Origin of the sequence: Mycobacterium sp. 236(2023), assembly GCF_029623955.1 — a bacterium.
In the GTDB taxonomy this organism is placed as follows: Bacteria; Actinomycetota; Actinomycetes; order Mycobacteriales; family Mycobacteriaceae; genus Mycobacterium.
The window spans coordinates 56735-282150 of sequence record NZ_JARSBP010000008.1; the positions used below are offsets into that span (position 1 = coordinate 56735).

Here is a 225416-nt window from a genome sequence, read left to right on the forward strand (position 1 = left end):
ATCGCCTCGATCTAAACGATTAGCGTGAGCTCAGAACCGCGTATCGTCCACAGACCGACGGGGGTGATGATCGGCGTGAAACGAGTGACCATGGTCGACGTCGCGCGCCACGCTGGCACATCGACGGCGGTGGTGAGCTATGTCTTGAACCCGGGATCAAAGCCGGTGTCCGACGCGCTGCGCACGCGGGTGCTGGAGGCGATCTCTGAACTCGACTATCGGCCGGACCGGCACGCCCGGGCGCTGCGCCGCAAGTCCCAGTGGGGCCAGGTCGGCCTGCTGCTGCCCGACGTCACGCTGCCGTTCTACGGCATGCTCGCGGGCGCCATCGAAGCCGTGGCCAGAGACCGGAATCAACTCGTCCTGATCGGCAACACCAGGTTCGACGCGAGCGTGGAGCGAAGCCTCGCCCGCTCGTTCGTCGATGCTGGGGTCGACGCCCTCCTCGTTGCCGGAATCGCCGACGGCCGTGCACTTTCCGCGGCGTGCGTTCCCTCGCGCGTCCCGTTGGTCTGGCTGCACAACAATCGCGGGATCGTGGGACCGCACCGCGTGTGCAGCGACCACGTTCGTGCGGGCGCGCTGGCAGCCCACCACCTCACCGAGGTCCACGGCTGCGAGGCGCCGCTGTTCGTGGGCGGCTTCACCGATGAACACGTCCAGCACGGTGATCGCGATACCGTGCGAGAGCGATACGTTGGTTTCACGTCGGTCGTCGGCGCCGGCCACCGGCACGTGACCACCGACCTGACGCTCGCGGGTGCATACCAGGCCGTCGGACAGTCACTTGCGCACGACGGCGTTCCAGACGGGATCGTCGTCGGGACCTTCCTTCAGTCCGCCGCGGTGCTGCGCGCTCTCGCCGATGCCGCAGTCCGGGTGCCTGAAGACGTCCCCGTCGTCACGTTCGACGCCGATGCGCGAAACGCCTACGCGCCGCTTTCGCTCACCGCCGTGCAGCAGGACATCGGCGAGATCGCCCGCCGCTCGATCGACCTCGCCCTGCGCACCTCGGCCGACCGCGCCGACCCCGGCGTCCTCTCCGACGTCAGCCTCGCGGTCGCCGCGAGCTGTGGCTGCTCGTAGCGCGGCTGATCCGGGTATACCGCCCTACGTGAGCAGAACTCTTTGGCGTACGCGCACGGGTTGTTACGGTGCGCCGATGCGTTACCCACGAAGAGTCCTGCTGGCTGTTGTCGCGGTACTCGCTGTGCTGCTGACGTCGTGCGGGTCTTCGGGTAACGCCGAGAACCAAGTCGAATCCAGCGGTGTGCTGCGGGTCGGCACCGAGGGCACCTACGCGCCGTTCAGCTATCACGACCCCGCGACGGGTCAGCTCACCGGCTATGACGTCGACGTCGCCCGCGCAGTCGGCGAAAAGCTCGGTGTCAACGTCGAATTCGTCGAGACGCCGTGGGACTCCATCTTCGCCGCGTTGGAGGCCAACCGCTTCGACGTCGTCGCCAACCAGGTGACCATCACCCCGGAACGCCAGCAGAAGTACGACCTGTCGGAGCCGTACGCCATCGGTGAAGGCGTCATTGTCACGCGCGCCGACGACAACTCGATCACCTCACTGGCTGACCTGAAAGGCAAGACCGCCGCGCAGAGCACCACCAGCAACTGGGCCCAGGTCGCCAGCGATGCCGGCGCCCGCATCGAATCGGTGGAGGGACTGACTCAGGCGATGGCGCTGCTCAGTCAGGGCCGTGTCGATGTGGTGGTCAACGACAGCCTGTCGATCTATGACTACCTGGCCAGCACCGGCGACACCTCGGTCAAGATCGCGGGCAGCACCGGTGAGAAGAGCGAGCAGGGGTTCGCGGCCCGCAAGAACAGCGGTCTTCTGCCCGACCTCAACAAGGCGATCGAAGACCTCAAGGCCGACGGCACTCTGGCTGAGATCTCCCAGAAGTACTTGAAGACCAACGCGTCCGGCGGCCAGGACGCGCCCGTGACGCAGCCCCGCTCGGCGTGGCAACTGGTTCTCGACAACCTGTGGCCGCTGGCCAAGGCGGCCCTGACGATGACCATCCCGCTGACGATCATCAGCTTCATCATCGGTCTGGTCATTGCGCTGGCCGTCGCGTTGGCGCGGCTGTCGTCGAACCTGGCGCTGTCGAATCTCGCACGCTTCTACATCTCGGTGATCCGCGGGACCCCGCTGCTGGTGCAGCTGTTCATCGTGTTCTTCGCGCTGCCCGAGTTCGGCGTCAGGATCGACCCGTTCCCGGCCGCCGTCATCGCGTTCAGCCTCAACGTCGGCGGATACGGGGCGGAGATCATCCGCTCGGCGATCCAGAGCATCCCGAAGGGCCAGTGGGAGGCGGCCGAGACGATCGGCCTGAACTACGTCGGCTCGCTGCGCCGGATCATCCTGCCGCAGGCCACCCGCGTCGCGGTGCCTCCGCTGTCGAACACGCTCATCTCTCTGGTGAAGGACACGTCGCTGGCGTCGACGATCCTGGTGACCGAGCTGCTCCGTCAGGCGCAGATCGTCGCGGCGCCGACGTTCGAGTTCTTCGCGCTCTATGGCACCGCGGCCGTCTACTACTGGGTGATCTGCCTGGTTCTCTCGTTCGGGCAGGCCAGATTCGAACGCCGACTGGAGAGGTACGTGGCGAAATGACAGACGACCGGATCGTCGCTCAGGACGTACGCAAGGCATTCGGCGAACTCGAAGTCCTCAAAGGGGTTTCGTTCACGGTGCCGCGCGGGACCGCGACAGCGATCATCGGACCATCGGGCTCAGGCAAGACGACGCTGCTGCGCGCACTCAACGCACTGGACGTGCCCAACTCCGGGGTGATCCAGGTCGGCGACGTCACGATCGACTTCGCCAAACCGACGCCGAAAGACCAGCTGAGGAAGTACCGGGCGCAGAGCGGTTTCGTGTTCCAGTCGCACAACCTGTTTCCGCACAAGACGGTCCTGCAGAACGTCACCGAGGGACCGATCGTCGCGCAGAAGCGCCCGAGCGCCGAGGTCGAGGCGGAAGCGGTCGAACTCCTCGACCAGGTGGGGCTCAAGGACAAGCGCGACCAATATCCGTTCCAACTTTCCGGCGGGCAGCAGCAGCGTGTCGGCATCGCCCGCGCGCTGGCACTCAAACCCAAGGTCGTGCTCTTCGACGAACCCACCTCCGCGCTGGACCCCGAACTCGTCGGCGAGGTGCTCGGCGTCATCAAAGATTTGGCGGTCGAGGGCTGGACCCTGGTGGTCGTCACGCACGAGATCCAGTTCGCCCGGCAAGTTTCCGATCAGGTGCTGTTCACCGACCGTGGGGTGATCCTCGAACAGGGCCCGCCCGCTGCTGTCATCGGGGACCCTCAAGAGGAGCGGACGCGGCAGTTCTTGCAGCGCATCCTTAACCCGCTGTAGCAAACATCGTGAGAGGGTGTCGACTATGGCATCCCAGGAAGCAGACGTTCTCGTTGTCGGCGCCGGACTGTCGGGCCTAATCGCCGCCCGCACAGTCCTGGCGGCGGGGCTGACCCCGCTGATCCTGGAGGCCGACACCCGGGTCGGCGGACGCATCCTCACCGAGGAACTGGGCGGCCTGCCGATGGAACTCGGTGCGCAGTGGATCGGCGACACCCACCACCGGATGTTCGCGCTGGCCGCCGAACTCGGCGTCGAAACCTACCCGCAGTACGACGACGGCGAGACGTCCTACGAACTCGCCGGCACAGGAGTGCTGCGGGGCAATGACTTTCACTCCCGCTTCGCCGACGAACTCGCCGAGCTGGAGAAGGTGCTGCGCCGGCTCGACGAGCTCGCCGTCGAGGTCAATCCGGCCACCCCGTGGACCGCACCGCACGCGGCCGAGTGGGATGCGATCACCGCAGGCGCCTGGTACGACGCCCAGGGGCTGTCACCGGTGGCGCGGACGCTGCTGGAAATCTGCACCGTCGGCATTCTCGCCGTCCCGACGGTCGAGGTGTCGTTCCTGCATCTGCTCTTCACAATCCAGACCTGCGGGGTCACCTCGGAGCTGTTCGCCGAGTCCGAGGGCGGGGCGCAGACGACGCGCTTCGTCGGGGGTACCGCGGAGATCCCGAACCGGCTGGCGGCACTGATCTCCGAACATCTGGTGTTCGATTCGCCGGTGCAGCTCATCGAGCACGACGCTGACAGCGTCACCGTGCACTGCCGCGGCGGTCGTATCGCGAGGGGACGCCGCGTCATCGTCGCACTGTCCCCGACGCTGGCCGGGCGGATCGGGTACGACCCGCCGCTGTCCGGCTACCGCGATCAGCTCACGCAGCGGATGCCGAATTCGGCCGCGATGAAGGCGTTCTTCATCTACGACGAACCGTTCTGGCGCGCCGACGGACTCAACGGTCAGCTGATCTCCGACATCGGGCCGGCACGCATGTCGAATGACACCTGCATCCAGGGCGACGACCACGGCGTGATCCTTCTGTTCCTCGAAGGTGAGCAGGCCCGCACCCACGGACACTGGTCGGAGGAAGAACGCCGCGCGGCGCTGACGGCCGAACTGGTGCGCCATTTCGGTGAGCAGGCCGCCCATCCCACGCATTATGTGGACGGTGAGTGGGGCAGCCGCCAGTGGACCCGCGGGTGCTACAACGCCAACTGCGGGCCTCTGGTGTGGACCACCTACGGCGCCGCACTGGCCGAGCCGATCGGGCCGATCCACTGGGCGTCCACCGATACGGCCACGGAATGGAGCGCCTACATGGAGGGGGCGGTCGAGGCCGGCGAGCGGGCAGCCCGCGAGGTCATCGAGTCGATCGCGGAATAGCCTGTCTCACAAAGATATCCGTAGCTCCTGCATGCCGCGCAGTGTGACGTTCGCCTTGTAGGTGGGCTCGGTGGCCAGTTCGGCGTCGGGGAAACGCGACGTCAGCGCGGTCAGCGCGACAACGGCTTCCAACCGCGCGAGCGGGGCGCCGAGGCAGAAGTGCGGCCCTTTACCGAACCCGAGGTGGCGGATCGACGGCCGGTCCGGGTCGAACTCGTCGGGCCGTTCGACCGCGTCGGGGTCGCGGTTCGCGGCGGCGGTCAGCAACAGCATGTTGTCGCCCTTGGGCACCGTTACTCCACCAACTGCCATGTCCTGTGCGGCAATTCGGCCCACCAACTGCACCGGCGGGTCGTGGCGCAGCGTCTCCTCGACGACCGTCGCAGCGCGGCCGGGATCGGCCACGAGCGCCGCCCACTGGTCGCGGTCACGCAACAGCGCGAGGATCGCATTGGCGATCAGGTTCACCGTCGTCTCGTGCCCGGCGATCAGCAGCAGATTGCACGTCGCGACGATCTCATCCTCGGTGAGTTGATCGCCCGACTCCTCGACGTGGATGAGCCCCGACATCAGGTCGTCACCCGGGTCACGGCGGCGTCGGGCGATGAGGTCGCGCAGGTATCCCCGCAGCCACAGCCCGGCCTCCATCCGCGCGTCGAAATTGCCGTCCGTCGAGCCCGTCACGGTGATGAACGGATCCAGGCCCTGCGCGAGCAGCGCTGAGGCGGAACTGAACTGGGGCTCGTCTTCGAGTGGGACCCCGAGCAGGCGGCAGATCACCGCGACGGGGAGCGGATACGCCAGGCCTTCGATCGCGTCCCACTCCGGGCCGGCGTCGCGCAGCAGTCCGTCGACCATCGTGACGATGTCGGGTTCGAGCGCCTTGACGACTTTCGGGACGAACGCCTTGCTGACGAGCCTGCGCAGGCGCGTGTGATCCGGCGGGTCGAGGAACAGGAATCCGGGCGGACCGAATGGGCGCGCCTGCGCGCCGTCGGCGATCGCACGCTGGGCCGCCGTGGACTTCAGCCGGTCGCTGGCCGCATCCGGATGCCGCAGCACCTCGTCGCAGTCGGCGAAGGTCGAGAACACCGTCAGGTTGTTGGCAGGCAGCTGCATCGGGCCCTGTGCCCGGATCTGGCCGTAAACCGGGTACGGGTCTGCCCGCACCGCCGGATCGAGCATCTGCACGAGCAATGACTGCGGTTGGGCTGCGGTCGTCATACCTTATTGTGCACGCGTCTAAGAAGAGCGCAGGTCAAACCTTGGTCGCGTAGTAGCGGCCCAGGACGTGCTCACGCAGTTCGTCGAAACGGCCGGCCGGTATCGAGGCCCGGATGTCGTCGAGCAGGCGGATGACGAACCGCTCGTTGTGGATCGTGCACAGCGTGGCGGCCAGGAACTCCTTGGCCTTAAACAGGTGGTGCAGATACGCCCGGGTGTACTTCGCGCACGTGTAGCAATCGCACTCGGCGTCGATGGGCGTGAAGTCACGGCGGTAGCGCGAGCCGGTGATGTTGTAGCGGCCGTGCACCGAGTACACCGCCGCGTTGCGCGCCACCCGCGACGGCGACACGCAGTCGAACGTGTCGGCCCCGGCCTCGACGGCGGCGAAAAGGTCATCGGGCTCGCTGATCCCCAGCAGATGCCGGGGCTTGTCGGCGGGAAGCTCACTGGTCACCCAGCCGACGATGGTCGCCAGATTCTGCTTCTCCAGGGCACCGCCGATCCCGTACCCGTCGAAACCTTCACCATGGTCGTCGACTATCGACAGCAACCCGCGCGTGGCCTGCCGTCGCAAGTCCTCGTACTGCGCACCCTGCACCACGCCGAACAGCGCCTGCGGCGGCTTGTGCGAGCGCACCTCGGACAACCGGCGATGCTCGGCCAGGCACCGCACCGCCCACTCGTGGGTGCGCTGCACCGAGCTCTCCTGATAGGCGCGGGTGTTGACGAGCGTGGTCAGCTCGTCGAACGCGAAGATGATGTCCGCACCGAGCTGATGCTGGATACCGATCGACACCTCCGGGGTGAAGCGGTGCGTCGAACCGTCCAGATGGGACCTGAACGTCACCCCGTCGTCGTCGACGTGAGCCAGCCGCTCCTTCCCCTCGGCGATGATGTCGTCGGCCTGGACCCGTTCGGTGTCCATCGCCAGCACCTTCTTGAACCCGACACCCAGCGACATGACCTGGAAACCGCCGCTGTCGGTGAACGTCGGCCCCGGCCAGTTCATGAACGCGCCCAGTCCGCCCGCCTCGTCGACGATGTCAGGCCCCGGTTGCAGGTACAGATGGTAGGCATTGGCCAGAACCGCCTGCGCACCAACCTCTTTCATGGTTTCGGGCAGGACGGCCTTCACGGTCGCCTGGGTGCCGACCGCGATGAACGCCGGAGTCTGGATGTCGCCGTGCGGCGTTCGGATCGTCCCGGTGCGGCCGAGTTGCCCGGTCAGTTCTGCGTCAACGCTAAAAAAGGGGTCTGGCACGTCGTAGATTCTGCACTGTGAGCACACGCTTTACTTGGGCCGTGTCGGTCGCGGCAATCGCACTCGTACTCGCGGGATGCTCATCGCAGCCGCCCGAGTACACGCCTGCACCCGGCACGCTCGTGGCCGGCACCGCGCAGGTCACCGTCAACGGGGCCGACGCGGGCACCACCGATCTCGTGCAGTGCGACCCCGCGGGGACGCTGATGATCATGAAGACCGGCGACCCGAAGAACCCCGAGGCCCCCGGGATCTCGGCGATGGTCCAGAGCCGGGACGAACTCGTGGTTCGCGAGGTCGGCATTCTCGACCTCGGGGGTTTCACCGGCAGCTACAACGACGGCCTCGGCGGCGAGGCGTCAGTCTCGATGACGGGACGCACCTACAACATCCAGGGCACCGCCGACGGCTTCGCGACGGACAACCCCAGCTTTCGAACAACAGGCAACTTTCAGATCAAGATCGCGTGCTAGCCGCATTTCTGTGTTCATACTGCTCGAGATGAATCGCCGGTCTCGGCGAATCACACGACACAAAGGAGAACCGTGATGAACCGCAACATCCTCGTCGCAGTGGGTGGCGCAGCGATCATCATCGCAGGCCTGTCGGGCTGCGGGTCGGACAAGTCGGAGACGTCGGGAGAGACCTCCTCGGCCGCTTCGGCCGAGGGCAAGAGCACCGTCACCATCGACGGCGCCGACCAGGAGGTCAAGGGCACCGTCGTGTGCTCTGACATGGGCGGCAACACGAACATCGCGATCGGCGACGCGAGCACGGGCGTCGGCGCGGTCGTCACCACCGGCGACGAGCCGAGCGTCGTCTCGGTCGGCCTCGGCAACGTCAACGGCGTCACGCTCGGCTATGCCAGCGGCGCCGGACAGGGCGAAGCCAAGGTCGAGAAAGACGACAAGACCTACAAGATCTCGGGCACCGCAACCGGCGTCGACATGGCCAACCCCATGCAGCCGGTCAACAAGCCGTTCGAGATCGAGGTGACCTGCCCGTAGTCACACCGGATGTCGGCTACACGCCATGTCTCAGAAGGGCGTGTAGCCGGCCGCCGATTGCCGAAGCTGCCAGATCTGCGGCGGGCACAGCTCGTTGACCGCCTGATTGATCAGGTACCCCGCCTGGAAATAGTCGGTGGTGTGGAAGTCGGCCTTCACCTGGTTGACCAAATCGGTGTAGCTCATCTTGGACGCCACGCGGGCACAGATCGAGTTGCCGTACGCGATCGCGGCGTCCGCATTGGGGAAGTTGTAGCCGGGACGGACGTGCACGTTGACCAGGTAGGCGATGCTGTCGGCGTTCGCCACCGGTGCAGCGACCAGGGCGGCCGAGGACATCAGGCCCACCGATAAAACCCCTACCAGCGACTTCATGGATCATGACCCTACGCCCTGCGGCCTCGACTTAGGGTGTAGACCATGAAGCTGATGGCAGTGACGGCGATCGCCGGGGGCCTGTTCGCGATGCCGCTCATCGGCGCAGGGAGCGCCTCCGCGCTCCCCTACCCGTGCGACGGTTCAGCCTGCGTGCCGTATGTGAACACCGAGGCGCAGCTGGGCGAGCACTGCAACCAGAACACGCGCTACAACTTCGGTGTCGACGCGTCGGGCAACACGCTGGCCTGCAATTCGAAAAGTACGTGGGTGTCCTCGCCACAACTGGTCGGCATACGCACCCTGCGCTCGCCGTGCGACTCCTCGGGGGTTGCGCAGAGCCCCGACGGGATTCCGCTCAAATGCGACGCCGGCGCGTGGAGTGCCGACTATTACGTGATGTTCTACGGCTAGGGCGCAGCCCTGCTGAAGCCGGTGCCGCTGTAGATCAGCGGCAGGGTCGCCGATGTCGCGAACCCGGGCGGCGCCTCACACACCGCGGGAACGGCGTTGAGCACCTGCATCGCCGTCGCGACGTTCGCCGACCGCACATGCTCGGCCATCGTCGCCTCACGGGTGAAGCTCGCCAGCGAGAAGAAATGGGTCTGCATCGATGGATCGCCCTCAATCGTCAACGTCCACCCGTGCCGGGGCTTGGGCCAGTGCGCCGGGTACTCGTTGCCGACCGTCCACAGCGTCTCGATCTCGACCAACGTCTCGCCGCCGCGCACACCCTTCCAGTTCCACCGTTGCCCGGCCGTCGTCCCGGCCCGCAGCACATGGTCGAAGATCTGGTGATCCTGCTGTGCGGCAACAGCTTCGACAGTCGCGGTGACATCGTCCAGGTCGGCGTTGAGGGCATCCCCGATGAACCACACCTGCTCGGTGAAGATGGAACTGTTGAACGCCAGGAAGTCGGTGGCTGTCGGACTGATCGACTCCACCGGTTCACCGAACCCCATGTTGTCGAACGTGATTCCGGTGCTTTCGTACACCGACCAGTCGGCACGCTCCTGCAGCGTGACCTTCTCCACGGTGCGGCTCATCCCCGTCATCGCCAGTGGAAGGACACCGGACAGGTTGCCGGGGTTGATGCCGCTGCCGTGCACCGAGCTGCCGCCCTTCTTACAGGCTGCGAGCACCTTGTCCCGGTCGGCCGCGGCCATCCGCTGCGGGTGGAACATGAACGCCGTCGTCGCAACGCTTTTCCCGCTGGCCAGGATCGCGCACACATCGTCGAGGCAGGCGGTGCGCGGCGTGTAGAGCACGCAGTCGGCGTCGGCTGCGAGGATGGCGTCGACATCGGTGGTCGCGACCACGCCGATGGGCTGACGGCCGAGGATCTCCCCGATGTCGACGCCGTCCTTGTCCTCGGAGTAGACCCTCGCGCCGACGAGCTCGATGTTCTTGGGGTGATCCAGGATCGCCGTCATCATCTCGGCACCGACAGCGCCTGTGCCCCACTGAATCACCCGATACACAGGCCGGACGGTAGCAGGATTACGGTTACGCCCGTGACCAATCGTGTTCAGGAACTGCTCGGCGTCGAGTATCCGGTCGTCCAGGCGCCGATGACCTACATCGCCCGCGCCGAGCTCGCGGCGGCGGTGTCCGAAGGCGGCGGCCTCGGAATGATCGAGACCCTCACCGAGGAGGGGCGCGCCGACCTGCTGCGGGTGCGCGACCTGACCGACCGCCCGGTGGCGGCCAACCTGATGATCCAGGGCTGGAAGCGGGACCCGTCGATTGTCGATGTCCTCGCCTCGGCCGGGGTGCGGCACGTGTTCACCTCGGCCGGTGACCCGGCGTTGTTCACATCCCGACTGCACGACGCCGGCATGACGGTGGTGCACGTGGTCGGCTCCCTCAAAGGCGCGCTCAAGGCCGCAGACGCAGGCGTCGACGCACTGGTCGTCGAAGGTGTCGAGGGCGGTGGTTTCAAGTCCGCGCTCGGGGCATCGACGATGGTGCTGCTGCCGCTGATCGCCGAACGTGTTGTGCTGCCGCTGATCTGCGCGGGCGGCATCTGCGACGCGCGGTCCGCAGCGGCGGCCGTGGTACTCGGCGCCGAAGGTCTGCAGATGGGCACGCGCATGCTGGCCAGCGTCGAAGCCTCGGTGCACGCGAACTTCAAGGATGCGATCGTCGCTGCCGACGACTCCGGGACGATCATGCTGGACATCCCCGGCAATCCGACGATGCGCGTGCTGCGCACCGGGCTCGCCGCGCGCATCGGCGAACACGACCCGCAGGCGCAACTGCTGGGCCGCATCACCGATCTCTACTTCGGCGGCGACCTCGATGCCAGTGTCGCCAACACCGGTCAGGTGTCGTCGCGAATCACCGACCTGCAGCCCGTCGCCGAGATCGTGCGGCGCACCTGGGGCAACATCCAGGCGGTGTTGGAAGAGACACGTACTCGACTCGATTGAGCTGTCCGCTGACAGGGCACACTCGTGTTCATGGACGGCGACTACGACGACGCAGGACCCGACGACACCCTCGGCCCCAGTGAATCGCTGGACTCCGACGAAGTCCGCAACGACGACGGCGACATCGTCGTCGATCCACCTGATAAGTGGATCGAGGCCGAGGAACATCAGACGCTCGATGAGCAGCTCGCCGCCGAGGAGCCGGATGTCGAACCCGACGAGGAGCCCCTCGACGACCGGCCGACCCGCCGCAACCGCGGGCAGATCGACGGCACCCCGGAGGACGGAGATTCGTTCTTCACGGTCGTCGACGACGATGAGCGGGAACGCGTTCCCGGCGATGACGAGGCCGACTCGATCATCGAGGACTGACGTACTATCCGCGTATGGCAAACGCGATGGTCGAAGGTCACGCCGAATTTCACAAGATGCTCCATGACCAAATTCGTCGAGAATTCACCGCTTCGCAGCAATACATTGCCATCGCGATTTACTTCGACTCGAATCATTTGCCCCAACTCGCGCAACGCTTTTACTCCCAGGCCACCGAAGAGCGCAGCCACGCGATGATGATGGTCCAGTATCTGCTGGACCGTGATGTCGAGGTCGAGGTCAGCGGCGTAGACGATGTGATCACCAAGTTCGAGTCGGCCCACGATGCCGTCGAACTGGCGCTCAAACAGGAAAACGAGGTGACGCGTCAGATCACCGATCTGACGCGTGCGGCACGCGACGGAAATGACTTCCTCGGCGAACGATTCATGGGGTGGTTTCTGCAGGAGCAGGTCGAAGAGGTGGCGAGCATGAGCGAATTGTTGGCCGTCGTGGACACTGCCGCCGGCAACATCTTCGACCTCGAGGCGTATGTGGCCCGCGAACTCAACGGCCCATCCACTCCCGACCCGACGGCACCGAAGGCCGCGGGCGCCGGTTTCTGAGCTTCAGCCCCGCAACACGACCGGGCCGAGAGCCTCGTACCGCCGCGCGTCACTGGGCGCGAGTTCGGAACCGGTCACGATCGATTCGAAGTCGGACACCTTCGCGAACCGGCAGAAGCTGCTCTCCCCGAACTTCGAATGCGCGGCGACGAGGATGGGTCGGCGGGCCACCGTGACCGCGGCGTTCTTCACCGCGGCGACGGCGGGGTCGGGCGTCGTCAGCCCGTGTTCCAGCGAGATCCCGTTCGTACCAACGAAAGCCACGTCGATGACGAGGCTGCGGAGCATGTCCACGGCCCAGTGGTCGACGGTGGCCAAGGTGCGTCCGCGCATCCGCCCACCGAGTAGGAGGACGGTGACGGTGCGGCTGTGGGCCAGCGCCTCGGCTGCGAGCAGGGACGACGTCACCACCGTCACGTCCTCGTCCGAGAGGCGCTCGGCGATGAGCCGCGGCGTGAATCCCTCGTCGAGATAGACGGTCTCGGCGCCGTGCAGTAGCTCCGTCGCCGCGCCTGCGATCCGGTGCTTCTGCGCCAGATCCACCTGACTGCGGTATTCGACCCCCGATTCGAAGGCGGCCGTCTCCATCGGCACGGCGCCACCGTGCACCCGTTTGAGGAGACGGCGGCCCGCCAGCACCTTCAGGTCGCGCCGGATCGTCTCGCTCGCGACGTCGAGTTCTGTCGCGAGCGAGGCGACGTCGACCCGCCCGCGGGTGCGGGCGAATTCGACGATCCGGCCTTGACGGGTGTCGGAATCCACCACGACAGGCTACTTTTCGGCGGCTACTCGGCGCCCATCAGGATCGACCTGATGTCCTCGGCCGTCTGCGCCTCCCGCAACCGGGCGACGTCGTCGGCTTTGAGGAACACCTGGGCGATCTTGGTGAGCAGTGCCATGTGGTCCTTGCCCGCACCGGCGATCCCGACGACGAACTCGGCGGGCTTGCCGTTCCAGTCCACCGGCTCGGCGTAGCGCACGAACGACAATCCGGTGCGGCGGATGGCGTCCTTGGCTTCGTTGGTGCCGTGCGGAATCGCCAGACCGTTGCCCATGTAGGTGGAGATCGAGCTCTCGCGTTCGTGCATGGCATCGACGTAGGCCGGCTCCACCGCACCCGCTGCGACGAGCAGTTGCCCGGCCTCGTTGATCGCGTCCGCGGTCGACGTGGCCGATCCGTTCAGCACGATCGACGACAGCGGCAGCACCTCATCATTTGGCGCTTCGGCCGGCTCGTCCTCCTCGATCACGGCCGTCGCGACACCGCCACCGCCGTTGGTCGTCTTGAGCTGCTCGACGATCTCGTCGTAGCGCGGGCTGCTCATGAAGTCGTCGACGGAGACGTGAACCGCGGAACCGGTCTTCTGGGTGGCCCGCGCGGTGAGGTCGCGGTGCGACACGACCAGGTCGTAGGTGTCGGTGAGATTGGAGATGGCCGAGTTGGTCACGTTGACGTCGCCGAAGCCGGCCTGCTGAATCTTCTTGCGCAGCACCGACGCTCCCATGGCCGACGACCCCATGCCGGCATCGCAGGCGAAGACGATGCTCCGGATGGGTCCGGCACTGGAGGAGCCGACCAGCGCCCCTGAGATGCTGGACTTCTTGCCCTTCATCGACTCCATCGACGCGGTGGCCGCGGCGAGATCCTGTTCGTCGTCGGCCTTGTCGGTCTTGAGCAGGAACGCCGCGACGAGGAACGACACCGCGGTGGCGCCGACGACCGACAGTGTGACGCCGAGGAAGCTGCCGCTGGCCGTCTGGGCATAGATCGCGATGATCGATCCCGGTGCGGCGGGTGCACGCAGGCCCGAACCGAACAGCACGTTGATGAACACGCCGGTCATGCCGCCGAGGATGGTGGCGATGATCAGCTTCGGCTTCATCAGCACATACGGGAAGTAGATCTCGTGGATGCCGCCGAAGAACTGGATGATGGCCGCACCGGGAGCCGACGCACGGGCGGCGCCCTTGCCGAAGAACATGAACGCCAACAGGATTCCGAGGCCGGGGCCGGGGTTGGTCTCCAGCAGGAACAGGATCGACTTGCCCGTCTCCAATGCCTGCGTGGTTCCCAGTGGGGTCAGCACACCGTGGTTGATCGCATTGTTGAGGAACAGGACCTTGGCGGGCTCGATCAGGATGGACGTCAGCGGCAGGAGGTCGTTGTCGACGAGGAAGTCGACCGCGTTGCCGGCGCCGCGCGTGAACGCGGAGACGATCGGGCCGATGGCGAAGAAGCCGAAGATCGCCAGGATCATGCCGAGGATGCCTGCCGAGAAGTTGTCGACGAGCATCTCGAAGCCGGGGCGGATCTTGCCTTCCCACAGCGCGTCCAGCTTCTTCATGGCCCAGCCGCCAAGCGGGCCCATGATCATGGCGCCCATGAACATCGGCACGTCGGCACCGGTGACGACGCCGATGGTGGCGATCGCGCCGACCACCGCACCGCGGTTGCCGTGCACCATCCGGCCGCCGGTGTAGCCGATGAGGATCGGCAGCAGGTAGGTGATCATCGGCCCGACGATTCCGGCACCGTCGTAGGAGCCCCAGCCGCCGATCTGGGCGACCCAACCGTCGGGGTTCTTGAGGCCGGCGAAAATCCCCTGCAGCCAGCCCTGCTCGATGAACAGAGCAGTGATCAGACCCCAGGCGATGAAAGCGCCGATGTTGGGCATGACCATGTTCGACAGCGCGGTGCCGAATTTCTGCACCCGCACCCGTACCCCGGTCCGCGGCGGCGCGTCCTGGATCGCTTGCGACATTCGAGTCCTCCGATGGTGAGACGTCAGCGGCCGGGTGACACCGGTCACATTCAGCTTATGAAGCCCAGTACACCGCATAAACGGGCATCAGTGCAAGCATTCGGGCAATATCGGTCAGAGATTTCGGTGGTTTTGTGCCCGGATGGCGGATAAGGTGGTGCACAGCACACAGCCCGCCGCACCTGCCAGGAGGAGTACCCCCATGAAAGCCCTGCGCTTCTACGCCCCCGAAGATGTCCGGCTGGAGGATGTTCCCGAGCCCACCTGCGCACCCGATGAGGTCAAGCTGCGCGTCCGCAACTGTTCGACCTGCGGCACCGACGTCAAGATCTTCTACAACGGGCACCAGAACCTGACCCCGCCGCGAACCATCGGCCACGAGATCGCGGGCGAGATCGTCGAAGTGGGCTCCGACGTCAACGCGACGTACGGCAGCAACTGGCAGGTCGGCGACCGCGTGCAGGTGATCGCGGCGGTGCCGTGCGGTGAATGCCACGAGTGCCGTAAGGGCTGGATGGCGGTGTGCCAGAACCAGACGTCGATGGGCTACCAGTACGACGGCGGTTTCGCCGAGTTCATGATCGTCCCGCGGCAGGTGCTCAAAGTCGATGGACTGAACCGGATTCCGGACAATGTCGGCTTCGACGAGGCGTCGGCCGCCGAACCGTTCGCGTGCGCGATCAACGCACAGGAGCTGCTGGGTATCGAGGAGGGCGACACCGTTGTGGTGTTCGGCGCCGGCCCGATCGGCTGCATGCACATCCGGATCGCCCGTGGCGTGCACAGGTGCGGTCCCATCTATCTGGTCGACGTCAACGACGCGCGGCTGAAGATGTCGGCCGACGCGGTGAACCCGGACGGCGTCATCAACGCCGCCGAGGTCGACGTCGTCGAGAAGGTCATGGAGTTGACGGGCGGACGCGGCGCCGACATCGTCATCACCGCCACGGCCGCGAATGTGGCTCAGGAGCAGGCGATCTCGATGGCGGCCCGCAATGGACGCATTTCGTTCTTCGGCGGCCTGCCCAAGACCGACCCGACGATCACCTGCGACTCGAACGTCGTGCACTACCGGCAGTTGCACATCCACGGCGCCAACGGATCCGCGCCCGAACACAACAAGCGGGCGCTGGAGTACATCTCGACCGGGCAGGTTCCGGTCAAGGATCTGATCACCCGCCACATCCCGCTCGACGACGTCCTCGAAGCGTTCCAGATCGTCAAGAAGGGCGAGGCCATCAAGGTGACCGTCGAGCCCGCGCCTGCCGACGTACCCGCCGGGGTGTAGCCGAGCCGCATCCCGATCTGCGAAAGCCCTCGTTCACGGCCCGAGACCGAGCTTTCGAAACCTTTGCCAGAAACCTGACTCCGGGTATACGATGCCCTCGCCGGAGACAGCGGGCACCTTGCTGAGGAATCCGGTATCGGGGATGGGGGCATCGCGATGGGTCGTCACAGCGTGTCGTATCTGGCGGCACGGCAAGAACATTCGACGAGAACGTCGACAGGTCCTGTCGCGTCGGTGCACGTGGGCAGGGTGGGACTCCTGGCTGTCACACTCGGCGTCGGGGCGGCCGTGCTCAGTGGTACGGCGGTTGCCTACGCCGACACTCCGGCGTCCGCCGGCTCGGACGACAGTGCCACCACGTCGGCGACCGATTCGCCGTCCACCAAGCGAACCTCCACGCGCCCGTCCGCAATCGCGGATCGCGGCGCGAAGGACACGTCGGCCGAGGACGATCCCGCGTCTGCACCGGCGTCCTCCCTCGACGGAGTCCGCCGCGCCTCGCCGGCCTCAGACCGCGACAGCTCTCGGGCCGATGAGGTCGACGCGGCCGACGAGGTGGCCGCCGATGAGGTCGAGGTGGCCCCGGCCGACATCGATCCGGAGCCTCCCTCACCCGACGACGAGGCCGTGACGCAGTACGGCGACATCGGCAAGTGGATGCTCGATTCCACCGGCGGCATCGCCGACTACGGCGGATTGCCGTATGAGGGCAGGACCGTCCTTGAGGCCGTCAATGTCGTCATCGTCGACCCGACGTCGAGGTCTGCCTTGGAGGCCACCTGGCGGCTCAACGCCGCGATGCGCCGCGCTGGATTTCCGGCGCGGCTGATCCACAGCACCGGTTTTCGCGGACTCATCGACGGCGAGTTGTACCGGCAACAGCCGCGGGGCCTTCTGGTGGGATACTCGGACAACTTCTTCCTGCTTCCCAACAATCACGGCAGGATCTTCGGACCCGACCCCGTGGAGACCAGCAGCGGTTACGTCTGGAGCGGCTCGTTCAGCACTGAAGAGTTCGTCTTCTATCAAGGCTTGCCCCGCCACGCCTACCTCTCATCGCAGGAAGCCCGCACTGCTTTGGCGTCAGGATTCGTCGCCAGCGGGCGGGCGACGTTGAGCGGCACCGTCCCCCTGGGAAATTCGTACAACACCGAAACCACGACCACCGGTGATCACGACGGCTATGCCGTCGTGATCACCTTGAACAACCTGCGCGCGGCTCCCGCGATGACGACGGCCGTCGGCAGTGGAAACAGCGGCTCGCAACACTGCCTGGCCGGGGGCTTCGCGGCACTCTCGCCGTGCGTCACAAGGTCGTAAACGCCGACACCCAGCGAATGATCGTTCCTTATTCAACGGTGGTGTAGATTACTGCTCCGTCAGCGTTTGCTGTTGAATTGCTGACTCCGCGTTGGCTTCACGACGCCGCAGAGTATTTAACGTTCGACTGGCAAATTGATGATTGCCGGCTCCATGGCCGGCGGCGGAGGCGACCATGACAATGGTTGAGACAAAACTGACTTCGCCTTGCCTTCACCACCAATTCCCTTCAGTCGAGTTCAGAACTGTGTGGAGCGCATGACAGGACTCTCGGAACGATTTGCTGTTCAGGCATGCGGATCTTCGACCGAAGAAGCCGGCCTTGGGGGTGCAGCGAACACCGTCGGTGCCGATGTCCGCAGAGCGATGCTGCGCCACATGATCGTCACGCGCGCGGTCGACGACGAGGCGGTGCGGCTTCAGAACCAAGGCGCCGTCGACCTGTGGCTGTCGTGTCGCGGACAGGAAGCCGCACAGGTCGCCTCGGCGTTGGCCATCGGTGAGCAAGCCCTGATCTTTCCGAGTTACCGGGAGCACGCCGTCGCCGTGGCGCGCGGCATCGACGGCGTCGAGCTGGTCTCCCAGTGGGCGGGCCGCACCTTCTGCGGCTGGAAACCCCGTGAGCGCCGGTTCTTTCCCTACACCCTCGTCGTCGGCGCACAAACCCTGCACGCGGTGGGCTACGCGATCGGACGCCGGCTCCGGGACGCCCCTGAACCCGTCGCCGTCTACTTCGGCGACGGCGCGACCAGCGAGGGCGACGTGTCCGAGGCGATGAACCTCGCCGCCGTCGAATCCGCGCCGGTGCTGTTCGTCTGCCAGAACAACGGGTGGGCGATCTCGAAACCCAGCCGCGATCAGATGCGCACCAGCATCGCCGCGCGTGCCACCGGATTCGGCATCACATCCTGGTCGGTCGACGCCACCGACCCCGACAGCACGTACCTGAACTGCGTCGAAGCGTGGCGTCACGTCGAGGACACCGCATCGCCGGCGCTCATCGAACTGCGCACGACACGCACAGCGGGACACAGCAGTTCGGATGCCCACACGCTCTACCGCGACCGCGACGAGATCGCTGAGGCTGCAGCCAACGACCAGGTGGCGCACTATCGAGAGATGTTGCGAAGTGAAGGACTGGTCGATGAGGCGTGGCTGCACCGCGCCGACGCCGAGGGCCACGCCGCCGGAGCGCGCCTCGTGGAGGCGCTCGCACGATGACCATCACCCGCGCCGCCAGCCTGGCGGACTCGATCAACGGTGCACTGCACCGGCTCATGGACGACGACGACGCCGTCGTGCTGATCGGACAGGACATCGGCGCACTCGGTGGCGTCTTCCGGGTCACCCGCGGGCTACAGGAACGCTTTGGGCGCAACCGCGTTCGCGACGCTGTGCTCGCCGAGTCGTCCATCGTCGGGCAGGCCATCGGCATGGCGATGAGCGGTCTCAAGCCGGTCTGCGAGATCCAGTTCGAGGGCTTCGTCTATCCCGCGATGAACCAGATCGTCACGCAGGCCGCCCGAATCCCGGCACGCTGGGGCGGCGACATGCCGTTGCATCTGGTCATCCGCATCCCCGTGGGCGGCGGGATCCGGGCCGTCGAACATCACAGCGAATCGAACGAAGCGCTGTTCGCCCACTCGGCCGGGCTGCACGTCGCGTACCCGTCGAGCCCTGACGACGCGGCCGACATGCTGCACTACGCCGTCAATCTGGGCACACCGGTGGTGTTCTTCGAACCCAAGCGGCTCTACTGGAATCGCCGGCTCCAGTCCCGCGATGCGGCCGCGGAGTCGCCCGAGGGGGCGCGGATCGTGCGTGCCGGCGGCCAGCATCCTGACGTCACCGTCGCCGGATACGGTGCGATGCTCGACGACGTTCTGCGCGCCGCACAGACATTGGAAGGATCCCTGGACGTCGAGGTCGTCGATCTGCGCTGGATCGCTCCGATGGACATCGACACCGTGGTGGCCTCCGTCGCTCGGTCCGGACGATTGCTCGTCGTCCACGAAGCCGTCGAATTCTGCGGTGTGGGGGCAGAACTCGTGGCCGCTGTGACCGAACGCGCGTGGGACACGCTACGGACGCCGCCCCGCCGGCTGGCACCGCAGCGCAGAACCTACCCGCCGGCCCATTTCGAGAAGGACTACCTGATCGATGTCGCCGACATCGTCAGTGCGATCGAGGGGATGTGCCGGTGAGCGACAGCGTCGACATACTCGTGCCCGATTTCGGTCACGGGTTGACGGAGGCGCTGGTCGTCGAATGGCTTGTTGCAGTGGGGGACACAGTCGAGCGCGGCGACGTGGTCGCCGTCCTCGAGACCGACAAGAGCAGTGTCGACTTGTTGGCCGAGAAACCGGGCACGGTGACCGAGATCGTCGTCGCCGCCCGGTCCATCACGACTTCCGGTTCCGTGCTGTACAAGCTCGACGAGTGACGTGAAAGGGCAAGAGGATGCCAACCATCGATGAACGAATGAACCCCATCGTGCTGAAGTTCGTGCGGCGCAGGGTCCCCGAAGCGGAGGTCATCGACTTCGACAGGGAGATCTGGGACCTGGACCTCGACTCGCTCGACATCGCCGAGATGGTGGAGGTGCTCGAGCAGGAGTTCAGCGTGAACGCCGACCTGGAGAAGGTCGACGACTGCACGAGCCCCGCACAGATCAAGGACTACTTCCGGGCGTTGATCGGGACCGAATGAGCGCAGGGATCGTCGATATCTCCACGGCGACAACCGGAGAGCACGTCGCCAACTCGTTCTTCGATTCGATCGGCCTGACCGACGAATGGATCCGCAGGCGCACCGGAGTCGGTGCGCGGTGGTGGATGGATGATTCCGACGAGCTCGACGACGTCGCCGCCCGCGTCGTGGCGTCCCTCGTGGAACGGCACCGTGACCGCGTCACGTTCACCGCGCTGATCGTCGTCAGCAGCTCCGCGGGTGGCGCGGTACCCGGGATCGCGCAGAGCGTCGCGACGAAGGCCGGCCTGCCACAGAACGTGCTGGCGTTCGACATGAGCGCGGCCTGTAGCGGTTTCGTCTACGGGCTGATCAACGGGCTGTCGCTGTGCGAGTCGGGAGACGGCGGCGCGGTGATCGTGTGCTGCGTCGAGGCGATGTCACGGATGCTCGACAAGACCGACCGCAACACGGGGCCGCTCTTCGGGGACGGCGCGGCGGCCATCGTGATCGAACCCCGTCCGGAGTTCCGGAAGCACCAGTGGCATGCAGGGTGTGACGGCGAGGGCGCCGACCTGATGCGCGGCCGGCTCGGCGAAGGCATCCAGCTCGACGGAATCCGCGTCTACCACCGGGCCGTCCGCATGATGTCCGAGACCGTGAATCGCCTGCTGGACAACGACATCAAGCCGTCGATCCTGATCGGCCACCAGGCCAACTCCCGCATCCTCGAACGCCTGAAGGACCTCGACATCGGCGAAGCCGTGTTCGTCGACCGTGTCGAGAACTTCGGCAACACCTCATCGGCGTCGATACCGCTGGCCCTCGGCGAATGTGTCGCCGAGAAGTCCATCCCACTGTCCGGCCGGGGGATGTTCGTCGCCTACGGCTCGGGCGAGGCGTGGGGCGGCGTGACCGTCGACTACGACCTGACAGACACCGACCTGACAGCGACCGCCCATGTCGGATAGTCCGCAGACCGTCCTCGTCACGGGTGCTTCGCGCGGTATCGGTGCGGCCGTTGCGCTTCGGCTCGCCGGGCCCGGGCGCCACATCATCGTGAACTGTCGCGAAAAGGCGCGGCGCGCCGACGAAATCGCCGACCAGATCAGGGAAGCCGGTGGGTCCGCGACCGTCGCGCAGACCGATTTGTGCGACGAGTCGGCCGTCGCGGCGATGCTCGCGGATCTGGGCCGGCTGGATGTGTTGGTGCTCAACGCCTCCGGCGGCATGGAGCGAGGCGCCGACGACGGATATGCGATGCGCATCAACCGCGATGCCCAGGTGGCGTTGGCACGCAAAGCGCTTGAGGTGATGCCGCCCGGAGGACGGATCGTCTTCGTGACGAGCCACCAGGCGCATTTTCACGACACCCGGCCGGTACCGCCGGAGTATGCGGCGGTGGCGGCCAGCAAGCACGCGGGGGAACGCGCCCTGCGGGGGATGCGCGCGGTGCTGGAGCGCAACGGTGTGGAGCTGGTCGTCGTGTCGGGCGACATGATCGAGGGCACCTTCGTGGTGCGTCTGCTCGACCGGGCCAACCCTGACGCTGTGGCGCAACGACGGGCGGCGGGCCCGCTGCCGACGGTCGAGGAGTTCGCGGAGGCGATCGCGAACGCAGTGACGGACCCCGACGTGGACGGCCGGACGGTGTACGTCGGCGGAATCGATTTTCTCTCCGTCGGAAGATAAAGAAAAGCCCCGGCGTCGGGTGCCGGGGCATTTCTTCTGGCGGTGGCGGAGGGATTTGAACCCTCGGACGGGGGTTACCCGTCACACGCTTTCGAGGCGTGCTCCTTAGGCCGCTCGGACACGCCACCGTGTGGCAGCTTACCGATGGACGCGGCGTGGACCAAAACGCCGCCGAGCGTGAGAGGTCTAGCGGTGGCGGGCGAAGAACTCCTCCAGCGGGGCCGCGCACTCGGCTTCCAACACTCCCCCGCGCACCTGCGGCCGGTGCGTCAGCCGGCGATCGCGCACCACGTCCCACAGCGAGCCGACTGCCCCCGTCTTCGGCTCCCACGCCCCGAAGACCACCCGCGCGACACGCGCCATCACTAGCGCACCCGCGCACATCGTGCACGGCTCGACCGTCACCGCCAGTGTCGCCCCTTCCAACCGCCAGCCGTCGCCGTTGACCAGCGCCGCAGCGCGCAAGGCCAGGATCTCCGCGTGCGCCGTCGGATCGCCGAGCTCCTCGCGCGCATTCGCGGCACGGGCCAGCTCAGTGCCATCGGCGGCAACCACCACCGCACCGATCGGCACGTCGCGCGATCCGGCCTGAAGAGCCGCATCGAGAGCCGAACGAATCAGGGCCTCGTCGGTCACCTATTGAGACGCTCGAGAACCGCCGACAACTCGTCGGCGAACCCCATCTCGCGCGCGATCCGGCCGACCTGCTCGTCGGCGTAGAGGTCGTCGCTCTCGTCGAGGATCACGCCGAGCACCGCCTCGGGCAGCCCGATGTCGGACAGCACGCCCAGGTCGCCCTCTTCGAACGGATCACAGCGTTCCAGCTCGTCGTCGTCGATGTCGGAATCGAGCTTCTCCAATACCTCGGCCGCGATGTCGTAGTCCAGAGCCGCGGTGGCATCCGACAGCAGCAACCGCGTCCCGGACGGGGCGGGGCGCACGATCACGAAGAATTCGTCATCGATGTCGAGGATCCCGAAAACTGCCCCGGCACTGCGTAATTCACGCAACTCGGTCTCGGCCGCGGCCAGGCTCGTGCGAGCCGCCTTTTGCATCGCAGTGCATCGCCACTTGCCGTCCTCCCGGACGACTGCCACGCCGAAGCCGTCCGGAACGTCGGTCGCCCGCTCCTGCTTCTGTGCACTCTGCGCTCCCATGCCCGCAACGGTAGTCCCCTACCAGGGCCTTTACCAGCGCGTCCGTACCCTGGGCACGTGACGAAGACACCGGTGTGTGTGCTCGGCCTCGGCCTGATCGGCGGATCCCTGATGCGGGCCGCCAAGGCCGCCGGACGCGAGGTGTTCGGCTACAACCGGTCCGTCGAGGGAGTCGAAGCGGCCCGGTTCGACGGGTTCGACGCCACCACGCATCTCGACGAGACGCTGACCAGGGCCGCGGAAACCGGCGCGCTGATCGTCCTCGCGGTGCCGATGCCGGCGCTGCCCCAGATGCTGCGCCATGTTCGCGACATCGCCCCGACCTGCCCGCTGACCGACGTCACCAGCGTCAAGAGCGCCGTGCAGACCGAGGTGCGACATGCGGGCCTGCTCGACCGTTTCGTCGGCGGACATCCGATGACGGGCACCGCCCACTCCGGCTGGGCCGCGGGCAACCAGCACCTGTTCGAGAACACGCCATGGGTGATCAGCGTCGACGATCACGTCGACTCTGACGTGTGGACCCACGTGATGGACCTCGCGCTCGACTGCGGCGCCTTCGTCGTGCCCGCGCGGTCCGATGAGCACGACGCCGCGGCGGCGACGATCTCCCATCTGCCGCACCTGCTCGCCGAGGCGCTGGCAGCGACCGCCGGGGAGATCCCGCTGGCGTTCGCCCTGGCGGCCGGATCGTTCCGCGACGGCACCCGTGTCGCCGGCACCGCACCCGACCTGGTGCGAGCGATGTGCGAGGCCAACGCCGGGCAGCTGCTTCCGGTGCTCGACCACACGCTGAAACTGCTCACCGACGCCCGCAATCACCTGGCCCACGACCAACCGGTGGCCGACCTGGTCGAGACGGGGCACGCGGCGCGGATCCGCTACGACAGCTTCAGCCGACCGCAGATCGTCACCACCGTCATCGGCGCCGACGGCTGGCGCGACGAACTCGCCGCCGCGGGGCGCGCCGGCGGCGTGATCAGATCCGCTCTGCCAACCCGGGGTAGTCGATGATGAAGCCGTCCGCATCGACCGAGATCGTCGTATCGGCGACGGGCGAGCTGAGCGTGATGCCGTCCTCGGTGGCGGTGTAGCCGATGTTCTCGACGACGACCGACAGGTCGGGCACCCGAACGTAGACGACCGGCACGGTCACCGATTCGCCGCTGCCGGGCAGGACGCCGGTGCGGCGGATCGGCAGCGTGTTGAAGAACGGGCTGAAGACCATGTCCACGTCGAGTGCGCCGTCGAACGCCGACCGGCTGGTCTGGCCCGAGTGTTCCTGGACCATCCACATGTTCTCCTCGTCGCGCGCGATCGAGAGCTGGCGCTCCCGTTCGGCGAGCGTGACGGTCAAGGACAACCGCTTCGTCGCGCCACTCTCATCGGTGACCAAGTCATATGAGGCGCTGAACGCAGGATGTGCAGACGTGGCGGCGGCAACGACCCGACCGTAGGCCTTGATGCGTTTGCCCGAGAGCTGGACACGGACCGACTCCATCCGCGGCTCGTCGTGAGCTCTCCACGTCAGCACCGAGCGGTCGACTTCACTCATGGCTCTACCGTAGACGGCGGCTCGCCGCGTTCGTGGCCGGACGGGGAACGGGCGCCGGAACGTGACTCGAGCGCAACCTCGTCGGAGAGAAACGGTTGCGGCATTCGGCGCAGCCTGCCAGTTCCAGGCACCGACAGCCACACGGCGAATGCCAATGCCGCGTCGAGGATCAGGGCCAGCGCCGTCACCATCAGCGCGCCCACCAAGGCGAGGTAGAACTCCCGCACCTTGATGCCGTCGATCAGATAGCGGCCCAGCCCGCCGAGGCTCGCGTATGCGGCGACGGTTGCGGTCGCGACGATCTGCAACGTCGCGGTACGCAATCCCCCGAGGATCAACGGCATCGCGTTGGGCGTCTCGACGCGCAGCAGGATCCGGGTCTCCGTCATGCCCATCGACCTGGCGGCGTCGACCACCGCGCGGTCGACGTTCGCGATTCCCGAGTACGTGCCCGCCAGCAGCGGCGGGATGCCCAGCAGCATCAGCGCGACGGTCGGCGGGATGAGACCCAGCCCCCACAGCAGCACCCCGAGCAGCAGCACCCCGAGGGTGGGCAGGGCGCGCAGCGCGTTGACCCCGGTGACGACGAGGAATGTGCCACGACCGGTATGCCCGATCAGCATGCCGAGCGGGATCGCGATCAGGGCCGAGAAGAACACCGCGATGACGGTGTACTGCAGGTGTTCGAGGATGCGTGCGGTCAGCCCGGCCGGACCACCCCAGTTGGCCGCGGTGAAGATGAAGGTGAGCGCCTCGTTCAGGAAGTTCATGTCGCAGCCCCGGCCTTGGCGTCGGACCGCGAGGCTCTGGTCCAAGGGGTGAGTGCTTTGCCCGCCACCATGATCAGTGTGTCGATGATGATCGCGAGCACGAAGATCGCGACGATGCCCGCGATGATCTGGTCACTCTTGTTGGCCTGATACCCCTCGGTGAACCACGTGCCGAGGCCTCCGATGCCGATGACCGAACCGACGGCGACCATCGAGATGTTGGTGACGGCAACGACGCGCAGGCTCGCAATGAGCACCGGAAGCGCCAACGGGAGTTCGATTTTCAGCATTCGGGTGAGCGGTTTGTAGCCGACCGCGGTGGCGGCGTCGAGCACGGCGGGCGACACCGCGTCGAGCGCCTCGGGCACCGCGCGAACCAGCAGGGCCACCGTGTACAGCGTCAGCGCGACGATGACGTTGGCTTCGTCGAGGATTCGCGTCGGGATGATCAGCGGCAGCACCACGAACAACGCCAGCGACGGGATAGTGAAGATGATGCTCGCCGTCACCGTCGTCATCCGGCGCAGCACCGTGGTGCGTTGCACGAGCGCACCCAGCGGGACGGCGATCAACAGCCCCAGCACGATCGGAATCAGCGACAGCCGAAGGTGAATCAGCGTCAGTGTCCACAGATCGTCGAGGTGCGTGAAGAGATAGCGCATGACGCTCTACCCCAACTCCGGGATCTGCCGCTGCTTCTGCAGCAGTTCCAGGACATCCGGTGCCCGCACGCCGCCGATCAAGTGCCCGTCGTCGTCGACCGCGACGCCCAGGCCCGTCGGCGAGGACAGCGCGGCGTCGAGCGCCTGCCGCAGCGTGCCGTCCGGCCGGAAGAACGAGCCGCCACCGACGGTGCAGTCGTACAGTGAGTTGCCTTTTCGATGCAGCGCAACGCCTTCGGCGTTCATCCAGGCATACGGCGTCTTGTCGGCCTTGGTGACCAGCACCCAGTCCTGCGGCCCCAGATCGAGTGCGTCGATATCGGCCTCGGCTGCGTTCGGGACGTCGTGCAGCGGTAGCCCGGTGGCGTGAAAGAACTGCAGACCGCGATAACCGCGGTCGGCGCCGACAAACGCGGAGACGAGTTCGTTTGCAGGGTTGGACAACACGAACTGCGGATCGGCGTACTGCTGCAGGACCCCACCACGGCCGAAGACGGCGACCTTGTCACCGAGCTTGACGGCCTCGTCGATGTCGTGGGTGACGAAGACGATCGTCTTGCGCAATTCACTTTGCAGACGCAGGATCTCGGCCTGCAGATCCTCACGCACCACCGGGTCGACGGCACTGAACGGTTCATCCATCAACAGGATCGGCGGGTCAGCTGCCAGGGCCCTGGCCACCCCGACGCGCTGCTGCTGACCACCCGAGAGCTGCGCCGGATACCGGTCGGCGAGCTTGGGATCCAGTCCGACGCGTTCGAGCACCTCGAGCGCGGATTTGCGTGCGCTGCGCCGCGATTCGCCCTTCAGCACCGGCACGGTCGCGACATTGTCGACGACGCGCAGATGCGGCATCAGTCCCGCGCTCTGGATCACATAACCGATTCCGAGCCGCAACTTGACGGCATCGACCTTCGTGACGTCCTTGCCGTCGACGGTGAGCGTTCCCGAGGTCGGGTCGATCATCCGGTTGATCATTCGCATCGACGTCGTCTTGCCGCAGCCCGAAGGCCCCACGAACACCGCAAGCGTCCCCTCCGGAACCTCCAGCGTCAGATCGTCGACCGCGACGGTGCCGTCGGGATACTTCTTGGTGACGTTCTCGAACGTGATCATCTATTTCCCGATCGGCTGATTGAAACCGTTGTCGGCGATCCACTTCTCCGCCGCCTCGTCAGGGTCGATGCCCTGGTTGCCCTCCACCGACGTGTTCAGGTCGATCAGAGCCTCGGTCGTCAATTTCGCACTGACCGCGTCGAGCACCGTCTTCAGTTCGTTCGACATCTTCTGTGAAGCAACCAACGGCACCACGTTGGCCGCGAGGAAGACGTTCTCCGGATCGTCGAGCACCACCAGCTTGCTCTGCTCGATGGCCGGCGACGTGCTGAAGATGTTGGCCGCCGTGACCGTCCCGCCGGTGAGCGCCTGCACGGTCGCCGGGCCGCCGCCGTCGCTGATCGCGACGAAGTTGGCGGGCGCGATGTCGAGGCCGTACTTCTCCTTCAGCCCGACCAGTCCCGTCTGCCGCGTCTGAAACTCCGACGGCCCACCAACTTTCACTTCCGGTGAGTGCGTGGCGAGATCGGCGATGGACTTGAGGTTCCAGCGCTGCGCGGTCTGTTCGGACACCGCCAGGGTGTCCTTGTCCTCGGCGGGTGACGGATACAGGATCGACAGATCCCCGGGCAGCGCCTTGAACAGCGCGAGCAGCACGGTGTCCGGCGTGGTCGCCGTGCTCTTCGCGTCGAAGTACTGCAACAGGTTGCCCGTATACTCAGGGATCAGGTCGATCGAATGATCCTGCACCGCCGGGATGTACGTCTCACGGCTGCCGATACCGAACTGCCGCGTGATCGAGAATCCGTTGGCCTCCAGCGCCTGGGCGTAGATCTCGGCGATGATCTTCGATTCGGTGAAGTCGGCTGACCCCACCTTGATCGTTTTCAGATCACCGGAGATCTCGCCGCCGCCGAGCGGATTCGAGCTGCCACAGGCTGCCAGAAATGTGGCGATCAGCGCGAAGAACGCCGTGACGGCCATGCGCTTTCGTTGTCGGGACCAGTTCATTCGAACGTCCTTTCAGTTCCGCCGACCATACGTCACGAGCGTTTCGGTTTCATTCGAAGAGTTAAAGGGCAAAGATGGACCCATGACCAGCGATCCGTTCGCGACGCCCGACCCGCCGGCTTTCGACGCGCCCGGCACTCCCCCCTCGGGCACACCGCCGCCACCCCCCGAGTCAGCGGTCAAATTCACTAAGGCGGCAGCACTATGGGGCTCGCTGGCCCTGGGATTCGTCGTCCTCGTCGTGCTGCTGATCTTCATCGCACAGAACACGGCGTCCACCCCACTGCGATTCCTCGGCTGGGAGTGGTCGCTGCCCTTGGGCGTCGGCATCCTGTTCGCCGCGGTGGCCGGCGGATTGCTCACCTTCGCCGTCGGCGCCGTGCGCATTTTCCAACTGCGACGGGCTGCGAAGAAGAACCTCAAAGCCGGCCTGTAGCGGCTCACCTGATCGAGACCAGCTGATCTATCGAGTCCCGGGGCAGATCGCCGTCGACGGTCGCCGTGACGACCATGTTGTTCACCGTGATGGCGCCCTTGTGATTATCCAGCCACGCCGTATCCGCGGCGTCGCGGCCGGTCGCGATGCGGACCATCGACTGGCGCGGCGCCAAGCACGTCGCGTCGACGACCCGCCACTGCCCCTCGACAAATGCTTCAGCGACGGCGTGGAAGTCCATCGGCTGGCATCCGGGGGCGTACACCGACACGAGCCGCGCCGGGACGTTGACCGCGCGCAGCAGCGCGATGACGAGGTGGGCGTAGTCGCGGCACACGCCCGACCCTGCCAATAGCGTGTCGGCGGCTCCGTCGATCGGATCACTGGACCCCGGCACGTAACTCAGCCTGGCGCCCACCCATGACGACACCTTCTCCAGCAGCGCGACGGAATCGGCGACGTCGCCGAATTCGGTCGCCGCGAAGCCGAAGAACTTGTCCGCCTCGGCGTACCGGCTGGGCCGTAGATAGGTGGACAGATCGAGGTCGTTCAGCGGCGCCGGTTCGGCCTGCCCGAGGACTGTCGCCGCATAGGTGACCTTGAGGTTGCCGACGGGAGCCTCGAACTTGTGGATGCGGTTACCGTGATCGCCACTGATCTCTTGAATCTCGGTGAGCGGAATCTCCTTGCCGTTCAACACGAACGACAGCGATTCGGTGACCTCGGCCCCCGGCTGGGGCGCCACGGCGATCTGGAATTCCAGGGTGGTGGCGTCGGTGATCTCGACATCCAACTCGGCACCGACATCACGTTTCATGGCAGGTTGCTTCTTTCCGAGGCGAGAGAGAAATTTGGTGGGGCGTGTACTGGGCACGCGATTCTCTACCCGCGGGTGACCTGCGGAAAACCTCTAATTCACGACAGTGACGAAAGCCCCGCCGCGACGAACGGTCGGACGGCTTCGTCGACATCGTCGGTGCCCTCGGCGACACCGCCGCCGACGCGGGCTCGGTAGGCGATCCCGGCGGCGATGATCGCGACCTTGAAATAGCCCAGTGCCATGTAGAAGTCCCAATGATCCAGCGGCTTTCCGCTGGCCAGGGCATACCGCTGCGCCAGATCCTCGGTGGGTGGCATCAGGTTGCACGCCCACGCCGCGTCGTCGTGCACGACGTTGAACGTCGGCAGCCGGTACACACACATCAGCGCCGCATCGCTGAGCGGATCACCGAGCGTCGACATCTCCCAGTCGAGCACTGCGGCGACCTTTGTCGGATCGGTGTCGTCGAGAATCGTGTTGTCGATGCGGTAGTCGCCGTGCACGATCGAGCTTCGGGTCTGGTCCGGAACGGACTCGGCGAGGCGCTCGTGCAACTTCTTCACATCGGCATCGCTGGGGTCGTCGTCGCGCTTGACGAGATCCCACTGCGAACCCCAACGGCGCACCTGCCGTTCGAGGTATCCGTTGGCCTTGCCGAAGTCGCCGAGGCCGACAGCGTCCGGGTCCACCTCGTGCAGGTCGGCCAGCACCTGGATGAGGGAGTCGACGCAGGCGCTGATGGCATCCGCGCTGCCGAGCGCCGCGAGCTCGGGGGTGTGCCGGATAACCCGACCGGGGACGCGCTCCACCATCTGGAACGGCGCACCGAGGACGGAGTCGTCGTTGCGCATCGTCACCGCGCGGGCGACGGGCACATTGGTCTCGGCCAGCCCGGCGACCACCTTGTACTCGCGCGCCATGTCGTGGGCCGATGGCGTCAGACCGTGCAGCGGCGGGCGGCGCAGCACCCACTCCGACGCGTCGTCGCCGACCAGGAACGTCAGATTGGAGCGGCCACCGGCGATGAGTTCGGCGCGCAGCTCTCCGCTGCGGGGGACACCGACCTCGCGTAGGTGTCGGTCCAGGGCAGCGAGATCCAATCCTTCGAGCTCAGTCACGGCGTTCTGTCTACCATCGCTGGTTTCTCGGTAGGAGGTCCCATACGTGCTCGGTGCCGTTGACGCTGGCCACGCCCAGCCGTCCGGTGCGCGAGAGCAGCAGACGCGTCACCGAGGCGTAGTCCACGTGGAACGACAGCAGCCGCTTCGTGCCGAGGATCTGATGCAGCAGCCCGTTGATGACGCCGCCGTGGCTGAGCACCACGACCGTGTCGTCGTGGCCCGCGCCGGCGACGACGTCCTGGATGCCCGCATCGATGCGGGCGAGGAACGCCTTCTCGTCGACGGCGCTGGGCAGCTGACCGTTGATCAGCCGCTCCAGTTCCTGCGGGTTCTCCTTCGCGATCTGCTCGATCGGGATGTAATGCGGCAGGTCCCGGTCGTACTCGGCGAGGCGTTCGTCGACCTCGATGGACAGGCCGAGTTTGTCCGCGACGGGCTGCCCCGTCTCGATGGCACGCACCTGCGGGCTGCTCACCATGCGGGTGATCGGGAAGCGGGCCAGCGCGTCGGGCAGCCGCTTCGCCTGCTCGATGCCCTCCTCGGACAGGCTCGGATCGGAGCCCTGGCCGGGCTCGCTCCGCAGCGGTAGCGCATGTCGGACCAGAAGCAATTGCACCGTGACACCATATGGCCCGTGCGCGCATTCGCCTGCCCTGTGTGCCGCTCGTTCACGCCGTTCGAGGCGACTCACTGCCCGAACTGCGGCTCCGAGGTGGGCCTGCACCTGCCGACGATGTCGATGCTGGGGCTTGACGGTTCTGGGGTTCTTGTCGACGGCGACCGCTGGAGCCGGTGCACGCAGCACGCGACACTGGCGTGCAACTGGCTGGTCCCCGAAACGGGTGAGGCCTATCAGCGGGGCCGGTGTCTGGCCGATTCCCTGATCCGTCACGAGCCGGACCCGTCGGACACCCTCGCCCGCGAGAAGTTGGTGCCGACGGCCGCAGCGTTGCGGCGGCTGGTGTTCCAACTCGTCGACATCGGGCTGCCCATCGAACCGTGGTGGCAGGGTGACAGCCCCGGCTTGGCGTTCGACCTGTTGTCGAGTTACAGCTCCGGTGAGAAGGTCACCATCGGGCACGCGAACGGCGTGATCACGATCGATCTGGTCGAGTCGCTCGACGCCTACCGCGAGTCGCTGCGGGTGAAACTCGGGGAACCGTACCGCACGATGCTCGGCCACTTCCGGCACGAGGTCGGCCACTACTACCAGAACGTGTTGGTGGAGAACGGGTCCGGCGCGCAACGCTATCTCCCCGAATGCCGCGACCTGTTCGGTGACGAGCGGGCCGGTTACTCCGACGCCATCGACCGGCACTATAGATTCGGCGCCCCGGCCGGCTGGGAGTCCGGCTTCATCTCGGAATACGCCACGATGCACCCGTGGGAGGACTTCGCCGAGTGCTTCGCCCACTATCTCCACATCACCGACACCATCGACACCAGCCGTGAGGCCGGCATGGTGCTCCGCGCCGACAAGGTGCGGTTCGAGGCACCTGGTGACGTCGAGCCGCTGGCTTCCTACGACCACATGCCGATCGAGCGACTGCTCGATGACTGGAAGCCGATCGCCCGGTTCTTCAACCGGGTGAACACATCGATGGGCAAGAATCCGTTGTACCCGTTCACGATTCCACCGCCAGTGGTGGCCAAACTCGGTTTCGTCCACCGTGTCATCCGGGAGGCCCACGCATGAGTTATGCCGACGAGCTCTTCGACCTGACCGACCGCGTCGTGCTGATCACCGGCGGCAGTCGTGGGCTGGGCCGTGAGATGGCCTTCGCGGCCGCGCGTTGCGGCGCCGATGTCGTCATCGCGAGCCGCAAGTACGAGACGTGCGTGTCTGTGGCAGAAGAGATCACGGCCGAAACCGGACGGGCCGCGTTCCCGTACCAGGTGCACGTCGGCCGGTGGGACGAACTCGACGGCCTCGTCGCCGCGGTCTACGAGCGCTTCGGCCGGGTCGACGTCCTGGTCAACAACGCCGGCATGTCACCGCTCTACGAATCGCTTTCGACGGTTACCGAGAAGCTGTTCGATTCGGTGGTGAACCTGAATCTCAAAGGGCCGTTTCGGTTGTCGGCGCTGATCGGTGAGCGCATGGTCGCCGACGGTGGCGGCTCCATCGTCAACGTCAGCTCCAGCGGCTCGATCAGACCCGCGCCCGACATGTTGCCGTATGCCGCGGCGAAGGCGGGGCTCAATGCGATGACAGAAGGCATGGCCAAAGCATTCGGGCCGACGGTGCGGGTGAACACGTTGATGGCGGGGCCCTACCTGACCGACATCAGCAAGGCGTGGGACCTCACCGAGGCGAGCAACCCGTTCCGTTCGCTGCCGCTGCAGCGCGCAGGCGAGCCTCGCGAGATCATCGGCGCCGCACTGTTTCTCATGTCAGATGCATCGAGCTTCACGACGGGGTCGATCCTGCGGGCCGACGGCGGCGTGTCCTGAGGCCGCTCTCTTCCGCGAGCAGACACAAACTCACATGCAATCGGCGTGAAACAGGTGAGTTTGTGTCTGCTCGCGAGGCTAGGGCGTGATGATGTTGAAGTCCGGGTCCGGCTTGTCCAGCACCGACACCAACGACGTCAACACCTCGGCGTCCCCGGCGATCTCGTATCCCGGCGAATCGCTGTCCCCCGCCGCCAGCGTGAGCAGCCGCAGCTTGGACGCCAGCGTGATCGTGGCCTGGGCCGTCGATTCGTCAGCGTCGACCTTGCGGTACACCAGCACCCCGTTGCGCAGTGACAGCCGGTAGTTCGTCGCGGTGTCGAGGAACGTCACGTCAAACGCGAGGTCGAGATCCCAAGCGCGCGGGCCATTCACACTGATCGCCAGCACGTCGAACATCTGCTCCGGTGAGAGCTGGGAAACCATCGACGGCGACGTCGTCTGCGTCGGGGTACCGAAGTTCCCCTCCCGCAACTCCGTCGCGCCAGCGAGGTAGAAATTGCGCCACGTCGCCGTCTCTGCCCCGTAGGCCAGCTGCTCCAGCGTGTCACCGTACAGCGTCCTGGCCGCGGCATGGTTCTCGTCGGTGAAGATGGCATGGTCGAGAAGGGTTGCTGCCCAGCGGTAGTCGCCTTCGTGGAAGGCGGCCTGCGCGAGTTCGACGACGCGGTCGAGCCCGCCCATCGCGGCGACGTAGCGCGGCCCGATCGCCTCGGGCGGGTGCTGCCACAGCCGGGCCGGGTTGCCGTCGAACCACCCCATGTAGCGCTGATAAACGGCTTTCACGTTGTGGCTGACCGAGCCGTAATAGCCCCGCGCATGCCAGGCGTTCTCCAGCGTCGGCGGCATCGCGAACGTCTCAGCGATCTCGATCCCGGTGAAACCCTGGTTGAGCTGCCTCAGCGTCTGATCGTGCAGATACGCATACAGATCCCTTTGTAGCGAAAGGAATTCGACGATCTGCTCCTTCCCCCACGTCGGCCAGTGGTGCGAGGCGAACACCACATCGGCGCGGTCGGCGAACGTGTCGATCGCCTCGGTGAGGTAGCCGGCCCAGCCGTGCGGATCACGCACCAGCGCACCGCGCAGCGTCAGCAGGTTGTGCAGATTGTGCGTCGCGTTCTCCGCCATGCACAGCGCACGGAACTGCGGGAAGTAGAAGTGCATCTCGGCGGGGGCCTCGGTGCCCGGCGCCATCTGGAACTCGATCTCGACGCCGTCGATGGTGTGCGTCTCGCCCGTCTCACGGATGTCGATGGTCGGCACGATGATCGCCACCTCGCCCAGCGACGGGGTCTGGCCCAGCCCGCAGCCCACCTGGCCCTGCGGGCCGCGTTCGAGTACTGCGCCGTACATGTAGGCCGCGCGGCGGGTCATCGCCGTTCCGGCGTAGACGTTCTCCTGCACCGCATGGGCGGTAAAGCCTTCGGGAGCAAGCACCGCGACCTTGCCCGCGTCGACGTCGGCCTGCGACGTCACGCCGAGGACGCCACCGAAGTGGTCGACGTGGCTGTGTGTGTAAATGACCGCGGTGACAGGACGGTTGCCGCGATGCTCGCGGTACAGCGCGAGGGCAGCGGCGGCGGTCTCGGTCGACACCAGCGGGTCGATGACGATGATGCCGGTGTCGCCCTCGATGAACGAGATGTTGGACAAGTCGAAGCCGCGCACCTGGTAAATACCCTTCACGACCTCGTAGAGGCCCTGCTTGGCAGCCAGCGTCGACTGCCGCCACAAGCTCGGGTGCACCGTCGTCGGGGCGTCACCGTCGAGGAACGAATAGACGTCGTTGTCCCACACCACCCGACCGTCGGCGGCCTTGATGACGCACGGACTCTGCGCGGCGATGAAGCCGCGGTCTGCGTCGGCGAAATCTTGGGTGTCATCGAACGGAAGGGAGCCGAGGTGCTGGCGATGCGCGGCTTCGATCGTCGCGCTGGGAGGCTTGCTGTCCATATCGCGAAGCCTGCCACGTCCGGCGCGGCCGCGGTGTTGACTGGCGCAATGCTGACCAACGAAAGTGGGGGCACTCGCAGAGTTGTCACCGGCCACGATGCGTCCGGAAAAGCCGTGTTCGCCAGCGATGAGACGGTCGAACCGCGCAGGCCGGTGCTGCTGCCCGGTTCGGAATTCACGATGCTGTGGGGTGGTGACGAAACACCGCACTTTCCCGACGACGGCTCGATGCCGAACTGGCGCACCTACTTTCCGCCCGTCGGCGGGTTCCGGTTCTCGATGTTCACCCTGCCGCCGGGCACCGCGACCGCACGGACGGACGACCTCACCACCGAGGAGGCGATCGCCGACGGCGAGGAGAAGCTGCCAGGGCTGCTGGCGTACATGGAACTCGACGATCCTGGCATGCACACCACCGACACCATCGACTTCGAGGTGGTGCTGGAAGGCAGCGTGATCCTCGAACTCGACGATGGCGCCGAGGTGACGCTGCACCCCGGGGACACCGTGGTGCAGAACGGAACTCGGCACCGGTGGCGTAACCCCGGCGATGTCCCGGCGCGGCTCGCGCTGTTCGTGTGCGGCGCCGAGCACGGCAAGGTCACTCGTCCCGGCTGAGGTACTGCTGAGCGCGACCTGCGGCGGGCGAAATTGGTGCACGGACCCCCTTCCGACGGCCCATAGAGTGCTTGCCGTGGAGGGTTCGGTCGAGGTCGTGGTGTCGGAACTGCACGCGGCAGCCGAGCGGCTGCGCGACGCCGGACAACGGCTGCAGGACGGGCTGTCCAGCGTGGACCTGGAGACGCGGCAGCTGCTCGGTTCGGGTTGGCAAGGTGGCGCGGCCTCGGCGTACGCGCCCGCGTGGGACCAGTGGCACACCGGAGCCGGCCAGGTCGTGCGCGGCCTGCAGACCATGGCGGACCTGCTGAAGCTCTCGGGCAAGGAGTACGCCAAAACCGACCAGCAGTCCGGCGACGCGCTCAACGCGACGATGCAGACCGGCGGCGGAGACGCGCCCGCCGGGGGCGGTGGCGGCGGTGGCGGGACTCCGGTTGCGCCGGCCTCCGAGCCGCTGACCGGGTTGGCCCAGATGATGAACCTCGAGCAGCTGGGATCGGTCGCGGAGTCCGCGCAATCGGCTCCGCAGCAGCTGGGCGGCTTCCTTCAGCAGGGCGCCGAGATGGCCGGTGGATTCGTCGAGCAGGTGTCGTCGATGGTCGAGGGGGCCGCGGCCGGCGGGGACGCTCAAGGCGAGGAGCCTCCGACCCCCGAACCGCAGTCCGACATGGATCGCGATACGAAGCAGAGGGACGAGCGATGAGCGGCCTGGTGGTCGACTTCGATGGGCTGCGCGCCGCGATCACGCACATGGAGGAGTTCGGTCGCGAGGTCACCGAATGCCTAGACGACATCTCGCACACGATGACGATGCTGCGCGGCTCGTGGGAGGGCGCCGCGTCGGATGCGCAGACGCAGGCCCAGAAGCAGTGGGAGACCGGCGCCGAGCAGATGAAGGAAGCGCTCACCGCCCTGCAGAAGGTCGCCGACACCGCGCACAAGAACTACACCGACGCCGTCGCCAAGAACGGTCAGATGTGGCAGGCATGACCATCGGGGGGCCACGGGGTGCGGATCGAGGTTGACCCGGAGGCGCTGATCGCCGCGGGTCAGCAGACCGGTGCGATCGGCGCGCAACTGGCTCAGCTCTCCGATGCGCTGGGCGCGGCGCTCGGCAGCGGCATCTCCTCGGGCATGGATCCGGCGGGGATGAACTTCGGCCTGAAGTACGGCCATCAGGCCGGCGAGTTCACCTCAGCGGTGGCCGACGCGGCCAACGCCTTCGCGTCGGTGGGCCGGCTGTTGCAGGCCACCGGCCACAACTACCGCAACGCCGATGCTGCCGCGACGATCGGCGGTCCGGGTCCCTCGGGCGGCCTCGGCACCGAGCCCGGCAAGGCGTTGCCCGCGCACGTGCCCGCCGGCCCCAACGGCGTCACCGTCCCGCCGCCCGACAAGTGGTATCTCGTCCAACCGTTTCTGCAGGTGCTGCCGGGGATCGGCTTCTTCACCGGGGCTGCGATGACCTGGCCGTCGGGCAACGCCTCGATCATGGGCGTGACCGCGGCGCAGTGGCGCAACTTCGCCACCGGGTTCGCGCTGATCGAGCCGCAGATGAGCGGGATCAAGAGTGTCGTCGGTGCTCAGCAGATCCCCGAGGGCGCGGCGATGAAGACCGCGCTGGAAAGCCTGGGCACCGCGATCTCGTCACTCGCCGAGGTGTCGAACTCTGTCGCACAGTCGATTACGGACTTCGCCTCGGGCGTGCAGGCAACCCAGGACGCGATCCGACGGATACTCGACCGACTCTCGCTCGACGGCCTGTGGGACACCGTCAAGGGAATCTTCACCGGTGAGGCCGACGACATCCTGCGCGAAGTCGCCCACGATGTCAGCGCGGTGTTGAACAACTTTCAGCAGCAGGTGAAGGGCATCGTCGGCTTGCTCGACGAACTCACCGCCATGATCGGCGACGCCGCGACCGCCTTCCAGAAGTGGATCCGCCCGATCCTGGTGGAGAATTTCGGCGAAGGTGTGGGCAACCGACTCGCCGACGCGGTGACGTTGTACACCGACATTCAGGTGGGCGCGGTCACCGGGTTGATCGGCACCGTGTCCGGGGTCGTGGCGATGGCCGACCCGGACACGTGGAAGGGCATGGCCGAGATGGCCCTGTCGGTGGCCAAGGACCCGTCGACACTGCCCGGGGTGCTCGCCAACATGGGCAAGGAGTTCGTCGCCTGGGACAAATGGTCCGGCGATCATCCCGGCCGGGCCGCGGGCGAGGCGGCGTTCAACATCGGCTCGCTGTTCGTGCCCGGCGGTGCGCTGTCGAAGACGGGCAGCGTCGCCAAAGGCCTGAACCTCAGCCGGCACGTACTCGAAGAGGGGCGGCTGCCCAGGCTCGGCGAGCTGGGCAGCTGGACCCGCGGCGCGCCCAATACCATTGAGGCGCCGCATGTTCCGGAGTTCAATCCCGGAAGCGCGGGCGGTGTGCCGCCGCTACGGCCCGAGGGAATTCCCGGCGGCGCAGGCCCCGGTACGCCGGGGACGGGTGCGGCACCCAGCGGGTCGACGCCGTCCGGTGGTAGCCCATCCGGCGGGGGTCCGCGTCCTGGTGAGCCGTCGGCTCCGGCGGCTCGGCCGTCCGGTTCCGGCGCGGAGGGTGGCGCCGGACCGCGAGCGCCGGTCGACGCGGGTGGAGGCGCCTCATCGGGTCCGGCGGCGTCGCCGAATGGGGCGTCGGGCGGGTCGACGTCGCCCGAGGCATCAGGCGGAGGCGGTGGGGCGGAAGCGAGCCCGCACAGTGGCGGGTTCGCAGATGCCGGCGGAACCCACGATTCGGGAGATCCGGGGGCTCAGTCCAACGGCAGCGAGCCGTCCCCCGGTGACCATCACCACACACCGCCTGGCGACGACGGTCCGCGCGACGAGCAAGCGCGGGTCTACTCGATGATGGATGGCAGCGAACACACCACGCAGTTCGCGCCGGAACAACTCCTCGACAACCATCGGATAGACGATGCCCTCGCAGCACACGGGGTGAGTAAGAGCGAACTCGTAGACCTGATCAACACCCCGACTGATGCCTTGACTGCGGACCAACGTCATTTGTTGACAGCTGTTCGCGATGCATTGCCTGCGCCGACTGTGGATACCGCCATGCAGAAGGTCATCCCACCCGGATTCTTCGATTCCGAAGGCAACTTTGTCCGTAGCCGAGCTGACGACTACATCGCGGAGCCGCCAGCGATGACGCCTGACCGTGTCGGTGGTGCGGTGACTGTCGCCGGCGATACTGCGCATCTGTCATCGCCAATGGCAATCCACGACGGCCTACGTCTCGATTACACCGACTCTCCCTTCACGTCACACGATCCTGGGACGCACGTGATCCGCTTCCAGGCAGATCCGGAGTTCGACTGGTCCTACGACGTACCGAGGAACTCCGACATGGGGGGCGACGGCAGGTTCGACTCTTGGGATGATCCGTTCACCGGCAACGGATTCACCAAGGCCGGTGACGACGCAATCCCGGAGTACGTCGGCCGAGACATAACGATGCGTGACGGAGCTGAGATGTGGGAGGTACTCGAAAGTGGTACTCAGAGGCTGGCGGCTGTGCTCCAGGGGGGCAAGTGGATACCTCAAGGACAGCCGTGATTGACGTGCCGGTCTCCGGTCCTGTTGCCGTGTACCGCGGTCAGCGGGTGCCGATCGTGTTCAGCGGTCAAGAATGGGTAGCGCTACGCAGTGACCCCAGCGCAGTCCCGGACGGCTTCGAATCCGGGACGTCGCCGGTCGGCCAGGGTCATTCGAAACCATGGGTGAAGGTCTCTCGATCTTGCATTGATGACATCGTGCTGATTCGGGTGACCGGAACGATCCGTGGTCATGAGGTGGCGGTCAGTCAGAGAATGCCTGACGGGCGCGTGAGGGTCACTTTCATCGGACCGCCCGCCGTGGCTGGCGAACTGGGCCTGGATGGTGATCAATACATGGGATGGAGTGGATTGTTCGAGCCGGAAGACTTTGACAGCATCCAGGTGGAAGAGACGCGACGTGCCTGACCGATTGATTCTGCAGAAGCTGCTCAACTCTGCCCTCGCAACGGCCATCGTCGATACTGGCGACGACCAAGTCGGCGGTTACGTGGCGGATGCCACGGCAGTTGCCAATTTACGCACACCACAACAACTTCTGGCCGCCTATGGCGTCGAAGGCGCACCGCAGTTCGTCGACGTCGTGAGGTTCGAGCAGCCGCGTCTAGCGTCGTTACGGCCACCCGACGACGCAGCACGCCCCTGGCCGACCTTTCCGAACGGCTTCCTTTATGGCGACTCCCTCGCTCGGGTCTGGAGTATGAGCCGCACCCGATACTCCTATGGATCTGAATACTGGCGACTTCGATCCGACGGCGAACAGAAGGTCCTCTCGCGTTATGAAGGCATCGCCCGAGGCTGGCTCAACGCGAAGCAATGGCGCCCGCCCAGCCCGATGGTCGGCACACTGGCCCGGTGGCGCGGCAACGAGTACTTTGCCGACATTGTTTCCGACACTGTCCATCTGACAGCGATCACCGCCGACGGCCCGACGGGGTTTCAGCCGGTCCGTGCCAATGTCTGGTCAGCGAGCATCCCACTTGCCGAAACCGAAATCTTCGAGCGCATCTACACCGCGGAGCTCGACGGTGTGCCAGTCCGCATCCTAAGGACATCGGGCAGAACGGCCGAAATACTGCTTCTCACCGATGATCCTGATCACGCGCAGCGGATCGGCGCCGGCTTGATCGAACCCGGTGTCTACGAAATCGTCGTGGATACAGGGCGGCTCAGCAATGTACGCGGAATTGAGAATCAGTGGACGCCTGGGTGAGTGGAAAAGGGGGCGCATCGTGCCGGTAGCAGGGCTGATCCAGTTCCTTGGCTCCGCGCTGGCCGATCATGATCTCAGAGTTGAAGGAGTCCGGTGTCGAAGGCGCGGATTCGCCGAATACAACCCGGAGTTTCGCGTATTGATTACGTCCCGCCGGCACGGGTCGATAGCGTCGAACAACTCGCGACCGCTGCGCCGACTCCCGAGCCGCAGACGGGGTTGGCTCAGACGATGAACCTCGATGGAGTGGTGCTTAAGCGACACGGTTCCTTCTCGGCCATGGAGATCGAATTCCTCACAGAGGTCGCGCCGCACTACGGTTACCGGCGATTCGGGAATTCTTGGGTGAAGGAATAGGCATGCAAGACCAAGACTCTGCACATACAGGTTTTGCGACAAAGGTTCAGGCCATCGTCGCTCCGTCTATCGCGCCACGCGGTTTGTCCACGAGCAAGTTCAAGACTTCGATGAAGGCGGACGTCGTGGAACGGCTCTGTTCTTTGTTAACAACGCATGCAAGTTGCAGATCTATTGGTCCGCGCGTGAGCGCGAGATCAACTGCATGGTGGCCCCGTTAAGAGCACGCAACGTCCATGGTTTGTATGACAAGTCGGGGATGTGGCACTACCTCAACGACTTCGTTCCAACGCCGGACATTCCCCTTGAGGAACTGGTTAGACAGCTACGAGCGGAACGCGCCAACTTCGAGACTCAGGAGAAACGGCTGACGTGGATCACAGCACGCATCGATCAATTTTATGATTCAGCTCTCGCAGGCATCCGCGGGTCTACCTCATCTGACGGCCATAAGAACTAAGTAGAGAGCTCGTGTTCCGTATGTCCTTCGGTCAAAATCAGGCCCAATCTGATCGGGCCCAGCGCATGGGCGGGAAAGAAAGCAGCAGCGATGTGCCCGAGCCCTATTCGGGCACCGCATCGCGTTGGTACTTCTGGCAGGCCATCTACTTATGGGCGCACAATCGCCAGCCCGGAAGCGAGACGCGAGCTCCGAAGAAGTGGGAGACGGAGGCCGAAGTTTTCTGGGGCGCGCGCCCGCCAGAGATGGCAGACGATTCGACTCTCTCGTTCGCGCACCCGTCAGGGGAATTCATGTATTACCTGAGCGAAGAATCTGACGTTTATCATCTCGCTGTCGAAGAACGGCGCGTGCGGAAAAGCTATTGGATGTTTCGACTCCTCGCAGACGCGCAGAAGTACATCGACTGCACGCTGAGCGACGCCACCCAATCTATTCGACAGACCGATCGGCTTTGGCGGCGATGGACCGAACTCGGGCTCAATTCACGTGTTACTTTGACGTATCCAGATGTCAATCAGTACCCCGGCCGCGTTTCATTGACCGTTGATCGCGAACCTACGGACAGGGGTTGGATGGGCAAAAGCGACGCCGTCCCTTTCTCACACGCCATAATCTTGTCGACCGCTGAACTCGAAGGCGTTCTATCTTCACAGTTTCCGGGCGAAGCACTCGACGTCGCGGCAAGACAAGCGGGGTTCCCGCGACGTTAGAGTGCAACCTCAGCGAGATGATGCGATGGGGGACAATGGTTTTCACCTAAGGCAGCCGATACACGTGGGCACGCTGGGCGCTGGCGGTCCAGAAGATTGTTGCGCCCGAGTGATCGGGGCTTGTGAAGGTCGCCAGAGCTGGCTCCACCGGCATAGCGAACCTCGTGGAACTCTCTCACCTCGTGTCAGCCCCGATAGCCGACATCATTGCGTCCTACGAGGACTCCGAGGGTCGTCCGCTGTTCGCGTTGTGACGTCAGCTAGGAGCCCGTCACAAACCCCAGCACCGTCAGGCCGAAGACGCCGAACAACAGCAGCGTCCCCGCCACGTCCGACACCGGGTTCGCGCCCACCGCCGCCGTCATCACCCCCAGCGATACTGCCAGAGCCACAAACGCCAGTCGCAGACCCAGCAGAAAGCGTTGCCGCACAACAGCGGTGAGCACCGCACTGGGGACGGCCCGCACCACCCACACCAGCGGCACCACCACCGCCAACCCCAGCACGCCAGAGGCGATGCGCGGCAGCACCGTCGGCATTCCGTCGTCGTGCGCGGCCATCACCACGATCAACGCCACCGCGAGGAACACCACCGACGCCGTCGCCATCCGCAGCACCCGCACCAGTGCCAGCCCGACATTGTCAATCACCAACGGGCGCAACGCCGGATTCGCACGATCGGCCGTCAGCAGCCCCCGCACCGCCTGCGTGAGTGTCCCCCACCTCAACCGGCTCACCGCCAGATTATGGTGTGCTACTGCGTGATCGGGCGCGATTCGCAGCGCCTCAAGATACGACTGCTCAGCGGCTTTCGCACCCCAGACCGCGCGGAAGATGTCACCGCGCAACACCAGAGCGTCCGGGTTGGTGGGGTCCAGCTGCAGCGCGTTCTCGAGGACTGCCAACGCCTGCTGATCCTGCCGCGATTCGTGCAGCAGGCTGGCATACGTGTACAGCGCGAGGGACGACCGCGGGTGCTCGCTGACCAGTCGCCACGCCATCGACAACGCGTCAGCGAGCCGGCCCTGCCCGTGCAACGCGAGCGCATAGAGGCGCATCGCATGCTCGTTGGACGGCTCGACGGTCAACACGGACCATGCCGCCGACGCCGCCGTCCCGTAGTCTTTGGCGCCCAGGCTCGCCTGGGCGGAGGCCGTCATCGTGGCAACGTCGGTCATCACCGGAGAATTTTATCGGTGCGCGCACAGGGTGCCTCACACCTCTTGTGAGGACGCACCCCGGCGCGGCCCGCACCCGACACGCGAACGCCACTCGCGCATAGCCACGCCCAGACGGCTGATCTCGTCGCCACCGTGCCCGGCGACGACCGCGGCGTCGGCATAGCGCTTCATCGCCTTCAGTGCGCCCGCGTCGACGCCGCCGCTCTCCGATGTCGCGATCAGATGCGTCAGCGACGCAGCGACCTCGTCGTGCCGGTCCGCCTCCACGCGTTCGGCGATCTCGGTGAAGATCGCGGCAGAATCGAGGCGATCCCCAGCCCGTGCGGCAACAGCTGATCGGGTGTGATGCCCTGGGTTCGAACGATCTCCAGAGCGTGCAGGAAACCGCCTGTGGCAGTCCAGAACACATCGAGCAGCGCCATGTCGTACGCGGCAGCGCCGCAATCTGGTCGGGATCTCGCAGAAGATGCTGACCCAGCACCGCAAGGACCTCCAGGGCATCGCGAGAGCTATCACGAGGTTCCGCGGCGGGTGGAGCACTCGATGACTCCCGACGGCAGTGAGCTCTTGGAAGCCCGTGAGCCGATGGGCAATTGGGCCGAGAAACACATCGGCATGATCTGCGCCGCCGACGCAGGCTAATTCAGCCCCGCTCGGCAAGCCACGTTTCCGCGCGTCGCTTCGACGCCCGCGACAGCCACGCATCCTGAATCAGCTCGCGCAGCTCGGTCACGCCCACCTCGCCAAGACGGCTGGCGCGCACCAGAATCGACAGATGGCCGTTGAAATGGTCCGTCGTGAAGAACGGTGAATCCTGATCCTGTGTGAGCGCGCGCTTGTCGTCCTCGGAGTCCACCCAGATGACAATCACGTCGGCGTAGCGCTCGCCGGTGTCGGGGTCGAATGCATCGGGCCGTGGTGTGCGGAAGAAGACGAAGGACTTGCCGCCGACCTGGTAGATCGGGTTGCCGGCCTTGGGCCCCTCGACGCGGGTGACGTGCGGCATCGACGTCGCGATCTCGTGGACGTCGTGGACGGTGGCGGGGCGGTCACGCACGGCGCTGCAGCTTGTGCAACGTGACGTCGCTCAGCACACCGTCCGCGACACTCGCGGTCATGTAGGTGCAGTGCGGCTGTCGGCGGCGGTCGGTGGGTGATCCCGGATTCAGCAGTCGCAGGCCGCTTTTCGCCGTCGCATCCCACGGAATATGGCTATGCCCGAAGACCAGCACGTCGGTGTCGGGATAATCCCTGGCCATCCGCTCATCGCGACCTGCCGACCCGCCCGTCTCGTGCACGACGGTGAAGCGCAACCCGCCCAGCTCCACGTCGGCGCGTTCGGGCAGCCGGGCGCGCAACTCGTCGCCGTCATTGTTGCCCCAGCACGCGACGAGCCGCTTCGACCGCGCCTCCAGCGCGTCGAGCAGATCGGGTTCGACCCAGTCACCGGCATGGATCACCACGTCGGCGGCGTCGACCGCGTCCCACACCGCTGCGGGCAGGTCTTTCGCCCGCTTTGGCAGGTGTGTGTCGGCGATCAGCAGCAGGCGCACATCTCCAACTTAGAGCCACCCGCCTGCGCGCCAACACACCATGTCGATCTCGACCAGAGCACCGACCGCCAGACCGGTCACGCCGACACAGGTCCGCGACGGCAGCCGGCCCGGGAACCAGGCCACGTACTCGTCATTGAAAGCCTCGTAGTCGGCCCAGTCCATCAGGTAGGCGCGCACCGAGACGACGTCGTCCAAGCCGCCGCCGCACAGTTCGGCGACCCGCGCGAGGTTGCGCATCACCTGTGCGGTCTGGGTGGCCACGTCGTCACCCACCACTGCGCCCGTCACGTCGGTGGGCATTTGCCCTGTCACATAGAGGTTTTCACAGGCGGCAGTGGCGTGCGAGAACGGCGCGACACCCGGCGGCACGCCTTGCTCGGGGGTGAACGTGAACGCCCGGATGCCGCTCACCCCGGGACTCCCGACGAAACGGGTTTCCACCCTGGCGGCGGGTCTTCGCCGACGCGGCCGTCGACGGCTTCCCGGAGGAGGTCGGCATGACCGGTGTGGCGGCCGTACTCCTCGATCAGGTCGCAGAGGAGCCGGCGCAGGCTGGCGTGGTTGCCGTCGTCGTCGTGGATGGCGGCGAGCTGATCGAGACCGCCGCGATCGAGCGCTGCGGCCAGTCGGACGCGGGAGCGTTTCACCGCGTCGTGCCAGAAGCCGTAGAGCTGCTCGGGACAATCCGCGGCGGCGGAGGTGAACTCCCAGCCGTCAGTGCCGTCGTGCAGCGACGTCCACGGTTCGCCGACCGGTTCACCGGTGAGCTTGTCGGTGAACATGTAGTCCTCGCAGAACGCGAGGTGCTTGAGCAGCCCGCCCAACGTCAGGGCGGAGGATCCGACCCTCGCCTTCAGACCGCTGGCGTCGAGGCCGTCGGCCTTCCAGAGAAACGTCGTTCGGAGACGTTCGAGAGCTCCCACGAGATGCTCGACCTCGCTGCCCGCCAATGGCGGCTCCCAGGGAGTGTCGCTGTCGGCCATGACTTCCAGTGTGCGCCCGAAGGGATTCGAACCCCTAACCTTCTGATCCGTAGTCAGATGCTCTATCCGTTGAGCTACGGGCGCTTGGTCGTGCATTCAGTTGTACGTGGCGGAGGCGAGAGGATTTGAACCTCCGGCCCGCTTTAAGGCGGGCAACTCATTAGCAGTGAGTCCCATTCGGCCGCTCTGGCACGCCTCCCGACGTTTACCGCCGCTGCGACAGAGTACACAGGCCCTGCCGTGGGAAGCAAAGCAGATCGACGCGGGCAATAAACTGTCCCGGTGTCCGCTCGTCTTCGCCCCGAACTCGCCGATCTACCCGCCTATACACCGGGCAAGACGGTGCCCGGGGCCATCAAGATCGCCAGCAATGAAACCGTCCACGGTCCTCTGCCCAGCGTGCGGACCGCGATCGAGAAGGCCGTCGGCGGGATCAACCGCTATCCCGACAACGGCTACGTCGAGCTCAAGGAGCGTCTCGCCAAACACGTCAACTTCGCGCCGGAGCACATCTCGGTCGGGTGCGGCTCGGTCAGCCTCTGCCAACAGTTGATCCAGATCACGTCGACCGTCGGCGACGAGGTGCTGTACGGGTGGCGCAGCTTCGAGATCTACCCCCTGCAGGTCCGCACCGCGGGTGCGACGCCGGTGCAGGTTCCGCTGACCGACCAGACCTTCGACCTCGACGCGATGCTCGCCGCGATCACCGACCGCACCCGGCTGATCTTCGTGTGCAACCCGAACAATCCGACCAGCACCGTCGTCGACCCCGACGCGCTTGCCCGGTTCGTGGAGGCTGTCCCGCCGCACATTCTTGTCGTCCTCGACGAGGCCTACATCGAATACGTCCGCGACGGGCTGGTTCCCGACAGCTTCGGGCTCGTCCGCTCCTACAGCAATGTCGTTGTGCTGCGCACCTTTTCGAAGGCCTACGGGCTGGCCGGCCTGCGCATCGGGTACGCCGTCGCCGATCCGGACATCGTCACCGCGCTGTCGAAGGTCTACGTCCCGTTCACCGCAACCAGCGTGTCGCAGGCCGCCGCGATCGCGTGCCTGGACGCCGCCGACGAACTGCTGGAGCGCACCGACGCCGTCGTCGCCGAACGGGCCCGGGTGTCCGCGGCCCTGCGCGACATGGGCTACGACCTGCCACCGTCACAGGCCAACTTCGTCTGGTTGCCGCTGGTCGGTCGGGCCCAGCAGTTCGCGGCCGACGCCGCCAACAACCGCATCATCGTGCGGCCTTACGGTGAGGACGGGGTGCGTATCACCGTCGCATCCGTCGACGAGAACGACATGTTCTGTGAGTTCGCCGGCCGCTGGATAGGAGACGACGCATGACCGCTGTCAGTACTGCACGTGAGACGTTCACCGCGCTGACCGAGCGCACCGACACGCTCACCGACGCCGAGCTCGACGAGTTCTGGGCCACCCTCGCGCCCGCGACCGTCGACTTCATGATCGGCGAGTGGAAGGGCGGCGAATTCCAGACCGGCCACAAGGCCAACGGCTTCATGAACCGGCTGAACTGGTTCGGCAAGACGTTCCACTCGGCCACCGACGCCAAGCCGTTGGTCTGCCTCGACGCCGAGGGCAACAAGTTCTCCAACACCGAGGCCATGGGCGGGGAAGCCAGCCTGTGGATGGAGGAGTTCCGCGGTGAGACCGTCGCCTCGATGGTCTATGACGGCAAGCCCGTGCACGACCACTTCAAGGTCGTCGACGACAACGCCGTCATCGGCATCATGAACGGCAAAGGTGCACTGGACACGAGCTCCGGCACGCCCCGTCACCTGTATTTCTACCTCGAACGGGTATAGCCGCATATCGTGGCCGGGATGAAGATGCACGTGCGGATGACCGCCGCGATGATCGGTCTGGCGGCCGTGCTCGGCACGGCCGCATGCTCCCAGACCACCGAGGGTGTCGTCGCGCAGACCACCGAACCGGGCCCGCCTTTGCCGGGGTCGGATGACAGCCCCACCGGCGAGCCGGGCATGCCCGGGCTGCCGGGTCTGCCGGGTCTCCCGGGCCTGCCGGATATCGACATCCCCAACCTTCCGCTGCCGACGCGAAACACGGACGTGCCCGAGGTGCCCGCGCCGCCGAACGCGTTGTCGATGACGTGCGAGGAGTACAACGACCTCGACGAGGCGACCCGCGTCGCGGTGGTGCGCGAGATCCTCTCCCAGGAGGGCAATCCGCTCGGTCCTGACGGTGAGTTCGTCGGGCAGATCCTCGCCGACGCCGCCTGCCAGTTCCTGCCCAGTGCGACGGTCAGCGAGGTGCTGATGGGCGGCACCGGGGGCTGAACTAGCCTCACACGCATGAGCAGCTACGAGGCCCTGACCGTCGACATCGCCGACCGCGTTGCCCAGGTGACGCTGATCGGCCCCGGTAAAGGCAACGCCATGGGGCCGGCGTTCTGGGCCGAACTTCCCGTGGTGTTCGCCGAGTTGGACGCCGACCCCGAGGTCCGCGCGATCGTGCTCACAGGCTCAGGCAAGAACTTCAGCTACGGCCTCGACCTGGCCGCAATGGGCGGCACCCTGTCGTCCGTGATGGCCGACGGTGCGACGGCCAAACCCCGCGCCGACTTCCACACCCACCTCAAGGGCATGCAGCAGTCCATCACCGCGGTGGCCGACTGCCGCACACCGGTGATCGCCTCGGTCCACGGATGGTGCATCGGCGGCGGCGTCGACCTGATCTCCGCCGTCGACATCCGCTACGCGAGCGCGGACGCGAAGTTCTCGGTGCGCGAGGTGAAGCTCGCGATCGTCGCCGACGTCGGTTCGCTGGCGCGGCTACCGCTGATCCTGTCCGACGGGCACCTGCGCGAACTGGCGTTGACGGGCAAGGACATCGACGCCGCGCGCGCCGAGAAGATCGGACTCGTCAACGACGTCTTCGCCGATGCTGACGCGTCTCTGGCTGCGGCCCGCGCCACGGCGACCGAGATCGCCGCCAACCCGCCGTTGGTGATCCAGGGAATCAAGGACGTGCTCGACGAGCAGCGCACCGCCCAGGTCGCGGCGAGCCTGCGCTATGTGGCGGCCTGGAATTCGGCGTTCCTGCCGTCGAAGGATCTCGGCGAGGGCATCAAGGCGATGTTCGAGAAGCGTGCGCCGGAGTTCACCGGCGAGTAGGTCAGCTTCCTCCACCGCCGCAGCCGCCACCCCCACCGCAGCCTCCGCCGCCACAACCGCCTGCGCTGCAACCACTTCCGCCATGACCCGGAATGCCCCCGGCGGCGTAACCGCCCGCGGCCGCACCTCCGGCGGCGCTGCCGGCAGCCCATCGCTTTTCGTTCCGCTTCTGGTTCTGCCTGCGCAATGCGGCGGCCCGTTGGGTCTTCCATGTCTGCGGTTGATAACGAAGATCTGCCGATTCGCGCCGATATCTTTCGAATGGCGTCTCTTTCGAATGCCTGCGCCGACGGACAAGAAACACGACCGCCGCACCCACCGCCGTAGTCACGACTACGGCCAGAAGGAACAGGCCGACCACAGCCCCCGGGCTCATACGCCGAGGTTACGCCGCGACGAGGTTCCCTACCACGGCGATAATATTTGCCGAGTTAACTATCGGCGTATCGCCGCAGTTCCCTGTCACACCGTGCTCATGGTGTCGACGATGGCCTGGTTGCCGCCATTTCTTTTGGCGTCGTACATGGCCGTGTCCGCGATGTGGACCAACCTGTCGATCGCCCACGACTGATTGGCGACGGTGTCGAAGGGCGCGACCGCGGCGCCGACGCTCGCCGTGATCGAGTGGGGCAGCGCCGCTATCGCCTCACACAGACGTGTCGCCAGGCGTTCCGCGTCCTCCTGCCGGACGATGTCGGTGACGAGGAACTCCTCACCTCCCGCGCGGCCAATGATCGCTGTGGTCGAATTCGCTTGGCGCAGCGCCCATCCGACTGCGGTGAGCACCTGATCTCCGGCGATATGGCCAAACGTGTCGTTGAGCTGTTTGAACTTGTCCAAGTCGATCATGATCATGATCAACCGCAGATCGCCTGCCGGCACCGTGAGCAGCGCTCTGGCCCGCTCGTAGAACGCCCGCCGGTTGAGGACACCTGTCAGCGCATCCTGATCGGAGCGCACGACGTCGGCACCGAGGGTCCGCACCAACGCCTGAACCGCCAGCGGCACACCGGCGCTGACTTCGACGACGACCCAGAATCCCGAGAGTGCGATCTGGCTGGTGAAGCCCGCCTCGACTACGCGGGCCGCACACACCGCGCCTACCACGACCGAGGTCGCCGTACTGCACACGACCGCTTTGGAGCTGTGGAAGATGGCCAGGTAGACGCCGAGTACGACGAGGCCGTTGCAGCTGACGAGTGCTTTGACCGGATCGGCCACCAGGATGCAGCAGACAGAGATGAACCCGCCGCTCATCACGAGCGCCAGCGACTGCCGCCGTGTCGGCCAGCCCCGCAGATACAGCAGCCCGAAACCGATCCCCACCGCGGACGACGCGACGAGGAGAACGATGCTCGCCACGTTCGAGGGATCCGGTGGACCCACCAGCCCGATGGGCATGGGCACCAGCGCTGCACAGAACAGCACCATGAGCCGTCGCGTCGGAACCGCCAGTCCGCGCGCATAGAGGTAGCGGCTCAGCCATTCGAACTGGCCGGACCGCCGCCACCAGCGGGCCAGGAAGCCTTCCAACCCGATCCCTTCATAGGGAGTGGCGGTGGCGGAGGGATTTGAACCCCCGGACGGTGTTAGCCGTCTCTCGCTTTCAAGGCGAGTGCATTAGGCCGCTCTGCCACGCCACCGCCGGACAGTCTAAACGCGGCCGATCTTGGCCGATGTCCCACCGGCCTTCAGGGCCGCACTGATCCGGCGGCAGTTCTCCCCCATCGCTGTGACCTGTGGCCGACTCAACCGGTCCAGGAAGTGCATTCGCACTGCCGCACCGTAGGTTTCCATCGCCGCGGACAATGCCGTTCTCCCCTCCGGCGTGATGCTGGCGAGCACGCCGCGCCCGTCGTCCGGGCTGGCGCCGCGGCAGACGAGCCCCTGCACCTCCAGACGATGGATCTGACGTGTCACCCGGCTGGGCAACGACATCAGCGCTTCTGCGACGTCACCCATCCGGGCCGAGCCGGTCTGCGATTTCGCCAGTAAGTCGAGCAACCGCACATCGTTCAATGTGAGCCCGTGCTCGTCCGACAGCGACCGGTTCATGGTCGCGTACAACCGCAAAGCAGCGTCCAGAAAGTTCTGCCACGCTCTTTGCTCAGCAATGTCAAGACCCGGCGTATCACTCGCCGTTCTTCCCCCGATAATCCCCTCCATCTGCTCATAGTAGGGCCGCGGCGGTATTGCCGGTGGGGAATTCTTCGGGTGTTTCCGCAGCGTAGTAGCGTTGCGTGAATGCAATCGATCGTGGCGGACGCCGCCGGCCAGCTGACCTGGCAGTCTGTGCCGGACCCCGTGCCCGGACCGGGTGAGGTCCAAATCAAGATCGTCGCTGCGGGCGTCAATCGCGCCGATCTTCTCCAGGCGGCGGGAAACTATCCGCCGCCGCCGGGTGCGAGCTCGATTCTGGGTCTGGAGGTGTCGGGAACGATCGCCGCCCTGGGCGACGACGTCTCCCAGTGGTCTGTCGGTCAGCCGGTATGCGCGCTGTTGGCGGGCGGTGGCTACGCCGAACTCGTCAACGTGCCCGCAGGCCAGGTCTTGCCCGTCCCGGACGGCGTTCCGCTGCCACATGCAGCGGGGCTGCCCGAGGTGGCGTGCACCGTCTGGTCGAACGTCGTGATGACCGCCGGCCTGTCGGCGCCCGAACTGTTCCTCGTCCACGGCGGGGCCAGCGGGATCGGCACGCACGCCATCCAGGTCGCAAAGGCGCTGAACTGCCGGGTCGCCGTCACCGCGGGTTCACGCAACAAACTCGATCTGTGCGCCGAATTGGGCGCTGACATCCTCATCGACTACCGCAACCAGGACTTCGTGACGGTCGTTCGAGACGCGGGAGCCGCCGACGTCATCCTCGACATCATGGGCGCGGCCTACCTCGACCGCAACGTCGATTCGCTTGCTAGCGGTGGCCGTCTCGTCATCATCGGCATGCAGGGGGGCGTCAAGGGCGACCTCAACATCGGCAAGCTTCTCGCCAAACGCGGCAGCGTCACCGCGACCGCACTGCGGTCACGCCCGGTCACCGGGCGCGGCAGCAAGAGCGAGATCGTCTCAGCCGTCGCCGCGGAGCTGTGGCCGATGGTCGCCGACGGGCTGGTCCGCCCCATCATCGGCGCAGAGTTCCCCATCACCGAGGCACAGGCCGCCCATGAACTGCTGGAGTCCGGCGACGTGTCCGGGAAAGTTATTCTGCGCGTAGACGTTTAGCCGAGCGAGGCCAGCGCGCGGACGAGCTGGTCGACCTCGGCGGCAGTGCTGTAGTGGGCGAGCCCGATGGTCACCGCCCCGCCGACGTCGTTGACACCGATGACGTCGAGCACCTGGGAGCTCGCGTTGGCGATCGCCAGGATCCCGTTGTCCGCCAGCCGCTGGACGACATGCTCGGCGGGCACATTGTCGATCGCGAAACTCAGCACCGGGATCCGGTCCTCGGGGCCGCCGATGACCGTGACCGTCGGCAGCGAGCGCAGCGACGTCACGAGGTAGTCGAAAAGCCCGCTCATGTACGCCGCGGCCGACTGCATCGACACCGACAGCCGCTCCCGACGAGATCCCTGCGCGGAATCATCCAGCCCGGCAAGGTATTCGATGCTGGCCACGACTCCGGCGAGCATCCCGAACTGATGCGAACCCAGTTCGAGGCGTTCCGCACCCGTGGCGGAAGGGGCGAGAGACACCGACCCGAACGAGTCGATGATCGAGGGGTCACGGAACACCAGCGCCCCGATCGGCGGCCCGCCCCACGCAAGGGCGTTCACCGCGACCACGTCGGCTTCGGTCTCGTTGATGTCGATGAGCCGGTACGGCGCCGCCGCGGAGTGGTCGACGATGACCAAGCCACCGACCTCGTGCGAGAGCTTGGTGACCTCGCGCAACTCCGTCACGGTGCCCAACGTCGACGACGCCGAGGTGATCGCCACCATCCGGGTCGGCCGGGTGATCAGACCTTCCCACTGCCAGGTGGGGAGCTCGCCGGTCTCGATGTCGACTTCGGCCCACTTCACCTTGGCACCGAAGCGGTTTGCCGCACGCAGCCACGGTGCGATGTTCGCCTCGTCGTCGAGGCGTGTCACCACCAACTCGTAGCCGAGGCCCAGCCGCACGGACGCGGCGTCGGCGAGTGAGGTCAGCAACAGTGCGCGGTCGGCACCGAGTACGACACCGGACGGGTCGGCACCGACGAGATCGGCGACCGCCTGGCGGGCCGCGGCCAGCACCGCGGCGCTACGCCGTGCCGCCGGATGCGCACTGGACGTCGTCGGCATCGAGCCACGGAACGCCGTCGAGACGGCGCGACCCACGGAATCGGGCAGCAACATCCCGTTCTGGGCATCCATATGGACCCAGCCATCGCCCAGCGACGGGTGCAAACCACGCACCCGGGCGACGTCGTATGCCATGCCAGCCCACCTTAGTGCGTCGTGGAAACTCGCCGTACCACCCGATTTTCCGGACGGCGCGACGGCTGTCCAGCCTCGCTGTTTACCGCCCGCGCCCGATAAAGCGCGAGTCATCTGCGCAGCCATACTAGTCGAGCCGGCCTCCGCGATGGAGCTCCAGTGGCCCCCCGTTGCCCGGCAAAGCCGTCGGCAATCTGCAATTGTGGCTAACGAAATCGCTGGCCAGCGCGGGTCCAACCATGGGCTGGATCACAGCGCAGTGCAGCGGGCGGTACCGGGTTTGCGGGTTCGACGCACCAGGCTCGCTCGCTGGACAATTCAGGTTCGTGCGAGAAGATCTACGACGACGGCGCTGAGCCCGGACGCAACAGGCGAGAAAAGCTGGGGCACTCTTAGAGACATGGCTACCAATTCCGACGATGACCAGATCGAGATCATCGGCAGTGACGACGTCGCGGGCGAGATGGACATCGAGCGCGGCGGTGACGGCAAGTCGCTGACCGACCTCGTCGAACAGCCCGCCAAGGTGATGCGGATCGGCACGATGATCAAGCAACTGCTCGAAGAGGTTCGGGCCGCGCCGCTGGACGAGGCGAGCCGTGGCCGGCTGCGCGACATCCACCGCACGAGCATCCGCGAGCTGGAGGACGGCCTCGCTCCCGAACTGCGTGACGAACTCGAGCGGCTCACGCTGCCCTTCACCGAGGAGGGGGTGCCGTCGGACTCCGAGCTGCGCATCGCCCAGGCTCAGCTGGTCGGCTGGCTGGAGGGCCTCTTCCACGGCATCCAGACCGCGCTGTTCGCCCAGCAGATGGCGGCGCGTCAGCAGCTGGAGCAGATGCGCCAGGGTGCGTTGCCGCCCGGTGTGGGCGTACCGGGCCAGCGCGGTCCGGGTCATCCGGGAACCGGTCAGTACCTGTGAGAGCCGCGTGACGAGCCCGGACGACGAACCGTTCATCGAGACCCGCGACGCGTGGGTCGAATTCCCCATCTTCGATGCGAAGACGCGATCGCTGAAGAAGGCGTTCCTCGGCAAGGCCGGCGGCGCGATCGGACGCAACGAGTCCAACGTCGTGGTCATCGAGGCGTTGCGTGACATCACGCTGTCGCTGAAGATGGGCGACCGCGTCGGCCTGGTCGGCCACAACGGTGCGGGCAAGTCGACGCTGCTGCGGCTTCTGTCGGGCATCTATGAGCCCACCAGAGGGGTCGCGTCGGTGCGCGGCCGCGTCGCTCCCGTCTTCGACCTGGGCGTCGGCATGGACCCCGAGATCTCCGGCTTCGAGAACATCCTCATCCGCGGCCTGTTCCTCGGGCAGACGCGCAAGCAGATGCTGGCGAAAGTCGACGAGATCGCCGAGTTCACCGAACTCGGCGACTACTTGCAGATGCCGCTGCGGACCTACTCGACGGGCATGCGGGTGCGGCTGGCCATGGGCGTGGTGACGAGCATCGACCCAGAGATCCTGCTTCTCGACGAAGGCATCGGCGCCGTCGACGCGGACTTTCTGAAGAAGGCGCAGACGCGACTGGCCGACCTGGTGTCCCGGTCCGGGATTCTGGTGTTCGCCAGCCACTCCAACGAATTCCTCGCCAGGCTCTGCAACACCGCGATGTGGATCGACCACGGCACCATCAAGATGGAGGGCGGCATCGAGGACGTCGTGCGCGCCTACGAGGGTGAGGACGCCGCACGCCACGTCCGCGAGGTCCTCGAGGAGAACAAGCGGGAGAACCGGTCTGCATGACAGACCGGATCATTACCGTCGTCGTCACGCACCGGCGCCCCGACGAACTCGCGAAATCTCTCGGCGTACTGGTCAGCCAGAGCCGCCTGCCCGACCACCTGATCGTCGTCGACAACGACGACGACCCTGTCGTCCGTGATCTCGTTGCAGGACAACCGATTCCGACGACCTATGTGGGTTCGCAGCGAAACCTCGGAGGCGCGGGCGGTTTCGCTCTCGGCATGTTGCATGCACTGAGCATGGGAGCCGACTGGGTCTGGCTGGCCGACGACGACGGGCGCCCGCAGGACTCCGAGGTGCTCGCCACGCTGCTGGCCTGCGCCGAGCAGCACGGGCTGGCGCAGGTGTCGCCGATGATCTGCGATCTGGACAATCCCGACAAGCTTGCGTTCCCGCTGCGCCGCGGCATCGTCTGGCGCCGCTGGGTGAGCGAACTGCGCACCGACGCCGAACTTCCGGACTTCATGCCCGGCATCTCGCATCTGTTCAACGGTGCGCTGTTTCGTGCGGACACGATCGACGTCGTCGGTGTGCCTGATCTTCGACTGTTCTTCCGGGGCGACGAAACCGAAGTCCACCGTCGGCTGCTGCGCTCCGGTTTGCCCTTCGGCACCTGCCTGCAGGCGGTCTACCTGCACCCGCAGGGCAGCGACGAGTTCAAGCCCATCCTGGGTGGCCGTATGCACACGCAGTACCCGGAGAACGAGACGAAGCGCTACTACACCTACCGCAACCGCGGCTACCTGCAGTCTCAGCCCGGAATGCGCAAGCTCATCCCTCAGGAATGGCTGCGCTTCGGCTGGTACTTTCTGGTGTCCAGGCGGGATGCCGCCGGGTTCAGAGAATGGATTCGGTTGCGGCGCTTGGGCCGACGCGAGAGGTTCACGAGAAGATGACCATCATGGACGCCGCCGCGCAGTCCAGGACGTTCTCCCGGGCGTGGGGCGACCTCGTCTCGGGATTCGGCAAGCGCGAGCTCTGGCTGCATCTCGGCTGGCAGGACATCAAGCAGCGCTACCGCCGATCCGTGCTGGGCCCGTTCTGGATCACCATCGCCACCGGCACCACCGCCGTCGCGATGGGCGGGCTGTACTCGATGCTGTTCAAACTCGAACTGTCCGAACATCTTCCCTACGTCACGCTCGGGCTGATCGTCTGGAATCTGATCAACGCGTCGATTCTCGAGGGCGCGGAGGTGTTCATCGCCAACGAGGGGTTGATCAAACAGCTTCCGACCCCGCTGTCGGTGCACGTCTACCGGCTCGTGTGGCGACAGATGATCCTGTTCGCGCACAACGTCATCATTTTCGTCGTCATCGCGATCATCTACCCGAAACCATGGAAATGGACCGACCTCGCCGTCATCCCCGCGCTGGGGCTGATCGCGCTCAATTGTGTCTGGGTCGCACTGTGTTTCGGAATTCTGGCGACCCGCTACCGCGACATCAGCCCGCTGCTCGGCAGCCTCGTGCAGCTGCTGTTCTTCATGACACCGATCATCTGGAACGAGTCGACGCTGCAAGCCCAGGGCGCCGGCGGTTGGGCCAAGATCGTCGAACTCAACCCGCTGCTGCACTATCTCGACATCGTCCGCGCGCCACTGCTGGGAGCCGATCAGGAGCTGCGGCACTGGGTCGTGGTCATCGTGCTGACGATCGTCGGATGGGGGTTCGCGGCGCTGGCGATGCGTCAGTACCGCGCCCGCGTGCCGTACTGGGTCTGACCTCTCAGCTGCTCAGCCCAGTGGCCTCGGGCTCAGGCCCGAAGACGAAGCGGCGTCCCGTCACCGTCTGCGGCGTGATGCGCACGAAGCGCTCCTTCTGGGTGGCGATCCAAGGATAGAGTCCTGCGCGGCGCGCTTCGGCAAGGTCGTTCGCCGTCGCCAGGAGGCGGGCCTTGCCGCGGACGATGACGCTCCACCCTTCGACGACGTTGTGGTCGTCGGCCTCGAAGATCACGTATTCGTTGAGCGCGGCGGTCAGCAGCTTGGTGCCCTCCGCCGTCCGGAACAGCAGGGTCTTGTTCTGTACGACGAAGTTCACGGGGAAGATCTCGGTCCAGCCGTTGACGGTCGTCACGAGCCGGCCCAGCGATACCGCCCCCAACTGGTTCCAGCTCTCGGTCTCGGTGAGCTCGGTGACCGGTACATCCGATGTCGTTGTCACGTCCATGAGTCTCATGCTTCTCGGCCGTCAGGCGCGGCTCTAGAGTCCAATGGCACTTCTGGCAGATGTCAGCGCCGCGGGATCTCCGCGTGGACCGCGACGTTGATGCGGTTCCACGCGTTGATGGTGACCGCCAGTGCGATGACCTGTCCGAGTTCCCGGTCGGAGAACGCGCCTGCAGCATCCTCGTAGACGTCGTCGGGCACACCGTCGGAGCCCAGCTCGGTGATGGCTTCCGTCAGCGCGAGTGCGGCCCTTTCGGTCTCGTCGAACAGGTCGCCGGCCTCCGTCCACGCGGACAGGACGTCGAGCTTCTGCTCACTGACGCCCATCTTGCGGGCGTCGCGGGTATGCATGTCGAGGCAGAAGGCGCAGCGATTGATCTGCGAGGCGCGGATCTTGATGAGCTCACCGAGCTCGGGGTCGACGTCTTTGGCCGAAGCCGCCGACAGCGTCATCATCGCGTCGAACAGCTCGGGGTTGGTCTTGTAGATCTTGATGCGGCTCTGGGTGGTGTGTGTCTGTGTCATGCCTTCGACGCTAGTGCGGATTAGCCCATCAAGATGGTTCAATTCTGGAGTGGATTCGTGGGCCAATTCCGGTGCGCGGGACTTGCACCTGGACCTTCGCGCGGCGCTGACGCCCGGCGCGAGGGGGACGAAGGACGCACTCATCGCGGCGTTGCGCGACGCCGCACGGTCCGGTCGCCTGGCGCCCAAAACCCTGCTCCCGCCGGCCCGATCGCTGGCCTCAGATCTGGGATTGGCCCGCAACACCGTCGCCGACGCGTACGCCGAGTTGGTGGCGGAAGGTTGGCTCGCCTCCCGACAGGGCGCAGGCACATGGGTGGTCGGCTCCCCTGCTGCGTCGCCGCCATCGCGTCCGTCGCGGCCCTACGGCGCGCGTGTCACGCCGGTGCACAACCTGATGCCGGGCTCGCCCGACGTCGCCGAATTCCCGCGCGTGCAGTGGGCGGCCTGCATGCGCAAGGCTCTGGCCAACGCGCCCACGGAGGCCCTGCGGATGGGAGATCCTCGCGGACGTCCCGAATTGCGTTCCGCCCTGGCCGAATATCTCGCTCGCGCACGCGGAGTGCGAGCGACTCCGGAATCGATCGTGATCTGCGCCGGCGTCCGCCACGCTGTGGAACTCCTCGTCCGCACCCTCGGCGGCCCCGTAGCCGTCGAGTCCTACGGACTGTTCTTGTTCCGCGACGCGATCTCCGCCTGCGGTGTGCCGACGGTGCCGATCAGTGTCGACGAAAAAGGCGCCGTGGTCAGCGAACTCGGCGACTGCGATGTCGCATCCGCGCTCCTCACACCCGCGCACCACAATCCGTTGGGGATGCCGTTGCACTCGACACGACGGACGGCGGTACTCGAATGGGCCGAGCAGACAAGCCGTTTCGTTCTCGAAGACGACTACGACGGCGAGTTCCGATATGACCGCCAGCCTGTGGGGGCACTGCAGGCGTTGCGGCCCGAGCGCGTCGCCTACCTCGGATCGACGAGCAAGAGCTTGTCGCAGGTGTTGCGGCTTGGCTGGATGGTGCTGCCCGAACGACTCATCGATCCCGTGGTCAGCGCGGCGGGGGGCCACCAGTTCTATGTCGACGCGATATCTCAACTGACACTCGGTGAGTTCATCGCCGCGGGCTATTACGACCGGCATATCCGGCGGATGCGCACACGGTATCGACGGCGACGCGACGTTCTCGTCTCCGCGCTGTCCCCTTTCCGGGTGTCGGTCAGCGGTCTGGCCGCCGGCGTGAATGCTCTCGTGATGCTGCCCGACGGCGCAGAGCCGGAGGTGATGCGGCGAGCGGGCGAGGCCGGAATCGCCCTGTCGGGGCTGTCGATCATGCGACATCCCCAGGCGGCCCCCACCGTCTGGGACCGCGACGGGCTCGTGGTCGGGTTCGCCGCGCCGGCCGAACATGCTTTTCCCGCAGCGGTTTCCGCGTTACGCGACGTGCTGCGGTCGAGCGGGCTGTAGCTTGAGACTTATGGCTGCGGAGCGCCGTCCGAGGGGCGGGTACGCGCGTGCGCTCGAGTGGTTCGGCCGCACGCCGGTGGGCGACTTCTTCACCAAGCGGGTCGCCCCGAACGTCGATCCGCCGCTCTTGCATCTCTCCGGCGGCCGGTTCAGCAGCGTCTATCCGATTCCGGTGATGATGCTCACGACCATCGGCGCGAAATCCGGCCTGCGAAGGGAACTTCCGCTCGCGTACGCGGTCGACGGCGACTCTCTGATCCTCATCGCGTCGAACTATGGCCGGCCCGGGCATCCCGCTTGGTACCGCAACCTCATCGCCAATCCGCGGGTAGAGGTGCTTGCCGGAAAGTTCAGCGGCACCTACACCGCCTCTGAGATTGTCGATGCCGCCGAGCGTTCGGCGGCCTGGGAGCAAGCGGTCGACGTGTACGCGGGCTATGACGACTACGTGGTGCGCGCCGGCGACCGGACGATCCCGGTGGTGCGGCTGACGCGCACATGAAAAGGGCGCCTCCTTCTGGGAGGCGCCCTTTCGGTTTCGGGTTACTGGACGTTGACGTAGTAGACGTAGCCGGTGACGGTTTGTTGGTAGGTCTTGTCGGCGAAGTCGTCCTGCACGGTGCCGCGGATGGGGGCGCCGCGGTTGACGCCGACGACGTTGGCATCGGCGAGGGCGACGTCGGAGAGCTTCTTGACGATGACGCGGTTGCCGTCGGCTTCGAGTGCGCTGATGGTGGCCTGGGCATCACCGGTGCCGGTCGGGGCGGCCAGCGCGGGGGCGGCCAATCCCAGGAACGCGGCCGAGATGGTGGCGGCTGCGGCGGTGGCGATGGTGAAGTTCTTCATTGTTCTGCTCTTCCCTGTGTGGGTCGGAGCCGTGGAGCGAGTCGCGCGGTTTCGACGTTCTGTGTTCGATCGTGGTGATCTGAACGTGTAAACCCGCAGCTCAGGCGAATAATTCCGCTGGCAGTATTTGAGCGTCGGGTGGCAGGAACATGTCCTGCCGGCCCCGGCGTCGGACGTGATAGCGCCCGTCGATCGATCGTCGGTGGCCCTTCCGCGGACGTCGTGTACGCAGCGATCGCCGTCACCGACAGCGGCTACGTCCCGCTCGGCGGCGTGTAACCCAGGTCATGGCGGCGATACGGGTACGCCGGCACCGCACCACTCACGCGGCGGAAGCGGCGTCGACTGCGCCGGTCTTCTCCAGGTGAAGGTGGTTACATCGCCCACAAGTCACCTGGTACCAGAGCACACCGGACCGACCTTCGGCGAAAGCGTATGCCGCGCCGTGTCCGCATCGCGGACAGCGCGTTTCGCCACGTTCCAACGCCTGCTGCATAGTGCCCTCCGAAGACCCGACGCGATGTTGGTCTGTACCCCGCCGCACGCAGAAGCAATCCCGTCGGGCGTCGTCAACCACCACCCTTCTGATCGTTGCCCCGTAAGCTGCGCGGGTGGCCGAGCCCCCGTTGTCACCGCAGCTGAGCCTTAAGACGCAGATCTGGCGCTTCATCGTCACGGGCGGCTTCTCCGCGATCGTGGACTTCGGGCTCTACGTGCTGCTCTACAAGGTGGCGGGGCTCAATCCCGACGTGGCCAAGATCATCGGCTGGATCGCAGGCACCACCACGGCATACCTGCTCAACCGTCGCTGGACGTTCCAGGCAGCACCCAGCACCCGTCGACTGATCGCCGTGTGGGCGCTCTACATCACGACCTTCGCGGTGCAGGTCGGCCTGAACCACCTCCTGCTCCGGGCCTTCGACTACTCGGCGATGGGCGTGGTCGTCGCGTTCGTCATCGCCCAGGGCACCGCGACGGTGATCAACTTCATCGTTCAGCGCGCGGTGATCTTCCGGCTGCGCTGACCTAACGGCCGCAGGCGGTACCCTCTGTGACGATGTTGAGCACCGAGTTTCCGACCACCACGGAGCGGCTGACCGGCTGGGGCCGCACCGCTCCGTCCGTCGCGCAGGTGCTGTCGACGCCGGACCCCGAACTGATCGCCAAGGCCGTCGCACGCGCCTCGGAGAACCCCGGCCGCGGCGTACTCGCCCGCGGCCTCGGCCGCTCCTACGGCGACAACGCCCAGAACGGCGGCGGCCTCGTCATCGACATGAACGCGCTGAACCGCATCCACTCGATGGACTCCGACAGCCGTCTCGTCGACGTGGACGGCGGCGTCAACCTCGACCAGCTGATGCGCGCCGCACTGCCCCTCGGGCTCTGGGTCCCCGTCCTGCCAGGCACCCGCCAAGTCACCATCGGCGGCGCCATCGCCTGCGACATCCACGGCAAGAACCACCACAGCGCCGGCAGCTTCGGCAACCACGTGCGCTCGATGGACCTCCTCACCGCCAACGGCGAGATCCGCACCATCACCCCCGAAGGCCCCGACCGCGATCTGTTCTGGGCCACCGTCGGCGGCAACGGACTCACCGGCATCATCCTTCGCGCCACCATCGAAATGACGCCCACCGAGACCGCCTACTTCATCGCCGACGGAGACGTCACCAACACGCTAGACGAGACCATCGCCTTCCACAGCGACGGCACCGAGGACAACTACGCCTACTCGAGTGCCTGGTTCGACGCGATCAGCCCGCCACCGAAACTCGGCCGTGCCGCCATCTCCCGGGGCTCCCTGGCCACCATCGACCAGCTACCCAAGAAGCTTCAGAAGAACCCTCTGAAATTCGATGCGCCGCAACTGCTCACGCTGCCGGACGTCTTCCCGAACGGGCTGGCCAACAAGTACACCTTCGGGCCGATCGGCGAACTCTGGTACCGCAAATCTGGTACCTATCGCGGCAAAGTCCAGAACCTGACGCAGTTCTACCACCCGCTCGACATGTTCGGGGAGTGGAACCGCGCCTACGGCTCCTCGGGATTCGGGCAATACCAGTTCGTGGTGCCCACCAGCGCCGTCGACGAATTCAAGGCGATCATCGTCGACATCCAGCGCTCCGGGTTCTACTCGTTCCTCAACGTCTTCAAGCTGTTCGGCCCGGGAAATGAAGCGCCACTGAGCTTTCCGATCCCCGGCTGGAACGTCTGCGTCGACTTCCCGATCACCGCGGGCCTCAATGAGTTTCTCAACGGACTCGACAAACGAGTCCTGGAGTTCGGCGGACGCCTTTACACCGCCAAGGATTCCCGCACCACCGCCGAGACCTTCCACGCCATGTATCCCCGCATCGACGAGTGGATCGCCGTGCGCCGCAAGGTCGATCCCCACGGCGTGTTCGCCTCCGACATGGCCCGACGACTGGAGCTCCTCTAGATGGTTTTTGATGCCACCGGCAACCCCCAGACGATCCTGCTTCTCGGCGGCACCTCCGAGATCGCCCTCGCGATCGCCGAGCGCTACCTGCGCAACGCCAAAGCCAGGGTCATCCTCGCCGACCTCCCCGGTCACCCCCGCAAGGACGCGGCCATCGCGCAACTCGAAGCCGCGGGCGCCCGCGCCGTCGACTGGGTCGACTTCGACGCCCTCGACACCGACAGCCATCCCGCCGTCATCGACAAGGCCTGGGAGAGCGGCGATGTGGACGTCGCCGTCGTCGCGTTCGGGCTTCTCGGCGACGCCGAGGAACTGTGGCAGAACCAGCGCAAAGCCGTGCAGATCGCCGGAATCAACTACACGGCAGCCGTTTCCGTCGGCGTGCTCCTCGGCGACAAGATGCGCGCGCAGGGCTCGGGGCGCATCATCGCGATGAGCTCCGCCGCAGGCGAACGCGTTCGCCGCTCCAACTTCGTCTACGGCTCCACCAAAGCCGGCCTCGACGGTTTCTACCTCGGCCTCGGAGAAGCACTGCGCGAGTTCGGTGTTCGTGTGCTCGTGATCCGGCCCGGCCAGGTGCGCACGACGACGACGATCGAGCACTGGAAGGCCACCGGCGCCAAAGAGGCCCCCTTCACCGTCGACAAGGAAGACGTCGCCGAACTGGCCGTCACCGCCTCCAACAAGGGCAAGGACCTGATCTGGGCGCCCGGCCCGTTCCGGTTCGTGATGATGGTGCTGCGCCACATCCCGCGCCCCATCTTCCGCAAGCTGCCTATCTGATGAAGGCCGCGCTGGCCGCCACGGGCCAGATGGCCGCTGCCACGGTCATAGCGGCGACGGTCGCCGTCGTCAGCCTGGCCGCGATCGCCCGCGTCGACTGGCCGGCCTACAACTCCTCCAACCAACTCCACGCGTTGACCACCGTCGGCCAGGTCGTCTGCCTCGTCGGACTTCTCGCCGGCGGCATCCTGTGGCGTCGAGGCAGACAGACACTCGCCCGCATGACGGCCGTGCTGTTCCTGTCCGCATTCTCTGTCGTCACCCTCGCGATGCCGTTGGGCGCCACCAGGCTCTACCTGTTCGGCATCTCCGTCGACCAGCAATTCCGCACCGAATACCTGACCCGCCTCGCCGACCAACCCGGCCTGCACGACATGACCTACATCGGCCTGCCGCCCTACTACCCGGCGGGCTGGTTCTGGATCGGCGGTCGGCTCGCGGACCTGACCGGGACACCGGCCTGGGAGATGTTCAAACCGTGGTCGGTCGTCTCCATCACGATCGCGATCGTTCTCGCATTCGTGTTGTGGGCCACCATGATCCGCTTCGAGTACGCACTGGTCGTCTCCACGGCGACGGCCGCCGCGGCGCTGGCGTACTCACCTGCCGAGCCCTATGCGGCCATCATCGCCGTGCTGCTGCCACCTGTCTTTGTGCTCGCGTGGTCCGGACTGAAGGGCAAAGAACGCAACGGCGGTTGGGCGGCGGTCGTCGGCACCGGCATCTTCCTCGGCGTCACCGGGCTCTTCTACACACTGCTGTTCGGCTACGCCGCGCTCACGCTCGCCATCATGGCGCTCCTGCTGGCCATCTCGCGCAGACAGTGGGATCCGATCCTGCGGGTGCTGACGATCGCCGTCATCTCCGGGCTCATCATGCTCATCACCTGGGCCCCGTATCTGCTCGCCGCGGCCCGCGGCACCCCCGCCGAGTCCGGCACCGCTCAGCACTACCTGCCGATGGACGGCGCCGAACTGTCGTTCCCGATGCTGAAGTTCACCCTCCTCGGCGCGCTCTGCATGCTCGGCACGATCTGGCTGGTGATCCGCGCCCGCAGTTCCACGCGCGCGGGGGCGCTGGCCGTCGCCGTGCTCGCCGTCTACGCCTGGTCGCTGCTGTCGATGCTGACGACACTGGTGGGCACCACGCTGCTGTCGTTCCGGCTGCAGCCGACCTTGACCATCCTGCTCGCCGCCGCCGGAGCCTTCGGCTTCATCGAGGTGACCCGTATGGCCGCCGCCAGAGTCCAGCCCGCCAACGCGCAGCGTGTCGTCGCCGTCGCGACGGCCGTCGGCGCGCTCGGCGCCGTCACCTTCTCCCAGGACATCCCCGACGTGCTGCGCTCCGACATCGTCGTCGCCTACACCGACACCGACGGCTACGGGGAACGCGCCGACCGCCGTCCGCCCGGCGCCGAGCAGTACTACCGCGAAGTCGACGCCCGCATCCAGGAGATCACCGGCAAGCCGCGCAACGAGAGCGTCGTCCTGACCGCCGACTACAGCTTCCTGTCGTACTACCCGTACTACGGGTTCCAGGGCCTGACCTCGCACTACGCCAACCCGCTCGCCCAATTCGACCAGCGCGCGGGCGCCATCGAGGGCTGGTCGATGCTGACCAACGCCGACCAGTTCATCGAGGCGCTCGACACCATGCCGTGGCAGCCGCCGAACGTGTTCCTGATGCGCCGCGGCGCCAACGACAGCTACACGCTGAGGCTGGCCGAGGACGTCTACCCGAACCAGCCCAACGTGCGCCGGTACCACGTCGAACTCGACGATGCGCTGTTCGACGACCCGCGGTTCGACGTGTCCACAATCGGACCGTTCGTGCTGGCCATCCGCAAGCCAATTACCATCTAGCCCCGTGATCCGAGAGACGGGTGCCAATCACCGCACCGCACGCCTCATCGCGATCATCGCGGGGCTGCTCGGCACGGTCCTCGCCGTCGCCACCCCGCTGCTGCCCGTCAACCAGACGACCGCCGAACTCACCTGGCCGCAGAACGACGTCCTGCAGAGCGTCGACGCGCCACTGATCGGCTACGTGGCCACCGACCTCGACATCACGATCCCGTGCAGCGCCGCCGCGGGGCTGGACCGGCCCGGCCGCACCGTGCTGCTGTCGACCGTCCCCAAACAGGCCCCCAAGGCCGTCGACCGCGGCCTGCTCATCGAACGCGTCAACAACGACGTCGTCGTCATCGTCCGCAACACCCCGGTCGTCAGCGCACCGCTGGACCAGGTCCTCAGCCCCCAATGCCAGGAACTGCGCTTCACCGCGCACGCCGACAAAGTGACGGGCGAGTTCGTGGGCCTACTAGAACAACCCGACATCAACGATCCCGTCCGCCCGGCCGAGCCGCGCGAACCTCTGCGCGGCGAGCGCGGCGGCTACGACTTCCGCCCGCAGATCGTCGGAGTGTTCACCGACCTGTCCGGTCGCGCACCGCCCGGCCTGCAGCTCACCGCGACCATCGACACCCGCTACAGCACGTCGCCGACGCTGCTCAAGCTGCTCGCGATGATCGTCGGCGTCGCGATGACGATCATCTCGCTGGGCGCCCTCCACGTGCTCGACCGCGCCGACGGCAGGCGGCACAAACGCTTCCTGCCGCCCCGATGGTGGTCGATGTCCCCGCTCGACGGCCTGGTGACCGCCGTCCTGGTGTGGTGGCACTTCGTCGGCGCCAACACGGCCGACGACGGCTACATCCTGACCATGGCCCGCGTGTCCGAGAACGCCGGCTACATGGCGAACTACTACCGCTGGTTCGGCACCCCCGAAGCGCCGTTCGGCTGGTACTACGACCTGCTCGCGCTGTGGGCGCACGTCAGCACCACCAGCGCATGGATGCGCCTGCCCACACTGCTGATGGGGCTGGCCTGCTGGTGGGTGATCAGCCGGGAGGTGATCCCGCGTCTGGGCACCTCGGTCAAGCACAGCCGCGCCGCGGCATGGACGGCCGCCGGCCTGTTCCTGGTGTTCTGGCTGCCACTGAACAACGGTCTGCGGCCCGAACCGATCATCGCGCTCGGCATCCTGCTCACCTGGTGCTCGGTGGAGCGCGGCGTCGCGACCAGCAGGCTGCTCCCCGTCGCCGTCGCGATCATCATCGGTGCACTCACCCTGTTCTCCGGCCCGACCGGCATCGCCGCCGTCGGTGCGCTGCTCGTCGCCATCGGCCCGCTGAAAACCATTGTTGCCGCGCATACCTCACGCTTCGGCTACCTGGCGCTGCTCGCACCCATCGCGGCCGCGGGCACCGTCACGATCTTCCTGATCTTCCGCGACCAGACCCTGGCCGCCGAACTTCAGGCCAGCAGCTTCAAGTCGGCCGTCGGCCCGAGCCTGGCCTGGTTCGACGAACACATCCGCTACTCACGACTGTTCACCACCAGCCCCGACGGTTCCGTGGCGCGCCGCTTCGCCGTGCTCGCCGTGCTGCTCGCACTGGCCGTCTCCGTCGCGATGACCTTGCGCAAGGGCCGAATTCCCGGCACCGCGCAGGGGCCGAGCCTCCGCATCATCGGCATCACCGTCATCGCGTTCCTGGCGATGATGTTCACCCCCACCAAGTGGACGCACCACTTCGGTGTGTTCGCCGGGCTGGCCGGCTCCCTCGGCGCACTCGCCGCCGTCGCCATCTCCGCGGCCGCGATGCGCTCACCCCGCAACCGCGCGATGTTCGCCGCTGCCGTGCTGTTCGTGACGGCGCTGTCGTTCGCGACCGTCAACGGCTGGTGGTACGTCTCCAACTTCGGTGTGCCCTGGTCGAACGCGTTCCCCGAGTGGAAATTCGGGTTCATGACGGTGCTGCTGGGGCTGTCGCTGCTGACGCTGCTGCTGGCCGCATGGTTCCACTTCTCCGGCCGCGACAAACCACCGCCGCCCGGCACGGCACCGCTGTGGAAACGAATCATCCAGTCGCCCTTGGCAATCGCCACCTGGACGCTGGTCATGTTCCAAGTGGTCTCACTGACGGTGGCGATGGTCGGCCAGTACCCCGCGTGGACCGTCGGCCGCTCGAACCTGCAGGCGCTCACCGGTAAGACGTGTGGCATGGCCGAGGACGTCCTCGTCGAGCAGGACGTCAACGCCGGCCTCCTGTCCCCCGCCGGTGACGTGCCCGCCGGCGACGCACTCGGCGACGTCACCGCAGAAGGCTTCAGCCCCAACGGTATTCCGACGGACGTCTCACCCGACCCCGTCTCCGAGGAACCCGGCTCCGGCAACTTCGCCGACAGTGACAGCGGCGTCGTCACCGGCACCGAGGCGGGCACCGAGGGCGGCACCACGTCCGCGGCAGGCGTCAACGGCTCCCGCGCCCGCCTGCCGTACGGCCTCGACCCCACCCGCACCCCGGTGATGGGCAGCTGGCGCAGCGGCACGCAGCAGCCCGCCTTCCTGCGCTCGGCCTGGTACCAGCTGCCCGCCGGCTGGAGTGAACAGGACCGGTCCGACTCGCTGCTCGTCGTCGCCGCGGCCGGACGGTTCGACTCCGGCGAGGTCGTCGTGCAATGGGCGGGCCCCGACGGCGAACCACGCGGCGGCGTCGGCTTCGGCGACGTCGGCGCCGCCCCCGCATGGCGCAACCTCCGCGCCCCGCTGTCGTCCATTCCGTCCGACGCCACCCAGATCCGGCTGGTCGCCACCGACGACGACCTCAGCCCCGACCACTGGATCGCCGTCACGCCGCCCCGCATCCCCGAACTGCGCACGCTGCAGGACGTCGTCGGCTCCACCGACCCGGTGCTGCTCGACTGGCTCGTCGGCCTCGCGTTCCCGTGCCAACGCCCGTTCGGCCACCGCAACGGTGTCATCGAGGTGCCGAAGTGGCGCATCCTGCCCGACCGGTTCGGCGCCGAAGCCAACTCGCCCGTCATGGACTACCTCGGCGGCGGCCCACTCGGCATCACCGAGCTGCTGCTGCGCGCCGTCACCGTGCCGACCTACCTGAAGGACGACTGGTTCCGCGACTGGGGTGCGTTGCAACAGTTCGTGCCGTACTACGGCAATGCCGAACCGGCCCGGCTCGATCTCGGCACGACCGAACGCAGCGGACTGTGGAGCCCCGCTCCGTTGCGATTGAGCTAGGGCACGGCACGCCGAAGTTCCCGGCATAGGTTCGTCGCCTACCATCGAGCCTCGTGTCTGCCCCGTCCGCCCGCCTCGTCGCCGTCATCGCGGGGCTCGCCGGACTGGTGCTCTGCGGGCTCGCCCCGTTGCTTCCGGTCAAGCAATCCACCGCGACGATCACGTGGCCCCAGGCCCCCAACGCCGACGGATTCGTCAGCGACATCACCGCCCCGCTGGTGTCGGGGGCGCCCCGCTCCCTCGACGTCACGATCCCGTGCTCGACGATCGCCACGCTGCCCGCCGACGGCGGGCTCGTGTTCTCCACCAACCCGCCCGGCGGCATCGAGGTCGGCCGTAACGGGCTGTTCGTCCGCGCCAATGCCGACGTTGTCTACGTCGCCTTCCGCGACACCGTCGCCGCGGTTGCCCCGCGCGAAGCCGTCGACTCCGGTGCCTGCAGCGAACTGCGCATCTGGGCCAATGTCGGCGCGGTCGGCGCCGACTTCGTCGGAATCCCCGGCGCGACCGGCACGCTCACCCCCGACAAGCGGCCGCAGGTCTCCGGCGTGTTCACCGATCTCGAGGTCGGCCCGGACGCCGGAGCCGCCCCGGCGGCGACATCCAGCACAGGCCTGAACGCCCGCATCGACATCGACACCCGCTTCATCACGACGCCGACGACGCTGAAGCTGGCCGTCATGGTGCTCGGCGTGCTGTGCGTGATCGCCTCGATCGTCGCGCTCGCCCTGCTCGACCGCTCCTCGGGGCGCCGGGTGCCGAAAGAGTTCATGACGCGCCGACGCGCCGGGCTGTGGACATGGCTCACCGACGCCGGCGTCATCAGCGCGCTGCTGGTATGGCACCTCGTGGGCGCGCAGTCCTCCGACGACGGCTACAACACGACGATCGCCCGGGTGTCGGGCGAGGCCGGTTACATCACCAACTACTACCGGTATTTCGGGGCCTCGGAAGCGCCGTTCGACTGGTACCAGAGCGTGCTGTCCCACCTCGCGTCGATCAGCACCGCCAGCGTCTGGCTGCGACTGCCCGCCACTGCCGCCGCCATCGGCACCTGGCTGATCGTGTCCCGGTGCATTCTGCCGCGCCTCGGCAGGCGGTTGGCCGTCAACCGCGTGGCCGTGCTGACTGCGGGCGCGGTGTTCCTCGCGGCGTGGCTACCGTTCAACAACGGCCTGCGACCGGAGCCGCTGATCGCTTTCGGTGTCGTCGCGGCCTGGATGCTGACCGAGAAGGCTCTCGCGACGCGCAGCCTGTGGCCGTACGCGCTCGCCATCGTCGTCGCCGTGTTCTCGGTGACGCTGGCCCCGCAGGGCCTCGTCGCCGTCGCACCGCTGCTCGTCGGGGCACGCGGCGTGACGCACGTCGTGTCGCTGCGGCGCGCCACCGACGGACTGCTGTCCGCGCTGGCCCCCTTCGCGGCGGCCGCATCGCTCGTCTTCGTCGTCGTGTTCCGCGACCAGACCCTGGCCACCGTCGCCGAATCCGTGCGCATCAAGTACGTCGTCGGCCCGACGGTGCCCTGGTACCAGGAATTCCTCCGGTACTACTACCTGACCGTCGAGGACAGCGTCGACGGCTCCCTGACGCGGCGCTTCTCTGTGCTGATCCTGCTGCTCTGCCTGTTCGGTGTCATCGCGGTGCTGCTGCGGCGCGGCAGCGTGCCCGGCGCGGTCAGCGGCCCGGTGTGGCGCCTCGTCGGGACGACCGGAATCGGCCTGCTGCTGCTGACCGTGACGCCGACGAAGTGGGCGGTGCAGTTCGGCGCGTTCGCCGGTCTGGCCGGCGCCCTGGGCGCGGTCACCGCGTTCGCGTTCGCCCGCGTCGGCCTGCACAGCCGACGCAACCTGGCGCTCTACGTCACGGCGCTGCTGTTCGTGCTGGCGTGGGCGACCTCAGGAATCAACGGCTGGTTCTACAACGCCAACTACGGCGTGCCCTGGTTCGACAAACAGCCCGTGATCGTCGGCTACCCCGTCACGACGATCTTCCTGGTGCTCGCGATCATCGGCGGCCTGCTCGCCGGCTGGCTGCACTTCCGGATGGACTACGCCGGCCACACCGAGGTCGCCGACACCGGACGCAATCGCGCGCTGGCCTCCACGCCGCTGCTCATCGTCGCGACGATCATGGTCGTGCTCGAGCTCGGCTCGATGCTGAAGGCGACCGCCAGCCGCTACCCCGTCTACACGATCGGTTCGGCCAACGCGTCGGCCCTTCTTTCGGGCGCCTCAGGCTCCAGTTGTGCCATGGCCGACGCCGTCCTCGTCGAGGCCGACACCAATGCCGGCATGCTGCAACCGGTTCCGGGCCAGCGGTTCGGCGAGTACGGACCGCTCGGCGGTGAGGACCCCGTCGGCTTCACCCCCAACGGCGTCAGCGACACCCTCGAGCCGGCCGAGCCCGTCGCCGCCAACCCCGGCACCGTCAACTCCGACGGGCCCGTCGACAAACCGAACATCGGCGTCGGCTACGCCGCGGGCACCGGCGGCGGCTACGGACCCGAGGGCGTCAACGGGTCGCGGGTCTTCCTGCCGTTCGGACTCGACCCGAAGACGACACCGGTGATGGGCAGCTGGGACGAGAACACCGTGGCGGCGAAGGCGACGTCGGCCTGGTATCAGCTGCCGCCCCGCACGCCGGACCGGCCGCTGGTGACCGTCGCCGCCGCGGGCGCGATCTGGTGGTACAACGAGGACGGCTCGTTCAACTACGGGCAGTCCTTGAAGCTGCAGTGGGGCGTGCACCGTCCCGACGGCACCTACCAGGAGCTCGGCGAGGTCCAGCCGATTGACATCTTCCAGCAGAAGGCGTGGCGCAACCTGCGCTTCCCGCTGGCGTGGGCGCCGCCGGAGGCCAACGTGGCGCGCATCGTCGCCGACGATCCGAACCTGTCCGAAGACCAGTGGTTCGGCTTCACCCCGCCGCGGGTGCCCGTGCTGCAGACCGCGGGCGAGTTCCTCGGCCGCGACACCCCGGTGCTGATGGACATCGCCACCGCCGCCAACTTCCCGTGCCAGCGCCCGTTCGCCGAACACCTCGGCGTCGCCGAGCTGCCCGACTACCGGATCATGCCGAACTTCAAGCAGATCGTCGTGTCGTCGAACCAGTGGCAGGCCGCGCAGACCGGTGGGCCGTTCCTGTTCATCCAGTCGCTGCTGCGCACCGAGTCCATCCCGACCTATCTGAGTGGCGACTGGTACCGCGACTGGGGATCGCTGGAGCGCTACCTGCGGGTCGTGCCACGTGACGAAGCACCGGATGCGGTGATCGAGGAAGGGTCGACGCGGGTGTTCGGCTGGAATCGCGGCGGACCGATCCGGGCCCTGCCGTGACGAATGACGTGAAGAACGATGTGAAGGTGGCGCGCTGGGTCGCCATGATCGCGGGCCTCCTCGGCTTCATCGCCGCCGTGGCGGTCCCGCTGCTGCCCGTCACGCAGACCACCGCGACGCTGAACTGGCCGCAGGGCGGGCAGTACGCCAACGTCACCGCGCCCCTGATCTCGCAGGCGCCCGTGAGCCTGACGGCGACGATCCCGTGTCAGGTGCTGCAGGACATGCCCGCCGACGGCGGCCTGGTGCTCGGCACCGCCCCGGAGCAGGGCCGCGACGCCGCCCTCAACGCGATGCTCGTCACCGTCGGCGACGAACGCGTCGACGTGATCGTGCGCAACGTCGTCGTCGCCAGCGTCGAACGCGACCGGATCTCCGGCTGTTCGGACCTACGCATCACGTCGTCGCACGACGGCACGTTCGCCGACTTCGTCGGCCTCACCCAGGAAGACGGCTCGCCGCAGCGCACCGGCTACGCCGACCCCAACCTGCGGCCCGCCATCGTCGGCGTCTTCACCGACCTCGTCGGACCCGCACCGCCGGGGCTGACGTTCTCCGCCGACATCGACACCCGGTTCACCACGCACCCGACGGCGATGAAGCTGGCCGCGATCCTGCTGTCGATCGCGTGCACGGTGATCGCCCTGCTCGCCCTGTGGCGCCTCGACCGGCTCGACGGCCGCAGGATGCACCGCCTGATCCCGACGCGCTGGCGCACGCTGACGGCGGTCGACGTGACCGTCCTCGGCGTGTTCGCGATCTGGTACGTCATCGGCGCCAACTCCTCCGATGACGGTTACATCCTGCAGATGGCCCGGGTCGCCGACCACGCGGGTTACATGTCGAACTACTTCCGCTGGTTCGGCAGCCCCGAGGATCCGTTCGGCTGGTACTACAACCTGCTGGCGCTGATGAGCCAGGTGAGCACCGCCAGCATCTGGATGCGACTGCCCGACCTGATCTGCTCGGTGGTCTGCTGGCTGCTGCTGTCGCGAGAAGTGTTGCCGCGCCTGGGTCCTGCCGTGATCGCGAGCCGACCCGCGCTGTGGGCCGCCGGGCTGGTTCTGCTCGGCGCGTGGTTCCCGTTCAACAACGGCCTGCGCCCCGAGGGCCAGATCGCCACCGGCGCACTGATCACCTACGTGCTGATCGAGCGCGCCGTGACGTCCGGCCGGCTCACGCCCGCCGCATTGGCCATCACCACTGCCGCGTTCACACTCGGCATCCAGCCGACGGGCCTGATCGCTGTCGCGGCGCTGATCGCCGGTGGCCGACCGATCCTGCGCATCGTGATGCGCCGCCGCACGGTGGTCGGCCTGTGGCCGCTGCTGGCGCCGCTGCTCGCGGCGGGCACGGTGATCCTGGCGGTGGTGTTCGCCGACCAGACCTTGGCAACGGTGTTGGAAGCCACCAAGATTCGCACCGCGATCGGCCCCAGCCAGGAGTGGTGGACCGAGAACCTGCGCTACTACTACCTGATCCTGCCGACCACCGACGGTGCGATCGCGCGCCGGGTGGCGTTCCTGTTCACCGCGCTGTGCCTGTTCGCATCGCTGTTCATCATGTTGCGCCGCAAGCGCGTTCCCGGTGTCGCGCGCGGCCCGGCGTGGCGGTTGATGGGCGTCATCTTCGCCACGATCTTCTTCCTGATGTTCACCCCCACCAAGTGGATCCACCACTTCGGCCTGTTCGCGGCGGTGGGTGGCGCCATGGCCGCGCTCGCGACGGTGCTGGTATCGCCGGCGGTGCTGCGGTCGGCACGCAACCGGATGGCGTTCCTTGCGGGCATCATGTTCGTCCTCGCGATGTGTTTCGCGTCCACGAATGGTTGGTGGTACGTCTCCAACTTCGGTGCGCCCTACAACAATTCGGTGCCCCAGCTCGGCGGGGTCACCGTCAGCGCGGTGTTCTTCGTCCTGTTCGGCGTCGCCGCGCTGTGGGCGTTCTGGTTGCACCTGCGCAACAAGCAGGACTCCCGCATCGTCACCGTGCTGACTGCCGCCCCGATTCCCGTCGCCGCCGGGTTCATGGTGCTGTTCATGGTGGCGTCGATGGCGATCGGGGTGGTGCGCCAGTACCCCACCTATTCCAACGGTTGGGCCAACATCCGCGCATTCGCCGGCGGCTGCGGACTTGCCGACGACGTCCTCGTCGAGCCGGACTCCAACGACGGCTTCCTGACGCCGACGCCGGGACGTTACGGCCCACTCGGGCCGCTGGGCGGCACCGATCCGGCGGGCTTCTCCCCCAACGGGGTTCCCGACCGGATCATCGCCGAAGCGATCCGGCTGAACAATCCCCAGCCGGGCACCGACTACGACTGGAACCGTCCCGCCAAGCTGGCACGCCCCGGTGTCAACGGTTCGACGGTGCCCTTGCCGTACGGCCTGGATCCCGCCCGCGTTCCGGTGGCAGGCACGTATTCGACGGGGCCGCAACAGGAAAGCCGCCTCGCCTCCGCGTGGTACGAACTGCCGCCCGCCGACGACGCCCACCCGCTCGTCGTGATCTCCGCGGCCGGCACGATCACGGGCACCAGCGTCGCGAACAACCTCACCACGGGTCAGACCGTGGATCTGGAGTACGCCACCCGCGGCCCCGACGGCGTCCCCGTGCCCGCGGGCCGCGTCAGCCCGTACGACGTCGGCCCGACCCCGTCGTGGCGCAACCTGCGTTACCCGCGCTCCCAGATCCCCGCCGACGCCGTCGCTGTGCGCGTCATCGCCGAGGATCTGTCACTCGGACAGGGAGATTGGGTCGCCGTCACACCGCCGCGTGTTCCCGAGGTGCGCTCGGTGCAGGAGTACATCGGCTCGACCGAACCGGTGCTACTGGACTGGGCGGTGGGGTTGGCATTCCCGTGCCAGCAGCCGATGCTGCACGCCAACGGCGTCACCGAGATCCCGAAGTTCCGTATCTCGCCGGACTACTACGCCAAGCTGCAGAGCACCGACACGTGGCAGGACGGTCTCAACGGTGGCCTGCTCGGCATCACCGACCTACTGTTGCGCGCATCGGTGATGTCGACGTACCTGTCCAATGACTGGGGCCAGGACTGGGGGTCGCTGCGCCGCTTCGACACCATCGTCGACGCCGAGCCCGCCGAGATCGACCTCGGCTCGACCACCCATTCCGGGCTGTACTCGCCCGGCTCGATGCGCTACCAGCCGTGACCGACCGCGTCACGCTGGGCCGCGCGACGCTGACGCGGGTCGTCGAGACGCGGTTCGGCGTGCGGACCTCGATGTTCGCGCTGACACCGGCCGAGGCGTGGGCCGAGAACGCCGACCTCATGGAGCCGCACTTCTGGGACCGTGCCGCCGATCAGTGGAAGATCGCGATCCAGACGTGGGTGCTTCGGGTCGACGGGATGACCGTGCTGGTCGACACCGGGGTCGGCAACGACCGCGACCGGCGGCACATGCCGCCCCTGGACCACCTCGACACCGGATTCCTTGCGGCCCTTGCCGATGCGGGCGTGCAGCCCGAGGACGTCGACGTCGTCATCAACACCCATCTGCACACCGATCATGTCGGCTGGAACACCCGGCTGAGCGCGGACGGGTGGGTGCCGACGTTCCCCAACGCGCGGTATCTGATGCCCGAACCGGACTACCGGCACTTCGCGCCGGATGGTCCCGGAGAGAACGACAACATGCGGATCGTGTTCGCCGACAGTGTGTTGCCGGTCGCTGAGCAGATTCAACTGTTTTCGGGTGACCAGCAGATCAGCGAATCGCTGTGGCTGCGTCCGGCTTCCGGGCACACGCCGGGATCATCGGTGGTGTGGCTGGACGCGGGCGTGCCTGCGGTGTTCGTCGGCGACCTGACCCACTGCCCGATCCAGATCCCACGCCCCGACGACGCCTGCGCGTTCGACGAGGATCCCGCAGCGGCCGCGGCCACCCGCAACCGGGTGCTCACAGAAGCCTCGCGGCGGCGCGCCGCGGTCATCCCGGCGCACTACCCTGGCCGCGGCGGAGCGACGGTGGTGGCACGCGGAGACGCGTTCCAGATCGACGACTGGCTCGACCTGCCCGCGATCTAACTCTGCGGGGTGTCGTTGGCCGACGGGTCGGTGTTCTCCTGCAGGATGTCGTCGTGGCAGTCGGCCTGGTTCTGCCCCGTCTGCTCCATGCACACCAGCACCGGAGTATCCGCAGGCGGAACGCCCTCGGTGGGTTCGGGAGTGCTACTGGGATGCGGGATCTCGCCGGGATACATCGACCACAGCGGCTCGCCCGACGATGCCAGCCGGGCACAGTAGGCCGGTTCACCGTCCTGGGTGATGCCCGCGCCACCGAGGGTCGCGCAGTCCGCACCGACGACCACGACGGGCAACGTCACCGCACCCGGCGGCGCCGCTGACGGCGACGGCACCGCGCTCGATGTGGGTTCCCTTGTCTGCGTCCGGATCTCGTCACGCTCGAAGACCCCGAGCAGGACCACAGCGGCGACCGCCGCCAACGACAGCAGCAGGGCGGCGACGATCAGGATGCGGCCGTAGGACCGGGATGCCGTCGCCGGCTGGGCCGCCGGCTTCGCATGCCGTGGCCCCGCGGCGGCACCGGCGAACCGCGTCGCGTCGGGATCGTCGACTCCACCCGCCAGCACCGCACTCCGATTGGCCAGCGCACGCGCGAAGTCCACGCACCGGTCGAACCTGTCCGTCGGCGACTTCGCCAGCGCCTTCTCGAACGCCTCGCCGAGCCCCGACAATTCGGGACGATGCACCGCGATGTTCGGTGGGTGCGCCGTCAGGTGCTGGCTGATGACGATCGCCGGATTGGAATTGTGGAACGGGGGCGTCCCGGTCAACAGCTGAAAAGCAGTGGCCGCCAACGCATACTGGTCGGCTCGGCCGTCGATGCTGTCCTCGGCGGTCAATTGCTCGGGGGCCGAATAGGCCACCGTCCCCACCGTCATGTTGGTGCCGGTGAGTGCGCTGACCTCACCCACGCGACGCGCAATCCCGAAGTCGGCCAACATGATCCGCTCGTTTTCCGTCTCCGGATCGGCGATCAGGATGTTCGCCGGTTTGACATCGCGGTGAAGCAGGCCGCGCTGGTGCGCGTAATCGAGCGCCTCGCCGACGGCGGTGACGAGCCGGATCACCAACTCGGGAGGCATCCCGTTGGGATACCGATCGGCGAGCAGGCGAGCCGCGTCGGTCCCCTCGACGTTGTCCATCGAGATCCACAGGCGGCCTTCGAACTCACCGCGGTCGTGCACCTGGACGATGTGCGGATGCCACAGCGAGGAGGCGATGTCGGCCTCGCGATGGAAACGCTCGCGGTACTCACTGTCGGCGCACACCGTCGCCGACAGCACTTTCAGTGCGTCGTAACGCGGCAGTCTCGGATGCTTGGCCAGATAGACCTCACCCATCCCGCCGGCACCCAACATCCGCGAGATCGTGTAACCCGAGATGACCTCGCCGTCGCTCAGCGGCATGCGCGAATCCTACTGTTCCTCAGCGGGGATCACCGAGGTACGGGAACTCGGTGAGCAGACCGCTCGGTGCGTGGAAGCCGGGCAGGCCCTTCTTTCCGTTGGTGAGGAACTTCGACCGGTAGTCGGCGACGTCGTCGGTCAGCGTCCGCCCGTTCGGGTAGGCGGCAGGCTTGGCCGGATCGAACGTCAGCACGTCGGGCAACGTGCCCTCGGTTTCGATCGCCGCGATCGCCTCGTTCCTGGTGTAGCCGCCGGTCTCGGTCATCAGGTCGATGAGTTGACCCATCCAGTGCGCCTGATCCCTGTTCGGCTCACCGGCGCTGAACTCGGCCAGCTCGTCGTCTGTGGGAAAGAAACCGCTGATCCACGGGTGTGCCGCGCGGTCGGCATGGAACCACTTGCCGTCTCTGATCACGCTGCAGCGCGCCCAGATCCGCACGTCCGGCTCTGCACCCAGGTAGCTGGTCGGCAGCTCCACCGCCATCGCGATGACATTGGAGTCCGTGAACGACGGATCGCTGCGGGCCCCGGCGAAGAACACGAACGCGCCACCGCGCGAGCGCCACACATGCGGATTGTCGTCGAAGGACACCTCGACGCCGCCGAAGATCTCCGAACCCGACGCGGAGTCCACGCGCGCCTCGGCCTGCAGCCCGAGGCGGACGTCGACCCTCTGGCGTCCGTCGATCACCTCCGAGAACACGAAGTTGAACACGATGTCGTTCCGCAGATCGCCGTCGTTGTCGATGGCGATGCGGTAGACGGCGCCCGGATACAGCGCGTCGGCGTTGGGGTTCGCGGTCAGGAGCAACACGGTCCGCGACGGATCGGCGGGCGACACGAACACGAAAAGGTCGCACAGGTCCAAACGCGAATCGCCGAGTGGAGCTCCCCGCCTCAGCCCGGTGAAATCAGTCGACAATGGCAATACTCCTCGCGCAAGCGCTCGTCGGTGCCTCTATCCAACCGCACTGCGCCATTAAATGGGCGTCAGGCCGTGCTTGCGGTGCACGCGGCTGATCTGCTTGTCGGCCAGCAGGCGCATGCAGTTTCGCAGCAGCAGCCGCGTCTGATGCGGTTCGATGACGCCGTCGATGAAGCCGCGCTCGGCCGCGATCCACGGTGTGGCCAGCGAGGTGTTGTAGCCCTCGATGAAATCGGCCCGGATCTTCTGCACCTCGGGGGCGGTCGGATCGGGGAATCGCTTGACCAGCAGCTGCGCGGCACCCTCGGCGCCGATCACGGCGATCCGCGCGGTCGGCCAGGCGAAGTTGAAGTCCGACGTCAACTGTTTGGACCCCATCACCGCGTACGCGCCGCCGTAGGACTTGCGGATGGTGATGGTCACCTTCGGGATGCCGGCCTCGACGACGGCGTTGAGGAAGCGGCCGCCGCGCTTGATGATGCCGCCCTTCTCCTGCTCGACACCCGGCATGAAGCCCGGGGTGTCGACGACGAAGACCAGCGGGGTGTTGAACGAGTCGCAGAAGCGGACGAACCGGGCCGCCTTGTCGGAGGCCTCGTTGTCGATCGCACCCGACATGTACATCGGCTGGTTGGCGATGATCCCGACCGGACGGCCGTCGACGCGGGCGAACGCAGTGATGATGGCGGGGCCGGCCTGCTCGGCCACCTGGAAGACGTCGCCGTCGTCGAAGATCCGCAGCAGGATCTCCATCATGTCGTAGGCCTGGTTGTCCGAGTCCGGCACGATCGTGTCGAGCTCAAGGTCGTGCGGTGTGATCTCCGGCTCCAGCCCGGGATTGACGATCTGCGGATCGTCGAACGTATTGCCGGGCAGGAAGCTCAGGTAATCCCGCACGTACTGGAACGCCGCGGCCTCCGACTCGACGACCTGGTGGATGTTGCCGTAGCGGGCCTGGGCGTCTGCGCCACCCAGTTCGTCGAGGGTGACGTCCTCACCGGTGACGTCCTTGATGACGTCCGGGCCGGTGACGAACATGTAGCCCTGGTCGCGGACGGCGACGATGAGGTCGGTCTGGATCGGCGAGTAAACGGCGCCACCGGCGCACTTACCGAAGATCAGCGAGATCTCGGGCACCAGACCGCGCAACAACTCGTGACGGCGGCCCAGCTCGGCGTACCAGGCCAGCGACGTCGCGGTGTCCTGGATGCGGGCGCCCGCGGAGTCGTTGATGCCGATGATCGGGCAGCCGACCATCGCCACCCACTCCATCAGGCGCGCCACCTTGCGGCCGAACATCTCGCCGACCGAACCCTGGAACACCGTCTGGTCGTGGCTGAACACGCCGACGGGGCGGCCGTTGATGGTGCCGTGGCCGGTCACCACGCCGTCGCCGTACAGCGCGTCGGGATCGCCGGGCGTCTTCGCCAGCGCGCCGATCTCCAGGAAGCTGCCGGGGTCGAGCAGCGAGTGGATCCGGGCGCGCGCGCTCGGGATCCCCTTCTTCTCACGCTTCGCGACTGCCTTCTCGCCGCCGGGCTCCTTGGCCAGCTCCAGCTTCTCGTGGAGTTCGGCCAGAAGTTCGGCAGTTTTCTTCTCAGTCACTTGCTCTCGCTCTCAGCTTCGACAGCGTTGATCGCCTCGCTCAGATGGGCGCCGACTTTTGCAATGTACGGCTCGTCGATGGCCTGGATGTGTTCGCCCCCGATCGGCACGATCTCCAGGTCTTCGACGAACTCACCCCAGCCGCCATCGGGCTGCCGGATGGCGTAGCGAGGCTCGAAGAAGATCGCGTCGTCGTGGTAGCGGTCGGCCATGTAGAGCGTCACGTGCCCGTCGTACGGCTGGATCTCAGCGGTCTCCAGCAACCGGTTGTCCAAGTAGGACGTGCGCTGATGCTCGATGATGCCGCCGGGGATGTCGACCCCGCTGTCCTTGACGGCGTCGAGGATGAACTGCACCTGGCCGCCGTCGTCGAGCGCTTCGAGCTCCTCGTACGGGATCGGCGGGACCTCGACGTTGAAGGTGCGCTGCGCGAACAGCGCGTAACGGTCCCAGCGGGCCCGCGTCTCTTCCTTCGTCTGCGGGATCTCCTCGCCGGGGCGCACCATGTCGATCAGCCCGACGAAGCGCACGTCGGCGCCCTCGCGCTTGAGCCCGATCGCGCAGGCATAGGCCAGCGCCCCACCCAGCGACCAGCCGACGAGGATGTAGGGCCCGTCGCCCTGGATCTCCCGCAGCTTCGGCAGGTACTCGGCGGCGCGCTCCTCGACGGAGCCCTCGACCCGTTCGAATCCGTACATCGGGGTGTCCGCCGGCAATCGCTTCAGCAGCGGCTCGTAGACGACGGTGGAACCGCCCGCGGGATGGAACACGAACACCGGGATGCGGTTTGAGCCCTCTTTCCTGGCCCGGATCGTGCGGACGAACCCGTCGAGTTCGCCGGCGTCCATCTCGTCGCGCACGGCAACCGAGAGGTCCTGGATGGTGCGGGCCGCCTTGACCTGCTCGGCGGTGATCGTCCCGTCGGCGCGCTCGGACAACCGCTCTGCCATCTTCTGGGCGACGTCGTCGGCGACGACGGGCAGCTCGTTGAAGATGCCGCCCGGCGACTTGCCGGTGACGATCGCCCACGTCGCGAACGTGACGCGCTCGGCGGCATCGCGCGGCGGCACGTCGGCGCCCAGCGCCTCGGTGACCGCCTCCTGGGTGAGAACCTGGGCAGCGAGGCCGGCTGCACTCGGCTTGCCGGGGCCGCTCGGGTCGGTGGGGGGCGGCGGAATGGCTCCCGCTTGTGAAACAGCCGCAGGTGCTTCGGATCCCGCGGCGACGGCGGTCTCGTCGGTTTCCGGCTCCCCGGCAATGGGGTGCCCGGCTTCGGCGAGCTTTGCCTCGAGCTCGGCGACTGTGCTTGCACCGCCCATCAATTCGGCCTGCTCCGCCGCGATCTCCTCGGCCGTCTTACCCTTCTGCGCTTCGGCCAGCTCGTCGACCTGGTCGCGGTTCTCCACCGCGTAGGCGATGAGCTTCTCGACGGCGTAGAGGTTCGCATCGCGCACCGCGGTCAGCTGGATCGGCGGCAGGTCGAAGTCGTACTCGACCCGGTTCTTGATGCGCACGGCCATCAGTGAATCCAGGCCGAGCTCGATCAGCGGCACCTCCCACGGGAGGTCCTCGGGCTCGTATCCCATGGCCGCGCCGACGATCGTGCCGAGGCGCTGGCCGATGGTCTCCCCCGTGTCGGGCGACCACTTGGCGAAGCCCGCCGCGATGCCTGCGCCCGCGGTCAGGTTGTCGTGCAGGATCGCCGCATCATCCTCGGGCTCGGGTTCTGGTGTTGTGCTGGCGATCTCGGCGATGGTCCCCGCGCCGACGGCGGTGGGCAGCGCAGTCTGCTGGCCGCCCCTCGTCACGATCGCGTCGTAGACCAGCGTGAACGATTCGTCGATCCGGGAGTGCACCTGGACACTGGCGCCACCGGGGTGCCGGGTCAGCGTCGTCACCAGGCGCGAACCCTCGGCGGGCACCGCGCGCTGCTCCGACGCCGTCAGCTTGGCATCCGGAAGAACCACTGCCGCAGCGGCTTTCACCAGAGCAGCGAGATCGGCACCACTGCCGACGTACTCCCAGACGTGCCTGCCGTCGGGGGTGGCGACGTGGTTGCCCGGCATGACGGTCGAGCTGTCACCGGTGAAGTTCACGTTCAGCCAGTGCGGCTTGCGGCGGAAGCGCGTCGGCGGGATGTCGGCGAAGTCGAGCGCACCGGCCAGGCCCTGCGAGCGGCGCGGGAACAGCGTCCGGAAATCGAGATCGTGGCCGTGCACAAACAGATGCACCATGGCCGTGGTCATCGAATCGACCTCGTCCTGCTTGCGCGCGAGCGTCGGGATCAACTGCGCACCATGCAGACCCGCGCTGGCGGTCGTCAGGCCGACCTGCATGAGCGCCACGGGATTCGGCGCGAGCTCCAAGAACGTGGTGTGCCCGTTGTCGACGGCGTTGCGGATGCCGTGCGTGAAGTACACGCTGTGCCGCAAGCCCTTCTTCCAGTAGTCGACGTCGTGGATCGGGTCGGCACCCGCACGAATCAGGTTGCCCTCGTGCACCGTCGAGTAGTACGCGGTCTGCAGCGGCAAGGCCTCGATGCCCTGGATCTCCGCGGCGAGCTCACCGAGCAGCGGATCCATCTGCTGAGTGTGGCTGGCGCCCTTGGTCTGGAACTTGCGGGCGAACTTGCCCTCCGATTCGGCGCGGGCGATGATCGCGTCGACCTGCTCGGGCGGGCCGCCGATGACCGTCTGGGTCGGCGCGGCATACACGCAGACCTCGAGGTCCTTGAAATCTGAGAAAACGGTCTCGATCTCTTCGGCCGAATACTCCACCAGCGCCATCAGGCGGATGTACTCGCCGAACAGCATCGCCTCGCCCTCACCCATCAGGTGCGCGCGCGAACAGATGGTGCGGGTGGCATCCTCCAGCGACAACCCGCCCGCGAAATAGGCGGCGGCGGCCTCACCGAGCGACTGGCCAACCAGCGCACCGGGTTTCGCACCGTGGGCCTTCAGCAACTCGCCGAGAGCGACCTGAATACCGAAGATCACGGTCTGCGTGGTCTCGATGCCGTAGTCCTGCGAGTCGTCGAGGATGAGCTCGACGATCGAGTAACCGCGCTCGTCCTGCACCAGCGCGTCGACCTTGTTGATCCACTCGGCGAACGTCTCGTCGCGCAGGTACAGGCTCTTGGCCATCTTGCGGTGCTGCGCACCGAATCCCGCGAGCACCCACACCGGCCCGTTGGTGACCGGCCCGTCGGAGGTGATGACGATCGGGTTCGGCTTGCCCTCGGCCAGCGCGCGCAGGCCCTTGACGGCCTCGTCGTGGTCGTGGGCGAGCACGACGGCGCGGGACCGCCCGTGGTTGCGCCGGGACAGCGACCGGCCGATCGATTCCAGCGACGACGCGCGGCCCTCCGGGCTGTCGATCCAATCGGCGAGCTCGCCGGCGGTCACCTTCTTGCGGGAGGTCAGGAATCCCGAAACAGCAAGCGGGACAAGCTTGTTTCGCGGTTCGTCCGCCTCCTGCTGGGCGAGCTCCTCGCGGGCGATCTCCAGCAGGCGAAGGGCCTCGTCGGTCAGGCCGGGGAGTTCGGGTTCGGTGTCGGCGACGACCCCGTAGAAGTCGGGGTCTCGTGCATCGTCACCGTACTCGTCGTCGTCATCGTCGTCCTCGACGAGCATGCCGCCGACATACACGGCCGGCTTGGCATCGCCGGCCGGAGACACCACGGCCACATCGGGTTCCGGCGCGGGTTCGACCAGATCTTCGGGCAGCAACTCACGCAGCACCAGGTGCGCGTTGGCGCCGCCGAAACCGAAACCGGACACCCCGGCGATCGCGCGGCCGCTGTACCGCGGCCAGTCGGTGGCGGTGTCGGCGACCTTGAGGTGCTCCCGCTCGAAATCGATGTAGGGGTTCGGGCCGGTGTAGTTGATCGACGCCGGAATCTTGTTGTTGTGCAACGCGAGTGCCATCTTGGCCAGGCTTGCGGCGCCGGCCGCCGACTCAAGGTGCCCGAGATTGGATTTCACCGCACCCAGCAGGGCAGGCTTGTCATCGGCGCGGCCGCGACCGATGACCCGGCCCAGAGCGTCCGCCTCGATCGGGTCGCCGAGGATGGTGCCGGTGCCGTGCGCCTCCACGTAGTCGACGGTGCGCGGATCGATGCCGGCGTCCTTGTATGCCTTGCGCAGCACCGCTTCCTGCGCGTCGGGATTGGGCGCCAGCATGCCGTTGGACCTGCCGTCATGGTTAACCGCACCACCGGCGATGACGGCCAGGATCTGATCACCGTCGCGGCGCGCGTCGGCCAGGCGCTTGAGCACGATCATGCCGCCGCCCTCGGAGCGCGCGTAACCGTCGGCGTCCTTCGAGAACGATTTGATCCGGCCGTCGGGCGCGAGAACGCCACCGACCTCGTCGAAACCGACTGTCACCAAAGGCGTTACCAGCGCGTTGACACCACCGGCCAGCACCACGTCGGCATCCCCGGCCCGCAGCGCCTTGACTCCCTCGTGGACAGCCACCAGTGCCGAGGAGCATGCGGTGTCGATGGCCATCGACGGACCGCGGAAGTCGTAGAAGTACGACACACGGTTCGCGATGACGGCACTTGAGTTACCGGTGATGGCGTATGGGTGGGCGACGGCGGGATCGGCGACCGACATGAACATGTAGTCGTTGACCGAGCTGCCGATGTACACGCCGACACTCTCACCGCGCAGGCTCGAAGCGGGAATCCTGGCGTGCTCCAACGCTTCCCACGTCAGTTCCAGCGCCATCCGCTGCTGCGGGTCGATGTTGTCGGCTTCCATCTTCGACAGTGCGAAGAACTCGGCGTCGAAACCCTTGATGTCGGACAGGTAGCCACCACGGGTGCGGGCTTTGGCGACCCGCTCGGCGACACGCGGCTCGCTCAGGAACTCCGACCAGCGCCCATCGGGCAGATCGGTGATGGCGTCGCGACCTTCCAGCAGCGCGCTCCACATCTCCGCCGGAGTGTTGATGTCGCCTGGAAAGCGGGTCCCCACACCGATGATCGCGATGTTCGCGGCACCTTCGTCCACGTCCCGGGACCAGTCCTCGGCGTCCAGCGCCGACGAATCCTGTTCGGGCTCACCCTCGATGATGACGGTGGCCAGAGCCTCGATTGTGGGGTGCCGGAACGCCACCGTCGCGGTGAGCGTCACACCGGTGCGGTCCTCGATGTCGCTGGCCATGGCGACGGCGTCACGCGACGACAAACCGAGCTCCACCAGCGGTGCCGTCTCGTTGATCGAATCGGGCGCCTGCCCCGTCGCCTCACCGACCCAGTTGCGCAACCATTCACGCATCTCGTTGACGGTCATATCCGGACCCTGCTTGTTCGGGAGCTTGCCCGAATCGTCCTGTGCTTCAGCCATGTTCACTAAACCTCACGATCGCCAAGCGACCGGCACGGCCGCCGAAATTTGAGCGTCAGTCCAATTCATCGGGGAAGGCGTTGGCCACCTTGCCGGTTCGCAGGCTGCCGTCGAGGTAGGCCGACCGGCAGGCACGGCGACCGATCTTGCCGCTGGACGTGCGCGGGATCGCACCGGCCGGCGTCAGCAGCACGTCGCGCACCGTCACACCGTGGCGAACGGCGATCGCCGCGCGTATGTCGTCGACGATCGGACCGATGTCGAGCTTGTGCGCGCCCGGGGCACGCTCGCCGACGATGACCAGTTGCTCCGAGCTGTCGTCGGGGTCGCGCTTGAGCCCCGCATGGGCGTTGTCGAACACCGCGTCGGGAAGCTGGTTGGCGGGCACCGAGAAGGCCGCGACGTAGCCGGTGCGCAGCGCCTTGGTGGCTTCCTGCGCCGAGTACTCCAGATCCTGCGGGTAGTGGTTGCGGCCGTCGACGATCACGAGATCCTTGACGCGGCCGGTGATGAAGAGCTCACCGTCGTGGTAGGCGCCGTAGTCGCCGGTGCGCACCCAGGTGGCGTCGTCGGTCGCGCCCTCGGCGTGCGACGGCGTGGTCCGCGACTTCAGTGTGTTCTGGAACGTCGCGATCGTCTCTTCCGGCTTGTTCCAGTAGCCGGTGCCCATGTTCTGGCCGCTGATCCAGATCTCACCGATCTGGCCATCCGGAAGCTCGGTGGCGGTGTCATTGTCGACGATGACCGCCCACTCCGCCACACCGACCTTGCCTGCCCCTGCCTGAGCGACGGCCTTCGGCGAATCGTCGGGCACCGGGACGAACCGGTGCGCGTTGAGTTCGTCACGATCCACCGAGATGATGCGCGGCTCGTCCTGAATCGGTGTCGTCGACACGAACAGCGTCGCCTCGGCGAGACCGTAGGACGGCTTGATCGCCCGCGGCTTGAAACCGTATGGGCCGAACGCGGTGTTGAAGTTGCGCACCGTTGCCGCCGATATCGGCTCGCTGCCGTTGAGCAGCGCCTTGACGTTCGACAGATCCAGCGGCGGCTCGTCGTCCTTGGGTACCGCGCGGGCGGCGGCGTGGTCGAACGCGAAGTTCGGGGCCACCGAGATGACGCCGCCCCTGTCGTCGGGCTTGCGGGCCATCTCACGGATCCACCGGCCGGGCCTGCGGACGAAGGCGGCGGGCGTCATGAACGAGATGTAGTGACCGATCACCGTGGGAAGCAGCACCGTGACCAGACCCATGTCGTGGAAGAACGGCAGCCACGACACCCCGCGGTCGCCCTCTTCGGCGTCGAGGGCCTCGATGACCTGCACGACGTTCGTCGCGAGGTTCAAGTGGGTGATCTGCACACCCGTCGGGATGCGGGTCGAGCCCGACGTGTACTGAAGGTAGGCGACCGAGTCGCGGGTGACCTCGACCGGCTCCCACGTCGCACCGACATCGTCGGGAACGGCGTCGACGGCGATCACACGCGGGCGGTCCTTCGCGGGACGGGTGCGGAAGAACTTGCGCACGCCTTCGGCGGCGTCGGTGGTCGTCAGGATGGCTGTGGGTTCGCAGTTGTCGAGCACCGCGTGCAGGCGCCCGACGTGACCGGGCTCGTTGGGATCGAACAGCGGCACCGCGATACGCCCGGCATACAGCGTGCCGAAGAAAGCGATCAGATACTCGAGGTTCTGGGGGCAGAGGATCGCGACACGGTCACCGGGCTGGGTGACTTGCTGCAGCCGGGCACCGACTGCGCGGTTGCGCTTGCTGAAGTCGGCCCAGCGGAGATCGCGTTCGACGCCGTCGCGTTCGGTGGAGAAGTCGATGAACCGGTAGGCGACCTTGTCGCCACGCACCTTCGCCCACCGCTCGACGTGACGGATCAGGTCCCCGTTGTCCGGGAATTTGATCAATCCGTCCTTGATGAACGGGTTGTGGAAGGCCATCTTCTCACTCCAATACGTCGCAAAGCCCCGAGGATCCTACCGAGGTGCAGGCCCCCCACCCATCAACCACCGGCGACCGCTCTTAAACTTTCCTTAAACTAACGCAATGCTAGGCGACCTGCGCGGTCGCGCCAAATCTCAGCCGTGTTTCGGTTGCGGCGCGTTGCTCACCAAGCCCTGTGTCCAGTTCAGTGTCCACCCTGTTGCAGGTAGACCATCGAGATTCCAGAAGTCGGGCGTGGCGTACATCGCATGCACCGGCTGGCCCGCTCCACCCGAGAGCACCTGCAACGTCTGCGGCAGTTGGGTGATGTTGAACGCCGACTCCGGGGCCGCACAGATCAGGTCGCCACGTGCGCAGATCTCGTTGGTCCGGTCGTTGAGCGCTCCGAATCCACCGGGACGTGGACCCGACATCGTCAAACCGAGCGCCGAGAGCGTCGGCACCTCCTGCAGCGTGATCTCCGCGCCCTGACCGGGTGGGTTGGGGCCGACGTCCTGTCCGACCCCGTCCTGGCGGCGGCCATCGGCGATCAGCGTCACCCCGAGCACCAGATCCTGGTCCACCGGTCCCCGCCCGTTGCCGATGTCGGAGGCGAGATCACCTGCGATGACCGCCCCCTGGGAGAACCCGACGAGGACATAGCTGGTCAACGGGCACCGGTTGTTCATGTCCGTCATCGCCTTGACCGCCGCCCGGGTGCCCTCGGCGCGGCTGTCGTTGTAGGACATCTGCCGGTCGGCGGACAGCGGATTGTGGAACTGAGCGGTGTACGGCACGGTGAACACCTCGAGCCGCTGGTTGTCGAACTGCGCACGGATCGGGTTCGTCACGTTCAGCAGCAGCGCCGCCGGGAACTGCACCGGATTGAACGGGTCCAGTGCCACCGACGACTCCCAGGTCCCCGGGATCGAGATCAGCTGGACGTCGGGGCAGCTCGCGTCCTGGAACTCCGGCCGCGGCTTCGACGTCGTCGGCGGCACGCCCGTCGGGGGCACCGCCGTCGGCGGAATCGCGGTCGGAGGCGTGTCGGGCCTGCGCAGCACCACGATCACGATCGCCACGATGAGCACCACGACAAGGCCCACCGCTCCAGCTGCGAACAGCGCCAGAATTCGGTGGCGTTTCCGCCGGTTGGTCTTCGCCATCGTTGTGTAGGGCTCCTGCTAGCAGAGTCGATCTAACAAAGTCGATCTAACAAAGTCGTTCGGTCGCGATCCGAATGTAGTCGGCCGTCGCTGATTGAAAATCCCCCGCCGACGGCGACTCGGCCCGCGCGCCGTCACGACCGTCGGGACCGTCGGGGCCGTCGGCGTCGCTGACGTCGTTGCGCACCAGCGGAGCCACGAAATCCCACACCGCCTGGTCGGTCTGTTTGGCCGCCCGCGCCTGGCAGACGTACGAGCCGATGCTCAGTGCCGACAGATCGCTCGATGGCGTCACCCCTGCCGCGTGCAGTGCATCGAGATAGTCCTGCTGGTGCGGGGTGACGACGAGCGCGTTGGACTCGGACGACTGGTAGCCCGGTCCCGGAAGCTGTCCGGTGGACGTCCCGTGTGGCGGAGCCGTCTCGACCTCGGAGCCCATCCCCGCGATCATGTCGCTGTTCAGCGAGCAGCCGGTCAGCCAGGCCGCAGGCAGGGCAACCAGGGCAGACAGCCCTGCCATGCCTGCCATCGACGAACGGGAGCCGTAATGCACGACTCCAAGGTACCGGGACTTGAAACCAGATCCCGCTAGCGAATCGTCGCGACGAGTTCGCCCGTCATCGCCGCCAGCTGGCCGCTCCACGAACCCCAGTCGTGATTTCCCGAGGTCGGGAAGTCGAAGTGGGCGTTACCGCCGCCGATGCTGCGGTAGTGCTGGTAGAAGGTGCGATTGCTGCCCTGAGCCTGATCGCAGTAGCCGATCATCGCGGGGACATCGGTGCACGTCGTGGTCGCCGGGCTGTAGATCCAGAGCCGCGTGTTGTTGTTGACGAGCAGCTGCGAGTGCACGTCCGGGTCGTGCCACTTCCAGCGGCCCAGCTGTGGCAATCCCCACATGTTGCGGATGTCGGCCCCGCCGAATCGAGCCAGCCCCGCAGTGATCGCGCCATTCATCGCCGTCGCCGACGGCGTCAGGAAACCGGACAGCGAGCCCGCGAACCGGTAGCGGTTCGGGTGGAACGTCGCCATCGTCAGTGCGCCGGTGCCGCCCTGCGCGGCGCCGACGATGCCGTGCCCACCGGGTGCAAGGCCCTTGTTGGCGGCCAGCCAGTTGGGCAGCTCGTCGGCCAGGAACGTCTCCCACTGCTTGCTGCCGTCAGCCTCCCAGTTGGTGTACATGCTCCACGCGCCACCTGCGGGGGCGGCCACCGAAATGCCGAGGCCCGACAGCGTGTTCATGGCGTTCCCCGCGGTGACCCAGTTGCTGACGTCAGGGGCGGCGTTGAACGCGTCGAGCAGAACCACGGCATGGGGGCCGCCGCCCTGGAACGCGACGGGAATGGAACGGCCCATCGCCGCCGACGGCACCATCAGCATCTCGACTTGAGCCTGGGCGACCGGTGTTCCTACCGCGAGCCCGGCGGCGACCAACACCGTCGCCGCTACCGCTCGAATGAACCCACGCATCTGCCGCCCTTCCGTTGCACGCCCACCCCGCAGTAGTGAATCACATCACCGCGACGGGCCGAGGCCTAAAACGATTGACGGCGGTGACCCCGAATGGGGGATCACCGCCGTCAATTTCGGCTGTTTACCGGGCGAACTAGCCGCCGGCAGGAGCCGCCGCATCGGCCGGAGCCGGCGGGGCCGACGGCTGCGGAACCGCGCCGAGCACGCGCTGGATGTCAGGCTTCATCTGCTGAAGCTGCTGACCCCAGTAGGGCCAGTCGTGCGTGCCATTCGCCGGGAAGTTGAACACACCGTTCCTGCCGCCCGCCGCGATGTACTCATCCTGGAAGGTCCGGTTCGTGCGGATGGTCAGGCCCTCCAGGAACTTGGCGGGCAGGTTGTTGCCCGCGACGTTGCCGTTGACCTCGGCCGGCTTGCCGTCACCGCAGTAGACCCAGATGCGGGTGTTGTTGGCGACCAGCTTGCCGATGTTGACCATCGGGTCGTTGCGCTTCCATGCGCTGTCCGGATCCTCGGTGCGGCCCCACATGTCGTTGGCGTCGTAGCCGCCCGCGTCACCCATCGAGATGTTGACCAGGGCTGGCCACCAACCCTCGGACAGGTTCAGGAAGCCCGACATCGAACCGGCGTACTGGAACTGCTGCGGGTAGTAGATCGCCAGCGTCAGCGCCGCGGAACCGGCCATCGACAGACCGACGGCGGCGTTGCGGTTGGGGTTCACGCCCTTGTTGGCGGCCAGGTACGCGGGGAGCTCCTGGGTGAGAAACGTCTCCCACTTGTAGGTGCTGCAGCCGGCTTTACCGCAGGCCGGGCTGTACCAGTCGCTGTAGAAGCTGGACTGGCCACCGACCGGCATGACCACGGCGAGACCGGAGTCGAGGTACCACTCGAACGCCTGGGTGTTGATGTCCCAGCCGTTGAAGTCCTCCTGGGCGCGCAGGCCGTCGAGCAGGTAGACACCCGGTGCATTCGGGCCACCGCTCTGGAACTGGACCTTGATGTCGCGACCCATGCCGGCCGAGGGCACCATCAGGTACTCCACCGGCAGACCCGGGCGCGAGAACGCACCTGCGGTGGCCGAACCGCCGACCGAGCTGACAAGGCCGGGCAGCACGATCGCCGCAAGCGCGACCACCGTGACCCGGCGGGCTACGCTGCGCATTCGCCCACGCAGCAATCCAACGAGCTTCATGCTTGAGTTTTTCCCATCTGTCGTAAAACGGCAGCAGGCCGATCCATGACCCCGCGCCCTATCCAGAGCGATCCCCGAGTCCGGCCAATTGCCTTGTAGTCAACCACACCTTTGTGGCGATCTCTCTTCTCCGTAACGCCGCTCAAGAGCTGCTCGCGTTCACCGTCACATGCCTTATCTGACCGACATGGCTGCAGTGTTACGAAATCAGAGAACCCGCGCTGCCAGCAAATCGCCTGGGATTACGGCCCCGTCGGGGGCATCCCGGTGTAGGGCGGATTCACCGGCTCAGGCACAGGCAGATCACATCGCTCGAGCTCGTAGAGCGGCACACGATCGATGCGGTAACGGGTGAATTCGGCGGCGTGCATCACATTCGACAGGAACCGCTTCACACCCATCGGAGCGCGGATCGCGTTGAGAACCGACTCGGTGTCAGAACACTTCAGCGCCGCCTCGGCCTGACGGATCCAGTCCTCGTCGAGATAGTCCGGGATGTAGGGCTCCTCCTTGAAGAACGGCCCTTCGGCGACGGCCCAGTCCGGGAACAGGTTCTTGTCGTGACCGATGCGGCCGTCCTCGATACGCGCGGTGTGCGCTGCGAGCGGATTCGCCAATCCGATCTGGTCGATCACCCGGACGTCGAGGCCGACGTTCATCCCGAGCATGCCCAGGTTCGTGAAGAAGACGGTGTGCGGGCCGATGTAGTCGGGCGGCGCGTCCGGCGGCGGTGGGTAGGCGGGCACGACGTCCCAGATGTCGTAATGCCCGGCGGGCAGCAGCAGCGCGCCGTCGGGGGTGTTCTCGATCGCCTCGACGACCGCACGCATGCGCGGGTAGTCGAGATAGTCCGCCGCCGTGAGCGGATGCGCATGCCCGGTCGCCTGCGAATAGAAGCGGCGCTCGTCGACGATGCCCGTGTACGTGACGCGGGTGGCATCGGCTCCCATGCCCGACGAGTTGGCGGCCCACAACGCCCAGCCGGCCACCGCGAACCACAGCACACTGGTGGCGCCCGCGTAGAGATAGCCTGCGCCCCTGGCCATCCGGCGGCTGTCGGGCAGCATCAGCGGGATCACCGAAACCGGCGCGATCAGACAGAACAACGGCGTGAGCAGCACCCGTCCATGCATGAAGTCACCGCCCTGGCGGATCCAGTACACCGCCTGGAGCACACCGCTGGCGACCATGAAAACGACCACCGCAGAAGGACTCTGCACTGTTCGCGCAAGCCAGCCGGACCCGGCGGGCGCCTGCCGGTTCACCCACTTCGGCCGGCCGCACAGCAGCATCACCATCAGCGCCAGACCGATCAGAAGGACCGCAGGGGCCCACAGCAGATAGGGCTGGTTGAAGTTGCCCAGGTAGACGAATCCTTGCTGCCACTTCGCGCCGGTGGCGTCCTTGGCCAGCGCCGTGCCGGGAAAGAGCAGGCCGTAGTAGCCCATCCGGAAGATCTGGTAGGAGACCGGCAGCAGCCCACCCGCCACGACGATCAGTGTGCGTCTGCGCCAGCCCTTCGAGGCGATCAGCAGCATCACCAATGCCAGACCGCCGATGAGCGCGAGCTCGGGCCGCACGAGCACGCTGAGGCCGGCGACCACGGCCAGCGTGGCGTCGAAGACCCGTGATGTTCGCTCACCCCGCAAGGACTGCGACCAGCACACCATCATCCACCAGAGCAGACCGAGATAGGCGATCACCAAACCGTTTTCGAGCCCCGAGGTGGCGAAGTCACGGGCAGGCGGAACCGCGATGTAGACCAGTGCGCCCGCCGGCAGCAGCAGCGCCTTGCGTCCGCGAAGCGTGGGTGCATAGAGCCGTGCGGTGCCCAGCATGACCAGGACGACACCGACGACGCTGAGCACCAGTGCGAACGTGAGCGCCACATATTCCAGACGAGCCGGTCCGGAGACCAGACCGCCCAGATACATCAGGTACGACCACACGGTCGACGTGTTGGCTTCCACACGCTCGCCCGCGTTGAAGACGGGACCGTTGCCCGCCAACATGTTCCGGGTCGTCCGCAGCACGATCAGGCCGTCGTCGGCGATCCACCGGCGCTGCCACGCGCCCCAGCCGAACAGCACACCCACTACGGCGACACTGAGCCACAGGCTCAGCCGCACCGAGATGTCATACGGGAAGGCGGGCCAGCGTGCGAACCGGCTCGCCGCTCCGGCCCATGGGCGGCTGTCAGCCGAAGAAGACTGCTGCACCGATGGTTCCGATCCATGCGAGCAGCAGCAGCTGCAGGACGCGGTCCTTCAGCGCTATGTCTTCGGGCTCACCGGCCAGCCCGCTGTCCACGTCGACGGCGTAGCGCAGGATCGCGATGGTGATGGGGATGATGGTGACCGCGTACCAGGACGCGTTGGCCCCGTCGCGCTCGAAGGCCCACAGGCTGTAGCAGACCACCATCGCCGTGGCGGCCACTGTCCAGACGAAGCGGAGATAGGAGTCGGTGTAGCTCTCCAGCGACTTGCGGATCTTCGCGCCGGTGCGCTCGGCGAGTTGCAGCTCCGCGTAACGCTTTCCGGCCACCATGAACAGTGAGCCGAACGTCATCACCAGCAGGAACCACTGGGACAGCGGGATACCCGCAGCGGCGCCGCCCGCGATGGCCCGGATCAGGTAGGCCGACGAGACGATGCAGATGTCAAGCACCGCTTGGTGTTTGAGGCCGAAGCAGTACGCCAGCTGCATGGCGATGTAGACGGCGATGACGACCACGAGGTTCGGTGAGGCCAGGAACGAGATGCCCAGCGAGGCAGCGCCGAGAACCACGGCGAGGGTGTACGCCAGCCATTGCGGCACCACCCCGGCGGCGATCGGCCGGAACCGCTTCGTCGGGTGCTGACGGTCCGCCTCGACGTCCCGCGAATCGTTGACCAGGTAGATGCACGACGCGGCCATCGAGAACGCGACGAACGCGATCAGGATGTTGATCGCCATCTCGTCGTAGTCGTACGGCACCTCGGCGCCCAAGGCCGCGATGGGGGCCGCGAGCACCAGGAGGTTCTTGACCCACTGCCGCGGACGGATCGCCTTGATGATGCCGGTGACGAGGTTTTTCGGCGGGCCCGCAGTGGAATTCGTCTCCGGTGTGACTTCGGAGGTACTCATGGTTGTCCTTCCAGCCTGCCGACTACTTTCGCGACAATGGCACCCACCGCGACACCGGTGAGAACATCTGTCGGGTAGTGCACGCCGAGCACCAAGCGGGACAACGCCATCGGTGGTACCAGCAGCGCAGGCAACGGCAGGCCCGTCGGGCGGGCCAGCAGTATCGCCGCAGCCGTCGTCGACGTGGCGTGCGCGGACGGGAAGCTCAGCCGGCTCGGCGTTCCGACGTTCACCGCGATCGCCGGGTGGTGGGGCCGCTGACGCTGCACGACCCGCTTGATGACGACGGCGGCGGCATGGGCCAGGAACGCACCGGCGCCTGCGGCGAGGTAGTCCCGCCGCTTGCTTTTCGAGAGCAGCGCTCCCAGAGCGGCCAGCGCCAGCCATCCGAGACTGTGCTCCCCGAAATGCGAGAGGCCGCGGGCGGCGGGAAGCACCCCCGGCTTGTCGGCCAGTGCGGATTGCACGGCCACCAGCACGGCGTCCTCGCCGCGCGGGTTGTCAGACATTACTCGATTCCAGCAGTACCGATTCCCACTTCTGCTTGCTCGTCAGTGAAGGCGCCGCAGCGCGGTACACCTTGCGCATGCGGTTGAACTTGCGGATCAACAGGGCTTGGCGCTTGAGCGATTCGCGGAGCAGTTCGAGCATCTTCTCGCGATCGCGCTGACGGTAGACCACACCCCGTCCGTCTGCGGTGGTCACGGTCACCCCGTCGACTTTGCAGAGCGAGAACCATCGGGCGTCCTGCGTCGCGACGTTGATCTGCGGGCGCTGATGGTGGACCGGGTCGTGCGGTTTGAGCTGGTGCACGATGCCGCGGCTCAGCCGAACGGAGATCGCCAGCGGATTGGTCGGGATGTTGACCTTCTTGCGCCACTTCTTGTCCGACGGTGCGGGCAGCGCCGTCGCGCTCTCCAGCACCACCGCGTCCGGGTACTGGGTACGCAACGCGCGGATGTCGGGCAGCGCGGACTCGAGGATCGAGAAGATGTGTTCGGGTCCGGCGAGGAAGTCGTCCATCGCCTTGTTCTGGATCGCGACGGTCGAATATTCAAGGCAGATAAGGTGTTTGATCGTCGCCTTGAAGTGGCTGGCGACCAGGCCGCGAATGTTGCCGTCCCAGTGCATCGCCGCGACGACGAGCCGGTTGCGCAGGTGGAAGTACGCCTGCCAGTCGATCGCGTCGTCCTTGTCGCTCCAGGCCATGTGCCAGATCGCCGCACCGGGCAACGTCACGGTCGGATAGCCGTGTTCGCCGGCGCGCAGCCCGTATTCGGCGTCGTCCCACTTGATGAACAGCGGCAGCGGCTGCCCCAGCTCCTCGGCCACCTGGCGCGGGATCATGCACATCCACCAGCCGTTGTAGTCGACGTCGATGCGGCGGTGCAGGAGCCTGCTGCGGTACTCCTCTTCGTCATTGAGCTTGTACTTGGCGAAGTTGTGGTCGTACTCGGTGTTGATTGCGTTGGTCCACATGAAGTTCTCGGCGGCGACCATCTCGCCCATCACGTGCAAATGTGAGGGCTCCTGCAGATTGAGCATCTGGCCGCCGACGAGCGTCGGCACCTTCGCGAAGCGGTTGAGCGCCAGCGCCCGCAGGATCGAGTCCGGCTCGACGCGGATGTCGTCGTCCATGAACAGGATCTGTTCGCAGTCGGTGTTCTTCAGCGCCTCGTACATGACACGGCTGTAGCCGCCCGACCCGCCGAGGTTGGGCTGGTTGTGGATGGTGATCCGGTTCCCCAGTGCGGCCGCGGCCTCGGCGAACCCGGGGTGGTCCTTGGCCTTCTTGGTGCCCTGATCCGACACGATCACCGCGCTGATGACTTCGTCCACCGCAGGATCCGAGGTCAGTGCGGCGAGTGCGTTGACGGCGTCCGAGGGGCGGTTGAACGTCGGGATGCCGACAGCGATGTTCGCCCTGCCGGGCGCGGCGATCGGCGCGTACCAGCCGGCGTGGTGCAGCGTGGACTTGGCGTCGGTGGTGATGTCGAACCAGATCCAGCCGCCGTCCTCGAACGGGGTCAGCTCGATCTCGAACTCGAGCACCGCCGGCTGGTCATCGGAATCGCTGTGGATGGGGGCGCCGCCGACGGTGATCCGGGCGCCGGTGGACTTGGAGCGGTACACGTCGACGCGGGCGCTGCCGGTCAGCTCGACGCGCAGCACAACCGATTCCAGGATCGACCAGCGTCGCCAGTAGCTGGCCGGGAATGCGTTGAAGTAGGTGGCGAACGAGACCTCGGACTCGGCACCGATCTCCAGCGTAGTGCGGGTGGGCGCATGGGCGCGCCGGGCGTTGGTGTCCGATTCCTCTATATAGAGCTTGCGAACGTCGAGGGGCTCACCGGGCCGCGGCAGGATGATGCGGGCCAGGGGGCTGACCGCCCGTGACTGCCCGGCATCCAGCGCGCCGGACGGGATGTCACTCATGTTGTGCTGCTTTCTGTATCGGGCTCGGCCAGCGGCGCACCGTCGCGCAGATGTGGCGCGAGGGTGTTGTCGTACATATTCAGCGCGCTGGCGATCGCCATGTGCATGTCCAGGTACTGGTAGGTGCCGAGGCGGCCGCCGAACAGGACCTTCGATGACGCCGTCTCCGCTTTGGCCCGCGCCCGGTAAGCCGCGAGCACCGCGCGGTCGGCGTCGGTGTTGATCGGATAGTAGGGCTCGTCGTCGTTCTCGGCGAACCGCGAGTACTCCCGCATGATCACCGTCTTGTCCGTCGGGTAGGCCCGCTCGGGGTGGAAGTGCCGGAACTCGTGGATACGGGTGTACGGCACGTCGGCGTCGTTGTAGTTCATGACGGGCGTGCCTTGAAAGTCCCCGGTGCCCAGCACTTCGAGCTCGAAGTCGAGGGTGCGCCACCCGAGGCGGCCTTCGGCGTAGTCGAAGTAACGGTCCAGCGGACCCGTGTACACGACGGGTGCGTCGGGGCTCTCGGCCCGCAACTGGTCGCGGATGTCGAACCAGTCGGTGTCCAGCCGCACCTCGATGCGGTCGTCGGTGGCCATGTTCTCCAGCCAGGCCGTGTAGCCGTCGACGGGAAGACCCTCGTAGGTGTCGTTGAAGTAGCGGTTGTCGAAGGTGTAGCGCACCGGCAGGCGGGTGATGTTGCTCGCCGGGAGCTGCTTGGGATCGGTCTGCCACTGCTTGGCCGTGTAGTCCTTGACGAACGCCTCGTAGAGGGGCCGCCCGATCAGCGAGATGGCCTTCTCTTCCAGGTTCTGCGCATCGGCGGTGTCGATCTCGGCCGCCTGCTCCCGGATCAGTGCCCTGGCCTCATCGGGGGTGAAGTACCTGCCGAAGAACTGGCTGACCAGGCCCAGACCCATCGGGAATTGATAGGACTGGCCGTTGTGCAGCGCGAACACGCGGTGCTGGTAGCCCGTGAAGTCGGTGAACTGGCGCACGTAGTCCCACACCCGTTGATTACTGGTGTGGAAGAGGTGCGCACCGTACTTGTGGACCTCGATACCGGTCTGCGGCTCGGCTTCGGAGTAGGCGTTACCGCCGATGTGCGGTCGCCGCTCGACCACGAGGACGCGCTTGTTCAACTGCGTCGCCGCGCGTTCGGCGATGGTGAGGCCGAAGAAGCCGGAGCCGACGACGAAAAGATCGAATCCAGAGTTCATCGGCAGCAAGGGTATCCGACCGCGGCGCCTTCACCCGAGTTGGCGGGGCCGCGGCCGAGGGGACGGGAAGTTTCAGAGGTCGCGATTAGCTCACGATTCAATATCGTCACTCTATTCACACCAGTCACATCAGTAACATCGGTCGCGTACGACTAACCGATCTCTACATTCCCCAATTTATTGAGGAGACTTCCGTGCCGAACCGACGTCGCCGCCGGCTCTCGACAGCCTTGAGCACAGTCGCCGCTCTGGCAGTCGCGAGTCCTGTTGCAGTTATTGCCGTTTCCGAATTGTCTGCACCGGCGCAGGATGCGCCACAGCATCGTGAGTTCGTCCAGGCAGCATCCATCGCGGACCTGCCCGGCGAGCTGATCACCGCCCTCTCGCAGGGCCTGTCCCAGTTCGGCATCAACCTGCCGCCGATGCCGACGGGCCTGTTGACCGGATCGGGTGCCTCGGCGCCTGCGACGCTCACCACACCGGGCCTGGCCTCCCCCGGCCTGATGCCCGGCCTGTCGGCGGCTCCGTCGCTGACGGACCCCAGCCTGGCCAATCCCGCATTGACCAACCCTGCTCTGACGAGCCCGACCGGCGCCACCCCGGGCCTGACAGTTCCATCGCTGACCGATCCGGCGCACGCGTCGCCCGGTCTGACCACGCCGTCGTTGACCGATCCCGCCCTGGCGGCGACGCCGGGACTGACGACGCCTGGTCTGACAACTCCCGGATTGACGACGCCGGGTCTTACGACGCCGCCGGCGTTGACGGATCCGGCACTGGGCGCCTACCCGGTTTCGACATCGGGCCTGCCGGCGACGGGTGAAATCCCGATCTCCGCGCCGATCGGCCTGGATCCCGCGCTGGGTTCCTACCCTGTCCTCGGCGATCCGACGTTGGCAGCCACCCAGCCGGTGGCTGCCGGCAGCGGCGGTCTGCTCGGCGACCTGTCCAGCGCCGCCAACTCGCTGGGAGCGGGTGAAGCCATCGATCTGCTCAAGGGTGTCCTGATGCCCGCGATCATGCAGGCGGTCAAGCCCCCGGTCCCGCCGGTGCCCGCCGCTCCCATCTCGACCATGGCCGGCGAAGTCGGCGCCCCGGTCGAAGCCGGTCTCGGTGCGGCCGAGGCGACGGTGGAGCCCGGCGCCTAATCAGTCCTGTCACGGAACGGCACCGCAGAAGCGTGGACGCGCTCTGCGGTGCCGTTGCGTTGCCGTGGTGAGGTGTGTCGCAACAGCTGTATCAATCACCACATACGTAACATCAGTCCGTGCTGTATCGCCGCCACGCACCATCGATACTGTTCACCGCGCTCGCGGCGACAGTGGTGCTGCTGCCGTGGGCGGTCTCCGGCATCCCCGGCGACACCGAGAAAACAGCCGTTGACGCACCCGAGATCGTCCAGCAACCGCTAGCCGACCTCGGCGGTGGCGAGACCATCCGCGAGCTGCACCAGGACACGCCGTTCTCGATGGTCGCGCTGACGTCCGCGGACTTCGCCGGAACCTCGGCCCGGGTGCGGGCCAAGAAGGACGACGGCTCATGGGGGCCGTGGTACGACGCCGAACAACTCGGCGGAGTGGGAGCCGACCTTCCCGGGCCCCGCGGCACGGAGCCGGTCTTCGTCGGACGCACCAACACGGTGCAGATCGCGGTGACGCGGCCCGCCGACGCGCCCGTCATGCCACCGGCCCGTGAACCATCGCCGAACACCGACCGACCACCGCTGGGGTACGTGCCCGCCGGCGTCGAGCACCCTTTCCCCCAGAACATCACCGCCGTGCTGATCAGCCCGCCCGAGGCGCCGCCGGATCTGCCGCTGCCCAACGCCGCGACACCCGCAGGCCAGCCGCCACACATCATCAACAGGTCCGAGTGGGGCGCCGACGAGGGCATGCGGTGCGGAGAACCGCGCTACGACACCAGGATTCAGGCCGGGGTCGTGCACCATACCGCCGGCAGCAACGAATACGCACCGGGCGACTCGGCGGGCATCATCAGGTCGATCTACGAGTACCACACCCGCACCCTGGGCTGGTGCGACATCGCCTACAACGCGATGGTCGACAAGTACGGCCAGGTCTTCGAAGGCCGGGCCGGTGGAATGAACCGGCCCGTGGAAGGCGCGCACACCGGCGGCTTCAACCACAACACGTGGGGTGTGGCCATGCTAGGGGACTTCCAGACGGTGCCGCCCACCCCGATTCAGTTGCGCAACACCGGAAGACTTCTCGGCTGGGTGCTGGGCCAGGCCGGAGTCGACCCGCTCGGCACGGTCGTCCTGCCCTCGGAGGGCGGCTCGTTCACCAAGTTCCCGTTCGGTGCGTCGCCGACGCTGCCGACGATCTTCACGCACCGCGACGTCGGCATCACCGAATGCCCCGGCGCCGCCGCCTACGCGTTGATGCCCGAGATCCGCAACATCGCGGCCCGGTTCAACGACCCGCCCGGCCCGGAACAACTGGCCGACAAACTGCGCGGCGGAGCCATTTTCGCGAAATGGGAATCGCTGGGCGGCGTGAACAGCTACCTGGGTAGGCCCACCTCCCCCGAGGCGTCCGGCCAGGGGTCGGCCCGCTATGTGACATTCGAGCACGGCGCGATGTACTGGTCGCCGGAGAGCGGCGCGCAGCCCATCACAGGTGAGCTTTACACCGCTTGGGGCGCATTGGGATTCGAGCGCGGAGCGCTGGGACTGCCGACCAGCGCCGAGATCTCGGCGCCGCTGTGGGTCGTGCAGAACTTCCAGCACGGCACCCTGAACTTCGACAGGGAGAAAGCGACGGTGACCCGGGTGTTTGACGGGGTCCCCGTGGAGCTGCCGCCCGCCGACCTCAGCCCGGTCCAGCTGGAGCGCTTCACCCCGCCCACCAACCCGGTCTAGAGCTCCCCCAACCGCTTGCCGAGTTGCGCCCGCGACCGAATCCCCAGCTTGCGGTACACCCGGGTCAGGTTGGTCTCGACCGTCTTAACGCTGACGAACAGCGCATCGGCGACCTCCCTATTGCTCTTACCGGAGGCGACGAGCTCGGCGAGCTGCCGCTCGGCGTCCGTCAGTTCGGTGGACCCCGACCGGCTCGACGTGGTGACCCGAGACAGGAGATTGCGGGCGCGCTGCGACCACAGCCCGGCGCCGAGTTCGTCGAACTGCCGCAGCGCGTCACGCACACTGGCCGCCGCTGCATCGCGACGACGCAGTCTGCGCTGCACCTCACCGATCACGAGCAGCGTGCGCGCCCGCTCGAAAGGCATCGGCAACCTGTCGTATTCCACCATCGCTCGCTGGGCCGCCTCAGCTGCACCGGTGAGATCACCTCGCTCGGCGAGAAGTAGTGCCCGGCAACGCCTTCCGACGGCAAGCATCCACGGCCGGTCGAGACGCTCTCCGTTGCTCTCCAGGGCGGAGACCAGCTCGTCGGCCTCGCCGAGACGTCCGAGCGCGATCAGGGCCTCCGCCGCGTCAGGCATGAAGCAACCCGACATCAACTCCGTCCCCGGGTAGGGCCGGTACAGGTCGATCAGCGGCGCCGCCGCCCGTACCGCCTGCTCGTGATTGCCCAGCGACAGCTCCAGGAACGTCAGCGTCGAACTGGCCCACGCCGTCAACGACTGGTACTCGGCCCCCTGCACCAAGGCTGCACCGGCGTATTCGCGGGCCCGCTCCTCCTGCCCCTGATACGCGGCCGACGCCGCACAGATGCTCAGCGCGATCACCATCGAACCGCCGAGCTGTTCGGCGCGTTCGAGCATGTCCGCGGCATGCGCGTTCGCCTCGTCATAGCGCCCACTCCAGATCGCCACCAGGGTGCGGTAACCCATGACCGCCATCAGATCGTGCTCGGCTCCGCGTTGCCTACACCGATCGGCAACCATGGCGAGCTGATCGGCGGCTTCGGCCAGACGCCCGGTGAACGCGAGAATCAACCCACGAGTTGCGTTGACATCGAAGGGAATCGGAGTGTCCGCGTCGGGATCCTGCAACTCGAGCGCGCGCTGCAGAGCCGCTTCGTCGACGCCGAAACCGGACTGACAGCTCACATGGACCCACATGGCCAAGGCCTGGCTCGTGAGAGTCGGGACCCCCGCACGCTCGGCGACGACGACCGCCCTGCGCACCGTTTCGATCTGGTCGTCGAACGTGCCCACCATGCCCTGGACGAACGCCAACGACACCAACGAACCCACCATCACCGCGTCGTTCTCCGCCGCGTCGGCACACGCCTGCTCGAGCAGCGGCACCGCAACCTTGTAGTCGTCCTCGAAAATACGAACGCCGGCAAGAAGATTGAGAGCGACCGCGCGAAGAACACCGGGGCGCAGAGTGGAGATCACGCCATCGAGCAGTCCTGCGGCCCGCTCGAAATCGCCTGCTACATAGTGGTGTTCGGCCGCCCTGATCCGGCGTGAAACCTTGTCGCCACCCAGCTGGATCGCCAGCTCGACGAGCTCGGCGGCGGCCGCGGGAGCGCCCCGTGCCCGTGCCGAATCCGCCGCGGCATCCAGGGTCGACAGCGTGGCCTCGTCGGCGACGGTGCTCGACAGCGCGAGGTGACGTGCCCGCAGTTCGGGCTGGGTCTTGATCTCGGCAAGCCGCCGGTGGAACTCGCGGCGTTGGTTCGGGGCGGCGTTCTCGTAGATGCCGCTGGCCAGCAGCGGGTGGGTGAACCGGACGCGATTGCCCTCGATCACGACGATGCCTTCGATTTCTGCCGCCTCGAGCATCCCGGTGACGTGAGCCGTGGTGGTTTCGATCGTCGCGGCCAGGAGATCGACGGTCGCCGTCGTGACCGACGCGGCGACGAGCAGCACATCCCGCACGTCGTCGGCGAGACCGTCGACCCGCAGCCTGACCAACTCCGACAGGGTGGCCGGAAGGCCCGCGCCGCGACCCGACGGACCCGAATCCACCACACGAGCCAATTCCAGTGCGTAGAGCGGATTTCCGCCCGACACCTCCGCGATCCGCACAATGGCGGGCCGGGAGAACTTCCTGCCCAGCCGAGTGGACAGCATCGTGTGCAGCGCCCCCAGGCTCATCGGGGCGACCCGCAGTCGGGCGACACCCGCCGTGCCCACCTGCAGCCAGGACGCGGCCGGCTGCGGGATGTCCTCACCGGAGCGCTCCGTCGCCACCACCCCGACGGGCCCCTTGAGCCGGCGCGACACGAACGCCAGCACGGCAAGGCTCGACGGATCGAGCCACTGGACGTCGTCGACGGCGATCAGCACCGGGGCAACAGCGCTCATCGCGTGTACCGCGCCCAGAAGTGCAGCTGCCGTGATGCGTTCGTCAGTCGGCCGGCCCGCGGTCTGCTCACGCAGCAGCACCCGGTCGGCTGCCAGCCTCTGCATGTCGGGCAGGCCTGCCAGCTCGTCGGAGTCGACACAGGCGAAGAGGTCGGCGACCGCCGCGTGCGCCAGGCCGGATACAGGTTGCCCGGTGCGCGCCGTCAACACTCGGAAACCCGCCGTCTCGGCGCGCTCGACCACGCTGTTCCACAGAGTGGTCTTGCCGATGCCGGCCTCACCCTCGATCAACATGCCCGCCGGCCCGGCGCGTACCGCGGCCAGGAACTCCTCCACCGCGTGCGCGGGACCCGCCGCGGTGTCGTAGCCACCCCCCACGTCGACCATCATGACAGCGGGCAAAGCTACGGATACGTCAGACCCGACTTTTTCCTGCGATATTGCTGTGAAGCGCGGCCTACAGCCACCATCGTTCGAGCACCCGGGCCACTCCGTCCTCGGCGTTCGTCGCCGTCACCTCGTCGGCGGCGGCCACCGCGTCGGGATGCGCGTTCCCCATCGCCACACCGAGCCCGGCCCAGTCCAGCATCGGGACGTCGTTGGGCATGTCACCGAACGTGACGATGTCGGCGGCTTCGATGCCCTGGGGCCGAGCCAGCTCGTCGATGCCGGTCGCCTTGCTGATACCCAGCGGCACGATCTCGATCAGCCCGTTGTTGGTCGAATACGTGATGTCGCCCTCGATCCCGATGTGCTTGGCCAGCTCGGCGGCCATGTCGGCGCTGCGCGCACCCGACTTGCGGATCAGCAGTTTGACGGCGGGCGCGCTGAGCAGATCCTCGATCGACACCTCGGTGTTGTCCGGGTTCAACCACGCGTGTTCGTATCCCGGAGAGCTGACAAACTGCGGCGTGGCGGCGTCGTGGGCGCTGCGGCCCACCCGCTCGACGGCCAGCCCCGCACCGGGGATCACCCGCGTCGCGATCTCGGCCAGCTCGCCGAGCGCGTCGGCCGACAGAGTTCGTGCCGCGACGATCCGGTCGGCCGACGGGTCATAGATCACGGCACCGTTGGCGCACACCGCCATCGGTGCGAAACCCAACTGATCCACGATCGGTTTGACCCAGCGCGGCGGGCGTCCGGTGGCGAGCACGAACTGCGCGCCGTCGTCGACGACGGCGCGCACCGCCGAACGTGTTCTCGGACTGACGTTCTCGTCGTCGTCGAGCAGCGTGCCGTCCACGTCGGTGGCGATCAGCAGCGGCTTCATCGGCCCTCTTCCCGCCTGCGGGCGCGCTCGGCCAACTCGGCTTCCTCCATGACTCTGGCTTCTTCTGGGGTGGGCGCACTCCCGCCGAGGCGCCGCGGCAACCAGAACGCTCCTGACGGCTGCGGGTAATCGGCTTGGGCGGCGTCCAACAGACGCGACATCTCCGCGCGGAGTTTCACGTTCACGTCACCGTCGGGGGCGATCGGCCGGCCCAGAGCCACTGTCACCGGGAACTTCTTGCGGCCCAATGCTTTCGGATGGTCCTTGGTCCACAACCGTTGGGCTCCCCACACAATCAGCGGCACGATCGGCACCTGGGCTTCCCTGGCCATGCGCGCCGCACCGGACTTGAACTCCTTGAGCTCGAAACTGCGACTGATCGTCGCCTCGGGATACACCCCGACGATCTCCCCACGGCGAAGCGAGTCCACCGCCGCGGCGTAGGCCTCCGCGCCCGCCTGCCGGTCCACCGGGATCGTCCCCGTGTGCCTGATCAGCCAGCCGACGATCTTCACGTCCTTCATCTCGGCCTTGATCATGAACCGCATACGCCGCCCCCGCTGTGTCGCGGACAGCGCCGCGGGAAGGAAGTCGACATAGCCGGTGTGGTTGATCGCGATGACAGCTCCGCCGTCGGCCGGCATGTTCTCCAGCCCGCGGAAGGTGATCTGTGTCCCGGTAGCCCTCACCAACGACTTCGCCGTGATTTCCAGCGCGCGGAAGACCGGTTCCATCGGTGCCTATCCCGGCGCCTCACGGCGGGCGGCCTTCTCGGCAGCTTCCTCGGCATCCATCCGGTTCGCTTCGGCCAGCGTCGGGGCACCACCGCCCATGCGGTGAGGCACCCAGAACTCGCCGGGCGGGTGCGGCCCGTACGCATCCTGCACCTGCTCAAGCAGATGCTGCATGCGGGAGTGCAACACCGTCGTCAGCTCCGCGGCGGGCAGCGTCGGTTCGATCGGCTTGCCCACCGTGATCGAGATGGGCACCTTCGGGCGCTTCATGTTCGGGGGATGGCCCTTGGTCCAGACCCGCTGGGCGCCCCACACGATGTGCGGCACGATCGGCACGTTCGCCGCGATCGCCATCCGCGCGGCACCGGACTTGAAGTCCTTGATCTCGAAGCTGCGGCTGATCGTGGCCTCGGGGTAGACGCCGACGAACTCGCCGGCGGCGAGCCTGCGGCAGGCTTCGTCGAACGACGACGCGCCGCTGGCCCGATCGACCGGGATGTGCCGCATGCCCCGCATCAGCGGACCCATGACCTTGTGGTCGAACACTTCCTTCTTCGCCATGAACCGGACCTTGCGGCCGAGATGCTGCTCGTAGGCCGGCAGGCCCGCGAAGGTGAAGTCGAAGTAGCTGGTGTGGTTGATGGCGATCACCGCCCCGCCGGTGCGGGGCAGGTTCTCGACCCCGGTCACGGTGAACTTCAGGCCCTGGATTCGCCAGACCAGCCGGGCGAGCTGGATGGCGGTGCCGTATACCGGTTCCACAGCAGCAAGCGTAGTGCTCGCATGACGGAAGGCAGCCATGAGTGCTCCTACCGGACCCCTGCCGGTGCCCGACATCGTCGCCACGATCGCCGCGGGGCGCCCCGTGACGGCCGTCTGGGTCAACGAACTCGGTGGGGTGACGTTCGCCATCGGTTCCCGCGTCACCGACTACGTGAAGGTCTATCCCGACGACGCGGCCGCCCTGCTGGCCGACGAGGTACCGCGCCTGCGATGGGCGCAGAGGTACATCCCGGTTCCGGTGGTCCTCGGGTCGGGACCGGGATGGATGCACACCGCCGCGCTGCCGGGTCGGTCGGCGGTGGACCCGCTCTGGTCCCACGCGCCCGAGACCGCGGCGCGGGCGATCGGAACCGGGCTGCGGAGGTTGCACGACGCTTTGCCTGTCGAGGACTGCCCGTTCGGGCCGCCGTCCTGGGTGGGCGATACGCCGCCTGCGGACCGGCTGGTCGTGTGCCACGGCGACGCGTGCGCGCCCAACACCCTGATGGACGACGACGGGGCGTGGTGCGGGCACGTCGACCTCGGGGACCTCGGGCCCGCGGATCGTTGGGCCGATCTCGCCATCGCGACGCTGTCGCTGGACTGGAATTACCCCACGGACGAGGACGCAGGCTTTGAAGGCGCCCTGCTCGACGCCTACGGAGTGACCCCCGACCGTGAACGCATCGCCTACTACCGGGCTCGCTGGAACGACGAGCCCCCGGCGCAGGGCTAAACTCCTAGGCGACCAGTTTGCGGGGCGAAGCGGACTTAGAGAGGTGTAAGTGCAGGTCACGAGCGTCGGACACGCCGGCTTCCACATCGACACCAAGGCCGGAAGCATCCTGTGCGACCCGTGGGTCAACCCTGCCTATTTCGCATCGTGGTTCCCGTTCCCGGACAACACCCAGCTCGACTGGGCCGCCCTCGGCGACGTGGATTACCTGTACGTCTCGCACCTGCACAAGGACCATTTCGACCCCAAGCACCTCACCGAGTACGTCAACAAAGACGCCGTCGTGCTGCTGCCGGACTACCCCGTGCCGGATCTGCGGCGCGAGCTGGAGAAGCTCGGCTTCCACAACTTCTTCGAGACCACCGACTCGGTGAAGCACCGCGTCAGCGGCCCGAAGGGCGACCTCGAGGTGATGATCATCGCGCTGCGGGCGCCCGCCGACGGCCCGATCGGCGACTCCGGCCTCGTCGTCGACGACGGCGAGACCGTTGCCTTCAACATGAACGACGCGCGACCGGTCGACTTGGACATGGTGCACGCCGACTTCGGCCAGATCGACGTCCACATGCTGCAGTACTCCGGGGCGATCTGGTACCCGATGGTCTACGACATGCCCGCCCGCGCCAAGGAAGCGTTCGGCACCCAGAAGCGGCAACGGCAGATGGACCGCTGCCGGCAGTACATCGCGCAGGTCGGTGCGACGTGGGTGATCCCGTCGGCGGGGCCGCCCTGCTTCCTCGACGACGCCCTGCGCAACCTCAACGACGACCACGGCGACCCGGCCAACATCTTCCCCGACCAGGTCGTGTTCCTGGACCAGATGCGCACCCACGGGCATGACGGCGGCCTGCTGATGATTCCCGGATCGACCGCCGATTTCACCGGCTCACAACTGAATTCGCTCACCCACCCGATGCCGGACGCCGACGTCGAGGCGATTTTCACGACCGGCAAGGCCGACTACATCGCCGACTTCGCCGAGCGGATGGCCCCCGTGCTGGCCGCCGAGAAGGCGGCGTGGGCACCCGCCACGGGTGAGTCGCTGCTGGAGCCGCTGCGGGATCTGTTCGAGCCGATCATGCTCCAGTCAGACCAGATCTGCGACGGCATCGGATATCCGGTAGAGCTGCGGCTAGGCCCCGAAACGGTGGTTCTGGACTTCCCGAAACGTGCTGTCCGCGAGGCTATCCCGGACGAGAAGTTCCGCTACGGCTTCGGCATCGCTCCGGAGTTGGTGCGCACCGTGCTGCGCGACCACGAGCCGGACTGGGTCAACACGATCTTCCTGTCGACGCGGTTCACGGCGTGGCGGGTCGGCGGATACAACGAGTACCTCTACACCTTCTTCAAGTGCCTGACCGACGAGCGGATCGCCTACGCCGACGGCTGGTTCGCCGAAGCGCACGACGACAGCGCCTCGATCACGTTGGACGGCTGGGAGATCCAGCGGCGCTGCCCGCACCTCAAGGCCGACCTGTCGAAGTTCGGCGTCGTCGAAGGATCCACGCTGACCTGCAATCTCCATGGCTGGCAATGGAATCTGAACAACGGCCGATGCCTGACCACCAAGGGACACGAACTGCGCTCGGCCAAGCTGGAGTGACATGACGGACGTGAAGCGGAAGTTCTACGACGATGGCCTGATCCAGCTGGATCAGGAGGCCCTCACGTTGCGGCGCTACCACTTTCCGTCAGGCACATCCAAGATCATTCCGCTGCGCGACATCCGCCGCTACCACGCCTCGTCGCTCGGGCTGTTCATGGAGCGCTTTCGACTGTGGGGCAGCACCGACCCGCGCCGGTGGATGCCGCTCGATGTGTACCGGCCCCTGAAGTCGACCCTCGTGACCATCGACATCGGCGGGACGCCGAACCCGGCGTGCACACCGGTGCACCCCGATCAGTTCCTTGAGCTGCTCGACGAATTCCTCGCGGCCCGTTAGCTTTTGGGCGTCAGCATGTCTGTGCCCACGTAAGGCACCAGAGCCTCGGGGATGCGCACGCTGCCGTCAGGCTGCTGATGGTTCTCCAGGATCGCGACCAGCCAGCGCGTGGTGGCCAGCGTCCCGTTGAGCGTCGCCGCGGTCTGAGGTTTGCCGTTCTCGTCGCGGTAGCGCACCGCCAGCCTGCGCGCCTGGAACGTCGTGCAGTTCGACGTCGAGGTCAGCTCGCGGTAGGTCTGCTGCGTCGGCACCCACGCCTCGCAGTCGTACTTGCGGGCGGCAGACGAACCGAGGTCGCCCGCGGCGATGTCGATCACCCGGTAGGGCACCTCGATGTGGGCCAGCATCTGGCGCTGCCAGCTCAGCAGCCGCTCGTGCTCGGCCTCGGCCTCGTCGGGTTTGCAATAGACAAAGCCCTCGATCTTGTCGAACTGGTGCACGCGGATGATGCCGCGGGTGTCCTTGCCGTAGCTGCCGGCTTCACGGCGGAAACAGGAGGACCATCCGGCGTAGCGCAGCGGCCCCGCAGAGAGGTCGAGGATTTCGTCGGAGTGATAGCCGGCCAGCGGCACCTCCGAGGTGCCGACCAGATAAAGGTCGTCGTCGGCGAGGTGATAGACCTCGTCCGCGTGCGCTCCGAGGAACCCGGTACCGCGCATGATCTCGGGCCGCACGAGAACCGGCGGGATCATCAGCGTGAACCCGTTCTCGGTGGCGGTGCGCACAGCCAGCTGGAACAGGCCGAGTTGCAGCAACGCCCCGAAGCCGGTGAGGAAGTAGAAGCGGGAACCGGAAACCTTGGCGCCACGCTCCATGTCGATGAGCCCCAGCGCCTCCCCCAGTTCGAGGTGGTCCTTGGGGTTGTCGATCGCCGGCGGTTCTCCGACGGTGTCCACGACGACGAAGTCGTCCTCGCCGCCGGCCGGTACGCCTTCGATGATGACGTTGGAGATGGCCATGTGGGCCGCGGCATAGGCGGTCTCGGCGTCGGACTGCGCAGCTTCGGCCGACTTCACCTTCTCGGCGAGTTCCTTCGCCGCCGCCAGCAACCCGGGGCGCTCGTCGGGCGAAGCCTTACCGATCGACTTGCTGGCCGCCTTCTGTTCGGCACGCAGATTGTCGGCGGTCGAGATCGCGGCCCGCCGCGCGGTATCGGCCTCGGCGAGGGCATCGACGAGGCCGGGGTCCTCACCCCTGGCCTGTTGCGATGCGCGGACGGCGTCGGGATTCTCTCGCAGGACTTTGAGGTCGATCACGCGGCAACCCTACGGGGTCGAGGTCGGACGCGGCTCAGCTGCATAACGTTACAACTGCATCACTTGTCACAGCACCCGACACGCCTGTCACAATGGAGCGGATGTCTGATACAGCCCGGCCTGTCGAGAAGCCTTGGTGGAGGAGCCTGCAATCCTCGTCGACCCGTCGCGCGCTGCTTCTGACGGCGTTGGGTGGACTTCTGATCGCCGGCGTCATCACGGCGCTGCCCAAGACCGACCCGTCAGGCGGTCTGACGGCGAACTCGATTTCGCTCGGTCCCCGCGGCAACGACACCTTCGACCACGCCAAGAGCGGTGACTGCCTCAGCTGGCCCGACCGCACGCCGGACGCGGCCGAGATCGTGGACTGCGCAGGCGATCACCGGTTCGAGGTCGCCGAGTCGGTCGACATGCGCACCTTCCCCGGCAGCGAATACGGGCCTGATGCCGCGCCGCCGTCGCCGGCGCGGATCCAGCAGATCAGCCAGGAACAGTGCTCCGCGGCCGTCAAGCGCTACCTGGGTGCGCAGTACGACCCGAACAGCAGGTTCAGCGTCAGCATGCTGTGGTCGGGTGACAAAGCCTGGCGTCAGTCCGGTGAGCGCCGCATGCTGTGTGGTCTGCAACTGCCCGGACCCAACAATCAGCAGCTCGCGTTCCAGGGCAAGGTCGCCGAGATCGACCAGTCCAAGGTGTGGCCGGTCGGCACGTGCCTGGGCATCGATCCCGCCACCAACCAGCCCACCGACATCCCCGTCGACTGCGCCGCGCCCCACGCGATGGAGGTGACCGGTGCGGTCAACCTGGCGCTGAAGTTCCCCGGCGTGCTTCCCGCGGAGACGGATCAGGACAGTTTCATCAAGGACGAGTGCACCAAGATGACCGACGCCTACCTGGCGCCGCTGAAGCTGCGTGAGACGACGCTGACGCTGATCTACAGCACGGTGTCGCTGCCCAGTTGGGCGGCGGGCAGCCACCAGGTCTCGTGCAGTATCGGCGCCACACTCGGTAACGGTGGCTGGTCGACGCTGCTCAACAGCGCCAAGGGCCCGCTGATGATCAACGGGCAGCCGCCCGTTCCCCCGCCGGACATCCCGGAGGAGCGGCTCAGCCTTCCGGCGATCCCGGTACCCGACGAGCCGTATGACAGCTCGTCCAGCTCGTCGAGTTCGTCGAGCAACTCGTCGGACTCGTCCTCGTCGTCGACGTCGGACTCCAGCGACCAGCAGACGGTGCACGGTCCTCAGCCCTCGACGGTTCCTGCTACGGAGCCGACCCAGACGGACCAGGCTCCGTCCACCGACGTGCCGCCTCCCGGTGGTGGCAACACGTTCCTGAACGGCCCTCCGCCGGCACCGAACGCGCCCCCTGCCGATCAGCTGCCGCCCCCGGCCGCACCTGCTCCGCCACCCCCGCCGCCGTTCGGCTTCCCGCCGCCTCCGGCACCGGCACCGGCACCGGCACCGGCACCGGTGCTCCCGCCTCCGCCAGGGACGTAGTCGCGTGACCGTGCGGATGAGTTCGCAACGGTTCGAGGAATTGGTCGGCGACGCGCTGGATCTCATTCCGCCGCGCTTGGCCTCGGCGATCGACAACGTGGTCATCCTGGTTGCGGACCGCAACGAGGACGAGCCCGACCTGCTGGGCCTCTACGAAGGTGTCGCTCTGACCGAACGCGATTCCTGGTACTCCGGCTCGCTCCCCGACACGATCACCATCTACCGCGGCGCGCTGCTGGACGTGTGCGGCAGCGAGCAAGAGGTCGTCGACGAGGTCGCGATCACGGTGATCCATGAGATCGCCCACCATTTCGGCATCGACGACGACCGGCTGCATGAGCTCGGATGGGGCTGAGGGGTCCGCGCGGCAACCCGATGTTGTCGGCCCCGAGTGCTATGAACGGCACATGAGCAATCAGTGCCGCGCCTGCCGTCTGGGCTTGGAGCACTGCCACGGCGCGCTGATCCACCACCCGTACGCGGCTGCCGAATGCACGGAAGCCGACTGCTTCGTCGTCCGCGGCGACCACGATCTGCACATCGACTGCAGCGCAGCCGGTTGCCGCTGCGACGAACCTGCCGCCGCGTCAGCCCATCGGGTCGGCTGAGCGCGATCCTTCGGCACTTGTCGTGACCGGCGTCTCCGGGCCGAACGGCGGGGTCAGCTTGCCCCATTGAAGGCAGCTCCAGCGGCCGTCGGTGATGGGGGCGAGCACCACGGATTCGGTGTTGGCCAGGTGGTGGTCGATCGCGAAGTGGCCGTCGACGCCCGACAGGTAGGCCGAGACGAGCCTGATGGCGGCGCCGTGACTGACGACGATGATGTCGCCGTGCCAGGCCGCGTCGTCGAGGTAACGCATGCGCAGTTGGTCGAGCACCGGGATGTAGCGGTCGAGGACCTGCTGGGCCGACTCTCCGCCGGGCAGCGCGAGGTCGAGTTCGCCTCCGTGCCAGCGCCGGTAGACGGCGTTGAATTCGTCGTGGGCTTCTTCGTCCGCCCGGTCCTCCAGATCGCCGACCTGGACCTCGTGGATTCCGTCGAACGCGTGGGTGGGGTGCGCGGCCGCGAACTCCCGCGCGATGTGATCGGCCGTCTGGACCGCGCGGGTGGCGATCGAGTGCGCGATCATCGCCGGTGGCCGGGACAGGCCGCGGGCGAACGCGGAGGCTTGGTCGCGGCCGAGGTCGGTGAGTTCTGCGCCGGGCGGCCGGGTGTCGAGCCGCCGGGCGACGTTGCCATGCGTCTGACCGTGCCGGACCAGCACCAGACGTCCGCTCACGGTCTTCCCTCCCGGAGCCGGTCCACCCAGGCGGCCGCCTCGTCCAGTGGCGGAGGCGCGGCACCCACGACGTCACCCGTGGGCCACGAGCCCAGATAGCGGACGTCGGCGCAGCGCCGGTGCAGCGCGCGCAGAGCCTCGGCCACGGAGTCGTCCTCGATGTGGCCGACGAAATCCAGGAAGAACTTGTAGGTGCCGAGTTCGGTGCGGGTGGGCCTGGACTCGATCCGGGTCAGGTCGATGTCGCGGACCGCGAGTTCGGTCATCGCGGCGACGAGCGCACCGGGCACGTTGTCGAGCTGCAGGACGACCGAGGTTCGGTCGGCACCGGTGCATTTCGGCGGTGGACCCGGGCAGCCGACGAGTACGAACCGGGTCCGGGCATTGGCCTCGTCGACGACGTCTGCGGCGAGCGTGTCGAGTCCGTAGTGCTTTGTGGCGAGCGCGGTGCTGACGGCAGCGTCGGCCCGGCCTTCCGAGACCTCTTGTGCCGCAGCGGCATTCGAATTCGCCGGCACCAGTTCGGCGTTGGGCAGATTTTCGGCCAGCCACCGTTTGACCTGGGCGGTGGCGACCGGGAACGCGGCGATCGTCTTGACGTCCGCGCCGACGATCCCCGGCCGTACCGCGATGGTGAACGACACGTCGAGGGTCAGCTCGGCGTAGACCTGCAGGGGCGCTCCGTCGGCAAGGCTGTCCAGGGTCGGGATCACCGAACCGTCGATCGAATTCTCGATCGGTACGCACGCGAACTGCGCCGCGCCTGCCCGGACGGCGGCGAGCGCGGCGACGGTGCTGTCGGTCGCGATCGGCGTCACCGACTGGTCAGTGCCGGGGATCAGACCGTTGGCCGCGATCGCGCGCAGCGCCGCCTCGGTGAAGGTTCCCTCGGGGCCGAGGTAGGCGATGCCGGGCACCGCACCACCCTATCGGTTGCCTTGGTAATCGCATTCCGCTGCGGGAAAGCCTTGCGCTTCCGCCGGGCTACTAGTTAAGTTAGGCTCACCTTACCAATTGAAAGGCAGCGCGATGGCATCTCCGGCACTGACTGCAGCTCCCACGACAGCGGAGCGAATTCGCAGCGCGTGCGTGCGGGCAGGCGGCGCGATGCTGGCCGTCGAAGGGCTCGATCCGGCGGCCACTCCCGTCCACCACCTCCTCGACGACGGCTCCTTCGCCATCACCGTGCCGGTCGGCGGAGCCCTCGCTGCGACGGTCGTGTCGGCGGGCAATGCCGGCATCCAGGCAGTCCTGGAGATGACCGACTACGCCCCGCTGCCGCTTCGAGAGCCGGTGCGCTCCCTGGTGTGGATCCAGGGCAGGCTGCGCGACGTGCCGATGAGCGAGGTGCCCGCCCTGCTCGATCTGATCGCCGCCGCCGACCCGAATCCGGCACTGCTGCAGGTCAATTCCGGGCCCGCACAGGCAGAAGGCGATACCCGCTACGCGCTGATGCGGCTCGAGATCGAATCCGTGGTGGTCGCCGATTCCACCGGAGCCGAATCCGTGGCGCTCGGCGCGCTGCTGGGCGCGAGCCCGGATCCGTTCTGCGCCATGGAGTCCTGCTGGCTGCAGCACATGGAGTCGGCGCACCGCGACGTCGTGGAACGCCTCGCCACCCGGCTGCCCACGTCGCTGCGCCACGGTCGCGTCCGCCCGCTCGGCCTGGACCGGTACGGCGTCCAGTTGCGCGTAGAAGGCGAGGACGGCGACCACGACGTGCGTCTGTCCTTCGCCAAGCCGGTCGACGACGTCACGGGTCTGAGCCAGGCTATCCGCGTGTTGATGGGCTGCCCGTTTCTGAACGGGCTGCGCGCCCGCGGCGCGTGAGCGCCAAAAGTACTTGAGCGCGTGAGGCCGCTACCGTAGCTGCGGTGAGCGCGACCGATGACGACCTGACGAGCGATCAGCGGCGCGGCCTTCGCATCGAGATCGCTGTCGTGCTGGCGGTCACCTTCGGCCTCAGCGCCTACAGCGCACTCCTTCGACTTGTCGAGGGCGTCCTGCTCGGCCTGTCCGGCCGAACGGTGGCGCTCAACCCGAAGCGCTCCCCCATCGACCTGATCGACCTCGGCCTCAACCTGGCGAGCCTGGCGCAACTGCTGGCGTGGGGAGCGCTGGCGATCTACCTGTTGTGGCGCGGCGGCGACGGCCCCGAGCGGATCGGTCTCACCCGAATCCGTTGGCGGCGGGACATTCTCGGCGGTGTCGGGCTCGCGATGCTGATCGGCGTTCCAGGCCTGGCGCTCTACCAGATCGCCAGGATCATCAGGATCAACGCCTCCGTCGAACCCGCCGAACTCAACGACACCTGGTGGCGCATCCCGCTTCTGCTGTTGTTGGCCTTCGGCAACGGGTGGGCCGAAGAAGTCATCGTCGTGGGATTTCTGCTCACCCGATTGCGCCAGCTGAAGCTCAATCCCTGGGCAGCCCTGATCGTCTCGAGCCTGCTACGCGGTGCGTACCACCTGTATCAGGGATTCGGAGCGGGGCTCGGCAACGTCGCGATGGGGCTCGTGTTCGGTTACTACTGGCAACGGACCGGTCGGCTGTGGCCGTTGATCATCGCGCACACGCTCATCGACGTCGTCGCTTTCGTCGGCTATTCACTCCTGGCGGGTCGGCTCGGCTGGCTGGCCTGAGCGCGTACATTTCGATCGTGACCGACAAGCGGCCGCCTTTTCCCGGGCCGGTTCCGCCGCCCCCGCGGGGAACCCCGAACCGCCGCGAGCCGTCTCAGGTGATCCGACGCGACCCGAACCAGCGTCCGCTCAATCCGAACCAGCGTCCGCCGTGGCCACCCAATCCGCCCACACCGCAGCGCAGGCCCGCACCGCCGCGGCAGGCACCTCCCCCACCACCGCCACCACCTCGGCCAACGCGGCGCCCGACGCCACCACCTCCGGCACCACACGTACCGCCCGCGGCGCGGAAGAAACCCCGGCGTATCCGCCGCTGGTTCCGCATCGCGCTCGTCTGCCTGCTGCTGGTCGTCGTCGGCGGCGTCGCGCTCGGCGTGTGGGTCGATTCGTCGTTGACCCGGATTCCGGCGCTCACCGACTACGCCGACCGACCCGCCGAGGGGCAGGGCACGACGTGGCTGCTCGTCGGCTCCGACGGCCGGGAAGGCCTCACGCCGGAGCAGCAGGCGGACCTCACCACCGGCGGCGATCTGGGCGCCAGCCGCACCGACACGATCCTGCTGGTGCATCTTCCCGGCCTGATGTCCGACACCCCGGCGACGATGGTCTCGATACCCCGCGACTCGTACGTCCCGATCCCCGGATACGGCGACGACAAGATCAACGCGGCGTTCTCGGTCGGCGGTCCGCAGCTGCTGGCCCAAACCGTCGAGTTGGCCACCGGGTTGCGCATCGACCACTACGCCGAGGTGGGGTTCGGCGGCTTCGCCGGACTCGTCGACGCCGTCGGCGGTGTGACGATGTGTCCGACCGAGCCGATCAGCGATCCGCTGGCGGGCATCGATCTTCCGGCGGGATGCCAGGAGCTCGACGGACGCAACGCCCTGGGCTTCGTCCGTTCCCGTGCCACACCGCGCGCCGACCTCGATCGGATGGTCAACCAGCGACAGTTCATGTCGGCCCTCGTCGAGCGGGCCTCCAGCCCGGCCGTGCTGCTCAATCCACTGCGGTGGTATCCACTGGCCAGCGCCGCAGCGGACACGCTCACCGTCAACGAAGGCGACCACATCTGGGACCTGGCCCGGCTGGGATGGGCGCTGCGCGGCGCCTTCACGAACGTCACCGTGCCCATCGGCGAATTCACCGACAACGGGTCCGGGTCGATCGTGGTGTGGGACAGCGGGGCGGCCGAGCAGCTGTTCGGCGCGCTGGCGTCGGACTCCGCCGTGCCGCAATCCGTGCTCGACGCCGCCAACCCCTAGCGTCAGCAAACTTTGTAGCATGAGTCACACTGGGCTTCCTAACTAAGGATAACCTCGCCTGCATTAGGCTGACCTTCGATGACAATAGCCCCTGAGCTGCTATATCTTCGTCGCATGACAACTTCATCGTCCATCGACGCCATCGATACCAAGTTCCACGGGCTGCTCAACGACCAAGTGCGTAGCGAACTCGGAGCGTCGCAGCAGTACCTCGCCATCGCCGTGTATTTCGACAGCGCCGACCTCCCGCAGCTGGCGTCGCTCTTCTATCGCCAGTCGGTCGAGGAGCGCAATCACGCGATGATGCTCGTGCAGTACCTGATCGACCGTGGTGTCGCCACCGAGATCCCCGCCGTCGACCCGGTGCGCAACACCTTCGAAACTCCCCACGATGCGATCAGCCTGGCCCTGAACCTCGAGCGCTCCGTCACCGAGCAGATCAGCAGGCTCGCCGCGACCGCCCGCGACGAGGGCGACTACCTCGGTGAACAGTTCATCCAGTGGTTCCTCAAGGAGCAGGTCGAAGAGGTCGCCCAGATGACGACGCTGGTGCGCGTCGCCGAACGTGCCGGCGCCGACCTCTTCCACCTCGAGGACTTCGTTGCTCGCGAGATCTCGGCGCCCAAGGGTGACCCGGCGGCCCCCAAGGCCGCAGGTGGCGCGCTCTAACTAGTCGCGACCCGCACCGGTCAGACCGTTCTGCAGCCAGGCCTTGGTGCGGCCCGGATGGTTCGTCGCTATCCAGGCCACACCGAGGTCTCTGCAGTATTGGACGTCTTCGTAGTGGTCGACGGTCCAGCAGTACAGCGCGCGGCCCTGTGCCGCAGCACGGTCCACCAGTTCCGGGTATTCGCGCAACGTCGCGATCGACGGGCCGACCGCCGTCGCCCCGACCGTCGTCGCGGCGCTGCCCCCCAGATAACGCGATGTCTCACCGAGCAGCACCGTGGGGAGCATCGGCGCAGCCCGGCGGATCCGCCAGACAGCCGCCGCCGAGAACGACATCACCACCGCGCGCGACATGTCGGCCGATGCCGGAGATGCGATGCCGTACCGGTGCAGCAGCGCCAGCACCTTGCTCTCCACCAGGGCGCCGTACCGGACGGGGTGCTTGGTCTCGATGAACATCTTCACCGGCCGGTTGCAGTCCAGGACCAGAGACACCAGGTCGTCGAGCGTGAGCAGTCCGGTATCGCCCTGGCTGCCGTCTTCGCGCCGGCTCGGATGCCAGGCGCCGTAGTCGAGTTCTCGCAGCTGGGCGAGCGTCATCTCGCTGACCAGGCCCGTCCCGGTCGAGGTCCGGTCCAGCCTGCGGTCATGCACGCAGACGAGGTGACCATCCTTGGTGAGGCGGACGTCGCACTCGACGGCGTCGGCGCCCTCCTCCAGGGCGAGCTCGTAAGCGGCCCGGGTGTGCTCCGGCAGCTCCGCCGAGGCACCTCGGTGGGCAACCACGAAGGGATGGCCGCCGAACGTCTCGTCGGAGCTCATACCGCTATGCTGCCGGGTTCTCCCCGTCCCGCTCAACTGCACGCGCGGGTTCGTCGGAATTCTCGACGGATGCGACCATCACCCACCGCCTCGACGGCGCCGCCACGGGTTGGCGCTCGAAACCGAGGAACACCTGCAGCACGAGCAGCAGGGCCGCGACCGCGAACAGGTAGGCCACGATCGTCGTGACGGTGTTGTTGGCAATGCCTTGGGGGTCGGTCGTGAAACTCGTCGCGATCGAGAAGACCGAGACCGCGGTGCTGGCGACCCAGACCACCCACCACACCAGAATCGGCCGGTGCAGCCAGCGCAGCCGGGCCTCGGTGTCGGCGAGCTCGATCACGTACACCGGGGCCCACAGCAGGTTGGCCAGCGGAATCAGGCAGCCGAGCCACAGCTCCACTGCCGAGCGGGGATCTGGCCGTCCCTGGTGAGCAAAGGCGGCAGCCCGGCGGGAGATCAGCCAGCTGGTCAGGATCAGCGCAGAGGCCACCGTCATGAAGGCCGCGATGACGCTGATCGCCACCCCACCCCAGGTCGCGATCGCGGCGACCCACGGATTCAGCAGAACCGTCCGGTTGATGATCAGCAAGATGTAGCGGACCAGGTGCATGAACGCTGCGACGCCCAGGGCGGCCATCGTCAGAACGAGCATCGTGCGGACCGACTTCGCCGACGGGCCCTTGCGCTCCGTCGCGTGCTGGACGGGGGCGTCGAAATGTTCGGCCAGCCCCCATCGGGGGGTGCTGAGGTACCGCGGGGTGGGCCCGAGGTCGCGACGACCGCGCCGCGGCTGCGGCGGCGCACCCGGACGAACCGCGACCCACCGGTAGCCCGCCGGAGCGGGCGGACCTTGGCGGCCGCCCTGTTGCGGTGGCGGCGCCTGCCGCTGGTCCCAGCCCTGCCCGGGAGCGTGGCCCGAAGGAGCGAGCAGCGTGCCGTGACAGCGCGGGCACCAGACCCGCTGCCGGTCGCGCACGTTCCACCGCGTCCCGCATTGGGAACACACTTGGATCATCGGACCAGCCTAATTCAGACCGTTCCGGCGCCTCCGCCGTCGGTGATCACCGGACGTCCCGCTCCGGCCCAGGCCAGCATGCCGCCGGTGACGTTCACTGGCTCGAACCCGTTGCGGGCCAGATACTGCGCGACGCGTTGCGAACGGCCGCCCGCGTGACAGACCACGAACAGCTGCGAGTCGGTGTCGATCTCGGCCAGCCGGGCGGGGATGTCGCCCATCGGAATGTGCTGGGCCCCTGGCGCGTGTCCACGCTGCCATTCGTCATCTTCACGCACGTCGAGCAGAACGATGGTTTCGTCGCCGGATCCGCCGAAGTTGAGCGGAACGTCGCCGATGGCCACCTGCGGCACGTCGGTGTCATCCATGACCTCATGCTGACACGGCCGTGCGACTGCACACCAGCAGCAATACCGATGGCTGTGCCCAGCTATCCACAGTTTCCACAGGTTCATCCACAGGCCGACAACCATCTCCGAGCGGCTAATACCAGTCAGTAGCCCTGGACAGCCGTCAACTTTGTGGATAACCCGGGCCGGTGGGGTGGTGGTGATCAACAAGGCGGACTCTGCCCAGAGCGAAATCTCTCGCCGTTCTAAGTTGTTTGTGGCCAATCTGGTTCGTTCGTACCAGTTTTGTGCTCGATTTCTCGGCAGCGAACAACAGGCGTTATGATCGCCGTCACACGAGCATTCTGTGATTGATGTCACTGGGCTCGCGGGAACCGTTGAGCTTGGGGAGGTAACGGAGCGTGCAGGTGAGGAACATCTGATGGCGCAGTCGTCGATGGGGTCGGGATCCGCGTTTCAACCGTCGGACTGGCAAGCCTCTGCCCGCGTGTACACCCGCAGTCAGCTCATGGCCTGCCTTCGCGCCGGTCTCATCGCTCTTGTGCTCCTCGGCATCCTCGCCCTGATCGTTCTGTACTGACCCCGTCGCGGGCCTATCGCGGGCTCCGCACCGTCCAGATGACCCGGTAGGACCCCGCTGCGGAGACCCATCCGAACTCGCGCGAGTCGGTCGCACCCGGCGCTCCCGCATTGTCGGACAAAGCCTCAAATGTTGTCCCAGAAGCGGATTCACGCACGCCACCCACGCGTTTGATGAGGTATCGCGTCGAGAGCAGCGGGTCGGGGAAGACGCGCAGCTGGCCTTTCTTCGGTGTCCCGCACGGCACTGCCAGCAGCCCGTCGCCGGGGCGCAGCGTCGGGCGCATCGAGTCTTCGACGACGACGAAACGGCGCAGGAATCCCCCGGCAGCCCGGCGGGACCCATGGTTACGCCGCATGGCCTAAGGGTAAGTTAAGGCACATGCTGCATCGACTGTTCGACTCCGTGTTCTCCGAAGCAACTCCCGCCCATGCCCACTGCGATCTCTACTGCGGCGTCTACGACCCCGCGCAGGCCAAGATCGAGGCGCTGTCCTGCCTCAAGACGCTGCAGAAGTACCACGATTCCGATGACGATCACTTCAAGACGCGCGCCATCATCATCAAGGAGCGGCAGGCCGAAGAGGTCAAGCATCACCTGATGGTGCTGTGGGCCGACTTCTTCACCAAGGACCATTTCGAGCAGTTCCCGAACCTGCACCAGCTGTTCTGGGACGGCGTGCACGGCGCGGGCGACGTGAAGAAGTCGCTCGACGTGGCTGTCGCCGAGAAGCTGCTCAAGACGATCGACGAGATCGCCGACATCTTCTGGCAGACCGACAAGGGTAAGCAGATGGGCGTGTACCCGCCGTCCTGACGCACTCGCGTCCCGTTCACACGAAACTCCACCCGGCTCGGTCCCCGCGACCGAGCCGGGTTTCGTTTGTCACCTGCCAGAAACGGTGCCCCGATTGTTACCTGTCGGCAACGGTGTCCTGTTGCGCGCCAACGGGTCCCTGCCGCATTCTGAGTCATGGATTTCGGGTCCGGTCGGGCGATCGAGATCGCCCCGTTTCATGCGCATGGGTCTCTGAAGGGGTTCGTGGTGTCGGGCCGCTGGCCGGACTCCACCAAGGAGTGGGCTCAGCTGCTGATGGTGGCCGTCCGCGTTGCCTCCCTGCCGGGCCTCCTGTCGACGACGACGATCTTCGGTGTCCGCGAGGAGCTCCCCGATCAACCTGAGCCGGGCACGGTGGGTCTGGTGCTCGCCGAGGGCACCGTCGTGGGCGATTCGGCGGTACCGCCCGGCCATTTCGCCGACCGCCAGCCGCCCGCCCTGATGATGTTGCACCCGCCGTCGGAGACGACGCCGTCGCTTCCTGAGTGCACCGGCGCGGCCTCCGGCTGCGTTCTCCTGCCCGGGCTGCCCCATCTCGGCCTGGAGCACCGGGCGGCGTGGGTGGAGGCGGAGTCGGACGGGACGGTGACATCGATGGTGAGCCGGGTAGGGGTCGATCCGATCAGCCATCCCGATACGGCGATCCTCGCAATGCTCCTCGCCGCCTGACGGCGCCAGGTCTCGCCTGCCACTGGCTACTGACAGTTTAACCGTCTGACTTCTGCGGGGTGCTTGCTCGAGTTTGCACCCTTACTGGGCGAGGAGTGGGTCGGCCGCTGATCGGAGTGCCGCCGAGCCCGTAACGGCCAGCAAACGTCCATAGCCTTGCGGAGTCAAAGAGATGGACGTTGCCCGAGGTAAGGGGAGGGGCTCCTGTGACAGGGGCTGCCAAAGAGGCGTGATTACCGTTACTACAGTGCCGTTATTATTTGCTTAGCCGCACCGTACTATGGCGGTGCCAGGTGCGGATATCGACAGAGTTCTTGCCGGCAGCAGCGCACTCCAAGGCGATCCGAGTTGACTTTTACGCGGTTTGCACTTGGTTGTGGCCACAACTGTCGCTACGATGATCAGCAAATACGCCGCCCTATGAACCCGCTCGCCTGTATGTGGAGGTCAGTACGATGAGCAACACTTTTGCCGCTCGCCTGAATCGATTGTTCGACACCGTCTACCCGCCCGGACGTGGGCCGCATACCTCTGCGGAGGTGATCGCAGCACTCAAGGCAGAGGGTGTCACCATGTCGGCGCCGTACCTGTCGCAGCTGCGTTCCGGCAACCGTACTAATCCGTCTGTGGCAACGATGGCCGCGCTTGCCAACTTCTTCCGTATCAAACCCGCTTACTTCACCGACGACGAGTACTACGAGAAGCTCGACAAAGAGCTCACACTGCTCGCCGGAATGCGTGATGAAGGCGTTCGCCGAATTGCGGCGCGCACGGTCGGGTTGTCGGCGGAAGCCAAGCAGGACATCGTCCAGAAGGTGGATGAACTGCGTCGCCGCGAGAATCTGGACGATTAGCCCGGGCGGGGTGCCGGCGAGTGAGTCGGCAACCGCACCTCAGCCGGCGGGCTCGGCGGCAGGGACTAAACCCCCGCTGAGCTGTCGGTATTGGCGGGATATCTCAAGAATCCACTCCCGGTCCGAGTAGGCGGCGGGCTGGCGTAGCCATGCCAGGCCGGGAAACTTGTCGCGGCCGTCTCCGACGGCGCCGTCTCGGCCCGCGTGGATCCACGCCGCGACCGCGCCGGCCTGCTCGGTCGGCGACACATCCGGTGCCGCCAGATCGGCCCGAGCGACGAGTTCGTCCAGATCGGTGATCTCCGCGCCGGCGGAGTCCACCGGACGCAGCGCCCCGTCGGCGGCGGTCGCCTCGAGGAACAGGGCATCGGAGATCAGCGACATCCGCTCGGCCACGCGGAAGACGAGAGGCCCGCGGGGTCGCACGCCGATCCCGACATCAGGATGACGACGCCCCAGTTCCTCCAAGAGCGGCGCGATGGTTCGGAGCTCCTTTCGGGCGCCGAACCAATCCTCCAGACTCGGCAGCAGCGACCCGGCCGCCACGATCAGCATGGCGCACCCCAGCAGTGTCGCCGCGGCGCCGACGCTCACCAGGCCCGTCGTCCCAGCCACTCGCAAGAGGATGAAGCCGAGCGCCAGCACGATCAACACAATGCCGACCGTGAACACGAACAGCGCCCGTCCGCGGCGCGTCCGGTTGGAATGCCGCAGACCGGCCCAGGCCACCAGGCTCAGCGCCAGCAGGACATACAGCAGCGGAAGCAGCCAGGGCAGAGCGTTCCCGCCGCCACTGAGGTTGCGCCGCAGATACTCCTCCGGCGACATCTCCGGCTGCTGGCCGGCCGTCAGGAACACGGCGAGGCTGATCGCGGCGATCACGACGGCGACGGCGTACTGGGCCAGTGCGATCCTGCGCGCGGTCGAGGGTGTCCGGATCGACGAGACCGTGGTGATCATCACGCAGCTGCCCGCCGCACACGCGATCAACGCAACCTGGCTCAACCCCATCGAAATGTTCGGCCACCGCAGCAGCGTGTCGATCAGAAGCGTCAGCGGCTCCCAGTTGAGCGCCGCGACGACGCCGAGGCTGCCCAGGGCCAGGATCATGGCGGTGCTCACCAGCGACTGCTTGTTGACCAACGCCCAGCCGATGCGTAACCCGGTGGCCAGTCCGAGGAGACCGGCGATCACCCAGATGATCAACCAAACGCCTCTCCGAGGCGGACCTGCACGATCGACGATCGATCCGACGGCAGCCGTCCCAGGCGGTAGATCAGCAGCGCCGCGAAATCCTCGGCTTCCTGCTCGGCGTCCTCGCCGCTGGGGCCCATGCAACCTGTGCGCTGGTTGAGCATGTAGCCGATCAGTTCGGAGCTGGCCACCTCGGTGCTCTCGATGGCCGCCTGAACGACCGGGATCCCTTCGTGCCCGAGGACGAGATGACCCAGCTCGTGGGCGAGCGTGCGGTCCCAGGCGGGCAGGCCCTGCTGGATCAGGAAGACGTCCCGGTCGGCGTATTGGCGCCACTGACCGCACACCCCGGGCGGTAGTTCGGCCGTTGCGAGTTCGATGGCTCGCCCCCGGCTCTCGCTGACGGCCTCGACCAGACGAGGCAGCGATACCTCACCCCGCCTCGGAGCCAGATCGAGCACCTCGCTGACCGCGCGTGTGACACTGCGGCTCGCTGGCATGTTTCCCCCTCTCGATATTCACCACTATGCGCTGCTCAGTCGCTGTGAGCGAGCAGTTCTAACTAGTTCATGAATCGCGTGATTCCACTGCTGCGCACTCCTTGTCCTGCTTTGGCTTGGCGGTACCCCACCAGACCTCCCGCCCCGGTCAGGACCAGGATTCCGGCGAGTCCCGGCAGTGCCAGGACCGCGATCTGCGAGATGCCTGCGCTTCGCAGATATTCGCCGTACCCGACACGGCTACCCGCTGTCGGGATCGTGGCACTGGTGCCCGCTGCGGCGGGCAGCGGCTGCCGCGCAGGCGGGGGTGACGTACTGACCTGGCGCGGCCCCGTGGGCAGTGTTGAGGGACTGCCTCCGGCGCCCCGCGCGCCGGCACCGGACCCGGCGGCCGGCCCCACACCCGGGGAGACGGCTGGGCTGATGCTCAGAGGCGGAGCCGCGCCGACGACTGGCACGCTGATCGGCGCAGTGCGAATGTCGGCGGCGCCGATGTCGACACCGGGAACGACGTCGATGATGTCCGGCTTGTCCGCCCCGCCGACGAGCGGACCCTGCGGTAGCGACGGTGGCGAGCCTACGGGCGGCCTGTCGCTGTCCTTGTCGTCGGTCGGCGGATCAAAGGGGATCGGCGGCTCTGGCGGCCAGGGCCACGGCCAACCGGGGCCGCAGTCCTCGTCGCCTTCTTCGCAGCAGGGCGGACGGGGCGTCTCGCCTTCGTCGTCGCCGTCATCGCCCTTGGTCGGTGGTTCCTCGCCCTTGGTCGGTGGATCGCCCTCGTCCGGCACGGGGTCGGGCGCAGCGGGCGGGTCGGCATCTTCGCCGCGGTCCACCGAGCGCTTGGTCGTCCCGTGCGGACGGGCCGGTTGTTCGGCGCTGTCCTCGCTGGTGGACGCACCTGGGTCGGCTCCAGCCGTCGCGGTGCCGACGCCACCGATCAGCAGGCCCGATGCCAGCAAGCAGGTTGCCGCCGCGATACGCGTACGCGAAACCACGACGTCACCACCCTTCGACGGCCTGACCCCCGTCTCACCCCGATGTGGCGTCGATTCTCGCACAATCCCCTTTCGCCGTTTGCTGAGAACGCCAAACAGGAGGCTCGGCGGGGAGCGGGACCACCCCGGTGAGCAGCTAGCGCTAGGGTTGGTCACCGTTACCGCCGGTTCCCCGGCGGGCTGTGCCGATGAGACGAACCGGGAGGCCGCAGGGATGGGTCTGTTCAAGCGACGGAAATCCCGCGCGACCCGCAAAGCCGAGGCCCGCGCCATCAAGGCCAAGGCCAAACTGGAAGCCAAGCTGTCGGCCAAGAACGAGGTCCGCAGGTTCAAGGCCGCGCAGAAGGCCGAGAACCGAGCGCTCAAGGCGCAGCTCAGAGCCCAGCGAGACAGCGACCGTGTCGCGTTGAGAGTTGCTGAGACCGAGTTGAAGGCTGTTCGCGAGGGCAAATTGTTCTCCCCAACGAAGGTTCGGCGAGTACTTACCATCTCCCGTTTGCTGGCCCCGGTGGCGGTGCCTCTGGTCTACCGGGCGTCGATCGCCGCGCGCGGCCTCATCGACGAACGCCGCGCCGACCGCCTCGGTGTCCCGCTGACCCAGCTCGGTCAGTTCTCCGGGCACGGCGCGCAGCTGTCCGCCCGTATTTCCGGTGCCGAACAATCGCTGCGCCTCCTGGCTGACAAGCGGTCCAAGGATCCTGAGACGAAGCAGTTCGTCGCCGCGATGACCGAACGCCTCAGCGATCTCGGCGCCGCCGTGGCCGCGGCCGAGAACATGCCGTCCCCGCGAAGGAAGACCGCGCATGCGGCGATATCCGAGCAGCTCGACGGCATCGACGCAGACCTGATGGCCCGTCTCGGCGTGGTCTGACCCTCTTGTCCGAAGCGCCCGCACGACTGCGCGGCACTGCGGCGGGCCTGCTGACGGCAGCGCTCACGCTGGCCGCGCACAGCGCGGGCGGCGGTGGGGTCCCGACGGCAGTCACCGCGCTTCAGCTCCTCGTCGTCGCCGCGGTGCTGGGCGGCGTCGCGACTTCGGTGCCGCGCACGCACGATGCGACGTCGATGACGGCACTGTTGGCCGTCGGGCAGCTCGTGGGGCACGGGGTGCTGGCCGCGCACGGTGATCACCACGCCGCGGGCATCTCTCCACCTGGCTGGGCGATGATGGCCGCGCACGTTGGCGCGACGGTCGTGGGCGCGATTCTCATCAGCTTCGGAAATCGCTTGTGCCACATTCTTTCTCGGGCACTCCGGGGTGCCGCACGGCGCACCACGGTGCCGGTGGCAGAAACCCGGAACGTCGTGGGGCCGTCGCCGGATCAGCCCGTGCGCGCCACCCTTGTGCTCGAGTCATCGATATCGCATCGGGGTCCGCCGGTCGGCGTCAGCCGCTGACCATCACTCCCCCCGAAACGACCGAGAAAGCAACAATCGAATGACTTCAATTCAGCGTGCCTGGCACGCCTTTTTCGCCGCGGCTCTGGCCGCAGGCCTGTTCGCGGGCGCACTCGGCGCCGCGGGCGCGGCCTGGGCCCATGCCGCGCTGGTCTCCAGCGACCCCACCGCGAACGCATCGCTGCCACTTCAGCCGCCCAGCGTGAGCGCGACCTTCAACGAAACGATGCAGGCCCAGTTCGCGGCGATGACCGTGGTCGGGCCCGACGGGACGCAGTGGGCCGACGGCGAACCCACCGTCGACGGAGCCGTCATCTCCGTGGGCGTCAAGCCCGGCGGGCCGGCAGGCACGTACACGGTGAACTACCGCGCCACGTCGGCCGACGGTCACGTCGTGACCGGAGCGTGGTCCTATGAGGTCCTCCAGTCGGCGACCACGACGCAGGCACCCGCGACGTCCCCGGCCGCACCGACGACCACCGCCACCACCACGGCGGCACCTGCCGGCGATACGTCTTCAGGTGGGCTGCCGGCGTGGCCGTTCGTCCTGGGAACCACTGCGATCGTGGCCGCGGGCGCGATATGGGCGGTTCGGCGCAGGTCGTGACGCATCGCCGGGCGGTCGCCGGAGGTGTGTTGGTCACCGTCTCAGCGTGCGTCACGGCGTGGGCCCTGGCGTATCCGGCGGGCTCGTTGGGTCCGGCCCTGGTTCGCGCCGTCGCCGACGCAGCGGCCGTGGTCACCGTCGGGCTGGCGGTGCTTCCCGCACTCGATGGTCCCCGATATCGCGACGAACTCGTCCGCCGCGCGACGACGCCGCTGGTGACGGCGTCAGCGGTCTGGCTCGTCGCCGAGCTCGTCCGCCTCGTGCTCGCCGGAGCCGAGGCCGCGGGCGTCGCGGCGACCGCCCTGGACGTCGCAACGGCGTGGGAGTTCACGGTGTCCACCGCGGTCGGACGGGCCGGTCTGCTGACCGTCGTCTCCGCGGCAGGGGTGTGTGCGACGGCGGCATTGGCACGACGATCCGGCCCGGCGTCGGTCATCGTCGCAGGGTGTGCGGTTGTCGGAGTCCTGGGGCATCCGTTGACCGGACACCTCGCCGACAGTCCGCTCGGCGGCGTGGCGGTGGCGGTGCATGCCCTCGCGGCGGCGTTGTGGTGCGGAGTCCTGGCCGCGCTCGTCCTGACGGTCGATCATCGCGGGCAGTGGGCGCGGGTGCTTCCCCGCTTTTCGCAGCTCTCGCTGGTGTGCGTGGCTGTTCTCCTGGTCGGCGGGGTGTTGGGCGGCGTCGTGATGCTCGAATCGCCGGCCGAGCTGTACGGCACCGGGTACGGGCGGGTGCTCGCCGCGAAGATCGCGCTCACAGCGGTGCTGATCGTGCTGGCCTGGCGGAACCGGGAGATCTGGCTACCGTCGGCTCGCGCGCACCGCAGCACCGCGGCAGTGTCTCGGGCCCGGGCCTATGTCGAGCTGTCCCTGATGGCTGCCGCGCTGGCCGCCGCGGCGACCCTGTCGGTGACCGGCTGACGCCGAAAGTCCGGAAAGGCGACCTGGCATGATGGGGGCCATGCCAGACGAGCCGGATCGGCCAGACGAAAGTCCCGATGCCGCAACTTCACCGGCGCCGCCTCCGGTGCCTCCGGTGAAGAAGGCGGTCGCCAAGAAGGCCGCCCCGGCGAAAAAAGCTGCACCTGCAAAGAAAACTCCGGCCAAGAAGGCCCCCGCGAAAAAGGCTGCGCCCGCCAAGAAGGCGACTCCGGTCAAGAAAGCCGCCCCGGCCAAGAAAGCCGTCCCGGCGAAGAAGGTCCCGGCGACCGAGGCGACCGTAGCGTCGGCCGCGAAAGAGGCTGCTGCACAAGCGAAGACAACCGTCGCGACGGCGAGCACCGCGGTGTCGTCCGCTGCGCCCGTTCCGCGCCCGGCGCCCGAGACGTCTCGCGTTCCGGTCATCGCCGCGCTGGTGACCGGCGTGCTTGCGGTGGTCGTGGTGCTGCTTGCCGCCCGCCGTAACAGCGGCGACTGAACGAAAGTCCTTGACCTCTATGACTGTCTCTCCGCGTCCCACTGCCGACCTCGTCGACGAGATCGGCCCCGATGTCCGCAGTTGCGATCTTCAGCTGCGCCAGTTCGGCGGTCGGTCCGAGTTCGCCGGAAGGATCACCACCGTGCGGTGTTTCCAGGACAACGCATTGCTCAAGTCGGTGCTCTCGGAGCCCGGTGACGGCGGGGTGCTCGTCATCGACGGGGACGGCTCGGTGCACACCGCCCTCGTCGGTGATCTGATCGCCGAGCTCGGCCGCTCCAACGGGTGGTCGGGGCTGATCATCAACGGTGCGGTGCGCGACGCGTCGACGTTGCGCACTCTCGACCTCGGAATCAAGGCGATAGGCACGAATCCTCGAAAGAGCACCAAGACCGGTGCGGGCGTGCGCGACGAGGCCGTCGAGTTCGGCGGGGTGGTGTTCACACCGGGGGACATCGCCCACAGCGATGACGACGGCATCGTCGTCATCGCCGCGGACTGACGTCTTACGCCGGTACCCCGACGCGCTCCTTCGTGAATTCCAAAGTGCCGTCGTCGATCTTGCCGTTCCGGATCACTCGCAGATCGACAAGGTAGTTCTGTTTGAGGCGCCAGGGCGCCTTGGAGCCGGATTTCGGCAGTCTGTCGAGTGCCCGCTTGATGTACCCCGAGGTCAGGTCGACGAAGGGGAGCCGCTTGACGTCGCCACCCGGCTCGCGCGGAACCACAGTGTCGTAACCGTTTTCGTCCATGTGGCTGAGAAGTCTGCTGACGTATTCGGACGTGAGGTCGGCCTTCAGCGTCCACGAGGCGTTGGTGTAGCCGAACGTGAACGCCATGTTCGGGACGTTGGACAGCATCATGCCCTTGTACGCCACGGAGTCTGCCAGGTCTTGAGGCGATCCGTTGCGAAGCACTTGAGCGCCGCCGAAGAACTGCACGTTCAAACCCGTTGCAGTGACGATGATGTCGGCGTCGAGATGCTCACCCGAGGCAAGTTGGATGCCCTTCTCGGTGAAGCGCTCGATCTTATCGGTGACGACATCGGCCTTCCCCTTGCGAATGGCCTTGAAGATGTCGCCGTTGGGAGCCAGGCACACACGCTGGTCCCACGGTTTGTAGTCGGGCGCGAAGTGACGGTCGTAATCGAATCCTTCGGGCAGCCGACGTTCTGCCATGGTGCGCAACGCTTTACGGAACACATTGGGCAGGGTTCGAGCGAGTTGGTATTGCGCCGTAGCCGCCAGGATCGCCTTCCAACGCACCGCGGTGTAGGCAGTCTTCTCAGGCAGCAGCCGGTAGGCACGCGCGGCGAACGGATCCTTGTCGGGCAGCGATCCGATGTAGGTCGGGGTCCGCTGCAGCATCGTCACGTGTCCGGCACCGCTGTCGATCAGGGCGGGGATGAGGGTGATCGCCGTGGCCCCACTTCCGATCACCACCACGTTCTTGCCCTGGTAGTCAAGATCCTCGGGCCAGTGCTGAGGATGGATGACCGTACCGCCGAAATCGTCGGCTCCGGCGAACTCCGGCGAGAAACCTTCGTCGTAGTTGTAGTAACCACTGCATGCCCACAGGAAGCCGGCGTTGAGCTGGACCTGCTCGCCGTCGCGATCGATGGTCAGCTCCCAGCGGCGGTCCTCGTCCGACCAGTTCGCGGCGACCACCCTGTGGTCGTATCGAATGTGCTTGTCGATTCCGTTCTCGACTGCGGCTTCGTTCAGGTAGTTCCAGATGGACGGCCCGTCGGCGATCATCTGATCCGTCGCCCAGGGCTTGAAGTGGAATCCGAGGGTGTACATGTCGGAGTCCGAGCGGATGCCGGGGTACTTGAAAAGGTCCCAGGTGCCGCCGAGCTTTCCGCGGCGCTCCAGGATCGCATAGCTCTTGCCGGGTGCATTCCGTTGCAGATGCCAGGCCGCGCTAATGCCGGAGATGCCGGCTCCCACGATGACAACGTCGACAAATTCGGTCATGGCGTAAAGCTATCAACGGTGTGTCGAGTGAGTCAACACCCTGTTGAAACTTTCAACACCGTGTAAAGTCTGTCCTGTGACTGCCGCCAGCCAGACCCGGTCGACCCGAGGTCGACGCTCTGCCCGCCCCTCCGGCGACGACCGGGAGCTGGCGATTCTGGAGACCGCGGAACGACTTCTCGACGAGCGTCCGCTGTCCGAGATTTCTGTCGATGACCTGGCCAAAGGCGCCGGCATCTCGCGGCCGACCTTCTACTTCTACTTCTCGTCCAAGGACGCGGTGCTGCACAGCTTGCTCGCTCGCGTCATCGCCGACGCCGACGCCGCACTGACGCACCTGATCGAGAATCCGCCCGAAGATCGCCGCTTGATCTGGCGCACCGGCATCAACGTGTTCGTCGAGACCTTCGGCGCCCACCGGGCCGTGTGCGCGGCGGCCGTGGCCGCCCGGCCGACGGACACTGCCTCGCGGGACCTGTGGGCCATGTCGATGCAGCGGTGGATCGACCACATCACCGACGTCATCGAAACGGAGCGCGCACGCGGTGCCGCGCCGGTGACGCTGCCCGCGCGCGAACTGTCGACGGCGCTGAACCTGATGAACGAGGCGGTCATGGTGTCGTCGTTCGGCGGGCATCAGCCGGCGCTGCCGGACGATCGTGTGCTGGACAACCTCGTCCATGTCTGGACCACCACGATCTACGGTTCGACCGACTGATCTGTCGGACGGCGATGCGAACATATGTTCGTGTCGGCCGCCAGTATTCTGCACGCTGATCTCGACTCGTTCTACGCATCGGTCGAGCAGCGCGACGACCCGTCCCTGCGGGGCCGCCCGGTGCTCGTCGGCGGGGGCGTGGTGCTCGCCGCGAGCTACGAGGCGAAGGCCTACGGAGTCCGCACGGCGATGGGCGGCAGGCAGGCGCGCGCACTGTGCCCGCAGGCGATCGTGGTACCGCCGCGGATGTCGGCGTACTCGAAGGCCAGCGATGCGGTATTCGAGGTGTTCCGAGATACGAGCCCGATCGTCGAGCCGCTGTCGGTCGACGAGGCGTTCCTTGACGTCTCGGGGCTGCGCCGAGTGTCGGGCACACCGGTGCAGATCGGCGCTCGGCTGCGCGAACGGGTGCGCGACGAGGTCGGTCTGCCGATCACGGTGGGCATCGCGCGCACGAAGTTCCTCGCCAAGGTGGCCAGCCAGGAGGCCAAGCCCGATGGGCTGCTCTTAGTGCCGCCGGATCGTGAGCTGGCGTTCCTGCATCCGCTGCCGGTGCGGCGGCTGTGGGGGGTCGGCGCCAAAACCGCGGACAAGCTGCGCGCACACGGGATCGAGACGGTCGCCGACGTCGCCGAGCTGAGTGAGACGACGCTCGGCTCATTGGTCGGCGGCGCGATGGGACGCCAGCTTTTTGCGTTGTCGCACAACATCGATCGGCGACGCGTCGTCACGGGGCGGCGCAGGCGATCTGTCGGTGCGCAACGGGCGCTGGGGCGCTCAGGCAACACGATGACGGCCGACGAGGTCGACGCCGTCGTCGTCAACCTGATCGACCGGATCACCAGAAGAATGCGCAAGGCCGACCGTACGGGTCGAACTGTGGTGCTGCGTTTGAGATTTGACGACTTCGGCCGTGTGACGCGTTCGCATACCCTGGCGAGGGCGACGGCGTCGACCGACACGATTCTCGCGGCCGCCCGCAAGCTCGTCGCCGCAGCGCGGCCTCTGATATCCGAGCGTGGTCTGACGCTGGTCGGGTTCGCGGTGTCCAACATCGACCGCGACGGCGCCCAACAGATGGAGCTGCCGTTCACCGAAGCCGTCGAAGCCAGGGATTCGCTGACCATCGACCTCGCGATCGACCAGGTACGCGGACGCTACGGCAACGCGGCGCTGACGCGGGGTGTGCTGGTCGGCCGAGATCCAGGATTGGAGATGCCGATGCTGCCGGACTAGAACCGCCATTGACCTGAACAATGGTTGAGGTCGTACGGTCAGCTCCATGGTTGGACATCCATTGGGCCGCTACGGCTTCTCCATCGACGTCCGCGATGATGACAGCCATCTCGCGACGGCTTTGACCATCGAGGGGTTGGGCTTCGGCACGCTGTGGATCAACGGCGGGAAGCTCGACCGGCTGTCGCGTTTGACGGATCTCCTTGGCGCAACGACAACGTGCGCCGTCGGGTCGTCGATCATCTCGCCGGATGTATTCGGCAGCGCCGAGGTGTCGCGGATGTTCCTGCGTGCCGAGGCGACGACTCCGGGGAGGCTGGTCGTTGGCCTTGGCTCCTCACACCGGGGGCAGGCCCTCACACATCTGGGCGGCTACCTCGACGGGTTGGAAACGGTGCCGCGAGACCGAAGGTTGTTGGCCGCGTTGGGCCCTCGCGCACTGCACGCAGCCAGCGAACGGTTCGCGGGCGCAATGCCGATGCTGTTCACCCCTGCGCAGACCGCTGCGGCGCGGCAGACGCTCGGTGCGGATCGGACGCTGTCGGTGGGGTTGTACGTTGTCCTCGATGAGGACGCGGCGCAGGCTCGGTCTATTGCCAGGCGGCCGCTGAGCTTCCTGACGACGATGGCCGGATATCGGAAATCCCTGATCCGACAGGGCTTTTCAGGTGCCGATATCGACAGTCTCAGCGATCATCTCGTCGACAGCTTGGTCGCGTGGGGTACACCTCGGACGATCGTCGACCACGCCGAGCGGCTCCACGCGGCGGGCGCCGACCACGTCCACCTGACCGTGCTCGGCGAGGGCAGGCAACCCACGGGTACCGCGGCCGCGCGGCTCTTGGCAGCGGAGTTCGGTTAACTCCGCGTCCACTCCAGTAGCTTGTCCGCGGACCAGGTGTTGACGATGCGCTCGGCCTCCAGTCCGGCGTCGAGCGCGCGCTGCGCGCCGTAGCCGAGGAACTCCAGCTGCCCTGGAGCGTGGGAGTCGGTGTCGATCGAGAACACGCAGCCGATCTCCATGGCGAGATTCAGCAGACGGGTCGGTGGGTCACGGCGCTCGGGACGGGAGTTGATCTCGACTGCGGTGCCGGCGTCGCGGCAGAGACCGAAAACCTTCTCGGCGTCGAACTTCGACTCGGGTCGCGTTCCTCTTCCGCCGGTGACGAGCCGGCCGGTGCAGTGGCCCAGCACGTCGGTGTGGGGGTTGGCGACAGCTTTGAGCATGCGGCGGGTCATCGCGGGGGCGTCCATCGCGAGCTTGGAGTGGACGCTGGCGACGACGATGTCGAGGCGTTCGAGGAGTTCCTCTTCCTGGTCGAGGGACCCGTCTTCGAGGATGTCGACCTCGATGCCGGTGAGAATCCGCATGGGAGCGACCATTTCGCGGACCTCGTCGATGACGTCGAGTTGCTGGCGCAGACGGTCCGGAGACAGACCGTTGGCGACGCGCAGGCGCGGCGAGTGGTCGGTGAGGGCGCAGTATTCGTGGCCGAGGTCGCGCGCGGCCATCATCATCTCTTCGATGGGCGCGGAACCGTCAGACCAGTTGGAGTGCACGTGAAGGTCGCCGCGCAGCGCGGCGCGGATATCGCCGCCGCCGAGGTCCGCAGCGGTCTCGCGGAGTTCGACGAGGGCGTCGGGTTCGCCGCCGGCCCAGGCCTGGGCGATGACCTTGGCCGTCTTGGGCCCGATCTTGGGAAGTGACTGCCAGCTGTTGGCGGCGCCGTGCTTCTCGCGCTGGGCGTCGGTGAGGGCTTCGACGACGTCGGCGGCGTTGCGGTAGGCCATTACGCGGCGGGGGTCTTCGCGTGCGCGGTCCTTGTAGTACGCGATCTGGCGCAGCGCGATGACCGGGTCCATCTCTCCAGTGTGCCCCGATCCGGCGCGAGAAATTGGTGCGGGGAGCCCCTCTGAGCCGTTGATAGGGTCGCAGCACGGGAGGGATTCTGTAGTGGGCGTGTGGGAAGACGTCAGTGACATCGGCGGAGGCCTCGGAGGACTGCTGACGGACGTGCCCAGCCTCATCGGCAACGTCGCAGAAGGTGACGTCCACGGGATCATCACCGACGGCAGGAACGTCGTCGGGAATGTGGCCGATGTGCTCAGCGGTATGGAAGGTCTCGGCGTCACACTTGGCGAGGTTCCGAGGCGATACCTCGGCAACATCGCCAAGATCGCAGACTCGAAGATCCTCGCCGCCGCTCAACTCGCGATCGACGGTCAGAAACAACTGACCGGCGACGGCGAGCCCGAAGACGGAAGCCTCTACAAGGAATCGGCGATCCGCCTCGACGGAGCCATGAACGAGACGATCGACGCCAACAGGAAAGACGACCGCTGGGACGGCGCAGCGGCCCGCGTCTACGAGACGACCAACGACGAACACCGCAGACGGATCTCGCGCACGTCGGCTGCCGATACGGAGATCGCGTCGATCCTCGAAACTGAGGCGGGCCAGGTCGCCCGTGCCCGCAACACGCTGGATGACACCTCGCAGGCGCTCTATGACTTCGGGTTGGCCACCTCGTGGATGAACTTCGTTCCCCCGCTGATCCCCGCGAAGATGGCCGCCGACGCGACGGCCGCAGCCGGTGCGATGAGCACAACTCTGGGCACCATGGCGGTTCTTGCCAACAATGTGTTGGAGAACGCCGCCGAAGTTCGAGCCCGGATCGAGCTCTACAACGATGCTGCCGATGACACGTCGGGCGGCGACACGGGATGCGGCGGCGGTATCTTGCCTCAAGAGGCCGACCTGGCTGAGCGACCCACCCGGATCTCGAATCCCGGCGAGTACACGGTGCCCGAGTTCGATCCTGCTTACGGTCCCCCTGCCACCCCGTTCGGCACACCCAGTCGGGCGCCCCGGGCCCTCGGCGCACGGCCGCCGCAACCCGCACCCACTCTGGCGTCGAGCCCGTCCAGGCCCGCACCCCTGCCATCTCCAACGCCACCAGCACCGGCACCCAGGTCAGCCCCTGCGCCCTCATCGCTGTCACCCGCCGCGGCGGGTGCCGGAGCGCGGACCACTGAACGAGCGCCACTGACCACAGCCAAAGAACCACCGCAGACAGCGAGCACACGTGACCAGGATTGAAGATCTGAACCTCAAGGTCGTCACCGAGCACATCGACGAGTTGGCCGGACATCACGAAACAGCCGCGGACAAGATTCTCGGCGCAAACCGATTCGCGCAGGGAGTGGCGGGAAGAGTCGAAATCACGCACGGATTGATCTGTTTCGCAACGAGTTCGGCGATGGCCGATGCCGAGTCGAGCCGGTCATCTGCTGGGCAAGCCTTGCAACGCGTGTCCACCGAACTTGGAGAGAAGCTCCGGAACACTTCGGCCAACTACCAGAACACCGACTACATGAACAAACAAAAACTGAGCTCCGAATGCCAGACGTGACCGAGGCGCCGGACGACATTGAAAGCGACCTGGATGCGCTTGACGCCTCCGCATACTCGGTTGACGCGAAACCTGTTGGTGTGCTTGACGGCATCACTCTCGAGCCGGAGCACCAGGACGATGACAACGTCGAGACGCTGCTGTTCACGGCGACCAATCCCGATGGCACCGTTTCCGTGACGGCACTGATGAACGGCCAGATCCTGCGTGTCAGCCTGTCCGCGACCGTCACGTCGATGACCGAATCAATGCTGGCCGACGAAATCCTCGTTCTTGCGTCGATGTCACGGCTCCAAGCGCTGGCCGGCCAGCACGCGCTCATCGCAGCTCTGATGGGACGGCTCGGTCACGACCCCGCCGCAATACACAGTTTTCTCGAACGCGAGCTACGCCTCCCCTCACCGGAGTCCGTCAACCAGACGCGTGCAGAAATCTTCGCAAGCCGCTACTTCAGCGAGTCCGATTGACATTCGAACATTACAGACAGCTTCAGCGTCGCGTGGCGCTGTGGTTCTTGGCCTTTGGTGCACTGTCTATCGTCATTCTTCTTGTCGCTGTCGGGATTTCATCGTGCATACAGTCCGTTCAATCCGACAATGATCGTCGCCTTCCCGACTATGCCCGTGCCGACAACTGGACCCCGCCACATCAGACCTTCCTGCAATCGTCTATGCGGGCAAAGCCTGTACCTGGCTGGAGAATTTCGACGAATGATCTCGGACTTGCGCCCGGTGCCCGAATCGCCACCGACCAGATGCCGGTCCATTCCCAGCCGCTTATCGGCAACATCGGTGAGCGAGCGTTCCTCCTCGCGTCCAGCGGAGACGATCCTGAAGTCGTCTGGTCGCTCATCGGCTTGAATGTGGAGACAGGGCAACAATTGTTCCCATCCCTGCGACTCAAGAACGGGGATGAGCCTCACTGCTATCTCAACGGACCCGATACGCTGCTCTGCATCACCAGCGATCTCGAGAACCGCACTGCGTGGGTCATCGACTCGCACTCCGGCGCCGTCACCTACGTCGGTCCCACGGAACTGGCCATGCGGCCAAACGATCTGAACGTTCAGCAGGTCGGCATCTACGCGGTCGCGGAATCCGTCGACGAGGGCATCTACGGCATCGGTCCGCGCGCCGAACCTACATGGTTTGTCCCGGGCGCCGGTGATACTTCGCCCCTCTACGTGAACGGACTCGATATCGATCAACCTCCGTTGGCATTCCAGACAGTCCTGGGGTACGACACCTTCGAGAGGACGCTCTTTTCAGTCACCGACGGTCGTGTGATCGAGCCTGAGATCCCCGATGCATCCGAGATAGTGAGCATTCAGTTGTTCCCGGGCGGCTTTGCCGCTGAGGTACAACCCCGTGGTCAGCGGACCCCAGACTCCGAGATCCTCCTCTTCGACGAAGAGGGCAGAAAAACAACAGATGTGGACCTCGGTAGGACTGGAATTCCTATCGAGCTTCCTGTGTTCGAGTCGCCTGTTATCAAGAACCAGTCATGGCGTCTCTTCACCCCCGACGGCGGACTTCTTGCGGAAACCGCCGAGCCACCCGTCCGCCTGCTGGGATCACGGCTGATCGTCGACGCCGATGAGTCTTCAACCCGGTCATGGGGCCAGTACGACATCCATACTGGAGCTAAGGGCAAGCGCTGCAACAACCTCGATATGGACTCTGGCTACATCGGGTACGACGGAAAAAGCATCGCTGTCACGTCCGACGGCAATCAGACCGTCGGGCTCGACACTGAGGCAACGGATTTCGACACCTGCGAGCGCCTGTGGACGATCAGCTCTCCGCCGGGTTCGTTCCGTGACGTATGGCGGATCAACACCACGCTCATCCAATTGTCCGATGATGGAACGGAATTGATGTCCCTCGTCGCGCCTAGCTAGTCCAGGCTGGATCCCGGCCGGTCAGTGCGACCACGCGGTCCATCAGCGGAGCGTCTTCGGGCACCGGGACCGCTGCCCCGAATAGGCCCTCGATGGGCTCACCTCCGGAGAACGAGGCGACGTGCTCCTGCACGGCGGCCAATGTCTCGTCCGGCACGTCGTAGCTCAACCCGGCCGAGACGGCGACGTCCCACCCGTGCACCACAACTTCCGTCAGCGCGATCATCCCGCCGACATCGGCCGGGAAGTCGACGCCGCCAGCCCGAGACATTCCTTCCCACGCCGCGGGCTCACGCCACGCGTCGGCCAGGCCGGCGAGATACTCCGGGTAGGCCGTGCGCCAGTTCGTGTCAGGGCCGTCGCCCATTTCCGGCGGGGTGTCGGTCAGCTCCCCGAACTCTTTCCGGGCGGCCGCATCGAAGGCCAAAGAGAGCCCGCCGATGTGGGCGATCAGCGCACCCAGGTTCATACCGCCACACGGGGTGGCCGCAGCCAGTTGATCGTCGCTCACCTGGCCGAGCAGTTTGGCTGTGCCTTCGCACGCCGCGGTCATATCGATCATGTCGGTACTGACCCGGGTGCCGGGAAGAACTCATCGCAGGAATTCAGGAAACGGGACTAGCCTTGGAAGGCGTGCGATTCGCCTTCAAAACCTCCCCTCAGAACACCACGTGGTCCGACATGCTCGGCATCTGGAAAGTCGCCGACGACATCGATGTCTTCGAGTCGGGCTGGACCTTCGACCACTTCTATCCGATCTTCTCCGACTCGAAGGGTCCCTGCCTCGAAGGCTGGGTCACCCTCACCGCCCTCGCCCAGGCCACCACGCGCCTCCGGGTCGGAGTGCTCGTCACCGGCATCCACTATCGCCACCCCGCGGTGCTCGCCAACATGGCTTCCGCGCTCGACATCGTTTCCAATGGCCGCCTCGAACTCGGTATCGGCGCGGGCTGGAACGAGGAGGAGTCCGGGGCGTACGGCATCGAACTGGGCAGCATCAAAGAGCGGTTCGACCGGTTCGAGGAAGCCTGCCAGATTCTCAAGGGCTTACTGAGCCAGGAGACGACGACGTTCGACGGCAAGTTCTATCAGCTCAAGGACGCGCGCAACGAGCCCAAAGGTCCGCAGCAGCCTCATCCCCCGATCTGCATCGGCGGTAGCGGCGAGAAGCGGACGTTGCGGATCACCGCGCAGTACGCCGATCACTGGAATTTCGTCGGCGGCACCCCTGAGGAGTTCGCCCGTAAGCGCGATGTCCTCGCCGGGCACTGCGCGGACATCGGCCGCGACCCGAAGGAGATCATGCTGTCCGCTCATGTGCGCCTCGGCGAGGACCATGATCTCGACAAGGTGGTCGCGGAGGCCGCCGGACTGGGAGCAGAAGGCCTGGATCTCGCGATCATCTATTTGCCGCCGCCCTACGATCCCGCCGTTTTGGAGCCGTTGGCCGACAAGATCAGGGCATGCGGCCTGCTCGGCAGCAAAGACCAATGACGATCACGAAACGATAACGGTTAAGCAAACATCCGGTCACACGCCGAGGTCGGGGCGTAACCAGCCGGTCGAGAGTTCGCTAGACGCCGTAACGAATGAGTTCGTCGGCGGTGATCAACCGCTCGGCTTTCGCGGGAAACTCGCGGCTCTTGACCGGGTGACGGAACAATGTCCAGGCGATTCGACCCACCCGTGTCCGGGTAATCGGGGTGATGTACATGGCGATTACTCCTGCGGTGTGCAATAGCTGAACCGGGAAGCTACGTTACCCCAGCCCTCTCACCAAGTCATTAGATACCTGCCTCTCGGCAAACTCATGGAGGCACGCCGATTAATGATCGGATGTTTTTGTTGGGACTGGAGTGACAGATGTGACTTCGCGAGATGCTTCTGAGATATCAAGATCACCGGCAGTGGACGACCGACACCGCAAGGAGTGACGAGCACCACAACTCGCGAAGCCGCCGCCACAGTGGTGGAACCCGACGAGCTCCTACCGTGGGTGCGGTTTCGCGACGACGCGCTAGCGCTGAGGCACAGCCGTGGGCTTGATCGGCGCCGGCAGCGCCGAGGCACCCATCAGATGCTTGTCCACCGCGGCTGCGGCCGCACGGCCCTCCGCGATGGCCCACACGATCAGCGACTGCCCGCGACCCATGTCGCCGGCAACGTAGACACCGGGCACAGACGTCGCGAACGCCGAATCGCGCCCGACGTTGCCACGCTCGTTGATCTCGACGCCGAGGTCGGTCAGCAGCCCCTCACGCTCGGGTCCCGTGAAGCCCATCGCCAGCAGCACCAGTTCGGCGTCCATGTCGAAGTCCGATCCCTCGACCTTCTCGAACTTGCCGGCCTTCATCTCGACCTCACAGCCGCGGAGGCCCTTCACCCGCCCATCCTCGCCGTAAAACTCCTCGGTGTTGACGGAGTAGACCCGTTCGCCGCCCTCTTCGTGGGCCGAGGTGACGCGGTACATCAGCGGGTAGGTCGGCCATGGGGTCGAGTCGGCGCGCGTCTCCGGCGGCCGCGGCATGATCTCGAACTGGTGCACGCTGGCCGCGCCCTGGCGGTGCGACGTGCCCAGGCAGTCGGCGCCGGTGTCGCCACCGCCGATGATGATGACCTTCTTGTCCTTGGCGGTGATCGGCGGCTCGCCGTTCTCGTCGAGAACGTCGTCACCGAGCTGGACGCGGTTGGCCCAAGGCAGGAATTCCATCGCCTGATGGATGCCGTCCAGGTCGCGCCCGGGGATCGGCAGGTCACGGCGCGCCGTCGCGCCGCCGGCGAGCACCACCGCGTCGAACTCCGAACGCAGCTGTGCCGCCGTGATATCCACGCCGACGTTCACGCCGACGCGGAATTCCGTTCCCTCCGCGCGCATCTGCTCGAGGCGCCGGTCGATGTGGCGCTTCTCCATCTTGAACTCCGGGATGCCGTAGCGCAGCAGACCACCGATGCGGTCGTCGCGCTCGAACACCGTCACCTTGTGGCCCGCGCGCGTGAGCTGTTGCGCCGCAGCCAGACCCGCAGGCCCTGAGCCGACCACGGCAACGGACTTGCCGGTCAGCTTGGTCGGGGGTAGCGGGACGACCCAGCCCTCGTCGAAGGCGTTGTCGATGATCTCGACCTCGACCTGCTTGATGGTCACCGGGTCCTGGTTGATGCCCAGCACACAGGACCCCTCGCACGGAGCGGGACACAGCCGACCGGTGAACTCCGGGAAGTTGTTGGTCGCGTGCAGCCGCTCGATGGCGTCGCGCCAACGGTCGGTGCGAACCAGGTCGTTCCACTCCGGGATCAGGTTCCCCAACGGGCAACCGTTGTGGCAGAACGGGATACCGCAATCCATGCAGCGCCCGGCCTGCGACTTGAGGGTGTCCTCGGAGAACTCCTCGTAGACCTCTTTCCAGTCCTTGAGGCGAAGGTCGACCGGACGGCGCTGCGGCGTCTCGCGGTGGGTGTTCTTCAGGAATCCGCGCGGGTCAGCCATTTGCGGCCGCCATGATCGCCTCGGCAACGCCGTTCTCGTCGGCACCCTTGGCTTCCGCGTCCGCGATCGCCTGCAGCACCCGCTTGTAGTCGCGCGGCATGACCTTCTTGAAGTTGCTCAACTCTTGGCTCCAATCGGCCAGGATCCGCTGTCCCACCGGGGAATCGGTGGCATCGACGTGCGCCTGGATCATGTCGTGAACGAAAACAGCGTCCTCGGAGTCACTACCGCCCATGTCCTCGATCGCGACCATCTCTGCGTTGAGGTTGTCGGCGAGGACATCGCTCGGGTCGTAGACGTAGCCGATGCCGCCCGACATTCCCGCGGCGAAGTTGCGGCCGGTCTGGCCGAGGATGACGACTCGTCCGCCGGTCATGTACTCGCAACCGTGGTCGCCGACACCCTCGACCACTGCGTGGGCGCCGGAGTTGCGGACGGCGAAGCGCTCGCCCACCTGTCCGCGGAGGAACATCTGCCCGCTGGTGGCGCCGAAGAGCACCACGTTGCCGGCGATGATGTTGTCCTCGGCCGCATAGTCCTCGGGCGCGCCCTCGGGTGGCCGCACCACGACCCGCCCGCCCGACAGTCCCTTGCCGACGTAGTCGTTGGCGTCGCCGTACACCCGCAGCGTGATGCCCTTGGGGACGAACGCGCCGAAGCTGTTACCCGCCGAACCGTTGAACGTGATGTCGATGGTGCCGTCCGGAAGTCCCTGGCCGCCATAGGCCTTGGTGACCTCGTGGCCCAGCATCGTGCCGACCGTGCGGTTGACGTTCGCGATGGTCGTCGAGAAACGCACCGGGGTCCCGTGGTCGATCGCCTCGCGGCTCTGGGTGATGAGCTGCTGATCGAGCGCCTTGTCGAGGCCGTGATCCTGACGGGAGCTGCAGTACAGATCCTGGTTCATGAACGCCGACTCGGGCTCGTGCAGGACAGGCGCGAGGTCGAGCTTGTGCGCCTTCCAGTGCTCGGCGGCCTGCGTGGTGTCCAGCGCGGCGACCTGTCCGACCATCTCGTTGACGGTGCGGAAGCCCAACTGCGCCATGAGTTCCCGGACTTCTTCGGCGATGAAGAGGAAGAAGTTCTCGACGAACTCGGGCTTGCCGTTGAAGCGCTGGCGCAGCAACGGGTTCTGGGTGGCCACGCCGACGGGGCAGGTGTCGAGGTGGCAGACGCGCATCATGATGCAGCCCGCCACCACCAGAGGCGCTGTCGCGAAACCGAATTCCTCGGCACCGAGCAGCGCGGCGACCACGACGTCGCGGCCCGTCTTGAGCTGACCGTCGACCTGCACGACGATCCTGTCGCGAAGTCCGTTGAGCAGCAACGTCTGCTGGGTCTCGGCAAGGCCGAGCTCCCATGGCGCGCCTGCGTGCTTCATCGACGTCAGCGGCGTCGCACCGGTGCCACCGTCGTGGCCGGAGATCAGCACGACGTCGGCGTGCGCCTTGGACACACCTGCCGCGACCGTGCCGACACCGTTTTCCGAGACCAGCTTCACGTGGACGCGCGCCTGCGGGTTGGCGTTCTTCAGGTCGTGGATCAGCTGCGCCAGATCCTCGATCGAGTAGATGTCGTGGTGGGGCGGTGGCGAGATCAGACCGACGCCCGGCGTCGAGTGACGCACCTCGGCCACCCACGGGTACACCTTGTGCCCCGGAAGCTGGCCGCCCTCACCAGGTTTCGCGCCCTGGGCCATCTTGATCTGGATGTCGGTGCAGTTCGTCAGGTAGTGCGACGTCACACCGAACCGGCCCGACGCCACCTGCTTGATGGCGCTGCGCCGCCAGTCACCGTTCTCGTCATACTCGAAGCGGTTGACGTTCTCGCCGCCCTCGCCGGAGTTCGACCGTCCGCCAAGGCGATTCATCGCGATGGCGAGGGTCTCGTGGGCTTCTGCGGAGATCGAGCCGTAGCTCATCGCACCTGTCGAGAATCGCTTGACGATCTCGGTGGCCGGCTCGACCTCCTCGATCGGCACCGGAGGACGCTCGCCGTCGCGGAACTTCAGCAGCCCGCGCAGCGAGGCCATGCGCTCGCTCTGATCATCGACCAGCTGCGTGTACTCCTTGAAGATCGAGTACTGGCCGGTGCGGGTTGCGTGCTGCAGCTTGAACACCGTGTCCGGGTTGAACAGGTGATACTCGCCCTCGCGGCGCCACTGGTACTCGCCGCCGACCTCGAGCTCGCGGTGTGCCCACTCGTCGGGGCGGTCAAGGTAGGCCAGCGCGTGGCGGGCCGAGATGTCGTCGGCGATGTCGTCGAGGTCGATCCCGCCGACCGGGCAGGCCAGCCCGCTGAAGTACTCGTCGAGCACCTTCTGGCTGATGCCGATGGCCTGGAACAACTGTGCGCCGGTGTAGGACGCCAGCGTGGAGATGCCCATCTTGGACATCACCTTCAGCACGCCCTTGCCTGCGGCCTTGACGTAGTTGGCCTTGGCTTGATCGCTGGAGATGTCGGCGATGACACCGCGATCGCACATGTCCTCGATCGATTCGAACGCCATGTACGGGTTGATCGCGGCCGCGCCGAATCCGACGAGGGCCGCCATGTGGTGCACCTCGCGGGCGTCGCCGGCCTCGACGACGAGGCCGACCTGGGTGCGGGTGCGGTCCCGGACGAGGTGGTGGTGCACCGCCGAAACGCTCAGCAGCGACGGGATGGGGGCCATCGACTCGTCGGACTCGCGGTCGGACAGCACGATGATGCGGGCGCCGTCGCGGATCGCGGACGACACCTTCGCGCGGACGTTGTCGAGTGCCTCTTTGAGCCCCTGGCCGCCCCGGTTGACGGGGTACAGGCAGCGGATGACGGCGGCGCGCAGGCCGTGCTTGTGTCCGCGGATCTCGTGATCGGGGTCGACGCACATGAGCTTGGACAGCTCGGCGTTGCGCAGGATCGGGTTCGACAGGATGATCTGGCGGCACGAGTCGGCGTTCGGGTTCAGCAGGTCGCCCTCGGGGCCGACGGTGCCGGAGAGGCTGGTCACGACCTCTTCGCGGATCGCATCGAGCGGCGGGTTGGTGACCTGGGCGAACAGCTGCTGGAAGTAGTCGTAGAACATCCGCGGCCGCGCCGACAGGACGGCGATGGGGGTGTCGGTGCCCATCGAGCCCAGCGCTTCGGCACCGGTGCGGGCCATCGGCGCGACGAGCAGGTTCAGTTCCTCGTAGGTGTAACCGAAGATCTGCTGGCGCAGCACCACGCGGTGGTGCGGCATCCGCTTGTAGTCGCCCTGCGGCAGCTCGTCGAGGTGGAACAGGCCGGCGTCGAGCCATTCCTGGTAGGGCTGCTCGTCGGCGAGCTGCGCCTTGATCTCCTCGTCGGACACGATGCGTCCCTGCGCGGTGTCGACGAGAAACATCCGGCCCGGCTGCAGACGCATCTTCTTGACGACGGTGCTCGGGTCGAGGTCGAGGACGCCGGCTTCGGACGCCATGACCACGAGGCCGTCGTTGGTGACCCAGATCCGCGACGGGCGCAGGCCGTTGCGGTCGAGCACGGCGCCGATGACGGTGCCGTCGGTGAAGCACACCGAGGCGGGGCCGTCCCACGGCTCCATCAGCGAGGAGTGGTACTGGTAGAACGCCCGCCGCGCGGGGTCCATCGACTCGTGCCGCTCCCACGCTTCCGGGATCATCATCAGCACGGCGTGGGGCAGGCTGCGGCCGCCCAGATGCAGAAGCTCAAGGACCTCGTCGAAGCGTGCGGTGTCCGAAGCGCCCGGCGTACAGACGGGGACGATCTTGTCGAGGTCGTCTCCAGAACCGAAGACGTCCGTCTTGATCAGCGCTTCGCGCGCCCTCATCCAGTTCTCGTTGCCGGTGACGGTGTTGATCTCACCGTTGTGGGCGACGCGGCGGAACGGGTGGGCCAGCGGCCACGACGGGAACGTGTTCGTCGAGAAGCGCGAGTGGACGATGCCGAGCGCGCTGGTGAGCCGCTCGTCCTGAAGGTCGAGGTAGAACGCCCGCAGCTGCGGGGTGGTCAGCATGCCCTTGTAGACGAACGTCTGCCCGGACAGGCTCGGGAAGTACACGGTCTCGCGCCCGGGGCCGTCCTGGCCGGGGCCCTTGGTGCCGAGTTCGTGTTCGGCGCGCTTGCGCACGACGTAGGCGCGGCGCTCGAGCTCCATCCCCTCGGCGCCGGCGATGAACACCTGGCGGAACGTCGGCATCGCGTCACGCGCGAGCGCGCCGAGCGAGGAATCGTCGGTAGGTACGTCGCGCCAGCCGAGCACCGTCAGCCCTTCGGCCTCCGCGATCTTCTCGACCTGTTCGCACGCGGCGGCGGCGTCCTTGGAGGACTGTGGCAGGAACGCGATGCCGGTGGCGTAACTGCCAGGCTCGGGCAGCTCGAAGTCGACAACGGCCCGGAAGTACTCGTCAGGAACCTGCAGGAGGATGCCCGCACCGTCACCGGTGTTGGGTTCGGCGCCCTGGGCGCCGCGGTGCTCGAGGTTCAGCAGCGCGGTGATCGCCTTATCGACGATGTCGCGGCTTCGACGGCCGTGGATATCGGCGACCATCGCGACGCCGCACGAGTCGTGCTCGAACGCGGGGTTGTAAAGGCCCTGACGACTGGGCGCCATTCCCACCTACCTCTTTGAGCACACATCTCGACGTGGAAGTTACGGACGGCAACCGATGCCGAGAGTGTTAGCCGGTCTGGCGGAGGGGGTGCCTTCGTGCAGCACTGAACGACGGCCCTTTTTCCACGCGCCACAAGTGGTGAAAACGATATGACAAAAGGGTCCTGACATGCCAACTTAGTCCAACCTAACTAAGTTCGCCGACCTACCTGCGACCGCAAACCCGCCGCTTCCACATAACAAGTGAATAACGTTGCCGCTGACCCACTTTCAGCTACCCGGCGCGGATGCCCGCCGGGTGAGGCATTCGTCACACCCATGGGAGCCGGCCAGAACGAATTTGCTGGGACGCGGCGCTTTTAGCCCCTGTAGTGCACGGACGACTTCCAGCTGATTTGCGCAAAGCCTTTCCGGATTCTTAGAGAAGGTCTATGGGCTGTCCCGGTGCCCCGGCAAACTCCCGGCGGCATCGCCCCGTGCGCCTTCATCGCTGCCGGCACGTCGTAAACATGCTGTGCACCAAGATGTTTGCGTCGCAGTGTCGCAGCGGCCGACCCGGCCGGAAGCACCGGAATCATCGCCGTGGGAAGCTGCAGAGGTGCCGTACCCGCTGAACACCCCGCTGGGCCGCTTCGGGCTGGAGACCCTCGAGGAGGGCCGCGAGCGCTGCGTGGCGACCATTCCCGCCGCCGGCTTGCTCAATCCACTCACCGGCCTGTCGGCGATCGCTCCGTTGGCGATGCTTGTCGACCACATCGGTGGCCTGATCAACCACGCCCGCAGGGCAGAGAACGAGTGGACAGTGTCGAGCGAGCTGTCGCTGGAGGTGGCGCCGGATGCTCTCGACGCCGTCGCCGCGTCGTCAGGCGTCCCTGTCCTCGGCACCGCCCGGCCGCTCGGCCGCAAAGGTATCGCCGCTCTCGGACTGTGCGAACTCAGCGTCGACGACGACGTCATCGCGACGGCCACGGTGCGTTCGTTTTACATCACCCTGCCCTCAACCCTGGCGTCGTGGCCGGAGGGGCCCGGCGGATCGCTGCCCGGCACTCGACTCGACGAGTTGATGGCCGTTCACGTCGGCGAAACCGGCGGCGCGGCAACGGCATTGGTTCAACAGGACGATCCGGTGTTGAACAACAGCGTCGGCGCGGTACATGGCGGCGTGTCGTCGATGGGACTGGAGTTGGCCGGGTCCGCTGCCCTGAACAGAGGCGTGCCAGAGGATCCGTACCGTACGGCGTCGCTGCGCGTGAATTTCTTGCGGCCGTTCCACGGTGGCGGTGAAGCGCACTACCGGGCCAAACCGATCCACGTCGGACGCAGCAGCGGCGTCGCCGAGGCCGAAGCCGTCGGCAGCGATGGGCGAACCGCACTACTGGCCCGCCTCACCGCCTACCGCTGACCGGCGTTCATCCCGGAAACCGCCGAGGAGCTCGCCGACCACCCGGTTGGGGACGACGCGCTCCCCGGCGGAAGCCGAGGACTTACTTCTTGGCCTTCGAGGCGGCAGCCTTTTCGGTGCTTGCCCCCTCGTTGGCGAGTTCGCCGCCGGAGTTCTCCAGGTGAGCTCGGACGAACCACTGGAACTTCTCCAGCTCGCCCGCGTGCTCGATCAGCATGTCCTGGGACACCAGGTCGAGCTCTTCGAGGCGTTCGATGCTCTTCCGGGTGTCTTCGATGACTCCGACGTAGACGAGATCCAACGCGGCCAGGTGGGCCAGCACGGTGTCCCGGTTGACCGAGTAGTCGTCCCAGGTGCGGTCGTTGATGATGGCGCCGGGGGTCCCCTTCGGTGAGGTACCCAGCGCGGCGATCCGCTCGGCGACCTCGTCGGCGTACCCACGCACCAGCTCCACCTGCGGGTCGATCATCTCGTGAACGCCAATGAAGTTGGGCCCCACGACATTCCAGTGGACATGCTTGAGGGTGAGGTGCAGGTCGTTGTACCTGCTGAGCGCCTTTTGCAGCAGCTCTGCGACTTCGAGCCCTTGCTTGTCGGAAAGGCCCGGAACGGTAAACGCAGTCATTACTAGCTCCTTCGCACGATCGACTGTCCTGCGCCGTGTACCCGGGTGCTTGGCGAGGTAATCACGCGTGACGCCGAGGTCACAGATCGGCCAGCTTAGGTATGGAAAGCCTTGGTCCGAAGCGGGGATTCACCGTCATGCCACTGACTTCCAGCAGGCGGACGACACGGTACCGATGGGGCCGCACCGGCTCCAGTAGCTCCACCATCTGTGGGTCGTCGATCGGATGGCCCAACAGTGTCCAGCCCACGATCTTGGCCAGGTGGTAGTCGCCGACCGACAGCGCATCCGCATCGCCGAAAGCGCGCTGGGCAACTTCGGCGGCCGTCCAGATGCCGACTCCGGGGAGGGACATCATCGCCTCCCGCGCGGCTTCTGCGGGCCGGTCCACCAACCGTTCCAGCGCATCCGCGCGCTGGACGCAGCCGACGATGGTGCGGGCCCGGCCCGGGTCGACATTGGCGCGGTGGAACTCCCACGACGGGATCCGCCGCCACGCGTCGGCGGTCGGAGGCAGGCGCAGATGCGCCGGCGCCGGGCCCGGTGCCGGGGCGCCGTATTTGGTGACCAGCTTGCGCCACGCTCCGAAAGCGTCCTTGCCGACGACACGCTGTTCGAGGATTGCGGGCACCAGCGCCTCGACGACGCGCCCGGTGCGGCCCAGCCTCAGGTGCGGCGCCTTCCGGAAGGCGGCGGCCACGGTCGGGTGCTCGGGTGCAAAGCCGGTCACGTCGTCGTCGGCACCCAACTGGGCAGGAAGAGTCTCGGTGAACTCGGCCGCGCCGGGGCCCCACGCTTCGCAGTCGACGCTGTCACGGCCGCCGCGGCTGATGCGCGCGGTCACGGGCCCGGTCCGCATCAGGCTGGTGCGCCAGATCGAACCGTCGGCGGCGACGTGGTAGCAGGGGTCACCTCGACCGCGACGCAGCGGCGACAACGTGAGCCCCGGGCTTGCCGGCCCGGCGAACACGACGCTGACCGTACTGCGCATCAGACCAGACTAGGTGCCCACTCCGACATCAGCCTTGTCCGCATAAAAGGCGACATGTCCGGCGATCGCAGCGACGGCCGGGTAGGGCTGCCGGTAGGTCCAGATCGCATCGGCGATGGTGTCACCATTGACGACGATGTCGAAGTAGGAGGCGTCGCCCTTGTACGGGCAGTACGACGTGGTGTCGCTGGGGCGCAGCAGCTCGTCCGTGATATCGGCCAGCGGAATGTATTGCACTGCTGGGTAATTGGATTCCTGCAGGGTGAGTGCGCCGTCCGATTCGGCGACGATTTCGCCTTTGACGCGCACCACGACGTGTGCGCCGGTCAGGGTGACGGTGATCGGATGTGACGCGGTGGGCTCAAGAACGGGTCGATCGGTCATGAAACCATTCAACGCCTAAGCGTCTGACACAATTTCTTTCTTTGCACAAAAGCCTCACGGTTCAGTTCACGCAAACCTCGGCGACCCGGTGCCGCGTCGGCCTACGTTATGGACACCGGGACGGGGGGCGTTATGGCAGATCGCATTTCGGCATGGCTGGGCGCGGGAATATTAACGGCCGGGGTATCCGCGGCAACCCTGGCGGGCGCGGGCATCGCCTCTGCCGACGAGGGGGTGTCGGCGGAGCGGGCACAGACGACCAAATCGTCGGCCGCCACCGAGAGGGCGGCGCGCGCCGACGACGACCCCGAAACCAGCGATCCGGTCGACAAGCCCGATGCCGGCGTGACCGACGCTGACGAGACCGAAGCCGAGCCGGGTTCCGAGAACCGGGACGCCGACGAAGAAGCCGTTGCCGTCGAAGAGGTTGCCGTCGATGAAGAGGAAGAAGAAGAGGTCGCGGTCACCGAAGACGAAGAGGTGGCGGCGGACGAGGCTCCGGTCGAGGAGCCCTCTGTCGTGAAGCCCTCCCTCGTGGCTGCCGTGCTCACCGAGACCGAGCCGCCCACATCGACGACGGAGTTGGCCACCGCGTCAGCACCCAGGCCCACGTTGCTCAACGTCGTCGGCTCGTTCTTCTGGGGCGCGTTCGACCTGTTGACGAAGGTCGTCGACGGTCCCCCTTCGGTACCGCCGGGCAGCACGCTGACGGCGGGCCGGTCCCGGCTGGATATCGACTGCGGCGACGGCTACACCGCCGACGCGGACTGGTATTTCCCCAGCGAGGCGGAACCCGACAGGTTCATCTACTTCCAGCACGGCTTCCCTGCCCGTGCCGGCTTCTACAACGTGACGCTGCAGCAACTCGCCGTCCGCAACAACGCGATCGTCGTCGCGCCGTCGATCACGAGCAACATCTTCGCCTGCGACGCCTGCGCGGCCAGCGGTGAACCGATGCACGCCGCGGTGGCGCGGCTGTTCGAGGGAGACCGCGCGGCTCTGCTCGCCAGTGCCAGAGCGGCCGGATACGAGGGGACGCTTCCCGAGGACTTCGTGTTCGCAGGCCAGTCCGCGGGGGCGTCGCTGGCCATCGCGGCAGCGGGCTATTACTACGAGGCGGCATCCGAGGACGACAAATCCGACATGGTCGGCGTGCTCCTGTACGAAGTCTCCGCGATCGGCGGCGCGAAGGAGGGGAATGCCCTGACCAACGGCCTGGAGAAGTTGCCCGACACACTCCCGGTACTGACCATCGCGGCCGAACCCAACATGTTGAACTCCAAGAACAACGCCAACGCGGTGTTCCTCGAGGAGAGGCCGGACCAGTTCAACGGCGTGCAGCTGGTCGGGGGCGCGCATTCGGACGCCTTCCAGAGCAACATCCTGTTCGGGATTCCGCAGCTCATCGTCAACGTGTTCTTCGGGGCGTCGACGCCGGCGAACACCGAGGCGGTGCACGTACTCACGTCGGGCTGGCTGGTCGACATGTACGCCCATCGGGTTTACAACCCGGCGACGCGCACCGGGATCTACGGCGAACCCGGCGGTCCTGGCGAGGTCGAGATCGACATCCCCACCACGAAGGGCGTCGCCACCGCTCGCGTGCTGCCGATTCAGGCACCAGCCCCGAACGGCTTCGACCAGGTGCTCAATTTCTTCTTCGGCCTGCTCAACGCCAACTACTACGCCCGCTGCGTCGTCAGTGAGGACGCCCGGCAATCTTGTCCGCTATGACGGCGATCGGCGATGTCCTCTTGGTGCCGCGCGCCTCGTGCCAGTCGGCGGCCTTGTAGGCGACGTACATGCCGCGGACGCCGATCCAGCGCAACGGTTCGGGCTCCCAGCTCTTGGATTGATGGCCGACCCAGGGCAGCCGGGTCAGCGCCGACTCGCGCTTGAGGACGAGATCGGTCAGGGTGCGCCCCGCGAGGTTGGTCGCGGTGACACCGTGGCCGACGTACCCTCCGGCCCAGCCCAGTCCGGTCGCCTCGTCGAAATCGACGGTCGCCTCCCAGTCGCGCGGCACGGCAAGGACCCCGCACCAACCGTGGGCGATCGGCACCTGACCCACCTGCGGCAGGATCGTGTGCAGCGTGGCGGTCAGGTTCCTGATGGTGCGTTCCGGTACCCGCCCGTCGCGGTCGGTGCGGCTTCCGAAGCGGTAGGGGACGCTGCGGCCGCCGATGGCGATGCGGTTGTCGACGGTGCGCTGCGCGTAGAAGAAGCCGTGCGCGGTGTCGCCGAGCGTCTCGCGTCCGTCCCACCCGATGTCGGCCCAGATGTCTTCGGGGATGGGGTCGGTGGCGATCATCGAGCTGTTCATCGGCAGCCAGCGGCGTTTGAGGCCGGGAAGTGCCGCGGTGAATCCCTCGGTCGCCCGCAGGACCACGGGTGCGCTCACCGTGCCCCAGGGTGTCGTCGCGCGACCGCCCGTGATGTCGGTGACGGGTGTCCGTTCGTAGATGACGACGCCGAGATTTTCGACGGCATCGGCGAGGCCGCGCGCCAACTGCGCCGGCTGGATCCGCGCGCAGTGCGGATTGTGGTAGGCCGCCACGACACCGTCGAGTGCAATGCGCTGCGCGGCTTCATCTTTGGTGAGCCATTCGACGCCGTCGACCTGCCAGCTCCGTTCGGCTTGCATGGCAGCGGCGAGTCGCTTGGCCTGCGCGGCGTTGCGGGCGACCTCCAGCGTGCCGCCTTTGACGATGCCGGCGTCGATGCCCTCGCGGGCCGCGACGTCGATGACCTCGTCGACGGAGTCGTTGAGTTCGCGCTGCCACGCCACCACGCCGTCGCGGCCGTACTGGCGCCCCATGCGTTCGCGGTCGCCGGGGACCAGTCCGGACAGCCAACCGCCGTTGCGACCCGAGGCTCCGTAGCCGGCGAACCGCGCTTCGAGCACCACGATGCGCAACGACGGGTCGGCGCGCTTGAGGTAGTACGCGGTCCACAGCCCGGTGTAGCCGGCCCCGACGATGCAGACGTCGGCGTCGCGGCTTCCCGGCAGCGGGCCGCGACTGATCGGCATTCCGTCGAACCAGTGAGACACGTGGCCGTTCACCGGCGATCGAGTGAGCACCTGATGAGCCTAGCCGTAGGCGTAGCGGTGGAACTGTGACATGGTCCGCAGCCCGGGGACGCGATTCATCACCGCACCCATCGCCCGGTAGATGCCGGGAACCGCGGCGAAGGCGTCAGATTCGAAAACTGGAACCCATTGCAGGAGACGGGTTCCCGGGACGTTGTCGAGGATGTCGCCTGGCCCGTCGATCGCCCAGTGCAGGGTCGAGCCCGACCGGCGGACGACGGAGTTGGTCCACTGGGCTTTGATGCCCAGCCAGTTGAACGCGTCGAACTGCAATTCGCCCGACGGGAATCGGCCGACCACCCGCCGCAGCAGGGCCAGCCCGTCGGCTTTGGTGAGATACATCGTCAGCCCTTCCCCGATCAGCAGGGCGGGTCGGTCGTCGGGGATCTCGGAAAGCCACGCCGGGTCGGTGGCCGACGCCGCGATCACATGGTTTCCCGGCGTCTTCGGGTAGAAACGTCGCCGCAGGGCGATCACCTCGGGGTAGTCGATGTCGTACCAGTCGACGCCGTCGCCGGGCTGGATACGGAAGTACCGGCTGTCGAGACCGCACCCAGCGTGAAGCACCACGGCGTTCCTGTTCGCTGCGAGGAATTCCTTTGTCCACGAATCGAAATGGGCCGACCGGATGGTGACCGACGGGGCGGTGCGCCGGGTGATCGTGGTGGCCGACCAGTCGTAGTCGATCTGTGCGACGATGTCGCGGGCCCAGGTGTCGTTCAGCAACGAATCGGGCTCGTCGGCGTCGAGCGCCTTCGCGTAAAGCGTGGCGAGCATGGTCTGCGGGGCGCCGTGCAGGTCGACGCGCAGTTTGTCGCTCACCCCTTCGACGCTAGTCCTTGCGCGCCTTCTTGGCGTCTCGCAGACTCACCCAGAATTTCGCGGCGTCGGCGATCGCTTCCTCGACAGGCCTTGGGTTCCAACCGAGTTCACGCTTGGCCTTGCTGCAGTCCACCGGCGCTTCGGCTCGCATCAGGCGCAGCGAGCCCAGCGAGAGCCGTTCGTCGGTGCCCTTGAGTTTGGCTTTCGCGCTGCCCAGACCGGCCATGGCGTAGGACAGGGCGAGCGGGATCGTCTTCGTCGGGGCGGGCACCCCGGCGGCGTCGGCGGCGCTCCGCACGACGTCGGCGTTGGAGATCATCCGTTCGGAGATCAGATACCGCTCGCCGACGGTGCCCTTCTCCGCGGCCAGGATCATCGCCTGCGCCGCGTCGTCGATCCCGACGGCTTCCAGCTCGATGCCGCCCATGACGAACGGCAGCTTGCCGAACGCTGCGCCCGCGATGATCGCGCCGTGCGGCGTGCGGCCCCAGTCGCGGCCGCCGTACGTCGTCGACACACACATCGCGACGGCGGGCAGGCCCTTGTCGCGGGCGTAGGTGAGGACGAGGTTCTCGGCCTGCACCCGCGACCGGACGTACGGCGTCAACCCGCGATCGACGATGGCGTCGGCCTCGGTGGCGACGCGACCTCGCTTGCGCCCGACGGTGACGTAGCTGCTGGTGAACACGAACTTCCGGAGTCCGGCGGCGATCTCGGCCTCGACCGCGACGTCGAGGACGTTGCGGGTGCCCTCGACATTGGTGCGGAACAGCGGCGCCGGGTCGCGCAGCCAGCCGCGGGTGTCGACGACGCAGTAGTACACGACATCGCAGCCCGTCATGGCTTCGCGCAGGACAGCGCTGTTCCAGATGTCGCCGACGTAGCGGGTCACCTCCAGGTCGTCGATGCCGATGGTGGTGGCGCCGTCGCGCACCATGACACGGACATCCTCGCCGGAGTCGACGAGCTGCCGGGTGACGTGGCTGCCGAGATATCCGTTCGCCCCGATGACAAGAGAGGTCATGTGCGCGCCCCGTACTTGGCCATCCACTCGGCCGCTTCGTCGGGCAGTGTGCCGAGTTCTTCGGCCTTCTTGCACCACTTGACCGTCGCCTTCACGAACCGCAACGGGTTGTAGATGTCTTCCTGCTGCTTCCATTTTCCGTCGCCGGCGTAGGTGACGATCGAGATGTTGGTGGCGCTGATGATCGTGCCGTCGCCGGGGTCGCGCATCGGGTTGTCGAGCTCGCAGATGACGCGCCCGGTGCCCTCGTCGATGACGCTCCAGAGCGACGGGAACGACGTCATGTAGCTGCCGGGAAAGGTCTCCATGGTCTGCCAGATCCAGGGCCGCACCTGTTCGCGACCCCGCATCGTTCCTGCGGCGTGCTCGATGTAGAGAATGTCGTCGCTGTACTGGTCAACCCAGGGATCCCAGTCGCGGGTCTGCGCCGCGCGGTCGACCGTCTTCTCGAATTCCGCGAACGCCTCGGCGAGCTCGTCGCGACTGAAAGTGTTGCCCGTCACAGCTCAAAATAGAACACGTTCTAGCGCCCTTTGTCGAGGGCGGGTCGAGCGCCTGGGGTCACGTCAGGCTCAGTACCTGCCGGTCGCCGAGCGGGTAATGCAGCGGGACGTCGAGACCGCCCGACAGCGCGATCATGATGCAGGCGCGGTCGACGGCGGTGGGCACCGTTCCCGTCTTCAGATCGACGACGACCTGGTCCTCGGTCTCCGACGTCTCCACCGTGACGCCGTAGCAGTCCGGGGTGCCGATCGTGAAGTGCAGACGGACCGCGCGGTCCCCGGGAAGCCGGCTCCATGCCTGGGGTCGCGTCGGGTAGGCGTCGACGACGGCGGGGTCGTCGACGAACATCGTCGCCGGCGTGCCCGGCGGAGTTTCGGGGACCGGGACGGGCGGTGACGGTTGGGCGGCCGCAGGCCCGGCAATACCTACCGAGATACCCACCGACACCGCGCAGAGGGCCGCAAAGACCGCTGGCACACGCATGTGAAAAGCCTACTGACAGGGGCCAGCAGCGGGATTAAAACCGCAGTACAGGAGGTTATAGAAGCGCTATGACACGCACATACAACAAGAATCCCACCGCAGTGAACGCACTGTCTCCCGAGCAGTACCACGTGACTCAGGAGAACGGCACCGAGCGGCCCTTCACCGGCGAATACTGGGACAACCACGAGCCGGGTATCTACGTCGACGTCGTCTCGGGCGAGCCGCTGTTCGCCTCGGTCGACAAGTTCGAGAGCGGTTCGGGGTGGCCGAGTTTCACTCGACCGATCGACGCTGCGAACGTGCTGGAGAAGCGCGATCTCTCGCACCTGATGATCCGCACCGAGGTGCGCTCCTCGCACGGCGACAGCCATCTTGGGCATGTCTTCAAAGACGGCCCGCGCGACCAGGGCGGCCTGCGCTACTGCATCAACTCGGCGTCGTTGCGGTTCGTCCACCTCGACGACCTCGAAGCGCAGGGTTACGGGCAGTACCGTGAGTTATTCGAGAAGGCGACCGAGAAGGAGCAAGCGTGAGCGACAACAAGCGAGCCGTCCTGGCCGGTGGCTGCTTCTGGGGCATGCAGGATCTGATCCGCAAGCAGCCCGGCGTGGTGTCCACGCGGGTGGGCTACACCGGCGGCGATAACGATCACCCCACGTATCGCAACCATCCGGGTCACGCCGAGGCGATCGAGATCGTCTACGACCCGGCGCAGACCGATTACCGTGCGCTGCTGGAGTTCTTCTTCCAGATCCACGATCCGACGACGAAAAACCGGCAGGGCAACGACGTCGGGACGAGCTACCGCTCTGAGATCTTCTACGTCGACGATGACCAGCGTCAGGTCGCGCTGGACACCATCGCCGATGTGGACGCGTCGGGTTTGTGGCCCGGCAAGGTGGTCACCGCGGTCAGTCCGGCTCCCGATTTCTGGGAGGCCGAGCCTGAGCACCAGGACTACCTGGAGCGCTACCCGAGCGGGTACACGTGCCACTTCCCGCGCGCGGGCTGGAAGCTGCCGAAGCGCGCTAGCGCCGGCGCATGATGACGCGGCCGCCGTCTGCCGGGGTGTAGGCCACTCCACGTGAGTGCATCTTCTCCCCCGGCGCGGTGGTCGTGTCGATCGTGAACTGACGCAACACCGTTCGGAGTACGACGTCCATTTCGACGTTCGCGAAGGCGGCCCCGACGCAGCGCCGGGTTCCCCCGCCGAACGGGATGTGCGAGAAGTTTGTCGGCCGCTGGCCGACGAAGCGCTGCGGGTCGAAGCGGTCGGGGTCGGCGAACTCCTGTTCGCGGTGATGCACCTGGTTGATCGCGACGACGATCGAATACCCCTGCGGGATAACCCATTCGCCGAGTTCGAAGGTGGGCGCGTAGACGTGCCGGCCGGCGAAGTCGATGACGGTGCGCGACCGCTGGATCTCCAGGATGGCCGCCTGCCGGTACTCGTTGCCGTCGGTGTCCGCCTCCGCTACCAGCTTGGCCAGCACCTCGGGGTGGCGGCTGATGCGCTCGAATGCCCAGCCCAGCGTCGCTCCCGTCGTTTCGTGGCCGGCGGCCAGCAAGGTCAGGAGTTCGTCGCCGATGTCCTGCCGCGACATCGTTGAGCCGTCTTCGTAGGTGCTGCGCAGCAGCAGGGCGAGCACGTCGTCGCGGTTTTCGAAGTTCGGATCCGCTTGGACGGCGTCGATCAGACGGCCGATCACCTCGTCGTAGTGACGACGGTAGGTCGCGAGCCGGCCCCACGGACTGAACCGCCCGTACGTCCGCTGCGGTGTGGGCAGTACCGCCAGCCGCGAGCCGAGGGTGACCCACGGCGGGATGATCCGCCGCAGCTCGTCGAGGTGGGCGCCGTCGGCGCCGAACACCGCACGCAGGATCGAGTTGAGCGTGATCCGCATCATCGGTTCGAGGGTCTCGAACGGGTCGCCCTGCGGCCAGTCCGCCATTTCCCGCAGCGTCTCCTCTTCGAAGATCCGCTCGTAGTTCTTGATGCTCTTGCCGTGGAACGGCGGCGTCAGGAGCTTGCGCCTGCGGCGATGGCCGGAGCCGTCGAGCGCGAACACCGAGCCAGGACCCAGCACGCGCGACAGGTTGGGCTGGATGTTGCCGACGTCGTCGGTGTTGGCCATGAAGAGCTGTTTGGCCAGTGCCGGGTCGCACACCATGATGGTCGGGCCAAAGACGGGCAGGCTCATCGCGAAGACGTCGCCGTGACGCCGCGCGATTTGGGCGACGGTCCACTTCCGCGAGACCGAGAACCCCACGGCCTGCAGGACGCGGGGGATCCTCGGGACAGGTGGGAGCCGCACGGCCCCTGTCGGGGCGTCGGGGCGTTGCTTGGTACTGCTATGTACCGCTGTCATGTCCGGTACGGTACCGGTTGGTACCAAAGCCGCGCAAGGGTCGGGAGGTGGATTCTGTGACAGCCGACCGGCTGCTCGACGGACTCGCAGCCTCGATCGCCGAGCGCGGGTATCGCGAGACGACCGTCGCCGATGTCGTGCGGCATGCCCGCACGTCCAAGCGCACGTTCTACGAGCAGTTCGGTAGCAAGGAGGAAAGCCTCATCGAGCTCCTGCGCCGCAACAACGTCGATCTGATCGCCTCGATCACCGAGACCGTCGATCCGGACGCCGAGTGGGATGTCCAGATCCGCCAGGCCGTCGGCGCCTACGTCGACCACATCAGTGCCAGGCCCGCGATCACGCTGTGCTGGATCCGGGAAGCGCCGGCACTCGGGGCGGTGGCCCGTCCACTGCATCGCCAGGTGATGCGCGATCTGACCGACATGCTCGTCGCGCTGACGAGCAGTGCTGGCTTCCGTCGCGCACACCTCGAGCCCATCGCTGCGCCGATCGCGCTGATCCTGCTCGGCGGATTACGGGAATTGACAGCACTTTTCGTCGAGGACGACCGCGACATGCATGGCATCGCCGATCCTGCGGTGGCTGCTGCGACGGCTCTGCTCGGTCCGCGCTGAACAGAGGTCAGCGCAGCATCAACCGCGCCGACTTCTCCAGCTTGGCCGCGATCTCCTGATAGGACGCGTAACCCATACCGGCGCGCACCAGCGCACCCGAGTACAGCATTTCGAGCGCATCGATCACCTCGGCATCCGTGCCGGGCTCGAGCGCCTCGGCCAACCGATCCCTGATGTCGAGCCCGATGCGCTGCCGCAGCACCTCCACGTCGGGATCCTTGCCGATCAGCGCCGTCGTCACCGCGCCGGCGAACTCGGGTTCGTCGGCGACGAGCAGCGAGATGTGCGCGAGCACCTCGGTCACCCGGGTCGCCTGATCCCCCGACGCATGCTCGACATGGGGAGACGCGGACAGCCGCCGCCAGAACACCTCGGCCACGAGGTGTTCTTTGGAGGAGAAGTACGTGTAGGCCGTCGCGGCCCCGACACCCGCTTGGGCGGCGACGCGCCGCACCGTCAGACCCGCGAAGCCGTCCCGCCTGAGCAGATCGAGAGCCGCCCGACCGAGACGGTCGACGGTGTCGGCCTGTCTGGCCGTCAGGCGACGCCGAGTCGACTCCAGAGTCGGATCGGACACATGTCCGGACGCTACTACAACACATCGGGAACCACTAGGGTCCCGGCTGCGCCAGCAACGGTAAGTTGGTGCGCCATGGACGACACACCGGGCCAGCACACCCAGGCCCTGCCGCCTGCCGCGGCGACCCTGTTCGAACTCGCCGAGCGGGTCATCGGTTTCATGCCCGCCGACGAAGGGCGAACGCTCTACGACACCGCGGTGCGGTACCTCGGCGACGGAGTCGGTGTCGAGATCGGCACATACTGCGGACGGTCGACCGTCATGCTCGGCGCTGCCGCACAGCAGACCGGTGGCCTCATCTACACCGTCGACCACCATCACGGTTCCGAGGAGCATCAGGTCGGATGGGAGTACCACGACTCGTCGATGGTCGACCCTGTCACCGGGTTGTTCGACACGCTGCCCACATTCCGCCACACGCTGGACGCCGCCGGTCTCGACGACCATGTTGTCGCGATCGTCGGGCGCTCCCCGGTGGTCGCCCGGGGATGGCGAACTCCGTTGCGGCTCTTGTTCATCGACGGCGGACACTCCGAGGAAGCGGCCAATCGCGACTACGACGGCTGGGCCCACCGGGTCGAGGTCGGCGGTGCGCTGATCATCCACGACGTGTTTCCGGATCCGGCTGACGGTGGTCGGCCCCCGTACCTGATCTACCGGCGCGCGCTGGACAGCGGCGACTTCCGCGAGGTTCTGGCCACGGGCTCGATGCGCGTCCTGGAGCGCGTCTAGAGTTCGCTGGTCGCGCACTCGCAATCGTATTCGCCCTCAAGGCCTCTCGGCAGGTCGGTGGCGCGGAAGATACCGCTTCCCGGCGTCGTCGACGTCAGCGCATCGGCGGCCAGGATCGCGGCGGCTCCGGTCCACGTGGTTCGTTCCACGGGCCAGCGCTTGCCGTCGTCGTACACCAGGCCGGTCCAGTAGGAGCCGTCCTCCTCGCGGAGGTGATGCATCGCGGCGAACTGCTCGTGAGCGCGTGTCCGCTGCCCGATCGCGTCCAAAGCCATGACCAGTTCACAGGTTTCGGCGCCCGTAACCCACGGCCGGTCGTCCACACAGCGGATTCCGAGGCCGGGGACGACGAAGTCGTCCCAGCGATCGTCGATGCGGGCCCGCGCCTGCGGGCCACGCAACGCACCGCCGAGAATCGGGTAGTACCACTCCATCGCCCAGCGTTCTTTGGTCACGAACGCATCGGGGTGGTGCACGATGGCGTGACCGAGACGGCCGACGGCGACCTCCCATTCGGGCTGTGGGTCCTCGACGTAGTCGGCGAGTGCCAGTGCGCACCGGATGCTGTGGTGGATGCTGGCACAACCCGTCAGCAGCGCCTCGTCGGCGTCACCGCCCTGGCCTCGGGCCCAGCCGATTTCGCCCGTGCTGGACTGCAATTCGAGGACGAAGTTGATGGCCTTGACCACGACGGGCCACATCACGTCGGCGAAACTGCGGTCGCCAGTGACGAGCAGATGGTGCCAGACACCGGTGGCGATGTAGGCACAGAAGTTGGTGTCGCTGTTGGCGTCCTCGACGATGCCGTTGCGCAGCTGGATCGGCCAGGTCCCGTCGGGCCGTTGCATCGTGCGTGACCACTCGAAAGCCGCGCGGGCGGGCTCGAGCAGGCCCGCCGCCGTCAGCGCCATCGCATTCTCGATGTGGTCCCACGGATCGGTGTGGCCACCGTCCGACCACGGAATCGCACCGCTGGACTCTTGAGTCGCGGCAATGGATTCGGCTGTCTGCCGACACTGGGCCGGCGTGAACACACCCGGCACGCCGGGGATGTCATCCATCAGTGGCAGCAGGCTTTCTGAAGTAGAGCGCCACGCTCTTGCCGATCAGCGGGTTGAGTGCAGCCTCTGCGGTACGTGTCAGCCACGGCCGGCTCATCATGTCCCAGACCAGCAGCTTGTGATACGCCGTCACCGCGGGATGGTCGTTCTTCTCGGTTCCTACAGCGCATTTGAGCCACCAGTACGGCGCGTGCAGTGCGTGAGCATGCTCGGAGTGGGTCAGCTCCAGACCGTGCGCCAGCACCTTGTCGCGCAATTCGTCGGCCCGATAGATGCGGATGTGTCCACCCTCGTTGGCGTGGTACTCGTCCGACAGCGCCCAGCAGATCCGCTCGGGCAGCCAGCGCGGCACGGTGATCGCCAGCGCACCACCGGGTTTGAGCACCCGGACCAGTTCCGAGATCGCCTGCTCATCGGCGGGCACGTGCTCGAGGATCTCGGAGGCGATGACGCAGTCGAAGGTGCCGTCGGCGTACGGCAGGTCCAGTGCGTCGCCCTTGACGGCTTCGCCCTTCGCCGACGCCGGCGCCTCGCCCTGTTCCTTCATCGCCTGCAGGATCTCGTCGACATCGTTGAGGTCGGAGACACTCTGGTCGAATCCGATGACGTCGGCGCCGCGCCGGAAGGCCTCGAACGTGTGGCGTCCTGCACCGCAGCCGACGTCGATCACCTTCGTTCCGGCGCCCACACCCAAGCGGTCGTAGTCCACGGTCAGCACGTCGCGACCCTTTCACATGCTCTCTCGTACACCGCGACGGTCTGCGCGGCGACGGATTCCCAACTGAATACTTCGACGGCGCGGCGGCGACCGTTGTCACCGAGCCTGCGCAATTCCCTTGGCGAGTCCAGCAGTTCACCCAGCACGGAGGTCAGCTCACCCACGTCTGCGGGTTTCACCAGCCGTGCGCACTCGCCGTCCGCGCCGACGACCTCGGGCAGTGCCCCGGCCCTACTGGCGACGATCGGGGTGCCGCTGGCCATGGCTTCCACCGCGGGCAGCGAGAAGCCCTCGTAAAGCGAAGGGATGCAAGCGACTTCGGCCGACGACAGCAGGTTGGCGAGTTCGGAGTCGGAAAGCCCACTGGAGATGTGCACGATGTCGGAGATGCCGAGTTCTGCGATCAGTTTCTCCGTCGGCCCGTTGGGCTCGAGCTTCGCGACGAGCTGCAGTTCGAGGTCGCGCTCGACGCGCAGCCGCGCGACGGCGTGCAGAAGATGGCTGACACCCTTGAGCGGTACGTCGGCGCTGGCGATCGCGATGATGCGGTTGCGCACCCGATGCTCCGAAGGCTGGAACAGCTGGGTGTCCACCCCGAGCGGTACGACGTTGAGCTGGTCGGGGCTGACGGCGAAATCCTCGGCGATGTCGGCCGCCGATGTCGACGACACGGTGACCAGTTCCGGGATCTTCCTCGCCACGTCCTTCTGCATCTCAGCAAACCCGTACCAGCGGCGCACGAGGGGCTTGCGCCACCACTTCGCCGCTGCCACCTCGAGCACCCGGTCCCTGGTGATGGGGTGATGCACGGTGGCCACGACGGGCAGGCCGGACGCGGCGATGTCGAGCAGGCCGGTGCCGAGGCACTGGTTGTCGTGGACGACGTCGAAGTCGTCGCGGCGTTCGGCCAGCAGACGCGCCGCGCGCATGCTGAACGTCTTGGGTTCGGGGAAGCCGGCCGTCCAGGTGGTCAGCAGCTCTTCGAGATCGATACTGGTTTTGATCTCGGTGGGCCGCGGGATTCGGAACGGGTCTGGCTCGCGGTACAGATCGAGGCTCGGCACCTCGGTCAGGCGTACCCGGGGGTCGAGAAGCTCCGGGTAGGGCGGGCCGGAGAAGACCTCGACGTCGTGGCCGAGTTCGACCAGGCCTGAGCTCAGGCGCCGGACGTACACCCCTTGGCCACCGCAGTGGGTCTTGCTTCGATACGACAGAAGAGCGATGCGCATAGTCAGCTCACGAATCCTGGAGAGCGGCCTTGAGCTGGCCGAATTGTGTGGAGCAAGAAATCCGAACCCTCCTGGACATGTGTCCAGACTATAGTTTGACGTGCTAGCTGACGCAATGTGTCCGCTTGCTCTGACTACCACAACCGGGGCCGATCTTCCTGTTCGGCCTCGTCGGGGGCCCTCGCTACGCGGGCGGAAAGCCGCCCGTCGCGACCGGTCCCCACCGCTGCGGGGTGACCCTGATGAGGCACTTGCGCTGATCGAGCATGGCCTGCCGGTACTCGTCCCAATTGGGGTGTTCGCCGGCGACCGACCTGAAGTATTCGACCAGCGGTTCGACCGCGTCCGGCAGATCCACGACCTCGGCGTGGCCGTCGATCTGGACGTACGGACCGTCGAACTCGTCGGACAGCACCATGACGCTGGCGCGCGGCCGCCGCCGGATGTTGGCGGTCTTGGCGCGCTGCGGATAGGTCGCGACGACGATGCGGCCGTCGGCATCCACCCCACCGGTCACCGGGGAGCTCTGCAGCGACTCCCCCGCGCGGAAGGTGGTCAGCACCATCCGGTGCCGAGGACGGACGAAGTCGAGGAGTTCGGGCAAGGTGACGGAATCCGCGGTGGCGAACTTTCGGGCCATGCGCTCAAGCGTATCGACGTGTCAGACCCCACTCGTACGCTGTCGAACATGAGTTCGAAGAAAGAAGTGACGGCGGCACTCTCCGCCGTGGATCACGCGCTCCGGGCAGTCTCCACACTGCCGTTTCAGACCCTGCCACCTCCCGATCAGCGAGCCCTGCTGGTGGCCCTCGACGACGTCGCCAAGCAGTTGGCCGTCACGCAGCGCCGGCTGCTCGGGCGGATGGTCGCGGGGCCGCCGCCCGTCGAGTTCGCGGGCGCCCCGTGGGCCGAGGTTCTCGCCCGGCGACTGCGCATCTCGACGGGAGAGGCGCAACGCCGGATCGCGGAGGCACGCGCTGGTTAGACTCCTGAGCACTCGCTCAGCGCAAGGAGTGTCATGGAGAAGTTCGACAGCGCGGCGCTATCGGAGTGGCGGCGCTACGGCCCGGTGCCGATCGCCGCCGGCCTCGGCTACTCGATGGGCGTCATCCACGTCTATTCGCTGGGCGCGTTCATGCAGCCACTACAGGATGCCTTCGGCTGGAGCCGCGCGGAGACGTCGGTGGGGCTGACCATCGTCGGCATGGCGGCCGCCGTCGCGGCGCTGCCGATCGGGCTGATGGTCGACCGCCTGGGCCCACGCAGGGTCGGCATCGTCGGTGCGATTCTGATGGCACTCGCCTTCGGCCTGTTGGGGACCGCGACAGGGTCGATGGCGAACTGGATTCTGCTGTGGGCGGTGCTGGCGTTCGCATGCTTCTGGGTGCAGACCACCGTCTGGACCTCGGCGGTGGCGAGCCGGTTCGAGACATCCCGCGGGCTGGCATTCGCGGTGACGCTGTCCGGCGGATCGCTTGCCGCCGCGGTGTTCCCGCCCTTGGCCACGATGTTCATCGGCGAATGGGGTTGGCGCGGCGCATTCTTCGGGCTCGCCGGGATATGGGGCGGCCTGGTCGTGGTCGCCGTGTGCCTCTTCTTCCGCGGCGCCCAGGATGACAAAGTGCCCGCGCCGGCTTCCGACGCGCCGGCCGAGCCTCAGGCAGAGTTGCCGGGTGTCACGCTCGCCGAGGGCCTCCGGTCGGCCACGTTCTACAAGCTGCTGGTCGCGGCGGGACTGTTCGCCTTCACGACGCTAGGGGTGGTGGTGCACCTCGTCCCGATCCTGCGCGACGCGGGCACCGACCCGCTGGCGGCCGCGGGTACGGCGGCGCTGGTCGGCATCTTCTCCATCGTCGGCAGGTTAGGCGTCGGCCTACTGCTCGATCGTTTCCCCGGGAGAGTCGTCGGCGCCTGCGCCTACCTGGTGCCGATCCTCGGCTGCGCAGCGCTGCTGATCGACGGCAGCAGCCCCGTCAGTCAGACCGTTGCCGCGGCGCTGTTCGGTCTCACGCTCGGCGCCGAAGTCGACGTGATCGCCTACCTGGCGTCGCGCTACTTCGGACTCAAGAACTTCGGCGGCCTGTTCGGCGGTCTGGTGGCGGCGCTGTCGCTGGGCACGGCGTTCGGGCCCCTCGCCGCAGGGGCCACCTCCGACATCTTCGGCGGCTACACGAACTTCCTGATCCTGACGATGGTCCTGATGGGCATCAGCAGCCTCGCGCTCGCCAGCCTCAAAGCTCCACCCGACTGGACCAGTTCTACGCTCGACACACCATGTACATCCCGCCCAAGTTCGCACTGACCGACGCCGAGATCGGCGCCGCGCTGGAACGCGGCGGCTTCGCCCACCTCGTCACCCACCAGGCAGACGGCCTGCTCGTGACTCCGCTGCCTCTGCTCTACGACGCGGACCGCCACTCACTGGTCGGACACGTCGCACGCGCGAACCCGCACTGGCAGGCCGTCGGTGGAGCCACCGTCGCGATCTTCTCCGGACCACACGGCTACATCTCGCCGTCGTTCTACGCCACCAAGCGCGAAACGGGAAAGGTGGTGCCGACGTGGAACTACGACGTGCTCACCGTCCACGGCGAGCTGATGGCGCACGACGACGCCGAGTGGTTGCGTGATCTCGTCGGCAAGCTGACCGAACGTCACGAGCGGGACCGCGCCGATCCGTGGCAGGTCTCCGACGCACCCGAGTCCTACGTCGCCGGACAGCTGAAGGGCATCGTCGGGGTGGAGCTGAGCATCAGCAGGATCGAGGGCAAATCCAAGATGTCGCAGAACCAGCCCGACCGGAATCGCAGCGGCGTCGTCGCCGGGCTTCGCGAGTCTTCGGATCCGGCCGATCACGCCGTGGCTGAGCGGGTAGCCCACCACGGAACTGGGTACCAGTGAACATGTGTGCACTCAACTCGGTGTTTTCTCATGACCTTCGACATCACCCCGACGGCCGCCCAGCACGACCTCGCCCGGCGCGCGCACGAGTTCGCTGAAGAGGTCATCCGTCCTGTCGCCGCCGATTACGACCAGCGGCAGGAGTTCCCCTGGCCCGTGCTGGAGGAAGCGGCCAATCGCGGGTTCTACAGCCCGCTGTTCTACCGGGACCTGATCGGTGATCCGACGGGCCTGTCTCTGCCGATGTTCATGGAGGAGCTCTTCTGGGGGTGTGCCGGCATCGGCCTGGCCGTGGTGATGCCCGCCCTGGCCTTGTCTGCCATCGGTCAGGCCGCCTCGCCGGAGCAGATGCTGCAGTGGGCGCCGGAGTGCTTCGGCACTCCCGGGGATCTCAAGCTTGCCGCGCTGGCAATCTCGGAGCCGGAGGGCGGCAGCGATGTGCGCAATCTGCGGACCACTGCGGTCCGCGACGGCTCCGGACCGGATGCCGACTGGATCATCGACGGCCACAAGATGTGGATCGGCAACGGCGGCATCGCCAACGTCCACGTCGTCAACGCCGTCGTCGACCAGGAGCTCGGACACAAAGGGCAGGCGCTCTTCGTCGTTCCGGGTGGAACTCCAGGACTGGACATGGTGCGCAAGCTCGACAAGCTCGGTTGCCGTGCGTCGCACACGGCCGAGCTGAAGTTCACGTCGGTCCGGGTGCCCGCGGAGAACCTCCTCGGCGGGCAGGAGAAGCTCGATCACAAGCTGGCCCGCGCCCGAGAGGCGGTCGAGGGAGCCAAGCACTCCGGTTCGGCCACCCTCGGAACGTTCGAGCAGACCCGGCCGATGGTCGCGGCGCAGGCTCTCGGGATCGCCCGCGCCGCTTTGGAATACGTCACCGAGTACGCGAACAGGCGCGAGGCATTCGGCGGCCCCATCATCGACAACCAGGGAATCTCGTTCCCGCTGGCCGACATCGCGACCGGTCTCGACGCCGCACGACTGCTGACGTGGCGCGCCTCCTGGATGGCCGCCACGGGGGTGCCGTTCGAGCGGGGCGAGGGCTCGATGTCGAAGCTTGCCGCGAGCGAGCTCGCGGTGAAGGCCACCGAGCGTGCCGTCCAGACCATGGGTGGCTACGGCTATGTCAAGGATCATCCGGTCGAGAAGTGGTACCGAGATGCCAAGCTGTACACCATCTTCGAAGGCACCAGCGAGATTCAGCGGATGGTGATCGCCAACGCACTCGGCGCCGCGGACGGCAAGCCACCGTTGCACGTCGATTTGGAACCCACTGGCGGGCCCATCAACCGGATGTTCGGCCGCGGCACCCCGGTGCGCACCCAGGTCGGCAGCACCGCGCTGTCGATGAAGGACCGGGTTCCCGGGCCCATCATGCAGATGGCGATGAAAGTCCTTCGGCCACCGCGTAAGTGAGTGTTACATCCCCTGGAACATCGGCGGTGCGGTCGCACTCGATCCGAGCCCCTCGTCCTTGGGCATCACCTGTCCCTGCAACGCCGTGACCGCCTGAGTGAAATCGTCGCGTTCCCAGAAGCCGCCGTGCCGGCATATCTCACCATCTGGCCGCATCGCATACGGGTCGACAGCTTGCTGAGGAAGGTCGAGGATGCGGCAGTCACCCTTGGCCAACGCATCTGGCATCGACCGAGTCTTGTCCTTGTCGAGGAAGTACACCCAGGCCGGGTCGAATACCCAGCCTCCGATCGGATCGGTGTGTGCCCACAGGTTGATCCACCGTGGGTGGGGACGCAACAGTTGATTTCGCAGCGCCGTCATCGCGGGATACCCGAAGTACGCGGGGAAGTTCCGGGCATACAGGCGCCGCAGAGGAGACCCGAAGGTCAGCAGCGGGTAGAACTCGTCAGCCTCCGTGCACTGCATGAGTGTCGCAGCGGCAATGATGGTGCCCTGGCTGTGGGCCACGAGAACAACCCTGGTGGCCGCTGAACCATCAGGTGCGTTCGTTGTGAGTTCCTTCATCCGGGTCCGGAGATCGTAAACGGTGCGACCGCCGTAGGACGGGAGGGTCAGCGGATGCGTCGACCTCGGCCAGAACGTGACGACATCCCACAGGATGGCGACGACCCTGCGCCGCTCTTTGTTTCGAAATCCCTGTACTGCCAACAGGACCAGGGCAATGACCAGGACGACCGGGGCGCCGAGAATCACCGTCATCCCCAGCCCCGGACGGGGAACGTACCCGGGGAAGCGCGTGAAGAACAACGCCGTCGCGACGAACACAACGAGGCCCACCACGGCGAGGCCGGCGATCAGATTCGGACCCGAATCCGTCAGCGCCGCAAGTGCACGACTGCTGGCGATCGGGTTCCAGACCTCCTTGGGGGCCGCTTTCTCAGCGTCCGGATCGCCCGGGTGAACCCCGTTTGCACGTCGAACCGACCTGCGCCACAGAGCAATTGACCACACAGTCGCAACGGCGATCATGACCGCCATGGCCACCGAGGTCCACAGATACGGCGGCGGGACGATCAGCGGCGTCTCCATATCGGCGGCGTCGAGTTTGTTTTCGAAGCCGCGCTGCGCGCTGGCGAGGATGAGACTGCGCCTGGCGAGTTCCGCAGCGGCTTCCTGACTGGACAACACCAGAGATCCGAGGATCTGTGCCGCCCACGCGCCGACACCGACGCTCAGCGCGCCGCCGAGCAGCCAACCCAAGAGCGCGACGAACGGACCCGTGAATCCCTTGACCGTCGGCGAATAGTCCTCGCCCACCCCCTCGGGTCTGGTGGGCTGCCCGCGAAGCGCCAGCGCGGTACCGGCGAAGGCGACCACGAGCAGCGTGCCCTGCACGGCGAGAAGTGCGTACACGGCCGTCCGCAATCCGGGAAGGTAGGTGGCCGGCGCCCGGTCGGGGATCCCGGCCCAGAACGTAATCCAGATCAGGGTCACCCCGAGACCACCGAGCGCGACCCAGCGCAGCGCCATCAGCACGCCGTGAACCCTCTTGTGCGGAGGTTCGCCTCCGCGGCCCGTCGCTTTGTTCCATCCGGTCGCCGCGACGGCCACGGCCAGGATCGCCGCGTTCACGGTGACGACGAGGATATTGACCGCGCCGGTGATCCCGTCGTGCTGATAGTTGAGCGCGACTGCGCACAGCAGCGCACCCAGAGCCGATGACCACGCGGCGACATGGCAGGCCCGCATCCGCGGGACCGCAGGATCGCGGTTCCAGAAGTTCTCGCACACCAGCGGAGACTTGGCTCCGGGTAGCACCACCGGGTCCGGCGGCAACATGTTTTCTTTCTCGACGAGGCTTGATTCCTCGCGGCCGCGGAACCACAGCACCACGATGACTGCCAGCAGCGGTAGTGAACCCAGGGCCAGTCGAGCCCCACTGCTCAGTTCGGACAGGAAGGTCAGCGGCCCCCAGCCGGCACTGCAGAACGGGAGCGCACCGCACTGCCACACCGCGATGTCGAGCACGGCCACGGCCATCGTCAGCAACAAGGTGAGCGTGAAGGACAGCGCGAGCAACCTCAACGCGGCCACGACGATGAGGGCAGTACGCCGGTGCTTGGTGGGCGGCAGCATCCAGTGCGCAAGGTTGATCAGACTGAAGGGCAGAAGAAGTACCCACAGTGCGCGGCTGGCGCGACGCGATGTCAGCCCTCCCCAGGAATAGGCCTCCATCCGGCGCCGCCACTGGCCCTGGTCCTCCTCGGGGCGACCTGCGGCGTCATCGACCCATCCAGCCCGGCGAAAGAAAGCCGCGTCCCGGTCCCCCTTCTCCAGCTTCAAGAATTCGGATGGGCAATGCAGCATCTGTTCGGGCGGCGTGCCCGACACCCCGTGTACGCGCAGCTCAAAGACAGTTTTCCCCCCGGACATGCCTTCATATTGACGCGACCGGCCGCATTTGGGAAGCGTTCGACAAAACCCGGTACCCCTGGTTTCACCCGGGATGTTTCTGGCAACATTACCGACCGGTAGGTTCGGCCACGCGAAAGCAGGGGGCGGCAATGGAGCAATCTCAGCTGGCGGTATCGGTTCTCGCTCAGCCGGCGGGCAACGAGGGCGGCGGTACAGCCATTCACGAGATCATCGCGTTGACGGCGGCCGGCGGGGTCGTCGCGGCGATCTTGCTGTGGATCGGGTGGATGCACCGCAATCACAAGATCACGTGGCTGACCAGTCTCGCCGACTGGATGGGACACCGGTTCAAACGGCCATCGTGGGTTGCGCTGCCTGTCGCGCTGTTCACGTCGTCGATCATCTGCGCATTGTTCGGCTTCATCTGGGACGTCAGCCTGCACATCGGCAATGGCCGCGACGACGGCGCGCTGGCCAACCCGGCCCACTACTTCATCCTGATCGGCCTGTTCGGCATCTTCGTCGCGGGCTGCACCGCGATGGTTCTGCCGCTCGGCGCCGACGACCGGCCCGGCCCGGCCGCGGTCCGCATCACCGACGACTGGTACGCGCCGGTCGGCGGCATCGTGATGGCCGGTTGCGGCATGTACGCGCTTCTCGGCTTCCCGCTCGATGACATCTGGCACCGCATTTTCGGCCAGGACGTGACGTTGTGGGGCCCGACGCACCTGATGATGATCGGCGGAGCGGGCTTCTCGACACTTGCGGCGGCCTTCCTGGAGTACGAGGGGAAGCGCTCGGTCGCGCCGGACGTTCCGCGCGACGGCATCGGTTTGAAGTTCGTGCTGTACCTCGCGTTCGCCGGCGTCCTGATCGGCGCCTCGGTGTACCAGATCGAATTCGATTTCGGCGTCCCACAGTTTCGGCAGGTCTTCCAGCCGATGCTGATCGCGGCCGCTGCCGCACTGGCGCTGGTGATGGCGCGGATCTTCCTCGGCCGCGGTGCCGCCCTGATCGCGGCGGTCATTGCCATCGGATTGCGCGGCATCGTGGCGTTCCTGGTGGCGCCCGTGCTCGACGCACCGGTCAACTGGTTCCCGCTCTACCTCGGTGCGGCGCTGGTCGTCGAACTCGTCGCGCTGACCCCGTTGCTCAAGCGGCCCATCCTGTTCGGTGCCGTCTCCGGGCTCGGGATCGCCACCTTGGGCCTGTGGATCGAGTCGTTCTGGATCAACGCCGTCTACCCGTTGGCCTGGCCGTCGAGCATCTGGCCCGAGGCGCTCGGGATGGCGATTCCGGTCGCCGTACTCGTCGGCGCCTGCGGGGCGATGGCCGGCATGGTGGTCACCGGCCAGAAGATCCCCGGCCGCAAGCTCGGCGCCGGACTGGTGGCGATGACGGTCCTCGTCATCGGCGTCGCGGCGGCCAACGGCCTGCGCTATGACACGCCGCAGAACGCGACGGCGTCGGTGACGCTGACCGAGGCGCAGGGGCCCGGTGAAGGTCGGTACGTGACCGCCGACGTGCGTTTCAACCCGCCGGACGTCGTCAGCGACAACCCGAACTGGGTGGCCGTGCTGGGCTGGCAGGGCGGTCTGGCCAACCAGACAGGTCAGTTCGTCGATCCGCTGGAAAAGGTCGGCCCCGGTCACTACGTCTCCACCGAGCCGATGCCGGTGTCGGGGACGTGGAAGACGCTGCTGCGTGTCCACGACGGCCGCACGCTGACCGCGGTCCCGATCTACCTCGCGGGCGATCCCGGCATCGGCGCGCAGGAGGTCCCGGCCGAGGCACAGTTCACGCGCCCGTTCGTCTCCGAGATCACCATCCTGCAGCGCGAGCGCAGCCCCGACATCCCGCAGTCGCTGTGGTTGATCGGTTGCCTGGTCGTTCTGTTCTGCACCCTCGCGATGATCGCCGGAATCACCTGGGGCGGTGGCCGGATCAACCGCAGCGAGTCCAGCGGCAGCGAGGCGGAGTTCGAACCGTCCGCTCAGGCATGACCGCCTCACCGGAGGTGGTGATCCTCGCCGACCACCCGATCTGGCTGGCGGTGCCCGCGTTCGCCCCCGCGATCGTCGTCGCCGGCGTGATCGTGTACATCGCCGCCAAGAACCGGCGCAAACCCGACAACGACAGGAAACCGTGAAACTCCCAGCACGACTCCTCGCCATCACGGCAGCGGCAGGGCTTCTCGCCGGCTGCGCGGGATCGAACGAATCTGCGGAGCCCACAGCACAATCCGGCACCGTCGCACCGTCGGAGATGACCGACGCCCAGACACCCCCGGACCGGCTCGTCATCGATGTCGCCATCAAGGGCGGGAAGGTCACCCCGACCAACGAGCAGCTGCAGGCAGGGCTCAACGAGCAGATCGTCATCCGCGTCGACAGCGACGCCGTCGACGAGCTGCACGTCCACTCGTCGCCGGAACACTCCTTCCCGGTCGCCATCGGGCCCGCCCAGTCCTTCCAGTTCAGCGTCGGCGTCCCCGGCCGAGTCGACGTCGAACTGCATGAGTTGCACACCACGATCGCGACGATTCAGGTGCAGTGACGTCACAACTTCTGGCGCACGGCCTCGGCGGTTCGGCGGATCTCCCGATCCCGTTCACCTACGCCCTGATCGGTGCCGCCTGGGCGTTGACGGCCACGTTCGCCGTCGTCGCGCTGGCGTGGCGTAAACCCCGGTTCGACGCGACCCGACCCGGTCGTGCACTGCCCCGGTGGGTCACCGGCGCCGTGGACGCGCCGCTGACCCGATGGCTGCTGGCCGCAGCGGCGCTGCTGCTCACCGCCTGGGTGGCGGTGGCGGCGTTTGTCGGCCCGCAGAATGCCGAAAACCCGCTACCCGGTGTGTTTTACGTACTTCTATGGGTCGGCCTGGTCGCGTTGTCGGTTGTCCTCGGACCGGTGTGGCGGGTGATGTCGCCGGTGCGGGCACTGCACCGCTTCCTCGGCGGCCGCACCCTCGGAATGCGCTACCCCGATGCGCTCGGGTACTGGCCCGCGGCTGCGGGTTTGTTCGCGTTCGTGTGGCTTGAGTTGGCAAGCCCCGACCCGGGATCGCTGTCGGCGATCCGGACCTGGCTCATCGTCTATCTCGTCGTGACGCTGGCGGGAACGTTGGCGTGCGGCTCCCGCTGGTCGGCGCGCGCCGACCCATTCGACGTGTACAGCGTTGTCGCGTCCCGGTTTTCGCTGTTCCGCCGTAACCCGGACGGCCGCATCGCGGTCGGAAATCCGTTCGACACTCTTCTGACCCTGCCGGTGCGGCCCGGCATCGTCGCCGTGTTGTCGGTGCTGCTGGGGTCCACCGCGTTCGACAGCTTTTCGGCCATGCCGCAGATGCGAAGCTGGGTCGACCAAGTGACCGACTCGGCGTTCTCGGCCACGGCGCTTCGCACTGCCGGACTTCTGCTGTTCGTCTGCGTCGTCGGGGCGACATTCAGCTTCGCCGCGCGTTGCACCGGCGGGGTCGATTCCCGAACCCGCCGGGAACTGCCTGGGCTGCTGGCACATTCGCTGATACCTATCGTGCTGGGGTATGTGTTCGCCCACTATCTGACCTACCTCGTGGAGCGTGGCCAGCAGACCGTGTACCGGCTGCTCGGTGTCGCGGATGGCGAAGTGGCCTATGTGTTGTCGATGCACCCGGCGGTCCTGGCGACGTTGAAAGTCGGGTTCGTCCTGTTCGGCCACGTCGCCGGGGTCGTCGCGGCGCACGACCGGGCGCTGGCCGTGCTGCCCGAACGCCACCAGCTCACCGGTCAACTCGCCATGATGCTGGTCATGGTCGGGTACACCTTCACCGGCTTGTACCTGCTGTTCGGCGGCTAGAATCGACGCTGTGACCAGCGAGGATTCACTGGAACAGGCACTCGCGGGCGGGGCACCCGAGCGCGTCGGCTGGTTCCGGTTCTTTTTCGCCGACGAGCGTTGGGAGTGGTCGGAGCAGGCGCAGTTGTTGCACGGCTACGAACCCGGTTCGGTGACACCGACGACCGAGCTGGTGCTGTCCCACAAGCATCCCGAGGACCGTCAGCAGGTCGCCGCCACGCTCGACGAGATGCGTCGCACGCATCGCACCTTCTCGACCCGCCACCGCATCATCGACACCCGCGGTGCCACCCACGAGGTCGTGGTGATCGGTGATCAGCTTCTCGACGACGCCGGCCGCCTGATCGGCACCCACGGGTTCTACGTGGACATGACGCCGACCGACGCCCAGACGACGGCGATGGTGTCCGCCGCGCTGGCCGAGATCACCGAGAACCGCGCGGTCATCGAACAGGTGAAGGGCATGTTGATGCTGATCTACCGGGTCGACGAGCAGACGGCGTTCGAGCTGCTGCGCTGGCGTTCGCAGGACGCGAACGTCAAGTTGCGCCTGCTGGCCGAGCAGTTGCTGAGCGAGTACAGCGAGCTCACCTACGACGAGACCCTGCCGCCTCGCGCGACGTTCGACCATCTCCTGTTGACCGCGCACCAGCGCATCGACCGCGGCGGCGATAGCGTGACGCCATGACCAGAGCACTCATCATCGTCGACGTGCAGAACGACTTCTGCGAGGGCGGTTCGCTCGCTGTCGAGGGCGGCGCAGCGGTGGCCCGCGGGATCAACGATCTTCTGGCCGGCGACCACGGCTATCGACATGTGGTGGCTACCAAGGATTTTCACATCGACCCGGGGTCGCACTTCTCGGCCACCCCCGACTTCGTCGACTCCTGGCCCGTGCACTGTGTCGCCGAGACCAACGGAGCCGAGTTCCATCCCGACCTCGACACGTCGCCGATCGAGGCGGTCTTCAAGAAGGGGCACTATTCGGCGGCCTACAGCGGTTTCGAAGGTGCCGACGACACCGGCGCCGCGTTGGCGGAGTGGCTGCGGGAACGCGACGTCGACGAGGTCGACGTGGTGGGCATCGCGACCGACTACTGCGTGAAGGCGACCGCCGCCGACGCGGTGGCCGCGGGGTTCCGCACCGCGGTGTTGGTGAACCTGACCGCCGGGGTGTCACCGACGTCGTCCGCCGAGGCCGTCGACGCGTTGCGGGCCGCAGGCGTGCGGGTGGCGGGGTAACGCACGAATTTCGGCGGTGTGAGACATCCGACGGTTGCACGGCGGTTCATCTGGGCATCCCCTAGCGTCGTCGACAGGGATTCATCGCTGAGGAGAGTGCTACTTGACCCAGATCGCCAGCTCATCGGACACCGGCATCGTGCTGGAGTTGTGGCCGGGCAAGGCCTACCCCCTGGGGGCCACTTACGACGGCTCCGGAACGAACTTCGCGCTGTTCAGCGAGGCCGCGGAGAAGGTCGAGCTGTGCCTGTTCGACGCCGACGGCGAACAGACCGCGTGCATCACTCTGCCCGAGGTGGACGGCTTCGTGTGGCACGGCTTCATCCCGAACATCGAGCCCGGGCAGCGGTACGGCTACCGCGTGCACGGACCGTACGACCCGGCGGCGGGCTCACGCTGCAACCCGAACAAGCTGCTGCTGGACCCGTACTCGAAGGCCATCGACGGCAAGTTCGACTGGAACCAGTCGCTGTTCTCGTACAACTTCGGTGACCCCGACAGTCGCAACGACGACGACTCGGCGGCGAGCATGCCGAAGTCGGTCGTCATCAACCCGTACTTCGACTGGGGTGTGGACCGCCCGCCGCAGCACGAATACGCCGACACCGTCATCTACGAATCGCACGTCAAGGGCCTCACGCAGACGCACCCCGACATCCCCGAGCAGATCCGGGGAACCTATGCAGCCGTCGCGCACCCGGCGATCATCGACCACCTCAAGAGCCTGGGTGTCAACGCGATCGAGCTGATGCCCGTGCACCACTTCGCCAACGACTCGACGCTGATCGACAAGGGTCTGTCGAACTACTGGGGCTACAACACCATCGGCTTCTTCGCCCCCGACGCGAAGTACAGCTCGAATCCGAATCCGGGCGGGCAGGTGCAGGAGTTCAAGGCGATGGTGCGTGCGCTGCACGAGGCCGGCATCGAGGTCATCCTCGACGTCGTCTACAACCACACCGCCGAGGGCAACCACATGGGCCCGACGCTGTCGATGCGTGGCATCGACAACGCCGCGTACTACCACCTTGTCGACGACGACAAGCGCTACTACATGGACTACACGGGGACCGGCAACAGCCTCAACGTGAGCCATCCGCACACATTGCAGCTGCTCATGGACTCCTTGCGGTACTGGGTGACCGAGATGCACGTCGACGGGTTCCGGTTCGACCTGGCCTCGACGCTGGCCCGCGAGTTCTACGAGGTGGACCGGCTGGCCACGTTCTTCGAACTCGTGCAGCAGGACCCGACAGTCAGCCAGGTCAAGCTCATCGCCGAGCCGTGGGATGTCGGGCCGGGCGGCTATCAGGTGGGCAATTTCCCGCCGCAGTGGACGGAGTGGAACGGCAAGTACCGCGACACCGTGCGCGACTTCTGGCGCGGCGAACCGGCCACGCTCGACGAGTTCGCCTACCGCCTCACCGGGTCGGCCGACCTGTACGAGCACACGGCGCGGCGCCCGGTGGCGTCGATCAACTTCGTCATCGCGCACGACGGGTTCACACTGCGCGACCTGGTGTCCTACAACGAGAAGCACAACGAGGACAACGGCGAGGACAACAACGACGGCGAGAGCCACAACCGGTCGTGGAACTGCGGCGCCGAAGGCCCCACCGACGATCCGGAGATTCTCGAGCTGCGTTCCCGGCAGGAACGCAACTTCATGACCACGCTGCTGCTGTCCCAGGGCGTGCCGATGATCTGTCACGGCGACGAACTGGGCCGCACCCAGGGTGGCAACAACAACGGCTACTGCCAGGACAACGAGATCACCTGGATCGACTGGTCCAACGTGGACGAAGGCCTGCTGGAGTTCACCCGATCGGTGTCGAAGTTGCGCGCCGACCACCCGGTGTTCCGGCGTAGGCGGTTCTTCAGCGGGAAGCCGCTCGGACGCCGCGGTCAGGCCGGCCTGCCCGACATCTCCTGGTTCACCCCCGAGGGTGCAGAGATGACGGGCGAGGACTGGGGCTCCGGTTTCGCGAAATCGGTGGCGGTCTACCTCAACGGCCACGGCATCCCGGATATGGACTCCCGAGGTCAGCGGGTGGTCGACGATTCGTTCGTCCTGTGCTTCAACGCCCACTACGAACCGATCGACTTCACGCTTCCGCCGAAGGAGTTCGGCAGCGCATGGCAGCCGGTGATCTACACGGTCGACGGTGCGGTCATCGAGGGGTCGCGGCCCCTGCCTGCGGAAGCCAAACTTTCGGTGGAGGCCCGCGCGGTGATGGTGCTGCGCGCCGCGGCATCAAACACGTGACTGAAAACTGTTGTGCGACACCACGCTTAGCTGCTCAGTTAACCCGGATTTTACGGGCGCCTGTGTTAGCTTGAACCTGCTGCCGCAACCGTGGCCGCACCGGCCGGGCGGGCCGGGTGTAGGAGCCGAAGAGCGGCGGCGACCTACCGAGTGGCCACGGTTGCCAGCTCATGGGTCGCCGACAAACAACCTCTGTTACAGAGTTATTGTGGGGTGGTGGACACCTCCACCGATCTCGCCGGCCGGCTCTTCAGCGTCGTCGGCCGATTCCGTCGGCAGATGCGCCGCACCACACGGCCGGGTTTCGACGGCACGGGCCTCACGCAATCCCAGGTGGAGCTGTTGCGCCTCGTCGGCAGGCAGCCCGGCATCTCGGTGCGCGAGGCCGCGACGGAGCTCGCGCTGGTGCCCAACACCGCCTCGACACTGGTCTCGAAACTCGTCGGCGACGGATTCCTGGTCCGCACCGTCGACCCCGACGACCGCAGGGTCGGCCGGCTGCACCTGACCGAACCCGCCCAGCAGATCGCCGACGAGTCCCGGGCGGCACGCCGCGAAGCCCTGGCCGCCGTACTCGACGAACTCGACGCCCGCGATCGCGACGATCTCGCCCGCGGATTGGAGGTCCTGGCCCGCATGACCCGGATGTTGCAGGAGGCGCCGTGACTCAGTCCCCCGACACGAGCCTGGCCATCGACTGCCAGAACCTGACCCACCGCTACGGCGACTTCACCGCCGTCGACGATCTGACCCTGCAGGTGCACTCCGGCGAGACCGTCGGACTGCTCGGCCCCAACGGGGCGGGTAAGACGACGGTCGTGCGTGTGCTCACCACGCTGACGCCCGTCCAGGACGGCCGGGTGTCGATCTTCGGGATGGACTCCAAACGCCGCACCATGGATATCCGGCACAACATTGGCTATGTGCCTCAACAACTTTCGATCGAGTCCGCGTTGACGGGCCGCCAGAACGTCGAGCTGTTCGCCAGGCTGTACGACGTGCCACGCACTGCCCGGCGGGCCCGTGTCGACGACGCACTGGACGCGATGCAACTACTCGAAGTCGCCGACGAACCCGCGAGCACCTACTCCGGTGGCATGGTGCGCCGCCTCGAGCTCGCTCAGGCGCTGGTGAACCAGCCGTCGCTGCTGATCCTCGACGAGCCCACCGTCGGGCTCGATCCGATCGCGCGCGAGAGCGTGTGGACGCAGGTGCGCAGCATGCAGGACGAGTTCGGGATGACAGTGCTGCTCACCACGCACTACATGGAGGAGGCCGACGTGCTGTGCGACCGCGTCGCGCTGATGGACCACGGCCGGCTGCAGGTCGTCGGCACGCCCACCGACCTCAAACGCCAGATCACTGTTGACCAACAGCGCGAAGACGGCCACGACGCCACGCTCGAAGACGTGTTCCGCCATTACGCCGGTGCCGATCTCACCGGGGAGACCCGGGAGAACCTGCGTGCCGTGCGGGCGAGCAGACGGACGGCACGCCGTGTCAGTTGAACCCAGAACAGAGGCCGAGCTCGTCTACGCCCCGCGGGGATTGCGAAGGATCCGCGGGACGGCCGTACGCATCGGGGCCTTCGCGCTCGTGGAGATGCAGAAGCTGCGCCGCGACCGCACCGAGTTGCTCACCCGGATGGTGCAGCCCGCGCTGTGGCTGCTGATCTTCGGGCAGACGTTCTCGCAACTGCGCGTCATCGACACCGGCGAGGTCCCGTATCTGGCTTTTCTGGCGCCCGGCATCATCGCCCAGTCCGCGCTGTTCATCTCGATCTTCTATGGAATCCAGATCGTCTGGGATCGCGACGCAGGCATCCTGGCCAAGCTGATGGTCACCCCCGCGCCCGCGTCGGCGATCGTGACCGGCAAGGCATTCGCCGCCGGCGTCCGTTCGGTCGTGCAGGTGATCGGCGTGGTCGCGCTCGCGTTCGTGCTCGGAGTGCACCTGACCGCGAACCCGCTGAAGATCCTCGGCGCGATGGGCGTCGTCGTCCTCGGCTCGGCCTTCTTCGCCTGTTTGTCGATGGCGCTGGCCGGGCTCGTCCGCAACCGCGACCGGCTGATGGGTATCGGTCAGGCCATCACGATGCCGCTGTTCTTCGCGTCCAATGCGCTCTATCCCGTGGACGTGATGCCGCAATGGCTGCGCTGGCTGTCGGCGGTGAACCCGCTGTCCTATGAGGTCAACGCGCTCCGCGGGTTGTTGATCGGCACCCCGGCGAACGGGCTCCTCGACGTCGCCGTGCTGGTGGTCGCCGCAGTGCTCGGCATCGCGGTGGCGTCGGCGCTGCTTCGCGGTATGGTTCGCTAGGCCGCTGGTTCGCTAAACAGCCAGGATGCGCTGGATCGACCGCATCGGGATGGGCAGCCACGACGGCCGGAACCTCGCCTCGTACGCAGCTTCGTAGACGGCCTTGTCCAGTTCGTAGGCGGCCAGCACGTCCGCGGAGTGCCGCGGGTCGGCACCGGCGACCGCCGCGTAGCCGTCGCAGAACGCGGCGCAGTTGCGGTCTACCCATGTCTGCGCCTGCTGCGCGTGCGCCGGATCGGGGTCCTGGTAGGCGGCGTACTCGTAGGACCGCAGCACCCCCGCAACGTCGCGCAACGGTGAATCCGGCCGGCGTCGCTCGTCGAGAGGCTGGCCGGGTTCGCCCTCGAAGTCGATGAGCAGCCAGTTCTCGGGTGTGCGCAGCACCTGCCCGAGGTGCAGATCGCCGTGCACGCGGTGCACACCGATCGTGGTGCCCGCGAGCCGCCGGTACCGCTCCTCCACCAGCGCGGCGTGCCCTTCGAGCACCGGCGCGGCCTGCACCGCCGCCGCCAGCCGCTCGAGCGCCGTGTCGACGGGGAACTGCGCCTCGGAGGCGCCCAGGCTGTCGGCCAGCGTGGCGTGCACCGACGCCACCGCCTCGCCGAGCCGGTAGGACTCGCCGGCGAAATCGCTGCCCACCTGGTTGGCGTACAGGTCGCGGGTGCTTGCGGTCGCCATGTCCCAGCCCTCGGCGCTGTTGGCGGCGAATGCGGTGACCATGCCGAGCGCGCAAGGCTCGGAACCTGCCCCCTCCCAAGAGGTTTCGTAGGAGCCGAGCAGGCTGGCGACATGCGGGTTGCCCGCCCGGGCGAGCACCCGGTTCAGCTCGATGTCGGGGTTGATGCCGGGAGTGACCCGGCGAAAGACCTTGAACATCGCGTCTTTTCCGAAGATCACGCTGGTGTTGCTCTGCTCGGCGCCGGATACCTTCGGTGGCGCGTTCACCGGGAGGGTGACACCCGGCTCCTTGCTGAACGTCAATCCGGCCACCGTCTCCGACGTGTCCATCAGAGCGATCAGGCGTTGGGCTGCCTGCGGATTGAAGAGCGCGTCGTACGCCACCCGCCCGCCGTCGGCGCCGATCACCGCAGCCTCGGGATAGCCGTCGACCGGCCCGTCCTCCCAGAGGACGAGAACCTGGTACCGCTCGGTGAATCCGTCGGTGTAGGTGACGTCGAGCAGGACGTGCTCGAGATCGTCACCCAGAGGTGTCACCCCGACCGGCTCGGCCGACGCGAGTTGACGGTTCCGGCCGGCGTACCAGCGCCGGTGCAGGATCCAATCGCCGAATGCCAGCGTCATGCTGTGGAACCTACCCAGGTGGGCCGGAAAACAATCAGGGTGCGATCGCGCGGATCACGGTAGGAAGCGCTCGGCGCCCGCCGTCCGGACGAAGCGCGCGCTGTTGGCTTGCCGGTATCCGATCATCCCGCCGCTGAACGTGAGGAACAGCAGGCCTGCCACTCCGGGCAGCGCCACCGCGGCGATCTCGGCCACCGTCGGGCTCGTCATACCGCGCGAATAGGCGCCGGCGCGCGGCGACTGGCCGCCGGCCGCGGTGGCGGGCAGCGGCGCGGTTGCTCCAGGTGTCGGCGGGACCGAGCCGCGGATGGTGGGGGTCCGCACCCCAGCGGCGCCGGGCGCGGTGACGCCCGGAGCGGGTGCGACGCCCGCTGGAGTGGTCGGGACCTTGGTTGGGCGGCCTGCGATCGTGCTCGACCTCGGCACGGTCACCAACGGGGCGCGGAACACGACCGGCTCCGCGATCGGCGAGCCGCCGCCACCACCGCCCCCTGCGCCCGGGACGCCGCCGGTCACGGTGCCCGTACCGGCGTCGGCGACAGGCACTTCCTCCTGCGTCCGGAACTGCGGGCCGGGCGCCGGCGCGGGTGCGGGAACGACGCCGAGCGCCCTGATGAACTCTCCGAGCGTCGGCACGGGTATCACCAGGGTGGTGTAGAAGCTGGACACCGTGGGCCAGCTGCCTGCCGGGATCTCCCCGGCGGCCGGCAAACGGAGCCACGGAAGCTTGATCGAGTTGGAGTAGACCGGGGCTGGCGCCGGGGGCGGTGCGGGCGCAGGCTCCTGCACATCGCGGCCGCCGGTATCGCCACCGCGGGCCGGCTCGGGCTCGGGTTCGCTGCTGCGCACGACCTCTTCGGGCGGATCCTCGGCAGGCAACCTGTCGGGCTCCGGCGTTTCCTCGGGCGCTTCGGGTTCGTCGGGTTCGTTCGGAACGGCCTCGCCGGACCCGGACTCGTCCGACCCGTCTCCGGTGTCGCCGCCGGGATCCGGCGAATCCTGGCTGGTGCTGTCGGGGTCCCCCGGGTCTGCGAAGACGGGTGTCGCGGCAGGACCGCCACCGAACATCAACGTCACTATCAGCGCGCCAGCAACTGCGCAGGAACGCAGCGCAGGCCTGACCATGGTGCACCCGATTCGGGAAGTTCTCTTGCTGGACTGGGGATGAAGCCTCCGCAATTCTAGAACATCCGCACAAACCGCAGACTGCGATCGCAACCTCGAACCGGATAGGGTGCCGACGTGACTCGTGATCATGGCGACCCAGGTGACGCGCCCACCGTCCCGCCACCGCTGACCGAACCGGCAAACACCGTGCGTCCGTCGGCCGCCGAGGAGGCCCGCACGATCGCCGCGTCGACCAACAACGGCACGCTGGCAACGCTGACCGCCGATGGTGACCCGTGGGCGTCGTTCGTCACGTACGGACTTCTCGGCGGCGCACCGGTGCTGTGCGTGTCCAATCTCGCCGAGCACGGCCGAAACCTCTCGGGGGATCCGCGGGCGAGCATCGCGATCGTCGCACCGGCCACCGAATCCGACCCGCTCGCCAATGCCAGGATCACCCTCGCCGGCCACGTCGAATCGCCCACCGGCGCCGAACGCGACGCCGCGCGGGAGGCTCATCTGGCAGCCGTCGCCGCGGCGAAGTACTACATCGACTACAGCGACTTCTCCCTCTGGGTCCTGCGGGTCACCCGGGTGCGCTGGGTGGGCGGTTACGGCCGCATGGACTCCACGAGCGGGGACGCGTACTCCGCGGCCGAACCCGACCCGGTGACACCGCGATCCGCGGGCGCGGTCACCCACCTCAACGACGATCACGCCGATTCGCTTGCCGCGATGGCCCGCACTCTCGGCGGATACCCCGACACGACCGCGGCCACCTGCACCGGCGCCGACCGCTACGGACTCGATCTGCGCCTGACCACCGACCGCGGTCTGGCCTACACCCGGATCGGCTACGCCAGCCCCATCGATTCGATCGACGAATTGCGTTCGGCGACGGTCGAGTTGGCACGTCGGGCGCGTGAAATAGGATGACGGGCGTGTCCGACGACCGCTCCCCGACCTGGCAAGCCGCATTCGACCTGATCCGCACCCGGGGTCACGAACGCCGCGAAGAGCCGTTCAAGCTTGTCAGCGGTCAGCTCAGCCATGACTACATCGACGGCAAGTACGCCGTCGACACCGGGGAACGGCTGACCATCGTGTCGAAGGCCGTCGCCGATCTCGCCGCCGCCAACGGCATCGAGTTCGACGCCGTCGGCGGCCTGACGATGGGCGCCGACCCGCTGGCCCACGGCGTGGCAATGGTGACGGGCAAGGCCTGGTTCTCGGTGCGCAAGGAGCAGAAGAAGCGCGGACGCGAACAGTGGGTCGAGGGCACCCGACTCGAAGCGGGCATGAAGGTGCTGCTCGTCGACGACGTGATCAGCACCGGCGGATCGACCGAGCTCGCGCTGGAACGGATTGCCCCGCTCGGCGTCGTCGTCACCGGCGTCATCCCGATGGTCGACCGCGGCGACATCGCCACCGGCCGCTTCGCCAAGCGCAACATACCGTTTCACGCGCTCGTGACGTACCGCGACCTCGGCATCGAGCCCGTCAAGGATGTCTGAGGACGTCTAGGCGCGAGTGACGAGCACCCCGCCGGATTCGAGGCCGACGGTGACCGCGTCACCCGCCGAGAACCTGCGCGCCGCCGCGCTCGCCATCTGAGCGCTGACCGCAGATCCGTCGGCCAGCGTCACGTTGACCCGGGAGATCGCCCCGAGGAACGACACCGACGCGACGGTCGCGGTCCCGCCGGGGGTCACGGTGACGGATTCCGGCCGTACCATCGCCACCCCGTCACCGTCGACGGAGCCGGCGAGTGCGGGCACCGACGTGCCCAGCAGGTGCGCCGTTCCGCCCGAAACCTCTGCGGGCACTTTGTTGTTCAGCCCCACGAAGTCCGCGACGAACGGGGTGGCCGGGTTGGCGTAGAGCTCGGCGGGGGCGGCGAGTTGCTCGAGCCTGCCCTGACTCATCACCCCCACGCGGTCGGCGACGGCCAGCGCCTCCTCCTGGTCGTGGGTGACGAACAGCGTCGTCGTCCCGACCTCGAGCTGGACCCGCCGGATCTCGTCGCGCAACTGGGTGCGCACCTTCGCGTCCAGCGCCGACAACGGCTCGTCGAGGAGCAGCACGCGCGGCTGGATGGCCAGCGCCCTGGCCAGCGCGACCCGCTGCTGTTGGCCGCCGGAGAGCTCGTTGGCGTACTTGGACTTGTGCTCTGCCAGGCCGACCAGGTCGAGCATGTCCGCAGCCCGGGAAAGCCTGTCCTGCTTGCCTTTTCCGCGCATCTTCAATCCGAACGCGACGTTGTCGAGCACCGTCAGATGCGGGAACAGGCTGTAGGCCTGGAACACCATGCCCATATCGCGTTTGTTCGCCGGGACCGTGCTGACGTCGACGCCGCCCACCGACACCGTCCCCGACGTCGCCTCGTCGAGGCCGGCAAGGATGCGTAACGCCGTCGTCTTTCCGCAGCCTGACGGCCCGAGCAGCGCGACCATCTCACCCGGCTCGATGTGCAGGGTCAGCCCGTCCAGTGCGCGGGCCGTCCCGAACACGCGCGTCAACTCGGTCAGCTGCACAGCCACACCCGCATTGCTCACGTCGTCACTCCTGGGGTTCGTCGGCGATTGCGTCCGCGGGTCACCAGCGACAGGATCAACAGCAGCGCGAAGCCGAAGAGCAGTGTGGCCAGTGAGGCCGCCACGGACGTCGGGCCGTCGCTCTTGCCGATCAGCACGATCTGAACCTGCAGGGTCTCGTACCCGGACAGCGACGCGATGGTGTACTCACCGAGCACCACCGCAATGGAAATGAAAGCGGCCGAAAGGATTCCCGACCAGATGTTGGGGACCACCACCCGCGTGATCGTGGTCAGCCACCCTGCGCCCAGCGACCTGGCGGCCTCCGACAGCGTCTGCAGGTCGATGGCCGACAGCGCTGCGTCGATCGCGCGATACGCGAACGGCAGCACCACGATGACGTAGACGAACGTCAGCGTCAGCGCGGATTCGCCGAGGAAGTACGTCACCCACAGATAGACGTTGCGCAGACCGACGACGATGACGAGCGCCGGGATCGTCAAAGGAAGCAGGCAGAGGAATTCGACCAGCCGCTTGGCATAGGGCGTACGCAGCCGCACCCAGATCATCGTCGGCACCAGCAGGACCAGCATCGCGACGACGGTGAACACCGCGAGCAGCAGCGACACCACGATCGACTGGTACAGCGCCTCGTCGGACACCAGGTTCGCCCACGCCCGCCAGGTCCTGCCCTCCCCCAACAGATTCCGGGTGCAGAAGTCGGCCATGGCATAGAGCGGGAACAGAAAGAACAGGCCGAACATCACCCAGAGTGCCCCGCGCACAGCTGTTCTCATGACAGCCACCGGGAGCTGCGCCGCACCAGAAGGTTGTAGGCGACCATGACCACCGCCACCACGACGATCATCTCCAGTGCCAGTGCGTACGCGAATCCGGCCTGCCCGAGCACCACCTCGCTGACCAGGGAGGCGCGGATCAGCAGCGGCAGGATGGGGCTGCCCTGGCTGACCAGGGCGGCGGCGGTGGCATAGGCGGCAAAGGCGTTGGCGAACAACAGCAGTGCCGAACCCAGGAAAGCAGGGGTCAGCAGCGGGATGGCCACCTCGCGCCAGTACGCGAACGTCGAGGCACCGAGGCTGACGGCCGCCTCGCGCCATTGCTCGCGCAGACCTTCCAGCGCCGGGACGAACACGATGACCATCAGCGGGATCTGGAAGTAGGTGTACACGAGGATCAGACCTGCGAGGCTGTACAGCCAGCCTGACCCGGCCAGGTTGAACCCGAACATCTGCTGCACCCACAGCGTCAGCACACCGTTGAGCCCGACGGTCGCCAGGAACGCGAAAGCCAGTGCGACACCGCCGAACTGCGCCAGCACACTGCACAGCGACAGCACCGCGCGGCGCAACATCGACGTCGGCGGGCTGCTGACGATCAGCCACGCCATCACCGCCCCGAGAAACGCACCGATCAGGGCCGTCGCGCCGGAGAGCACCACGCTGCTGGCCAGCGCGGACAGCGCAGTGCCGGTGAACAGCGCCGCGATGCGATCCAGCGAGAAGACGCCGTCGATGTACACCGAACTGACCACGACCGTGACCGTCGGGATGATCAGGAAGATCACCACGACGATCAGGAAGGGCAGCAGCGGGAGTGCCTCTTTCAGCCGCTTCGCGACTTTCACAGGTGATCCACCTCAGCCGATCGCGGCGGCCCAGTTCTGGGAAAGGTACTGAGAAGCCGTTTCGGTCTGCTGTGGGGTGGGCACCGTCACCGGCCCGTCGACGACCGGCAGCGCGGCCGCGACGGCGGGGTCGAGAGTGCCGTCGGCGGACATGTTGTCGGCGCGTACCGGACGAACTCCGCCCTGCGCGAACAGGTTCTGGCCCTCGTCGCTGTAGAGGAACTCCTGCCACAGTCGCGCGGCGGCCGGGTGCGGCGCGTCCTTGCTGATCGCCTGGTAGTAGTAGCCGGCCACCGGATGCTCCGGCGGGACGACGACGGTCCACGACGGCAGCTTCTTCGTCTCCGAGGAGTTCGTGTAGTTCCAGTCGATGACCACCGGGGTCTGCCCGGATTCGATGGTGGCGGGAGTCGGGTCGACCGGCAGGAAGTTGCCCGCTTCGTTGAGCTTGCGGAAGAACTCCACGCCGGGGGCGATGTCGTCGGCCGAACCGCCTTGCGACAGCGCCACCATCAGCACTCCGGAGAACGCAGCACCGGCCTGGGTCGGATCGCCGTTGAGCGCCACCTTGCCCCGGTATTCGGGTTTGAGCAGATCGTCGATGCTCGTCACCGGCGGCACCTTCGACGCGTCGAAGCCGATGGACATGTAGCCGCCGTAGTCGTTGACCCAGGTGCCGTCGGCGTCCTTGAACGCCGCCGGGATGTCGTCGAACGTCTCCACCTTGTACGGCGCGAACATCGACGTGTTGGCAAGCGCCACCGACTGTCCGAGGTCGAATACGTCGGGCGCGCTACTGCGGCCCTTCTGCTGATTGGCGGCGTTGATCTCGTCCTGGCTGGACGCGTCGGGCTGCGCGGAGTTGACCTTGATGCCGTACTTCTCGGTGAACGCCGCGATGATTGCCCCGTAGTTGGCCCAATCCGGCGGCAGCGCAATGACATTGAGCTCACCTTCGGCCTTGGCAGCCTCGACGAGGCCCTCCATGCCGCCGAAATCCTGCGCCGACGTGGCTTCGGCGGCGTTCACGCCGGACTCGGTCTGCGCCCCCTCGCTCTCCTTCTCGGGCGGTGCACACGCCACCGCGCCGGTGACGAGCAGCGCGGTGAGCGCGGCGGTGAGGGATCTGGAGAAGTTCTTAACGGGCATGCCGAACCTTCCGATGTGCAGGAGGCCATGCAGTGGCCAGGCGGTTACCGCCGCACGACTCCGCAGTGAATGAATCCAACCAGCAGAGCGCAACCCTACTCTGGATGCATGGCCGATCACGGCGCCTTCGACGCTCCCGGCGAGTTCTCCTCCGCGCCGGTGGCGATGCTCGCGACGGCAGGCGCCGACGCGGTGCCCCACCTGGTCCCGGTGGTGTTCGCGATAGGTGAGGGTCGCGACGACATCCTCTACACCGCCGTCGACGCGAAACCCAAGACGACGCAACGGCTACGCCGGCTGGCGAACATCGAGGCCAACCCCGTCGTGAGCCTGCTCGTCGACCACTACGACGACGACTGGTCACAGCTGTGGTGGGTGCGTGCCGACGGGGTCGCGACTATCCATCACAGCGGGGTGGAGATGGCGACCGGCTACGGTCTACTGCGCGCGAAGTATCCGCAGTATCAGCGGATCGAGCTCGACGGCCCGGTGGTGACCGTCGAGATCACCCGATGGTCGTCCTGGCATGGGGGATAACCGGTAGTCGGGAGTGCGGTTCTCCCGACCCGATTGGGGGGCCAGCAGGGCAGACTGGGTGCCCGCCGCGCGCGAGGGTTGATCCATGCCCGCCACCCAGACCATCGCCCGCACTGCCGCCGCCCCGCATGACGAACTGCTGACCCGCCGATTCGAACGCGACGCCGTCCCGTTGATCAAGGACCTGTACCGGCACGCCCTCCGGTTGACCCGCGACCACGCCGACGCCGAAGACCTGCTTCAGGAGACCGCTGCCAAGGCCTACGCCGCCTTCGGCAGCTTCGCCGAAGGCACCAACCTGATCGGCTGGCTGTACCGGATCATGCACAACACCCACCTGAGTACCTACCGCAGGCAGCAGAGTCGCCCGATGCTGCAGTTCACCGACGAGTTCGGCGATTTTGCCGGAACCGGATCCACCGAGGACCTGGTGATGTCGGTGACGACCGACCCGACGATCGCGGCCGCGATGCGCGCGTTGCCCGAAAAGTACCGGACCGCGGTGTATTACGCCGACATCGAAGGCCGCAAGACCACGGAGATCGCCGAGCTGATGAATGTGCCGATCGGCACCGTGATGTCCCGGCTGCACCGCGGCCGCAAGCAGCTGCGGACCGTGCTGTCCGATGTCGCCAGGGACCGCGGCTACGCGCTCTCCGACGCCGCCTGATTCTCGGCAGCCTCAGCCCGGCGGTTGGCCGCCTCCAGCGCCTCCTCGTACGCGCCCTCGCCTCGGCCGAGCGCCACGGTGCCTGCCGCCATCGCGATGGTCGACACGACGATCGCGACCAGATCCCACCGGCTGACGTCGAGATGCTCGCCGAGCACGACCGACCCGAGAACCACTGCGATCACCGGCTCGAGCACCAGCATCGTGGGCACCGAGGTCTGCAGGGAACCGGCGTGAAAGGCCGACTGCTGCAACAGCATGGCGACGACGCCGAGCAACGCCAGCAGGTAGAGCACCGGAGTCGTGAGGACCGCGCCCACACCTTCGTGAGTCAGCAGGTGCATGACGAGTTTGGTGAGCACCGCGACCACACCGAAGATCACCCCGACCGCGACGGCGAGCGACACCGCCCGGACCCAGCCCGCGAACCGCGTCCCCACGATCACACACGTCAGCACCGCGGCTGAGCAGGCGACCGCGACCACCGCGGAGGTCGTCAGCGACGCCTCGTAGTCACCGGGGCTCGCCTTGGCGAGGATGACGAACACAGCGAGCGCGGCCGTCAGCAGCACCGCCCACATCCACTCGCCCCGCGACACTCTGCGGTGTGCGAGGCGGGCACTCAGCGGCAGCGCGAACAGCAGCGCGGAGACCAGGATGGGCTGCACGAGCAGCAGCGAGCCATTGGCCAGCGCGAGTGCCTGGAAAACGAAGCCCGCGATCGCAGCCGCCGTCCCCGCCCACCACAACGGCCTGCGCAGCAGAGTGCGGAACATGACCGTGCTGACACCGTCCTCGACAGGGACGTCGAGAGTGGCACGTTGCCGCACAACGATGCCGACTGCGAGGAAAACCGCGGCCAGGAACGCCAGCAGAACCGTGAGGCCATGGCCGATCACAGAATCAGTTCCCGACAACCCGCAGATGAGGCCTCTGGGCCGGCTCTTCCTGTACGCCCGCACCGATCTTGTCGGTGACTCCCGCGACCACCGAGTCGACGCGGTGGACGGCGCGATCCACGGCGGTGTCGAGGTCGTCGGCGGCACTGAGGAGATGGGCGCGCACGGTGAGCCGGAAGCGCTCGCCAGCGCGTCGCACCTTGCGCCGGAGCCGGTCGTCGATCTCGACGGTCACGTAGGGCAAGACGCGAAGCTTCATCCCCCCGACTCTATTGCACTTGGGCCAGTGGTCGCCCTGCCGACTCTCGCAGCGTCAACACCGTCGCGAGAGAGACGACGGCGGCGGTCATGAGGTAGAAGGCCGGCGCGATCGAGTTGCCGGTGGTGGCGGTCAGCCATGTGACGACATAGGGCGTGGTGCCACCGAACACGGCGACGCAGACGTTGTAGCCGACGGAGAAGCCGCTGAACCGCACGCGGGTGGCGAACAGTTCGACGCCGGCGGACACCGCGCACGAGATGTAGACGGACTCGATCGCCGCCAGCAGGCAGTGCGCGGCGACGGCGGCCACCAGTGACCCCGAGGTCAGCAGCAGGAACAACGGGTAGCCGAGGAGCAGAAAGCCGACGGAGCCGCCGATGAGCAGCGGTCGGCGCCCGACCCGATCCGACAGGGCTGCCAGCGGCAGGATCAGGATCAGTGCGACGAGGCAGGCCAACGTGATCGAAGTGAACGACGCGGACTTCGAAAACTGCAGGGTCTTGATGAAATACGTTGGCAGGAAGGTGAATACGACGTAGTAGCCGATGTTGAACACGATGAACAAGCCGATCACCTGCAGGATCTGGCGCCATGACGTGTCGACCGCCTCCCGCAGCGGTTTGTCCGCGGTCTTGTCGGCCTTGCTCAGCTCCGCGAACTGCGGGGTGTCCCCGAGCCGCAGCCGGATGTAGAGCCCGACGAGGCCGAGCGGTCCCGCGATCAGGAACGGGATCCGCCAGCCGTAGCTCTCCATGGCCGCAGCCGGCAGCAGCGCCTGCAACAGGGTCACCGTGACCGAGCCCAGCAGGAAGCCGACCACGCCCGACCACGCCATGAACGTGATCGTCAGGCCGCGGTGTTTGTCGCTGGCGAACTCGGCGAGGTAGACCGCGCCGCCGCCGTACTCACCGCCCGCCGAGAATCCCTGCACGCATCGCAGCACGAGCAGCAGCAGCGGTGCGGCCACACCGATGGCCTCATACGTCGGCAGCAGACCGATGCAGAGCGTCGCGCCCGACATCAGCAGGATGACGATCGCGAGCACCTTCTGCCGGCCGATCCGGTCGCCGAGCGGACCGAAGAAGAACCCGCCGAGCGGACGCATGAAGAACGCCGCGGCGAAGATCGCGAACGTGTTGAGCAGTGCCGTGGTCTCGTTGCCGCTCGGGAAGAAGTGCGCGGCGATGAAGGTCGCGAGGAAGCCGTAGATGGCGAAGTCGAACCATTCCACGGCGTTGCCGATGGACGCTCCCGTCACCACCCGGCGAATATCGGTCTCCGCCTGCGTCACCATGACAACCCCCGAAACTAAGCGTGGCGCTGAGCATTTCGCTTACCACGTCGTGGTCTGACGTGTCCTGATGGCAACCTATCGTGTCAGCTTCTCGCGGCCCGCTTCGCCGCCTTGACGGCATCGGCGGCGTCCCGGCACGCCTGCTTGCCCGCGGCGTAGGCGTCCTCCGCGGTCGTCAGCGCGGCCTCGGCATCGGCCAGTCGGCGCTGCGCGTCCTGGTGCCGCAGCCGGGCGTCGGCAAGGTCGGACTGCAACTCGGTCAGCGCGGCGTCGGCGTCGGCCTTGGCGCGTTCGGCGGCCGTCACAGCTTCTCGCGCCTTGGAGTCGACTGGCTGCGCCGCCGCCTTTGCGGGCTTCGCCTTCGGCCCGCCGACCGCAGCCGTGAAGACGAACTCACCGAATCCCGACCACTGTTCGGCCTTCGTCAGCCGGCCCAGCCGCGCGGCGACGTCCGGATCGGCGACCGCGGCCTGCAAGGTCGCGTGGACGTCGTCACGCAGCGCGCTCGATGGCGCCGCGACGCCGCTCTGCTCGAGGGCGGTGCGCGCCAGCCGGTCGACGAGCTTGCGCTGCTCGGCGGTCAGGGTGCGAATCGCCTCGCGGTCCATCGCACCGTGGGCTTCGCGCAGTCGTGCGCCGAGGTCGGTCAGCTCATCGCGCGCCGGGCCCGACAGCGCCAGTGCATTGACCACCCACGCCGCCGCGGTCGGCTTACGGCTCGCGGTGATCCGGCGGGCCGCCTCCGCGTCACCGCCCTTCTTGGCCGCCGCGGCGAGCCGCGTGCGCAGCGCGGTGAAGTCCTCGGGTCTGGCGGCATAGAGTTCATCGAGCGCTTCGGTCTCCGCAAACTCCATGACGTCCGTTCTAGCGCGAAATTTCCGACGAGTCAGCGACAATGTTGCGCATCGACACCAACTCGGGCACCGACCACAGAAACCTCCTCCGGCCTGCCATCGTGGTCGGCGCGCTCGGTGTGGTCTTCGGCGACATCGGCACCAGCCCCATCTACACGCTGGCGACGGTGTTCGACCCGACGGACCCGCACCCTGTGCCGGTGTCACCGCAGCACGTCTACGGTGTCGTCTCGCTGATCTTCTGGTCGGTGATGATGATCGTGACGCTCACGTACGTCACGCTCGTGATGCGCGCCGACAACCACGGCGAGGGCGGCATCATGGCGCTGATCACCTTGGTGCGGAAGTTCGGTGCGCCGAGGAAGCGCCACACGACGATCGTCCTGTCGGCACTCGGCGTGTTCGGTGCCGCACTGTTTTTCGGCGACAGCATGATCACCCCCGCGATCTCCGTGCTGTCGGCGGTCGAGGGACTCGAGGTCGTCGACCCCGACTTCAAGGACCTCGTCGTCCCGATCACCGCGGTCATCATCGTCGCGCTGTTCTCGGTCCAGCGCCGCGGCACCGCAATGGTCGGCCGGTTCTTCGGCCCGGTGATGATCCTGTGGTTCGTCTCGATCGGTGCGCTCGGAATCGGCGGGATCGCCCGCAACCCCGACATCCTGCGCGCGCTGTCACCGATGTACGCGCTGGATTTCGTCACCGGCCAGTTCCACATCGCATTCTTCGCGCTCGCCGCCGTCGTCCTCGCGGTCACCGGCGCCGAAGCTCTCTACGCGGACATGGGTCACTTCGGTCGCAAGGCGATCACACTGGGCTGGCTGGGTCTGGTGCTGCCCGCCTGCACGCTGAACTACTTCGGCCAGGGGGCGCTGGTGCTCAGCGACGAAACCTCGGTCAAGGCACCGTTCTTCCTGCTGATGCCGGAGTGGTCGCGGATCCCGTTGATCCTGCTGGCCACCGCAGCCACCGTCATCGCATCGCAGGCGGTGATCACCGGTGCGTTCTCGGTCGCGTCGCAGGCCGCCCAGCTCGGTTACCTGCCCCGGCTGCGCATCCAGCACACGTCGGCGTCGACGATCGGCCAGATCTACGTGCCGTGGATCAACGGGGTGCTGCTGGTCGCGGTGCTGATCCTGGTGTTCGCCTTCCGCAGTTCCTCGGCGCTGGCTTATGCGTTCGGCATGGCGGTGACGGGCACGATCACGATCACCACGCTGCTGTTCCTGTATCTGGCGCGCACCCGCGCCGGTGCACCGCTGTGGCTGGTGATCGGCGGCGGCGGTGTGCTGCTGTTCATCGACGTGATGTTCTTCGCGGCGAACATGACCAAGCTCGTGCACGGTGCCTGGCTGCCGCTGCTGATCGCGATCATCGCGTTCACGATCATGACGACGTGGCAGCGTGGGCGGGTGCTCGTCACGAAGGCCAGGCGCAAGGCCGAGGGGCCGATGCGCGAGTTCATCGAAAGTCTCAGCACCCGGGAACCGCCGCTGGTCAGGCTGCCCGGCACCGCGGTGTTCCTGAACCGCGGCGACGACACGGCCCCGCTGTCGATGCGCGCCAACGTCGAGCACAACCATGTGCTCGCCGAGCACGTGGTGATCGTCTCGCTGAACACCGAGCCGGTGCCCCGGATCCCGGACACCGACCGGATCACGTTCGATGCGCTCGGCGTCCCCGACGACGGAATCATCCACGTGATCATGCATTTCGGCTACATGGACCGGGTCAACGTCCCGCACGCACTGAGCCTGCTCGACCCCACCCAGACCGAGGGCCCGCTCAATCTGGACCAAGCGACCTACTTCTTGTCCAGACTTGAACTGTGCCAAGGCGATTCACCGACGATGGCGCCGTGGCGCAAACGGCTGTTCATCGCGACGTCCTACATCACCGCCGACGCCGCTGCCTCGTTCGGGCTTCCACTGGACCGGACGGTGATGATCGGCTCACGACTGGAGGTCTGAGCGCCGCTTCCTGCGAAGCGGTTCGCGGCCTGGCGGCTGCTTGGGCGGGTCCAGTAATGCCTTGCGGTGCTTGACTTTCACCGTCGTCGGCTTCTTGGTGCTGATCTCCAGGGTCTCTCCTGCGTGCCGAATCTCCAGAGATCCGCCGGGTCCGTCGCGCAGGGTGTAGGTCACCGTTTTGTGGTCGGCCTCGACGGTCACCCGGAAGTTGCGCCAGCATAACCCGAATCGCAGCCGGCTGATGCCGCTGGGCAGCTGCGGGTCGAGCGAGAGCACACCCTCGTCGTCCCGCAACCCGCCGAACCCGCCCACCAGCGCGGTCCAGCTTCCCGCCAGTGACGCCAGATGCAGGCCGTCGCCGGTGTTGTGGTGCAGGTCCCGCAGGTCGATCAGCGCGGCCTCGTAGGCATAGTCGTGCGCCAGCTCCAGATGCCCGACGTCGGCGCACATCACCGCCTGGGTGCATGCCGACAGCGACGAGTCCCTGGTGGTGCGGCGCTCGTAGTAGTCGACGTTGCGCGCCTTCTGCTCGGGGGTGAAGGCGTGGCTCTGCCACTGCATCGCCAGCACCAAGTCGGCCTGTTTGACCACCTGGGCCGGGTAGAGCCGGACGTACGGTTCATGAAGCAGCAGAGGGTATTCCGTGTTCTCGCGGAAGTCCCATTCGCGCAATGTCGTGAAGCCGTCGCACTGCGGGTGCACCCCCAGCTCTTCGTCGTAGGGGATGTGCACGGCGTCGGCGGCGTCACGCCAGGCGGCGGTCTCCTCGGTGTCGACACCCAGCTCGCGGGCGGCCTCGGGATGGCGGGTGCACGCTCCCGCCGCGATCCGCAGGTTCTGCGCGGCCATCAGGTTGGTGAACACGTTGTCCCGCACCACCGCGGTGTATTCGTCGGGGCCCGTCACCCCGTCGATGCGCCATCGTCCGTACCGGTCGTGGTGTCCCAGCGACAGCCACATCCGGGCCGTCTCCACGAGAACCGCCAGCCCGCACTCTTTTTCGATGGAATCGTCCCCGGTGACGATGCGGTAGCGCTCGAAGGCCATCGCGATGTCGGCGTTGACGTGGAACGCTGCGGTGCCCGCGGGCCAGTACGCCGAACACTCCTCGCCGCGGATGGTGCGCCACGGGAAACTGGCGCCCGCCAGATCGAGTTCGGCGGCACGTTCACGGGCCATGTCCAGCGTCGACGCGCGCCAGCGCAGCGCATCGGCGGCCGCGCCGGGTGCGGTATAGGTCAGCACCGGGAGCACGAAACCCTCGGTGTCCCAGAAGGCATGGCCGTCATAACCCGTCCCGGTCAGCCCCTTGCCGGCAATGGCGCGGCGCTCGGCACGGGCGCTGGCCTGCAGAACGTGGAAGAGGCCGAACCGCACAGCCTGCTGGCAGTCGGCGTCGCCGTCGACTTCGACGTCGGCGCAGTCCCAGAAGTCGTCGAGGTAATCCCGTTGCGCGTCGAGCAGACCCTGCCAGCCCGTGTAGCGCGCCCCGGCGATGGCCGCTGCCACCTGGTCGCGCAGCGCGGGCCGGGAGCGCAGGCTCGACCAACCATAGGCCAGGAACTTCACGAGGCGAAGGCGCTCACCGGCTTTCAGTCCGCACACCACTGTCGTTCTGGCCCAGTCGTCCCCGGCGTCGCCACTGATCTCGACGCGACCGTCGACCTCGACGAGGTGGTCCATCGCCACCGCCATGCTGAGGTTGCTCCCCCGGGTCCGGTGGATCAGCAGAGCGCCGCGGTCGCTGACTTCGTGCTGGACCGCTTCCAGCGGCTTGTCCAGCACCGCCGCCACCCGCGGATCCCCGGACTGTTTCGGCTGATCCTCGTTGGCAACCAGTTCCGATTGCACGGTCAGCAGGACGTCGTCGACCGCCTCGACGACGTACTCGATGGCTGCGAGACCACGCTGGGCCAGCGACACGAGCCGCGTCGAGTTGACCTTGACCCGCTTACCCGACGGCGCCGTCCACTCTGCGGTGCGGGTCAGCGTCCCCGCGCGCATGTCGAGAGTCCGTTCGTGCGAACGGATTTCGCCATAGCGGACGTCGAACGGCTCGTCGTCGACCAGGAGTCGGATGATCTTGCCGTTGGTGACGTCGACGATCGACTGTCCGTCTTCGGGGTACCCGAAGCCCGCCTCGGCGTACGGAAGCGGACGCACCTCGTAGAACCCGTTCAAGTAGGTTCCCGGCAACCCGTGGGGTTCTCCTTCGTCGAGGTTGCCGCGTAACCCGATGTGCCCGTTGGACAGTGCGAACAGCGACTCGGTCTGCGGCAGAAGCTCCACGCGCAGCTGTGTCTCGCGGACCTGCCACGGCTCGACCGGGAAGGCCTCGTCGGAGATCATCATGAAGAGAGCAGCTCCCCCAAGTCGGTGACGACGATATCGGCGCCGTTGTCCCGCAATGCTTGTGACTGTCCCACCCGGTCGACTCCGACCACCAGACCGAACTTGCCGGCGCGGCCGGCGGCCACGCCGGACAGCGCGTCCTCGAACACCGCCGCCTCGGCCGGTGCCACGTCGAGCAGTTGGGCCGCGCGCAGGAACGAGTCGGGGGCCGGCTTGCCCGGTATCCCCTCCTCGCGCAGCGTGACACCGTCGACCCGCTGCTCGACGTAGGTGTCCAGCCCGGTCAGCGCCAGAACTTCGCGGGTGTTGGCGCTCGATGACACCACGGCGCGCCGCAACCCCGCCTCGGCCGCCGCCTCGAGGTAGCGCCGCGATCCCTCGAACACGTCGACACCGTCGGTGTGCAGCACGTGCTGGAACATCTCGTTCTTGCGGTCACCTAGGCGGGTGACCGTCGCGTCGTCGGGGTGGATCGACCGGCTGCCGAGGAACGAGCGGATCCCGTCCTCCCGCGGTTTCCCGTCGACGTAGTTCTCGTAATCGGCTCCCGCATCGAACGGCAGGTTCTGCTCGTCGAGGCTGTGCAGATACTCGTCGAACATCGCCTTCCACGCGCGCTTGTGCACGCTGGCGGTGTCGGTGAGCACCCCGTCGAGGTCGAAAAGGCACGCGCGGATGCGATCGGGTAGGCCGAGCATCACCCACTCATACCCTTTTTCGCTCCTAACCTGTGCTTCATGCGTATCGGTGTGGTGTTTCCCCAGACAGAGCTCGGCGGCGACCCGGGAGCAGTGCGGGCCTACGGCCAACGTGTCGAGGAGCTCGGGTTCGCCCATCTCCTTGCCTACGACCACATCCTCGGCGCCGATCCCACCGTGCATCAGGGCTGGTCGGGCCCCTATGACATCGATACGACCTTTCACGAGCCGTTGGTGATGTTCGGCTATCTCGCCGCGGTGACGACCACGCTCGAACTGGTCACCGGCGTCATCATCCTGCCGCAGCGCCAGACCGCGCTCGTGGCCAAACAGGCCGCCGAGGTCGACCTGCTCAGCGGCGGTCGGCTGCGGTTCGGGCTGGGCCTGGGCTGGAACGCCGTCGAGTACGAGGCGCTCGGTGAGCGCTTCGACAACCGCGGCAGGCGCTCCGAGGAACAGATCGATCTGCTCCGGCGGCTGTGGACGCAGCGGTCGGTGACGTTCGACGGCCGGTACCACCGGGTGACCGGTGCCGGAATCGCGCCGCTACCGGTGCAGCGGCCCATCCCGTTGTGGATCGGCGCCGCGGTCCGACGGGGTTACGAACGGGCCGGCCGGCTGGCCGACGGCTGGTTCCCGATGCATTCACCGGGCCCCAAGCTGGACGAGGCGAAGGCGATCGTCGACGCCGCAGCACGCGAAGCGGGTCGTGACCCGGCACAGATCGGGATGGAGGGGCGCGTCACCTGGCAGGGCGACCACGACCGCGCGGCCGCGGACATCGCGGCATGGGCGGCCTTCGGCGCGACCCACCTGTCGGTGAACACGATGGGCGCCGGCCTGCGGACCGTCGACGATCACCTGGCGGTTCTGGAGGCGACCGCCGAGTACATCTAGAGCCCCATCAGCGCCCGCAGGTCGGCCGTGCGCCAGACGATCAGCCCGACGAACACGACCACCAGCGCTGCCACCGCACCGCCCTGCACGAGGTTGCGCCGTTCGCGCGGTGCGTAGGCGAACGCGGCGGCCACCAGCGCGCCCGTGACCAGGCCGCCGATATGGCCCTGCCAGCTGATGTTCTGCGACGTGATCAGCGGATAGACGAAGGTGAAGACCAGGTTCAGGCCGATGATCATCATGACCGAACGCACGTCCATGTTGAGCCGCTTGCCCACGACGAACATCGCGCCGAACAACCCGAACACGGCACCGGACGCGCCGGCCGTCAGCGCGTTGAGCGTCAGCAGATAGACGAGCACCGAACCGCCGAGCGCGCTGAGCAGGTACAGGCCGATATAGCGCACCCGGCCCAGAGCGATCTCCAGCGGCGGACCGACGAAGTACAGCGCCAGCATGTTGAACGCGATGTGGGTCAGCCCGAAGTGCAGGAACGCCGACGTCAGCAGCCGGTAGAACTCGCCATCGGCGACCGCCGGGGACCAGAGCCCCAGCGCGCGCTCCAGGTCCGGCGAGGCCATCTGCAGCCCGAACATCAGCACGTTGACGGCGATCAGCACGTACGTGACGACCGGGGTCATCGTCCTGGGGCGCTGGGCGCCGAACACATTGGTCGCCTGCCGCACCGATCGGGCGCCCTCGCCGACGCAGTCGGCGCACTGATGCCCGACGGCGGCGTCGCGCATGCACTCCGGGCAGATGAAGCGGTTGCAGCGGGTGCAGCGAACATAGGTCTGGCGGTCGGGATGGCGATAGCAGGTCGGGACCTGCTGCTGCGGCGGGAAGGGCTGGCCCATATCAGAGGGTTCCGAACAGTTCGATGTGGTTGCCGTCGGGATCCGCGACGAACATCCAGCCCATCCCCGGTACCGGCGCGAACTCGGTCACGGGTTCGACGACCTCGTACTCGGAGGCCTCGAACGCCTCGCCGACAGCACGCAGCCCGGTCACGCCGATCGTGAAATATCGCAGGCCCGCCTGCGCGCGCCCACCGCCCGGCGCGGCAGGAGCCGGCGGCGGCGTGGTGTAGGTGACGAGCTTGAGCACACTGCCACCGAGCGAGTACCGGCGCTGCGAGCCGCCGTCGAACTCGATCTCACCCTGCGGCTCGAGTTCCAGAAAGCCCTCGTAGAAGGCGACCATCGGAGCCAGATCGGTGGTGACGAGCCCGACTTCGATGCCGGGCGACAGCAGGTCAAGTTTCACGGGTCCACTGTATGGGGCGGTCCCACACGTCGGCGTTGACAGCATGCTCGACGGGTCTGCGGCGCAGCGGGCCGTGCTTGCCCTTCGGCCAGCCGACGACGATGTGGCCGGCCAGCATCCAGTCGTCGGGTACCCCGACGGCGTCGCGCAGCACCTGTTCGCCGTCGTAGGACGCCCAACTCGTCAGGCAGGCTCCCAGTCCCTGCGCCCGTGCGGCCAGCAGGAAGTTCTGCATCGCCGGAAAGATCGATCCGCCGAGCAGCAGTTCCGACGCCGTCGGGAAACGCTTCTGCGCGAACAGCACCGACGTGAACTCCCCGGCCCGGTCGTGCAGCTCGTAGGTGGCCCGGGCATTGCGGGCCCGCAGGCTGTCGTCGTCGGGAGCGGGCCGGGTCATCCCGTAGACGGGTTCGATGACCGCGAGCGCGTGCGCGGCGGCTTTCGCGACGACCGCGCGCTGCTCGTCCGAGCGCAGCACGACGAACCGCCACGACTGCGCGTTGGCTCCCGAGGGTGCCCAGGTGGCGGCCTCCAGGCAGCGCCGCAGCGTCGCATCTTCGACGGGCTCGTCGGTGAACCGCCGGATGGTGCGGGCCGTCGACATCGTCTCCCACACATCGTGGGTCGGGGCGCGCTCGACTTCAGACATGACACAGAAGCTATCTGACGTAACGGCCGATAACGATTGGGCAACGACCCACATCACGATCAATTAAGCACAACTGGCAAACCTTCAGAGACTTCACAGTTTTGGCGCGTGAATTTCGTTGACAGCGAACAGTTTCGCCGAGAATGAGGCCGATATCACGCCCTTCGGGCGTAACACTTCCGCGGTGTCACATGTGGCCTCCGCAGGCGACGTTTGGGCCCCTCAGATCTCGGCTACCTTGGTTTTCGTCGGGGATTGTAGAAATCGATCCACCATCAATCACCAACATGAGGGACCACATTCATCATGAGTTTCACTGGTATCACCACGCAGAAGAAGAACCGCGTCGTGGCCGGCGTCGGGGCGGCCTGTCTGTTCGGCGGTCTCGCCGTAGCAACCGTCGCGGCACCTGTGGCCTCGGCACAGCCGGCCGGGTGCTCGGCCAGCGACCTGACCGGGACCGTCAGCTCCGTGACCGCGACCGCGCGGCAGTACCTCGACGCGCATCCGGGTGCCAACCAGGCCGTCACCGCGGCGATGAGCCAGCAGCGGCCCGAGGCAGAGGCGAATCTGCGTGGGTACTTCACCGCCAACCCCGGTGAGTATTACGACCTGCGCGGCATCCTGGCACCGCTCGGCGATGCGCAGCGCAACTGCAACGTGACCGTGCTGCCGCCGGATCTGCAGTCGGCCTACAACTCGTTCATGGCCGGTTGATCTCGCGAGCAATTAGACTCGCTTCCTATGAGGTCGACGAAACCAGCCGTGCTCGCTGCGGCCCTGGTGGTCGGCTGGTGCGTGGCAGCCCCCGTCGCGGGAGCTCAACCGGCTCCAAGCCCCGCACCGGCTCCCCCACCGGGTCCTGCCGAGGCGGCGCCCGGAGCACCCGCAGCACCCGCTGAGGGGCTCAAGACGGTGATCGACGCCGACGGCACCTACGCCGTCGGCGCCGACATCGCCCCTGGCGTGTACCAGTCGGCGGGGCCGGTCGAGGGCGGTGCCTGCTACTGGAAGCGCACCGCCGGCGACCAACTGGTCGACAATCGCCTGACGAAAAAGCCGTCGTTCGTGCAGATCATGCCGACCGACACCTCCTTCACCACCAGCGACTGCCAGGCCTGGCAGATGACGAACACACCGATGCCGCCCGAGCCCGGGCCCGGCTCATTGCTGGGTGAACTGACCCAGGCAATCGGCAGCGGCATGTTCAGTGGAGGGCCGCCGCCCCCGCCGTGACAGAGCTCACCGAGATCACCGCGGTCGGCATCGAGGACCACTCCGCCGTCGATCCCGCGGCGATCGAGCGCATCTGGCAAGCCGCCACACACTGGTATCGGGCGGGTATGCAGCCCGCCATCCAGGTGTGTCTGCGCCGCGACGGCAAGGTGATCCTCGACCGTGCGATCGGATACGCCTGGGATGACGTCCCGGTGTCCACGAAGACTCCGTTCTGCGTGTATTCCGCGGCGAAGGCCATCACGACGACCGTGGCGCACATGCTCGTCGAGCGCGGCGCGTTCTCCCTCGACGACCGGGTGTGTGAATACCTGCCGACGTACACGAGCCACGGCAAGGACCGCACGACGATCCGGCACGTGATGACCCACAGCGCGGGTATCCCGTTCGCGACGGGCCCGAAGCCCGATCTCAAGCGGATGGACGACAGCGAGTACACCCGCGAGATGCTGGGCCGGATGAAGCCGGTGTACCCGCCGGGCCTGGTTCACATCTACCACGGATTGACGTGGGGTCCGCTGATGCGTGAAATCATCTCCGCCGCAACGGGACGCAGCATCCGCGACATTCTCGCTGACGAGATCCTAACCCCGCTCGGGTTCCGGTGGACCAATTACGGCGTTGCGCCACAGGATGTTCCACTGGTTGCGCCCAGCCACGTCACAGGCAAGCCACTGCCGGCGCCGATCGCCAAAGCATTCAAGATCGCGGTCGGCGGGACGCCGCAGAAGATCATCCCGTTCTCGAACACGCCCCGGTTCCTCACCGGGGTCATCCCGTCGTCGAACACGGTGTCCAACGCCAACGAGCTGTCCCGGTTCGCCGAGATCCTGTGCCGCGGCGGCGAACTCGACGGTGTGCGCGTGCTCTCGCCGGAGACGTTGCGGGCGGCGACCGCCGAGGCCCGCAGGCTGCGGCCTGATCTCGCCACGGGGTTGGCCCCGATGCGGTGGGGCACCGGATACATGTTGGGGTCCAAGCGTTTCGGGCCATTCGGCCGCGACGCCGCCGGCGCGTTCGGCCACACCGGGCTGACCGACATCGCGGTGTGGGCCGATCCCGACCGCGCGCTGTCGGTCGCGGTGGTCAGCAGCGGAAAGCCCGGCGCGCATCGCGAGGCGAAGCGATACCCGCAGCTTCTCGACCGCATCAACGCCGAGATACCGAGAGTCTGAACTAGCGCAGCTTCTCGCCGTAGACCCGCTCGACGGTCAACGTCATCAGAACCCTGCGATCGGACACCATGACCGACCGGTACTCGTCCCAGTCCGGGTGTTCGCCTGCGGCGCTTCGGTAATAGTCGACCAGCGCTTCGACCTCGGGACCGTTCGGCTCGCTACCCGGGCCGGTCAGCGTGACCGGTCCTTCGGCGGTGGCCCACGCCCAGCCGTCGGTGCTGGTGACCTCCAGTGCGGCGCGCGGATCGCGGCGCAGATTGGTCGTCTTGGCGCGCCCCTCCGTCATCGACACGTAGATGACGCCGGCATCACGGTCGTAGAACGGCGTCACCGGCGAGAGCTGCGGCACCCCGCTGGACTTGATCGTGGCCAGCACACCGAGCCGCGCGGAAGCCAGCAGTTCGTGCGGGTCAAAACTCATGCTTCCTCCTGTCGCACACCGCGATAAATACCCCAGCGCACGATCACCGGCATCAGCACCCGCTCGAACGCCCACGCCGGGAACCGGAACGCCTTGCCGTTGGGCGCGAAGACTTCGAGCCCGTCCGGCTGGATTCCCACCACCGATCCCCAACGTTGCTTCGGCGCCCGGTATTTCTTCAGCGGCTTGCCGTCGAAGGCGGCACGGACGTTGTGTGCGAGGAGCCCGTCGCCACCGTTGCGGGCCGAGCTGCGCAGCGGGTCCGTCGCCGCGACGTCACCGACGGCGAAGATGTCGGGATGACCCGGCACGCGCAGTTCGGGCGTGACGCGGACGAAGCCGTCGTCGTCGAGCAGTTCGGCGGGCAGCCATGACGTGTTGGGCTGCACGCGCCCGATGGCCCACAGCACCGCGTCGGCCGTCGCCGGCTCCTGCCCGGTGCTCCAGCGCACCGGGCCGGCGGTCAGTTCGTCGCCGGTGAATCCCGGTTCCAGGTCGGCGCGGTGACCCGGGCGCAGCACCACCCCGGCCTCGGTGAGCCTGCTGCGGATCTTCTCCCAGGTCCGCGGATGATGGCCGATCAGCGCGCGCTCTCCCGGGTAATACAGCTCGACCCGCTTGTCCGGCCACACCGCCGAGATCTGGGCCGCGCTGCTGACCGCGGCGGCACCGCCACCCACCACGATGACCGACCTTGCGGCAGCGAGCTTTTCGTGCGGCGCCCGAATGCCGTCGCCAACCTGAGCCGCCGTCTCGAAGACGGGTCGCCGCCAGAATCCGTTGGTGACACCCGTCGCGATGACGAGCGTGTCGTAGGGCACGTCAGTCGACGACCCGTCGGGCAGCGTGACCGCGACGGTCTTGGCCGTGATGTCGACTCCGGTGATCGTGCCGTGCACGGTGCGGGCTTTGTCGAGTCCGCGGAACCGGGAGAACGGAATCCAATTGTGTTGCGCCCAATGGTCGGGCGCGGCCAGTCGCCACCCGAGTTCCTGCCCGCTGACGAGCCCCGGTTTCGCCGAGATTCCGACGACGTCGGCGTGCTTGGAAAGCTTGATCGCGCTGAGGACCCCGACGTCACCGAGTCCGGCGATAACGACCCGCCTGCCGGTCATGCGCGCACCTTCGCAGGCGGCCAGGGGACGAACCGCGACACCCGGTCGATGACGGCCTGGTAGTCCGGCCTGCGTTCGAGGCTACGGGCTTCCATCATCGGGATGCTCGCGCCGAGGAACATCGCCAGCATCGCGGCCGCCCCGATGAACACCCACCAGGCAGAAGGCGCACTCGCGATGCCGAACAGCGCCAGCGCGAACCAGAACCCGAACTCGCCGAAATAGTTCGGGTGCCGCGACCAACTCCACAGGCCGCGGTCCATCACCTCACCCGGCTGCTTGGTCGCGACGAATCGATGCATCTGCACATCCGCGGCGAATTCGAGTGCGACAGCCGCCATTCCGATGACGAACGCCAGGACCACCAGCCAGGTGGCGGCGCCCGGGTTCATGATCGCGACGTAGACGGGCAGCATCCCGAGGAATACCTGCACGGTCGGGATCAGGTGGATGGCGACCAGATCCGCGACGAACTCGAAGCTGCCCGCCCGCTCGCGGAACATCGGGTAGCGCCAATCCTCGTGGTGCAGACCGGGAAACGCGTACACCCAGTTTCCGGTCAGGCGGATTGCCCAGACGGTCACGAGCACGGCCATCAGCCAGACGGCGAGCGTGGACGATCCCGCCTCGTACCACCAGTAGAAGAGGATCAGCGGCGGGATGACGCTCCAGTACGCGTCGTAGAAGCTCGAGTTTCCGTAGATGCGGCTGAACACGAAGATGACGACGGTCGCCACGATGTCGGCGATGAACGTGTCGAGCCAGAGCCTGTCCGTGGACGGGCCCCACACCAGCCAGGCGGCCGCGGCGGCCACGGCAAGGACGTAGGCCGCCGTGACGACGGCCAGTGATCGCGACTTACCCATCGAGGCTCACCCGGAACGTCTTGGGCCAGTACTTGCCGGTCAGCAGGAACTCCGAGCCCTGGACGTGGGCGATGCCGTTGAGCACCTGCGCGCTCGGCGGGATGCCGAGGGCCCGCAGCGGAGCGGCGTTGACGACGAGGGTGACCTTGCCGTTGGACGGATCGATGCGGACGATCTCGTTGGTCGGCCACACGTTGGCCCAGACCTGGCCGTCGACGCACTCCAGCTCGTTGAGCCCCTTGATCTCCGCGTCGTCCTTGGTGACGTCGACGCCACCGTTCTCGGCGAAGTCGTCGGCGTTGTGGAAGGTGAGGTGGTTGGTGCCGTCGCTGCGGATCAACCGCTGCCCGTCGTAGCAGAGCCCCCAGCCCTCCCCGGACAGCGGAACATCGCGCACGGGAGTCATCGTGGCCTTGTCCCATTCGACGGCCACGCCGTCCTGGTAGGTCAGCTGCCAGATCTTGTCGCCGACGAGCGTGATGCCCTCGCCGAAAACGTCGTCGGGTGCGGCCACCGAGCGGGCCACCTGTCCCGTGCCCGGATCGAGTTGACGCATCTGCGACTCCCCGGCCAACCCGGTGCCCTCATAGAGGACCGAGTCGCTGATCTCGAAGCCCTGCGTGAACGCCGCGGGGTCGTGCGGGATCTCCTCCAGAACTACCGGCTCGATGACGGGAGCAGGCCCGGCCTGGGCGACCGGCGGCGGGGCGGCGCAGCCCGCGGCCACCACCGCCAGGGCGATTGCGGCCCTTTGACAAGAGGAACTCATACCGTCGTTCTACCGTGCAACGATGGCTGAATGAAAGCGGTCAGCTGTCTTCGCAGCACTCTGGAAGTCGTCGACCTGCCGGCACCGCGGCCCGACGAGGGTCAGCTCGTGCTCGACGTGCTGCGCACCGGGATCTGCGGATCGGACCTGCACGCCAAGGATCACGCCGACGAACTCACCGAGGTGTTCGCCGAGGGCGGGTACCACGACTTCGCACGCAGCGACACCCCGGTGGTCATGGGGCACGAGTTCTGCGGCGCCGTCGCCGAGCGTGGGCGCAAGGCGGGCAAGGAGTTCCGTCCCGGCACCACCGTGGTGTCGTTCCCGCTGCGACGCGCCAACGGCGGCGTGCACCTGATCGGCCTGTCGCCGCTGACCCCCGGCGCGTACGCCGAGCAGGTCGTCACCGAGGCGGCGCTGACGTTCGTGGTGCCCAACGGGCTCGATCCGGCGACGGCCGCGCTGACCGAGCCGATGGCGGTCGCCCTGCACGCGGTGCGGCGCAGTGACATCACCACCAAGGATGTCGCGATCGTGCTCGGGTGCGGTCCGGTGGGGCTCGCCGTCATCTGCCACCTCAAGGCGCAGGGCGTACGCACGATCGTTGCGAGCGACTTCTCACCCGGGCGCCGAGCGCTCGCGACCCGGTGCGGTGCCGACATCGTGGTCGACCCCGCCGAGGATTCGCCGTACGAGGCGGTGCCCGCCAGGCAGCGCGGCCTGACCGAACTGCCGGCCCTCTACGAGCTCGGTGTCGGGTCCATGGAGAAGCTGCGCAAGATCCCCGGCTGGGCGCACGTGTACCGCGTGGCCGACAAGCTCGGCGGCACCGCACCGAAGCGCCCGGTGATCTTCGAGTGCGTCGGCGTGCCCGGGATGATCGACGGGATCATCCGGTCCGCACCGCTGGCCTCCCGCGTCATCGTGGTCGGCGTCTGCATGAGCGAGGACCGGATTCGCCCGGCGGTGGCGATCGGCAAGGAGATCGATCTCCGCTTCGTCTTCGGACAGACCCCACTGGAGTATCGCGACACCCTCCACATGCTGGCCGACGGCAAGGTGGACGCCTCGGCGCTGGTGACCGGGACGGTCGGACTCGGTGGCGTCGCGGCCGCGTTCGAGGCGCTCGGCGACCCCGAGACGCACGCCAAGATCCTCATCGACCCGGCGAGCGACGCCGTCACGCCCTAGATCGCCAGGGGTGCGTTCGCCGAGTCGATGTGTTCGACAGTGGTGAAGACGAGCTCGCCGTCGCCCACGTTTTCGATGTCGTGCAGCAGGTACTCGCCGGTCTCGAAGGTGAAATGCCGTGTCTCACCGGCGTTGTAGGACACATCGCGGGTGGTGCCGTCCGATGTGTGCTGCCTGCTGGTGCCGGCGTTGACCGCCGTCCAGAAGTAGTCGAGCACATGCCGGTGGGCATGCCAGCGCTGCCCGGGCGCCAGCCGGATCTCCCATACCCGGACCCGGGCGTTCTCGCTCAGCAGCCGCGAGCCGACATGCCCGTCGTGGGAATGGGATTCGAACTCCGCGCGCAGCTCGTCGCTCCAACCCTCGAAGTCCGTCGCGACCAGGGTGCCCGCCAGCGGGGCGTCGGTCAGAAAGTCGTTCATCGGTGTTTCTTCTCCTCTGGTCAGTGGCCCGGGCCGTAGAGGCCGAATCTGTTCTCGGGGTGGCCGGGGATCCAGGTGCCGGTGACCTGCGAGCGTGTCCCCATCTCCTTGACGCGGCGAAGCAGCCGCTGCGCGAGTTCGAGCTGCCCGGGTTCCCACTTCGCCAGTGCTTCGGCGATATCGGAGCTTTCGGACAGCGCGTCGTACAGCGCCCAGGCGTTCGCGGCGGCCTTGGCAGTGCCGGCTGCGGCGTGTGGACGCGCGGCGCTGGCGGCATCTCCGACGAGAGCCACGCGGCCCATCGCCATCTGACGCGCACCGGCGTCGTACACCGCCTGAAGGTACGGCTGTTCGGTGCGCAACACGACCTCCGCGGCAGCCGGGGCGAGCACGTGCTGTGCTGTCGAACGCATTTCGTCGACGAACCTGTCCTGCACCTGTCCCGGATGCAGCGAAACGCCCGCGATGAACCCGCGCTTGTCGGTCATCAGTTCGTCGAGCGCGTAGCCTTCGGCAACGTTGCGGTACCACACGTAGTTCAGCAGCCGCCGGCCCGGCTCCAGGCCACCGTCCGGCGACGGAATCGGGTAGACGTTGATGTGGGTGTGCGGACCGAGACTGTAGCTGATCGAATCCTTGAGCAGGTCGAAGGTTTCCGAGGATACGTCACTCTCGGGCACGGTGCCGCGCCAGCCGACGTAGCCCGAATATTCCAGCCGCGATTCGGGCGAGATCCGGCGCCGGCTCGGCGAGGTGATCCCGTCGGCGAACACCACCAGGTCGGCACGTTCGCACCGACCCGACGTGAACCGTACTTCCACTCCGTCGGCGTCCTGGTCGAACCCGGCGGCATACTCGCCGAGATGGTAGCTCTCGGTGCCGAAGTCGGCCAGCAGCGCACGATAGAACGTGCCCCAGGAAGTGTAGCTCCACGGCGCCTCCTCGCGGTGCACCACGGTGTTGTCGGGGCCGAGGTACTGCACGAACTGCGTTGAGGTGCTGACGGTTTCGGGATGCTGGCTGCTGCACTCGACGAACCATCGCAGCGTGTCGGGCTGCAGGACGATGCCGCCGCCCCGGCCGTCCAGATCGGTGGGCGTGCGTTCGAAGATCGCCACGTCGAAGCCGAGTCTGCGCAACAGCAGCGCGGTGGTCAGTCCACCGATCGAGCCTCCGATGACGATCGCCCGGTGTCCGCTCCAGTCGTTCATGTCCTACTCCTGTGTGTCGAGCCCGAGGAAGGCGCGGGCGTTGGTCTCCAGGGCGGCGTCGTCGATGCCCACCGCGTGCGGTAGCTGCAAGGGGTTGTGAGTGCCCATGTCGAACGGATAGTCGCTGCCACACATCAGGTGAGCGAGATCGGACTGCTGGGCAAGAAGTTCGAGGGTGGGGACGTCGTGGGTGAGGGTGTCGAACCACAGGTCGCGGAACGCATCTCGGGGCGCCCGTGCGCCCGCGGATCGGACGTCGGCCCGCTGCTGCCAACCGTGCTGCCACCGCCCCACCAGTGCGGGGGCACACCCGCCGCCGTGAACGAGGCAGATCCGCAGACCGGGTAGTTCGTCGAGCACGCAGCCGAGGGTGAGCGCCGCGGCGGCCGTCGCGGACTCCACGGGATTGCCGATCAGGTTCGCGAGGTAATACGACGACCACTCCGGCCGCGGCAGCTGCATCGGGTGCACCAGTACCGCGACGCCGTATTCGGCTGCTGCCACCAGTATCTCGCGCATCGGCGCCACGTCGAAGGACGTGCTGTCGAGCACCGGCGGCACCGCGATCCCGCGGACGACATCCGAGGAGGCCAGCGCCGCGATCTGTTTACGCGCCGACTCCGGGTCGTGCAGCGATACCAGTCCGAGCCCCAGGAGTCGTCCCGCACTGTCGTGGCACTGCTTCTGCAGTTCGTCGTTGAACGCGCCGACGAAGTCGTCGACGCCCTCGTGGGCGGTGATGGGAAATGCGAACGGCGGCGCCGACAGCACCCGCGATCCCAGGCCCGCGGTCTCGGTGTCGGCGAGGACGCGGTCGATGTCGGTCATCGCATCGGTGTCGATGGACAGCGGCAGCGTGCCGAGGTGCAGTTGACCGTCCTGGTCCCGCAGTGGTGGCAGCGGTGATCCCGGGGCGAGCCCGAAAAGCTCCCGCGCCAACCAGTGTGCGTGGACGTCGACCGGTCCGGGACGGATGGTCACGCTGCCGCGCCCTGCGCTTCGAGCGCCTCGAACCGCGCCAGCACCTGCGCTTGGAGCACCGCGACCGCCGGATCCGACGCCCGCCGGGGGCGCGGCAGGTCCACGTCGATGATCTCGTGGATCCTGCCCCCCGGTTCGAGCACGACGATCCGGTCCGACAGCTGGACGGCTTCGGTGACGTCGTGGGTGACGAACATGACGGTGCGCCGCGACTCCAGCCAGATCCGCTCCAGATGTTCACGCAGCGTCCGCGACGTCATCGCATCGAGATGGCTGAACGGTTCGTCCATCAACAGCACGTCCGGTTCGACGGCGAATGCCCTGGCGATGCCGATGCGCTGTTGCTGCCCGCCCGACAGCTGTGCCGGGTATCTGTCCGCGCAGTGGCTCAACCCGACTAGGTCGAGGTAGTGGCGGGCCCGGTCCTGCCAGCCGGCGCGTTCGTGCTGCACGAAACCGAGGTTGGCCATCACGGTGCGCCACGGCAGCAACCGCGGGTCCTGAAAGACATAGCCCACGCGCGCATCTCGGGCACCTGCGCGCAGCGCGACGTTTCCCGACGTGTGGGTTTCGATACCCGAGACGATGTTCAGCAGAGTGGTCTTGCCGCTGCCCGACGGACCGACGACGGAGACGAAGGTCTCACCGGAGATGGTCAGGTCGACACCGTCGATGACTCGGGTCACCGCGCCGCGCCTGTCGGTGAACTCTTTCACCAGACCCTTGATTTCGATGGAAGCCATGTTCTTCTCGCTTTCTAGACGGAGCGCCAGCGGGTGGCGAAGCGCTCGATGGGACCGAGGATCAGGAGGTCTGCGACGACCAGCAGCAGGATGAAGACGAGCACCCAGGCCAGGAAGCCGTCGAGTTGGTTGGCGTCATACCAGTAGCGGGCACGCCAGCCCACCCCGGACGTGGCGCCGAACCATTCGGCGAGCAGAAGCCCGTTCCAGGCGCTCATGATGGCGAATCGCACTGCGGCCACAGTTGATCCGGCGACGGCGGGCGCGACGATCTGGCTCAGGACGCGGCTCTGCGGAACTCCGAACGAGCGGGCCATCAGGACCAGGTCCGCGGGCACGGCACGCGTCGCCTTGGCGATGTTGACGATGACGAACGGCAGTCCCGACAGGAACACCGTGACCACCGGAGTCAGCCAGCCGAATCCGAACCACATCGTGGTCAGCAGCGCCCAGATCACCGCGGGGATCGCCAGGGCGGCGGCGTTGAGGTCCGAGAACGCCAGATCCGCCACCCGGGACAGACCCATCAGGACACCGACCGCGGCTCCGACCACCAGGGCGGCCGCGAGACCGAACACGAAGCGGTTCATGCTGATCGCGAGGTTGTGCCACAGTTCCCCGGCCGCCGCCTCCGCGCCGAGTCGTTGGACGGTCACCGCCAGGGACGGGACACGGTTGCCGACCACGACGGCCAGTTGCCATGCGGCCAGGATGCTCAGAATCGCGGCGAGAACCGCTGCGGCGGTGATGCTCTGGCCGCGCAGCTGACGAGTCAGGGTCTGGGTGCTCATGCGATTTCCTTCCGCCAGGCGAAGAACCTGTTCTCCAGGTGGGCGAGGCCTCGTTCGATCAGAACCATCGCGACGATGAAAAGCGCTGTCCAGGCCAGCATGTCGGCGACCTGGAACTCCTGATACGCCTTGCGGATCATGAAACCGACACCGGAGCTGGCACCGAACACCTCGGTGAGGGCCTCGACCTTCCAGGCCATCGCGAAGCCGTACCGCACACCGGCGAAGACGAAGGTGGTCAGCGCGGGCAGGTAGAGGTGCCGCAGGACGTCGGTGCGGCTGCGCTCGAACGCCTGACACATTGCCAGCAGTTTCCCGTCGACCGATCGCACGCCCTCGGCGACATTCATCGCGATGAACGGCAGCGCGACGAGCGCGGAGACCACGATCGGCCCGCCTGCGCCGACACCGAAGATCAGCAGTCCGAAGACCGCGTAGGTCAGGCCGGGCATGTTTCCGAGGACGAACAGTGGCAGCGAAAAGTACGCGGTCATGAAACGGGAACGGCCCATGACGAATCCGATGACGAGTCCGCCGATCATCGCGATTCCGAAACCGGCCGCTATCTTGGTGATGCTTGCCGCGAAATTGGTGAACGCCTCCCCCGACCCGACGATCGCCACGACCTGTTCGGCGACGAGAGCCGGCTTCGGCAGGATCGGATCGTCGACCCACGCGGCGGCGGCCGTCCACGCTCCGACAGCGAGTACGAGGGCGATTCCGGAGATGATCCAGCGCCGCTGCGCCAGCGGGGTCTTCCCGCGCCGCGGCGAAGGCTGTGCCGGTTCGATCCGGGCATCCGCCGGGACGACAGTCTGGGTCACGGGTGGACTCCTTCGGTCGGCAGGAACTGCGGGTCGGTGATGTCGTCGCCGATGACGCCGGTGGTGCGCATCAGGTCGAAGATGGAGCTCTCGTCCTCGGCCCACTGCGGATCGAAGCGGACCTCGTCGGTCACCCAGTCATGCTCGGCGACATAGGCTTTCATGAAATCGATGTCTTCCGGTGTGGCCACCGCGAAATGCTGTGGGTAGCGCTCGATCATCTCGTCGCGGTGCTTCTGCCATTCGGCCAGTCCGCGGTCCCACAGGTCGAGAAACGCCGACACCTCACCGGGGTGGCCGTCGACCCAGTCCTTGCGCGCGACGAACACGTTACCCATCGGGCCGTCGTGGCCCGGTGCGACGAGTTCGGCGAACAGATCCGCCGATGACTTGCCGTCGTAAAGTGGGCGCACCGAGCCGTCCCGCAGTTCACGTGCCGACAGATCGGGGTAGCAGATGCACGCGTCGATCTCGCCGCGTGCCAACAGATTCGACAGATTCTGGATGTCGGCGACGACGATGTCGAAGTCGCCGTCGACCAGCGTCAGCTGATGCATCTGCTCGACCAGCGCGCTCCACACCAGAGTGCCCGAGACCGTGGTGAACACCCCCAGCCGTCGGCCCCGCAGATCTTCGAGGGACTGCGCGGGGTCGTCGGCGCGGACCAGGATGCGGCTGCGTTCGGCGTTGTACTTGCCGATGATCACGGTCTCGCGCTGGGTCTGTTCCTCCAGGCCGGGCACTTCGAACGACGCCGTCGAGATGATGTCGGCATGACCGCCGGCGAACAGTCCGAACTCGTCCCACGTGGCACTGGTTTCGATGGTGTAGCCGGTGTCGCGCTGCCACTCGTCGACGATCCCGGTCTCGTTCATGTAGTCCCAGATGGGGTCGGGCGCGAACGTGAAGCGGATGACGCCGTCGCGGGCTGACCGCGAGGACGCCGGTCCGCCGAGTCCGGCGGAGCACGCCGTCGTGGCGGCCAGAAGGACGACAACCAGTAGGGCGGACAGGACTTTTCGTGTGATCGTGCTCACGGGATTCACAATGCGTGCTGCGGCCGATCCGAGACAATGTCTCTCACGACATATTTATGCTTGGTCGTATGTCGTCGGAGACACTCCTCGAGCGTTGGCTGGGTGCCCTCGCGAACATCGGCGAGGCCGTCGGAGGCGACGAGCCCGTGGTGGATCTGCTGGACCGGGTCGCAAGAACCGCCTGCACGCTGCTCGGATACGACTTCTGCGCGGTGTTCCTGCCGGGTGACGACGGCCGCGCCCTGACCATCGAGGGCTCGTACGGGTTGTCCGCCGACTACGTCGCGCAGGTCAACGCGAATCGTCCGATCCTGCTCGACGTGCGGGGCGAACGGGAGGCGCCCACCAGCCTGGCCTACCGCAGCGGTGAGGTGGTGACACTGGAGGACATCCAGCTGGTGCCGGACTTCACCTGGGGCGGCGTCGCGCAGGAGCAGGGTTACCGCGCTCTGATCTCGGTTCCGCTGCGGCGCTCCGGGACGGTGGTCGGGGCGCTCAACGGCTACCGCACCGCGCCGCACCGGTTCGACCGCGCGGAGATCACGCTCGTGACGACGCTGGCGACCCAGGTGGCGATCGCGCTCGGCACCGCTCAGCTGCGCGCCGCGGAGCAGGCGACGATCCGCGAACTGCGGCGCGCCGAGGAGGTGCACACGCTGTTGATGGCGACGGCGCTGCGCGGCGAAGGTGTGGCGGGAGTCGCTTCGGCACTGGCCGCGCTCCTCGACCGCGCGGTGCTGATCGAGGACGTGTACGACGAACCTCTCGCCGACGCCGGTTGGACCGCCGCCGGCCCGAGCGAGCACACCGTCGCCGCGGTGACCCTCGACGGGACCACCGTCGCCCGGATCCACATCGCCGCAACCGATTCGGAATTGTCGGCGCTCGACGTGCGTGCGGTCGAACACGCGACGGTCGTGACTGCCCTGGAACTGTTGCGCGACCGCACCGCGGCGGAGGTCGAGCAGCGTATCCGCGGATCGCTTGTCGCGGATCTGCTCGCCTCCGACGGTGCCGACATGGCGGCATTCCTCGATCGGGCCCGGCGGCTCGGATGGGATCTGTCCGGCGGGCACGCCCTCATCGCGATCCGCCCCGCAACCGAACGGACGCTCGCGACGGCCGACCGCTTCGTTGCAGGCACAACTCCCCGGCCCCTGGCAGCGCTGCATCGTGGCGATCTGGTGCTGGTATGGCCCGAGCACGCCGGCCCGGCAGTGGAGATCGCTGGGCGACTCATCGAAACACTCACCGCCGCAAGGGCAGTGGAGCACGCTGTCGCCGCGGTGTCCCCGCCCTCGGCCGCGAGCGAACTCCCCGCGTCGTTCCTCACGGTCCGAGGCGCACTCGACCTCGCCGGCGATCGGGCGGGGCCGTCGGTCATCGACCTCAGCGAGCTGACGGTCGCCCATCTGCTGCTGCAGGTCGACGATCCGCGCCGGTTGCGCGGGTTCGCCTGGTCGGTTCTCGGGCGCGCCGCCGAGTACGACCGCAACCGGTCCACCGAGCTCCTGCACACCGCGCGGGTGTATCTCGATCACGGTATGGACCGGCGGGCGACCGCGGAAGCGCTTCATCTGCACCCCAACACCGTTGCCCAGCGGATCCGCAGGCTCGAAGAACTGACCGGCTTGGACCTGTCACGACCTGCGGATCTGTTGCAGTTCACGGCGGCCCTCACCGTGGCGCGGATCGCCGAGTTGCGGTAGCGGTCAGCGCCGGATCAACGCGCGCCACGCGAGCTCAGCGACGGACAGGCAGTAGGCGTCATCGATGGGCTCATCGGTGTAGAGGCTCCGAATATTGATGGGGGCCAACAGAATCTGTACCGCTGTGAGCGGATTGACGCCCTCCCGAAGCTCGCCGCGTACGGCGGCCTGGTCAAGGATCGTGCGCACCGTCTCGTACCGACGGCGCCAGAAGATCGTGCGGGTGTCGTCGGAATGCGTCGCGCGGTCGTCCATCACCATTGCGCGCTGCAACCGCCGGCCCTGCGAAGTGTTCAGATAGCGTGCCACCGCGAGCGCCATCGCCTCCAGGTCACTGCGCAGCGACCCTGTGTCCGGAGCGATGATGATGTCGTCGGCGCGAAAGAACATCGTGTCCAGCAGGAGCCGCTGAGTGGAACCCCAATACAGATGTATTAGCTGCACATCGATGCCGTGGCGGCCCGCCATGGCGCTGACGTCGAACCGGTCGATCCCCTGGTGGGTGACCTCGTCCAGCGCAGCCGCCAGCACGCGATCCCGAAGTTCCTGCGGCACCGCGCTATCGACGAAATCCCACTGAGAAGACATGCCAAGGGTCGACCTTAGTCCTGCACGGCGTCGAGCGCGCGATAGATCCTTTGCTCGCTGACCGGCCGCGGCGTGCCGAGCTGCTGCGCCCACAGGCTCACGCGAAGCTCCTCGATCATCCTGGCGATGTCGATCACATCGGGTGCCGCGGCGCGGGCCGGCGACAGCGCGGCCCGGAGCTCTTCGTAGGCGTCCTGCACCGCGGCCACCCGCTCCATGCGCTCGCGGTCGGCACCGAGTGCGTGCGGAAGCCGTTCGAGTCGGCGCCCGATGGCCGTCAGGTACCGCGCGAGATCGCCGAGGTGCGCGGTACCGGTGGCAGCGACGAACCCCGGCGCCACCAGGCGCGCGAGCTGTCCGCGGATGTCGGCGATCGCGTCTGCCTGGGCTTCAGACGGTTTCTGCGGCAGCGCGAGCTGCACGTCGTGCAGCGCGGCGAGGACTTTCTCGACGCGGTGCACGACGTCGGTGGTGGTCTGCGCGAGACTCGCGGCCAACTTCTGCCGCGCGGCACCGAAGTCCGCCTTCGTCCAGACGGGGGAGGGCACGAGAACCTGGACGGCGGCGTCGGCGCAGTCGTCGATCAGTGCGGACAGCGATCCGTCGGGATTGTGACCGAGAACCAGCCTGGTTCGGGTATCGAGGCCGCGCTCAACGTTTTTCGTGACCGTTGGGGCGGCGGCCAACAGTAGGCGCTGGCAGCCGCGGGGCATCGCGGCGTCCTGTTCGGCCTTCGTCGCGAACACCTTGATGTCGACAGCTGAACGTGATGGCACCAGAGCCGGATAGCCGCGCACGGTGTGTCCCGAGGCACCTTGGCGTTCCACCACTCGCGGCAGCTCGTCGAGGTCGGTGGGCCAGTCGCGCAGTCCTTGGCGCTCCAGATCGCCTGCGACAGTGGCCGCGACGGCCTGACGCGTCGGCGCGGCGAGCCGGCGTTGCAGTTCGTCGAGGTTCTTGCCGCGGGTGACCACCGCGCCGTCGGCTCCCTCGACCGCGAAGGTCACCCGCAGATGCGGAGGTAGCTTGTCGAGGTCGAAGGCGTCGATCGGTACCAGAATCCCTGTGCGCCGCCGCAATTCGCGCTGCACGGAGTCGAGAAGCGGCCCGTCATCCGGCGTGATGGCGTCCAGCAGGGCCCGCGCGGTGTCCGGTGCCGGGACGAAGTTGCGGCGCAGGTCCTTGGGCAGCGACCGGATCAGTGCGGTCAGCAGCTCCTCCCGCAGTGCGGGGACCTGCCAGGCGAAGTCGTCGCCACCCAGCCGAGCGAGCACGTCGACGGGCACGTGCACGGTAACTCCGTCGTCGGCGGCGCTCGGATCGAACCGGTAACTCAGTGGCAGCGACAGGTCGCCGGCCTGCCAGCTGTCGGGCTGGTCGGCTCCCGCCTCGTTGCGCAACAGGTCATCTCGCGTCATCGTCAGCAGGTTCGGGGTTCGGTGCCGCTCTTTGCGCCACCACCCGTCGAAGTGCCGGGATGACACGACGTCGGCGGGTACCCGCGCGTCGTAGAACGCGAAGATCTCCTCGTCGCCGACGAGCAGATCCCGGCGCCGCGCCCGGTCCTCCAGCTCGGCGAGCTCCGTGCGCAGGGCTGTGTTGTCGCGGAAGAAGTGGTGTTTCGTCTGCCAGTCCCCCTCGACGAGGGCATGCCTGATGAACAGATCCCGGGCGGCTTCGGGGTCGACCTGCGCGTAGCCGACGCGCCGCTTGGCCACCAGGGGCAGCCCGTAAAGGGTGACCCGCTCGAAGGCCATCACCGCGCCTCGATCGGCATCCCAATGCGGCTCACTGTACGTCCGCGCAACCAGGTGGCCTGCAACACGTTCGACCGATTCCGGCTCGATGCGCGCGGCGGTCCTTCCGAACAGCCGGCTCGTCTCGACCAGGTCGGCGACGACGACCCAGCGCGGCGGGCGACGCGTCAGCACGGATCCGGGCGCAAGCACGAACTTCGCGTTGCGGGCACCTTCATACGTGCGGCCGTCGGTGTCGCGCATGCCGACGTGCGACAGCAGACCAGCCGTCAGCGCCGCGTGCACTGCTGCCGGGTCCGCAGGCTCGTCCTGTTCGGTGATCCCGATGTCGCGGCAGATGCCGCGGAGCTGGCCCACCAGGTCCTGCCATTCCCTGATCCGCAGGTAGTGCAGGAACTCGTCTCGGCACATCCGTCGAAAAGAGCTGCCGGAACGTTCTTTTCGCTGTTCGGTCAGGTACAGCCAGAGATTCAGGTACGACGTGAAGTCCGAATGCTGATCGGCGAACCGGGCATGTTTCTGCCGGGCCGCTTCTTCCCGGTCGGTGGGCCGCTCACGCGGATCGGGAATCGACAGCGCAGCCGTCAGGACCAGCATCTCGCGCACGCATCCCTCGGCCTGTCCCTGCAGGATCATCCGGCCGAGTCGCGGGTCGACCGGGATCTGGGCGAGCTTGCGGCCCGTATCGGTGAGTTCGCGCCGGGTGTCGAACGCGCCCAGTTCCTGCAGCAGGTTCACGCCGTCGCGGATGCTGCGCGCATCCGGCGGATCGAGAAAACCGAACGCCTCGATGTCACCGAAACCGAGCGCGGCCATCTGCAGGATCACCGCGGCGAGGTTGGTGCGCAGGATCTCCGGATCGGTGTAGCGAGGCCGGGATTCGAAGTCCTGCTCCGAGTACAGCCGGATGCACACGCCCGGCGCTGTCCGGCCCGACCGTCCGGCCCGCTGCGCCGCCGAGGCCTGGGAGATCGGTTCGATCGGCAACCTCTGCACCTTGGTCCGGCGGCTGTACCGGGAGATGCGGGCGGTGCCGGGGTCGACGACGTACCTGATGCCGGGCACCGTCAGCGATGTCTCGGCGACGTTGGTGGCCAACACGATTCGCCGCGCGGCACGGCTGGGCTGGAAGACCTTCTGCTGTTCGGCGGTCGGCAGTCTGGCGTAGAGCGGCAGCACCTCGGTGTGACCGGAGTCGGTGACGGCCCGAAGGGCTTCGGCGGTATCGCGGATTTCGCGCTCACCGGACAGAAACACCAGGACGTCGCCGCGCGGTTCGCCTTCGAGTTCGGCCACCGCGTCGATGATCGCCTCGGTCGGATCCCGCAGCTCGGTGCGCACCAACTCGTGGTCAGGGTCGTCGGGATCCTCGTCCCCCTCGGCCGGGACCGTCACTTCCAAAGGGCGATAACGGATTTCAACGGGATAGGTGCGGCCCGACACCTCGACGATCGGGGCACCGGAGAAAAACCGCGCGAACCGTTCCGGTTCGATCGTCGCCGACGTGACGATCACCTTGAGGTCGGGGCGACGCGGCAGCAACTGCCGCAGATACCCCAGCAGGAAGTCGATGTTGAGGCTGCGCTCGTGCGCCTCGTCGATGATGAGCGTGTCGTAGCGCAGCAGGCGGCGGTCGCGTTGCACCTCGGCGAGCAGGATGCCGTCGGTCATCAGCTTCACGAGCGTGCGGTCACTGGCCTGATCGGTGAAGCGCACCGTGTAGCCGACCGCCTCGCCGAGCGGTGTGCCGAGTTCGTCGGCGATGCGGGCCGCGACGGTGCGTGCAGCGAGGCGGCGAGGCTGGGTGTGTCCGATGGTGCCGCGGATACCTCTGCCGAGTTCCAGGCAGATCTTGGGAAGCTGCGTCGTCTTGCCGGACCCGGTCTCGCCGGCCACGATCACCACCTGGTTCGCCGCGATGGCCGCGGCGATCTCGTCGCGACGTTCGCTGACCGGGAGGTCGGGATAGCTGATCTGCGGGACCGTGGCCTGCCGCCGGGCGACCAGGGCCTCGGCCGCGGTGAAGCGTTCTTCGAGGCGCTCGAGCTGTGCCGGCGTGGGTTTGCGGAGCTGACGCAGGCGGCGACCCAGTTGGGCGGCGTCCCGGAGCGTCAGGCCGTCGAGCCGTGCGCGCAGATCCACCCGGCAACGATAGGCGTCGCGCCGCTACTCGGGTGCGCGGGTGCGGACGAACAGCACCGTCGCGGCAAACAGGATCTCGGTGACGGCCACGGCGGTGGCCATCTGCATCGCCATGCTCATCTCGACCCCTGCTGTCGCGACTGCACCGGACCCGTGGTGATGCCCGGCCATCGGGATGTGTACGGCGATCATCGCCAGGTTCATCACTGCCACCATCAACCAGCTCCGAATGGTGTCGAACCGCCACAGCTCGTAGGCGCAGTACACGCATGCCGCGGCCATCGCGATGGTCAAGACGCTGGGCGAAGAGCCGTGCAGCACAGCCGAACTCACGGCGAGCAGAACGCCCGCGCCGCGAACAAGGCCGGTCTTCATACCCAAGTAGACAACGCCGGCGCCAAAATCTCATCGCGAGCGGCTAACGATTGTGTTCGGGGCAGGACGAGGACAAGCGCCGCGGCGTTCAGTCTGATTAAATGCGCAGCAAAGCTGTTTGCTGACGGGAGATACGCGTGCGGTGGGGGAAGAAACTGTGCTCCGCCGCGGCGGTGGCGACCGCGGTCGCAGCGATCGGAATTGCTCCCGCCTCGGCCGAACCCGTCCCGATGCGGCCCCTGAATTACGACAAGGTGTCCAGAGACGGCTGGCATCTGAACATCAAGGTGGAGAACGAAGTCGTCAACTCCATCCCCAACCTGGCCAACGCCGCTGACTCCCGCGAGGGGTTCGTCACCGCTTCGGCGACCGCGACCGCAGTCGGTGGCACGAGCCCCATCACCGACAGCATCTTCATCCTTGGCTACCAACTCGGGTGCCAGTCCGACGTCTCGGCGGGTCTGCAGTACGGCGCGACGGCCGGTGGCGGCCCGTCGGGAACCGTCGGAATCGGCGGTGGATCCCCGGTGAGCGCGGCCATCGGCGCGGACGGCGGCGCCGCGGGCTTCGTGCAGACCGTGCTGCAACCGGGCGTGATCGTGGACCTCCCGTTGTCGAACATGGCGTTGAGCCAGGGCGGCCAAGCGATGATCGACATCGACAACATCCACATCAAGGCAGACGCGTGCGGTGGCGACGTGACGATCCGGTCGTACGCATATCTGCGGATCTCCACCGATGTCGCGCACACCCAGTTCGCAATCTACGGCGATCCGATCAAGATCTAGGAGGCGACGATGCGCGTGCCGAAGCGTCACCTGCTGCTGGCGGCAGCAGCGGCCGCAGCAGCCTTCGTGCTGGCGCCGAGCGCGGGTGCCCAGCCCGACGATGTGCCCGGCGATTTCGACTTCGGCATCGGACCTCCAGGTCTGCAGCCCGGCAGCTACTCGTATCCCTACAACGTCATCGTGGTGGGCCCGCCGCCCGCGACGGACTCCCGCGGCACACGCATCAGCGCCGGTGTGGACAAGGACGCCAAGTCGGCAGGCCTGCCCGGTAGCAGCCTCGGCAACTCCCAGCAAGCCGGCGGCCCGTTGACGTCGGCCAACACCCGCAACGGAATCAGCGCCGGTTTGGAGCCGGCCGGTGAAGCGAACACCGGCATCGACGTGCGCGCCGGGATCGCGGCAGTGCCCACCGGCGAGTCCGCGAACGGCCAGCCGCCGCAGGATCCCATCGCGATCGAGTCCAGCCAGCCCGACGAGTTGTCCACGCCGGGCGGCTACCCAGCGCCGATTCTCGAGACCCCGGGCACGGTTCGTGAGGGTCCGGGCGGCGTGTTCGGTCCTCAGCCTCAGTAGGTCAGGGCTTGTCGGGACTCCAGTAGGCCAGCATTTCGGCCAGCGTCTCGAACGCCGCGGTGTTGACGCCGTAGGTCGCCTCGAAGTGCACGCTGAGCGGGAAGCCGAGTTCGGCGACACCGTCGATGACGCGCTTGTACAGATCCAGCATCAGCAGACGGCGGCCAGCGGGATCGGTGTCGGCAAGGGTCCTGACGAACTCCTGCTCTTTCGCGACGGCCTCGTTGCCGGGGTCCTGGATGAGCCAGTTGATCAGCCCGACGCGGCTCTCCACCTTCGGCACGAAGCCGAAGGACAACAGGATCTCGGGCCGGTGGTCGGTCTTGTCGGCGAAGTCGGTGAGCATGCCGACGATCGCATCGGAGTACAGCAGTTGCGTCATGCCGTAGGTCGCGCCGCGGTCGCACTTGAAGTTGAAGCGGCCATGTTCGCCGTCGCGCGTCGGGATCAGGATGACGCCGCGGTTGGCGACGACACCGTCGAACATCGACAGGGCATCGGTCGGCGCGACACCCGACCCTTCACCGTCGCTGAGAGTGCGCGGCACGCCGACGAAGGCGATCCCCTCGAACCCGCTGTCGCCGAGTTCGGTGAGCCTGCCGTGCAGCGCGGCCTCGTCCATGAACGCGGTGACCTGGGTGCACAGCCCCTTGATGCCGGGCAGCTCCGGCTTGATCATCTTCCAGAAGTCGAGAACGTCGAGCTTGGGCTTCATCTCGATCGGACGGTCGCCGTCCTCCTCGATCATGCCGGGGATCATGACGTGACGGATCCGGCCGCCCAGCCCTGCCTCGGCGGAACACCGCAGCACCTTCTCGGCGTCTTCGAGAGCCTGTGCGCGGCCTCGCTCGACATTCGGCGGCACCAGCTCAAGGGCGATGGTGTTCAAGCTCACAGCGTTGCTCCACATCTGGGCATTCGGGGAAAAATCACCATACCTGGGGCGCCACATCGTCACTGAGTGAGCTTTCATGGGGTAGAGCTCCTATGAAGATGCCGCTGAATTCACTGACACCCAAGCCTCATCCATGCCTCGTCGTCGCGCTCGCCGTGATCGCGTGCCTGCTGGCCGCGTGCACCGGCGTCGAGTCGACACCCGGCTCGACGTCGACGAGCCCGACCGGGACGACGACGTCCACGTCGCGCTCCCCGTTCGAGCCGACGCAGACCCCGAAGCCGCCCGACACCAGCGTCGCGCTGCTCGCCTACCGCGCCGCCGACGAGATCGGACTCGTCGAGGGCACCGAAGTGGTCGCCACCGCCAAGGGGTCGTTCACCCCGTCCAACGACCTGATCACCACCGAGGACGGCAAGTTCGTCTTCGCGCGCACTACCGACGGTCAGCTGGCGGTAATCGATGTCACCACCGGCGCGGGCGAGACCCGCGCGGTCCCCGTCGGTCCGACACTGGGCACCGGAGGCGGCAGCACGATCGTGTGGTGGGAGCAGCCGAACCGGCTGATGCGCCTGGACCTGTCGAACCCGCAGTCTCAGCCCGAACTGGACCGAACCGTCGATCTGCCGCCGGTCCCCGGGGTGCGCCCGGGCGACCCACGACTGGTGGTGGCGCGCGGCGGCACCGCCGTCGTGGCGCGGGTCGAGGCACCGCCGTCACCGTTCGGCGGCCCCGACACCCTGTACGCCGTCCGCGGTCCGGGACCCCCGTCGTCGCTGGGGCAGGTCGACGCCAACAGTCCCGTCTCGGTGGCGCGGCTGAGCCCAGATGGCGCGGCGCTGGCCTACGCGCTCTACCGCGGAACGGACAACGCCTGCGGGACGGCCGCCATCGTGACCTCGGATGCCGACGGCACCCAGCAGACCTTCGACGTGGCCGGGCCGGACGCGAACGCCGGTTCGCGGGTCACCAAGTTGTGGTGGCCGGCAACCGGGGCGCCGAAGTTGAGCCTGACGACGTGGGTGTGCGGGCAGCCGCAGACCTATCCGCCGGTTGTGTGGCAGGTGTCCGGCGATCACATCGCGCAGACCACGCCCCCGACGTCGGCGTTGCAGACCGCCGACGTCTCTCCGGGTCAGCGCGCATTGCTCCTTCCCAACACCGGTACCCCTGCGGATCCGGCCGGCTCACTGGTGTTCGAGGAGAGCAACCGCAGGATCTCCATCAAGGGCGACGTCGACGCCATCGCGGTGATCCAGCCGTCTCCGTAGGCTGGGAAGGATGAGTATCGCGCTGCAGAGCCGGTTCGTCGGCGAGCTGCCCGAACTGGCCGTTCCGTGGAAAGCCGAATCGGCTCCCGAGCCCAGGCTGCTTGTCCTCAACGAACCACTGGCTGACGAGCTCGGCATCGACGCGCAGTGGCTGCGTAGCCCGGACGGGCTGGGCCTGCTGACCGGCACGCTCGTCCCCGGCGATGCGACCCCGGTGGCACAGGCATACGCCGGCCACCAGTTCGGTGGATTCCAGCCTCGGCTCGGCGACGGCCGCGCGCTGTTGGTCGGCGAGCTCGAAAGTGTCGACGGCGGCGTGCGCGACCTGCACCTCAAGGGTTCCGGACGGACCCCGTTCGCCCGGGGTGGCGACGGCCTTGCGGCAGTGGGGCCGATGCTGCGCGAGTACGTCATCAGCGAGGCCATGTACGCGCTGGGGATCCCGACGACTCGGGCGTTGGCGGTGGTGGCCACCGGCAGACCGGTGTACCGGGAGACGGCGCTGCCCGGCGCGGTGCTCGCACGGATCGCATCGAGCCATCTGCGGGTGGGCACGTTCCAGTTCGCAGCGGCGAGCGGCGATCGCGGACTTCTGCGCCGACTGGCCGATTACGCGATCGCTCGTCATCACCCAGCGGCCGCCGACGCAGAGCATCCCTATCTGGCGCTGCTGGAGTCGGTGAGCGCGGCGCAGGCGCGACTGGTTGCCCGCTGGATGCTCGTCGGCTTCATCCACGGCGTGATGAACACCGACAACATGACGATTTCCGGCGAGACCATCGACTACGGGCCGTGCGCGTTCATGGAGGTCTTCGATCCGGCGACGGTGTTCAGCTCGATCGACAGCTGGGGCCGCTACGCCTACGGCAACCAGCCGTCGATCGCGCTGTGGAATCTCGCGCGCTTCGCCGAGACGCTGCTGTCGCTGCTCGACGACGACGCCGACAAGGCCATCGGAATGGCCGAGGTGTCGCTCGGCGGCTTCCAGAACGTCTACGAGTCGGCGTGGACGGGCGGGATGGCGGCAAAGCTGGGTGTGCCCGGCGCCGCGCCGGGCGACGTTGCCCCGCTGATCCAGGATCTGTTGACGGAGCTCCACGAAAACCAGATCGACTTCACGTCGTTTTTCCGGACGCTGGCCGCGGTCGCGGACAGCGGCGACGCACGGGTGAGCTCTGCCTGGCTGGCGCGCTGGCGTGCGCTCGGCCCGGATCCGGCCCTGATGGATCAGGTCAATCCGGTCTACATTCCGCGCAACCACCTCGTGGAGGAAGCGCTGACCGCCGCGACGACGGGTGACCTCGCGCCGGTGGAAGGACTGCTCGACGCGATCCGGGCGCCGTTCGACGAACGGCCCGGTTTGCAGCGATTCGCCGAACCCGCGGCGAAGGAGTTCAGCGCCTCGTTCCAAACCTTCTGTGGAACGTGAGCGCTGGCGATAGCGTTCAGCCGTGAGCGCTGACAATGTCCGCCTTGGACTGCAAGACCTGATGTTCATCTACGGCGAGACGTCGAGTTCGAAGATGCACGTCGCCGGGCTGCTGCCGTTCACTCCGCCCGCAGATGCACCGCGCGACTACCTGCGGAAGATGATCGATGAGGCGCGTGCGCTGGAGATCTTCGCGCCGTGGAACCGCAAGCTCGCCTATCCGCGGTTGCAGTTCAGCCCGGTGCACAGTTGGGTCACCGACGAGGATTTCGACTTCGACTATCACGTGCGCCGTTCCGCGCTTGCCAGCCCTGGTGACGAGCGGGAGTTGGGTGTGCTGGTGTCACGGCTGCACAGCAATCACCTCGACCTGACCCGGCCGCCGTGGGAGTTCCATTTCATCGAAGGCCTCGAGGGTGGCCGCTTCGCGATGTACATGAAAATCCACCACGCGCTCGTGGACGGCTACAGCGCGATGCGGATGCTCGGGCGCAGCCTGTCCACCGACCCGAACGACCGCGACACCCGAATGTTTTTCAACGTGCCGATGCCGGCGCGCTCCCGGCGCGACTCTGCCGCGTCCGAGGAGCCGTCGAACCCGCTTACGGCGGCGTTGCGCGCCCTCGGCGGGGTGGGTTCGGCGGTGTCGGGCGGGGTCAGTTCGGCGGTCGATCTGACGACAGCCCTGGTGAACACGCAGCTCCGCCGCGACGGCGACAACGCCCACATCTCCGGGTCGGTGTCGGCCCCGCACAGCATCCTCAACGCTCGCATCAGCCGCAATCGCCGGTTCGCCACCCAGCAGTACGAGTTCGACCGCGTCAAGAAGCTCAGCGCACAGCACGGGGCGACCATCAACGATGTGGCGCTGGCGATCATCGGGGGTGGGCTGCGAAAGTTCCTGCGCGACTTCGACAAACTGCCTGATCGTTCGCTGATCGCGTTCCTGCCCGTCAATGTTCGGCCGAAGGGTGACGAGGGTGGCGGCAATGCGGTCGGCGCGATGCTCGCCCCGATGGGCACCGACATCGAGGATCCCGTCGAGCGGCTGACGATGATCACAACGTCGACACGCGCTGCCAAGGCACAGCTGCAGTCGATGTCACCGGCGGCGATCATCGCCTACAGCGCGGCGCTGCTGGCTCCGGCGGGCGGGCAGATCGCCGGAGCCCTGACCGGCGTGCAGCCGCCGTGGCCGTACACCTTCAATCTGTGCGTATCCAACGTCCCGGGACCTCGGGAACCGTTGTACTTCAACGGGTCCCGGATGGAGGCGACCTATCCTGTGTCGATCCCGATTCACGGCATGGCGCTCAACATCACGCTGCAGAGCTACGCCGACACGATGAACTTCGGGTTCGTCGGCTGCCGCGACCGCCTCCCGCATCTGCAGCGTCTCGCGGTGTACACCGGGGACGCCCTGGCCGAACTCGAGGCCGCCTCCGAAAGCTAGAACGGCGGCGGTTCGTCGGGGTCGGTGAGTGTCAGTGGTGGTGGTTGCCAGCCCGGTGGGAGTGGTTCGGGTTCGATGGGTTCGGCGATGAACCGGGCGAAGGGGCTTCGGTCGTCGGGTTTGTCGTGGAACCAGTAGCCCTTGAAGAGCACGTGCTGGCGGCGGAAGTGGTTGCGCCAGAGTCGTTGCCGGACTTCTTCTTTGGCGGCGCGGTTGCGGTACTGGTTGTAGGTGCTGGCCTGACGGTGTTGGTTCAGCCGGGTGCGCGCGGCAGCGACCCGTTGGCGCTCTTCGGGACTGCGGGGTCGGCGCAGTCCGGGGAACATCGCCGCACCGGCGGGGGTGCTGCGATAGGTCTTGCCTGATGGTGAGGTCCATACGATCGTGGCGTCGGGGTGTTGATGGTCCGACCAGCCGGTGTCAAAGGTTTTGTGGCGGTGGTGTTCTCGGCAGTAACACGCTAGGTTCCAGGGCACTGTCTGACCGCCGGCGGCGGGATCGTCGTGGTTGAACGGTTGCGTGTGGTCGATGTCGCAGCGCTGCGCGGGCACTGTGCAGCCGGGGAAGCGGCATGTCAGGTCGCGGGCGCGGATGAAGCGGGCCAGCGCAGCCGAGGGGCGGTATGTCAATGCTTGGCGTTCGTCGACGACGGGTTCTTCGACGAGGCGGCGGGTGGCATCACGAGCCAGCTCACGCACCAGGGCGGCGTCGATGACGCCGTAGCCGGCCAGATAGCCGGGCGCATCGCTGTGCCCGGTGACGGTTTCGGCGGACGCGATCACGTTGAGCACCACCTGCGGCTCCGGAGCCGGCGGCAGGGCCGGCGCAGGCGGGGTGGCCGCGGGCGCAGGGGCCGCGGGCGCGGCAGCGTCGGCGCGGTTGGGACAGTCCTCGCTGTCGCAGGCGCAGCTGAACCGCTGGCCTTTCTGTATTGCGGTGAACGCATCGGCGCGGCGGGCCCGCAGACTGCGTGGATCCCCGGCGCACACCGTCTTGGCCATCGCCGAGAGTCGGGTGTCCAGGGCCGCACCCTCCTGCGCGGTCATCGTGGCGCGCACCACCGCGATCCCGTCGAGACCGACCTCGACACTGACGGCCCGCTCGTCGAAGGCACACACCCGGCGTTTCTTGACGGCCTCGGCGTCGAGCTTGTTGACCTCGGTGTCGATGGCGTCACGCACGTTGCGGCGCGACCAGCACGCCCAGTCCCGGATCTTGTCGGCCAGGGTCGCGTCGAGGCGCTCGATGACGTCCTCATCGACGACATCGGTGCGGGTGGGCGTGTCAGATGGTTTGTGTAGCTGTGGCTCCTAGTGAATGGAGCAGTATCGATGGATGTGAGCACTGACGAGCCGATGTCGGGGGCTGACGCCGTAGAGGCGTTGAAGTCCGCGGG

At 66.9% G+C, this 225416-nt stretch carries 222 protein-coding genes, 4 tRNA genes and 2 pseudogenes; 115 read left to right on the plus strand and 113 right to left on the minus strand.

The window, feature by feature from the left end; genetic code table 11:
• The first annotated feature begins 75 nt into the window (after nucleotides 1-75).
• From P9A17_RS26900 to P9A17_RS26915, 4 genes are all read left to right on the plus strand, one after another.
• The gene (locus P9A17_RS26900) at nucleotides 76-1086 is read left to right on the plus strand and encodes a LacI family DNA-binding transcriptional regulator (protein ID WP_278041823.1); all 1011 of its coding nucleotides are present in this window, start codon (nucleotides 76-78) and stop codon (nucleotides 1084-1086) included.
• A gap of 76 nt (nucleotides 1087-1162) precedes the next feature.
• Entirely contained in the window at nucleotides 1163-2629 is a 1467-nt protein-coding gene (locus P9A17_RS26905) for an ABC transporter permease subunit (protein ID WP_278041824.1), read from the plus strand.
• The gene (locus tag P9A17_RS26910) at nucleotides 2626-3381 is read left to right on the plus strand and encodes an amino acid ABC transporter ATP-binding protein (protein ID WP_278041825.1); all 756 of its coding nucleotides are present in this window, start codon (nucleotides 2626-2628) and stop codon (nucleotides 3379-3381) included. The genes P9A17_RS26905 and P9A17_RS26910 overlap by 4 nt, the downstream gene beginning before the upstream one ends.
• A 25-nt stretch (nucleotides 3382-3406) precedes the next feature.
• Entirely contained in the window at nucleotides 3407-4768 is a 1362-nt protein-coding gene (locus tag P9A17_RS26915) for an FAD-dependent oxidoreductase (RefSeq protein ID WP_278041826.1), read from the plus strand.
• A gap of 6 nt (nucleotides 4769-4774) precedes the next feature.
• On the opposite strand, the gene P9A17_RS26920 is transcribed toward P9A17_RS26915, so the two are convergent.
• Nucleotides 4775-5992 (minus strand): cytochrome P450, encoded by a 1218-nt coding sequence (locus P9A17_RS26920; protein ID WP_278041827.1) that lies wholly within the window; start codon nucleotides 5990-5992, stop codon nucleotides 4775-4777.
• Between the two features lie 34 nt (nucleotides 5993-6026).
• Nucleotides 6027-7256 carry a tRNA guanosine(34) transglycosylase Tgt gene (gene tgt, locus P9A17_RS26925; RefSeq protein ID WP_278041828.1) on the minus strand — a complete coding sequence of 410 codons (1230 nt, stop codon included), beginning with the start codon at nucleotides 7254-7256 and terminating at the stop codon, nucleotides 6027-6029.
• 17 nt (nucleotides 7257-7273) lie between these two features.
• Here tgt and P9A17_RS26930 point away from each other — a divergent pair, with 17 nt between their 5' ends.
• Both P9A17_RS26930 and P9A17_RS26935 read left to right on the plus strand, forming a co-directional pair.
• On the plus strand, nucleotides 7274-7729 hold the full coding sequence (locus P9A17_RS26930; RefSeq protein WP_278041829.1) for a lipoprotein LpqH: 456 nt from the start codon (nucleotides 7274-7276) through the stop codon (nucleotides 7727-7729).
• A 75-nt stretch (nucleotides 7730-7804) separates the two neighbouring features.
• Nucleotides 7805-8263, plus strand: coding sequence for a lipoprotein LpqH (locus tag P9A17_RS26935; RefSeq protein WP_278041830.1), 459 nt, complete (start codon nucleotides 7805-7807; stop codon nucleotides 8261-8263).
• A 30-nt stretch (nucleotides 8264-8293) separates the two neighbouring features.
• On the opposite strand, the gene P9A17_RS26940 is transcribed toward P9A17_RS26935, so the two are convergent.
• Nucleotides 8294-8638, minus strand: coding sequence for a DUF732 domain-containing protein (locus P9A17_RS26940; protein WP_278041831.1), 345 nt, complete (start codon nucleotides 8636-8638; stop codon nucleotides 8294-8296).
• Between the two features lie 45 nt (nucleotides 8639-8683).
• Between P9A17_RS26940 and P9A17_RS26945 the strand changes: the two genes are divergently transcribed.
• Nucleotides 8684-9052: a hypothetical protein gene (locus P9A17_RS26945; RefSeq protein WP_278041832.1), complete on the plus strand. Its 369-nt coding sequence runs from the start codon at nucleotides 8684-8686 to the stop codon at nucleotides 9050-9052.
• Here the strand turns inward: P9A17_RS26945 and P9A17_RS26950 are convergent.
• Nucleotides 9049-10119 carry a dihydrodipicolinate reductase gene (locus tag P9A17_RS26950; RefSeq protein WP_278041833.1) on the minus strand — a complete coding sequence of 357 codons (1071 nt, stop codon included), beginning with the start codon at nucleotides 10117-10119 and terminating at the stop codon, nucleotides 9049-9051. The two genes, P9A17_RS26945 and P9A17_RS26950, sit on opposite strands and share 4 nt — an antisense overlap.
• A gap of 33 nt (nucleotides 10120-10152) precedes the next feature.
• Between P9A17_RS26950 and P9A17_RS26955 the strand changes: the two genes are divergently transcribed.
• The 3 genes from P9A17_RS26955 to P9A17_RS26965 are packed head-to-tail and all read left to right on the plus strand — an operon-like array spanning nucleotide 10153 to nucleotide 12008.
• Nucleotides 10153-11070: a nitronate monooxygenase gene (locus tag P9A17_RS26955; RefSeq protein ID WP_278041834.1), complete on the plus strand. Its 918-nt coding sequence runs from the start codon at nucleotides 10153-10155 to the stop codon at nucleotides 11068-11070.
• A gap of 30 nt (nucleotides 11071-11100) precedes the next feature.
• The gene (locus P9A17_RS26960) at nucleotides 11101-11442 is read left to right on the plus strand and encodes a hypothetical protein (protein ID WP_278041835.1); all 342 of its coding nucleotides are present in this window, start codon (nucleotides 11101-11103) and stop codon (nucleotides 11440-11442) included.
• A gap of 14 nt (nucleotides 11443-11456) precedes the next feature.
• On the plus strand, nucleotides 11457-12008 hold the full coding sequence (locus tag P9A17_RS26965; protein WP_278041836.1) for a ferritin: 552 nt from the start codon (nucleotides 11457-11459) through the stop codon (nucleotides 12006-12008).
• Nucleotides 12009-12011: 3 nt separating this feature from the next.
• On the opposite strand, the gene P9A17_RS26970 is transcribed toward P9A17_RS26965, so the two are convergent.
• Nucleotides 12012-12770 (minus strand): DeoR/GlpR family DNA-binding transcription regulator, encoded by a 759-nt coding sequence (locus tag P9A17_RS26970; RefSeq protein WP_278041837.1) that lies wholly within the window; start codon nucleotides 12768-12770, stop codon nucleotides 12012-12014.
• A 23-nt stretch (nucleotides 12771-12793) separates the two neighbouring features.
• Nucleotides 12794-14770 carry a PTS mannitol transporter subunit IICBA gene (locus P9A17_RS26975; protein WP_278041838.1) on the minus strand — a complete coding sequence of 659 codons (1977 nt, stop codon included), beginning with the start codon at nucleotides 14768-14770 and terminating at the stop codon, nucleotides 12794-12796.
• Nucleotides 14771-14972: 202 nt separating this feature from the next.
• Here P9A17_RS26975 and P9A17_RS26980 point away from each other — a divergent pair, with 202 nt between their 5' ends.
• The 8 genes from P9A17_RS26980 (at nucleotide 14973) to P9A17_RS27015 (ending at nucleotide 21758) form a co-directional block, all read left to right on the plus strand.
• A complete protein-coding gene (locus P9A17_RS26980) occupies nucleotides 14973-16058 on the plus strand; it encodes a zinc-dependent dehydrogenase (RefSeq protein WP_278041839.1) in 1086 nt (361 codons plus the stop codon).
• A 249-nt stretch (nucleotides 16059-16307) separates the two neighbouring features.
• On the plus strand, nucleotides 16308-17378 hold the full coding sequence (locus P9A17_RS26985) for a hypothetical protein (RefSeq protein WP_278041840.1): 1071 nt from the start codon (nucleotides 16308-16310) through the stop codon (nucleotides 17376-17378).
• Nucleotides 17379-17756: 378 nt separating this feature from the next.
• Nucleotides 17757-18599: a thiamine pyrophosphate-dependent enzyme gene (locus P9A17_RS26990; protein WP_278041841.1), complete on the plus strand. Its 843-nt coding sequence runs from the start codon at nucleotides 17757-17759 to the stop codon at nucleotides 18597-18599.
• A complete protein-coding gene (locus P9A17_RS26995) occupies nucleotides 18596-19582 on the plus strand; it encodes a transketolase C-terminal domain-containing protein (protein ID WP_278041842.1) in 987 nt (328 codons plus the stop codon). The genes P9A17_RS26990 and P9A17_RS26995 overlap by 4 nt, the downstream gene beginning before the upstream one ends.
• Nucleotides 19579-19821: a biotin/lipoyl-containing protein gene (locus P9A17_RS27000; protein ID WP_278041843.1), complete on the plus strand. Its 243-nt coding sequence runs from the start codon at nucleotides 19579-19581 to the stop codon at nucleotides 19819-19821. The genes P9A17_RS26995 and P9A17_RS27000 overlap by 4 nt, the downstream gene beginning before the upstream one ends.
• 17 nt (nucleotides 19822-19838) lie before the next feature.
• Nucleotides 19839-20087 carry an acyl carrier protein gene (locus P9A17_RS27005; protein ID WP_278041844.1) on the plus strand — a complete coding sequence of 83 codons (249 nt, stop codon included), beginning with the start codon at nucleotides 19839-19841 and terminating at the stop codon, nucleotides 20085-20087.
• Complete coding sequence (locus P9A17_RS27010) at nucleotides 20084-21037, plus strand: 3-oxoacyl-[acyl-carrier-protein] synthase III C-terminal domain-containing protein (protein ID WP_278041845.1); 954 nt, start codon at nucleotides 20084-20086, stop codon at nucleotides 21035-21037. The genes P9A17_RS27005 and P9A17_RS27010 overlap by 4 nt, the downstream gene beginning before the upstream one ends.
• A complete protein-coding gene (locus P9A17_RS27015; RefSeq protein ID WP_278041846.1) occupies nucleotides 21027-21758 on the plus strand; it encodes an SDR family oxidoreductase in 732 nt (243 codons plus the stop codon). Before P9A17_RS27010 ends, P9A17_RS27015 begins: the two co-directional genes overlap by 11 nt.
• A gap of 37 nt (nucleotides 21759-21795) precedes the next feature.
• Here the strand turns inward: P9A17_RS27015 and P9A17_RS27020 are convergent.
• From P9A17_RS27020 to P9A17_RS27030, 3 genes are all read right to left on the minus strand, one after another.
• A tRNA-Ser gene (locus P9A17_RS27020) sits at nucleotides 21796-21886 on the minus strand.
• A 58-nt stretch (nucleotides 21887-21944) separates the two neighbouring features.
• Complete coding sequence (locus P9A17_RS27025; protein WP_278041847.1) at nucleotides 21945-22394, minus strand: nucleoside deaminase; 450 nt, start codon at nucleotides 22392-22394, stop codon at nucleotides 21945-21947.
• On the minus strand, nucleotides 22391-22915 hold the full coding sequence (locus P9A17_RS27030; protein ID WP_278041848.1) for a tRNA adenosine deaminase-associated protein: 525 nt from the start codon (nucleotides 22913-22915) through the stop codon (nucleotides 22391-22393). Before P9A17_RS27030 ends, P9A17_RS27025 begins: the two co-directional genes overlap by 4 nt.
• Nucleotides 22916-22987: 72 nt before the next feature.
• Between P9A17_RS27030 and P9A17_RS27035 the strand changes: the two genes are divergently transcribed.
• Nucleotides 22988-23929 carry a prephenate dehydrogenase gene (locus tag P9A17_RS27035; protein ID WP_278042040.1) on the plus strand — a complete coding sequence of 314 codons (942 nt, stop codon included), beginning with the start codon at nucleotides 22988-22990 and terminating at the stop codon, nucleotides 23927-23929.
• Here P9A17_RS27035 and P9A17_RS27040 read toward each other — a convergent pair.
• From P9A17_RS27040 to P9A17_RS27060, 5 genes are read right to left on the minus strand one after another with little or no spacing between them, the layout of a single operon-like run.
• Entirely contained in the window at nucleotides 23895-24470 is a 576-nt protein-coding gene (locus P9A17_RS27040) for a putative glycolipid-binding domain-containing protein (RefSeq protein ID WP_278041849.1), read from the minus strand. The genes P9A17_RS27035 and P9A17_RS27040 overlap by 35 nt on opposite strands.
• The gene (locus P9A17_RS27045; protein WP_278041850.1) at nucleotides 24467-25240 is read right to left on the minus strand and encodes an ABC transporter permease; all 774 of its coding nucleotides are present in this window, start codon (nucleotides 25238-25240) and stop codon (nucleotides 24467-24469) included. The genes P9A17_RS27040 and P9A17_RS27045 overlap by 4 nt, the downstream gene beginning before the upstream one ends.
• On the minus strand, nucleotides 25237-25902 hold the full coding sequence (locus tag P9A17_RS27050; protein ID WP_278041851.1) for an ABC transporter permease: 666 nt from the start codon (nucleotides 25900-25902) through the stop codon (nucleotides 25237-25239). The genes P9A17_RS27045 and P9A17_RS27050 overlap by 4 nt, the downstream gene beginning before the upstream one ends.
• Nucleotides 25903-25908: 6 nt before the next feature.
• A complete protein-coding gene (locus P9A17_RS27055) occupies nucleotides 25909-27018 on the minus strand; it encodes an ATP-binding cassette domain-containing protein (RefSeq protein WP_278041852.1) in 1110 nt (369 codons plus the stop codon).
• The gene (locus P9A17_RS27060; RefSeq protein WP_278041853.1) at nucleotides 27019-27969 is read right to left on the minus strand and encodes an ABC transporter substrate-binding protein; all 951 of its coding nucleotides are present in this window, start codon (nucleotides 27967-27969) and stop codon (nucleotides 27019-27021) included.
• 82 nt (nucleotides 27970-28051) lie between these two features.
• Here P9A17_RS27060 and P9A17_RS27065 point away from each other — a divergent pair, with 82 nt between their 5' ends.
• Complete coding sequence (locus P9A17_RS27065; RefSeq protein WP_278041854.1) at nucleotides 28052-28405, plus strand: lipopolysaccharide assembly protein LapA domain-containing protein; 354 nt, start codon at nucleotides 28052-28054, stop codon at nucleotides 28403-28405.
• A gap of 4 nt (nucleotides 28406-28409) precedes the next feature.
• On the opposite strand, the gene P9A17_RS27070 is transcribed toward P9A17_RS27065, so the two are convergent.
• From P9A17_RS27070 to P9A17_RS27080, 3 genes are all read right to left on the minus strand, one after another.
• Complete coding sequence (locus tag P9A17_RS27070) at nucleotides 28410-29222, minus strand: transglutaminase family protein (protein WP_278041855.1); 813 nt, start codon at nucleotides 29220-29222, stop codon at nucleotides 28410-28412.
• Between the two features lie 98 nt (nucleotides 29223-29320).
• Nucleotides 29321-30343: a phosphotransferase family protein gene (locus tag P9A17_RS27075; protein ID WP_278041856.1), complete on the minus strand. Its 1023-nt coding sequence runs from the start codon at nucleotides 30341-30343 to the stop codon at nucleotides 29321-29323.
• A gap of 10 nt (nucleotides 30344-30353) precedes the next feature.
• Nucleotides 30354-30962, minus strand: coding sequence for a histidine phosphatase family protein (locus P9A17_RS27080; RefSeq protein ID WP_278041857.1), 609 nt, complete (start codon nucleotides 30960-30962; stop codon nucleotides 30354-30356).
• Nucleotides 30963-30980: 18 nt separating this feature from the next.
• On the opposite strand from P9A17_RS27080, the gene P9A17_RS27085 reads away from it, so the two are divergent.
• Together P9A17_RS27085 and P9A17_RS27090 are read left to right on the plus strand one after the other, a co-directional pair.
• Nucleotides 30981-32042 carry a putative zinc-binding metallopeptidase gene (locus tag P9A17_RS27085; RefSeq protein ID WP_278041858.1) on the plus strand — a complete coding sequence of 354 codons (1062 nt, stop codon included), beginning with the start codon at nucleotides 30981-30983 and terminating at the stop codon, nucleotides 32040-32042.
• Complete coding sequence (locus P9A17_RS27090) at nucleotides 32039-32800, plus strand: SDR family oxidoreductase (protein ID WP_278041859.1); 762 nt, start codon at nucleotides 32039-32041, stop codon at nucleotides 32798-32800. The genes P9A17_RS27085 and P9A17_RS27090 overlap by 4 nt, the downstream gene beginning before the upstream one ends.
• A gap of 78 nt (nucleotides 32801-32878) precedes the next feature.
• Here the strand turns inward: P9A17_RS27090 and P9A17_RS27095 are convergent, their stop codons facing one another.
• Nucleotides 32879-34756: an alkyl sulfatase dimerization domain-containing protein gene (locus P9A17_RS27095; protein WP_278041860.1), complete on the minus strand. Its 1878-nt coding sequence runs from the start codon at nucleotides 34754-34756 to the stop codon at nucleotides 32879-32881.
• A 48-nt stretch (nucleotides 34757-34804) separates the two neighbouring features.
• Here P9A17_RS27095 and P9A17_RS27100 point away from each other — a divergent pair, with 48 nt between their 5' ends.
• The 7 genes from P9A17_RS27100 (at nucleotide 34805) to P9A17_RS27130 (ending at nucleotide 41719) form a co-directional block, all read left to right on the plus strand.
• Entirely contained in the window at nucleotides 34805-35374 is a 570-nt protein-coding gene (locus tag P9A17_RS27100; protein WP_278041861.1) for a cupin domain-containing protein, read from the plus strand.
• Between the two features lie 76 nt (nucleotides 35375-35450).
• On the plus strand, nucleotides 35451-36077 hold the full coding sequence (locus P9A17_RS27105; RefSeq protein WP_278041862.1) for a WXG100 family type VII secretion target: 627 nt from the start codon (nucleotides 35451-35453) through the stop codon (nucleotides 36075-36077).
• On the plus strand, nucleotides 36074-36364 hold the full coding sequence (locus P9A17_RS27110; protein ID WP_278041863.1) for a WXG100 family type VII secretion target: 291 nt from the start codon (nucleotides 36074-36076) through the stop codon (nucleotides 36362-36364). Before P9A17_RS27105 ends, P9A17_RS27110 begins: the two co-directional genes overlap by 4 nt.
• Before the next feature lie 18 nt (nucleotides 36365-36382).
• The gene (locus tag P9A17_RS27115; protein WP_278041864.1) at nucleotides 36383-38977 is read left to right on the plus strand and encodes a hypothetical protein; all 2595 of its coding nucleotides are present in this window, start codon (nucleotides 36383-36385) and stop codon (nucleotides 38975-38977) included.
• Nucleotides 38974-39384 (plus strand): hypothetical protein, encoded by a 411-nt coding sequence (locus P9A17_RS27120; RefSeq protein ID WP_278041865.1) that lies wholly within the window; start codon nucleotides 38974-38976, stop codon nucleotides 39382-39384. Before P9A17_RS27115 ends, P9A17_RS27120 begins: the two co-directional genes overlap by 4 nt.
• Entirely contained in the window at nucleotides 39377-40189 is an 813-nt protein-coding gene (locus P9A17_RS27125) for a hypothetical protein (protein ID WP_278041866.1), read from the plus strand. The genes P9A17_RS27120 and P9A17_RS27125 overlap by 8 nt, the downstream gene beginning before the upstream one ends.
• An 828-nt stretch (nucleotides 40190-41017) precedes the next feature.
• On the plus strand, nucleotides 41018-41719 hold the full coding sequence (locus P9A17_RS27130; protein ID WP_278041867.1) for a hypothetical protein: 702 nt from the start codon (nucleotides 41018-41020) through the stop codon (nucleotides 41717-41719).
• 260 nt (nucleotides 41720-41979) lie between these two features.
• On the opposite strand, the gene P9A17_RS27135 is transcribed toward P9A17_RS27130, so the two are convergent.
• Genes P9A17_RS27135 through P9A17_RS33265 form a run of 3 tightly spaced genes read right to left on the minus strand, consistent with a single transcriptional unit; the run spans nucleotide 41980 to nucleotide 43322 of the window.
• On the minus strand, nucleotides 41980-42897 hold the full coding sequence (locus P9A17_RS27135; protein ID WP_278041868.1) for a hypothetical protein: 918 nt from the start codon (nucleotides 42895-42897) through the stop codon (nucleotides 41980-41982).
• Between the two features lie 36 nt (nucleotides 42898-42933).
• Nucleotides 42934-43167: a hypothetical protein gene (locus P9A17_RS27140; RefSeq protein ID WP_278041869.1), complete on the minus strand. Its 234-nt coding sequence runs from the start codon at nucleotides 43165-43167 to the stop codon at nucleotides 42934-42936.
• A complete protein-coding gene (locus P9A17_RS33265) occupies nucleotides 43128-43322 on the minus strand; it encodes a hypothetical protein (protein ID WP_347403863.1) in 195 nt (64 codons plus the stop codon). The genes P9A17_RS27140 and P9A17_RS33265 overlap by 40 nt, the downstream gene beginning before the upstream one ends.
• A gap of 17 nt (nucleotides 43323-43339) precedes the next feature.
• On the opposite strand from P9A17_RS33265, the pseudogene P9A17_RS27145 reads away from it, so the two are divergent.
• A pseudogene (locus tag P9A17_RS27145) lies at nucleotides 43340-43542 on the plus strand (winged helix-turn-helix transcriptional regulator); the annotation flags it as partial.
• 1 nt (nucleotide 43543) lies between these two features.
• Here the strand turns inward: P9A17_RS27145 and P9A17_RS27150 are convergent.
• The 6 genes from P9A17_RS27150 to P9A17_RS27175 all read right to left on the minus strand — a co-directional run bounded on the left by P9A17_RS27150 (nucleotide 43544) and on the right by P9A17_RS27175 (nucleotide 45638).
• Nucleotides 43544-43957, minus strand: coding sequence for an MmcQ/YjbR family DNA-binding protein (locus P9A17_RS27150; RefSeq protein WP_278041870.1), 414 nt, complete (start codon nucleotides 43955-43957; stop codon nucleotides 43544-43546).
• Nucleotides 43950-44453 (minus strand): metallophosphoesterase, encoded by a 504-nt coding sequence (locus tag P9A17_RS27155; protein WP_278041871.1) that lies wholly within the window; start codon nucleotides 44451-44453, stop codon nucleotides 43950-43952. The genes P9A17_RS27150 and P9A17_RS27155 overlap by 8 nt, the downstream gene beginning before the upstream one ends.
• A gap of 9 nt (nucleotides 44454-44462) precedes the next feature.
• On the minus strand, nucleotides 44463-44867 hold the full coding sequence (locus P9A17_RS27160; protein WP_278041872.1) for a RidA family protein: 405 nt from the start codon (nucleotides 44865-44867) through the stop codon (nucleotides 44463-44465).
• On the minus strand, nucleotides 44864-45439 hold the full coding sequence (locus P9A17_RS27165) for a DUF664 domain-containing protein (protein ID WP_278041873.1): 576 nt from the start codon (nucleotides 45437-45439) through the stop codon (nucleotides 44864-44866). The genes P9A17_RS27160 and P9A17_RS27165 overlap by 4 nt, the downstream gene beginning before the upstream one ends.
• Before the next feature lie 11 nt (nucleotides 45440-45450).
• Nucleotides 45451-45523, minus strand: a tRNA-Arg gene (locus P9A17_RS27170).
• A 23-nt stretch (nucleotides 45524-45546) separates the two neighbouring features.
• Nucleotides 45547-45638: transfer RNA gene (locus P9A17_RS27175), tRNA-Ser, on the minus strand.
• Between the two features lie 83 nt (nucleotides 45639-45721).
• Here P9A17_RS27175 and hisC point away from each other — a divergent pair.
• Genes hisC through P9A17_RS27195 form a run of 4 tightly spaced genes read left to right on the plus strand, consistent with a single transcriptional unit; the run spans nucleotide 45722 to nucleotide 48588 of the window.
• Nucleotides 45722-46780, plus strand: a complete 1059-nt coding sequence (gene hisC, locus P9A17_RS27180) for a histidinol-phosphate transaminase (RefSeq protein WP_278041874.1) — start codon at nucleotides 45722-45724, stop codon at nucleotides 46778-46780.
• Complete coding sequence (locus tag P9A17_RS27185; RefSeq protein WP_278041875.1) at nucleotides 46777-47259, plus strand: DUF4334 domain-containing protein; 483 nt, start codon at nucleotides 46777-46779, stop codon at nucleotides 47257-47259. Before hisC ends, P9A17_RS27185 begins: the two co-directional genes overlap by 4 nt.
• A gap of 18 nt (nucleotides 47260-47277) precedes the next feature.
• A complete protein-coding gene (locus tag P9A17_RS27190) occupies nucleotides 47278-47751 on the plus strand; it encodes a hypothetical protein (protein WP_278041876.1) in 474 nt (157 codons plus the stop codon).
• 15 nt (nucleotides 47752-47766) lie between these two features.
• The gene (locus P9A17_RS27195; protein WP_278041877.1) at nucleotides 47767-48588 is read left to right on the plus strand and encodes a crotonase/enoyl-CoA hydratase family protein; all 822 of its coding nucleotides are present in this window, start codon (nucleotides 47767-47769) and stop codon (nucleotides 48586-48588) included.
• 462 nt (nucleotides 48589-49050) lie between these two features.
• Here the strand turns inward: P9A17_RS27195 and P9A17_RS27200 are convergent, their stop codons facing one another.
• The 3 genes from P9A17_RS27200 to P9A17_RS27210 all read right to left on the minus strand — a co-directional run bounded on the left by P9A17_RS27200 (nucleotide 49051) and on the right by P9A17_RS27210 (nucleotide 50754).
• A complete protein-coding gene (locus P9A17_RS27200) occupies nucleotides 49051-50121 on the minus strand; it encodes a GGDEF domain-containing protein (protein WP_278041878.1) in 1071 nt (356 codons plus the stop codon).
• A gap of 20 nt (nucleotides 50122-50141) precedes the next feature.
• Nucleotides 50142-50231, minus strand: a tRNA-Ser gene (locus P9A17_RS27205).
• A gap of 10 nt (nucleotides 50232-50241) precedes the next feature.
• Entirely contained in the window at nucleotides 50242-50754 is a 513-nt protein-coding gene (locus P9A17_RS27210) for a MarR family transcriptional regulator (protein ID WP_278041879.1), read from the minus strand.
• Between the two features lie 78 nt (nucleotides 50755-50832).
• Here P9A17_RS27210 and P9A17_RS27215 point away from each other — a divergent pair, with 78 nt between their 5' ends.
• Nucleotides 50833-51807, plus strand: coding sequence for an NAD(P)H-quinone oxidoreductase (locus tag P9A17_RS27215; RefSeq protein WP_278041880.1), 975 nt, complete (start codon nucleotides 50833-50835; stop codon nucleotides 51805-51807).
• Here the strand turns inward: P9A17_RS27215 and P9A17_RS27220 are convergent.
• Complete coding sequence (locus P9A17_RS27220; RefSeq protein WP_278041881.1) at nucleotides 51804-53000, minus strand: cysteine desulfurase-like protein; 1197 nt, start codon at nucleotides 52998-53000, stop codon at nucleotides 51804-51806. The genes P9A17_RS27215 and P9A17_RS27220 overlap by 4 nt on opposite strands.
• A gap of 400 nt (nucleotides 53001-53400) precedes the next feature.
• Between P9A17_RS27220 and P9A17_RS27225 the strand changes: the two genes are divergently transcribed.
• Genes P9A17_RS27225 through P9A17_RS27240 form a run of 4 tightly spaced genes read left to right on the plus strand, consistent with a single transcriptional unit; the run spans nucleotide 53401 to nucleotide 56471 of the window.
• Complete coding sequence (locus tag P9A17_RS27225; RefSeq protein ID WP_278041882.1) at nucleotides 53401-53922, plus strand: bacterial proteasome activator family protein; 522 nt, start codon at nucleotides 53401-53403, stop codon at nucleotides 53920-53922.
• A gap of 7 nt (nucleotides 53923-53929) precedes the next feature.
• Nucleotides 53930-54748: an ABC transporter ATP-binding protein gene (locus P9A17_RS27230; RefSeq protein WP_278041883.1), complete on the plus strand. Its 819-nt coding sequence runs from the start codon at nucleotides 53930-53932 to the stop codon at nucleotides 54746-54748.
• Nucleotides 54745-55644 (plus strand): glycosyltransferase family 2 protein, encoded by a 900-nt coding sequence (locus P9A17_RS27235; RefSeq protein ID WP_278041884.1) that lies wholly within the window; start codon nucleotides 54745-54747, stop codon nucleotides 55642-55644. Before P9A17_RS27230 ends, P9A17_RS27235 begins: the two co-directional genes overlap by 4 nt.
• The gene (locus P9A17_RS27240; protein WP_278041885.1) at nucleotides 55641-56471 is read left to right on the plus strand and encodes an ABC transporter permease; all 831 of its coding nucleotides are present in this window, start codon (nucleotides 55641-55643) and stop codon (nucleotides 56469-56471) included. The genes P9A17_RS27235 and P9A17_RS27240 overlap by 4 nt, the downstream gene beginning before the upstream one ends.
• Before the next feature lie 4 nt (nucleotides 56472-56475).
• Here P9A17_RS27240 and P9A17_RS27245 read toward each other — a convergent pair whose 3' ends face one another.
• Together P9A17_RS27245 and P9A17_RS27250 are read right to left on the minus strand one after the other, a co-directional pair.
• Nucleotides 56476-56919, minus strand: a complete 444-nt coding sequence (locus P9A17_RS27245) for a pyridoxamine 5'-phosphate oxidase family protein (RefSeq protein ID WP_278041886.1) — start codon at nucleotides 56917-56919, stop codon at nucleotides 56476-56478.
• Nucleotides 56920-56981: 62 nt separating this feature from the next.
• A complete protein-coding gene (locus tag P9A17_RS27250; protein WP_278041887.1) occupies nucleotides 56982-57443 on the minus strand; it encodes a carboxymuconolactone decarboxylase family protein in 462 nt (153 codons plus the stop codon).
• A gap of 49 nt (nucleotides 57444-57492) precedes the next feature.
• Here P9A17_RS27250 and P9A17_RS27255 point away from each other — a divergent pair, with 49 nt between their 5' ends.
• Together P9A17_RS27255 and P9A17_RS27260 are read left to right on the plus strand one after the other, a co-directional pair.
• Nucleotides 57493-58908: a PLP-dependent aminotransferase family protein gene (locus P9A17_RS27255; protein ID WP_278041888.1), complete on the plus strand. Its 1416-nt coding sequence runs from the start codon at nucleotides 57493-57495 to the stop codon at nucleotides 58906-58908.
• Between the two features lie 10 nt (nucleotides 58909-58918).
• Nucleotides 58919-59410: a nitroreductase/quinone reductase family protein gene (locus P9A17_RS27260; protein ID WP_278041889.1), complete on the plus strand. Its 492-nt coding sequence runs from the start codon at nucleotides 58919-58921 to the stop codon at nucleotides 59408-59410.
• A gap of 41 nt (nucleotides 59411-59451) precedes the next feature.
• On the opposite strand, the gene P9A17_RS27265 is transcribed toward P9A17_RS27260, so the two are convergent.
• A complete protein-coding gene (locus P9A17_RS27265; protein ID WP_278041890.1) occupies nucleotides 59452-59754 on the minus strand; it encodes a hypothetical protein in 303 nt (100 codons plus the stop codon).
• A gap of 611 nt (nucleotides 59755-60365) precedes the next feature.
• Here P9A17_RS27265 and P9A17_RS27270 point away from each other — a divergent pair.
• The 8 genes from P9A17_RS27270 to P9A17_RS27305 are packed head-to-tail and all read left to right on the plus strand — an operon-like array spanning nucleotide 60366 to nucleotide 75457.
• Entirely contained in the window at nucleotides 60366-60779 is a 414-nt protein-coding gene (locus P9A17_RS27270; protein WP_278041891.1) for a GtrA family protein, read from the plus strand.
• 32 nt (nucleotides 60780-60811) lie between these two features.
• The gene (locus P9A17_RS27275; protein ID WP_278041892.1) at nucleotides 60812-62194 is read left to right on the plus strand and encodes an FAD-binding oxidoreductase; all 1383 of its coding nucleotides are present in this window, start codon (nucleotides 60812-60814) and stop codon (nucleotides 62192-62194) included.
• On the plus strand, nucleotides 62195-62977 hold the full coding sequence (locus P9A17_RS27280) for a decaprenylphospho-beta-D-erythro-pentofuranosid-2-ulose 2-reductase (protein WP_278041893.1): 783 nt from the start codon (nucleotides 62195-62197) through the stop codon (nucleotides 62975-62977).
• Entirely contained in the window at nucleotides 62977-64839 is a 1863-nt protein-coding gene (locus P9A17_RS27285; RefSeq protein WP_278041894.1) for a galactan 5-O-arabinofuranosyltransferase, read from the plus strand. Before P9A17_RS27280 ends, P9A17_RS27285 begins: the two co-directional genes overlap by 1 nt.
• A gap of 4 nt (nucleotides 64840-64843) precedes the next feature.
• Nucleotides 64844-68074, plus strand: a complete 3231-nt coding sequence (locus P9A17_RS27290; protein ID WP_278041895.1) for an arabinosyltransferase domain-containing protein — start codon at nucleotides 64844-64846, stop codon at nucleotides 68072-68074.
• A 53-nt stretch (nucleotides 68075-68127) separates the two neighbouring features.
• Entirely contained in the window at nucleotides 68128-71409 is a 3282-nt protein-coding gene (locus P9A17_RS27295; RefSeq protein ID WP_278041896.1) for an arabinosyltransferase domain-containing protein, read from the plus strand.
• A 44-nt stretch (nucleotides 71410-71453) separates the two neighbouring features.
• Nucleotides 71454-74582, plus strand: coding sequence for an arabinosyltransferase domain-containing protein (locus tag P9A17_RS27300; RefSeq protein WP_278042041.1), 3129 nt, complete (start codon nucleotides 71454-71456; stop codon nucleotides 74580-74582).
• Nucleotides 74579-75457 (plus strand): MBL fold metallo-hydrolase, encoded by an 879-nt coding sequence (locus tag P9A17_RS27305; RefSeq protein ID WP_278041897.1) that lies wholly within the window; start codon nucleotides 74579-74581, stop codon nucleotides 75455-75457. Before P9A17_RS27300 ends, P9A17_RS27305 begins: the two co-directional genes overlap by 4 nt.
• Here the strand turns inward: P9A17_RS27305 and P9A17_RS27310 are convergent.
• The 14 genes from P9A17_RS27310 to glf form a co-directional block, all read right to left on the minus strand.
• Nucleotides 75454-76863, minus strand: a complete 1410-nt coding sequence (locus P9A17_RS27310; RefSeq protein ID WP_278041898.1) for a serine/threonine-protein kinase — start codon at nucleotides 76861-76863, stop codon at nucleotides 75454-75456. The two genes, P9A17_RS27305 and P9A17_RS27310, sit on opposite strands and share 4 nt — an antisense overlap.
• Nucleotides 76864-76882: 19 nt before the next feature.
• Nucleotides 76883-77785: a DUF4331 family protein gene (locus tag P9A17_RS27315; protein WP_278041899.1), complete on the minus strand. Its 903-nt coding sequence runs from the start codon at nucleotides 77783-77785 to the stop codon at nucleotides 76883-76885.
• 57 nt (nucleotides 77786-77842) lie between these two features.
• A complete protein-coding gene (locus P9A17_RS27320; protein ID WP_278041900.1) occupies nucleotides 77843-79393 on the minus strand; it encodes an acyl-CoA carboxylase subunit beta in 1551 nt (516 codons plus the stop codon).
• Entirely contained in the window at nucleotides 79390-84747 is a 5358-nt protein-coding gene (gene pks13 / locus P9A17_RS27325) for a polyketide synthase Pks13 (RefSeq protein WP_278041901.1), read from the minus strand. The genes P9A17_RS27320 and pks13 overlap by 4 nt, the downstream gene beginning before the upstream one ends.
• Nucleotides 84748-84802: 55 nt before the next feature.
• Nucleotides 84803-86692: a long-chain-fatty-acid--AMP ligase FadD32 gene (fadD32, locus tag P9A17_RS27330; RefSeq protein ID WP_278041902.1), complete on the minus strand. Its 1890-nt coding sequence runs from the start codon at nucleotides 86690-86692 to the stop codon at nucleotides 84803-84805.
• A 138-nt stretch (nucleotides 86693-86830) separates the two neighbouring features.
• On the minus strand, nucleotides 86831-87841 hold the full coding sequence (locus P9A17_RS27335) for a cutinase family protein (protein ID WP_278041903.1): 1011 nt from the start codon (nucleotides 87839-87841) through the stop codon (nucleotides 86831-86833).
• Nucleotides 87842-87887: 46 nt separating this feature from the next.
• Complete coding sequence (locus tag P9A17_RS27340; RefSeq protein ID WP_278042042.1) at nucleotides 87888-88361, minus strand: DUF732 domain-containing protein; 474 nt, start codon at nucleotides 88359-88361, stop codon at nucleotides 87888-87890.
• A gap of 68 nt (nucleotides 88362-88429) precedes the next feature.
• Nucleotides 88430-89308, minus strand: coding sequence for an alpha/beta hydrolase family protein (locus P9A17_RS27345; protein ID WP_278041904.1), 879 nt, complete (start codon nucleotides 89306-89308; stop codon nucleotides 88430-88432).
• A 136-nt stretch (nucleotides 89309-89444) separates the two neighbouring features.
• Nucleotides 89445-90503, minus strand: coding sequence for an alpha/beta hydrolase family protein (locus P9A17_RS27350; RefSeq protein ID WP_278041905.1), 1059 nt, complete (start codon nucleotides 90501-90503; stop codon nucleotides 89445-89447).
• Between the two features lie 242 nt (nucleotides 90504-90745).
• Nucleotides 90746-92632 (minus strand): flagellar motor control protein ZomB, encoded by a 1887-nt coding sequence (zomB, locus tag P9A17_RS27355; protein ID WP_278042043.1) that lies wholly within the window; start codon nucleotides 92630-92632, stop codon nucleotides 90746-90748.
• Nucleotides 92633-92699: 67 nt separating this feature from the next.
• Nucleotides 92700-93629 (minus strand): decaprenyl-phosphate phosphoribosyltransferase, encoded by a 930-nt coding sequence (locus P9A17_RS27360; RefSeq protein ID WP_278041906.1) that lies wholly within the window; start codon nucleotides 93627-93629, stop codon nucleotides 92700-92702.
• Complete coding sequence (locus P9A17_RS27365; RefSeq protein WP_278041907.1) at nucleotides 93626-94138, minus strand: phosphatase PAP2 family protein; 513 nt, start codon at nucleotides 94136-94138, stop codon at nucleotides 93626-93628. Before P9A17_RS27365 ends, P9A17_RS27360 begins: the two co-directional genes overlap by 4 nt.
• Nucleotides 94131-96065 carry a glycosyltransferase gene (locus P9A17_RS27370; RefSeq protein ID WP_278041908.1) on the minus strand — a complete coding sequence of 645 codons (1935 nt, stop codon included), beginning with the start codon at nucleotides 96063-96065 and terminating at the stop codon, nucleotides 94131-94133. Before P9A17_RS27370 ends, P9A17_RS27365 begins: the two co-directional genes overlap by 8 nt.
• Complete coding sequence (gene glf / locus P9A17_RS27375; protein WP_278041909.1) at nucleotides 96062-97276, minus strand: UDP-galactopyranose mutase; 1215 nt, start codon at nucleotides 97274-97276, stop codon at nucleotides 96062-96064. Before glf ends, P9A17_RS27370 begins: the two co-directional genes overlap by 4 nt.
• A gap of 185 nt (nucleotides 97277-97461) precedes the next feature.
• Here glf and P9A17_RS27380 point away from each other — a divergent pair, with 185 nt between their 5' ends.
• Entirely contained in the window at nucleotides 97462-98415 is a 954-nt protein-coding gene (locus P9A17_RS27380; protein ID WP_278041911.1) for a hypothetical protein, read from the plus strand.
• 119 nt (nucleotides 98416-98534) lie between these two features.
• Nucleotides 98535-100148, plus strand: a complete 1614-nt coding sequence (locus P9A17_RS27385) for an N-acetylmuramoyl-L-alanine amidase (RefSeq protein WP_278041912.1) — start codon at nucleotides 98535-98537, stop codon at nucleotides 100146-100148.
• Here P9A17_RS27385 and P9A17_RS27390 read toward each other — a convergent pair.
• The 4 genes from P9A17_RS27390 to P9A17_RS27405 form a co-directional block, all read right to left on the minus strand.
• The gene (locus tag P9A17_RS27390) at nucleotides 100145-102898 is read right to left on the minus strand and encodes an AAA family ATPase (protein ID WP_347403864.1); all 2754 of its coding nucleotides are present in this window, start codon (nucleotides 102896-102898) and stop codon (nucleotides 100145-100147) included. The two genes, P9A17_RS27385 and P9A17_RS27390, sit on opposite strands and share 4 nt — an antisense overlap.
• A gap of 70 nt (nucleotides 102899-102968) precedes the next feature.
• On the minus strand, nucleotides 102969-103781 hold the full coding sequence (locus tag P9A17_RS27395; RefSeq protein ID WP_278041914.1) for an HAD family hydrolase: 813 nt from the start codon (nucleotides 103779-103781) through the stop codon (nucleotides 102969-102971).
• Nucleotides 103778-104515, minus strand: a complete 738-nt coding sequence (locus tag P9A17_RS27400) for a lysophospholipid acyltransferase family protein (RefSeq protein ID WP_278041915.1) — start codon at nucleotides 104513-104515, stop codon at nucleotides 103778-103780. The genes P9A17_RS27395 and P9A17_RS27400 overlap by 4 nt, the downstream gene beginning before the upstream one ends.
• A gap of 6 nt (nucleotides 104516-104521) precedes the next feature.
• A complete protein-coding gene (locus P9A17_RS27405) occupies nucleotides 104522-105277 on the minus strand; it encodes a lysophospholipid acyltransferase family protein (RefSeq protein ID WP_278041916.1) in 756 nt (251 codons plus the stop codon).
• Between the two features lie 37 nt (nucleotides 105278-105314).
• Between P9A17_RS27405 and P9A17_RS27410 the strand changes: the two genes are divergently transcribed.
• Genes P9A17_RS27410 through P9A17_RS27420 form a run of 3 tightly spaced genes read left to right on the plus strand, consistent with a single transcriptional unit; the run spans nucleotide 105315 to nucleotide 107956 of the window.
• A complete protein-coding gene (locus P9A17_RS27410; RefSeq protein ID WP_278041917.1) occupies nucleotides 105315-106013 on the plus strand; it encodes a phosphotransferase in 699 nt (232 codons plus the stop codon).
• Nucleotides 106014-106062: 49 nt separating this feature from the next.
• Nucleotides 106063-107616 (plus strand): MBL fold metallo-hydrolase, encoded by a 1554-nt coding sequence (locus P9A17_RS27415; protein ID WP_278041918.1) that lies wholly within the window; start codon nucleotides 106063-106065, stop codon nucleotides 107614-107616.
• A gap of 1 nt (nucleotide 107617) precedes the next feature.
• Nucleotides 107618-107956: a hypothetical protein gene (locus P9A17_RS27420; protein ID WP_278041919.1), complete on the plus strand. Its 339-nt coding sequence runs from the start codon at nucleotides 107618-107620 to the stop codon at nucleotides 107954-107956.
• Here the strand turns inward: P9A17_RS27420 and serS are convergent.
• A complete protein-coding gene (serS, locus tag P9A17_RS27425) occupies nucleotides 107953-109212 on the minus strand; it encodes a serine--tRNA ligase (RefSeq protein ID WP_278041920.1) in 1260 nt (419 codons plus the stop codon). The two genes, P9A17_RS27420 and serS, sit on opposite strands and share 4 nt — an antisense overlap.
• Before the next feature lie 92 nt (nucleotides 109213-109304).
• Between serS and P9A17_RS27430 the strand changes: the two genes are divergently transcribed.
• Genes P9A17_RS27430 through P9A17_RS27440 form a run of 3 tightly spaced genes read left to right on the plus strand, consistent with a single transcriptional unit; the run spans nucleotide 109305 to nucleotide 111319 of the window.
• Entirely contained in the window at nucleotides 109305-110711 is a 1407-nt protein-coding gene (locus tag P9A17_RS27430) for a septum formation family protein (protein ID WP_278041921.1), read from the plus strand.
• 4 nt (nucleotides 110712-110715) lie between these two features.
• Nucleotides 110716-111066: a metallopeptidase family protein gene (locus tag P9A17_RS27435; RefSeq protein ID WP_278041922.1), complete on the plus strand. Its 351-nt coding sequence runs from the start codon at nucleotides 110716-110718 to the stop codon at nucleotides 111064-111066.
• Nucleotides 111067-111118: 52 nt separating this feature from the next.
• A complete protein-coding gene (locus tag P9A17_RS27440; RefSeq protein WP_278041923.1) occupies nucleotides 111119-111319 on the plus strand; it encodes a hypothetical protein in 201 nt (66 codons plus the stop codon).
• Here P9A17_RS27440 and P9A17_RS27445 read toward each other — a convergent pair.
• Together P9A17_RS27445 and pheA are read right to left on the minus strand one after the other, a co-directional pair.
• Nucleotides 111299-111991, minus strand: coding sequence for a histidine phosphatase family protein (locus P9A17_RS27445; protein WP_278041924.1), 693 nt, complete (start codon nucleotides 111989-111991; stop codon nucleotides 111299-111301). The genes P9A17_RS27440 and P9A17_RS27445 overlap by 21 nt on opposite strands.
• Nucleotides 111988-112908, minus strand: a complete 921-nt coding sequence (pheA, locus tag P9A17_RS27450) for a prephenate dehydratase (RefSeq protein ID WP_278041925.1) — start codon at nucleotides 112906-112908, stop codon at nucleotides 111988-111990. The genes P9A17_RS27445 and pheA overlap by 4 nt, the downstream gene beginning before the upstream one ends.
• 112 nt (nucleotides 112909-113020) lie before the next feature.
• Here pheA and P9A17_RS27455 point away from each other — a divergent pair, with 112 nt between their 5' ends.
• From P9A17_RS27455 to P9A17_RS27470, 4 genes are all read left to right on the plus strand, one after another.
• On the plus strand, nucleotides 113021-113821 hold the full coding sequence (locus P9A17_RS27455) for a DUF2470 domain-containing protein (protein ID WP_278041926.1): 801 nt from the start codon (nucleotides 113021-113023) through the stop codon (nucleotides 113819-113821).
• Nucleotides 113822-113865: 44 nt separating this feature from the next.
• Nucleotides 113866-114633, plus strand: coding sequence for a CPBP family intramembrane glutamic endopeptidase (locus P9A17_RS27460; RefSeq protein WP_278041927.1), 768 nt, complete (start codon nucleotides 113866-113868; stop codon nucleotides 114631-114633).
• A 17-nt stretch (nucleotides 114634-114650) separates the two neighbouring features.
• Nucleotides 114651-115895, plus strand: coding sequence for an LCP family protein (locus P9A17_RS27465; RefSeq protein WP_278041928.1), 1245 nt, complete (start codon nucleotides 114651-114653; stop codon nucleotides 115893-115895).
• Between the two features lie 114 nt (nucleotides 115896-116009).
• Nucleotides 116010-116564, plus strand: a complete 555-nt coding sequence (locus P9A17_RS27470; RefSeq protein ID WP_278041929.1) for a ferritin — start codon at nucleotides 116010-116012, stop codon at nucleotides 116562-116564.
• Here P9A17_RS27470 and P9A17_RS27475 read toward each other — a convergent pair whose 3' ends face one another.
• The 3 genes from P9A17_RS27475 to P9A17_RS27485 are packed head-to-tail and all read right to left on the minus strand — an operon-like array spanning nucleotide 116565 to nucleotide 118772.
• Nucleotides 116565-117386 carry a glycerophosphodiester phosphodiesterase gene (locus P9A17_RS27475; RefSeq protein WP_278041930.1) on the minus strand — a complete coding sequence of 274 codons (822 nt, stop codon included), beginning with the start codon at nucleotides 117384-117386 and terminating at the stop codon, nucleotides 116565-116567.
• Nucleotides 117387-117390: 4 nt separating this feature from the next.
• The gene (locus tag P9A17_RS27480) at nucleotides 117391-118404 is read right to left on the minus strand and encodes a DUF4328 domain-containing protein (RefSeq protein WP_278041931.1); all 1014 of its coding nucleotides are present in this window, start codon (nucleotides 118402-118404) and stop codon (nucleotides 117391-117393) included.
• Between the two features lie 14 nt (nucleotides 118405-118418).
• Nucleotides 118419-118772 (minus strand): rhodanese-like domain-containing protein, encoded by a 354-nt coding sequence (locus tag P9A17_RS27485; protein WP_278041932.1) that lies wholly within the window; start codon nucleotides 118770-118772, stop codon nucleotides 118419-118421.
• Nucleotides 118773-119175: 403 nt separating this feature from the next.
• Here P9A17_RS27485 and P9A17_RS27490 point away from each other — a divergent pair, with 403 nt between their 5' ends.
• Nucleotides 119176-119334: a hypothetical protein gene (locus tag P9A17_RS27490; RefSeq protein ID WP_278041933.1), complete on the plus strand. Its 159-nt coding sequence runs from the start codon at nucleotides 119176-119178 to the stop codon at nucleotides 119332-119334.
• Between the two features lie 13 nt (nucleotides 119335-119347).
• Here P9A17_RS27490 and P9A17_RS27495 read toward each other — a convergent pair whose 3' ends face one another.
• On the minus strand, nucleotides 119348-119620 hold the full coding sequence (locus P9A17_RS27495; RefSeq protein ID WP_278042044.1) for a S26 family signal peptidase: 273 nt from the start codon (nucleotides 119618-119620) through the stop codon (nucleotides 119348-119350).
• Between the two features lie 95 nt (nucleotides 119621-119715).
• On the opposite strand from P9A17_RS27495, the gene sodN reads away from it, so the two are divergent.
• From sodN to P9A17_RS27510, 3 genes are all read left to right on the plus strand, one after another.
• Nucleotides 119716-120150, plus strand: coding sequence for a superoxide dismutase, Ni (sodN, locus tag P9A17_RS27500; protein WP_278041934.1), 435 nt, complete (start codon nucleotides 119716-119718; stop codon nucleotides 120148-120150).
• Between the two features lie 156 nt (nucleotides 120151-120306).
• Entirely contained in the window at nucleotides 120307-120840 is a 534-nt protein-coding gene (locus tag P9A17_RS27505; RefSeq protein WP_278041935.1) for a peptidase, read from the plus strand.
• A 455-nt stretch (nucleotides 120841-121295) separates the two neighbouring features.
• On the plus strand, nucleotides 121296-121694 hold the full coding sequence (locus P9A17_RS27510; protein ID WP_011782790.1) for a helix-turn-helix transcriptional regulator: 399 nt from the start codon (nucleotides 121296-121298) through the stop codon (nucleotides 121692-121694).
• Between the two features lie 39 nt (nucleotides 121695-121733).
• Here P9A17_RS27510 and P9A17_RS27515 read toward each other — a convergent pair whose 3' ends face one another.
• The 3 genes from P9A17_RS27515 to P9A17_RS27525 form a co-directional block, all read right to left on the minus strand.
• Nucleotides 121734-122900 carry a hypothetical protein gene (locus P9A17_RS27515; RefSeq protein ID WP_278041938.1) on the minus strand — a complete coding sequence of 389 codons (1167 nt, stop codon included), beginning with the start codon at nucleotides 122898-122900 and terminating at the stop codon, nucleotides 121734-121736.
• On the minus strand, nucleotides 122897-123388 hold the full coding sequence (locus P9A17_RS27520) for a DUF955 domain-containing protein (protein ID WP_278041939.1): 492 nt from the start codon (nucleotides 123386-123388) through the stop codon (nucleotides 122897-122899). Before P9A17_RS27520 ends, P9A17_RS27515 begins: the two co-directional genes overlap by 4 nt.
• A gap of 62 nt (nucleotides 123389-123450) precedes the next feature.
• On the minus strand, nucleotides 123451-124383 hold the full coding sequence (locus P9A17_RS27525) for a hypothetical protein (RefSeq protein WP_278041940.1): 933 nt from the start codon (nucleotides 124381-124383) through the stop codon (nucleotides 123451-123453).
• Nucleotides 124384-124597: 214 nt separating this feature from the next.
• On the opposite strand from P9A17_RS27525, the gene P9A17_RS27530 reads away from it, so the two are divergent.
• From P9A17_RS27530 to rraA, 6 genes are read left to right on the plus strand one after another with little or no spacing between them, the layout of a single operon-like run.
• Entirely contained in the window at nucleotides 124598-125254 is a 657-nt protein-coding gene (locus P9A17_RS27530; RefSeq protein WP_278041941.1) for a DUF6474 family protein, read from the plus strand.
• A gap of 5 nt (nucleotides 125255-125259) precedes the next feature.
• Entirely contained in the window at nucleotides 125260-125781 is a 522-nt protein-coding gene (locus tag P9A17_RS27535; RefSeq protein ID WP_278041942.1) for a hypothetical protein, read from the plus strand.
• A gap of 40 nt (nucleotides 125782-125821) precedes the next feature.
• Nucleotides 125822-126388, plus strand: a complete 567-nt coding sequence (locus P9A17_RS27540) for a copper resistance CopC family protein (RefSeq protein WP_278041943.1) — start codon at nucleotides 125822-125824, stop codon at nucleotides 126386-126388.
• Nucleotides 126364-127308, plus strand: coding sequence for a CopD family protein (locus P9A17_RS27545; protein ID WP_278041944.1), 945 nt, complete (start codon nucleotides 126364-126366; stop codon nucleotides 127306-127308). The genes P9A17_RS27540 and P9A17_RS27545 overlap by 25 nt, the downstream gene beginning before the upstream one ends.
• 40 nt (nucleotides 127309-127348) lie before the next feature.
• Nucleotides 127349-127804 carry a hypothetical protein gene (locus P9A17_RS27550; protein ID WP_278041945.1) on the plus strand — a complete coding sequence of 152 codons (456 nt, stop codon included), beginning with the start codon at nucleotides 127349-127351 and terminating at the stop codon, nucleotides 127802-127804.
• Nucleotides 127805-127823: 19 nt separating this feature from the next.
• On the plus strand, nucleotides 127824-128306 hold the full coding sequence (gene rraA, locus P9A17_RS27555; protein WP_278041946.1) for a ribonuclease E activity regulator RraA: 483 nt from the start codon (nucleotides 127824-127826) through the stop codon (nucleotides 128304-128306).
• Between the two features lie 4 nt (nucleotides 128307-128310).
• On the opposite strand, the gene P9A17_RS27560 is transcribed toward rraA, so the two are convergent.
• Complete coding sequence (locus P9A17_RS27560; protein ID WP_278041947.1) at nucleotides 128311-129780, minus strand: NAD(P)/FAD-dependent oxidoreductase; 1470 nt, start codon at nucleotides 129778-129780, stop codon at nucleotides 128311-128313.
• Nucleotides 129781-129856: 76 nt separating this feature from the next.
• On the opposite strand from P9A17_RS27560, the gene P9A17_RS27565 reads away from it, so the two are divergent.
• Genes P9A17_RS27565 through P9A17_RS27575 form a run of 3 tightly spaced genes read left to right on the plus strand, consistent with a single transcriptional unit; the run spans nucleotide 129857 to nucleotide 132596 of the window.
• Nucleotides 129857-130498: a TetR/AcrR family transcriptional regulator gene (locus P9A17_RS27565; RefSeq protein ID WP_278041948.1), complete on the plus strand. Its 642-nt coding sequence runs from the start codon at nucleotides 129857-129859 to the stop codon at nucleotides 130496-130498.
• Between the two features lie 24 nt (nucleotides 130499-130522).
• On the plus strand, nucleotides 130523-131734 hold the full coding sequence (dinB, locus tag P9A17_RS27570) for a DNA polymerase IV (protein ID WP_278041949.1): 1212 nt from the start codon (nucleotides 130523-130525) through the stop codon (nucleotides 131732-131734).
• 46 nt (nucleotides 131735-131780) lie between these two features.
• On the plus strand, nucleotides 131781-132596 hold the full coding sequence (locus P9A17_RS27575; RefSeq protein WP_278041950.1) for a TIGR03620 family F420-dependent LLM class oxidoreductase: 816 nt from the start codon (nucleotides 131781-131783) through the stop codon (nucleotides 132594-132596).
• On the opposite strand, the gene P9A17_RS27580 is transcribed toward P9A17_RS27575, so the two are convergent.
• Entirely contained in the window at nucleotides 132593-133597 is a 1005-nt protein-coding gene (locus tag P9A17_RS27580; protein WP_278041951.1) for a PHP domain-containing protein, read from the minus strand. The two genes, P9A17_RS27575 and P9A17_RS27580, sit on opposite strands and share 4 nt — an antisense overlap.
• A 91-nt stretch (nucleotides 133598-133688) precedes the next feature.
• Here P9A17_RS27580 and P9A17_RS27585 point away from each other — a divergent pair, with 91 nt between their 5' ends.
• The 4 genes from P9A17_RS27585 to P9A17_RS27600 are packed head-to-tail and all read left to right on the plus strand — an operon-like array spanning nucleotide 133689 to nucleotide 137047.
• The gene (locus P9A17_RS27585; RefSeq protein ID WP_278041952.1) at nucleotides 133689-134834 is read left to right on the plus strand and encodes an EspA/EspE family type VII secretion system effector; all 1146 of its coding nucleotides are present in this window, start codon (nucleotides 133689-133691) and stop codon (nucleotides 134832-134834) included.
• Complete coding sequence (locus tag P9A17_RS27590; protein ID WP_278041953.1) at nucleotides 134821-135147, plus strand: ESX-1 secretion-associated protein; 327 nt, start codon at nucleotides 134821-134823, stop codon at nucleotides 135145-135147. The genes P9A17_RS27585 and P9A17_RS27590 overlap by 14 nt, the downstream gene beginning before the upstream one ends.
• A complete protein-coding gene (locus tag P9A17_RS27595) occupies nucleotides 135144-135614 on the plus strand; it encodes a YbaB/EbfC family DNA-binding protein (protein WP_278041954.1) in 471 nt (156 codons plus the stop codon). Before P9A17_RS27590 ends, P9A17_RS27595 begins: the two co-directional genes overlap by 4 nt.
• 32 nt (nucleotides 135615-135646) lie before the next feature.
• Nucleotides 135647-137047, plus strand: coding sequence for a hypothetical protein (locus P9A17_RS27600; protein WP_278041955.1), 1401 nt, complete (start codon nucleotides 135647-135649; stop codon nucleotides 137045-137047).
• Here P9A17_RS27600 and P9A17_RS27605 read toward each other — a convergent pair.
• On the minus strand, nucleotides 137040-137609 hold the full coding sequence (locus tag P9A17_RS27605; protein ID WP_278041956.1) for a TIGR03086 family metal-binding protein: 570 nt from the start codon (nucleotides 137607-137609) through the stop codon (nucleotides 137040-137042). The two genes, P9A17_RS27600 and P9A17_RS27605, sit on opposite strands and share 8 nt — an antisense overlap.
• Before the next feature lie 71 nt (nucleotides 137610-137680).
• On the opposite strand from P9A17_RS27605, the gene P9A17_RS27610 reads away from it, so the two are divergent.
• Nucleotides 137681-138541 carry an LLM class F420-dependent oxidoreductase gene (locus P9A17_RS27610; protein WP_278041957.1) on the plus strand — a complete coding sequence of 287 codons (861 nt, stop codon included), beginning with the start codon at nucleotides 137681-137683 and terminating at the stop codon, nucleotides 138539-138541.
• 523 nt (nucleotides 138542-139064) lie between these two features.
• Here P9A17_RS27610 and P9A17_RS27615 read toward each other — a convergent pair.
• Together P9A17_RS27615 and gltB are read right to left on the minus strand one after the other, a co-directional pair.
• Nucleotides 139065-140531 carry a glutamate synthase subunit beta gene (locus tag P9A17_RS27615; protein WP_278041958.1) on the minus strand — a complete coding sequence of 489 codons (1467 nt, stop codon included), beginning with the start codon at nucleotides 140529-140531 and terminating at the stop codon, nucleotides 139065-139067.
• Complete coding sequence (gene gltB / locus P9A17_RS27620) at nucleotides 140524-145125, minus strand: glutamate synthase large subunit (protein ID WP_278041959.1); 4602 nt, start codon at nucleotides 145123-145125, stop codon at nucleotides 140524-140526. Before gltB ends, P9A17_RS27615 begins: the two co-directional genes overlap by 8 nt.
• A gap of 598 nt (nucleotides 145126-145723) precedes the next feature.
• Between gltB and P9A17_RS27625 the strand changes: the two genes are divergently transcribed.
• A complete protein-coding gene (locus P9A17_RS27625; protein ID WP_278041960.1) occupies nucleotides 145724-146527 on the plus strand; it encodes a PaaI family thioesterase in 804 nt (267 codons plus the stop codon).
• An 82-nt stretch (nucleotides 146528-146609) separates the two neighbouring features.
• On the opposite strand, the gene P9A17_RS27630 is transcribed toward P9A17_RS27625, so the two are convergent.
• The 3 genes from P9A17_RS27630 to P9A17_RS27640 form a co-directional block, all read right to left on the minus strand.
• On the minus strand, nucleotides 146610-147152 hold the full coding sequence (locus P9A17_RS27630) for a DNA starvation/stationary phase protection protein (RefSeq protein ID WP_278041961.1): 543 nt from the start codon (nucleotides 147150-147152) through the stop codon (nucleotides 146610-146612).
• Nucleotides 147153-147231: 79 nt separating this feature from the next.
• A complete protein-coding gene (locus P9A17_RS27635; protein ID WP_278041962.1) occupies nucleotides 147232-148143 on the minus strand; it encodes a DNA-3-methyladenine glycosylase 2 family protein in 912 nt (303 codons plus the stop codon).
• A 9-nt stretch (nucleotides 148144-148152) separates the two neighbouring features.
• Entirely contained in the window at nucleotides 148153-148527 is a 375-nt protein-coding gene (locus P9A17_RS27640; RefSeq protein ID WP_278041963.1) for a DUF427 domain-containing protein, read from the minus strand.
• Between the two features lie 132 nt (nucleotides 148528-148659).
• On the opposite strand from P9A17_RS27640, the gene P9A17_RS27645 reads away from it, so the two are divergent.
• Nucleotides 148660-150261, plus strand: a complete 1602-nt coding sequence (locus tag P9A17_RS27645) for a hypothetical protein (RefSeq protein WP_278041964.1) — start codon at nucleotides 148660-148662, stop codon at nucleotides 150259-150261.
• Here the strand turns inward: P9A17_RS27645 and P9A17_RS27650 are convergent.
• The 5 genes from P9A17_RS27650 to P9A17_RS27670 are packed head-to-tail and all read right to left on the minus strand — an operon-like array spanning nucleotide 150227 to nucleotide 154451.
• Nucleotides 150227-151609, minus strand: coding sequence for an FAD-dependent oxidoreductase (locus tag P9A17_RS27650; RefSeq protein ID WP_278041965.1), 1383 nt, complete (start codon nucleotides 151607-151609; stop codon nucleotides 150227-150229). The two genes, P9A17_RS27645 and P9A17_RS27650, sit on opposite strands and share 35 nt — an antisense overlap.
• Nucleotides 151610-151618: 9 nt before the next feature.
• Nucleotides 151619-152428, minus strand: a complete 810-nt coding sequence (locus P9A17_RS27655) for a class I SAM-dependent methyltransferase (RefSeq protein WP_278042045.1) — start codon at nucleotides 152426-152428, stop codon at nucleotides 151619-151621.
• Nucleotides 152429-152450: 22 nt separating this feature from the next.
• Nucleotides 152451-153464 (minus strand): NAD-dependent epimerase/dehydratase family protein, encoded by a 1014-nt coding sequence (locus P9A17_RS27660; protein ID WP_278041966.1) that lies wholly within the window; start codon nucleotides 153462-153464, stop codon nucleotides 152451-152453.
• Complete coding sequence (locus tag P9A17_RS27665; RefSeq protein WP_278041967.1) at nucleotides 153461-153967, minus strand: nuclear transport factor 2 family protein; 507 nt, start codon at nucleotides 153965-153967, stop codon at nucleotides 153461-153463. The genes P9A17_RS27660 and P9A17_RS27665 overlap by 4 nt, the downstream gene beginning before the upstream one ends.
• Nucleotides 153968-154025: 58 nt before the next feature.
• On the minus strand, nucleotides 154026-154451 hold the full coding sequence (locus P9A17_RS27670) for a hypothetical protein (protein WP_278041968.1): 426 nt from the start codon (nucleotides 154449-154451) through the stop codon (nucleotides 154026-154028).
• A gap of 68 nt (nucleotides 154452-154519) precedes the next feature.
• Here P9A17_RS27670 and msrB point away from each other — a divergent pair, with 68 nt between their 5' ends.
• The gene (gene msrB / locus P9A17_RS27675) at nucleotides 154520-154987 is read left to right on the plus strand and encodes a peptide-methionine (R)-S-oxide reductase MsrB (RefSeq protein WP_278041969.1); all 468 of its coding nucleotides are present in this window, start codon (nucleotides 154520-154522) and stop codon (nucleotides 154985-154987) included.
• Nucleotides 154984-155499: a peptide-methionine (S)-S-oxide reductase MsrA gene (gene msrA / locus P9A17_RS27680; protein ID WP_278041970.1), complete on the plus strand. Its 516-nt coding sequence runs from the start codon at nucleotides 154984-154986 to the stop codon at nucleotides 155497-155499. The genes msrB and msrA overlap by 4 nt, the downstream gene beginning before the upstream one ends.
• Here msrA and P9A17_RS27685 read toward each other — a convergent pair.
• On the minus strand, nucleotides 155483-156823 hold the full coding sequence (locus tag P9A17_RS27685; RefSeq protein WP_278041971.1) for a cytochrome P450: 1341 nt from the start codon (nucleotides 156821-156823) through the stop codon (nucleotides 155483-155485). The genes msrA and P9A17_RS27685 overlap by 17 nt on opposite strands.
• A gap of 56 nt (nucleotides 156824-156879) precedes the next feature.
• Here P9A17_RS27685 and P9A17_RS27690 point away from each other — a divergent pair, with 56 nt between their 5' ends.
• Entirely contained in the window at nucleotides 156880-157440 is a 561-nt protein-coding gene (locus tag P9A17_RS27690) for a TetR/AcrR family transcriptional regulator (RefSeq protein ID WP_278041972.1), read from the plus strand.
• Between the two features lie 7 nt (nucleotides 157441-157447).
• On the opposite strand, the gene P9A17_RS27695 is transcribed toward P9A17_RS27690, so the two are convergent.
• Nucleotides 157448-158017 (minus strand): TetR family transcriptional regulator, encoded by a 570-nt coding sequence (locus P9A17_RS27695; protein ID WP_278041973.1) that lies wholly within the window; start codon nucleotides 158015-158017, stop codon nucleotides 157448-157450.
• A gap of 75 nt (nucleotides 158018-158092) precedes the next feature.
• Here P9A17_RS27695 and P9A17_RS27700 point away from each other — a divergent pair, with 75 nt between their 5' ends.
• On the plus strand, nucleotides 158093-158752 hold the full coding sequence (locus tag P9A17_RS27700; RefSeq protein WP_278041974.1) for a class I SAM-dependent methyltransferase: 660 nt from the start codon (nucleotides 158093-158095) through the stop codon (nucleotides 158750-158752).
• Here the strand turns inward: P9A17_RS27700 and P9A17_RS27705 are convergent.
• The 4 genes from P9A17_RS27705 to P9A17_RS27720 form a co-directional block, all read right to left on the minus strand.
• Nucleotides 158749-159813 (minus strand): prenyltransferase, encoded by a 1065-nt coding sequence (locus P9A17_RS27705; protein ID WP_278041975.1) that lies wholly within the window; start codon nucleotides 159811-159813, stop codon nucleotides 158749-158751. The genes P9A17_RS27700 and P9A17_RS27705 overlap by 4 nt on opposite strands.
• Nucleotides 159806-160531, minus strand: coding sequence for a class I SAM-dependent methyltransferase (locus P9A17_RS27710; protein ID WP_278041976.1), 726 nt, complete (start codon nucleotides 160529-160531; stop codon nucleotides 159806-159808). Before P9A17_RS27710 ends, P9A17_RS27705 begins: the two co-directional genes overlap by 8 nt.
• Nucleotides 160525-161760, minus strand: coding sequence for a glycosyltransferase family 4 protein (locus P9A17_RS27715; RefSeq protein WP_278041977.1), 1236 nt, complete (start codon nucleotides 161758-161760; stop codon nucleotides 160525-160527). Before P9A17_RS27715 ends, P9A17_RS27710 begins: the two co-directional genes overlap by 7 nt.
• A 184-nt stretch (nucleotides 161761-161944) precedes the next feature.
• Complete coding sequence (locus P9A17_RS27720) at nucleotides 161945-162400, minus strand: PPOX class F420-dependent oxidoreductase (protein ID WP_278041978.1); 456 nt, start codon at nucleotides 162398-162400, stop codon at nucleotides 161945-161947.
• Nucleotides 162401-162448: 48 nt separating this feature from the next.
• Between P9A17_RS27720 and P9A17_RS27725 the strand changes: the two genes are divergently transcribed.
• The 4 genes from P9A17_RS27725 to P9A17_RS27740 are packed head-to-tail and all read left to right on the plus strand — an operon-like array spanning nucleotide 162449 to nucleotide 166086.
• Nucleotides 162449-162745 carry a DUF222 domain-containing protein gene (locus P9A17_RS27725; protein WP_278041979.1) on the plus strand — a complete coding sequence of 99 codons (297 nt, stop codon included), beginning with the start codon at nucleotides 162449-162451 and terminating at the stop codon, nucleotides 162743-162745.
• A gap of 33 nt (nucleotides 162746-162778) precedes the next feature.
• On the plus strand, nucleotides 162779-164062 hold the full coding sequence (locus P9A17_RS27730) for an MFS transporter (protein WP_278041980.1): 1284 nt from the start codon (nucleotides 162779-162781) through the stop codon (nucleotides 164060-164062).
• Nucleotides 164035-164661: an FMN-binding negative transcriptional regulator gene (locus P9A17_RS27735; protein ID WP_278041981.1), complete on the plus strand. Its 627-nt coding sequence runs from the start codon at nucleotides 164035-164037 to the stop codon at nucleotides 164659-164661. The genes P9A17_RS27730 and P9A17_RS27735 overlap by 28 nt, the downstream gene beginning before the upstream one ends.
• Nucleotides 164662-164691: 30 nt before the next feature.
• Nucleotides 164692-166086 (plus strand): acyl-CoA dehydrogenase family protein, encoded by a 1395-nt coding sequence (locus P9A17_RS27740; RefSeq protein ID WP_278041982.1) that lies wholly within the window; start codon nucleotides 164692-164694, stop codon nucleotides 166084-166086.
• A gap of 3 nt (nucleotides 166087-166089) precedes the next feature.
• On the opposite strand, the gene P9A17_RS27745 is transcribed toward P9A17_RS27740, so the two are convergent.
• Nucleotides 166090-168522, minus strand: a complete 2433-nt coding sequence (locus tag P9A17_RS27745) for a hypothetical protein (protein ID WP_278041983.1) — start codon at nucleotides 168520-168522, stop codon at nucleotides 166090-166092.
• Nucleotides 168523-168653: 131 nt separating this feature from the next.
• Between P9A17_RS27745 and P9A17_RS27750 the strand changes: the two genes are divergently transcribed.
• The 10 genes from P9A17_RS27750 to P9A17_RS27795 all read left to right on the plus strand — a co-directional run bounded on the left by P9A17_RS27750 (nucleotide 168654) and on the right by P9A17_RS27795 (nucleotide 178170).
• Nucleotides 168654-170507, plus strand: a complete 1854-nt coding sequence (locus tag P9A17_RS27750) for a hypothetical protein (protein ID WP_278041984.1) — start codon at nucleotides 168654-168656, stop codon at nucleotides 170505-170507.
• The gene (locus P9A17_RS27755) at nucleotides 170504-170653 is read left to right on the plus strand and encodes a hypothetical protein (RefSeq protein WP_278041985.1); all 150 of its coding nucleotides are present in this window, start codon (nucleotides 170504-170506) and stop codon (nucleotides 170651-170653) included. The genes P9A17_RS27750 and P9A17_RS27755 overlap by 4 nt, the downstream gene beginning before the upstream one ends.
• On the plus strand, nucleotides 170650-171060 hold the full coding sequence (locus tag P9A17_RS27760; RefSeq protein WP_278041986.1) for a hypothetical protein: 411 nt from the start codon (nucleotides 170650-170652) through the stop codon (nucleotides 171058-171060). Before P9A17_RS27755 ends, P9A17_RS27760 begins: the two co-directional genes overlap by 4 nt.
• A complete protein-coding gene (locus P9A17_RS27765) occupies nucleotides 171057-172343 on the plus strand; it encodes a hypothetical protein (RefSeq protein WP_278041987.1) in 1287 nt (428 codons plus the stop codon). Before P9A17_RS27760 ends, P9A17_RS27765 begins: the two co-directional genes overlap by 4 nt.
• Nucleotides 172344-172353: 10 nt before the next feature.
• Nucleotides 172354-173031, plus strand: coding sequence for a PAS and ANTAR domain-containing protein (locus P9A17_RS27770; protein WP_278041988.1), 678 nt, complete (start codon nucleotides 172354-172356; stop codon nucleotides 173029-173031).
• Entirely contained in the window at nucleotides 173028-173585 is a 558-nt protein-coding gene (locus P9A17_RS27775) for an isochorismatase family protein (RefSeq protein WP_278041989.1), read from the plus strand. Before P9A17_RS27770 ends, P9A17_RS27775 begins: the two co-directional genes overlap by 4 nt.
• 103 nt (nucleotides 173586-173688) lie before the next feature.
• Nucleotides 173689-175851, plus strand: coding sequence for a glycogen debranching protein GlgX (gene glgX / locus P9A17_RS27780; RefSeq protein WP_278041990.1), 2163 nt, complete (start codon nucleotides 173689-173691; stop codon nucleotides 175849-175851).
• A gap of 216 nt (nucleotides 175852-176067) precedes the next feature.
• Nucleotides 176068-176517 (plus strand): MarR family transcriptional regulator, encoded by a 450-nt coding sequence (locus tag P9A17_RS27785; protein ID WP_278041991.1) that lies wholly within the window; start codon nucleotides 176068-176070, stop codon nucleotides 176515-176517.
• Nucleotides 176514-177359, plus strand: a complete 846-nt coding sequence (locus tag P9A17_RS27790) for an ATP-binding cassette domain-containing protein (RefSeq protein ID WP_278041992.1) — start codon at nucleotides 176514-176516, stop codon at nucleotides 177357-177359. The genes P9A17_RS27785 and P9A17_RS27790 overlap by 4 nt, the downstream gene beginning before the upstream one ends.
• Nucleotides 177349-178170 (plus strand): ABC transporter permease, encoded by an 822-nt coding sequence (locus P9A17_RS27795; RefSeq protein WP_278041993.1) that lies wholly within the window; start codon nucleotides 177349-177351, stop codon nucleotides 178168-178170. Before P9A17_RS27790 ends, P9A17_RS27795 begins: the two co-directional genes overlap by 11 nt.
• Before the next feature lie 12 nt (nucleotides 178171-178182).
• On the opposite strand, the gene P9A17_RS27800 is transcribed toward P9A17_RS27795, so the two are convergent.
• Nucleotides 178183-179472 (minus strand): maltokinase, encoded by a 1290-nt coding sequence (locus P9A17_RS27800; RefSeq protein WP_278041994.1) that lies wholly within the window; start codon nucleotides 179470-179472, stop codon nucleotides 178183-178185.
• A gap of 54 nt (nucleotides 179473-179526) precedes the next feature.
• The gene (locus P9A17_RS27805) at nucleotides 179527-180540 is read right to left on the minus strand and encodes a hypothetical protein (protein WP_278041995.1); all 1014 of its coding nucleotides are present in this window, start codon (nucleotides 180538-180540) and stop codon (nucleotides 179527-179529) included.
• 174 nt (nucleotides 180541-180714) lie between these two features.
• Here P9A17_RS27805 and P9A17_RS27810 point away from each other — a divergent pair, with 174 nt between their 5' ends.
• Nucleotides 180715-181515 (plus strand): DUF2470 domain-containing protein, encoded by an 801-nt coding sequence (locus tag P9A17_RS27810; RefSeq protein WP_278041996.1) that lies wholly within the window; start codon nucleotides 180715-180717, stop codon nucleotides 181513-181515.
• Nucleotides 181512-182093 (plus strand): orotate phosphoribosyltransferase, encoded by a 582-nt coding sequence (locus P9A17_RS27815; protein WP_278041997.1) that lies wholly within the window; start codon nucleotides 181512-181514, stop codon nucleotides 182091-182093. The genes P9A17_RS27810 and P9A17_RS27815 overlap by 4 nt, the downstream gene beginning before the upstream one ends.
• 6 nt (nucleotides 182094-182099) lie before the next feature.
• Here P9A17_RS27815 and P9A17_RS27820 read toward each other — a convergent pair whose 3' ends face one another.
• Genes P9A17_RS27820 through P9A17_RS27835 form a run of 4 tightly spaced genes read right to left on the minus strand, consistent with a single transcriptional unit; the run spans nucleotide 182100 to nucleotide 185907 of the window.
• Entirely contained in the window at nucleotides 182100-183134 is a 1035-nt protein-coding gene (locus P9A17_RS27820) for an ABC transporter ATP-binding protein (RefSeq protein ID WP_278041998.1), read from the minus strand.
• Nucleotides 183131-183910, minus strand: a complete 780-nt coding sequence (locus tag P9A17_RS27825) for an ABC transporter permease subunit (RefSeq protein ID WP_278041999.1) — start codon at nucleotides 183908-183910, stop codon at nucleotides 183131-183133. The genes P9A17_RS27820 and P9A17_RS27825 overlap by 4 nt, the downstream gene beginning before the upstream one ends.
• On the minus strand, nucleotides 183907-184758 hold the full coding sequence (locus P9A17_RS27830) for an ABC transporter permease subunit (RefSeq protein WP_278042000.1): 852 nt from the start codon (nucleotides 184756-184758) through the stop codon (nucleotides 183907-183909). The genes P9A17_RS27825 and P9A17_RS27830 overlap by 4 nt, the downstream gene beginning before the upstream one ends.
• Before the next feature lie 12 nt (nucleotides 184759-184770).
• A complete protein-coding gene (locus tag P9A17_RS27835; protein ID WP_278042001.1) occupies nucleotides 184771-185907 on the minus strand; it encodes an extracellular solute-binding protein in 1137 nt (378 codons plus the stop codon).
• A gap of 108 nt (nucleotides 185908-186015) precedes the next feature.
• Here P9A17_RS27835 and P9A17_RS27840 point away from each other — a divergent pair, with 108 nt between their 5' ends.
• Together P9A17_RS27840 and P9A17_RS27845 are read left to right on the plus strand one after the other, a co-directional pair.
• Complete coding sequence (locus P9A17_RS27840; protein WP_278042002.1) at nucleotides 186016-186444, plus strand: TIGR03668 family PPOX class F420-dependent oxidoreductase; 429 nt, start codon at nucleotides 186016-186018, stop codon at nucleotides 186442-186444.
• A gap of 85 nt (nucleotides 186445-186529) precedes the next feature.
• The gene (locus P9A17_RS27845) at nucleotides 186530-187114 is read left to right on the plus strand and encodes a sigma-70 family RNA polymerase sigma factor (RefSeq protein WP_278042003.1); all 585 of its coding nucleotides are present in this window, start codon (nucleotides 186530-186532) and stop codon (nucleotides 187112-187114) included.
• On the opposite strand, the gene P9A17_RS27850 is transcribed toward P9A17_RS27845, so the two are convergent.
• The 4 genes from P9A17_RS27850 to P9A17_RS27865 all read right to left on the minus strand — a co-directional run bounded on the left by P9A17_RS27850 (nucleotide 187090) and on the right by P9A17_RS27865 (nucleotide 190423).
• Complete coding sequence (locus P9A17_RS27850) at nucleotides 187090-188013, minus strand: DMT family transporter (protein ID WP_278042004.1); 924 nt, start codon at nucleotides 188011-188013, stop codon at nucleotides 187090-187092. The genes P9A17_RS27845 and P9A17_RS27850 overlap by 25 nt on opposite strands.
• Nucleotides 188014-188017: 4 nt before the next feature.
• A complete protein-coding gene (locus tag P9A17_RS27855; protein ID WP_278042005.1) occupies nucleotides 188018-188272 on the minus strand; it encodes a hypothetical protein in 255 nt (84 codons plus the stop codon).
• Nucleotides 188273-188282: 10 nt separating this feature from the next.
• Nucleotides 188283-189569 carry an MFS transporter gene (locus tag P9A17_RS27860; RefSeq protein ID WP_278042006.1) on the minus strand — a complete coding sequence of 429 codons (1287 nt, stop codon included), beginning with the start codon at nucleotides 189567-189569 and terminating at the stop codon, nucleotides 188283-188285.
• An 83-nt stretch (nucleotides 189570-189652) separates the two neighbouring features.
• Nucleotides 189653-190423, minus strand: coding sequence for a hypothetical protein (locus P9A17_RS27865; protein ID WP_278042007.1), 771 nt, complete (start codon nucleotides 190421-190423; stop codon nucleotides 189653-189655).
• Nucleotides 190424-190464: 41 nt separating this feature from the next.
• On the opposite strand from P9A17_RS27865, the gene P9A17_RS27870 reads away from it, so the two are divergent.
• On the plus strand, nucleotides 190465-192393 hold the full coding sequence (locus tag P9A17_RS27870) for a KUP/HAK/KT family potassium transporter (protein WP_278042008.1): 1929 nt from the start codon (nucleotides 190465-190467) through the stop codon (nucleotides 192391-192393).
• Here P9A17_RS27870 and P9A17_RS27875 read toward each other — a convergent pair.
• Together P9A17_RS27875 and P9A17_RS27880 are read right to left on the minus strand one after the other, a co-directional pair.
• Complete coding sequence (locus tag P9A17_RS27875; protein ID WP_278042046.1) at nucleotides 192376-194742, minus strand: glycoside hydrolase family 65 protein; 2367 nt, start codon at nucleotides 194740-194742, stop codon at nucleotides 192376-192378. The genes P9A17_RS27870 and P9A17_RS27875 overlap by 18 nt on opposite strands.
• Nucleotides 194742-195443: a beta-phosphoglucomutase family hydrolase gene (locus P9A17_RS27880; RefSeq protein ID WP_278042009.1), complete on the minus strand. Its 702-nt coding sequence runs from the start codon at nucleotides 195441-195443 to the stop codon at nucleotides 194742-194744. The genes P9A17_RS27875 and P9A17_RS27880 overlap by 1 nt, the downstream gene beginning before the upstream one ends.
• Nucleotides 195444-195482: 39 nt before the next feature.
• On the opposite strand from P9A17_RS27880, the gene P9A17_RS27885 reads away from it, so the two are divergent.
• A complete protein-coding gene (locus P9A17_RS27885) occupies nucleotides 195483-196340 on the plus strand; it encodes an LLM class F420-dependent oxidoreductase (protein ID WP_278042010.1) in 858 nt (285 codons plus the stop codon).
• On the opposite strand, the gene P9A17_RS27890 is transcribed toward P9A17_RS27885, so the two are convergent.
• From P9A17_RS27890 to P9A17_RS27900, 3 genes are read right to left on the minus strand one after another with little or no spacing between them, the layout of a single operon-like run.
• Nucleotides 196337-197197: a rhomboid family intramembrane serine protease gene (locus P9A17_RS27890; protein WP_278042011.1), complete on the minus strand. Its 861-nt coding sequence runs from the start codon at nucleotides 197195-197197 to the stop codon at nucleotides 196337-196339. The two genes, P9A17_RS27885 and P9A17_RS27890, sit on opposite strands and share 4 nt — an antisense overlap.
• A 1-nt stretch (nucleotide 197198) precedes the next feature.
• The gene (locus P9A17_RS27895) at nucleotides 197199-197651 is read right to left on the minus strand and encodes a VOC family protein (protein WP_278042012.1); all 453 of its coding nucleotides are present in this window, start codon (nucleotides 197649-197651) and stop codon (nucleotides 197199-197201) included.
• On the minus strand, nucleotides 197596-198255 hold the full coding sequence (locus P9A17_RS27900; protein WP_278042013.1) for a nitroreductase family protein: 660 nt from the start codon (nucleotides 198253-198255) through the stop codon (nucleotides 197596-197598). Before P9A17_RS27900 ends, P9A17_RS27895 begins: the two co-directional genes overlap by 56 nt.
• A 306-nt stretch (nucleotides 198256-198561) precedes the next feature.
• On the opposite strand from P9A17_RS27900, the gene P9A17_RS27905 reads away from it, so the two are divergent.
• From P9A17_RS27905 to lipE, 3 genes are read left to right on the plus strand one after another with little or no spacing between them, the layout of a single operon-like run.
• Complete coding sequence (locus P9A17_RS27905) at nucleotides 198562-198972, plus strand: heme-binding protein (protein ID WP_278042014.1); 411 nt, start codon at nucleotides 198562-198564, stop codon at nucleotides 198970-198972.
• Between the two features lie 27 nt (nucleotides 198973-198999).
• A complete protein-coding gene (locus tag P9A17_RS27910) occupies nucleotides 199000-199491 on the plus strand; it encodes a hypothetical protein (protein WP_278042015.1) in 492 nt (163 codons plus the stop codon).
• The gene (lipE, locus tag P9A17_RS27915) at nucleotides 199488-200666 is read left to right on the plus strand and encodes a lipase LipE (protein ID WP_278042016.1); all 1179 of its coding nucleotides are present in this window, start codon (nucleotides 199488-199490) and stop codon (nucleotides 200664-200666) included. Before P9A17_RS27910 ends, lipE begins: the two co-directional genes overlap by 4 nt.
• 1 nt (nucleotide 200667) lies before the next feature.
• Here the strand turns inward: lipE and P9A17_RS27920 are convergent, their stop codons facing one another.
• From P9A17_RS27920 to P9A17_RS27935, 4 genes are read right to left on the minus strand one after another with little or no spacing between them, the layout of a single operon-like run.
• Nucleotides 200668-201090 carry a PPOX class F420-dependent oxidoreductase gene (locus tag P9A17_RS27920; RefSeq protein WP_278042017.1) on the minus strand — a complete coding sequence of 141 codons (423 nt, stop codon included), beginning with the start codon at nucleotides 201088-201090 and terminating at the stop codon, nucleotides 200668-200670.
• Nucleotides 201087-202205 carry an FAD-dependent oxidoreductase gene (locus tag P9A17_RS27925; protein ID WP_278042018.1) on the minus strand — a complete coding sequence of 373 codons (1119 nt, stop codon included), beginning with the start codon at nucleotides 202203-202205 and terminating at the stop codon, nucleotides 201087-201089. Before P9A17_RS27925 ends, P9A17_RS27920 begins: the two co-directional genes overlap by 4 nt.
• A complete protein-coding gene (locus P9A17_RS27930) occupies nucleotides 202202-203071 on the minus strand; it encodes a DUF1295 domain-containing protein (protein ID WP_278042019.1) in 870 nt (289 codons plus the stop codon). Before P9A17_RS27930 ends, P9A17_RS27925 begins: the two co-directional genes overlap by 4 nt.
• The gene (locus P9A17_RS27935; RefSeq protein ID WP_278042020.1) at nucleotides 203064-203840 is read right to left on the minus strand and encodes a glutaminyl-peptide cyclotransferase; all 777 of its coding nucleotides are present in this window, start codon (nucleotides 203838-203840) and stop codon (nucleotides 203064-203066) included. The genes P9A17_RS27930 and P9A17_RS27935 overlap by 8 nt, the downstream gene beginning before the upstream one ends.
• A gap of 30 nt (nucleotides 203841-203870) precedes the next feature.
• On the opposite strand from P9A17_RS27935, the gene P9A17_RS27940 reads away from it, so the two are divergent.
• On the plus strand, nucleotides 203871-205031 hold the full coding sequence (locus P9A17_RS27940; protein WP_278042021.1) for a zinc-binding dehydrogenase: 1161 nt from the start codon (nucleotides 203871-203873) through the stop codon (nucleotides 205029-205031).
• Here P9A17_RS27940 and P9A17_RS27945 read toward each other — a convergent pair.
• The 7 genes from P9A17_RS27945 to P9A17_RS27975 are packed head-to-tail and all read right to left on the minus strand — an operon-like array spanning nucleotide 205028 to nucleotide 211040.
• Nucleotides 205028-205453, minus strand: a complete 426-nt coding sequence (locus tag P9A17_RS27945; protein ID WP_278042022.1) for a hypothetical protein — start codon at nucleotides 205451-205453, stop codon at nucleotides 205028-205030. The genes P9A17_RS27940 and P9A17_RS27945 overlap by 4 nt on opposite strands.
• Nucleotides 205454-205473: 20 nt before the next feature.
• Complete coding sequence (locus P9A17_RS27950; protein WP_278042023.1) at nucleotides 205474-206664, minus strand: FAD-dependent monooxygenase; 1191 nt, start codon at nucleotides 206662-206664, stop codon at nucleotides 205474-205476.
• A 3-nt stretch (nucleotides 206665-206667) separates the two neighbouring features.
• Nucleotides 206668-207645: an amidohydrolase family protein gene (locus P9A17_RS27955; protein WP_278042025.1), complete on the minus strand. Its 978-nt coding sequence runs from the start codon at nucleotides 207643-207645 to the stop codon at nucleotides 206668-206670.
• Nucleotides 207642-208388: an ABC transporter ATP-binding protein gene (locus P9A17_RS27960; protein WP_278042026.1), complete on the minus strand. Its 747-nt coding sequence runs from the start codon at nucleotides 208386-208388 to the stop codon at nucleotides 207642-207644. Before P9A17_RS27960 ends, P9A17_RS27955 begins: the two co-directional genes overlap by 4 nt.
• Nucleotides 208389-208402: 14 nt before the next feature.
• Entirely contained in the window at nucleotides 208403-209179 is a 777-nt protein-coding gene (locus tag P9A17_RS27965; protein ID WP_278042027.1) for an ABC transporter permease subunit, read from the minus strand.
• The gene (locus tag P9A17_RS27970) at nucleotides 209176-210003 is read right to left on the minus strand and encodes an ABC transporter permease subunit (RefSeq protein ID WP_278042028.1); all 828 of its coding nucleotides are present in this window, start codon (nucleotides 210001-210003) and stop codon (nucleotides 209176-209178) included. Before P9A17_RS27970 ends, P9A17_RS27965 begins: the two co-directional genes overlap by 4 nt.
• Nucleotides 210000-211040, minus strand: a complete 1041-nt coding sequence (locus P9A17_RS27975) for an ABC transporter substrate-binding protein (RefSeq protein WP_278042029.1) — start codon at nucleotides 211038-211040, stop codon at nucleotides 210000-210002. The genes P9A17_RS27970 and P9A17_RS27975 overlap by 4 nt, the downstream gene beginning before the upstream one ends.
• Before the next feature lie 68 nt (nucleotides 211041-211108).
• Here P9A17_RS27975 and P9A17_RS27980 point away from each other — a divergent pair, with 68 nt between their 5' ends.
• On the plus strand, nucleotides 211109-212749 hold the full coding sequence (locus tag P9A17_RS27980; protein WP_278042030.1) for a GAF domain-containing protein: 1641 nt from the start codon (nucleotides 211109-211111) through the stop codon (nucleotides 212747-212749).
• A 3-nt stretch (nucleotides 212750-212752) separates the two neighbouring features.
• On the opposite strand, the gene P9A17_RS27985 is transcribed toward P9A17_RS27980, so the two are convergent.
• Genes P9A17_RS27985 through P9A17_RS27995 form a run of 3 tightly spaced genes read right to left on the minus strand, consistent with a single transcriptional unit; the run spans nucleotide 212753 to nucleotide 217611 of the window.
• Nucleotides 212753-213337, minus strand: coding sequence for a TetR-like C-terminal domain-containing protein (locus tag P9A17_RS27985; RefSeq protein ID WP_278042031.1), 585 nt, complete (start codon nucleotides 213335-213337; stop codon nucleotides 212753-212755).
• Nucleotides 213338-213351: 14 nt separating this feature from the next.
• On the minus strand, nucleotides 213352-217236 hold the full coding sequence (gene hrpA, locus P9A17_RS27990) for an ATP-dependent RNA helicase HrpA (RefSeq protein WP_278042032.1): 3885 nt from the start codon (nucleotides 217234-217236) through the stop codon (nucleotides 213352-213354).
• A gap of 24 nt (nucleotides 217237-217260) precedes the next feature.
• The gene (locus P9A17_RS27995; RefSeq protein WP_278042033.1) at nucleotides 217261-217611 is read right to left on the minus strand and encodes a hypothetical protein; all 351 of its coding nucleotides are present in this window, start codon (nucleotides 217609-217611) and stop codon (nucleotides 217261-217263) included.
• 155 nt (nucleotides 217612-217766) lie between these two features.
• Between P9A17_RS27995 and P9A17_RS28000 the strand changes: the two genes are divergently transcribed.
• Nucleotides 217767-218399, plus strand: a complete 633-nt coding sequence (locus P9A17_RS28000; RefSeq protein WP_278042047.1) for an MspA family porin — start codon at nucleotides 217767-217769, stop codon at nucleotides 218397-218399.
• A gap of 9 nt (nucleotides 218400-218408) precedes the next feature.
• Nucleotides 218409-218972 (plus strand): hypothetical protein, encoded by a 564-nt coding sequence (locus P9A17_RS28005; protein WP_278042034.1) that lies wholly within the window; start codon nucleotides 218409-218411, stop codon nucleotides 218970-218972.
• A 1-nt stretch (nucleotide 218973) separates the two neighbouring features.
• Here the strand turns inward: P9A17_RS28005 and P9A17_RS28010 are convergent, their stop codons facing one another.
• Complete coding sequence (locus tag P9A17_RS28010; RefSeq protein WP_278042035.1) at nucleotides 218974-219867, minus strand: mycobacterial-type methylenetetrahydrofolate reductase; 894 nt, start codon at nucleotides 219865-219867, stop codon at nucleotides 218974-218976.
• Between the two features lie 92 nt (nucleotides 219868-219959).
• Here P9A17_RS28010 and P9A17_RS28015 point away from each other — a divergent pair, with 92 nt between their 5' ends.
• The 3 genes from P9A17_RS28015 (at nucleotide 219960) to P9A17_RS28025 (ending at nucleotide 224020) form a co-directional block, all read left to right on the plus strand.
• The gene (locus P9A17_RS28015) at nucleotides 219960-221138 is read left to right on the plus strand and encodes a hypothetical protein (RefSeq protein ID WP_278042036.1); all 1179 of its coding nucleotides are present in this window, start codon (nucleotides 219960-219962) and stop codon (nucleotides 221136-221138) included.
• 10 nt (nucleotides 221139-221148) lie between these two features.
• Nucleotides 221149-222567: a protein adenylyltransferase SelO gene (locus tag P9A17_RS28020; protein ID WP_278042037.1), complete on the plus strand. Its 1419-nt coding sequence runs from the start codon at nucleotides 221149-221151 to the stop codon at nucleotides 222565-222567.
• 61 nt (nucleotides 222568-222628) lie between these two features.
• Complete coding sequence (locus P9A17_RS28025) at nucleotides 222629-224020, plus strand: wax ester/triacylglycerol synthase family O-acyltransferase (protein ID WP_278042048.1); 1392 nt, start codon at nucleotides 222629-222631, stop codon at nucleotides 224018-224020.
• On the opposite strand, the pseudogene P9A17_RS28030 reads toward P9A17_RS28025, so the two are convergent.
• Nucleotides 224017-225282 (minus strand): annotated as a pseudogene (locus P9A17_RS28030) (DUF222 domain-containing protein); the annotation flags it as partial. The gene P9A17_RS28025 and the pseudogene P9A17_RS28030 overlap by 4 nt on opposite strands.
• Between the last annotated feature and the right edge of the window lie 134 nt (nucleotides 225283-225416).

What these genes read in the sequence shown, in the direction of transcription:
- P9A17_RS26905 (WP_278041824.1), top strand. Translation starts at nt 1,163, where the DNA reads ATGCGTTACCCACGAAGAGTCCTGCTGGCTGTTGTCGCGGTACTCGCT.
- P9A17_RS26910 (WP_278041825.1), top strand. Translation starts at nt 2,626, where the DNA reads ATGACAGACGACCGGATCGTCGCTCAGGACGTACGCAAGGCATTCGGC.
- P9A17_RS26915 (WP_278041826.1), top strand. Translation starts at nt 3,407, where the DNA reads ATGGCATCCCAGGAAGCAGACGTTCTCGTTGTCGGCGCCGGACTGTCG.
- P9A17_RS26920 (WP_278041827.1), bottom strand. Translation starts at nt 5,992, where the DNA reads ATGACGACCGCAGCCCAACCGCAGTCATTGCTCGTGCAGATGCTCGAT.
- P9A17_RS26935 (WP_278041830.1), top strand. Translation starts at nt 7,805, where the DNA reads ATGAACCGCAACATCCTCGTCGCAGTGGGTGGCGCAGCGATCATCATC.
- P9A17_RS26940 (WP_278041831.1), bottom strand. Translation starts at nt 8,638, where the DNA reads ATGAAGTCGCTGGTAGGGGTTTTATCGGTGGGCCTGATGTCCTCGGCC.
- P9A17_RS26945 (WP_278041832.1), top strand. Translation starts at nt 8,684, where the DNA reads ATGAAGCTGATGGCAGTGACGGCGATCGCCGGGGGCCTGTTCGCGATG.
- P9A17_RS26960 (WP_278041835.1), top strand. Translation starts at nt 11,101, where the DNA reads ATGGACGGCGACTACGACGACGCAGGACCCGACGACACCCTCGGCCCC.
- P9A17_RS26965 (WP_278041836.1), top strand. Translation starts at nt 11,457, where the DNA reads ATGGCAAACGCGATGGTCGAAGGTCACGCCGAATTTCACAAGATGCTC.
- P9A17_RS26975 (WP_278041838.1), bottom strand. Translation starts at nt 14,770, where the DNA reads ATGTCGCAAGCGATCCAGGACGCGCCGCCGCGGACCGGGGTACGGGTG.
- P9A17_RS26980 (WP_278041839.1), top strand. Translation starts at nt 14,973, where the DNA reads ATGAAAGCCCTGCGCTTCTACGCCCCCGAAGATGTCCGGCTGGAGGAT.
- P9A17_RS26990 (WP_278041841.1), top strand. Translation starts at nt 17,757, where the DNA reads ATGATCGTCACGCGCGCGGTCGACGACGAGGCGGTGCGGCTTCAGAAC.
- P9A17_RS26995 (WP_278041842.1), top strand. Translation starts at nt 18,596, where the DNA reads ATGACCATCACCCGCGCCGCCAGCCTGGCGGACTCGATCAACGGTGCA.
- P9A17_RS27005 (WP_278041844.1), top strand. Translation starts at nt 19,839, where the DNA reads ATGCCAACCATCGATGAACGAATGAACCCCATCGTGCTGAAGTTCGTG.
- P9A17_RS27010 (WP_278041845.1), top strand. Translation starts at nt 20,084, where the DNA reads ATGAGCGCAGGGATCGTCGATATCTCCACGGCGACAACCGGAGAGCAC.
- P9A17_RS27015 (WP_278041846.1), top strand. Translation starts at nt 21,027, where the DNA reads ATGTCGGATAGTCCGCAGACCGTCCTCGTCACGGGTGCTTCGCGCGGT.
- P9A17_RS27030 (WP_278041848.1), bottom strand. Translation starts at nt 22,915, where the DNA reads ATGGGAGCGCAGAGTGCACAGAAGCAGGAGCGGGCGACCGACGTTCCG.
- P9A17_RS27040 (WP_278041849.1), bottom strand. Translation starts at nt 24,470, where the DNA reads ATGAGTGAAGTCGACCGCTCGGTGCTGACGTGGAGAGCTCACGACGAG.
- P9A17_RS27045 (WP_278041850.1), bottom strand. Translation starts at nt 25,240, where the DNA reads ATGAACTTCCTGAACGAGGCGCTCACCTTCATCTTCACCGCGGCCAAC.
- P9A17_RS27050 (WP_278041851.1), bottom strand. Translation starts at nt 25,902, where the DNA reads ATGCGCTATCTCTTCACGCACCTCGACGATCTGTGGACACTGACGCTG.
- P9A17_RS27055 (WP_278041852.1), bottom strand. Translation starts at nt 27,018, where the DNA reads ATGATCACGTTCGAGAACGTCACCAAGAAGTATCCCGACGGCACCGTC.
- P9A17_RS27060 (WP_278041853.1), bottom strand. Translation starts at nt 27,969, where the DNA reads ATGAACTGGTCCCGACAACGAAAGCGCATGGCCGTCACGGCGTTCTTC.
- P9A17_RS27065 (WP_278041854.1), top strand. Translation starts at nt 28,052, where the DNA reads ATGACCAGCGATCCGTTCGCGACGCCCGACCCGCCGGCTTTCGACGCG.
- P9A17_RS27070 (WP_278041855.1), bottom strand. Translation starts at nt 29,222, where the DNA reads ATGAAACGTGATGTCGGTGCCGAGTTGGATGTCGAGATCACCGACGCC.
- P9A17_RS27090 (WP_278041859.1), top strand. Translation starts at nt 32,039, where the DNA reads ATGAGTTATGCCGACGAGCTCTTCGACCTGACCGACCGCGTCGTGCTG.
- P9A17_RS27095 (WP_278041860.1), bottom strand. Translation starts at nt 34,756, where the DNA reads ATGGACAGCAAGCCTCCCAGCGCGACGATCGAAGCCGCGCATCGCCAG.
- P9A17_RS27100 (WP_278041861.1), top strand. Translation starts at nt 34,805, where the DNA reads ATGCTGACCAACGAAAGTGGGGGCACTCGCAGAGTTGTCACCGGCCAC.
- P9A17_RS27110 (WP_278041863.1), top strand. Translation starts at nt 36,074, where the DNA reads ATGAGCGGCCTGGTGGTCGACTTCGATGGGCTGCGCGCCGCGATCACG.
- P9A17_RS27135 (WP_278041868.1), bottom strand. Translation starts at nt 42,897, where the DNA reads ATGACCGACGTTGCCACGATGACGGCCTCCGCCCAGGCGAGCCTGGGC.
- P9A17_RS33265 (WP_347403863.1), bottom strand. Translation starts at nt 43,322, where the DNA reads ATGGCGCTGCTCGATGTGTTCTGGACTGCCACAGGCGGTTTCCTGCAC.
- P9A17_RS27165 (WP_278041873.1), bottom strand. Translation starts at nt 45,439, where the DNA reads ATGGCCGACAGCGACACTCCCTGGGAGCCGCCATTGGCGGGCAGCGAG.
- P9A17_RS27185 (WP_278041875.1), top strand. Translation starts at nt 46,777, where the DNA reads ATGACCGCTGTCAGTACTGCACGTGAGACGTTCACCGCGCTGACCGAG.
- P9A17_RS27190 (WP_278041876.1), top strand. Translation starts at nt 47,278, where the DNA reads ATGAAGATGCACGTGCGGATGACCGCCGCGATGATCGGTCTGGCGGCC.
- P9A17_RS27195 (WP_278041877.1), top strand. Translation starts at nt 47,767, where the DNA reads ATGAGCAGCTACGAGGCCCTGACCGTCGACATCGCCGACCGCGTTGCC.
- P9A17_RS27210 (WP_278041879.1), bottom strand. Translation starts at nt 50,754, where the DNA reads ATGGAGGGGATTATCGGGGGAAGAACGGCGAGTGATACGCCGGGTCTT.
- P9A17_RS27215 (WP_278041880.1), top strand. Translation starts at nt 50,833, where the DNA reads ATGCAATCGATCGTGGCGGACGCCGCCGGCCAGCTGACCTGGCAGTCT.
- P9A17_RS27220 (WP_278041881.1), bottom strand. Translation starts at nt 53,000, where the DNA reads ATGGCATACGACGTCGCCCGGGTGCGTGGTTTGCACCCGTCGCTGGGC.
- P9A17_RS27225 (WP_278041882.1), top strand. Translation starts at nt 53,401, where the DNA reads ATGGCTACCAATTCCGACGATGACCAGATCGAGATCATCGGCAGTGAC.
- P9A17_RS27235 (WP_278041884.1), top strand. Translation starts at nt 54,745, where the DNA reads ATGACAGACCGGATCATTACCGTCGTCGTCACGCACCGGCGCCCCGAC.
- P9A17_RS27240 (WP_278041885.1), top strand. Translation starts at nt 55,641, where the DNA reads ATGACCATCATGGACGCCGCCGCGCAGTCCAGGACGTTCTCCCGGGCG.
- P9A17_RS27245 (WP_278041886.1), bottom strand. Translation starts at nt 56,919, where the DNA reads ATGGACGTGACAACGACATCGGATGTACCGGTCACCGAGCTCACCGAG.
- P9A17_RS27250 (WP_278041887.1), bottom strand. Translation starts at nt 57,443, where the DNA reads ATGACACAGACACACACCACCCAGAGCCGCATCAAGATCTACAAGACC.
- P9A17_RS27260 (WP_278041889.1), top strand. Translation starts at nt 58,919, where the DNA reads ATGGCTGCGGAGCGCCGTCCGAGGGGCGGGTACGCGCGTGCGCTCGAG.
- P9A17_RS27265 (WP_278041890.1), bottom strand. Translation starts at nt 59,754, where the DNA reads ATGAAGAACTTCACCATCGCCACCGCCGCAGCCGCCACCATCTCGGCC.
- P9A17_RS27275 (WP_278041892.1), top strand. Translation starts at nt 60,812, where the DNA reads ATGTTGAGCACCGAGTTTCCGACCACCACGGAGCGGCTGACCGGCTGG.
- P9A17_RS27280 (WP_278041893.1), top strand. Translation starts at nt 62,195, where the DNA reads ATGGTTTTTGATGCCACCGGCAACCCCCAGACGATCCTGCTTCTCGGC.
- P9A17_RS27285 (WP_278041894.1), top strand. Translation starts at nt 62,977, where the DNA reads ATGAAGGCCGCGCTGGCCGCCACGGGCCAGATGGCCGCTGCCACGGTC.
- P9A17_RS27300 (WP_278042041.1), top strand. Translation starts at nt 71,454, where the DNA reads ATGATCGCGGGCCTCCTCGGCTTCATCGCCGCCGTGGCGGTCCCGCTG.
- P9A17_RS27310 (WP_278041898.1), bottom strand. Translation starts at nt 76,863, where the DNA reads ATGCCGCTGAGCGACGGCGAGGTCATCTCGGGTTACACGATCTCGCGG.
- pks13 (WP_278041901.1), bottom strand. Translation starts at nt 84,747, where the DNA reads ATGGCTGAAGCACAGGACGATTCGGGCAAGCTCCCGAACAAGCAGGGT.
- fadD32 (WP_278041902.1), bottom strand. Translation starts at nt 86,692, where the DNA reads ATGGCCTTCCACAACCCGTTCATCAAGGACGGATTGATCAAATTCCCG.
- P9A17_RS27335 (WP_278041903.1), bottom strand. Translation starts at nt 87,841, where the DNA reads ATGGCGAAGACCAACCGGCGGAAACGCCACCGAATTCTGGCGCTGTTC.
- P9A17_RS27340 (WP_278042042.1), bottom strand. Translation starts at nt 88,361, where the DNA reads ATGGCAGGGCTGTCTGCCCTGGTTGCCCTGCCTGCGGCCTGGCTGACC.
- P9A17_RS27345 (WP_278041904.1), bottom strand. Translation starts at nt 89,308, where the DNA reads ATGCGTGGGTTCATTCGAGCGGTAGCGGCGACGGTGTTGGTCGCCGCC.
- P9A17_RS27350 (WP_278041905.1), bottom strand. Translation starts at nt 90,503, where the DNA reads ATGAAGCTCGTTGGATTGCTGCGTGGGCGAATGCGCAGCGTAGCCCGC.
- P9A17_RS27360 (WP_278041906.1), bottom strand. Translation starts at nt 93,629, where the DNA reads ATGAGTACCTCCGAAGTCACACCGGAGACGAATTCCACTGCGGGCCCG.
- P9A17_RS27365 (WP_278041907.1), bottom strand. Translation starts at nt 94,138, where the DNA reads ATGTCTGACAACCCGCGCGGCGAGGACGCCGTGCTGGTGGCCGTGCAA.
- P9A17_RS27370 (WP_278041908.1), bottom strand. Translation starts at nt 96,065, where the DNA reads ATGAGTGACATCCCGTCCGGCGCGCTGGATGCCGGGCAGTCACGGGCG.
- P9A17_RS27390 (WP_347403864.1), bottom strand. Translation starts at nt 102,898, where the DNA reads ATGGTCGACGTGGGGGGTGGCTACGACACCGCGGCGGGTCCCGCGCAC.
- P9A17_RS27395 (WP_278041914.1), bottom strand. Translation starts at nt 103,781, where the DNA reads ATGAAGCCGCTGCTGATCGCCACCGACGTGGACGGCACGCTGCTCGAC.
- P9A17_RS27400 (WP_278041915.1), bottom strand. Translation starts at nt 104,515, where the DNA reads ATGGAACCGGTCTTCCGCGCGCTGGAAATCACGGCGAAGTCGTTGGTG.
- P9A17_RS27410 (WP_278041917.1), top strand. Translation starts at nt 105,315, where the DNA reads ATGAGTGCTCCTACCGGACCCCTGCCGGTGCCCGACATCGTCGCCACG.
- P9A17_RS27420 (WP_278041919.1), top strand. Translation starts at nt 107,618, where the DNA reads ATGACGGACGTGAAGCGGAAGTTCTACGACGATGGCCTGATCCAGCTG.
- P9A17_RS27430 (WP_278041921.1), top strand. Translation starts at nt 109,305, where the DNA reads ATGGAGCGGATGTCTGATACAGCCCGGCCTGTCGAGAAGCCTTGGTGG.
- P9A17_RS27440 (WP_278041923.1), top strand. Translation starts at nt 111,119, where the DNA reads ATGAGCAATCAGTGCCGCGCCTGCCGTCTGGGCTTGGAGCACTGCCAC.
- P9A17_RS27455 (WP_278041926.1), top strand. Translation starts at nt 113,021, where the DNA reads ATGGCATCTCCGGCACTGACTGCAGCTCCCACGACAGCGGAGCGAATT.
- P9A17_RS27470 (WP_278041929.1), top strand. Translation starts at nt 116,010, where the DNA reads ATGACAACTTCATCGTCCATCGACGCCATCGATACCAAGTTCCACGGG.
- P9A17_RS27475 (WP_278041930.1), bottom strand. Translation starts at nt 117,386, where the DNA reads ATGAGCTCCGACGAGACGTTCGGCGGCCATCCCTTCGTGGTTGCCCAC.
- P9A17_RS27480 (WP_278041931.1), bottom strand. Translation starts at nt 118,404, where the DNA reads ATGATCCAAGTGTGTTCCCAATGCGGGACGCGGTGGAACGTGCGCGAC.
- P9A17_RS27485 (WP_278041932.1), bottom strand. Translation starts at nt 118,772, where the DNA reads ATGGATGACACCGACGTGCCGCAGGTGGCCATCGGCGACGTTCCGCTC.
- P9A17_RS27490 (WP_278041933.1), top strand. Translation starts at nt 119,176, where the DNA reads ATGGCGCAGTCGTCGATGGGGTCGGGATCCGCGTTTCAACCGTCGGAC.
- P9A17_RS27495 (WP_278042044.1), bottom strand. Translation starts at nt 119,620, where the DNA reads ATGCGCCCGACGCTGCGCCCCGGCGACGGGCTGCTGGCAGTGCCGTGC.
- sodN (WP_278041934.1), top strand. Translation starts at nt 119,716, where the DNA reads ATGCTGCATCGACTGTTCGACTCCGTGTTCTCCGAAGCAACTCCCGCC.
- P9A17_RS27505 (WP_278041935.1), top strand. Translation starts at nt 120,307, where the DNA reads ATGGATTTCGGGTCCGGTCGGGCGATCGAGATCGCCCCGTTTCATGCG.
- P9A17_RS27510 (WP_011782790.1), top strand. Translation starts at nt 121,296, where the DNA reads ATGAGCAACACTTTTGCCGCTCGCCTGAATCGATTGTTCGACACCGTC.
- P9A17_RS27520 (WP_278041939.1), bottom strand. Translation starts at nt 123,388, where the DNA reads ATGCCAGCGAGCCGCAGTGTCACACGCGCGGTCAGCGAGGTGCTCGAT.
- P9A17_RS27530 (WP_278041941.1), top strand. Translation starts at nt 124,598, where the DNA reads ATGGGTCTGTTCAAGCGACGGAAATCCCGCGCGACCCGCAAAGCCGAG.
- P9A17_RS27540 (WP_278041943.1), top strand. Translation starts at nt 125,822, where the DNA reads ATGACTTCAATTCAGCGTGCCTGGCACGCCTTTTTCGCCGCGGCTCTG.
- P9A17_RS27545 (WP_278041944.1), top strand. Translation starts at nt 126,364, where the DNA reads ATGGGCGGTTCGGCGCAGGTCGTGACGCATCGCCGGGCGGTCGCCGGA.
- P9A17_RS27550 (WP_278041945.1), top strand. Translation starts at nt 127,349, where the DNA reads ATGCCAGACGAGCCGGATCGGCCAGACGAAAGTCCCGATGCCGCAACT.
- rraA (WP_278041946.1), top strand. Translation starts at nt 127,824, where the DNA reads ATGACTGTCTCTCCGCGTCCCACTGCCGACCTCGTCGACGAGATCGGC.
- P9A17_RS27560 (WP_278041947.1), bottom strand. Translation starts at nt 129,780, where the DNA reads ATGACCGAATTTGTCGACGTTGTCATCGTGGGAGCCGGCATCTCCGGC.
- dinB (WP_278041949.1), top strand. Translation starts at nt 130,523, where the DNA reads ATGTTCGTGTCGGCCGCCAGTATTCTGCACGCTGATCTCGACTCGTTC.
- P9A17_RS27575 (WP_278041950.1), top strand. Translation starts at nt 131,781, where the DNA reads ATGGTTGGACATCCATTGGGCCGCTACGGCTTCTCCATCGACGTCCGC.
- P9A17_RS27580 (WP_278041951.1), bottom strand. Translation starts at nt 133,597, where the DNA reads ATGGACCCGGTCATCGCGCTGCGCCAGATCGCGTACTACAAGGACCGC.
- P9A17_RS27605 (WP_278041956.1), bottom strand. Translation starts at nt 137,609, where the DNA reads ATGATCGATATGACCGCGGCGTGCGAAGGCACAGCCAAACTGCTCGGC.
- P9A17_RS27615 (WP_278041958.1), bottom strand. Translation starts at nt 140,531, where the DNA reads ATGGCTGACCCGCGCGGATTCCTGAAGAACACCCACCGCGAGACGCCG.
- gltB (WP_278041959.1), bottom strand. Translation starts at nt 145,125, where the DNA reads ATGGCGCCCAGTCGTCAGGGCCTTTACAACCCCGCGTTCGAGCACGAC.
- P9A17_RS27630 (WP_278041961.1), bottom strand. Translation starts at nt 147,152, where the DNA reads ATGACTGCGTTTACCGTTCCGGGCCTTTCCGACAAGCAAGGGCTCGAA.
- P9A17_RS27635 (WP_278041962.1), bottom strand. Translation starts at nt 148,143, where the DNA reads ATGCGCAGTACGGTCAGCGTCGTGTTCGCCGGGCCGGCAAGCCCGGGG.
- P9A17_RS27640 (WP_278041963.1), bottom strand. Translation starts at nt 148,527, where the DNA reads ATGACCGATCGACCCGTTCTTGAGCCCACCGCGTCACATCCGATCACC.
- P9A17_RS27645 (WP_278041964.1), top strand. Translation starts at nt 148,660, where the DNA reads ATGGCAGATCGCATTTCGGCATGGCTGGGCGCGGGAATATTAACGGCC.
- P9A17_RS27660 (WP_278041966.1), bottom strand. Translation starts at nt 153,464, where the DNA reads ATGACCTCTCTTGTCATCGGGGCGAACGGATATCTCGGCAGCCACGTC.
- P9A17_RS27670 (WP_278041968.1), bottom strand. Translation starts at nt 154,451, where the DNA reads ATGCGTGTGCCAGCGGTCTTTGCGGCCCTCTGCGCGGTGTCGGTGGGT.
- msrB (WP_278041969.1), top strand. Translation starts at nt 154,520, where the DNA reads ATGACACGCACATACAACAAGAATCCCACCGCAGTGAACGCACTGTCT.
- P9A17_RS27685 (WP_278041971.1), bottom strand. Translation starts at nt 156,823, where the DNA reads ATGACAGCGGTACATAGCAGTACCAAGCAACGCCCCGACGCCCCGACA.
- P9A17_RS27700 (WP_278041974.1), top strand. Translation starts at nt 158,093, where the DNA reads ATGGACGACACACCGGGCCAGCACACCCAGGCCCTGCCGCCTGCCGCG.
- P9A17_RS27705 (WP_278041975.1), bottom strand. Translation starts at nt 159,813, where the DNA reads ATGGATGACATCCCCGGCGTGCCGGGTGTGTTCACGCCGGCCCAGTGT.
- P9A17_RS27715 (WP_278041977.1), bottom strand. Translation starts at nt 161,760, where the DNA reads ATGCGCATCGCTCTTCTGTCGTATCGAAGCAAGACCCACTGCGGTGGC.
- P9A17_RS27720 (WP_278041978.1), bottom strand. Translation starts at nt 162,400, where the DNA reads ATGGCCCGAAAGTTCGCCACCGCGGATTCCGTCACCTTGCCCGAACTC.
- P9A17_RS27725 (WP_278041979.1), top strand. Translation starts at nt 162,449, where the DNA reads ATGAGTTCGAAGAAAGAAGTGACGGCGGCACTCTCCGCCGTGGATCAC.
- P9A17_RS27730 (WP_278041980.1), top strand. Translation starts at nt 162,779, where the DNA reads ATGGAGAAGTTCGACAGCGCGGCGCTATCGGAGTGGCGGCGCTACGGC.
- P9A17_RS27735 (WP_278041981.1), top strand. Translation starts at nt 164,035, where the DNA reads ATGTACATCCCGCCCAAGTTCGCACTGACCGACGCCGAGATCGGCGCC.
- P9A17_RS27740 (WP_278041982.1), top strand. Translation starts at nt 164,692, where the DNA reads ATGACCTTCGACATCACCCCGACGGCCGCCCAGCACGACCTCGCCCGG.
- P9A17_RS27745 (WP_278041983.1), bottom strand. Translation starts at nt 168,522, where the DNA reads ATGTCCGGGGGGAAAACTGTCTTTGAGCTGCGCGTACACGGGGTGTCG.
- P9A17_RS27750 (WP_278041984.1), top strand. Translation starts at nt 168,654, where the DNA reads ATGGAGCAATCTCAGCTGGCGGTATCGGTTCTCGCTCAGCCGGCGGGC.
- P9A17_RS27755 (WP_278041985.1), top strand. Translation starts at nt 170,504, where the DNA reads ATGACCGCCTCACCGGAGGTGGTGATCCTCGCCGACCACCCGATCTGG.
- P9A17_RS27775 (WP_278041989.1), top strand. Translation starts at nt 173,028, where the DNA reads ATGACCAGAGCACTCATCATCGTCGACGTGCAGAACGACTTCTGCGAG.
- P9A17_RS27800 (WP_278041994.1), bottom strand. Translation starts at nt 179,472, where the DNA reads ATGACGCTGGCATTCGGCGATTGGATCCTGCACCGGCGCTGGTACGCC.
- P9A17_RS27805 (WP_278041995.1), bottom strand. Translation starts at nt 180,540, where the DNA reads ATGTTCGGTGGCGGTCCTGCCGCGACACCCGTCTTCGCAGACCCGGGG.
- P9A17_RS27815 (WP_278041997.1), top strand. Translation starts at nt 181,512, where the DNA reads ATGACGGGCGTGTCCGACGACCGCTCCCCGACCTGGCAAGCCGCATTC.
- P9A17_RS27825 (WP_278041999.1), bottom strand. Translation starts at nt 183,910, where the DNA reads ATGAGAACAGCTGTGCGCGGGGCACTCTGGGTGATGTTCGGCCTGTTC.
- P9A17_RS27835 (WP_278042001.1), bottom strand. Translation starts at nt 185,907, where the DNA reads ATGCCCGTTAAGAACTTCTCCAGATCCCTCACCGCCGCGCTCACCGCG.
- P9A17_RS27840 (WP_278042002.1), top strand. Translation starts at nt 186,016, where the DNA reads ATGGCCGATCACGGCGCCTTCGACGCTCCCGGCGAGTTCTCCTCCGCG.
- P9A17_RS27845 (WP_278042003.1), top strand. Translation starts at nt 186,530, where the DNA reads ATGCCCGCCACCCAGACCATCGCCCGCACTGCCGCCGCCCCGCATGAC.
- P9A17_RS27855 (WP_278042005.1), bottom strand. Translation starts at nt 188,272, where the DNA reads ATGAAGCTTCGCGTCTTGCCCTACGTGACCGTCGAGATCGACGACCGG.
- P9A17_RS27860 (WP_278042006.1), bottom strand. Translation starts at nt 189,569, where the DNA reads ATGGTGACGCAGGCGGAGACCGATATTCGCCGGGTGGTGACGGGAGCG.
- P9A17_RS27865 (WP_278042007.1), bottom strand. Translation starts at nt 190,423, where the DNA reads ATGGAGTTTGCGGAGACCGAAGCGCTCGATGAACTCTATGCCGCCAGA.
- P9A17_RS27870 (WP_278042008.1), top strand. Translation starts at nt 190,465, where the DNA reads ATGTTGCGCATCGACACCAACTCGGGCACCGACCACAGAAACCTCCTC.
- P9A17_RS27875 (WP_278042046.1), bottom strand. Translation starts at nt 194,742, where the DNA reads ATGATCTCCGACGAGGCCTTCCCGGTCGAGCCGTGGCAGGTCCGCGAG.
- P9A17_RS27880 (WP_278042009.1), bottom strand. Translation starts at nt 195,443, where the DNA reads ATGCTCGGCCTACCCGATCGCATCCGCGCGTGCCTTTTCGACCTCGAC.
- P9A17_RS27885 (WP_278042010.1), top strand. Translation starts at nt 195,483, where the DNA reads ATGCGTATCGGTGTGGTGTTTCCCCAGACAGAGCTCGGCGGCGACCCG.
- P9A17_RS27890 (WP_278042011.1), bottom strand. Translation starts at nt 197,197, where the DNA reads ATGGGCCAGCCCTTCCCGCCGCAGCAGCAGGTCCCGACCTGCTATCGC.
- P9A17_RS27895 (WP_278042012.1), bottom strand. Translation starts at nt 197,651, where the DNA reads ATGCTGTCAACGCCGACGTGTGGGACCGCCCCATACAGTGGACCCGTG.
- P9A17_RS27900 (WP_278042013.1), bottom strand. Translation starts at nt 198,255, where the DNA reads ATGTCTGAAGTCGAGCGCGCCCCGACCCACGATGTGTGGGAGACGATG.
- P9A17_RS27905 (WP_278042014.1), top strand. Translation starts at nt 198,562, where the DNA reads ATGAGTTTCACTGGTATCACCACGCAGAAGAAGAACCGCGTCGTGGCC.
- P9A17_RS27910 (WP_278042015.1), top strand. Translation starts at nt 199,000, where the DNA reads ATGAGGTCGACGAAACCAGCCGTGCTCGCTGCGGCCCTGGTGGTCGGC.
- P9A17_RS27920 (WP_278042017.1), bottom strand. Translation starts at nt 201,090, where the DNA reads ATGAGTTTTGACCCGCACGAACTGCTGGCTTCCGCGCGGCTCGGTGTG.
- P9A17_RS27925 (WP_278042018.1), bottom strand. Translation starts at nt 202,205, where the DNA reads ATGACCGGCAGGCGGGTCGTTATCGCCGGACTCGGTGACGTCGGGGTC.
- P9A17_RS27930 (WP_278042019.1), bottom strand. Translation starts at nt 203,071, where the DNA reads ATGGGTAAGTCGCGATCACTGGCCGTCGTCACGGCGGCCTACGTCCTT.
- P9A17_RS27935 (WP_278042020.1), bottom strand. Translation starts at nt 203,840, where the DNA reads ATGAGTTCCTCTTGTCAAAGGGCCGCAATCGCCCTGGCGGTGGTGGCC.
- P9A17_RS27940 (WP_278042021.1), top strand. Translation starts at nt 203,871, where the DNA reads ATGAAAGCGGTCAGCTGTCTTCGCAGCACTCTGGAAGTCGTCGACCTG.
- P9A17_RS27945 (WP_278042022.1), bottom strand. Translation starts at nt 205,453, where the DNA reads ATGAACGACTTTCTGACCGACGCCCCGCTGGCGGGCACCCTGGTCGCG.
- P9A17_RS27950 (WP_278042023.1), bottom strand. Translation starts at nt 206,664, where the DNA reads ATGAACGACTGGAGCGGACACCGGGCGATCGTCATCGGAGGCTCGATC.
- P9A17_RS27960 (WP_278042026.1), bottom strand. Translation starts at nt 208,388, where the DNA reads ATGGCTTCCATCGAAATCAAGGGTCTGGTGAAAGAGTTCACCGACAGG.
- P9A17_RS27965 (WP_278042027.1), bottom strand. Translation starts at nt 209,179, where the DNA reads ATGAGCACCCAGACCCTGACTCGTCAGCTGCGCGGCCAGAGCATCACC.
- P9A17_RS27980 (WP_278042030.1), top strand. Translation starts at nt 211,109, where the DNA reads ATGTCGTCGGAGACACTCCTCGAGCGTTGGCTGGGTGCCCTCGCGAAC.
- P9A17_RS27985 (WP_278042031.1), bottom strand. Translation starts at nt 213,337, where the DNA reads ATGTCTTCTCAGTGGGATTTCGTCGATAGCGCGGTGCCGCAGGAACTT.
- P9A17_RS27995 (WP_278042033.1), bottom strand. Translation starts at nt 217,611, where the DNA reads ATGAAGACCGGCCTTGTTCGCGGCGCGGGCGTTCTGCTCGCCGTGAGT.
- P9A17_RS28005 (WP_278042034.1), top strand. Translation starts at nt 218,409, where the DNA reads ATGCGCGTGCCGAAGCGTCACCTGCTGCTGGCGGCAGCAGCGGCCGCA.
- P9A17_RS28015 (WP_278042036.1), top strand. Translation starts at nt 219,960, where the DNA reads ATGAAGATGCCGCTGAATTCACTGACACCCAAGCCTCATCCATGCCTC.
- P9A17_RS28020 (WP_278042037.1), top strand. Translation starts at nt 221,149, where the DNA reads ATGAGTATCGCGCTGCAGAGCCGGTTCGTCGGCGAGCTGCCCGAACTG.
- P9A17_RS28025 (WP_278042048.1), top strand. Translation starts at nt 222,629, where the DNA reads ATGTTCATCTACGGCGAGACGTCGAGTTCGAAGATGCACGTCGCCGGG.